General features: G+C 36.8%; 198 protein-coding genes (2 of these 198 running past the window's edge). 81 read left to right on the top strand and 117 right to left on the bottom strand.

Features of this window, described 5'->3' with window-relative positions; genetic code table 11:
* The 4 genes from DEU39_RS14260 to DEU39_RS14275 form a co-directional block, all read left to right on the top strand.
* Nucleotides 1-1,393, top strand: the end of a protein-coding gene (locus DEU39_RS14260; RefSeq protein ID WP_120232415.1) for a M60 family metallopeptidase. The gene continues 1,727 nt to the left of window position 1, outside the view; the window shows 1,393 of its 3,120 coding nt (coding positions 1,728-3,120); its start codon lies beyond the left edge, outside the window; it ends in the stop codon at nt 1,391-1,393.
* Between the two features lie 346 nt (nt 1,394-1,739).
* Nucleotides 1,740-2,711, top strand: a complete 972-nt coding sequence (locus DEU39_RS14265) for an ion channel (RefSeq protein WP_062673079.1) — start codon at nt 1,740-1,742, stop codon at nt 2,709-2,711.
* A complete protein-coding gene (locus tag DEU39_RS14270) occupies nt 2,712-3,200 on the top strand; it encodes a YkgJ family cysteine cluster protein (RefSeq protein WP_062673081.1) in 489 nt (162 codons plus the stop codon).
* Nucleotides 3,201-3,437: 237 nt separating this feature from the next.
* Nucleotides 3,438-3,740 (top strand): hypothetical protein, encoded by a 303-nt coding sequence (locus tag DEU39_RS14275; RefSeq protein WP_062673083.1) that lies wholly within the window; start codon nt 3,438-3,440, stop codon nt 3,738-3,740.
* Nucleotides 3,741-3,783: 43 nt separating this feature from the next.
* Here DEU39_RS14275 and DEU39_RS14280 read toward each other — a convergent pair whose 3' ends face one another.
* From DEU39_RS14280 to DEU39_RS14295, 4 genes are all read right to left on the bottom strand, one after another.
* Entirely contained in the window at nt 3,784-4,179 is a 396-nt protein-coding gene (locus DEU39_RS14280) for an iron chaperone (RefSeq protein ID WP_228432354.1), read from the bottom strand.
* 101 nt (nt 4,180-4,280) lie between these two features.
* A complete protein-coding gene (gene gdhA, locus DEU39_RS14285; RefSeq protein ID WP_062673086.1) occupies nt 4,281-5,639 on the bottom strand; it encodes an NADP-specific glutamate dehydrogenase in 1,359 nt (452 codons plus the stop codon).
* Nucleotides 5,640-5,829: 190 nt separating this feature from the next.
* Nucleotides 5,830-6,939, bottom strand: coding sequence for a DNA-processing protein DprA (gene dprA, locus DEU39_RS14290; protein ID WP_120232417.1), 1,110 nt, complete (start codon nt 6,937-6,939; stop codon nt 5,830-5,832).
* A gap of 33 nt (nt 6,940-6,972) precedes the next feature.
* Nucleotides 6,973-7,740, bottom strand: coding sequence for a rhomboid family intramembrane serine protease (locus tag DEU39_RS14295; RefSeq protein ID WP_120232418.1), 768 nt, complete (start codon nt 7,738-7,740; stop codon nt 6,973-6,975).
* Between the two features lie 249 nt (nt 7,741-7,989).
* Here DEU39_RS14295 and DEU39_RS14300 point away from each other — a divergent pair, with 249 nt between their 5' ends.
* A complete protein-coding gene (locus tag DEU39_RS14300; protein WP_062673093.1) occupies nt 7,990-8,916 on the top strand; it encodes a DUF3078 domain-containing protein in 927 nt (308 codons plus the stop codon).
* Between the two features lie 228 nt (nt 8,917-9,144).
* Nucleotides 9,145-10,068, top strand: coding sequence for a DUF3078 domain-containing protein (locus tag DEU39_RS14305; protein ID WP_062673095.1), 924 nt, complete (start codon nt 9,145-9,147; stop codon nt 10,066-10,068).
* 73 nt (nt 10,069-10,141) lie between these two features.
* Here the strand turns inward: DEU39_RS14305 and sufD are convergent, their stop codons facing one another.
* The 5 genes from sufD to DEU39_RS14330 form a co-directional block, all read right to left on the bottom strand.
* Nucleotides 10,142-11,449, bottom strand: coding sequence for a Fe-S cluster assembly protein SufD (gene sufD, locus DEU39_RS14310; protein WP_120232644.1), 1,308 nt, complete (start codon nt 11,447-11,449; stop codon nt 10,142-10,144).
* 165 nt (nt 11,450-11,614) lie between these two features.
* Nucleotides 11,615-12,358, bottom strand: coding sequence for a Fe-S cluster assembly ATPase SufC (sufC, locus tag DEU39_RS14315; RefSeq protein ID WP_120232419.1), 744 nt, complete (start codon nt 12,356-12,358; stop codon nt 11,615-11,617).
* A gap of 18 nt (nt 12,359-12,376) precedes the next feature.
* Nucleotides 12,377-12,883, bottom strand: coding sequence for a GNAT family N-acetyltransferase (locus DEU39_RS14320; protein ID WP_120232420.1), 507 nt, complete (start codon nt 12,881-12,883; stop codon nt 12,377-12,379).
* Nucleotides 12,884-12,890: 7 nt separating this feature from the next.
* A complete protein-coding gene (gene sufB / locus DEU39_RS14325) occupies nt 12,891-14,339 on the bottom strand; it encodes a Fe-S cluster assembly protein SufB (protein WP_120232421.1) in 1,449 nt (482 codons plus the stop codon).
* An 83-nt stretch (nt 14,340-14,422) separates the two neighbouring features.
* The gene (locus DEU39_RS14330) at nt 14,423-14,752 is read right to left on the bottom strand and encodes a HesB/IscA family protein (protein WP_062673099.1); all 330 of its coding nucleotides are present in this window, start codon (nt 14,750-14,752) and stop codon (nt 14,423-14,425) included.
* A gap of 296 nt (nt 14,753-15,048) precedes the next feature.
* Here DEU39_RS14330 and DEU39_RS14335 point away from each other — a divergent pair, with 296 nt between their 5' ends.
* A complete protein-coding gene (locus tag DEU39_RS14335) occupies nt 15,049-15,909 on the top strand; it encodes a GLPGLI family protein (protein WP_120232422.1) in 861 nt (286 codons plus the stop codon).
* Nucleotides 15,910-15,969: 60 nt separating this feature from the next.
* Here the strand turns inward: DEU39_RS14335 and DEU39_RS14340 are convergent, their stop codons facing one another.
* The 13 genes from DEU39_RS14340 to DEU39_RS14400 all read right to left on the bottom strand — a co-directional run bounded on the left by DEU39_RS14340 (nt 15,970) and on the right by DEU39_RS14400 (nt 32,009).
* On the bottom strand, nt 15,970-16,833 hold the full coding sequence (locus tag DEU39_RS14340) for a neutral zinc metallopeptidase (protein WP_062673104.1): 864 nt from the start codon (nt 16,831-16,833) through the stop codon (nt 15,970-15,972).
* Nucleotides 16,834-16,898: 65 nt separating this feature from the next.
* On the bottom strand, nt 16,899-18,977 hold the full coding sequence (locus DEU39_RS14345) for an alkaline phosphatase family protein (protein WP_120232423.1): 2,079 nt from the start codon (nt 18,975-18,977) through the stop codon (nt 16,899-16,901).
* A gap of 168 nt (nt 18,978-19,145) precedes the next feature.
* Nucleotides 19,146-19,664 carry a 6,7-dimethyl-8-ribityllumazine synthase gene (gene ribH, locus DEU39_RS14350; protein WP_034691815.1) on the bottom strand — a complete coding sequence of 173 codons (519 nt, stop codon included), beginning with the start codon at nt 19,662-19,664 and terminating at the stop codon, nt 19,146-19,148.
* A gap of 3 nt (nt 19,665-19,667) precedes the next feature.
* The gene (locus tag DEU39_RS14355) at nt 19,668-20,375 is read right to left on the bottom strand and encodes a hypothetical protein (RefSeq protein WP_062673110.1); all 708 of its coding nucleotides are present in this window, start codon (nt 20,373-20,375) and stop codon (nt 19,668-19,670) included.
* 239 nt (nt 20,376-20,614) lie between these two features.
* Nucleotides 20,615-21,151 (bottom strand): adenine phosphoribosyltransferase, encoded by a 537-nt coding sequence (locus tag DEU39_RS14360; RefSeq protein WP_120232424.1) that lies wholly within the window; start codon nt 21,149-21,151, stop codon nt 20,615-20,617.
* 3 nt (nt 21,152-21,154) lie between these two features.
* Nucleotides 21,155-22,354 (bottom strand): hypothetical protein, encoded by a 1,200-nt coding sequence (locus DEU39_RS14365; RefSeq protein ID WP_120232425.1) that lies wholly within the window; start codon nt 22,352-22,354, stop codon nt 21,155-21,157.
* Between the two features lie 116 nt (nt 22,355-22,470).
* Entirely contained in the window at nt 22,471-23,487 is a 1,017-nt protein-coding gene (locus DEU39_RS14370; RefSeq protein ID WP_120232426.1) for a hypothetical protein, read from the bottom strand.
* Nucleotides 23,488-23,602: 115 nt separating this feature from the next.
* Nucleotides 23,603-24,934, bottom strand: a complete 1,332-nt coding sequence (locus DEU39_RS14375) for a hypothetical protein (RefSeq protein WP_034691800.1) — start codon at nt 24,932-24,934, stop codon at nt 23,603-23,605.
* Nucleotides 24,935-24,942: 8 nt separating this feature from the next.
* Nucleotides 24,943-25,632, bottom strand: a complete 690-nt coding sequence (locus DEU39_RS14380; RefSeq protein WP_034691797.1) for a c-type cytochrome — start codon at nt 25,630-25,632, stop codon at nt 24,943-24,945.
* Between the two features lies 1 nt (nt 25,633).
* Nucleotides 25,634-26,155, bottom strand: a complete 522-nt coding sequence (locus tag DEU39_RS14385) for a DUF3341 domain-containing protein (protein ID WP_027371993.1) — start codon at nt 26,153-26,155, stop codon at nt 25,634-25,636.
* Complete coding sequence (gene nrfD / locus DEU39_RS14390) at nt 26,142-27,539, bottom strand: NrfD/PsrC family molybdoenzyme membrane anchor subunit (protein WP_034691792.1); 1,398 nt, start codon at nt 27,537-27,539, stop codon at nt 26,142-26,144. Before nrfD ends, DEU39_RS14385 begins: the two co-directional genes overlap by 14 nt.
* A gap of 25 nt (nt 27,540-27,564) precedes the next feature.
* Nucleotides 27,565-30,627, bottom strand: a complete 3,063-nt coding sequence (locus tag DEU39_RS14395; protein WP_120232427.1) for a TAT-variant-translocated molybdopterin oxidoreductase — start codon at nt 30,625-30,627, stop codon at nt 27,565-27,567.
* Nucleotides 30,628-30,650: 23 nt separating this feature from the next.
* The gene (locus tag DEU39_RS14400) at nt 30,651-32,009 is read right to left on the bottom strand and encodes a c-type cytochrome (RefSeq protein WP_047426932.1); all 1,359 of its coding nucleotides are present in this window, start codon (nt 32,007-32,009) and stop codon (nt 30,651-30,653) included.
* A 184-nt stretch (nt 32,010-32,193) separates the two neighbouring features.
* Between DEU39_RS14400 and DEU39_RS14405 the strand changes: the two genes are divergently transcribed.
* Complete coding sequence (locus DEU39_RS14405) at nt 32,194-32,751, top strand: hypothetical protein (protein WP_062673122.1); 558 nt, start codon at nt 32,194-32,196, stop codon at nt 32,749-32,751.
* A 54-nt stretch (nt 32,752-32,805) separates the two neighbouring features.
* Here DEU39_RS14405 and DEU39_RS14410 read toward each other — a convergent pair whose 3' ends face one another.
* The 6 genes from DEU39_RS14410 to DEU39_RS14435 all read right to left on the bottom strand — a co-directional run bounded on the left by DEU39_RS14410 (nt 32,806) and on the right by DEU39_RS14435 (nt 40,928).
* On the bottom strand, nt 32,806-34,083 hold the full coding sequence (locus DEU39_RS14410) for a DUF6080 domain-containing protein (RefSeq protein WP_228436789.1): 1,278 nt from the start codon (nt 34,081-34,083) through the stop codon (nt 32,806-32,808).
* 74 nt (nt 34,084-34,157) lie between these two features.
* Nucleotides 34,158-34,973: a T9SS type A sorting domain-containing protein gene (locus DEU39_RS14415; RefSeq protein ID WP_120232428.1), complete on the bottom strand. Its 816-nt coding sequence runs from the start codon at nt 34,971-34,973 to the stop codon at nt 34,158-34,160.
* A gap of 86 nt (nt 34,974-35,059) precedes the next feature.
* Nucleotides 35,060-36,601, bottom strand: a complete 1,542-nt coding sequence (locus DEU39_RS14420) for a protein adenylyltransferase SelO (RefSeq protein ID WP_120232429.1) — start codon at nt 36,599-36,601, stop codon at nt 35,060-35,062.
* 75 nt (nt 36,602-36,676) lie between these two features.
* Entirely contained in the window at nt 36,677-39,055 is a 2,379-nt protein-coding gene (locus DEU39_RS14425; RefSeq protein ID WP_062673128.1) for a transglycosylase domain-containing protein, read from the bottom strand.
* 6 nt (nt 39,056-39,061) lie between these two features.
* Nucleotides 39,062-39,526, bottom strand: coding sequence for a gliding motility lipoprotein GldH (locus DEU39_RS14430; protein ID WP_062673130.1), 465 nt, complete (start codon nt 39,524-39,526; stop codon nt 39,062-39,064).
* Nucleotides 39,519-40,928, bottom strand: a complete 1,410-nt coding sequence (locus DEU39_RS14435) for a stage 0 sporulation family protein (protein WP_120232430.1) — start codon at nt 40,926-40,928, stop codon at nt 39,519-39,521. The genes DEU39_RS14430 and DEU39_RS14435 overlap by 8 nt, the downstream gene beginning before the upstream one ends.
* Nucleotides 40,929-41,384: 456 nt before the next feature.
* On the opposite strand from DEU39_RS14435, the gene DEU39_RS14440 reads away from it, so the two are divergent.
* The 5 genes from DEU39_RS14440 (at nt 41,385) to DEU39_RS14465 (ending at nt 47,311) form a co-directional block, all read left to right on the top strand.
* Nucleotides 41,385-42,623, top strand: coding sequence for an OmpP1/FadL family transporter (locus tag DEU39_RS14440; RefSeq protein ID WP_062673132.1), 1,239 nt, complete (start codon nt 41,385-41,387; stop codon nt 42,621-42,623).
* Nucleotides 42,624-42,635: 12 nt separating this feature from the next.
* Entirely contained in the window at nt 42,636-44,096 is a 1,461-nt protein-coding gene (locus DEU39_RS14445) for a G-D-S-L family lipolytic protein (protein WP_120232431.1), read from the top strand.
* Between the two features lie 85 nt (nt 44,097-44,181).
* Complete coding sequence (locus DEU39_RS14450; RefSeq protein ID WP_062673136.1) at nt 44,182-45,120, top strand: ribose-phosphate pyrophosphokinase; 939 nt, start codon at nt 44,182-44,184, stop codon at nt 45,118-45,120.
* Between the two features lie 56 nt (nt 45,121-45,176).
* Nucleotides 45,177-45,824, top strand: a complete 648-nt coding sequence (locus tag DEU39_RS14455) for a 50S ribosomal protein L25/general stress protein Ctc (protein ID WP_120232432.1) — start codon at nt 45,177-45,179, stop codon at nt 45,822-45,824.
* A gap of 266 nt (nt 45,825-46,090) precedes the next feature.
* Nucleotides 46,091-47,311, top strand: a complete 1,221-nt coding sequence (locus DEU39_RS14465) for an aminotransferase class V-fold PLP-dependent enzyme (protein ID WP_062673142.1) — start codon at nt 46,091-46,093, stop codon at nt 47,309-47,311.
* A 295-nt stretch (nt 47,312-47,606) separates the two neighbouring features.
* Here the strand turns inward: DEU39_RS14465 and hemE are convergent, their stop codons facing one another.
* The 4 genes from hemE to hemA all read right to left on the bottom strand — a co-directional run bounded on the left by hemE (nt 47,607) and on the right by hemA (nt 51,601).
* Nucleotides 47,607-48,638, bottom strand: a complete 1,032-nt coding sequence (gene hemE / locus DEU39_RS14475; RefSeq protein WP_120232435.1) for a uroporphyrinogen decarboxylase — start codon at nt 48,636-48,638, stop codon at nt 47,607-47,609.
* A gap of 45 nt (nt 48,639-48,683) precedes the next feature.
* Nucleotides 48,684-49,367, bottom strand: coding sequence for a uroporphyrinogen-III synthase (locus tag DEU39_RS14480; RefSeq protein ID WP_120232436.1), 684 nt, complete (start codon nt 49,365-49,367; stop codon nt 48,684-48,686).
* A 64-nt stretch (nt 49,368-49,431) separates the two neighbouring features.
* A complete protein-coding gene (gene hemC / locus DEU39_RS14485) occupies nt 49,432-50,340 on the bottom strand; it encodes a hydroxymethylbilane synthase (protein ID WP_120232437.1) in 909 nt (302 codons plus the stop codon).
* Nucleotides 50,327-51,601 (bottom strand): glutamyl-tRNA reductase, encoded by a 1,275-nt coding sequence (gene hemA / locus DEU39_RS14490; RefSeq protein WP_062673147.1) that lies wholly within the window; start codon nt 51,599-51,601, stop codon nt 50,327-50,329. The genes hemC and hemA overlap by 14 nt, the downstream gene beginning before the upstream one ends.
* A gap of 402 nt (nt 51,602-52,003) precedes the next feature.
* On the opposite strand from hemA, the gene DEU39_RS14500 reads away from it, so the two are divergent.
* The 6 genes from DEU39_RS14500 (at nt 52,004) to DEU39_RS14525 (ending at nt 58,350) form a co-directional block, all read left to right on the top strand.
* Nucleotides 52,004-53,029, top strand: a complete 1,026-nt coding sequence (locus tag DEU39_RS14500) for a rod shape-determining protein (RefSeq protein ID WP_002982450.1) — start codon at nt 52,004-52,006, stop codon at nt 53,027-53,029.
* A gap of 28 nt (nt 53,030-53,057) precedes the next feature.
* Nucleotides 53,058-53,912, top strand: a complete 855-nt coding sequence (gene mreC / locus DEU39_RS14505) for a rod shape-determining protein MreC (protein WP_062673151.1) — start codon at nt 53,058-53,060, stop codon at nt 53,910-53,912.
* Nucleotides 53,905-54,411: a hypothetical protein gene (locus tag DEU39_RS14510; RefSeq protein WP_002982456.1), complete on the top strand. Its 507-nt coding sequence runs from the start codon at nt 53,905-53,907 to the stop codon at nt 54,409-54,411. Before mreC ends, DEU39_RS14510 begins: the two co-directional genes overlap by 8 nt.
* Entirely contained in the window at nt 54,408-56,453 is a 2,046-nt protein-coding gene (locus DEU39_RS14515; RefSeq protein WP_120232439.1) for a penicillin-binding transpeptidase domain-containing protein, read from the top strand. The genes DEU39_RS14510 and DEU39_RS14515 overlap by 4 nt, the downstream gene beginning before the upstream one ends.
* On the top strand, nt 56,450-57,679 hold the full coding sequence (gene rodA / locus DEU39_RS14520) for a rod shape-determining protein RodA (protein ID WP_062673155.1): 1,230 nt from the start codon (nt 56,450-56,452) through the stop codon (nt 57,677-57,679). The genes DEU39_RS14515 and rodA overlap by 4 nt, the downstream gene beginning before the upstream one ends.
* 89 nt (nt 57,680-57,768) lie before the next feature.
* Nucleotides 57,769-58,350 (top strand): pentapeptide repeat-containing protein, encoded by a 582-nt coding sequence (locus DEU39_RS14525; protein WP_120232440.1) that lies wholly within the window; start codon nt 57,769-57,771, stop codon nt 58,348-58,350.
* Nucleotides 58,351-58,535: 185 nt separating this feature from the next.
* Here the strand turns inward: DEU39_RS14525 and DEU39_RS14530 are convergent, their stop codons facing one another.
* Entirely contained in the window at nt 58,536-59,246 is a 711-nt protein-coding gene (locus DEU39_RS14530; protein WP_062673158.1) for a C40 family peptidase, read from the bottom strand.
* 339 nt (nt 59,247-59,585) lie between these two features.
* Nucleotides 59,586-61,781: a glutamine synthetase III gene (locus DEU39_RS14535; RefSeq protein ID WP_062673160.1), complete on the bottom strand. Its 2,196-nt coding sequence runs from the start codon at nt 61,779-61,781 to the stop codon at nt 59,586-59,588.
* Between the two features lie 303 nt (nt 61,782-62,084).
* Between DEU39_RS14535 and DEU39_RS14540 the strand changes: the two genes are divergently transcribed.
* From DEU39_RS14540 to DEU39_RS14550, 3 genes are all read left to right on the top strand, one after another.
* A complete protein-coding gene (locus tag DEU39_RS14540) occupies nt 62,085-63,776 on the top strand; it encodes a DUF6909 family protein (protein WP_120232441.1) in 1,692 nt (563 codons plus the stop codon).
* 194 nt (nt 63,777-63,970) lie between these two features.
* Nucleotides 63,971-64,441 carry a DinB family protein gene (locus DEU39_RS14545; protein WP_120232442.1) on the top strand — a complete coding sequence of 157 codons (471 nt, stop codon included), beginning with the start codon at nt 63,971-63,973 and terminating at the stop codon, nt 64,439-64,441.
* Between the two features lie 177 nt (nt 64,442-64,618).
* The gene (locus tag DEU39_RS14550) at nt 64,619-66,457 is read left to right on the top strand and encodes a M1 family metallopeptidase (protein WP_120232443.1); all 1,839 of its coding nucleotides are present in this window, start codon (nt 64,619-64,621) and stop codon (nt 66,455-66,457) included.
* Nucleotides 66,458-66,505: 48 nt separating this feature from the next.
* On the opposite strand, the gene DEU39_RS14555 is transcribed toward DEU39_RS14550, so the two are convergent.
* On the bottom strand, nt 66,506-67,108 hold the full coding sequence (locus DEU39_RS14555) for a hypothetical protein (protein ID WP_147367594.1): 603 nt from the start codon (nt 67,106-67,108) through the stop codon (nt 66,506-66,508).
* Between the two features lie 189 nt (nt 67,109-67,297).
* Between DEU39_RS14555 and DEU39_RS14560 the strand changes: the two genes are divergently transcribed.
* A complete protein-coding gene (locus DEU39_RS14560; protein ID WP_120232445.1) occupies nt 67,298-68,056 on the top strand; it encodes a type III pantothenate kinase in 759 nt (252 codons plus the stop codon).
* Between the two features lie 68 nt (nt 68,057-68,124).
* A complete protein-coding gene (locus tag DEU39_RS14565) occupies nt 68,125-68,652 on the top strand; it encodes a GNAT family N-acetyltransferase (RefSeq protein ID WP_120232446.1) in 528 nt (175 codons plus the stop codon).
* Nucleotides 68,653-68,721: 69 nt separating this feature from the next.
* Here DEU39_RS14565 and DEU39_RS14570 read toward each other — a convergent pair whose 3' ends face one another.
* The 12 genes from DEU39_RS14570 to DEU39_RS14625 all read right to left on the bottom strand — a co-directional run bounded on the left by DEU39_RS14570 (nt 68,722) and on the right by DEU39_RS14625 (nt 82,750).
* Nucleotides 68,722-69,153 (bottom strand): nucleoside deaminase, encoded by a 432-nt coding sequence (locus DEU39_RS14570; protein WP_120232447.1) that lies wholly within the window; start codon nt 69,151-69,153, stop codon nt 68,722-68,724.
* A complete protein-coding gene (locus DEU39_RS14575) occupies nt 69,153-69,770 on the bottom strand; it encodes a hypothetical protein (protein WP_227941181.1) in 618 nt (205 codons plus the stop codon). The genes DEU39_RS14570 and DEU39_RS14575 overlap by 1 nt, the downstream gene beginning before the upstream one ends.
* Nucleotides 69,771-69,823: 53 nt before the next feature.
* Entirely contained in the window at nt 69,824-70,744 is a 921-nt protein-coding gene (locus DEU39_RS14580; protein ID WP_120232647.1) for a helix-turn-helix transcriptional regulator, read from the bottom strand.
* A 114-nt stretch (nt 70,745-70,858) separates the two neighbouring features.
* On the bottom strand, nt 70,859-71,773 hold the full coding sequence (locus DEU39_RS14585) for a hypothetical protein (protein ID WP_147367595.1): 915 nt from the start codon (nt 71,771-71,773) through the stop codon (nt 70,859-70,861).
* A gap of 105 nt (nt 71,774-71,878) precedes the next feature.
* Nucleotides 71,879-72,523: a hypothetical protein gene (locus tag DEU39_RS14590; RefSeq protein WP_120232449.1), complete on the bottom strand. Its 645-nt coding sequence runs from the start codon at nt 72,521-72,523 to the stop codon at nt 71,879-71,881.
* Nucleotides 72,524-72,529: 6 nt separating this feature from the next.
* The gene (locus DEU39_RS14595; protein WP_062673182.1) at nt 72,530-73,543 is read right to left on the bottom strand and encodes a hypothetical protein; all 1,014 of its coding nucleotides are present in this window, start codon (nt 73,541-73,543) and stop codon (nt 72,530-72,532) included.
* A gap of 53 nt (nt 73,544-73,596) precedes the next feature.
* Entirely contained in the window at nt 73,597-77,427 is a 3,831-nt protein-coding gene (locus tag DEU39_RS14600; RefSeq protein WP_120232450.1) for a hypothetical protein, read from the bottom strand.
* A gap of 7 nt (nt 77,428-77,434) precedes the next feature.
* Nucleotides 77,435-79,618 carry a hypothetical protein gene (locus DEU39_RS24435; RefSeq protein ID WP_183037423.1) on the bottom strand — a complete coding sequence of 728 codons (2,184 nt, stop codon included), beginning with the start codon at nt 79,616-79,618 and terminating at the stop codon, nt 77,435-77,437.
* A gap of 13 nt (nt 79,619-79,631) precedes the next feature.
* Nucleotides 79,632-80,390 carry a leucine-rich repeat domain-containing protein gene (locus tag DEU39_RS14610; protein WP_120232451.1) on the bottom strand — a complete coding sequence of 253 codons (759 nt, stop codon included), beginning with the start codon at nt 80,388-80,390 and terminating at the stop codon, nt 79,632-79,634.
* Nucleotides 80,391-80,616: 226 nt separating this feature from the next.
* Nucleotides 80,617-80,862, bottom strand: coding sequence for a hypothetical protein (locus tag DEU39_RS24440; protein WP_120232452.1), 246 nt, complete (start codon nt 80,860-80,862; stop codon nt 80,617-80,619).
* A gap of 159 nt (nt 80,863-81,021) precedes the next feature.
* Nucleotides 81,022-82,059, bottom strand: a complete 1,038-nt coding sequence (locus DEU39_RS14620) for a patatin-like phospholipase family protein (protein WP_062673188.1) — start codon at nt 82,057-82,059, stop codon at nt 81,022-81,024.
* A gap of 190 nt (nt 82,060-82,249) precedes the next feature.
* A complete protein-coding gene (locus DEU39_RS14625; RefSeq protein WP_062673190.1) occupies nt 82,250-82,750 on the bottom strand; it encodes a M15 family metallopeptidase in 501 nt (166 codons plus the stop codon).
* Nucleotides 82,751-82,975: 225 nt separating this feature from the next.
* Between DEU39_RS14625 and DEU39_RS14630 the strand changes: the two genes are divergently transcribed.
* Nucleotides 82,976-84,559: a Na+/H+ antiporter gene (locus DEU39_RS14630; protein WP_120232453.1), complete on the top strand. Its 1,584-nt coding sequence runs from the start codon at nt 82,976-82,978 to the stop codon at nt 84,557-84,559.
* A 91-nt stretch (nt 84,560-84,650) separates the two neighbouring features.
* On the opposite strand, the gene DEU39_RS14635 is transcribed toward DEU39_RS14630, so the two are convergent.
* Nucleotides 84,651-85,439: a LexA family transcriptional regulator gene (locus DEU39_RS14635; RefSeq protein ID WP_120232454.1), complete on the bottom strand. Its 789-nt coding sequence runs from the start codon at nt 85,437-85,439 to the stop codon at nt 84,651-84,653.
* A 61-nt stretch (nt 85,440-85,500) separates the two neighbouring features.
* Here DEU39_RS14635 and dinB point away from each other — a divergent pair, with 61 nt between their 5' ends.
* Nucleotides 85,501-86,649, top strand: a complete 1,149-nt coding sequence (dinB, locus tag DEU39_RS14640; protein ID WP_062673196.1) for a DNA polymerase IV — start codon at nt 85,501-85,503, stop codon at nt 86,647-86,649.
* Nucleotides 86,650-86,667: 18 nt separating this feature from the next.
* The gene (locus DEU39_RS14645; protein ID WP_120232455.1) at nt 86,668-89,733 is read left to right on the top strand and encodes a DNA polymerase III subunit alpha; all 3,066 of its coding nucleotides are present in this window, start codon (nt 86,668-86,670) and stop codon (nt 89,731-89,733) included.
* On the opposite strand, the gene DEU39_RS14650 is transcribed toward DEU39_RS14645, so the two are convergent.
* A complete protein-coding gene (locus DEU39_RS14650) occupies nt 89,734-90,345 on the bottom strand; it encodes a YdeI/OmpD-associated family protein (RefSeq protein ID WP_120232456.1) in 612 nt (203 codons plus the stop codon).
* A gap of 5 nt (nt 90,346-90,350) precedes the next feature.
* Nucleotides 90,351-91,484, bottom strand: a complete 1,134-nt coding sequence (locus DEU39_RS14655; RefSeq protein WP_120232457.1) for a serine hydrolase domain-containing protein — start codon at nt 91,482-91,484, stop codon at nt 90,351-90,353.
* Nucleotides 91,485-91,583: 99 nt separating this feature from the next.
* Between DEU39_RS14655 and DEU39_RS14660 the strand changes: the two genes are divergently transcribed.
* Both DEU39_RS14660 and DEU39_RS14665 read left to right on the top strand, forming a co-directional pair.
* The gene (locus tag DEU39_RS14660; protein WP_120232458.1) at nt 91,584-92,912 is read left to right on the top strand and encodes a M48 family metalloprotease; all 1,329 of its coding nucleotides are present in this window, start codon (nt 91,584-91,586) and stop codon (nt 92,910-92,912) included.
* 201 nt (nt 92,913-93,113) lie between these two features.
* Nucleotides 93,114-93,749 carry a hypothetical protein gene (locus tag DEU39_RS14665; protein WP_120232459.1) on the top strand — a complete coding sequence of 212 codons (636 nt, stop codon included), beginning with the start codon at nt 93,114-93,116 and terminating at the stop codon, nt 93,747-93,749.
* Nucleotides 93,750-93,839: 90 nt separating this feature from the next.
* On the opposite strand, the gene DEU39_RS14670 is transcribed toward DEU39_RS14665, so the two are convergent.
* The 3 genes from DEU39_RS14670 to DEU39_RS14680 form a co-directional block, all read right to left on the bottom strand.
* A complete protein-coding gene (locus DEU39_RS14670; protein WP_120232460.1) occupies nt 93,840-95,369 on the bottom strand; it encodes a hypothetical protein in 1,530 nt (509 codons plus the stop codon).
* Nucleotides 95,370-95,477: 108 nt separating this feature from the next.
* Nucleotides 95,478-96,311 carry a hypothetical protein gene (locus tag DEU39_RS14675; RefSeq protein ID WP_062673210.1) on the bottom strand — a complete coding sequence of 278 codons (834 nt, stop codon included), beginning with the start codon at nt 96,309-96,311 and terminating at the stop codon, nt 95,478-95,480.
* A gap of 108 nt (nt 96,312-96,419) precedes the next feature.
* Nucleotides 96,420-97,961 (bottom strand): glycine--tRNA ligase, encoded by a 1,542-nt coding sequence (locus DEU39_RS14680; protein ID WP_062673212.1) that lies wholly within the window; start codon nt 97,959-97,961, stop codon nt 96,420-96,422.
* Between the two features lie 285 nt (nt 97,962-98,246).
* On the opposite strand from DEU39_RS14680, the gene DEU39_RS14685 reads away from it, so the two are divergent.
* Nucleotides 98,247-98,954 carry a pseudouridine synthase gene (locus DEU39_RS14685; RefSeq protein WP_120232461.1) on the top strand — a complete coding sequence of 236 codons (708 nt, stop codon included), beginning with the start codon at nt 98,247-98,249 and terminating at the stop codon, nt 98,952-98,954.
* A gap of 332 nt (nt 98,955-99,286) precedes the next feature.
* Nucleotides 99,287-100,324, top strand: a complete 1,038-nt coding sequence (locus tag DEU39_RS14695; protein ID WP_120232462.1) for a quinone-dependent dihydroorotate dehydrogenase — start codon at nt 99,287-99,289, stop codon at nt 100,322-100,324.
* A gap of 30 nt (nt 100,325-100,354) precedes the next feature.
* Here DEU39_RS14695 and DEU39_RS14700 read toward each other — a convergent pair whose 3' ends face one another.
* Nucleotides 100,355-101,245 carry a hypothetical protein gene (locus tag DEU39_RS14700; protein WP_062673219.1) on the bottom strand — a complete coding sequence of 297 codons (891 nt, stop codon included), beginning with the start codon at nt 101,243-101,245 and terminating at the stop codon, nt 100,355-100,357.
* A gap of 28 nt (nt 101,246-101,273) precedes the next feature.
* Nucleotides 101,274-102,518 (bottom strand): DUF445 domain-containing protein, encoded by a 1,245-nt coding sequence (locus tag DEU39_RS14705; protein ID WP_120232463.1) that lies wholly within the window; start codon nt 102,516-102,518, stop codon nt 101,274-101,276.
* 142 nt (nt 102,519-102,660) lie between these two features.
* Between DEU39_RS14705 and msrB the strand changes: the two genes are divergently transcribed.
* Together msrB and DEU39_RS14715 are read left to right on the top strand one after the other, a co-directional pair.
* Nucleotides 102,661-103,107, top strand: a complete 447-nt coding sequence (msrB, locus tag DEU39_RS14710; protein ID WP_228436791.1) for a peptide-methionine (R)-S-oxide reductase MsrB — start codon at nt 102,661-102,663, stop codon at nt 103,105-103,107.
* A gap of 127 nt (nt 103,108-103,234) precedes the next feature.
* Nucleotides 103,235-103,990, top strand: coding sequence for a murein L,D-transpeptidase catalytic domain family protein (locus tag DEU39_RS14715; RefSeq protein WP_120232464.1), 756 nt, complete (start codon nt 103,235-103,237; stop codon nt 103,988-103,990).
* A gap of 31 nt (nt 103,991-104,021) precedes the next feature.
* On the opposite strand, the gene DEU39_RS14720 is transcribed toward DEU39_RS14715, so the two are convergent.
* Entirely contained in the window at nt 104,022-105,395 is a 1,374-nt protein-coding gene (locus tag DEU39_RS14720) for a sensor histidine kinase (RefSeq protein WP_120232465.1), read from the bottom strand.
* The gene (locus DEU39_RS14725; RefSeq protein ID WP_062673226.1) at nt 105,392-106,078 is read right to left on the bottom strand and encodes a response regulator transcription factor; all 687 of its coding nucleotides are present in this window, start codon (nt 106,076-106,078) and stop codon (nt 105,392-105,394) included. The genes DEU39_RS14720 and DEU39_RS14725 overlap by 4 nt, the downstream gene beginning before the upstream one ends.
* Nucleotides 106,079-106,315: 237 nt before the next feature.
* Between DEU39_RS14725 and DEU39_RS14730 the strand changes: the two genes are divergently transcribed.
* Genes DEU39_RS14730 through DEU39_RS14740 form a run of 3 tightly spaced genes read left to right on the top strand, consistent with a single transcriptional unit; the run spans nt 106,316 to nt 108,576 of the window.
* The gene (locus tag DEU39_RS14730; RefSeq protein WP_120232466.1) at nt 106,316-107,644 is read left to right on the top strand and encodes a porin; all 1,329 of its coding nucleotides are present in this window, start codon (nt 106,316-106,318) and stop codon (nt 107,642-107,644) included.
* An 11-nt stretch (nt 107,645-107,655) separates the two neighbouring features.
* The gene (locus DEU39_RS14735) at nt 107,656-108,075 is read left to right on the top strand and encodes a Dabb family protein (RefSeq protein ID WP_183037424.1); all 420 of its coding nucleotides are present in this window, start codon (nt 107,656-107,658) and stop codon (nt 108,073-108,075) included.
* 21 nt (nt 108,076-108,096) lie between these two features.
* Entirely contained in the window at nt 108,097-108,576 is a 480-nt protein-coding gene (locus DEU39_RS14740; RefSeq protein ID WP_228432347.1) for a hypothetical protein, read from the top strand.
* Between the two features lie 83 nt (nt 108,577-108,659).
* On the opposite strand, the gene DEU39_RS14745 is transcribed toward DEU39_RS14740, so the two are convergent.
* From DEU39_RS14745 to DEU39_RS14775, 7 genes are all read right to left on the bottom strand, one after another.
* Nucleotides 108,660-109,784, bottom strand: a complete 1,125-nt coding sequence (locus DEU39_RS14745; protein WP_120232468.1) for a TlpA family protein disulfide reductase — start codon at nt 109,782-109,784, stop codon at nt 108,660-108,662.
* 179 nt (nt 109,785-109,963) lie between these two features.
* Nucleotides 109,964-111,205 carry a beta-ketoacyl-ACP synthase II gene (fabF, locus tag DEU39_RS14750; RefSeq protein ID WP_062673235.1) on the bottom strand — a complete coding sequence of 414 codons (1,242 nt, stop codon included), beginning with the start codon at nt 111,203-111,205 and terminating at the stop codon, nt 109,964-109,966.
* Between the two features lie 2 nt (nt 111,206-111,207).
* Nucleotides 111,208-111,633, bottom strand: coding sequence for a PaaI family thioesterase (locus DEU39_RS14755; protein WP_062673236.1), 426 nt, complete (start codon nt 111,631-111,633; stop codon nt 111,208-111,210).
* A 10-nt stretch (nt 111,634-111,643) separates the two neighbouring features.
* Nucleotides 111,644-112,912, bottom strand: a complete 1,269-nt coding sequence (locus tag DEU39_RS14760; RefSeq protein ID WP_120232469.1) for an acetyl-CoA C-acetyltransferase — start codon at nt 112,910-112,912, stop codon at nt 111,644-111,646.
* 10 nt (nt 112,913-112,922) lie between these two features.
* On the bottom strand, nt 112,923-113,528 hold the full coding sequence (locus DEU39_RS14765; RefSeq protein ID WP_120232470.1) for a TetR/AcrR family transcriptional regulator: 606 nt from the start codon (nt 113,526-113,528) through the stop codon (nt 112,923-112,925).
* A gap of 178 nt (nt 113,529-113,706) precedes the next feature.
* On the bottom strand, nt 113,707-114,126 hold the full coding sequence (locus DEU39_RS14770; protein WP_002982623.1) for an OsmC family protein: 420 nt from the start codon (nt 114,124-114,126) through the stop codon (nt 113,707-113,709).
* An 89-nt stretch (nt 114,127-114,215) separates the two neighbouring features.
* Nucleotides 114,216-115,082 carry a helix-turn-helix domain-containing protein gene (locus DEU39_RS14775; RefSeq protein ID WP_120232471.1) on the bottom strand — a complete coding sequence of 289 codons (867 nt, stop codon included), beginning with the start codon at nt 115,080-115,082 and terminating at the stop codon, nt 114,216-114,218.
* Between the two features lie 201 nt (nt 115,083-115,283).
* Here DEU39_RS14775 and DEU39_RS14780 point away from each other — a divergent pair, with 201 nt between their 5' ends.
* From DEU39_RS14780 to DEU39_RS14835, 12 genes are all read left to right on the top strand, one after another.
* Nucleotides 115,284-116,162, top strand: a complete 879-nt coding sequence (locus tag DEU39_RS14780; protein WP_062673244.1) for an AraC family transcriptional regulator — start codon at nt 115,284-115,286, stop codon at nt 116,160-116,162.
* Between the two features lie 387 nt (nt 116,163-116,549).
* A complete protein-coding gene (locus DEU39_RS14785) occupies nt 116,550-119,516 on the top strand; it encodes a SusC/RagA family TonB-linked outer membrane protein (RefSeq protein WP_120232472.1) in 2,967 nt (988 codons plus the stop codon).
* A 17-nt stretch (nt 119,517-119,533) separates the two neighbouring features.
* On the top strand, nt 119,534-121,159 hold the full coding sequence (locus DEU39_RS14790; RefSeq protein ID WP_120232473.1) for a SusD/RagB family nutrient-binding outer membrane lipoprotein: 1,626 nt from the start codon (nt 119,534-119,536) through the stop codon (nt 121,157-121,159).
* A 172-nt stretch (nt 121,160-121,331) separates the two neighbouring features.
* Nucleotides 121,332-122,633 (top strand): MFS transporter, encoded by a 1,302-nt coding sequence (locus tag DEU39_RS14795; protein ID WP_120232474.1) that lies wholly within the window; start codon nt 121,332-121,334, stop codon nt 122,631-122,633.
* A 30-nt stretch (nt 122,634-122,663) separates the two neighbouring features.
* Nucleotides 122,664-123,635: a glycoside hydrolase family 130 protein gene (locus DEU39_RS14800; protein WP_047376309.1), complete on the top strand. Its 972-nt coding sequence runs from the start codon at nt 122,664-122,666 to the stop codon at nt 123,633-123,635.
* Between the two features lie 128 nt (nt 123,636-123,763).
* Nucleotides 123,764-125,995 (top strand): GH92 family glycosyl hydrolase, encoded by a 2,232-nt coding sequence (locus DEU39_RS14805; protein WP_120232650.1) that lies wholly within the window; start codon nt 123,764-123,766, stop codon nt 125,993-125,995.
* Nucleotides 125,996-126,028: 33 nt separating this feature from the next.
* Nucleotides 126,029-127,456 carry a glycoside hydrolase family 125 protein gene (locus tag DEU39_RS14810; RefSeq protein ID WP_120232475.1) on the top strand — a complete coding sequence of 476 codons (1,428 nt, stop codon included), beginning with the start codon at nt 126,029-126,031 and terminating at the stop codon, nt 127,454-127,456.
* Between the two features lie 109 nt (nt 127,457-127,565).
* Nucleotides 127,566-129,716, top strand: a complete 2,151-nt coding sequence (locus DEU39_RS14815; RefSeq protein WP_120232476.1) for an endo-beta-N-acetylglucosaminidase H — start codon at nt 127,566-127,568, stop codon at nt 129,714-129,716.
* A gap of 58 nt (nt 129,717-129,774) precedes the next feature.
* On the top strand, nt 129,775-132,183 hold the full coding sequence (locus DEU39_RS14820; protein WP_120232477.1) for an endo-beta-N-acetylglucosaminidase H: 2,409 nt from the start codon (nt 129,775-129,777) through the stop codon (nt 132,181-132,183).
* Nucleotides 132,184-132,315: 132 nt separating this feature from the next.
* A complete protein-coding gene (locus tag DEU39_RS14825) occupies nt 132,316-133,176 on the top strand; it encodes an ROK family protein (protein ID WP_120232478.1) in 861 nt (286 codons plus the stop codon).
* 21 nt (nt 133,177-133,197) lie between these two features.
* Complete coding sequence (locus tag DEU39_RS14830; protein ID WP_120232479.1) at nt 133,198-135,480, top strand: GH92 family glycosyl hydrolase; 2,283 nt, start codon at nt 133,198-133,200, stop codon at nt 135,478-135,480.
* A gap of 24 nt (nt 135,481-135,504) precedes the next feature.
* The gene (locus DEU39_RS14835) at nt 135,505-136,002 is read left to right on the top strand and encodes a phosphoheptose isomerase (protein WP_120232480.1); all 498 of its coding nucleotides are present in this window, start codon (nt 135,505-135,507) and stop codon (nt 136,000-136,002) included.
* 162 nt (nt 136,003-136,164) lie between these two features.
* Here DEU39_RS14835 and DEU39_RS14840 read toward each other — a convergent pair whose 3' ends face one another.
* From DEU39_RS14840 to DEU39_RS14860, 5 genes are all read right to left on the bottom strand, one after another.
* Nucleotides 136,165-138,870 (bottom strand): TonB-dependent receptor domain-containing protein, encoded by a 2,706-nt coding sequence (locus tag DEU39_RS14840; protein WP_120232481.1) that lies wholly within the window; start codon nt 138,868-138,870, stop codon nt 136,165-136,167.
* Between the two features lie 69 nt (nt 138,871-138,939).
* Entirely contained in the window at nt 138,940-139,302 is a 363-nt protein-coding gene (locus DEU39_RS14845; RefSeq protein WP_183037425.1) for a hypothetical protein, read from the bottom strand.
* 19 nt (nt 139,303-139,321) lie between these two features.
* Complete coding sequence (locus DEU39_RS14850; RefSeq protein WP_228436792.1) at nt 139,322-139,966, bottom strand: hypothetical protein; 645 nt, start codon at nt 139,964-139,966, stop codon at nt 139,322-139,324.
* 78 nt (nt 139,967-140,044) lie between these two features.
* A complete protein-coding gene (locus DEU39_RS14855; protein WP_002982671.1) occupies nt 140,045-140,731 on the bottom strand; it encodes a response regulator transcription factor in 687 nt (228 codons plus the stop codon).
* Between the two features lie 162 nt (nt 140,732-140,893).
* A complete protein-coding gene (locus DEU39_RS14860) occupies nt 140,894-142,432 on the bottom strand; it encodes a sensor histidine kinase (RefSeq protein ID WP_120232483.1) in 1,539 nt (512 codons plus the stop codon).
* 201 nt (nt 142,433-142,633) lie between these two features.
* Here DEU39_RS14860 and DEU39_RS14865 point away from each other — a divergent pair, with 201 nt between their 5' ends.
* Nucleotides 142,634-143,125 (top strand): SRPBCC domain-containing protein, encoded by a 492-nt coding sequence (locus DEU39_RS14865; protein WP_120232484.1) that lies wholly within the window; start codon nt 142,634-142,636, stop codon nt 143,123-143,125.
* Nucleotides 143,126-143,228: 103 nt separating this feature from the next.
* On the opposite strand, the gene DEU39_RS14870 is transcribed toward DEU39_RS14865, so the two are convergent.
* From DEU39_RS14870 to DEU39_RS14890, 5 genes are all read right to left on the bottom strand, one after another.
* On the bottom strand, nt 143,229-143,567 hold the full coding sequence (locus DEU39_RS14870) for a hypothetical protein (RefSeq protein ID WP_120232485.1): 339 nt from the start codon (nt 143,565-143,567) through the stop codon (nt 143,229-143,231).
* A 41-nt stretch (nt 143,568-143,608) separates the two neighbouring features.
* A complete protein-coding gene (locus DEU39_RS14875; protein WP_228436794.1) occupies nt 143,609-143,971 on the bottom strand; it encodes a four helix bundle protein in 363 nt (120 codons plus the stop codon).
* Between the two features lie 7 nt (nt 143,972-143,978).
* Nucleotides 143,979-146,024, bottom strand: coding sequence for a S9 family peptidase (locus DEU39_RS14880; protein WP_120232486.1), 2,046 nt, complete (start codon nt 146,022-146,024; stop codon nt 143,979-143,981).
* A 171-nt stretch (nt 146,025-146,195) separates the two neighbouring features.
* A complete protein-coding gene (locus DEU39_RS14885; RefSeq protein WP_034691594.1) occupies nt 146,196-146,936 on the bottom strand; it encodes a uroporphyrinogen-III synthase in 741 nt (246 codons plus the stop codon).
* A gap of 12 nt (nt 146,937-146,948) precedes the next feature.
* Nucleotides 146,949-147,617, bottom strand: coding sequence for a DUF4271 domain-containing protein (locus tag DEU39_RS14890; RefSeq protein ID WP_051934165.1), 669 nt, complete (start codon nt 147,615-147,617; stop codon nt 146,949-146,951).
* 243 nt (nt 147,618-147,860) lie between these two features.
* On the opposite strand from DEU39_RS14890, the gene DEU39_RS14895 reads away from it, so the two are divergent.
* The 4 genes from DEU39_RS14895 (at nt 147,861) to DEU39_RS14910 (ending at nt 151,267) form a co-directional block, all read left to right on the top strand.
* Nucleotides 147,861-148,577, top strand: a complete 717-nt coding sequence (locus tag DEU39_RS14895; RefSeq protein ID WP_034691591.1) for a polyprenol monophosphomannose synthase — start codon at nt 147,861-147,863, stop codon at nt 148,575-148,577.
* 5 nt (nt 148,578-148,582) lie between these two features.
* Nucleotides 148,583-148,951, top strand: a complete 369-nt coding sequence (locus tag DEU39_RS14900; protein ID WP_228432339.1) for a DUF4296 domain-containing protein — start codon at nt 148,583-148,585, stop codon at nt 148,949-148,951.
* 66 nt (nt 148,952-149,017) lie between these two features.
* Nucleotides 149,018-150,148 (top strand): tRNA guanosine(34) transglycosylase Tgt, encoded by a 1,131-nt coding sequence (gene tgt / locus DEU39_RS14905; RefSeq protein ID WP_047427159.1) that lies wholly within the window; start codon nt 149,018-149,020, stop codon nt 150,146-150,148.
* A 6-nt stretch (nt 150,149-150,154) separates the two neighbouring features.
* Nucleotides 150,155-151,267, top strand: a complete 1,113-nt coding sequence (locus tag DEU39_RS14910; RefSeq protein ID WP_034691587.1) for an LptF/LptG family permease — start codon at nt 150,155-150,157, stop codon at nt 151,265-151,267.
* On the opposite strand, the gene DEU39_RS14915 is transcribed toward DEU39_RS14910, so the two are convergent.
* Nucleotides 151,261-151,974: a biotin--[acetyl-CoA-carboxylase] ligase gene (locus DEU39_RS14915; protein WP_120232488.1), complete on the bottom strand. Its 714-nt coding sequence runs from the start codon at nt 151,972-151,974 to the stop codon at nt 151,261-151,263. The genes DEU39_RS14910 and DEU39_RS14915 overlap by 7 nt on opposite strands.
* A gap of 87 nt (nt 151,975-152,061) precedes the next feature.
* On the opposite strand from DEU39_RS14915, the gene rsfS reads away from it, so the two are divergent.
* The 9 genes from rsfS (at nt 152,062) to DEU39_RS14960 (ending at nt 161,055) form a co-directional block, all read left to right on the top strand.
* On the top strand, nt 152,062-152,427 hold the full coding sequence (gene rsfS, locus DEU39_RS14920) for a ribosome silencing factor (protein WP_047097448.1): 366 nt from the start codon (nt 152,062-152,064) through the stop codon (nt 152,425-152,427).
* 21 nt (nt 152,428-152,448) lie between these two features.
* Nucleotides 152,449-154,470, top strand: coding sequence for an ATP-dependent zinc metalloprotease FtsH (ftsH, locus tag DEU39_RS14925; protein ID WP_120232489.1), 2,022 nt, complete (start codon nt 152,449-152,451; stop codon nt 154,468-154,470).
* Nucleotides 154,471-154,606: 136 nt separating this feature from the next.
* Nucleotides 154,607-155,188: an LUD domain-containing protein gene (locus DEU39_RS14930; RefSeq protein WP_110008379.1), complete on the top strand. Its 582-nt coding sequence runs from the start codon at nt 154,607-154,609 to the stop codon at nt 155,186-155,188.
* A 24-nt stretch (nt 155,189-155,212) separates the two neighbouring features.
* Complete coding sequence (locus tag DEU39_RS14935; RefSeq protein WP_110008380.1) at nt 155,213-156,085, top strand: phosphatidate cytidylyltransferase; 873 nt, start codon at nt 155,213-155,215, stop codon at nt 156,083-156,085.
* Nucleotides 156,086-156,089: 4 nt separating this feature from the next.
* A complete protein-coding gene (locus tag DEU39_RS14940; RefSeq protein WP_062673286.1) occupies nt 156,090-156,746 on the top strand; it encodes a phosphatidylserine decarboxylase family protein in 657 nt (218 codons plus the stop codon).
* A gap of 388 nt (nt 156,747-157,134) precedes the next feature.
* Complete coding sequence (locus DEU39_RS14945; protein ID WP_120232490.1) at nt 157,135-158,127, top strand: helix-turn-helix transcriptional regulator; 993 nt, start codon at nt 157,135-157,137, stop codon at nt 158,125-158,127.
* A gap of 97 nt (nt 158,128-158,224) precedes the next feature.
* Nucleotides 158,225-158,638, top strand: a complete 414-nt coding sequence (locus tag DEU39_RS14950; RefSeq protein ID WP_120232491.1) for a transposase — start codon at nt 158,225-158,227, stop codon at nt 158,636-158,638.
* 1 nt (nt 158,639) lies between these two features.
* Entirely contained in the window at nt 158,640-158,960 is a 321-nt protein-coding gene (locus DEU39_RS14955; RefSeq protein WP_120232492.1) for a helix-turn-helix domain-containing protein, read from the top strand.
* 292 nt (nt 158,961-159,252) lie between these two features.
* Nucleotides 159,253-161,055 carry a hypothetical protein gene (locus tag DEU39_RS14960; protein WP_120232493.1) on the top strand — a complete coding sequence of 601 codons (1,803 nt, stop codon included), beginning with the start codon at nt 159,253-159,255 and terminating at the stop codon, nt 161,053-161,055.
* A gap of 49 nt (nt 161,056-161,104) precedes the next feature.
* Here the strand turns inward: DEU39_RS14960 and DEU39_RS14965 are convergent, their stop codons facing one another.
* The 4 genes from DEU39_RS14965 to DEU39_RS14980 form a co-directional block, all read right to left on the bottom strand.
* Nucleotides 161,105-161,452: a DUF1801 domain-containing protein gene (locus DEU39_RS14965; RefSeq protein ID WP_120232494.1), complete on the bottom strand. Its 348-nt coding sequence runs from the start codon at nt 161,450-161,452 to the stop codon at nt 161,105-161,107.
* A gap of 18 nt (nt 161,453-161,470) precedes the next feature.
* Nucleotides 161,471-163,309, bottom strand: a complete 1,839-nt coding sequence (locus DEU39_RS14970) for an ABC transporter ATP-binding protein (protein ID WP_120232495.1) — start codon at nt 163,307-163,309, stop codon at nt 161,471-161,473.
* Between the two features lie 235 nt (nt 163,310-163,544).
* A complete protein-coding gene (locus DEU39_RS14975) occupies nt 163,545-164,465 on the bottom strand; it encodes a M28 family peptidase (protein ID WP_120232496.1) in 921 nt (306 codons plus the stop codon).
* Nucleotides 164,466-164,607: 142 nt separating this feature from the next.
* A complete protein-coding gene (locus DEU39_RS14980) occupies nt 164,608-164,997 on the bottom strand; it encodes a DUF4293 family protein (RefSeq protein WP_062673303.1) in 390 nt (129 codons plus the stop codon).
* A gap of 144 nt (nt 164,998-165,141) precedes the next feature.
* Here DEU39_RS14980 and rho point away from each other — a divergent pair, with 144 nt between their 5' ends.
* Complete coding sequence (gene rho, locus DEU39_RS14985; RefSeq protein ID WP_062673305.1) at nt 165,142-166,977, top strand: transcription termination factor Rho; 1,836 nt, start codon at nt 165,142-165,144, stop codon at nt 166,975-166,977.
* A gap of 195 nt (nt 166,978-167,172) precedes the next feature.
* The gene (locus DEU39_RS14990; protein WP_120232497.1) at nt 167,173-167,769 is read left to right on the top strand and encodes a superoxide dismutase; all 597 of its coding nucleotides are present in this window, start codon (nt 167,173-167,175) and stop codon (nt 167,767-167,769) included.
* A 132-nt stretch (nt 167,770-167,901) separates the two neighbouring features.
* Here the strand turns inward: DEU39_RS14990 and DEU39_RS14995 are convergent, their stop codons facing one another.
* From DEU39_RS14995 to DEU39_RS15005, 3 genes are all read right to left on the bottom strand, one after another.
* Nucleotides 167,902-168,669 carry a GLPGLI family protein gene (locus tag DEU39_RS14995; protein ID WP_120232498.1) on the bottom strand — a complete coding sequence of 256 codons (768 nt, stop codon included), beginning with the start codon at nt 168,667-168,669 and terminating at the stop codon, nt 167,902-167,904.
* Between the two features lie 569 nt (nt 168,670-169,238).
* Nucleotides 169,239-169,658, bottom strand: a complete 420-nt coding sequence (locus DEU39_RS15000; protein WP_062673311.1) for a DUF6146 family protein — start codon at nt 169,656-169,658, stop codon at nt 169,239-169,241.
* Nucleotides 169,659-169,709: 51 nt separating this feature from the next.
* Nucleotides 169,710-170,900 carry an endonuclease gene (locus DEU39_RS15005; protein ID WP_062673313.1) on the bottom strand — a complete coding sequence of 397 codons (1,191 nt, stop codon included), beginning with the start codon at nt 170,898-170,900 and terminating at the stop codon, nt 169,710-169,712.
* 246 nt (nt 170,901-171,146) lie between these two features.
* Between DEU39_RS15005 and DEU39_RS15010 the strand changes: the two genes are divergently transcribed.
* The 3 genes from DEU39_RS15010 to DEU39_RS15020 all read left to right on the top strand — a co-directional run bounded on the left by DEU39_RS15010 (nt 171,147) and on the right by DEU39_RS15020 (nt 176,111).
* The gene (locus tag DEU39_RS15010; protein ID WP_120232499.1) at nt 171,147-174,023 is read left to right on the top strand and encodes a carboxypeptidase-like regulatory domain-containing protein; all 2,877 of its coding nucleotides are present in this window, start codon (nt 171,147-171,149) and stop codon (nt 174,021-174,023) included.
* A 26-nt stretch (nt 174,024-174,049) separates the two neighbouring features.
* A complete protein-coding gene (locus tag DEU39_RS15015; RefSeq protein WP_120232500.1) occupies nt 174,050-175,474 on the top strand; it encodes a DUF5689 domain-containing protein in 1,425 nt (474 codons plus the stop codon).
* A 139-nt stretch (nt 175,475-175,613) separates the two neighbouring features.
* On the top strand, nt 175,614-176,111 hold the full coding sequence (locus tag DEU39_RS15020; RefSeq protein WP_062673318.1) for a hypothetical protein: 498 nt from the start codon (nt 175,614-175,616) through the stop codon (nt 176,109-176,111).
* A 58-nt stretch (nt 176,112-176,169) separates the two neighbouring features.
* Here DEU39_RS15020 and DEU39_RS15025 read toward each other — a convergent pair whose 3' ends face one another.
* From DEU39_RS15025 to DEU39_RS15050, 6 genes are all read right to left on the bottom strand, one after another.
* Nucleotides 176,170-176,721: an inclusion body family protein gene (locus tag DEU39_RS15025; RefSeq protein WP_120232501.1), complete on the bottom strand. Its 552-nt coding sequence runs from the start codon at nt 176,719-176,721 to the stop codon at nt 176,170-176,172.
* A 277-nt stretch (nt 176,722-176,998) separates the two neighbouring features.
* Entirely contained in the window at nt 176,999-177,469 is a 471-nt protein-coding gene (locus DEU39_RS15030) for a DUF6702 family protein (protein ID WP_227941116.1), read from the bottom strand.
* A 58-nt stretch (nt 177,470-177,527) separates the two neighbouring features.
* Nucleotides 177,528-178,280, bottom strand: coding sequence for a TIGR00730 family Rossman fold protein (locus tag DEU39_RS15035; protein WP_120232502.1), 753 nt, complete (start codon nt 178,278-178,280; stop codon nt 177,528-177,530).
* A gap of 9 nt (nt 178,281-178,289) precedes the next feature.
* Nucleotides 178,290-179,003: an NDP-sugar synthase gene (locus DEU39_RS15040; protein ID WP_062673322.1), complete on the bottom strand. Its 714-nt coding sequence runs from the start codon at nt 179,001-179,003 to the stop codon at nt 178,290-178,292.
* Nucleotides 179,004-179,095: 92 nt separating this feature from the next.
* On the bottom strand, nt 179,096-179,503 hold the full coding sequence (locus tag DEU39_RS15045; RefSeq protein ID WP_062673324.1) for an RNase adapter RapZ: 408 nt from the start codon (nt 179,501-179,503) through the stop codon (nt 179,096-179,098).
* 101 nt (nt 179,504-179,604) lie between these two features.
* On the bottom strand, nt 179,605-180,624 hold the full coding sequence (locus tag DEU39_RS15050) for an aminoglycoside phosphotransferase family protein (protein WP_120232503.1): 1,020 nt from the start codon (nt 180,622-180,624) through the stop codon (nt 179,605-179,607).
* 229 nt (nt 180,625-180,853) lie between these two features.
* Between DEU39_RS15050 and xrtF the strand changes: the two genes are divergently transcribed.
* Together xrtF and DEU39_RS15060 are read left to right on the top strand one after the other, a co-directional pair.
* Entirely contained in the window at nt 180,854-181,384 is a 531-nt protein-coding gene (gene xrtF, locus DEU39_RS15055; RefSeq protein ID WP_062673329.1) for an exosortase family protein XrtF, read from the top strand.
* Nucleotides 181,371-181,808 carry an exosortase F system-associated membrane protein gene (locus tag DEU39_RS15060; RefSeq protein ID WP_062673331.1) on the top strand — a complete coding sequence of 146 codons (438 nt, stop codon included), beginning with the start codon at nt 181,371-181,373 and terminating at the stop codon, nt 181,806-181,808. Before xrtF ends, DEU39_RS15060 begins: the two co-directional genes overlap by 14 nt.
* Nucleotides 181,809-181,826: 18 nt before the next feature.
* On the opposite strand, the gene DEU39_RS15065 is transcribed toward DEU39_RS15060, so the two are convergent.
* The 19 genes from DEU39_RS15065 to DEU39_RS15155 all read right to left on the bottom strand — a co-directional run bounded on the left by DEU39_RS15065 (nt 181,827) and on the right by DEU39_RS15155 (nt 207,287).
* The gene (locus tag DEU39_RS15065) at nt 181,827-182,834 is read right to left on the bottom strand and encodes a cation diffusion facilitator family transporter (protein ID WP_120232504.1); all 1,008 of its coding nucleotides are present in this window, start codon (nt 182,832-182,834) and stop codon (nt 181,827-181,829) included.
* A gap of 58 nt (nt 182,835-182,892) precedes the next feature.
* Nucleotides 182,893-183,885: an aspartate-semialdehyde dehydrogenase gene (locus tag DEU39_RS15070; RefSeq protein ID WP_062673335.1), complete on the bottom strand. Its 993-nt coding sequence runs from the start codon at nt 183,883-183,885 to the stop codon at nt 182,893-182,895.
* Between the two features lie 67 nt (nt 183,886-183,952).
* Nucleotides 183,953-184,384 (bottom strand): hypothetical protein, encoded by a 432-nt coding sequence (locus tag DEU39_RS15075; protein ID WP_034691532.1) that lies wholly within the window; start codon nt 184,382-184,384, stop codon nt 183,953-183,955.
* An 86-nt stretch (nt 184,385-184,470) separates the two neighbouring features.
* On the bottom strand, nt 184,471-187,062 hold the full coding sequence (locus tag DEU39_RS15080) for a TonB-dependent receptor (protein ID WP_120232505.1): 2,592 nt from the start codon (nt 187,060-187,062) through the stop codon (nt 184,471-184,473).
* A 208-nt stretch (nt 187,063-187,270) separates the two neighbouring features.
* Nucleotides 187,271-188,131, bottom strand: coding sequence for a carboxylating nicotinate-nucleotide diphosphorylase (nadC, locus tag DEU39_RS15085; protein ID WP_120232506.1), 861 nt, complete (start codon nt 188,129-188,131; stop codon nt 187,271-187,273).
* 12 nt (nt 188,132-188,143) lie between these two features.
* The gene (nadB, locus tag DEU39_RS15090; protein WP_062673341.1) at nt 188,144-189,715 is read right to left on the bottom strand and encodes an L-aspartate oxidase; all 1,572 of its coding nucleotides are present in this window, start codon (nt 189,713-189,715) and stop codon (nt 188,144-188,146) included.
* Between the two features lie 29 nt (nt 189,716-189,744).
* The gene (locus DEU39_RS15095) at nt 189,745-190,371 is read right to left on the bottom strand and encodes an NAD(P)H-dependent oxidoreductase (RefSeq protein WP_034691525.1); all 627 of its coding nucleotides are present in this window, start codon (nt 190,369-190,371) and stop codon (nt 189,745-189,747) included.
* A 122-nt stretch (nt 190,372-190,493) separates the two neighbouring features.
* Nucleotides 190,494-192,752: a T9SS type B sorting domain-containing protein gene (locus DEU39_RS15100; protein WP_062673343.1), complete on the bottom strand. Its 2,259-nt coding sequence runs from the start codon at nt 192,750-192,752 to the stop codon at nt 190,494-190,496.
* 156 nt (nt 192,753-192,908) lie between these two features.
* On the bottom strand, nt 192,909-195,167 hold the full coding sequence (locus tag DEU39_RS15105; RefSeq protein ID WP_120232507.1) for a lectin-like domain-containing protein: 2,259 nt from the start codon (nt 195,165-195,167) through the stop codon (nt 192,909-192,911).
* 165 nt (nt 195,168-195,332) lie between these two features.
* A complete protein-coding gene (gene rnhA / locus DEU39_RS15110) occupies nt 195,333-195,809 on the bottom strand; it encodes a ribonuclease HI (protein ID WP_062673348.1) in 477 nt (158 codons plus the stop codon).
* 69 nt (nt 195,810-195,878) lie between these two features.
* Nucleotides 195,879-197,468, bottom strand: a complete 1,590-nt coding sequence (gene dnaB, locus DEU39_RS15115) for a replicative DNA helicase (protein WP_120232508.1) — start codon at nt 197,466-197,468, stop codon at nt 195,879-195,881.
* 154 nt (nt 197,469-197,622) lie between these two features.
* Complete coding sequence (locus DEU39_RS15120; protein ID WP_228432337.1) at nt 197,623-199,770, bottom strand: T9SS type B sorting domain-containing protein; 2,148 nt, start codon at nt 199,768-199,770, stop codon at nt 197,623-197,625.
* Between the two features lie 99 nt (nt 199,771-199,869).
* Nucleotides 199,870-201,942 (bottom strand): T9SS type B sorting domain-containing protein, encoded by a 2,073-nt coding sequence (locus DEU39_RS15125; RefSeq protein ID WP_062673354.1) that lies wholly within the window; start codon nt 201,940-201,942, stop codon nt 199,870-199,872.
* A gap of 167 nt (nt 201,943-202,109) precedes the next feature.
* Nucleotides 202,110-202,715 carry a tetratricopeptide repeat protein gene (locus DEU39_RS15130; RefSeq protein WP_147367596.1) on the bottom strand — a complete coding sequence of 202 codons (606 nt, stop codon included), beginning with the start codon at nt 202,713-202,715 and terminating at the stop codon, nt 202,110-202,112.
* A gap of 304 nt (nt 202,716-203,019) precedes the next feature.
* Complete coding sequence (locus DEU39_RS15135; protein ID WP_062673358.1) at nt 203,020-204,255, bottom strand: MFS transporter; 1,236 nt, start codon at nt 204,253-204,255, stop codon at nt 203,020-203,022.
* Between the two features lie 92 nt (nt 204,256-204,347).
* The gene (locus DEU39_RS15140; protein WP_062673360.1) at nt 204,348-204,710 is read right to left on the bottom strand and encodes a hypothetical protein; all 363 of its coding nucleotides are present in this window, start codon (nt 204,708-204,710) and stop codon (nt 204,348-204,350) included.
* Nucleotides 204,711-204,779: 69 nt separating this feature from the next.
* Nucleotides 204,780-206,279, bottom strand: a complete 1,500-nt coding sequence (locus tag DEU39_RS15145) for a GH3 auxin-responsive promoter family protein (RefSeq protein WP_120232511.1) — start codon at nt 206,277-206,279, stop codon at nt 204,780-204,782.
* 134 nt (nt 206,280-206,413) lie between these two features.
* A complete protein-coding gene (locus tag DEU39_RS15150) occupies nt 206,414-206,710 on the bottom strand; it encodes a hypothetical protein (RefSeq protein WP_034691510.1) in 297 nt (98 codons plus the stop codon).
* A 181-nt stretch (nt 206,711-206,891) separates the two neighbouring features.
* Entirely contained in the window at nt 206,892-207,287 is a 396-nt protein-coding gene (locus DEU39_RS15155) for a hypothetical protein (RefSeq protein ID WP_062673364.1), read from the bottom strand.
* Between the two features lie 250 nt (nt 207,288-207,537).
* Between DEU39_RS15155 and mfd the strand changes: the two genes are divergently transcribed.
* The 7 genes from mfd to pth all read left to right on the top strand — a co-directional run bounded on the left by mfd (nt 207,538) and on the right by pth (nt 216,384).
* Nucleotides 207,538-210,906: a transcription-repair coupling factor gene (mfd, locus tag DEU39_RS15160; protein WP_120232512.1), complete on the top strand. Its 3,369-nt coding sequence runs from the start codon at nt 207,538-207,540 to the stop codon at nt 210,904-210,906.
* Nucleotides 210,907-211,277: 371 nt separating this feature from the next.
* Complete coding sequence (locus DEU39_RS15165; RefSeq protein WP_062673368.1) at nt 211,278-212,099, top strand: hypothetical protein; 822 nt, start codon at nt 211,278-211,280, stop codon at nt 212,097-212,099.
* Entirely contained in the window at nt 212,099-212,926 is an 828-nt protein-coding gene (locus DEU39_RS15170; RefSeq protein ID WP_120232513.1) for a hypothetical protein, read from the top strand. The genes DEU39_RS15165 and DEU39_RS15170 overlap by 1 nt, the downstream gene beginning before the upstream one ends.
* 8 nt (nt 212,927-212,934) lie before the next feature.
* Nucleotides 212,935-213,672: a hypothetical protein gene (locus tag DEU39_RS15175; protein WP_062673372.1), complete on the top strand. Its 738-nt coding sequence runs from the start codon at nt 212,935-212,937 to the stop codon at nt 213,670-213,672.
* A gap of 152 nt (nt 213,673-213,824) precedes the next feature.
* Nucleotides 213,825-214,700 (top strand): hypothetical protein, encoded by an 876-nt coding sequence (locus tag DEU39_RS15180; protein ID WP_120232514.1) that lies wholly within the window; start codon nt 213,825-213,827, stop codon nt 214,698-214,700.
* A gap of 99 nt (nt 214,701-214,799) precedes the next feature.
* Entirely contained in the window at nt 214,800-215,732 is a 933-nt protein-coding gene (locus DEU39_RS15185) for a hypothetical protein (RefSeq protein ID WP_062673376.1), read from the top strand.
* Between the two features lie 88 nt (nt 215,733-215,820).
* The gene (pth, locus tag DEU39_RS15190) at nt 215,821-216,384 is read left to right on the top strand and encodes an aminoacyl-tRNA hydrolase (RefSeq protein ID WP_062673378.1); all 564 of its coding nucleotides are present in this window, start codon (nt 215,821-215,823) and stop codon (nt 216,382-216,384) included.
* A gap of 96 nt (nt 216,385-216,480) precedes the next feature.
* On the opposite strand, the gene DEU39_RS15195 is transcribed toward pth, so the two are convergent.
* The 5 genes from DEU39_RS15195 to DEU39_RS15215 form a co-directional block, all read right to left on the bottom strand.
* A complete protein-coding gene (locus tag DEU39_RS15195) occupies nt 216,481-217,404 on the bottom strand; it encodes a hypothetical protein (RefSeq protein ID WP_120232515.1) in 924 nt (307 codons plus the stop codon).
* 246 nt (nt 217,405-217,650) lie between these two features.
* The gene (locus DEU39_RS15200; RefSeq protein WP_034691487.1) at nt 217,651-218,286 is read right to left on the bottom strand and encodes a carbonic anhydrase; all 636 of its coding nucleotides are present in this window, start codon (nt 218,284-218,286) and stop codon (nt 217,651-217,653) included.
* Between the two features lie 51 nt (nt 218,287-218,337).
* A complete protein-coding gene (locus DEU39_RS15205; protein ID WP_062673382.1) occupies nt 218,338-219,930 on the bottom strand; it encodes a SulP family inorganic anion transporter in 1,593 nt (530 codons plus the stop codon).
* Nucleotides 219,931-220,078: 148 nt separating this feature from the next.
* Nucleotides 220,079-220,378, bottom strand: a complete 300-nt coding sequence (locus DEU39_RS15210) for a hypothetical protein (RefSeq protein ID WP_089692794.1) — start codon at nt 220,376-220,378, stop codon at nt 220,079-220,081.
* Nucleotides 220,379-220,399: 21 nt separating this feature from the next.
* Nucleotides 220,400-221,068: a carbonic anhydrase gene (locus tag DEU39_RS15215; RefSeq protein ID WP_062673386.1), complete on the bottom strand. Its 669-nt coding sequence runs from the start codon at nt 221,066-221,068 to the stop codon at nt 220,400-220,402.
* Between the two features lie 377 nt (nt 221,069-221,445).
* On the opposite strand from DEU39_RS15215, the gene DEU39_RS15220 reads away from it, so the two are divergent.
* Nucleotides 221,446-222,579 (top strand): helix-turn-helix domain-containing protein, encoded by a 1,134-nt coding sequence (locus tag DEU39_RS15220; RefSeq protein WP_120232516.1) that lies wholly within the window; start codon nt 221,446-221,448, stop codon nt 222,577-222,579.
* 120 nt (nt 222,580-222,699) lie between these two features.
* On the top strand, nt 222,700-223,305 hold the full coding sequence (locus DEU39_RS15225) for a DUF2306 domain-containing protein (protein ID WP_183037426.1): 606 nt from the start codon (nt 222,700-222,702) through the stop codon (nt 223,303-223,305).
* Nucleotides 223,306-223,316: 11 nt separating this feature from the next.
* Here DEU39_RS15225 and DEU39_RS15230 read toward each other — a convergent pair whose 3' ends face one another.
* The 4 genes from DEU39_RS15230 to DEU39_RS15245 form a co-directional block, all read right to left on the bottom strand.
* On the bottom strand, nt 223,317-224,810 hold the full coding sequence (locus tag DEU39_RS15230; RefSeq protein ID WP_120232518.1) for a phosphoethanolamine transferase: 1,494 nt from the start codon (nt 224,808-224,810) through the stop codon (nt 223,317-223,319).
* 504 nt (nt 224,811-225,314) lie between these two features.
* Entirely contained in the window at nt 225,315-225,869 is a 555-nt protein-coding gene (locus DEU39_RS15235) for a serine O-acetyltransferase (RefSeq protein ID WP_120232519.1), read from the bottom strand.
* Between the two features lie 11 nt (nt 225,870-225,880).
* Nucleotides 225,881-227,029 carry a glycosyltransferase gene (locus DEU39_RS15240; RefSeq protein WP_120232520.1) on the bottom strand — a complete coding sequence of 383 codons (1,149 nt, stop codon included), beginning with the start codon at nt 227,027-227,029 and terminating at the stop codon, nt 225,881-225,883.
* Nucleotides 227,030-227,066: 37 nt separating this feature from the next.
* Nucleotides 227,067-227,636, bottom strand: coding sequence for an acyltransferase (locus DEU39_RS15245; protein WP_062673399.1), 570 nt, complete (start codon nt 227,634-227,636; stop codon nt 227,067-227,069).
* Nucleotides 227,637-227,689: 53 nt separating this feature from the next.
* On the opposite strand from DEU39_RS15245, the gene DEU39_RS15250 reads away from it, so the two are divergent.
* The 3 genes from DEU39_RS15250 to DEU39_RS15260 are packed head-to-tail and all read left to right on the top strand — an operon-like array spanning nt 227,690 to nt 229,681.
* Nucleotides 227,690-228,661 (top strand): 3-oxoacyl-ACP synthase III family protein, encoded by a 972-nt coding sequence (locus DEU39_RS15250; RefSeq protein WP_120232521.1) that lies wholly within the window; start codon nt 227,690-227,692, stop codon nt 228,659-228,661.
* A 28-nt stretch (nt 228,662-228,689) separates the two neighbouring features.
* Entirely contained in the window at nt 228,690-228,923 is a 234-nt protein-coding gene (locus tag DEU39_RS15255) for a phosphopantetheine-binding protein (protein ID WP_047380387.1), read from the top strand.
* Nucleotides 228,923-229,681 carry an SDR family NAD(P)-dependent oxidoreductase gene (locus DEU39_RS15260; protein ID WP_120232522.1) on the top strand — a complete coding sequence of 253 codons (759 nt, stop codon included), beginning with the start codon at nt 228,923-228,925 and terminating at the stop codon, nt 229,679-229,681. Before DEU39_RS15255 ends, DEU39_RS15260 begins: the two co-directional genes overlap by 1 nt.
* A 1-nt stretch (nt 229,682) precedes the next feature.
* On the opposite strand, the gene DEU39_RS15265 is transcribed toward DEU39_RS15260, so the two are convergent.
* Nucleotides 229,683-230,686 carry the 3' portion of a glycosyltransferase gene (locus DEU39_RS15265; protein ID WP_062673403.1) on the bottom strand. 151 nt of this gene lie beyond the right edge of the window, so the window shows 1,004 of its 1,155 coding nt (coding positions 152-1,155); the start codon falls outside the window, past its right edge — the gene reads right to left on this strand; it ends in the stop codon at nt 229,683-229,685.

Below are 230,686 nucleotides of genomic sequence, written 5' to 3' on the forward strand. Positions count from 1 at the left end.
TTCTGGAGGCTGGTATGCAGGAGGCCTGGGTGCTCATTTAGATCTCACTTGGGGGCTTTCAAATTCTGCTTCAGCAACTGGTCTGGACTTTTGGGGAGTCGCTCATGAATTAGGGCATGTCAATCAGATTAGACCTGGGCTAAGATGGATCGGAACGACAGAAATTACAAATAATATGTACTCGCTTTGGGCATATTACAATTTGTATTCACCAACAGGAGCTAACAGATTTACAAGACTGGAAGGTGAAATTGCTGATAAAACGGCTTTCCCTAAAGTGGCAGGAAACAGATTTGGAGAAATTATTATTCAAACCCAAATTAACGGGAAGAGTATTATGGATCAGTTCAGAACAGATTATGTGAATCCTGCAGATGCAAATTTCAGAAGCCTTATTCCGTTTTGGCAATTAGAATTGTATTATCAATTGGCGGGTGCTTCAAAAAGTGCATCTACGCTTGTATTTGATTCGGATATGTCAGATGAAGATACGCCTCCGGTTATACCTGCTGTTCCGGGAATAGATTATGCACATTGGTTTGCTACAGTAGCTGAAAAAGTAAGAAACACAAACGAAACCCAGCTTACCAATGGACAAATGGTCATGAATTTTGTGAAAAATACCTGTGACGCTGTGCAGGAAGACCTTACAGATTTCTTTACCAATACAGGTTTTTTAAAACCTATTAATGCTACAATTTCAGATTACTCAAACGGTCAGCTTACGATTACACAAAGTATGATTGATGATGTGAAAGCCTATGTTTTAATGAAGGGGTATGCAAAACCAGTATCTCCTGTGATTAATTATCTTTCGGCAAATAGCGTGAATGCCTATAAAAATCTTCTTCCTGTCTCAGGAATTACAGGAATTGGGGCCCAGATTGTGAACAATGCGCAAGGTCAGTTTTTATTGGTAAATAATTCTAAGTGGAATAATGCTGTTGCATTTGAAACTTATGATGCAGGTGACCAGCTCATCAGTGTTTCTATCGTAGGAACTGGAGATACTACATTGGCCAATACATATGTTGATTTCCCTTCCAATGCTTTGAAAGTATATGCAGTAGGATATAACGGGCAAAAAATTCTCGTTTATCCGGCAAATACTTTAGATGTTAAGGATAGTAAGACAAATAATAATGACTTTATTATTTATCCGAATCCCTTAAAGAATGGACAAAAACTGGTTATCCATATTAAAAATTCAAGAGAAAATCTGAACGCTGAATTATCTGATATGACAGGGACGTTATTGATTTCAGTAAAAGGCTCTCTAAGTGACATCAATAAGGAAATTAACGATAAAATAAAAGATCTGAAAACGGGAATTTATATTATTTCAATAAATAACGGGACCAATAAATATCAGTCTAAAATTATTAAAGAATAATATTAGTAATTAATTCGCCGGAATTTGAGATTACCCAATTGCCCCGCATGAAACGCTATTGTGTAATTGGGATTTAATAAATGATATAAACAGCAGAAAAATTTGAATTTCTGCTGTTTTTTTATTCATTTTAAGTAAACAGCTTTATAGAAAATCCATGGTAAAATCATCTATCATCTGAAGGGAGTAATTTAAAAAAATGATTACTTAAAAAATTAAGCATCATAATGTGTTCTATGCTTAACTTTGCCTTTTAAAATATCTGTATGCTGAAAGAAAGAGCTAATCATCAACTGGCTTATTGTAGAGGAAAATCATAATATAACAAAGTCAAAATGATTAAAAAATGACAGGAGGATTCAGAAAAAAGATCCGTCAGAAAAATGCGGAGAACAGTGGTTTCGGAACCAATGCCTCAGGAAGGTTCATCAATAAAGATGGTCTCCCGAATGTTCAGCGAAGAGGCGTTAATGTTTTTAACAGGTTAAGCTGGTATCACACTATGCTGAATTTGTCCTCATTTCGTTTTATTTCTTATCTGGTTATCGCTTATATTCTCATTAATCTACTGTTTGCAATGATCTATTATCTGATTGGGGTAGAGCATCTCACAGGAATAGATAAAAGTGATCCACTCAATGAATTTATTGATGTCTTTTTCTTTAGTTCCCAGACATTCACCACAGTTGGATATGGGAGGATAGCTCCGGTAGGATTTTTGGCAAGTCTTGTAGCAACTTTTGAAGCTTTTCTGGGATTGCTTACCTTTGCCATTGCAACAGGGCTTTTTTACGGAAGATTTTCAAGACCACGGGCATATCTTAGATTTTCTGATATAGCAGTTATTGCTCCTTTTCAGGAATCTTCAGCATTGATGTTCAGGCTTGCTCCCTATAAAAATAATGCATTGACGGATGCCGACGTAATTGTATCGGTAGCTATTGAAGTTGTGGAAAATGGGGTTGCCAAAAGTAATTTTTACCGACTTACCACGCAGATGAGTAAGATCAATACGTTGGCTCTCAACTGGACTGTAGTGCATAAAATTGATGAAAACTCTCCGTTTTACGGTTTTTCTGAAGAGGATTTTAAAAATACAGATCTTGAGCTCATCGTACAGGTACGCGCATTTGATGAAGTATTTTCAAATACGGTGGTTCAAAGATCTTCGTACACTACTGGAGAAATTGTATATGGAGCCAAATTTGTTCCGATGTATTATCCAAATAAAGAAAATCTCTCAACGGTACTGGATCTGGATAAAATTAACGAGTATAAAAAAGAAGAACTTCCGGAGTCCGTGAGAAACAAAGAATAAATGGATTTAGATTTTTATAAAAAACAGGCGATACAAAAGCAGAAAGAACACAAGAAATTTCTGGACGGATTAAAGAAAAAACCGCCCAAGAATCTCGATTATATAGTGCAGGAGACACATGATGAAGTTTTTGAAGAAATAGATTGTCTGCAGTGTGCCAATTGTTGCAAAACAACGGGACCTCTCTATACCGAAAAAGATATTGAGAGAATTTCCAAACATCTCCGAATGAAGTCTGCAGACTTTGAAGCAAAATTTTTGAGAGTAGATGAAGATAATGATAAGGTATTGCAGAATCTTCCCTGTTTTTTTCTGAACGACGATAATACATGCTCTATCTACGACGTAAGACCAAAAGCCTGCCGTGAATATCCTCATACAGACCGTAAAAAGATTTATCAGATCAATAATTTGATGCTGAAAAATACAGTTATCTGCCCCGCAGCATTTGAATTTGTAGAAAAAATGATGAAGAATATAGGAAAATAGCTTTGTAAGCAGGAAGAGGGGAGATGGGGATTGGGAGCTCTCATCTTTGATCAGAAAAACTGCGACTTCTAATCTAATAAACTTCCTGCTTCCAACATCCCTCTTCCAGCCAAATCACTCTAACTCATTTTTGCAAATTCCTCTTAAATAATTATAAAGTACGTTAAATAAGTCTTTTACACATAATTTTATAAATGATGTCTCGTTTAAGTTAAACAATCATTTAAATATTACATTATGAAAAAGTTATTTTTAACGGCAGCGTTTACATTAGTCGGAGTAATCGCAGTATCAGCACAATCAACACCACAAAAGCCGGCCGATACTTCTACTAATAACACTACGACAACTCAGACTCAACAACCGAATACACAGACTACAAGTCCTTCGGATCCAAAGAATCAACAGGAAAAATCACCTGCAACTACAATGGAAACTGCACCTGCAACGGACCCATCAGTAAGTACAACGCCTACTGATGCTACTAAGCCTGCAGATGCTCCTAAAGAAGAGAAGAAAGACAAAAAGAAGAAAAAGTAAAGCACTTTAGCAAACACTAGTCGGAATCCTGAAATCTTGTATTTCAGGATTTTTTTTGTTCAATTTCTTCCACTTTGAACAATAAAATCTTGGTGACCAGATCCAACGGCAGATTTTCAGTGATGGGAAATTGAACAGCTCCTTTTGAAAATTTATACTTTCTTTCCTCAAAATCTTTTTTAAAATTATGAATACCCTCAGCTCCGGGATAGAATCCGATATGCTTTTTATATCCCGCAAAATAAATCAACGGTTTTCCTTTGTACCGGAAGGCCGGCATCTGATACCCGATATATTCTTCCAAATCCGGAACCTGTAAATGAATTACTTTTCTAAGTTCGAGTAATTTTTTCTGTACATCTATCGGAAACAGAAGTATATATTCATCAATATTTTTAAAGGTGTTTTGCATCATATAAAAATAAAAAAAGCGCTGCATATAGCAGCGCTTTCTCCTTTCACTTTTTACTTTTTTCCCATTATCCCGGGAACAGGCTATATCAAAAAAGGTCGGGAGTTTTTCCCAACCTTTGTTTTTTGTTACACAACTCCTTGAGCCAACATTGCTTCTGCTACTTTTACGAAGCCGGCAATATTTGCACCTTTTACGTAGTTTACATAACCATCTTCGTCTTTTCCGTAATCTCTACAAGCTTTATGGATACCGATCATGATTTCCTTTAATCTTGCATCAACTTCTTCAGAAGTCCAGTTAAGACGGATAGAGTTCTGAGTCATTTCTAATCCTGATGTAGCAACACCTCCAGCGTTGGAAGCCTTACCAGGAGAGAATAATACTTTATTATCTAAGAAATAGTTGATAGCATCTAGTGTAGAAGGCATGTTAGCCGCTTCAGTTACACAGATACATCCGTTTTCAACTAATTTTCTTGCATCGTCTAAATCTAATTCGTTTTGAGTTGCGGAAGGGAAAGCTACGTCACACTTCACATCCCAAGGACGTTTTCCAGCGTGGAACTCAGCTGATGGATATTTTTTAGCATAGTCTTCCGCTCTGTTATTACCAGAAGATCTAAGTTCTAATAAATAATCGATCTTTTCTCCGCTGATACCATCTTTATCGTAGATATATCCGTCAGGACCAGAGATTGTTACAACTTTAGCACCTAGTTCAGTTGCTTTTTTAATAACTCCCCACGCTACGTTTCCGAAACCTGATACTGTTACAATTTTATCTTTGAAATCCTGTCCGATCGTTTTAAGCATCTGCTCTGCGAAGTATACTACACCATATCCTGTAGCTTCAGGACGGATTAATGAGCCTCCGTAAGCAAGACCTTTTCCTGTAAGAACTCCGGTAAACTCGTTTCTGATTTTCTTGTACTGTCCGAATAAATATCCGATTTCTCTTGCTCCAACACCGATATCTCCTGCAGGTACGTCTGTTTCAGGACCGATGTGTTTGCATAATTCTGTCATGAAAGCCTGACAGAAACGCATTACTTCCATATCAGATTTTCCTTGTGGATCGAAATCTGAACCTCCTTTACCACCTCCCATTGGAAGAGTTGTCAAAGAGTTTTTGAATACTTGTTCGAACGCCAGGAATTTAAGAACTGATAAGTTTACAGTAGGGTGGAAACGGATTCCTCCTTTGTATGGTCCAATAGCAGAGTTCATTTGAATTCTGAAACCTCTGTTAACCTGAATTTCTCCTTTGTCATCAACCCATGGAACTCTGAAAATAATAATTCTTTCAGCTTCAGCCATTCTTTCAAGCAGCTTCATTCCGGTATATTCTTTTTTAGTAGCAATGAATGGAATTACGGTTACGGCAACTTCTTTTACAGCCTGTAAAAATTCCGGTTCGTTAGGATTTTTTGCTTCAATTTTTGCAATAAACTCTTGGATTTTCTGGTCAATATTATATTGTTCCATATATTAAGGTTGAATATTATTGTCAACAAATTTAATTTTTTTTTCAAGATTCACAACACTATATTTTAACATTGTTAAAAATTAAATAATAATGTTCCGTAATATTATTAAATTGATAATTTGTGTTTAAATTTTATTAAAAATGAAATGTTATATATGAAATAATGCAATATTAAGAAATCATTAAATCTTAAATTGCGATGAATTGCCTCCCGGAAAATGATTTTACTTTCCCTAAAAGTTCCAATTCTAAAATTATTGGTAAGATTTTATGAGTAGGAAGATCAATTCTCATGGAGAGATCGTCTAAACAGATTTGAGGATAAGATTGAATAGATTGATATATTAAATTCTGATTGTCAGATAATTGTGGTTTGGTCTCGCTATAAGGAAATAACTCTTCCATTTTTTCTTTAGGATCATTTAATCCAAGGAGTTCTATAAGATCTTTTATGGTAGAAATTGCCGTTGCTTTATTATGGAAAATCAGCTGATTACATCCCTGGCTAGAACTGTCTGTAATTTTTCCAGGCAGTGCAAAAACATCACGGTTATAATCATTGGCAAAGGCTGCTGTGCTCACAGAGCCTCCTCCGAAACCGGTTTCCACTACAATCGTTGCAGGGGATATTCCTGCCACAATTCTGTTTCTCTGGATAAAATTTTCCCGGTCAGGTTTTCTGGAAGAGCTGAACTCCGTTATTAATGCTCCTCCTTCCTGTAAAATTTTTTCAGAAAGTTTTCTGTTTTTTGCCGGATATAGATATTGAAAACCATGTGCAAGAACAGCTACAGTGGGCTTTTGATGACAAATAGACTGTTCATGAACTTCTTTATCGACGCCTAAAGCGAGACCGCTTATGGATGTATATTTTGAGGATCGTGTTGCTTCAAAAAAGTTTTCAATAAACTGTTTTCCATAAGCGGTCATATTTCGGGTTCCTACAATACTTATTTTTGGCTGTGCATCCTCAATATTCCCTTTTTGATAAAGAATAGCGGGAGTATCATTACATTCATTAAGTAGAGACGGGATTTCTTTGAGGTGTTTTAACCTGATTTGAATATTATTTTTTTCGCAAAAATTTAATTCTTCTTCTGCGAATTCCAAATGAGACTTATTTCCAATATCTGAAACTGTTCTTTGCCCTATTCCTTCCAGCTTTTTATATTCTTTTCTGGCTCTATTCCAGGCTTCCTGAGCGCTTCCGAAAGTACAGACAAGTTTATGAAAATGGATATCGCCAATCTGGCTGCATTCGCGGAGGGCAATGGCATAAAAGTATTCTTCTGAGGTCATGTGTGTTTTTTTTCAAATGTAATGAAATAAGTTTTATCTTTTTCTCAATTCATCCAAATGGTCCCAGATATCATCTTTTTTCTTGTATGGAAGTTCCATAAAGTCTTCAGGATGATTTTCCTTGTATTCCTGCCACAATTTATCATCTTTTTCGCTGTAATAATTTGGAAACTCCCAGATAAATTTTTTCTTCTTTTCGCCAACATTTTTAAAAGCAAATGCAATAATACTGCCTACTACAGCTCCTGAAAGATGGGCCTGCCAAGAAATTTTGCTCGGCTCCTGCATGTTGTAAAACAGTTCTTCAGGAAGCATCCCCCATATCAAACTGCCATAATAAAGCACAACAAGCATTGAAATTGTGAGAAGCTTCGTATTCCATTTAAATACCCCGCTGAAGAATAGGAAAAAAGCGAGTACATAAACCACGCCACTTGCTCCGATGGTACAGGTGTACATATATTCACCGGTAAGAATATCAATAGGAGGAAGAAGCCATACCAAAAGTCCCGTTGCCAGCCAGCCGATGATAAAAACTTTGTTGGCAACCAATGGATAAAACTGATACAGCAAAAACATAAGTGCTGCTATGGGAATGGAATTTCCTATAATATGATCGATATTTCCATGTAAAAGGGGAGAGGTAACTACACCAAGCAATCCCTCAGGCAAGAGAGGAATAATGGCTCCAAAACAGCTTTGAAAAAAGCCCTGCATTTGTAAAAAATACCCGAACCACATCGTTGAAAGCATCAGCAATGGGTATATAACCGCTCTTTTGGAAATTATATTTTTGAACATGTGGGTTTTACGTCAAATCAAAAGCCAATGATAAATTTCGGAAAATTTGTCGATGAATAAGTTTCTACCGTCCTGATTTTAAGACAAAAGGTGTTAAATTTAACTTTTGAACTCATTATTTGGCATTGATTTTATAGAAATATCTTGTTATGAGGTAATTCAACTTTATAGAAATTGGTTCTTTTAAAGCTGATTTTAGCTTTTAAAAAAATTATATTAATATTTTTGCATTGAAAATTATTTAGAGTAATGAAGAAGTTTTTATTGATTCTTTCCTGTTTTATAGGAATATATGCAAGTGCACAAGAAGAATTGAAAAAAGATTCCGCAGTGGTAGATACCATAAAATACTGGTCGGTTTTAGGAAAAAACACATTAATGATTAATCAGGCTGCCTTTTCAAACTGGGTAGGCGGTGGTGCCAATAACGTTGGATGGCTTGCCGGATTGAATTATAATCTGACGTATGAAAAAGATAAAGACCTTTGGGAAAATATCATTATTCTTGGATATGGGCAGAATGATACAAAAGGCCAGGGTATCAGAAAAACACAGGACGTTATCAATGTTTCTACCAATTATGGACGAAAATTCTCAAAAAGCTGGTATTTCTCTATGGGAGCAGGATTTCAATCACAGTTTGCTGCAGGATATGAAGACGGAAATAACCCTGATGCGAAAAAGATATCCAATTTTATGGCGCCGGGCTACCTGAACGTCGGGATGGGTATCACATACAGACCCAATGATGATCTCACTGTAACGTTACGTCCTACCAACGCCAGATGGACATTTGTACTGGATAAAGACCTTCAGACAGCAGGCAGCTATGGTTTAAAAAATGATGGAGATACTTCGTTATTACAATTCGGTTTTCTGGGAACAGCAATATATAAATTGAAAATAATGGAAGATATTTATTTAACCAATACGGCTTCTGTCTTCTCGAATTACCTTGATCACCCGGACAGATTAGTTCTTGCCTATGGAGCTTTGCTGAACCTGAAAGTGAATAAATACATATCCTCCAATGTGACCGTAGACTTGCTATACGATCATAATCAGATAGAGAAAACACAGCTGAAACAAACTCTTGGAATCGGATTTGCCTATACGCTCGCAAATGGTGTAAAACGTTCTGATCGCAAAGACAGCCAGTGGTGGATCAAAAAATAGTTTGGAAAATTTATATTATAGTTAAAAAACACTTCAGAAATGAGGTGTTTTTTCTTTATAAAATTCTGTAATTTTAAGTTGACTTAAGTTTGATTAGGAATTGTTTTGTTTACAAGTCGTTTAATTTCAGTTGTTTATGCGTGTATTTTTAGTTATGTTAAATTCATTTTAAAGTGAATTTTATGATGGCATAAATTATTATTTATACATTTGTAATAAATCAACATTATGAAAAAACTTTTATTGATCAGTTCTATCTCTTTGGGAGCTGTAGCATTCGCTCAGGAGGCTAAGACAGAAGCTCCGGCATCAGACACCATTAAAGCATGGTCTATTCAGGGGCAAAATACATTAATGCTTAACCAGGCTGCCTTTTCAAACTGGGTAGGAGGTGGAGCTAACAACGTTGGCTGGCTTGCTGGTGTTAATTACAACCTGACGTATGAAAAAGGGAAAGATCTTTGGGAAAATATTATTATCCTGGGTTATGGGCAAAATAACACGCAGGGAACGGGAGTAAGAAAGACTCAGGATGTCATTAATCTTTCTACAAACTATGGGAGAGAATTTGCCAAACATTGGTATTTGTCTGCAGGAGCAGGGCTTCAGACTCAGTTTGCTCCGGGTTATGAAGATGGAAATAATCCTGATGCAAAAAAGATTTCCAATTTTATGGCTCCCGGATATCTGAGTGTAGGAGCAGGGGTTACATACCGTCCCAATGATAATCTTACAGTTACTTTACGGCCTGCAAATGCCAGATGGACTTTCGTTTTAGACGAAGATCTTCAGAAGGCAGGAACTTACGGTCTTAAAAACGATGGAGATTCTTCTCTTTTCCAATTCGGTTTTCTGGGGACAGCAATGTACAAGCTGAAAATTATGGAGAACATAACCTTACTGAATACGGCTTCTGTATTCTCAAACTACCTTGATCATCCGGACAGGCTTGTCCTTGGATATAGTGGAGTTTTAAGCATGAAAATCAATAAATATATTTCTACCAACGTTACTTTGGATCTTTTGTATGATCATAATCAGATATGGAAGACTCAGTTGAAGCAGACTTTAGGCGTAGGATTGGCTTATAATTTTGATAATGGTAAGAAACGTTCAGAAAATAAAGATAACCAAAGCTGGTTGAAAAAATAAGTAGAAACATACTATATGATACAATAAAAAAGCACTTCATTTTGAAGTGCTTTTGTTTATCAATATATAAGTCTTAGAATTCTATATCAACTCCTAATTTCTCAGCTAAAAGCTTTGAAATTTTCTCTTTTAGAGGCTCTATATCAATGTTCTGCATGGCATCATTCGCAAAAGCATATAAAAGTAATGCCTGTGCTTCTTTTTTAGAGATTCCTCTCGCTCTCAGATAGAATAAAGCATCTTCATTCAATTGGCCTACTGTACATCCGTGAGAACATTTTACATCATCAGCAAAGATTTCTAACTGAGGTTTTGTATCAATACTTGCTCCTTCACTTAGCAATACGTTGTTGTTTTGCTGGTAAGCGTTTGTTTTCTGTGCAATTTTGTCAACAAAAACCTTTCCGTTGAAAACTCCGTGGGCATTCCCATCAAAGATTCCTTTGTAGTTCTGGTAACTTTCACAGTTCGGGAAGTTGTGGTGAACTGCAGTATGGTGATCTACCAACTGATCTTTCCCAATAATGGTGATTCCGTTCATGAATGAATTTATATTAGATCCATTATGAATAAAATCAAGGTTGTTTCTTACCAGTTTACCTCCGAAAGAGAATGTGTTTACCGTTGTTAAACTGTCTTTTTCCTGTCTTGCGAAAGTATTGTCGATAAGGTAGGTTGTGTTGTTATCGTTCTGAAGTTTATGCCAGTCAGCCTTTGCATTCGGATACGTAAAGATTTCCGTTACAGAGTTTGTCAATACATAAGTGCTGTCAAAATTGTGATGGCTTTCAATGACCTCTACTTTAGCTCCTTCTTCTACGATCAAAAGGTTTCTTGTATTGTAGAACGTATTTTCCTCCTGATTCTGAGAGATATAAAAAATGTGGATTGGTTTTTCAATCACTACATTTTTAGGGACTTTAAGGAAGAAACCATATTTGCAGTAAGCAAGGTTCAGGTTCGTAAAAGCCTGTTCTTTAGAAGCAATCGTATTGAAATACTTTTCAAAAACCTCTTTATGCTTCTCATCGTTCAATGCATAATTGAATGAAAGGAACTCTACATTCTCAATAGAAACTTTGGATAGCTCTTTGTGAAGTTTACCGTTTACAAAAACAATCCAATCAAAATTTTCTTCTCCAAGGTGCAGTTCATCAAACTGCTCTTTAGTGATATTGTGGTTCTCTTTCGGGAAGAAGTTGTAGCTTTTTTCCGTGATTTCCTTTAGATTGGTATATTTATATTCTTCGTCTTTTTTTGTTGGAAAACCAAGGTTTGTAAATCTTTGAAGAGCTGCTTTTCTGCTGTCATCCAGAAACCTGTGACGAAGACTCTCCAAAAATTCATTATGGTTCTCTATAATTTGTTCTTTTAATGCCATTACTGGTATATCTGTGGTTTGCACCATTTTTTCTTTTTTTATTAACTAAAATATTGTTATTCCGAGGAATAGGAAAACCAATTTTTAATAGTAGAGATTCTTTTTTGCCACATTTTATGGATGATTACGAAAAAAGCTTAATCTCTGAAATAATATATATTCTTCTTAGTTAAGAAGCCAGTCGTAACCTTTTTCTTCAAGTTCTAATGCTAAAGATTTGTCACCTGTTTTGATGATTTTTCCATCTGCTAAAACGTGAACAAAATCAGGCTGAATATAGTTAAGCAATCTCTGATAGTGCGTAATCAGAAGAACTGCATTTCCTTCATTTTTAAAATGATTTACTCCATCTGCTACGATTCTTAAAGCGTCAATATCCAATCCTGAATCAGTTTCATCAAGAATAGCCAATTTCGGATTAAGCATCATCATCTGGAAGATCTCATTTCTTTTCTTTTCACCTCCGGAGAATCCCTCGTTCAATGATCTTGAAAGGAAATCTTTTTTAATTCCCAGTTTTTCAGACTTCTCACGAATTAATGCAAGCATTTCTTTTGCCGGCATTTCTTCCAGTCCGTTTGCTTTTCTCGTCTCGTTCAAAGCAGCTTTGATAAAGTTCGTTACAGAAACTCCCGGAATTTCCACTGGATACTGGAAAGAAAGGAAAATCCCTTTGTGAGCTCTATCTTCAGGAGCTTCTTCACTGATGTCCTGTCCTTCGAAAAGAATCTCTCCACCAGTTACTTCGTAATCTTCTTTTCCTGCGATTACAGAAGATAGGGTAGATTTACCAGCTCCGTTTGGTCCCATGATCGCGTGAACTTCGCCCGGCTTTATTTCAAGATTAATACCTTTTAATATTTCTGCGCCATCTTCAATTTTGGCGTGAAGGTTTTTAATTTCTAACATTTTATTTGCTTAAACAAATTATTTTTGAATTCTATATACTAAACTTTCAGGCTGACCAGGGACATCATTCAGCGTCCCGATTTGGATCATACCTGCCTTTTCCAAAACTTTAACAGAAGCTATATTGCTGGGACGGACAATTGCGAATATTTCTTCTTTATTGTCTTGATTTAATCCAACATCTATAACCTTCTTTGTGAATTCTGTGGCGTATCCCTTCCCCCATGCCTGGGAAGCAAAACGATAACCTAAATTCAATTTTTCTTCTTCTCCGTAGAGTTTATAGCTCAGCCCTCCAAAACCTACTATATTTTCTGGATCATCTTTTTCAACAATCACCCAGCCTCCAAAACTATATTTTTCCCAATGATCAAGCATTCTGGCAAATGTGCTTTCTGCTTTTTCAAAATTCATTGGTCCGCCTGGATTGTGAATATTGGTTTGAGGATCATGATTAATTTCAAAGAATCTTCCAAAGTCTTCTTTTGTAGGTTTTCTTAAAATTAATCTTTCTGTAGCTATCATATTTTTTCTATCCTACTGAACCTTCTAATGAAATTTCCAGTAATTTTTGTGCTTCAATGGCAAATTCCATCGGAAGCTTGTTCAAAACTTCTTTACTGAAACCATTCACAATCAGAGCGATTGCTCTTTCTGTATCAATACCTCTCTGGTTACAGTAGAAAATCTGATCTTCCCCGATTTTTGAAGTGGTTGCCTCGTGCTCTAACTGTGCCGTAGGATCTTTAATTTCAATATAAGGGAAAGTATGTGCTCCACATTCATTACCCATCAACAGAGAGTCACACTGCGAGAAGTTTCTTGCTCCTTTTGCAGAAGGCATTACTTTTACCAGTCCTCTGTATGAGTTTTGAGATTTTCCGGCAGAAATACCTTTTGAAATAATCGTTGATTTGGTATTCTTTCCGATGTGGATCATCTTTGTACCTGTATCTGCATACTGGTGGTTGTTGGTAACCGCAATAGAGTAGAACTCTCCGATAGAATTGTCTCCTTTAAGGATACAAGACGGATATTTCCACGTTACTGCTGAACCTGTTTCAACCTGTGTCCAGGAGATTTTTGCATTTCTTTCGCAAAGTCCTCTCTTCGTTACAAAGTTGAATACACCTCCTTTACCTTCTTCATTACCAGGATACCAGTTCTGTACCGTTGAATATTTAATTTCAGCATTGTCTAAAGCGATAAGCTCTACAACCGCTGCGTGAAGCTGGTTTTCATCTCTTGACGGTGCTGTACATCCTTCAAGATAAGAGACATAACTTCCTTCATCAGCTACAAGAAGCGTTCTTTCAAACTGTCCTGTTCCTGCCTGGTTGATACGGAAATAAGTAGAAAGTTCCATCGGGCATTTTACTCCTTTAGGAATATAACAGAAACTTCCGTCAGAAAATACTGCGGAATTCAATGCTGCATAAAAGTTATCTCCTCTCGGAACTACTTTTCCAAGATATTTTCTTACCAAATCAGGGTGGTTTTTAATAGCCTCAGAGATCGAGCAGAAAATAATTCCTTTTTCTGCCAGTGTATCCTGGAAAGTGGTTTTCACAGAAACTGAGTCCATTACGATATCTACAGCAACTCCTGAAAGTCTTTTTTGCTCTTCGATATTAATCCCTAGCTTTTCGAATGTTTTCAATAGTTCAGGATCTACTTCGTCAAGGCTTGCCAGTTCAGGCTTTACTTTTGGAGCAGCATAGTAACGGATTGCCTGAAAATCTGGTTTTTCATATTTGATATTAGCCCACTCAGGCTCTACCATTTTCTGCCAGATTTTGAAAGATTCCAATCGCCATTCAGTCATCCATTCCGGCTCTTCTTTTTTAGCAGAGATCGCACGGATGATGTCCTCGTTTAAACCAGTCGGGAAGTCTTCATAATCAATCTTCGTCTCCCAACCGAATTCATATTTTTTATTTTCTAGATCGACTCTTAGATCGTCTTCTGTATATTTACTCATTACTTTTTTTTAGATTTCAGATTTTAGATTTCAAAATCCAGAGTAGCTCTGAGGTCTGAAATCTAGGATCTAATGTCTTTTCTCTAAAGACTAAATGATTCCCCGCATCCACATGTTCTGGATGCATTCGGGTTGTTAAAAACAAACCCTTTTCCGTTCAATCCTCCTGAATACTCAAGAGTTGTTCCTGCTAAATAAAGGATGGATTTTTTATCTATAATAATTTTAATGTTATTATCTTCAAAAATCTGATCTGTGTCTGTTTTTTCGTTGTCAAACTTTAAAACATACTCTAAACCAGAGCATCCGCCGCTTTTTACCCCTACTCTTATATAATCTTCAGCAGGGTTAAAACCATCTTCCGTCATTAACTGGATGGCTTTCTCCTTTGCATGGTCTGATACTTTTATCATTGTATTTATTTAGAATGATTTAATGATGCAAAAATACGAACTAATTTCCGCAATCTCAAATCGAAGATATCTATTTTAATGATTCTGATATTAATAGCTATTTCTGCGAGGATAAATTATGTTAAAAAAAGATAAACTAAGCCGTTTACTGTTAAGGTTTTATTTATAATTTTAACCTTGAATCATATTTTGAATCTATAAAGAAGATATATAATGAAGCAATAAAGGAGAAAACTTGTCAAAAAATAGATACAATAAGTCTTTCTTTTGATAATGCTCAATAAATAAAAATATAAATGAAAAAAATAGGTATTATCGCATTGGCGTTCTTTATACAGAATGTTTCTGCACAAACCAACAGATTCGTATATCAGGTGACGATGAAGCCTGATGCGGAAAATAAAACAGATATCAAGACTGAAAATGCTTATCTGGATATTTCTCCGGAAAAATCAGTGTTTTATTCTGAAAACAGAATCAAAAGAGATTCTATTATGCAAAAAGCATTTCAGAGCGGAGGCGGAAGAGCAAGCATCAACAGAGATCAGATGGAAGGATTGAGAACAAATATCAGCTATTCCATTGAAAAAGATAAAACAAATCAAAAGACTTATTTCAAAGACAGAATTGGGCGTGATATTTATTCATATGAAGAAGACAGACCACTGAACTGGAAAATAGAGTCAGAAACGAGAAAAATAGGCGAGTATAAAGTTCAGAAAGCTGAAACTGATTTTGGTGGAAGAAAATGGACGGCGTGGTTTACAACTGACCTGCCTTATCAGGACGGACCTTATAAGTTCGGTGGACTTCCGGGACTGATTGTAAAAGTGGAAGATGATAAAGGAGATTATTCTTTTGATCTCATGAAAAACTATAAAATTGCTGAGTTTCCGGCTTTGAACCAGTTTGGAAATACTTTGAAAGTAAAAAGAACAGATTATATCAAGCAGCAGCAAAAATTTAAAGCTGATCCAATGTCGTTTATGAGCCAAAGTGGAGGTGGACAAGGTGGATTTTCTAATACAATAAGAATAGGCGGAGGCGGAAGAGGTCCCGGCGGCGGAAATCAAAATCCTGCCGATATGAGAAAAAGAATGGAAGAAAGGGTGAAAGAAGAGGCTAAGAAAAATTCAAATCCGATCGAATTGCAATAAATAAAAAAGCGGTCTTAAGTCAAGACCGCTTTTTTATATCATTATAATTTTTGATAAAAACTATTTTAATAGCTGGTTGAAAGTATCACCCTGTCTGATATCTCCGGTGTTGTAACCTTTCATAAACCATTCTTTACGCTGTGCAGAAGAGCCGTGAGTAAAACTTTCCTGATTCACATATCCCTGTGCTCTTTTCTGAATATTATCATCGCCAACCGCTTCGGCAGCATCTATGGCAGACTCAATATCTCCTGGTTCCAGAATATGTTTGCTGTCATTGGTTCTTTTTGCCCATACTCCGGCATAGAAATCAGCCTGTAATTCTGTAGCTACGGATACTCTGTTCATCTGCTCTTCGGAATATCTTCCGCTTCTTCTTAACGCATCTACTTTCTGTGTAGTTCCCAAAAGGGTCTGAACATGGTGTCCTACTTCATGTGCAAGAACATAAGCTACTGTAAATTCTGTTACTTTAGCGCCGAATTTTTGCTGAAGTTCACCAAAAAAACTCATATCCATATAGACTTTCTGATCTGCCGGACAATAGAATGGTCCCATAGCAGATTGAGCAGTACCACATGCTGAAGATGTTGTATTTTCGAAAAGAACTACCTGAGGAGCACTGTAAGTCATTCCATTTTCCTTAAAAATCTGATCCCAGGTAAGAATATTCCATTTGGCCATCATATCAACCATTTCTCCAACTTGTTTTTCATCGGCTGTAAGCTCTCTCTGTTCCCCGGAATTTCCTGAAGACTGCATGCCGCCAGAATTCAAAATGCCGGATGGGTCACCTCCCAAAAAGAATACGATGGCTGCTATAATTAAAGTTCCGAGTCCGCCTCCTACAATCATACCGCCACTTCCGCCTCCTGAACCACGGCGGTCATCAACGTTTCCGCCTCTGTCGTCTGTCCATTTCATACTAATAAATTTATGGGTTAATTTAAATATTTTACGCCAGATTATGAGCGAAAATATTTAGATATTTATCTGTTGAGTTGTTTTGTTTTGAGCCAGTAAGAAGTAGACTGATAAGCTGATACAGCATCATCCACCAGTTTCTGATCTGGATTTTTTAATAATTTCTCGTTGTAATACAGTTTAAATTCCGGTTTCAAATCGCTTTTTTCCAGTTCCAAAGAATATTGTTTTACCTTTTTTACCGGCGAAATAATGGTCAAACGTTCACCTTTGATAAATCCAAGATCCTGATAGGTTGCCACATAAGCTTTAGGCTGGAATTCCGGTTTGAACACATCCTGACCCAGGAATTTAGACTGATAGCTGAAGTTTAATAATCCCAAAACGGTTGGCATTATATCGATCTGCGACATCAGCGCATCAAATTTCTGAGGCTGAATAAATCCTTCAGAAAATACCATCGCAGGAATTCTGTATTTATCCATCGGAAGTTCCGTTTTTCCCGCACTGGATGCACAGTGGTCTGCGATGATCACAAAAACTGTATTTTTATACCAATCCTGTTTCTTAGCCATATCAAAGAACAGCTTAAGAGAGTAATCCGTATATTTTACACCGCCTTCACGGGATTTTGCCGTTCCCGGAATATCAATTCTTCCGTCAGGATAAGTAAAAGGTCTGTGGTTGGAAACCGTCATCCAGTGATTGAAAAATGGTTTTCCTGATTTGGCTTCGGCATTCATCACCTGAATAGCTTTTCTTGCCATATCTTCATCAGCAACACCCCAAACATTGGCAAAAGTGATTTCTTCAGGTTTAAAGTTGTTTCTGTCTACAATTCCATAGCCGTTCCCTCCGAAGAAGTCCTGCATATTATCGAAATAGCTGTATCCGCCATATAAAAATTTAACATCATATCCTTTGGATTTAAAAACACTTCCGGTTGTGAATTTATTCTTATTGTCATCTCTCTTGATGATACTTTCTCCTGCTGTAGGAGGAATACATAATGTCAAAGCTTCCAGTCCGCGTACCGTTCTGTTTCCGGTTGCATACAGATTGGTAAACATGAGTGATTTATCAGCAAGACTGTCCAGGAAAGGAGTGATTTTTTGGGTATTGCCATAATGTTCCATGAAATCTGCAGAAAGACTTTCAATGGAGATCAATACTACATTTTTCTTCACTTCAGGCTGCTCCGCAACGACAGCTCTTGATAAAGTATGCTGTGGGTACTGGCTTAAAAAATTCTTCTCGGCCTGCTGCTGGTTAATCTGCGAGTAGAACTGGAAGTAATCAAGCTCATTATGAGTAAATGCCCAGTAGAACTTAGGAAGTCCGTTGGCTTCAATTTCGTCTGCGAAAACATTGTCAGATTTGATTTGCATCAAAGACGGTATGGCCAGTGCACTCAACGCGCAAAGTACCATAAAACTGCCCAGAAGAACCATTTTTTGTTTAAAGTCCGGAAGTTCCAGCAATTCATCTTTTGTTTTCTTATAAATGAACCACGTGATGGTAAGGGTAACAAGCATGATGGCAGAAAACAATGGAATTACAGGGTAACTTTCCATGATATTCCCAATCACCTCATTGGTATAAATAAGATAGTCTACAGCAATAAAATTATAACGAACTCCAAATTCATTATAGAAGAAGTATTCACTGACTCCGTTGAAAATGATCAGAAGAACGTATAATAATAATGTGATGAAATATAATGTGTTACGTATTTTTATCCTTTGAGTAGGAAGGAAAAGCATCAATCCAAAGAAAAGAGTTTTTATCCCTACGAAAACAAGGGCTATTTCCATGATGGAACCTCCATACTGCTTGAAAATATTGTTCGGCACAAGCCATATATAAAGGAAGAATAGAACCAGAGCACTCAGAATAATGTGTCCGTAAGGTTTTTTATATTTTGAATTGGAAAGAAAGAGGAAGTAAAGAGCGAGAATGGAACTGGCCAGTATGAAAACAAAAATGTCATTCACCAGACCTATCAGCAAAACTTTTACGACTTCGAAAAATCCAAAACTAGCAGTAGTAATAGGATGAAAAAAGAATACTGTTCTTATTATCAACGAAATAATAAGATAGAAAATTCCTAAATACAAGAAGGGTTTTATTTTTTTTAAAAACATGTATTGTCTGTCTTTATTAATTTTCACAAAGATAGTTTTTGTAGGGAACTTTTGACGGAAAAAAAGAAAAACATCCTTTTTATTAATAAGATTTATGAATTATTTATATACTAATAAAAAAGGGACTATTAAAAATAGTCCCTTTATATTGTTAAAGTGAATAAAAAGTTAAGAATGTCCAAAACCGATATTCCCCTTTTTATCAGATAATTTCTTTTTGAAGTCAATCATTCTTAGCGCTGTAACTGCTGCTTCCACCCCTTTGTTTCCAAGATCTCCACCGCTTCTTGCAATAGATTGTTCTTTGTTATCATCTGTTAATACACAGAAAATAGTAGGGGTGTCCGTCATGATGTTACAGTCTTTGATTCCCTGCGCTACTGCAGAGCATACATAGTCAAAATGTGGAGTTTCCCCACGGATCACACATCCGATAGAAATTACTGCATCATATTTTCTCTCTTTGCAAAGCTGCATACTAGCATAGCTTAATTCGAAAGCTCCTGGTACAGGGAAAAGTTTGATGTTTTCAGGTTTTACCCCTTCTTTTTCAAGGATTTCCAAAGCTGCATCACGAAGATTGTAAGTTACAAAATCATTCCACTCAGAAAAAACAATGCCGATAGAAAAATCTTCGGCATTAGTTATATGAAGTGGCTTGTAATCGGATAGATTAACTGTTGCCATTTTTTAATAATATTTAGTCATTTCGATATAAGAATCAGACATTCCGTTGTCGTAGTCCTGATATTTCTCGTCAATTGCAGAGAAGTATTTTTTAGCTTCTGCATTTTTCTTTAATCCTAAAGCAACAATACCTGCTTTTCTTGTAAAATAATACGTTGTATAAGGATCATCAGATGCTGTAGCAGCCTGATCTAATAAAGACAGAGCTTCATCATTTTTGTTAAGACCTGATTTTGCATCAGCCATTGCTCCATACTTCATTGCCATCAAGGTTTTGTTTTTGGAAGAGAATTTATCCAAAAGATCATATGCTTCCTGGAATTTTCCTTCTTTGAATTTTAATAAACCAGCATTGTAAGCAGAAAGTTTACCAATTTCAGTAGAAGAATATTCATTAGCTGTACCTATAAAACCTGGATTAGCTGCAGATTTTCCACCTAAGGCATCTTTATCTTTACCTTCCGTAAGATTTTTTTGAGCAGCAAGGAAACTTTTTACAGCCTCAGTGTTCTTTGGAGCAATTACAAATTGCTTATAAGCAAAGAATCCTAAAACTCCTAAAATCAAAGCTCCAAATACAAAACCAAGCGGCTTTGAATATTTTTCAACAAATCTTTCAGTGTTTAAAGCCTCTCTGTCAAGGTCTTTAAAGAACTCAACTGTTTCTTTACCTTCTTGCTCGTTCTGAGCACTCTTTCCCAATTTTGCCATAAGTTTTTAAAAATTGAAATGCAAATTTAATTGTTTCTGAGAGATTTACAAAATACTTTGTGAGTATTATTGACGAAATCTTGTGAATTGTTAATGGTGAATGATGAATTTATTAAAAAAAGATGCTTCGAGATGCTCAGCATGATACTTCTGATACTGCTTGTTCTAATCTCACAGTAAATGATTAGCGTTGTCATGCTGAACCTGTCGAAGCATATATGAAGCATATATATTAAATCTTAGTATCCTAAAATATGGTAGACCTCTGCACCGAATTTTTTCAGTTTTTCATCACCCTTCAAGCCTTGCAAACCGATAAGGAAACTAAACTGTGAAACAATTGCTCCTTGCTTTTCTACCAATTTTGCTGCTGCTTCAGTAGTTCCTCCCGTGGCTAACAGATCATCATGGATTAAAACTCTTTGTCCAGGTTTTATCTGGCCTTCACGGGTTTCAATAACGGCACTTCCATATTCCAGATCATACTTTTCTGAAATAATTGGCGGTGGAAGTTTTCCTGCTTTTCTGATTAGAATAAATGGTACTTCCAATGCTACAGCGATAGCGATTCCAAAAAGGTAACCGCGGCTTTCAATTCCGCAGACTGCATCTATTTTTCCTTTACTGAATGCAACAAGGTCTGCAATGACATCTTCGTAAAGTTTTGGGTCTAAAAAGATAGGTGAAATATCCTTAAACTGGATTCCCGGAATCGGAAAATCAGGGATATTTTCAATTGTTTCTTCTAATCTTTTGATCAGTTCTGCTGAAGCCATTTATTAATTGATTTTATAGCTGGAAATTTTCCAGTCTCCATTTACATTTTTAAGCCCGAAAGTTACTTTTAAAGAAGTTGTCTTCCCACTTTTATCCGTTACATCATAAGTAGCGTTTACGCTCGCACTATTAGCATTAGCTCCACTTGTCGTAATGTTTTTTACATTTACATTTTTTACAGATCCAAAGCCTGAAGTAGGATTTGAGAAAGATTCATAACTTCCCCAGCTTGGATTACTGGCTGTTTCGTATGCTGCTTTTAAGTTTTGAGAACTCACACTGTTCAGGAACTTACTTACTGTATTTTTAGGGTCTGCAGTAGGCTGCTTTGGTGCAGCTGGTGTTGCAGGAGTAGCTGTTGCAGGGTCCGTAGTTGCTGCAGGAGTTGCTGTTGGATTGTTTGGATCTATCACTGCGCTTGGTTGTTCTGTCACCGCTGTCGAATCAGTTTTTGGGATGGCAGGAACTTTTAGAGCTGCTGCATTGACATCAAGCCCGATTTTAGACATTTTGAAAGTCTTGGCAGTTGTTTTTACAGAAACCGTGATATCAATTTTATTATCTACTACTTTTGAAGCAGGGATAGAAGAGAACTTTAAATTGAATCCTTTAAAGTTATTATCCTGCATAAGGTTTTTAGCAGTAGCCAATCTTACACCGTTACTGAAGACTTCAAGAGTGGCTTCAAGGCCAGCTCCTGTGAAAGATACAGGGTTTCCGGCTGCATCTACAAGTCTTGGAACAATCTGGATTGCTGTAGGTGCTCCGGTTCCGTCATCTCCCATAGGTCTTGTCACAAGGCTTAGTGATCCGGCTTTCACATCGTTAGGATCGCTTTCTTTAGCTTTATCATCCCCGAAGATATTCATCTCTCCAAGTGATGGTGGGGCAGTACTTGCCCATTCTATTCCGTTTTTCTGAGCCACTTCGTCAGCCAAAGACATGATTTCAGGAACTTTCTTTCCGTTAATCAGTTTTCCAAGGGCTTTTAGCTCATTGATATCACCGTCTGCCTCTACTCCAAATGTTTTAAGGATATAAAGAGCTTCATTAAACTTAATCTGCTTAATGGTAGGTAAACTGGAAGTCATATCATTGATACTTGACTGCAGTGTTTTAGTATTCGTAGCATCTACATGATCTTTCTTACATGCTGTAAAAAGCAACAGACTGAAAACAAGTAGAAAAGAAAACTTTTTCATTTTTATTTGGTTTGTTGCAAATTTAATAAAACCTTTATTAATACTGGATTTTATTTTCACTTTATGTTTTATGGCTTGTTTTATTTCTTTTTCATAATAGCCATAATCCTATATTTTTACTTTTTTTGGGGTTGTTCTTTTAAGTCTCCTTTGAAAAAATTGCTGAAGATGGTCTGCATATTCGGGAATGAAGAATCCTGCCAGTAAGAAGTTTTGTAATTACTGTTTTCTTTATCAAATTTTACTTTTTCAATATCATTGTCGTTGTTAAAGCTAAGTTCTGTAGGATAGAAATTTGTGTAAACGGCAATCTGATTGTATTCGGGTTCGCTTTTGTGTTTAAGCTTAACAAAAACAAGTTCATTGTATTCAAGAAAATCTTTCAATGTCTTTTCTGATCCTTTTTCAAAGGACATATTCAAAATGGTTCTGATATCATAAAATCGATATCCGAAAAATGAAAATTCTTTTTCCTGAAGTGCTCCACCTGTCACCTCAATCTGATCTTTACGATCGCCTTTCAATTCTCTGATGATATTTCTTTTTGTTTTATATTCTTCCGGATTTCCTACATTTTTAAGTTTTGGAATCTGTAGAGAATTTCCATAATCCCATGATGAAGTTTCTTTCTTCTCGTTTTTAGGTTCTGTCAATCTGAAAACCCTGTATTGTTCCACGTTTGTACTTTTTAGCTTTTTTGTTTTGTTGTCAAAAATATAGGTTACAATTCCATCGGTATAACTATTCAGTTTATTATTTACGGTCACGTAAGCATTAAAATTTCCTTTGATAAAAATGTATTTGGCAGGTTTGTTATTTTTGATAACTACGGTTTCAATCTCTTTTACCTGATCATTGATTTTAATAATGGGCTGGTCAAAATCGGAATATGATAAGGTGGCAACAGGAAAATTATTATAGACAAGCTGAAACTTTTCCTGCGAGGGAGATAATGATTGTTTGTCAATCTTGCCTTCAATATCTGAGTATGCCAGAATAGTTCCATCTTTCCCAAACACTGAAACCCTGGGAAGGGGATCACTATTTTTTTCAGAAACGAAAGTGATGGTCTGTGCAGAAATAAAACTATATAAAAAAAGAAAGAATGTGTAAAGGAAAAGTTTGGTTTTCATAGTAAGTTTTTTTAATTGTTGATCCCATCAATGGCGACGAGTTACCTGATATACATAAAAAAAGACTGATCGTTTTAACAATCAGTCTTTTATAATTTTATTTTGTTACAAGTCCTTAGAAAGGATACTCATAAATTTCAGATTCGTGTAAGAATGGGTTTCCTGTAGGAATCAACTTCAGTTTAGATAAAGCTGAAAGTACAGTAAACATAAATAATCCAGCTACGAATAGGATTGCTCCTAGGATTAACAGGAATACTTCAGGAGTGTTCCAGTATGGTCCTACTGTTCCTGGCATTACCATGTTGAAGTAATCTAAGATGTGTCCTAAGATTACTACTACTGCCATTGTAGTAACTACTTTGTAGTTTCTCTTGATGCTGCTGCTTACTAATACCAATAGTGGTAATAAGAAGTTGATGATCAACATCGGTAAGAAAGTAGGAGAGTAGTGCTGGAATCTACCGAAGAAGTAGTTAACCTCTTCCGGAACGTTGGCATACCAGTACAACATGAACTGAGCGAACCATGTATATGTCCAAAGCATACTTGTAGCGAAAAGGAATACTCCTAAATCGTGTAAGTGGTTATCATTGAACTGTGGTAAGAAACCATTTTTCTTAAGGTAAACACTTAATAGGATGATTACAGCAATACCACTTGAAAGGCAGCTAACCATTGAATACCAGATATACATTGTAGAATACCAGTGAGGGTCAATAGACATTAACCAGTCCCAAGCCCAAGCTGCAGAAGCAAATCCGAAGAATGCAATATATCCTACTGCCCATCTGTAAAGCATTTGATACTCTACTTTAGATTTCGTTTCATCTACTTTCTTAGATTGAGCTTTCAATTTCCAAGCGAAGAAAGAAGCACCAATCACATAGATTAAAGTTCTTACTGCATAGAAAGGAATATTTAAGAATTTTTTCTTTTCAAATAAGATCACATCAAAATGCGGAGAATCCGGGTTTGTCAATTCAGGGTCCATCCAGTGGAATAAGTGACCATTATGAGTGATGTTTAAGATCATCAGGATTACCAGGATTGCACCACCGTAAGGAATATAAGAAGCAATAGCTTCCATTACTCTTGTAATGATGATTGGCCATCCTGCATGGGCAGCGTGCTGAATAGAATAGAAGAATAATACGCAGCAGCTTACTCCAAAGAAAAATACAGCTACAAAATGTATTGCTGCTAAAGGCTGGTTATGTACCTGCAATGTAGCGTGCTCAAGGTGAGCCGCGTGATCCTGAGGTCCAACCATTTCACTTGAGTGTGTAGGAGCAGTATGACCTGAAGCATGAACAGCTTCCATCATTTGTTCTATTTTCTCAGTAGATATTCCTTTGTTCAAAAAGAAACCAATACCGAAAAGAACTAAACCTACAACAAGAAGTATTATAGAAGTTGATTTTAATTTTGGTGAAAAACTATACATTTCTTTTCTTATTTTTTAGTTTCGGTAGTCGTTTCAGTTGTTGCTGGTGCCGCCGCTGTAGCTGCTGCCGGTGCTGCTGCTCCTTTTTTGAAAGCACTCATCACATACATTGCTACTCTCCATCTGTCTCCTGCGTTCAATTGTCCCGCATAAGATCCCATGGCATTTCTACCGTTTGTTAATACATAATGAACAGATCCTACAGTAATTTCTCTATCAGCATAGTTGGGTACTCCAGAGAATGCTCCACTTTGAACGATAGGTCCTTGTCCATCACCTCCTGTACCGTGACATGCAGCACAAGTGTGATCAAACAGTATTTTACCTCTTTCAAGATCCTTAGCTGCATTAGCTGGGTTCAAAGGAGATGCTGTAAGTTTTTTAGATGCTTCATACCCTGCGTTGTACTCGTCAACATTCTTAGGTAATAAGCTTTCTTCAAAAACTCCGTCTTTATTCTGAGGAACTGATCCTTCAACCGGAGAAAGACCTGTTGCACCATTATTTTTAACAAAAGCAGGAATTTCATTTTCATGATCTGAATAAGCATCCTGAGCTTTCATCAATGGATCATAAGCTACCGGAAAATACATGTCCGGGAAATATACCAACGGAGTATTCTCCTTTGGTCCGCAAGAGTTAAGTAAAACTGTTGTTAAACCTAAAACCGCTGTAATTTTTAATACATTCTTTTTCATTTTAAGCGTCTTTAACAGTTATTTCTTCAACTCCAGTTTCAATAAGCAACTGTTTTACAGATTCTACATCTTCAGTTACGAATTCCATCATGAATTTATCATCAGTCGTTCTTGGGTCCGGGTTCTGAGCTGGAGCTCCTGGATACATTTTGTTTCTAACTAAGAAAGTTAAAGACATCATGTGAGCAGCACAGAATACCATTAATTCGAACATTGGAACTACGAATGCCGGCATGTTGTGTCCCCAGTCAAAAGCTGGTTTACCACCGATATTCTGAGGCCAGTCGTGATTCATCACGTACCAGGTAAGAGTAGCACCAATAGTTACACCATAACAAGCATAGATGAAAGCGGCATCAGAAATTCTAGTTTTCTTTAAACCTAAAGCTTTGTCTAGTCCGTGAACCGGAAACGGAGTATAAACTTCGTTAATTGCGATTCCTTTATCGTTGAATGCTTTAACGCCGTTCATTAAATCGTCGTCGTCAGCATAAAGTCCGTATACAATTTTAGTGGTGCTCATCTCCTTCTTTTGCTTTATAAGTTTCACCTGAGATTTTCAAAATCGATTTTAATTCAGCCTGTGCAATTACAGGGAATGTTCTTGCATATAATAAGAATAATACAGAGAAGAATCCGATCGTTCCTAAGTATACACCCACATCAATGATCGTTGGCTTAAACATTGTCCATGATCCTGGTAAGTAGTCTCTTGAAAGGTTGATAACGATGATATCAAAACGCTCGAACCACATACCGATGTTGATGATCAATGCAACGATGAATGTCCAGATAATGTTCGTTCTTAGTCTCTTGAACCAGAAAGAAGCAGGAATAACAAGGTTACAGATGATCAATGACCAGAATGCCCACCAGTAAGGTCCTACAGCAGCACCCGGAGAAAGATATGTGAAATCTTCGAATCTAGATCCTGAGTACCATCCGATGAAATATTCAGTTGCGTAAGCTACAGTTACCATACCACCGGTTAAGATGATTACGATGTTCATAATTTCGATATGATACATTGTAATATACTCTTCTAAGTGACACACTTTTCTTGCAACCAACAATAGGGTCTGTACCATTGCAAATCCTGAGAAGATTGCACCAGCAACGAAGTAAGGAGGATAGATTGTTGAGTGCCATCCTTTAATTACTGAAGTTGCGAAGTCAAATGATACGGTAGTGTGTACTGAGAATACAAGTGGAGTTGCCAAACCTGCAAGAACCAAAGAAAGTTCTTCAAATCTTTGCCAGTGTTTTGCTTTACCACCCCAACCGAATGCAAGGAATGTATAAATTTTCTTAGTCCAAGGAGTTTTAGCTCTATCTCTGATCATTGCAAAGTCAGGGATAAGTCCCATAAACCAGAATACAGTTGATACTGAGAAATACGTAGAGATCGCAAATACGTCCCAAAGTAGAGGAGAGTTGAAGTTCCCCCAAAGAGAACCGAATTGGTTTGGTAAAGGGAATACCCAGTATCCAACCCAAACTCTACCCATGTGGATTACAGGGAAGATTGCTGCCTGTACAACCGCAAAGATCGTCATCGCCTCTGCTGATCTGTTTACAGACATTCTCCATCTCTGTCTAAATAATAATAATACTGCGGAGATTAGGGTCCCGGCGTGACCGATACCTACCCACCATACGAAGTTGGTAATATCCCAACCCCAGTTAATAGTTCTGTTAAGCCCCCATGCTCCAATACCTGTCCCGATAGTGTAAGCGATACAGCCGAATCCATAGAGGAATAGAACTAGTGCAGCATATAATGAGATCCACCATAATTTACCTGCTCTTTCTTCGATAGGTCGTGCGATATCTTCTGTAATATCGTGATAAGTTTTGTGACCAATAATTAGAGGTTCCCTTATCGGAGCTTCGTAATGTCCTGACATTTTTTACCTATTTATTATTTAAACTTTATTTTTCTACTCTGTTTCTTACTTTAGTGTGATAGAACACGTTTGGTTTTGTTCCGATCTCCTCTAGTAAATAATATCTTCTGTTAGATGCATACTGCTTTCTAATTGAAGAATCTTTATCATTCATGTCTCCAAATGTCATTGCTCCAGTAGAACAAGCTTTAGAACAAGCAGTCTGGAATTCTCCATCCTTCACTCTTCTTCCTTCTTTCTTAGCCTCAAGAATAGTATTCTGAGTCATTTGGATACACATTGAACATTTCTCCATTACCCCTCTAGTTCTTACAACTACATCCGGGTTAAGTACCATTCTTCCTAAATCGTTGTTCATGTTGAAATCGAACTTGTCATTTAGGTTATAAGTAAACCAGTTGAAACGTCTTACTTTGTACGGACAGTTGTTTGCACAATATCTGGTACCGATACATCTGTTGTAAGCCATATGGTTTTGACCTTGCTTACCGTGTGAAGTAGCCGCTACCGGACATACAGTTTCACATGGAGCGTGGTTACAGTGCTGACACATTACTGGCTGGAAGATTACATCCGGGTTGTCTGCAGGGTGGTTTAATGCACCTCCTTCTTTGTTGAATGCAGTACCGTATAATTCTGGTACAGCCATTCCTTCTTTCAATCCTTCGTATACTTCTACCGTTTGTCTTGAAGAATAGTAACGGTCAATTCTTAACCAGTACATATCTCTGGACATTCTTACTTCTTCTTTCCCTACTACAGGAACGTTGTTTTCTGCCTGACAAGCAATAATACATGCTCCACAACCAGTACAAGAGTTCAGGTCGATAGATAAGTTGAAGTGAGGACCATCTGTATCATCAAAAGCATCCCAAAGGTCGATTTTTCTCGCTGGAAGTGCTCCGCTGATCGTGTGGTATTCCAAAGGTTTGTTCCATCCTTTGTGTTCATCATCGAAAGCTACGTTGATGAAATCTGCCAAAGGAACTTCCTTCGCGATTTCATAACGACCCATCAATGTATTTTGAAGCTGGATACCTGCGAACTCGTGATCTTCTCCTGTTTTCTCAATTTTAACACCTGAAAGCACAAGGTTAGAGCCGTCAAATAAAGGATAAGCATTTACTCCAGTATCAGCAGTTGCTCCTGAGTTTTTCTTACCATAACCAAGTGCAAGACCTACAGATCCTTCGGCTTGTCCTGGTTGTACGAATACAGGAACGTTTTCTATTTTAACTCCGTTTACAGTAAGGTTTACAATAGAACCATCTAACTGCATTCTCGCGTTAAGATCGTTGTCAATTGCAAATTTCTCTGCATCTTTAGGAGAAATTGTAAGGTAGTTATCCCAAGACATTCTTGTGATTGGGTCAGGTAACTCTTGTAACCAAGGGTTGTTTGCCTGAGTACCGTCTCCCATTGAAGTCTTAGTGTATAATACTAATTCTAATTCAGAAGCTTTAAAGTTTCCTAGTTCAGCAACAGCCTGAGCAGCGTTTCCTCCTGCATAAGCTAAAGTAGTTGCGTTGGTAGAAGCGTTGATACCGTTGTACAATGCTTTGTTGAAAGAAGTACCACCTAAAAGAGAAGCAGAGCTTGCTTTTAAATAATCGTAGTAGTTGTTTGCTGCATTGTTTTTACCATTCTTCCAAACCAATAAAGATTCTTCAATCTGTCTTGATTTGTAGATTTTCTGAATTGTTGGCTGCATTAATGAATATACACCAGTCTGTGGTTCGATATCTCCCCAAGACTCTAACCAGTTCGCTACCGGAATAACAGCTTTCGCTGCTTTGTACATTTCATTTTTCTTATCTGCTACAGCAACTACGTAAGGAACTTTTGATAACGATTTTTTGAAATCTTCTCCTTTTGGATGAGAGTAGATAGGGTCTACGTTGTTTGTAATCAATACACCAACTTGTCCACCGTTTACCCATCCTAAGAATTCCTGGTATTTAGCAGCGTTGAATTCTTTAAGGAAGTTTGCCTTACCTGTGAAAGCTACTGAACCTAATTTTTGGTTGATTAAGTGTGCTAAAACCTGTGCTCCTTTAGAACCGTCAGCGAAAACAACAGCTTTGCTTCCTTTTGCTTTCAATTCATTAGCAATTTCAGTTGCAGCCTTATCAGTAGTACCACCACCTACGATTGCATTGTAAACTTCCACTAAAGTTTTGTTTACAGCACTTGGTTTTAATCTGTATCTCGAGTCAGCGTTAGCTCCAGTTAATGACATGTTAGACTCCACCTGAATGTGTCTCAACATGCTTGCTCCTGGTTTTCTAGCTGCTGCATAAGAAGTCTCTAAGCTTGAAGCGTTATAATCTCCTAAGAAATCAGCCTGGAAAGAAACTACCAATTCAGAACCGTTAAGGTCATAAACAGGTAATGCTCTTTGTCCGAATACTTCCTGTGCTGCATCTAATCCTGCAGAGTAAGGGAATGCATCATAAGTTACTAATTCTGCTGTAGGATATTTAGCTTTGAATTCAGCGAATAACTTTTTGAAAGTTGGTGAAGGAAAAGAGTGTGATAAAACCACAATCTTTTTGCCTGACGCTTTAGCTTCTTCCAACCCTTTGATAACGAAACTGTCTACTTTATCGAAAGTTTCATCTTTACCGTCTAGTTTAGGCTGCTTTACTTTATCGTTATCATAAAGAGAAAGTACACTTGCCTGAGCTCTTGCGTTAGTTTTACCTAAATCGCCACCAGCCGGGTTGGGTTCAATTTTGATAGGTCTACCTTCACGGGTTTTTACTAAAACACTAGCAAAGTCGAAACCGTCAAAATAAGTTGAAGCGTAATAATTAGGGATTCCCGGAATAATATCATGCGGCTTTACCACATAAGGAATCGTTTTGATTACCGGAGCTTCGCAGGCAGCTAATGTAACTGCTGCTGTAGAGAACCCTAGTAATTTAAGGAAATCTCTTCTTGAAGTACTAGATCCGTTTTTCTCAGCATCTCCAAGGAAATCTTCTACCGGAATTTCTTCCTGAAACTCTTTCTGAGCCAGCTTATTATTCAAAGCTGGATCTTTAAGTTCATGAATACTTCTGAATTGTATTTTGTTTGAAGCCATTTATACTTCTAATTTTTTAGTTATTAATAATGACATTTACCACACTCAAGACCTCCAATTGCATCTACAGTGATCTTACCTCCATCTTGAGGATATTGTTTTTTCAACTTGTCATGTAGATTTTTGAAGTACTCTTTATTATAACCGTTGTTCATATCAACTTCAGTCGTTCTGTGGCACTCGATACACCATCCCATAGTAAAGTCGTTAGCCATCTGAACAACATTCATTGTATCAATTTTACCGTGACAAGCTTTACATACAACATCAATTTTGTTGTTAGGATTCTTTTTGTTGAAAGAATTGATGATCGCTTGTTCTCCAGCAATTACGTGCTGTGAGTGGTTGAAGTAAACGAAGTCTGGCATGTTGTGGATTCTTGTCCATTCAACCGGTTGTGTTTTTCCTGTATACTGTTGTTTTGCAGGATCCCAACCTGTTGCAGCGTAGATCTTCTGAATTTCTCCGTCATAGAATGCCTTGTCTTTTCCTGGCTCCATGTAGTGATCTGCGTTGTATTCAGAAATCGTTCTGTGACAGTTCATACAAACGTTCATAGAAGGAATTTCAGATACTTTTCCGTATTTAGCACTAGAGTGACATAACTGACAGTCAATTTTCTGTTCTCCGGCGTGAATTTTGTGAGAGAAGTAGATAGGTTGCTCAGGTTTGTACCCTTTGTAAACCCCGATCCACATTAACCAGTTCCATACTCCGTAAGCGGCTAAAATAGCAAGGATTGCCAATAAACCTTTACCAATGAAGTGGAACTTCTCATACATTTCACTGAAAGAACGAACTCTTGTTTCATTAAGTCCAGCTAAATCTTCAGACTGACCTAGTTTTACCAATTGTCTTAGCTTAACCAAGATCCAAACCAGTAAACCTGCGATCGCTAAAAGTGAAATGATGACAACGTTTGTTGTAGTTTTGTCTGCAGGAGCTGCCGCAGTAGCGTCAGTTGCAGGAGTTGCTTCCGGTTTTTTCTCCTCCGGAGCAGGAGGGTTAGTTGTGAAAGCTAAAATGTCGTCAATATCCTTATCTGTAAGATTTGGAAAGACCTGCATTTCAGTCTTGTTAAACTTTTCAAAAATCTCATTGGCGTATTTATCCCCAGAAGCTCTTAGAGCTTTGTTGTCTTTGATCCACTTGTGAAGCCAATCTTTGTCTACACCACCTTCTGTCTTTACACGTTCTACAACCCCTTTTAGAGGTGGTCCTACAACTTGTTTGTCCAGCGCGTGACATGCAGTACAATTCGCTTTGAAAAGTTTCTCTCCGTTTTTAGGATCGCCGTCTTGCCCGTAAAATGAAGCACTGGTTGATAGCAATAAGCCTATTGCGATCAACGTTTTTTTATAATGCTTTCTCCAACTAATCATTTAAATTATCTTATGTTAGTAAATTATTGAACATTCAATCAATTCCGCAAAAATAATATTTTTAACAGGAATTTAACGGTATATCGAAAAGGGAAAATATCATTTACGTTTAATTTGTATTGATTCTAAATAACCAGTTTGGTATAGTTTTTTAATTTGTATAAATTTGCGGAAACAAGTTTAAATGAGAAATCTAATCAAAATATTTTCGATATTATCATTATTTGGATTTTATAATATTGAAGCACAACAAGTTGTTAAAAAGGATACCCTGTCGGGAACAGAGCTTATTATGACAATGGATTCCAAAATAAATGCTGCTTTGGAAGGAATTGAAGGAAAGTGTGCGAAAGTTACTCCAACAAATTCTCCTAAAGATTTCGGTAATAATGATAGTGGAATTTCTACAGGAATCAATACAAAACCACCTAAGATCTTTGTACCGAGCAGAGAGCTTACCAATGCTGAAATCTGTAAGAAAAATCCTAGAATTTTAGGGTTCAAAATCCAGATTACAACGGTAAAAAGTAATGAGGAGGCTAATGAGGTGAAGTCTTATTTCAGAAAAAGATTCCCGAATCTGAAAGTGGAGACCGATGCTTCTTTAAGACCAAATTATAAGATTTTAGCTGGAAGTTATTTCACAAAACAAAGTGCCGCCAGTGATCTTTCGAAAATCAGAGAATACTTTAAATCTGCAGTTGCAGTACAGTATAGAATTTTCTGTGCCGAGGCGAAATAAGAAGAATTTATTTCAATATAAAGAACAAAAAGCTGAGAAATTTCTCAGCTTTTTTTATTGATAATAATTTTCCATAAACCAGAAGAATTCTGCCATTCTAAAGATATTGTTGATCAGCAGATAAGTAAATAATATTGCCACAATGAATGTTAAAAATGACATCATTTTCGGTGATGATCTGTACGCAAAAAAGAGCCATCCTACAAGCAAAGGATAGACAAAAACAAAATGTCCTCCGTAGATGTAGGAAGTATGAAGACCAAATCTCATCACGCAATGGATGATGATATCAACTGCAAATGAAATAGTAATGATCTGGACCCATTTATTCTTGAAATTTTTAAAATAACTCCAACTTATCAGGATTAATAATATTGCTACGAAAAAGTAAGGAATGGCAGATGAATAAAGATCCATATAAAGTCCTTTGAAATTGAACCCTTTCATATTGTGCTTGTCCGACATGATGAAGCTGGGGAAAAGAATATTCCCGCCAAAGAAAAATGAAAGAATCATATCCCATGTCGGCATAGATTCTACATTGGAAAACTTTTCATATTGCTGATTGGTTTTTGAAAAGATATTCTGATATTTAAAATCGATTCTGTTCAGATAAAGCAGGATAAAACAAATAACCGCAATTATTGCCCTTAATGTTGCATTTCCGAACTTCTTCCAGCTTGTAAAAATGCCTTTCTCAAAAATAAGAGGAATGAAAACTTTTACAAAGTTGGTAATAGTAAGCCCTCCGATAGTAATCCCAGCCAATGATAAGGCTGTTGCTGGTATTTTCTCTTCTTTCCTTAGTTTGATTGCCGCATAGTAGTTGTATAGCGATAGTAAAAATAAGGTATAGGTAAAGTTCTCCGGCGTAAAAGACAAGATGATATTAGTGGAAAAAGCCCCAAAGAATAGGATGATTAAAAGGCTTAACCATAAAGGAAGCTGAATGATATTCTTTAGATATTTAAATACCTGAACAATGTTCAATGTGATGATGATATTACTGAGCCATGCCAGAGTAAGCCTGAAATTAGCATCCATTTTTCCTCCTGAAATAAATAACGAAAATTCTCTTATCCAGTTAAAAAAATAGTAAGATAAAGGGTGTCTCTCAAAGCTGCCTCCTGTCATAAGGATAGATTTGTTGTCAAAGCTGAAATAGGCATCCCATGGAATTCTGCTGTCAAAAATAATCCTGTAATGAAGGGCAATATAAGATCCCAGAATTCCATAGCAGACAATGAAAAACAGAAATACTGCCAGTTCGGTATAAGTGGATGGGAAAACCAGTTTAAGAAAATTGATAAATTTTGTTTTGATAAAAGACACGGGTCAAATTTTTTGCAAAAGTAAAATAAAAAAACCACCAAAATTGGTGGTTATAAAAGTTTGTATCAACGTTGTTATTGTTTGATTACTTTCTCGGTTTTGGAAGTTCCGTCTGAGAAGTCTACTTTTAATAGATAAACTCCTTTTGGAAGCGAAGAAATATCCAATCTTTCTGAAGTATTGTTGAGTAGAGATTTTCCACTTGCATCAATTACTGTAGCAGATTTGATTTTTTTGTCTGTTTTTATATTGATTTCTCCTTTTGTAGGGTTTGGATAGATGTTTGTGAACTCTTTAACTTTAGCATTGGCTTCCTGAGTAGCTAATGTAGCACTTGCTAAGACCTGTACATCATCTATGGAAAGACTATCTGCATCATTGGCAACATAACGGAATCTGAATTTAACGTTCGCCTGCCCTGCATAGGAAGCTAAGCTCACGGTAATTGCTAATGTTTCATAATCCGTATATACTCCGTAGTTTTCTTCAACCCATACCTGATTCCAGGTAGTCCCTCCATCTGTGGAGACCTCTACTTTTAAATCTCCGTTAGGATTTGGATCAACCATGTATTCGTATCCAATTTTAGCATTGAACTTTAGTACCGGACTTGTTGTTCCTACCAAACTGAAAGAAGGACTTGTTAAATGAGCGTCCTGTGCCTGGGCAATCCATCCTATAGCGGCAGATTTTCCACCAGTGATATTAAATGTTGCTTGTCCGGTTGCATTAAATATGGTAGTGGTAAATCCCCAAGGTCTTGAAGCCACATTTGTTCCGGTTGTCCATCCTGTTGGAGGAAATGTCGTACCCTGAAAAGTTTCTGTGAGAATCTGTGCATTCCCAAATACAAAAGAGATTAGGGAAATGAATAGTAATTTTGTTTTCATTTGGTTTACGTTTAAAGTTGTTAGTAAATGTAGTAAAAAAATGAAAATAATTACATGTTTTTTAATTTTTTATGAATATTTGTTAATTACGAACTGCATGAAAGTGTGGAACATCCGGCAGTATCATCATATCCAGACGGTCTTTTGGCGGAGAACTCGGGGTATATTTCCTGATATGGATTTCCGAGGGCTTTCATGAGCTTTTCCAGCATCTCTTTTTTGCCATTGCTGATCTCTTCAATGCATTCGTAGAGAAGATAATTTCGGAGTATAAATGTTGGATTTGCCTTTTCCATCATAGCTAAAGAGTCTTCTTCTGAAATAGAGTTTAAAGCTTTTCTTGCTTCATATCTTTTGATGAAACTATTTAGCTTTTCCAGCTTTTCTTCATTCAGGATAATATAAGAGACATCTTTAAAATGTTCTGATATATTTGTGGCTTGGGTTATTTTTTTCAGTTGATTGAAAAACAAGGTGTAATCTAACTGAAGTTCTTGCATAAGACCCTGCCAGCTGGTGAAAAACTCTTCATCATCCTTTTGAAGCTGATCAAAACCGAACTTTTTACAAAGCATCTGGTCATGAGCTTCCCAAAAATAAGTTCCGAAATTATTTAAAGTATCTTCTAAAAACTTTTCATCTTTGATTAACGGATGAAGAGCATTGGCAAGCTGCCAAAGATTCCATTGAGCAATTTGTCCCTGTTTTCCGAATGCATATCTTCTTCCCGGAAGGTCTGTTGTGTTGGGTGTGAAATTCAAATCATATTCATCCATCATGGAATAGGGACCGTAATCAATGGTTAATCCGAGAATTGACATGTTATCTGTATTCATTACTCCGTGTACAAAACCGACTCTGAACCATTCAGCCATTAAGTTAGCCGTTCGGGTGCAGATATTTTCAAAGAAATCTCTGTATTTCGTACTGTCAGTAGCTGTAATTTCCGGATAATAATTTTCAATGGTAAAATCGGCAAGTTCCTGAAGATTGTTGTATTCTCTTTGGGCAGACATAAGTTCAAAATGTCCGAAACGTAAAAAGCTTTCAGCAGTTCTGATGACCACTGCACCTTTTTCAAGCTGCGGATTTCCACTGTACATGATATCGCGCATCACATCTTCACCCGTAAAAGCAAGGCTAAGCGCTCTTGTTGTAGGTACACCTAAATGATGCATGGCCTCACTCATAAGATATTCGCGTACAGAAGACCTTAATACGGCTCTTCCATCAGCATGTCTGGAATATGGAGTAGCACCGGCTCCTTTCCATTGTATTTCGGTCTTTTTTCCTGCCTCATTGGTAATTTCACCAGCAAGGATGGCTCTTCCATCTCCAAGCTGTCCTGCCCAGTTTCCGAACTGATGTCCTGCATAAGCTGTGGCGTATGTTCGAACGTTTTCCGGAAGGTTATTTCCAACCAAAAAATTCAGGTCTTCATCTTCATATTTTCCCAGGCCAATTTCTTCTGATAAAGCTTCGTTAAAAGCAATCAATTCGGGTTTATCAAAACCTGCAGGCTTAATAGTAGCAAATAAGACTTTTGGAGTGTTTCTCTGCATAGGGTTATTGGAAAAATCACCAGGAAAAGTTTCAATAAATGGCTGTCTGATACGTTCGATATTCATCCTTCAAAGGTATTAATTAAAAAAGAAAAGACCTTTCAAATTATTGAAAGGTCTTGTGTATTTCTAAAAGAGAATTTATTTATTGAAATCTACTTCATCATTAGAATGAAGGTTTTCATTGATGTTGTCCTCTTTCTTTTCCGTTGGTTTTTTTGGAGTTGGATCTGCCGGCCTTGGATTTTTGATCTCATCGATCGTCTGAAGACTTCCTTCATCTCCATATCCTCCGCTTAGTCCTTTAAGGTTTGAGCATCCGTCTTTCCAGTCCGAAGGTTTAACAAACTTGTCATCAGGAGTTACTCCTAAGCTCTTATCAGCCCATACTTTTTTCATGAAAATTGCCCAGATTGGTAGTGCCATTCTCGCACCCTGACCTTCACCTGTTCCAAAGAAGTGGGTTGCTCTGTCTTCCCATCCAACCCATGCTCCGGTTGCCAGTTTTGGTGTGATTCCCATAAACCATCCATCGGAGTTATTCTGAGTTGTTCCTGTTTTAGCCGCAATTTCCACAGCTTTTGAAATTCCTCTTCTTCCTAATTCTCCGGAAGCAGTTCCGTATTGTGCAACACCTTTCATAAGTTCAATCATGGTGTAGGCATACATTGGGTTCATTACTTCTTTAGGCTCTACGTTTACTTCTTTAATTACTCTACTGTTGGCATCTTCAATTCTCCAGATCATCTCTGGTTTGTTGTAATTACCATAATTGGCAAAAGTACTGTAAGCACCTAGCATTTCGTAAATCGTGATGTCTGATGAACCTAAAGCAATGGTATTGTTTCTAGGAATATCTTCTGTTACTCCCAGATCTCTTGCCGTCTGGATTACAGCGTCTACTCCTGTCATTTCAATAAGTCTTGCAGCAACAGGGTTTTGAGAGTGTGCCAATGCATCTTTTAAAGTAAGCATTCCACCTCTTCCCGGTACATGCCATCCGTTATGATCATAAGTTCCGTTAGAAACAGCAGAACAAGGTGTCATTCCAAGTTTCATAATAGCAGTAGCATATACGAAAGGCTTGAATGTAGATCCTACCTGTCTCTTACCTTGCTTGATATGGTCATATTGGAAGTGCTGCCAGTCTATACCACCTACCCAAGCTTTGATTTCTCCGGTTCCCGGAACCATAGACATCAAACCTGCCTGTGCAATTTGTTTGTGGTATCTGATAGAATCCCATGGAGACATTTCCACCTCTTCTTCTCCTGCCCACGTGAATCGCGAAGTTTTAATAGGTTTTTTGAACTCCATCATGATAGAATCCTCAGGCATTCCGTCAGCTTTCAGTAATTTGTAACGGCCGGTTCTTTTCATCGCCTGAACCATTACGTCCTTGATTTGTTTATCATTAAGATAGTAGAAAGGTCTGTTCTTTCTTCCTCTCTGTTCTGCATCAAATCTCTTCTGAAGATCTGTTAAGTGTTCTTTGATTGACTCTTCAGCATATTTCTGCATTTTAGAATCAAGAGTAACATATATTTTTAGACCGTCCTTGTAAAGGTTAAGCTTTTTACCGGTTTCTTTTTCATGAGCTTCAAGATATTTGTCAATCTCTTTTCTCAGATAGAACTTGTAATAAGCAGAATATCCATCAGTGATACTCTTGATAGGATGGAAGTCTACTTCAATCGGGGTACTGGCTGCTTTTTCATAAGTTGCAGCATCAATGTATCCGGTTTTCTGCATTTGATCCAATACAACATTCCTTCTTTCTTTAGCCTTTTCAGGGTATCTGTAAGGATTGTTTTTTCTTGGATTTTCAAGCATTGCTACAAATGTTGCAGCTTCCGGTAATGTAAGTTCAGACGTTTTCTTGTTAAAGTAAACTCTGGAAGCCATTTCAATACCATTAGCATTGAAAAGGAAGTCGAACTTGTTGAAATAAAGAGTGATAATTTCTTCTTTGGTGTATCTTTTCTCAAGACTTACTGCTACTACCCATTCTTTCAGTTTCTGGAATGCTCTCTGAACTTTATTCTGAGAAGCATTTCCTGTGAAAAGAAGTTTGGCAAGCTGTTGAGTAATGGTAGAGCCTCCACCACGTCCACCACCATATGCTACGGCTCTGGCAACGGAGTACAAATCGATTCCTGAGTGTTCTTTAAAACGCTCATCTTCTTTAGCCTGTAGAGCATAAATAAGATAAGGAGGGAGATCTTTATAAACAATTGGTTGAGTCTTTTCTTTTTCGAATTTACCCAAAGTTACTCCGTCTGAAGAAATGATCTCAGAAGCAACAAAGATATCCGGATTTTCAAGTTCTTTTACATCAGGCATTTCCCCAAGGAATCCTTGAGAAACCGAAAAGAAAAGCCCTGAAATTCCCAGAACTACCGCAATGAGTCCGATCCAGATAAATGAAACCCATTTTCTCCAGGAGGTATCTTTCTTTTTCTTGGGAGGCAGAGGAAATGTTTTCCCCTTATTTCCTGTATTTTTTTTGTTTTCTTCCATTTATGGTTACGGTTTAGCCGTTTCTATTTTTACCCCAATATCCTCAATTCCCGGAAGGTTATCATTTCTCATCGCCTGAGTAAGACCGATTTCATATTTTCCTTTTCCCGGAAACTGGTAATTTACTTTATACTGAAACAAAGTTTCTTTCGTATCACCAAACCCTGTACCAAGCCATTCTCCGTTTGGTTTAGCCAGAACATAATTCAACGTGTCTGTTTCCTTTTTTTTGTTCTGTAGATTGGTGAAATTCACTATAAACCTTATATTGCTGTAAGGATAAGTGTTGTTATTTCTTACGACAAATATAATATTTTTAGGATTCTGCGGATCTGAAACTTCAAGATTAAATTTTTGTTCACTTTTCTTATTCCATTTGTTATCAACGGAATTCATGATGACATCTCCTCCTGAGGAAGAGTTGCAGCTAAAGAAAAGGATAAATGAAAGTAATCCTAAAATTTTATGCATTGTTATCTTTTTTTGGAGGATATTTCTTTTTGAATTTTTTCTTGTTCGGATTGTTGCTCTGTGGTTTTTTATCAGCGTCAGAATTATTCACTGCTTTTTCCACAGGTGTTTTTTGCTGTGGGTGCTGCTTTTGAGGTCTAGGCTGATTGGCAGATTGAGCGTTTGGGTTTTCGGTTTTTTCAGATCTTTCCGGTCTCTCTTGTCTTTCCGGTCTGTTTCTTTTTTGTCCTTGGCCCTGACCCTGACTTTGCTGGTTGTTGTTTTGCTTATTCTGGTTGCTCTGGTTGTTTCTGTTCCTGTTGTTTCCTCTGTTTTTCTTTTCGAAACGGTCCACATTGTTTTCCTGTATCAAATCGATCGTGTGAGTAGAGGTTTCAGGCTGTTTCAGGTCTTCAAGAGGAAGTGTTTTTTCTCCTCTTTTATTCTTTGAAATCAATTTTTTAACAAGGTCAATATCAAAATCATACCATGCAATTGAGCTGTCTACATAAGCAAACCACATTTTCTTTTTGAAAACGTCGATTTTAATACAGAATGCTTTTCCTTTCTCTGTTTCCAAAGTAGTTGAAGAAGAAGGGAAGTTGCTTAATGCGTCCAGGTAGCTGTCAAGCTCATAGTTAAGGCAGCATTTCAGCTTACCACATTGTCCTGCCAGTTTCTGAGGATTGATACTCAGCTGTTGATATCTTGCAACATTGGTGTTTACAGACCTGAAATCTGTAAGCCATGTTGAGCAGCAAAGTTCACGTCCGCAAGACCCGATTCCGCCCACTTTGGCGGCTTCCTGTCTAAAACCGATTTGTTTCATATCGATCTTGGTACGGAATGCACTAGCGTAATCTTTGATCAGCTGTCTGAAATCTATTCTGTTATCAGCAGTATAATAAAAGGTTATTTTTGAAGAGTCACCCTGATATTCCACATCGGTAACTTTCATTTCAAGGCCTAATCTTTGTGCAATTTTTCTTGCTTCAAGCTTTACGCCGTCTTCTTTTTTTCTTGCTTCCTGCCATACCTCAAGATCTTTTTGGTTGGCCTGTCTGTATATTTTGAGTGCTGATTCTTCCGAAAATTTTTTCTTTTTCATCTGAATCTTTACTAATTCTCCCGTAAGGCTTACTACGCCTACATCGTGTCCCGGACTTGATTCTACTGTAATTACGCTACCTATATGTAAAGGAATATTATTTACATTCTTATAAAAAGATTTTCTGTCATTTTTAAACCTAACTTCTACAAAATCACACCTGTTTGGTGCCGGATTGTTGATGTTAGAAAGCCAGTCAAAAACACTTAATTTATAACTATTCCCGCAGGTATTTACATTTTCACAGCCATTTGCGGTTTTTTTAGGACCGCAAGAATGTGCAGAATCGCCGGATGTTTTACATCCACAACTCATATTTTCTATTATTTATAATCTGCAAATTTATGTATTTTTATCTTTATGCGATTCTAAAATACTTAAATAAGGTGAATTCGGTATAAAAGATTTCCCTATTTTAACTAAGAATGATGTCTGTAGATGTAGTCAGAGGCTTTATAAGGGAATAAAAATGCTGATTTTTAATTTATTCTATTTTTTTTCCTTTAACATTTATTATCTTTTTCCTTTCCTGGATTGCTTTTTTAGTGCATTATTGTTTAATTTTAAACGATCGTTTAAAATTAAACAATGAATATGACTTGGTTTTTAAACTATTTTAAGTGTTTAATAATGATTGTTTTGTATTTTATTTTCTTTGAGGTGTTATTTTAAACATAGTTTTCTTTTGCAATATTGTTTAAAATATTAGGAAATATTAACAGACGTATTCAAAATAATTTTATATTTGGCTTATATATATAATAATAGTCTATGAAAAAAATATTAGTATCAACTGCTTTATTGGCGGGAGTTCTATCTTACGCAGGAGGCTTCAGAGTTTCCCTGCAGGGGGTAAAACAATTGGCAATGGCGCATACTAGTGCTCATGCCGAAGACGCGAGTGTGACATTCTTTAACCCGGCGGGTATGTCATTTATCCCTTCCAAGCTGAGTGTAGTGGCAGGAGGGTTTGCAGCAAGTAACAAGGTTACTTTTCAAAACTTCAATACTTTACAAAGTACAGAGACAGATAACCCTGTAGGAACTCCTTTCTATGCCGCAATTACTTATAGACCGATAGAAAAGCTTACCGTAGGTCTAAGTGTAACAACACCTTTTGGAAGTACAATTAAGTGGCCGAATGACTGGGAAGGTAAAGAAATGGTTCAGAAATTAGAACTGAAAAGTTTCTACTTCCAGCCAATGGTTTCTGTAAAACTAGCTCCATGGGTATCTTTTGGTGCCAGCTATATCTATGCAAAAGGAGTTGTAGACTGGGATAAAGCAGTAACACAATTTGGAGGACAGGTAAATATCAACGATAAAAAAGCAAGCGGACACGGATATGGTTTTGGTTTCTACTTCAGACCTGATCCGAAATTAGATGTAAGTATTGCTTACCGTTCAGCAATAGATATGAAAGCTAAAAAAGGTACGGCTACTTTCCAGTTCCCTTCTCAATCTATTTATAATCAGCTGAAACTAAATGCTGCCGGACAGGATGGGTTCTCTGCAACACTTCCTTTAGTGGAAGAATACACCATTGGTTTAACTTATAAAGTGACACCGAAATGGCAGGTTTCTGCTGACTTTAACTATCACGGATGGGAAAGATACAGTAAGCTTACTTTAGATTTCGAGAATGCTCCTATTGGAAACAACCCATCAGATCCAACTGTTCTTACAAGTCCTAAAAACTTTAAGAATTCTAAAACATTCAGACTGGGAACTCAGTATGCATTTACCAATATGATTTACGGACGTTTGGGAGCTTATTATGATGAAGCACCTTACACTACAGAAAACTTTATCCCGGAAACACCTTCATATGATACGTATGTTATAACAGGAGGGATTGGCTTTAAGCTGAAACAATTCGGAATTGATATTGCAGGAGGATATGCAATGCCTCAATACAGAAATGTAAATAATGCTAATCTAGGTTTCTACGGACAGTCGAAAGCAACAGCATTTTACTTAGGTCTAGGTTTATCCTATAATCCATTTTAATTTTAGAAGACTATGAAAAAAATTATAATATCGACAATTGCAGTTTCTGCACTTCTTTTTACAGTAAGCTGTAATACGGATTTCGATACGGATGTGAAAGATATCCCGGTAACAAAAGGAGACGCAGACTTTTCAAAATATATTTCGTTAGGAAACTCATTAACTGCTGGTTATAGAGATGGAGCTCTTTACAGCAGTGGACAGAGTGAATCTTATCCAAGCATGATTGCAGCGCAAATGCAATTAGCAGGTGGAGGCGCTTTTAAACAGCCAATGATGCCTAATGACACAGGAGGGTTTACCAATTTATTTAACCCAGCAACAGGAGATTTTGCAGGTAAATATGTGTTAAGTGTGGTGAACGGAGCATTAACTCCCGGTCCAACAGCTCCAGGAGCAGCATTAGATAATGTTTCTGCTGGTGGTCCTTACCAGAATATGGGAGTTCCGGGAGCAAGAGTAGCGCATTTACTGGCTCCGGGATATGGGAATCCAGCCGGATTAATCTCTACGCCTGCTACTGCAAATCCATATTTCGTAAGGTTTGCGTCATCAACAACAACTTCAGTAGTAGAAGATGCCCTAAAACAAGACCCAACCTTCATTTCTTTATGGATAGGAAATAATGATGTTTTATTATATGCAACTTCAGGAGGAGCTGATCCGAATGTTCCGATTACGCCAGTAGATGGTGCTGTAGGGGTAGGGTTCAGTAATACCTATGCTTATTTAGTAGATAAACTATTCCCTGCCGGTACAAAAAGAAAAGGTGTTATTGCTAATATTCCTACAGTTACCAATGTCCCTTACTTTACGAGAATTCCTGCTATGCCTCTTACAGGTTTGACAGATGCTCAGGTAACTCAGCTGAATACAGGATATGCTCAGTATAACGCAGGATTGCTGCAGGCTAAAACCTTAGGAGCGATCAGCGATGCTGAATATCAGAGAAGGTTAATTAAATTTACTGCTGGAGCGGCAGTCAACGGAGCTGTAATTGTAGATAAAGATCTGTCAACTGTTCCGGGGCTTCCAAAATACAGACAAACAACAGCGAAGGATTTAATTCTTTTACCAGCTAGTAAAGTTCTTACTCCACAGGCTGGAGGAGGTACTTCCGTACCATTAGAAGATAAGCTTGTCCTTACTGAAGCTGAGACTGCAAAAGTCCTTGCTGCTACTGCAGGATATAACACAGCGATAAAAAAAGCAGCAACAGACAAAGGTCTTGCCTTTGTGGATATGGACGCTAAAATGATGGAATTGAATTCTAAATCAGGAATTATTTGGGATGGAGTAAAATATACGGCGACATTTGTAACCGGCGGAGCTTTCTCTTTAGACGGAGTTCATCTGACAGGACGCGGATACGGTATTGTTGCTAATGAATTTATCAAGTCTATCAATGCTAAATATAAGTCTACACTTCCGCAGGTAGATCCGAACAAATATTCAGGAGTTAAATTCCCTTAATAATTGATAAAATAAAAACTTAGAAACCACAAGAGTAAATCTTGTGGTTTTTTTTTAAATTTGCAAAATCTTTTAAAAAGTAAAAATGGCCGATCAGTTAAGTTATCTATTTTGTACAAGAACCAGCAGGGACTTGGCAGAGAAAATTGCCCAGAGTTATGGGAAAGAATTAGGAAAAATCAACTTTCAGGAGTTCAGCGACGGGGAATTTGAGCCTGTTTTGGACGAATCTGTAAGAGGAGGAAGAGTTTTCCTGATTGGATCTACATTCCCTCCTGCAGACAATCTTTTGGAACTTCTTCTAATGATTGATGCAGCAAAAAGAGCTTCTGCAAAGAGCATCACCGTAGTAATTCCTTACTTCGGACTTGCCAGACAGGACAGAAAAGACAAACCAAGAGCGCCGATCGGTGCAAAATTAGTTGCTAACCTTCTTACTGCAGCAGGAGCAACAAGAATCATGACAATGGATCTTCACGCAGATCAGATTCAGGGATTCTTCGAGATTCCGGTAGATCATCTGTATGCTTCTACTATTTTCGTAGACCACATCAGATCTTTGAATCTTGATAACCTTACCATTGCTTCTCCTGATATGGGAGGTGCAAAAAGAGCGAAAAACTATGCCGGTCACCTGGGTGCTGAAGTAGTAATTGCTTATAAGGAAAGAAAAAAAGCAAACGTTGTAGAAGAAATGTTCCTTATCGGGGATGTTACAGGTAAAAATGTAATCCTTATTGATGATATGATTGATACTGCAGGTACACTTTGCAAAGCTGCAGATATCTTAATTGAAAAAGGAGCAAAAACAGTAAGAGCTATGGCTACTCACGGAGTGCTTTCAGGAAAGGCTTACGAGAATATTGAGAACTCGCAACTGCTGGAAGTTATTGTAACTGACTCAATTCCTGTTAAAAATAATTTGTCATCTAAAATAAAAGTGCTATCTTGCGCCCCGTTATTTGCAGACGTTATGACAATGGTTCATGAGCACAAATCAATTAGCAGCAAGTTTGTTATTTAATTGATTTTAAATAAGTTGCAAATTAAAATAAGAACAATTTTTTAAATTTTTTATAAATGAAATCTATTACAATTCAAGGTACAAAAAGAGAAAGCGTGGGCAAAAAGTCTACAAAAGCTTTACGTGATGCTGAATTAGTTCCTTGTGTTGTTTATGGAGGTGAAGCACCTTTGAACTTCTCTGCTGAAGAGAGAGCTTTCAAAGGATTAGTATACACTCCTGAAGCACACACGGTATCTATTGAGGTTGACGGAAAAACAATTCCAGCTGTTCTTCAGGATATTCAGTTCCACCCGATTACTGACAAAATTCTTCACGTTGACTTCTATCAGTTATCTGATGATAAGCCAGTGATCATAGAAGTTCCGGTAAGAATTACAGGACGTTCAAAAGGTGTTGTAGCTGGTGGTGTTTTACGTCAGTCTTTCAGAAAACTAAAAGTAAAAGCTATCCCTGCTAACCTACCTGACGAAGTAGTAGTTGATGTTACTCCATTAAGAATTGGTAACAAACTTTACATCGGTGGTATCAAAACAGAAGGATATTCTTTCATGCACCCTGACAATGCAGTAGTAGTTGCTGTTAAGATGTCTAGAAATGCAATGAAAGGTGGTGCAGCTGCAATGGATGATGATGATGAGGAAGAAGTTGCAACTGAAGAAGGTGCAGCCCCTGAAGCAGCAGCAGAAACTGCAGCAGAATAAGAATTGCTTATTTAAACAATATAAGAACCCGTCAGTTATGGCGGGTTTTTTATTTGATAGCCAGTCTCAGCTGAAAGAACTGAGCAAACTTAAAAGGTTTGGTTTCAATTTCATCTTTTTGCTTTATTGTCTTTCTTCACCTTACACTATCGAATATTTCTATCAACTGACAATGATCAGGAGCCAACCCCATGCTTCCTTTCGGAAAAAAAGCCGTAAATTTGAAGAGTTCTAAATAAGGACGTTTTAATTTAAAAAATAAATAAATGTTTGACATTCAGGAAATAAGAAGCCAGTTTTCTATATTGGACAGAGAAGTGAACGGTAAACCTTTGGTTTATCTGGATAATGCAGCTACATCCCAAAAACCAAATTCAGTTTTGGAAGTCTGTCACGCATATTATACAGAACTTAATGCCAACGTTCACAGAGGAATTCATACACTGAGCCAGCTGGCAACAGAAGAAATGGAGCTTTCAAGAAGAAAGATTCAGAAATTCATCAATGCTGAACATGACTTTGAAGTAATTTTTACAAAGGGAACAACAGAAGGGTTGAACCTTATCGCTTATATTTTAACACAGAAACTGCAGAAAGATGATGAAATCATTATTTCTTATCTGGAGCACCATTCCAATATTGTTCCATGGCAAATGCTGTGTGAAAGAACCGGAGCGAAACTTCGCGTAATTCCGATTGATGAGAACGGAATCCTTCAGATGGATTATTTTGATCAGTTTTTGAGTGAAAAAACGAAGGTTGTTTCTGTAAATCAGGTTTCTAATGCTTTGGGGATTGTAAATCCAATTGAGGAAATTATTGCTAAAACAAGAAAAAATACAGATGCTTATGTTGTGATAGACGGAGCTCAGTCTGCTCCGCATTTCAATATTGATGTACAGAAGATGGATTGTGATTTCTTTGTGTTCTCAGGTCATAAAATGTATGCTCCGATGGGAACAGGTATTTTATATGGAAAACAAGAAATATTGGAAGCTTTACCGCCGTTTCATGGAGGAGGGGAGATGATTGCGACGTGTTCCTTCGAAGGAACTACCTATGCGGGTCTTCCATTCAAATATGAAGCAGGAACACCGAATGTAGGAGGAAATATCGCTTTAGGTGCTGCCGTTGATTTCATGAACAGAGTAGGTCGTGAGAATATTCAAAACCATGAAAATGCTTTGTTGGAATATGCTCAAAGACATCTTTTAGAAATTGAGGGTCTGAAAGTATATGGTGAGAAAGCAAAAAGAACAGGTGTTGTATCATTTAATCTGGAAGGAGTGGGTATTGCCTCTGATGTAGGGATGATCCTTGATAAAATGGGAATCGCTGTAAGAACAGGACACCACTGTACACAGCCTATCATGAACTTCTTTAATATTGCCGGAACAGTAAGGGCAAGTTTCGCTGTTTATAATACTTTCGAAGAAATTGATGCCCTGGTGGAAGGTGTTAGAAAAGCACAGAGAATGTTGAGTTAATTAATAAAGAATCTCTACGATATAGAATTAAAGCAGCCTTTGAGCTGCTTTTTTTATTAGTCTATTGGTATACAATAACACCGGCCCTCAATAATGACCGGATAATTGCCGGTAGCACATTCCAGGCAGATTTGTCCTTCTACTATAATACTTTTCATCTTTACTTTGTTTAGCTTTTTCATATGATGTGATTTAAAGGGTTAATAATCAAATGTAAAAACCTCCGGAAAATTAATTACAATAAAAAAGCCCTGTTAACGGATAACAAGGCTATTGTATTTTTAAGAGAATAATCTTACAAATTCGGTTTCCAGTCTACTACTGCTCTGATGAAAGCTTCAGCATTTTCGACAGGAACATTCGGTAGAATTCCGTGGCCTAAGTTGGCAATGTATCTGTCTTTTCCGAAACGGTTGATCATTTCATTCACCATCTTCTTAATGGTTTCAGGTGTTGAGTGAAGTCTTGCAGGATCAAAGTTCCCCTGTAGCGTCATTGTATGGTTCGTTAAAGTTCTTGCGAATTCCGGCTTAATAGTCCAGTCTACGCCAAGAGCAGAAGCCTTAGACATTGTCATATCTTCCAGAGCAAACCAGCATCCTTTTCCAAATACTACAACATGAGTAAGGGGGCTTAATGCTTCAACAATCTGGTTGATGTACTGCCATGAGAACTCCTGATAATCTGTAGGAGAAAGCATTCCTCCCCAGGAATCGAAAACCTGTACTGCAGAAACTCCTTTTTCTACTTTTCTCTTCAGATAGGCGATTGTAGTATCTGTAATTTTTTGTAATAATAAATGTGCTGCTTCAGGCTGTTGGAAGCAGAAGGATTTTGCAATATCAAAAGCTTTACTTCCTTTTCCTTCTACACAGTAACAAAGAATGGTCCATGGAGAACCGGCAAAACCGATCAATGGAATGTCATTGTCCAGCTTCTGAAGTGTAAGTTCAATAGCATCGAAAACGTACCCTAAAGTATCATTCACATCCGGAGTTTCAATATTCTGAACTTGTTCCATTGTTCTGATTGGAGTATTTAACCATGGTCCAACAGATTCTTTCATTTTGAAATCAATTCCCATTGCCTGCGGAACTACCAGGATATCAGAAAACAGAATCGCGGCATCCAAAGGAAATCTGCGGATAGGCTGTAAAGTGATCTCAGCAGCAAGCTCTGGAGTCTGACATCTTGTAAAGAAATCATACTGATCTCTTAAAGCAATGAATTCCGGCAGATATCTTCCAGCCTGCCTCATCATCCAGACAGGAGGTCTTTCAACGGTTTCTCCGCGAAGTGCTTTTAAATATAGGTCGTTTTTTATCATAATCTATTGTAACTAATATTACCGCAATATCCGGTAACAGATATTCTAAATCCTACTTCCGATTTCTTTTCTGATCAATGCAAATATGGATGTCAGTGTATTTTCTTCAGAAGTAAAAATTTCTTCCCGCGTATAATTTCTCAGCTCACCGGAAGTGGTTTCACCAATGGAAAACAGCTTCATGCCTTCCAGAGAATTTCGCCTTGCAAAACTACGAACTCCGCTCGGACTAAAAAATACCACAGCATGATATTTTTCAGTTATTATAGGATTGATTTCCTCAGTATTATAAATTGTAACTTTTTTGTACTTAATGTTTTGTAAAGGAAGGTCTTTGTCCAGAACATTGATGGCAAGATTACCACAGAAGTGCAGGAACTGCTCGTGCTGGCATTTTCCGATAATGAAGCGCGAAAGAGTTTCAGCATTTTTCAGTACCTTAAATGTTCCAAAACCATGCTTTCTAAGCTCTCTTTTGGTCTTTTCACCTACACAATAGATTTTGTTATAGTTTTTGGCTGTAAAATTCTCATTGGGTTTGAATCTGTTTTTAAAAAAAGAAGCAACTCCATTGACACTGGTGAAAATCAGAGAATAGTTTTTCAGCTCAAAAGGACTGATCATAATGGGTTTAGTCTTAATTACCTCAACACAGTCGACCAAAATACCCTCTCCTAATTCTTTGGATATAATCGTCTGGTCTATATTTTTGGTAAATAAGATTTTCATGTCTGTAAAATTAAGAAGATGAAAAAGAGTGGCTAAAGGAAGGTAAAAATGTAAATCTGAGCTATCAGATCTGGCCTTTGATTTCTGCCATTAATTCTTTTCCTCCGTTTTCAAGAACAACTTTTGCAAACTTTTCTCCAAAATTCTCGGTTGGAGTATACACAAAGTTTTCATCCACAGAAATGCAGTTTTTCCCATCCAGAGAGCAAAGTGCCGCTTTGAAACGGATCTGATCACCGATGATTTCCGCAAATGCTCCGATAGGTGCAGTACAGCCTCCTTCTAAAGTGCTCAGGAAGTTTCTTTCAATCTCTACACAGATCTGAGTCTGTTGATGATTGATCTGGCTTACAATTTCGTTAATTTCCGGTTTGTCAGTATGTCCGGCTACAGAGATTACCCCTTGTGAAGGCGCAGAGATCATTAATGGAAGCATTTCGTAATCAATTTCCATTTTCATTCTTTTGATACCTGCCAAAGATAAGATCGTAGCATCGAAATCTCCGTCTTCAAGTTTTTGAAGTCTGGTTTGAATATTTCCTCGGATATCTGAAAAATCAGTAGCCGGATAATTTCTCAACCAGAAAGCTCTTCTTCTCAAACTGCTTGTAGCGAGTTTAAGTTCATGGAATTCTTTATTCCTTGAAGATTCTTTTCTGATCAGAATATCCTGTGGATAATCTCTTTCCAGATAAGCGATCATCTCAATATTTTGAGGCAATTGAGTGGGAACATCTTTTAAAGAATGTACGGCAATATCAATCTCGTCATTCAATAGAGCAATATCAAGATCTCTTGTGAAAACCCCGGTAATTCCTAAAGAATAAAGCGGCTGATTAAGGTTCTTATCGCCAGAAGAAACGATAGGAACAATTTCCGTTAAATAATTGTTGTTCTGAAGGTGCCTCGCAACCTCTCTAGCCTGCCAAAGTGCAAGTGCGGAATTTCTCGTTCCGATTCTAATGCTTTTCATTGAATTCGTTGTTTGGTTGTTCAACTAATATTTCGTGCATTAATTTACTAATTTCTTCGGCTTTTAAAGGATTATCGATGATATATTTTGCAAAACGGTTGGTGATTTTCTGGATCATTTTGTCAGAAAGTTCCATGTCCGTGATGTTTATGTATTTATTCTTTTTATAAAAATTATGCATTTCATTACGTTCCATGTTCTTTAGAACTGCTTTGAAATGATGAATATTGGGTGCCAGCTTTCTCTTTTTCTCCCATTCAATAAAGTCTTTCATCAGTTCCTTAATGATTTTTTCAGCTTTCGGGATTTCTCTTTCTCGCTGTTGAATCGTTTCCTGAATCTGTTTTGAAAGCTCATCTACGTCAATCAGGGTTACATTTTTATTTTCTGTAACATTCTTTTCAACGTTATGAGGAATAGAAAGATCAATGATCAGTGTTTCTTTTCCGTTCGGGAAGTGAGACTGGTTGACAATAGGATGCTTGGCTCCTGTTGCCACAATAAGAATATCTGTATTTTTTAATTCCTGGTCAAAATCAGAATAATCAACGTGAGGAATATTATATTTCTGGGAAATCTTTTCCGCTTTCTCCTGAGTTCTGTTGGCAATTTTAATTTTCGGCTGATAGACATGTTTTACCAGATTTTCAACGGTATTCTGTCCAATTTCACCTACTCCCAAAAGAAGAATATTTTTTTCAGTGATTCTCTTCTGGTTGTTTAGAATATAATGAACCGCCGCATAAGAAACAGAAGCCGCACCATTGGAAATGCCGGTTTCATTTTTTATTCTTTTCGAAATTTGAATAGCCGCATTGATGGCTCTCTCCAGATAAGGATTAGAATTTTGTCTTTCTTTTTTGAAACGGCTGTATGCTTTTTTTATCTGCCCGATAATTTCAAAATCTCCAATAATCTGACTTTCAAGACCAGCTGCTACTCTGAAAAGATGAATCAATGCTTCCTCTTTGGTAAGAATATTCGCGAACTGAAGAAAATCTGTAAGTTGTACTCCAATGGTTTTGCAGTACTCTTCAGCTACTAAAAGATAATTGGGAGAAGTGGTGTAGATTTCGGTCCTGTTACAGGTGGAAACCACAAATGCATCACCAAGGTCTTCCTGATGGACTCTGGAAACAAAGTTTTTGATGTTCTCATCAAAGAATGCAAACTTTCCTCTCGTTTCTACGTCGGCTTTCTCGTAGCTTATTGAAAGCACGGCAAAATTTGACGTTCGATGAATGTTGGAATACTGTAACATAAGCAGTCGCAAATTTACGATTTTTTTAATTAACCTCTCTCAGATAGTGTATATGATAATTATCGTAAAAAACTATAAAAGGGAAGAAAAGGTGTTTCTGGCAGAAAGACAAAATCTTAAAATGATAAAATTCCGTGTTGGAAAAGAATTGTTGACGTTTCTGAGTTTTTGTTTTGGTCTTCAATACTGTGTTTTCTTGGTTTTTTACCCTTTTGTAATTACCTTTTTTGCCCTTTTAACATCCTATTAATTTTAGTTGAAATCAAACTCTGTAAATGTCTAAATTGAAAGTTAATAAAGAATTATAAATTTTAATAAAATTTTAACCAAATTAAGTTGGTGGGAAATTTCTTTAGTAGTCTTAAATTTATATCTTTGTAAACTTAAAATCAGAAGAAAAATATGAGTTTATTTGATATGTTTACGCAAGAAATTGCGATAGACCTTGGAACTGCTAATACCCTAATCATCCATAATAATAAAATTGTTATAGATCAACCTTCAATTGTTGCAATTGAACGTTCATCGGGTAAGCCGATTGCCGTCGGAGAGCAGGCCAAGCATATGCAGGGTAAAACTCACGAGGATATCAAAACAATCCGTCCTTTGAAAGACGGGGTTATTGCTGATTTCCATGCTTCTGAACATATGATCAAGGAATTTATCAAGAAAATTCCTGGAATCAAAGGTAAATTCATTCAACCGGCATTACGAATTGTAATCTGTATCCCTTCTGGTATCACTGAAGTTGAAAAAAGAGCGGTAAGAGACTCTGCTCAGAAAGTAAACGCAAAAGAAGTAAGATTGATCTACGAACCAATGGCAGCTGCAATTGGGGTTGGGATTGACGTTCAAAAGCCTGAAGGAAATATGATCATCGATATAGGTGGTGGTACTACGGAAATTGCTGTTGTAGCGTTAGGAGGTATCGTTTGTGATAAATCTGTTAAGATTGCAGGAGACGTATTTACCAATGATATTGCTTATTACTTAAGAACTCACCATAACCTTTATATCGGAGAAAGAACTGCTGAAAGAATCAAAATTGAAGTAGGTTCTGCGGTAGAAGATCTTGATGTAGATATCGAAGACATCCCGGTACAGGGTAGAGACCTTATTACAGGTAAGCCAAAAGAAATTATGGTTGGATACAAAGAGATTGCACGTGCATTAGATAAATCAATCATCAGAATTGAAGATGCCGTAATGGAAACATTATCTCTTACACCACCGGAATTGGCTGCTGATATTTACAAAACAGGTATTTATCTTGCTGGAGGAGGAGCGTTATTAAGAGGTCTTGCGGACAGAATTCACAAGAAAACAGGTCTTCCTGTATTTGTAGCTGAAGATCCGTTGAGAGCTGTAGTTCGCGGAACAGGTATTGCCCTTAAGAATATGGATAAGTTCAATTTCTTAATTAAATAATTTTAACTTTTTACGACTTTATATCTGAATGGGATTTTTGCTGAGATTATTTTCGAAGAATACTCTTTTCGTCTTCTTTATATTCCTGCAAATTATTGCTCTGGTTTTGATATTCTCAAGAAATGCCATGCAGAGATCCTGGATTGCAGGCCAAACGGCTGCGTTCAATTCCTGGGTTTCCGGATATATTGATGAAGGAGTTTCTTATCTGAAGCTAAAACAGATCAACGAAGATCTTGTGGTTCAGAATAAAGCCCTTATGACTGAACTCTATGGAAAAGACGGAGAGAAAAATCCTGTTTTCAAAAGAGTACACGATACCATTGGTGGCGGGCAGATCTATACTTTTGTTGATGGAGAAATTGTTTTCAACAGTATCAACAGAAGAAACAACTATTTTACAATCAACCGTGGCCGTAGAGACGGAGTCTTTCCTCAAATGGGAGTAATGGCGCCGAGAGGCATAGCGGGAATTGTAATCAATTCTACAGATAGTTATGCATTGGTTCAATCCGTGTTAAGTGTTAACAAGATCAGAATTAATGCAGCACTTAAAAACTCAGGGTATTTTGGTACTTTAACATGGAATGGAGATAACTCAAGGGTGATGCACCTGGCAGATATTCCAAAATATGTTGCATTGAAAGTAGGTGATACTGTTGTTACAGATGGTAAATCTGCTATTTTCCCTAAGGGAGTAACCATTGGTACTATTGCAGGATACTCTGTGGACAATAAAACCGGCTTCTGGGATATTTCCGTAGAGCTGAGTGAAAAAATGGGAGCGTTGAATAAAGTGTATGTAGTGAAGAATCTTAAGAAAGCAGAAGTGCAGAAGATTCAGGATACTATGCAGGCTGTAATAAAAAAAGAAAATGATTAGCAGGACTTTATTTACCGATATATTGATCATGATCTTTCTGGTTGCATTACAAATATTTGTATTGAACAGGATTACACTTTTCGGGAAATATACTCCGGTATTATATCCTGTGTTTGTCATGTTCTATCCATTTTTCAGAAACAAATTTCAGTTCCTGGCATTGAGCTTTTTAATAGGGCTGTCTATTGACGGTTTCCTCTATTCATGGGGGATCAATGCATTTGCAACAACGTTAATCGCTTATTTCAGAACGTTGATCTTCAGGACTTCCACAGATACGTCTACGGACTTTTTCTCATTCCAGTCCCTTCAATGGGCGCAGTTTTTGCTGTTTTTATTTTCAAGTATTTTCCTGCATCAGCTTTTAGTCCAGTATATTGAGTTCTTTAAGTTTAGCAGGTTTTTTGAAATATTATTTAATGTGTTGGTGACAAGTGTAATTTCATTTATCTTTATAGTCATCTACGCATTAATATTTAAAATCAAACAAAAAGTTTGAACACACGTTATTTAAAAATTTTTTCCATCCTCGTTATTATCGCCCTTATTTTTGTGGCGAGGCTTGCTTATTTGCAGTTGTTTACAGACCGCTATGCCTTAAATGCGGCTAATACCTCCATCAAAACAGAATATGTTATTCCACAGCGTGGAGTCATTTTTGATAGAAATGGGAAAATCATGGTGGGTAACCAGCCTGCTTATGAAATTTCGTTTACCCAAGCTTTAATGAAACCTGACTTTGATACACTGGCGTTTTGTAGTTTAATGAAAATTACAAAACAGGATTTTATCAATAAAATCAATGTGATCAAAAAGGAAAAATATTATTCTAAGCTGACCCCGATGACTTTTATTAAAGACCTCAGCAGAGAAGATATTGCAAGAGTTCAGGAAATTATTTTTAAGTATCCCGCATTTAATATTGTATCAAGACCTCAGCGTCAGTATGAAGTTTCCACCTCCGGAAACCTTCTCGGTTATACCAGTGAGGTGAATGAAAGAGATATTAAAAAAGATTCACTATACTATTTACCGGGAGATTTTATTGGAAAAACAGGGGTTGAAAAATCCTACGAAAAAGAGCTGCGCGGAGTTAAAGGAGTGAAATATATCCAGAAAGATATCAGATTAAGAAATATTGGCTCCTATAAAAACGGATCTTTGGATAAAGACGTGATTACGGGTAAAGATATTACTTTAACCATTGATTACGACCTTCAGAGGACGGCAGAAGAAATGCTGGTTAATAAACACGGCGCAATTGTAGCTTTAGATCCTAATAACGGAGAAGTTTTAGTAGCTGCAACCGGACCGGATATTGACCCAAACCTTTTTACCGGACCTAATAAATCAAAAAACTTATATGCCCTTTCAAAAGATACACTTTATGAAAATAAGCCAACTTTTGATCGTGCACTACAGGCCGGATATCCTCCGGGATCAACATTCAAATTACTGACTGCTTTAGCAGCAATGCAGATGGGTGTGATGGACGAGAAAACTATTTTTCCTTGTGGAGGAGGATTTTTCTATAAAGGGAAAAGAATTAAAGGCCATGGTGGAGCAGATCCGCTTATTCCTTCCATTCAGGTTTCCAGTAACTGTTTTTTCACCTATGCATTTATTGCGATTATCAAAAAATATCCTGGAAATCCTTCAAAAGGTGTTGATGAGTGGAAAAAAATCATGAGCAGTTTCGGAGTCGGAGAATTTTTAAATAATGACTTTGCTGTTGGGGCAAAAGGAAGAATACCTTCAGGAGATTTTTACGAGAAAAGATTTAAAGCCATCATGAAGGCAAGCGGTTCTCAGAGAACTGATTTTAAAAACTGGGATGAAATGTCCACCGGTGCTATTTATAACGGAATGGGGCAGGGCGATGTTTTGGTAACTCCTATTCAGCTGGCCAATTATGTGGCGGCTATTGCTAATAGAGGATGGTATTATACTCCTCATATCGTAAAAGGGATTGATGGGAAACCCAATCCAGATCCAAGATTTAAGGTTAAACATAAGACATTAGTTGATCCGAAGCATTTTGAACCGGTATTGAAAGGAATGGAAGCCGTAGTGTTGAGAGGAACGGCAAGAGGATTGAAATCCAATGACTTTACACAATTAGCAAAAACAGGAACAGCACAGGTGCCGCAAGGGAAGGATAATTCCATTTTTGTACTTATTGCTCCTGCTGATAAGCCTAAAATTGTTGTAGTAGCTGTAATGGAGCATGCGGGATTTGGTGCTACATGGGCAGGGCCAGCCTGTACAGTGATTGCTGAAAAATATATTACCGGTGATTTGAAAAGAGAAAATCTTTACAAAAAAATGATTACCTCGAGTTTCATGCCTGAATATAAAAGACAATGGATTGCAGATTTGAAGCGTAAAGGACTATATGTTGATCCTAAACCTGATTCCATCAAACAAAAAAGAATAAAGGATAGTCTGGAATTGGTAAAACAACAAAAGGCTAAGCTGCAAAAGAAAATAGAAGAGGACGCTAAAAAGAATAACACTGCTAAAAAACCTGTAAAGCAATGAAATGGACAGAAGGAATAGATAAACTTGGCCTTGGGCTGTATTTCCTGCTTTGCATTTTTGCCATTGCAAATATTTACAGTGTTGACCAGAAACTAGGAGAGAAGCAATTGGTTTTTTTCTGTATTTCTGTATTTGTAGGGCTGGTTATATTCGTAGGAAGAAGCAAATTCTTTGAGAATATGGCTGGTATTATTTACATTGGAGGAGTTTTACTGTTGATAGGTCTTTTCCCTTTTGGTAAAGAAATTCTGGGCCAGAAAAACTGGTATAAGTTTGGAAGTTTTACCATGCAGCCCGTTGAGTTTGCAAAGATAGGCACTGCTTTGATGCTGGCTAATTTTGTTTCAAGCCCGGATTTTAATATTAAAAATAAAAAATCTATCTGGACTGCCCTTGCTATTATAGGAATTCCGGCAGCAGTTGTTCTGGCTATTCCGGATGTAGGTTCTATGCTTGTGTTCATCGCCTTTTTCATCGCCTTATATAGAGAAGGATTGAGTGGTCTTTTATTCGGTATAGGATTTATTTTCGCCGGAGTTTTTCTGATCTCGCTGGCGATTCCTCCCATTTATGTTGCAGTAGCAGTTTTAGTGATTGCCGGTGTTTTGATCGCCATGAATTATCATAGAATGTCATGGGACGTCATTTCTATTTCAGGAATTGCAGGTTCTATTCTTATATTGTGCGGACTGGCTTTCGGATCACCTTATATTTTAGAAAAACTGCCGAAACACCAGAGAGAAAGAATTGAGGTTCTTTATAAGGGTGAAAAGGCATTCAGAGATACTTCCGGGTACAACTTATTATATTCAAAAACAGCCATCGGATCAGGTGGGATCTGGGGAAAAGGATACCGTGAAGGATCCGTTACCCAAGGGAAATTCGTTCCCGAACAGGAAACAGATTATATCTTTTGTACCGTAGGAGAAGAATGGGGCTTTGTTGGAAGTGCAGTTCTTATCCTGTGTTATATGGTTTATATCGGAAGAATCTACTATCTGGCAGAACAGCAGAAGTCTACTTTTAACCGGGTATTTGGATATTGCTTTGCCTCGATTCTGCTGATGCACTTTTCAATCAATTTAGGGATGGTTATGGGGCTTTTCCCAACCGTTGGGATTCCGCTTCCGTATTTCAGTTACGGAGGAAGTTCTTTATTGGCTTTCTCGATGATGACTTTTATCTTCTTTAAGCTTAATTATTCGGATAAGAATAGTTTGGTGTAAAAAAGGGAGGTTGGAAGCTGAATGATGGAAGTTTATCATTGTTCTGCTGACCAATTCGTTTTCAAAATCAACTTCATCAACACATTTTTATGAAACAATCCTATTTCTCAGACGAAGATTTCGAGAGCAAAGATTTCACGCAACTTCCTTTAGAAAAAAGTGAGTATGAAAACTGCACATTCAGAAACTGTAATTTTGAGTATGGAAACCTATCTGGCTTCAGCTTTACGGACTGTGAGTTTATCGAGTGTAACCTCAGCATGGCAAAATTAATAAAAACAGCATTCCATAACGTGATCTTCAAAGAATGTAAAATGTTCGGGCTTCAGTTCAATGAATGTAATGCATTCGGACTCTCTTTCAGATTTGATGGAAGTGCTTTACATAATTCCGTTTTTTATCAGACATCCATTAAGAAAACAGTTTTCAAAAATACCAAGTTAATTGAGGTCGATTTTAGTGAATGTGATTTATCAAATGCCGTCTTTAGTAATTGTGATCTGTCAGGCGCTATTTTTGATGCTACAAACCTCGAAAAGGCTGATTTCCGGACATCGGTAAACTATTCGATAGATCCGGCTTTAAATAAGCTGAAAAAGGCCAGATTTTCACTTTCTGAAATCTATGGACTACTGTATAAATTAGATATTGAAATTGACAAGAACAGTTGATATCTTCAGTCGTGTATAACTGCTATATTAAAATTTCAAAATTAAATCAATAGGAGCGGATTTTAACCGCTTTTCTCTTTAACTGTTATTCCCATTGGTTTTAGCGAAAACTTGCCAAAAATGAGCACATAAAAAAGCCGTCAGATTTCTGACGGCTTCATTATTTAAATCAATTATTTATAAAATTAAAAATTTGCGGGTGTAGCAAGAGTAGTAGCGGCTAAGTTATTGTAAGCTTCTCCTTCTTCGTTGATCACTCTTTTTGCGAATCTGAACTTAGGTCCCCAATAAGAATCATTCAGTGAAGAAATCATTACCCCTTTTGATGTTGCTGCGTGGATAAATTTAATCTCACCCTCTTCAGAAACACTTTCTACAATACCTACGTGAGAAATTCTTCTTCCGTGAGAAAAGAAAATTAAGTCTCCTTTCTGTAGCTCTCCTTTTTCAACTCTCTCTCCTTCCTGAGCCTGAGAAGCCGCTACTCTAGGTAAGCTAAGCCCTGCTGCTGCTCCGAATACAGAAAGAACAAAAGCTGAACAATCGATACCGTTTCTGGTTGTTCCTCCATATCTGTAAGGAGTTCCAAGGTATGTTTCAGCTTCTTCAAGGATACCGTCAATGGTTTTATTATGTTTGATTGCTTTTGCAATTTCAGAATTCTTAACTGCTTTTTTAGCACTAGCGATAGATGCCGCCTTTTCTGCAAGGAAAGAGTCGATAAGTTTTTGCTTATCCTGCTCCATTTTTTTGTTATCTATAGAAGCTAGTTTGGCATCTGTTTTGTATTCTTTTGTGTAAGTTGCTGGTTTTGAAACCACATAATTTGTAGCACAAGATTGCAATGAAACTGTAGTAACTAAAGCAACTAAATAAAACAAAACTCTTTTCTTCATATATATTTGATTATCCGTGTTAAAAAGGAATATTTATTTTCAAAAGCATTACAAAAGTAGAGATTCCGAGCAAAAGACCCCTGATATGATAATTGTCAGGATCTTATTTTAACACATTTTAACATATAATTTACATATGTTAAAGAAAAATAAACCGCAACAGCCTGTTTTTGGTAAGTGTGCGGTTTTTTTTATTAAGATTCTTTAACAAACCTAATCGACTTTCTTCTAGAAATCAGGTTTTGTGACATAAAACTCTAATTTTAAGGGTTGTTAATAAAACAAAAAAAATCCCCGGAAAACCGAGGAATTTAAACTAATATGGAACTTTACAGGACGTTATTTTGTAAACAACATTTCTCTGTATTTTGTCATCGGCCAAAGCTCATCGTCCACCATCATTTCCAGTGCGTCAGAAGCTTCTCTGATCGGATCGAATAATGGTTTTACTTTATTACAATAGCTTTCTGCCTGTTTTTGGCTGTCTGAAATACCTTTGGCAGTTTCTCTGGCTTTTAGAAGTTCTTCAACCCCAAGTTTAATTTTAGAAACATTTTCAGAAATGCTTGTAATTAAACTCATTTGTTCTTTTGCCAAAGATTTGAACTCTTTATCACCAAAGATTTCTTTAAGACCTTTTACATTTTCAATTAATCTGTTCTGATAATTTAATGCGGAAGGAATGATGTGGTTTCTTGCGATATCTCCTAATACTCTTGATTCGATATCAATTACTGTAGAATATTTCTCTAGCTTGATTTCGTTTCTTGCTTCCACTTCTCTGTGGTTGAAAATTCCCATTTCTTCATACAGATCTAAGAACTTCTTATCCATTTCCTGTTTCAAAGCTTCAGGAGTGGTTTTGAGGTTGTTTAATCCTCTTTTCTTAGCTTCTTTCGCCCAGTCATCAGAATATCCGTCTCCTTCAAACATAATGTTTTTACACTGCTTGATGTATTCTCTCAATACGTTGAAGATGGCTTCGTCTTTCTTAAGACCTGTTTCAATTAAAGCATCCACTTCTTTCTTGAAATCATTAAGCTGTTTTGCAGCAATAGTATTCATTACGGTCATGGACTCTGCGCAGTTTGCAGAAGAACCTACCGCTCTGATTTCAAATTTATTTCCTGTAAATGCAAATGGAGAAGTTCTGTTTCTGTCTGTGTTATCTAACAGGATTTCTGGAATCTTTCCGACTACATTTAATTTTAATTCTGTTTTTTCTTCCGGAGATAGTTTTCCGTTGGTTACTTTTTCAAGTTCTTCCAATACACTGAACAACTGGGTTCCGATAAATACGGAAATAATTGCAGGAGGAGCTTCGTTGGCACCAAGTCTGTGGTCATTGCTTGCAGAAGCAATACTTGCTCTTAAAAGGTCTGCATATTCGTGAACAGCTTTAATCGTGTTAACAAAGAATGTTAAGAACTGTAAGTTTTTCTTTGGATTCTTTCCAGGGCTTAAAAGGTTTTCACCAGTATCTGTTGCTAATGACCAGTTGTTGTGTTTTCCGCTTCCGTTTACTCCCGCGAATGGTTTTTCGTGGAAAAGAATGTGGAAGTGGTGTTTGTGAGCTACTCTTGCCATGATGTCCATCAACAGAGAGTTGTGGTCTACCGCAACGTTTACTTCTTCAAACATTGGAGCAAGCTCAAACTGGTTAGGGGCAACCTCGTTGTGTCTTGTTGTTGCAGGAATTCCTAACTTCATACATTCGATTTCCAGCTCTTTCATGAAGTTCATTACTCTTGTAGGAATAGAACCGAAATAGTGATCGTCCAATTGCTGTCCTTTTGCAGGAGAATGTCCTAATAAGGTTTTACCTGTTAATACAAGGTCAGGACGAGATTGGTATAATGCTGAATCAACAAGGAAATATTCCTGCTCCCAACCCAAAGTAGGAGTTACCTTCGTTACGTTTTTGTCAAAATACTGCATTACGTTAGTCGCAGCTTCATCTACAGCATTCAAAGCTCTCAAAAGAGGTGCTTTGTAATCTAGTGTTTCTCCTGTATAAGAGATAAAGATGGAAGGAATACATAATGTAGTTCCCATGATGAATGCCGGAGACGTAGGATCCCAGGCTGTATAACCTCTTGCTTCAAAAGTATTTCTGATACCTCCGTTAGGGAAAGACGATGCGTCTGGTTCCTGTTGGATAAGCATGTTTCCGCTGAATCTTTCAATTGCTCTTCCTCCTTCAATGGGTGTAAAGAAAGAATCGTGCTTTTCTGCAGTAGTACCTGTTAAAGGCTGGAACCAATGCGTGTAGTGGGTTACCCCTTTGCTCATTGCCCAGTCTTTCATCGCTACAGCTACCTGATCTGCAATATGTCTCTGGATCTTAGTTCCTTTTTTAATCGCATCCATGATAGAACCGAATGCTTCTTTTGTTAAATATTCTCTCATGGTTTCTTCTGAGAAAACATTTTTACAGAATAGCTCTGATAATTTCGCAGGGATCTCAACAGAGTTGTCTTTTCTGAAATCCTTAAATGGAAGGGTTTCTAATGCTTTGAATCTTAAGGTTGACATAATTGGGTTGATTTTTTACAGCGCAAATTTACAAAAAAAATGAATCAAAAATATTTTAACCCTAAAAATTTTAGGGGTGATCTGAAAATTTATATAATTTAAACAATTGTTTGGTGTTTTTTAACAGGGGTGTTTGTGATTTAATGTTTAAGATGTGAGAATTCGCGCCTGTTTTATAGATGTCAATGTAAATATACTGTATATTGTGCAAATTAAAATAATACGATGGGATTAAACGACTTGTTAAAAGACAGTTAAAATAAAGTGGGCAAAGATTTTGTATATTTGTGTGAAATTTATTTTATGACAAATTCTAGAGCAAGAGAAACCACAGAGGCTATTGAAAGACTATATATCTCTATGAGACACCTATTTTATAGAGGATTTTTCAAGCCGGGCGGAGTTTCAGGAGAAAGTATCAGAAGTTTGTTGAAGACCATCAATCCCGAAATTTATGGAACCATGAATATTCCAAGTAAATTGGAACTTGACGGTTTGATGTATGTACTGGACAGACTTCCGGAAGGAATTGAAGAATGTGCTTTTATTCATCTTACATCTGATGAAGGGTTTGATAAAGGAAGTTTCGAACCCATTGTTCCGAAGAAAAGAAGAAGAAACTGTTATAGAATAGACGAACACCAGATGAATATTGAGGTTCTTTTGGGCCGTTCCGAAATTTATGATATTCTTACCCACCTTACCTTCCTTTTTATAGAAGCTGACAAAGTCCGTAATCTGGCATTTATCCAGGACGAAAACTGGAAGCCGACACGTGCCTTCAAAATTATTGAAGAAGTGGTAAAGGGTGAAAAGAAATACAGTAGAAAAGAAAAAGAAGTAGCACTTATTCATCTTTCTTCTTTAATAGGAAGATCTTTTGATGAGACTTTAAGAGCTTATAATACTTTTGGTGACGATCATAATCCTGACCGTCTGTTTAAAATCATTTACAACTTAGCAAAAGTAAGTCTTGATGATGCAAAAGGAAGCAGAGAAAGAGAGATTCATTTCAGTTCTATATTAAAAGAAAGAGTAGGTCATCATTATTTTGGAGAAAAATGGGCGAATAAAGTGAAAGAGGTTTTATTTGAAAACAATCTTCATATGCGTCCGTTACATATTATTTCAGCCAATATGCACTCGGTGAAAAATATGCTGTATGCCAATAATGCCCTTAAAAAGAAGCAGCACCACGAGGTGGATTATAAACTGTACGAAGAGATTTCAAATAAGAAAGAACTTCGTGATAAAGTTTTAAAATATGCTTTGGATGAAGGGATGATTCATATTGCAGATAAGAGTGGAAGTAATATTGATGTACAGATCATAGACCTCAGCAAAACAGACCTGAAAAATACGCCATTTGCAGACTGCAAGTTCGGAGGAGATGATGTGGTAATGGTTTTTGACTACGCATTCGGAGAGCAGGCTTTTGAAGTAATGGATGAATTACTTAGACCTTTTGAGCATAAAGGAGAAGTGTATATGATGCATGTAAAATCTGTTTCCATTATGGGTAAAGCAGGTATTCTTACCGGAGAGAAAGGTGATATCATGATTCCTACTTCCCATATCTTTGAAGGAACAGCAGATAACTATCCTTTTGAAAATGCTTTAAAACTGGAAGATTTTAAAGATGATGAATTAAAAGCTTTTGAAGGACCAATGATTACAGTATTGGGAACCTCTCTACAGAATAAAGATATCCTTTCCTATTTTATGAATACTTCATGGAAAGCTATTGGTCTTGAAATGGAAGGAGCACACTACCAGAAAGCTATTCAGGTGGCATCTAAGATCAGGCACCATATTTCACCGGATTTGTTTGTCATGTATGCCTATTATGCATCGGATAATCCGCTGGAAACGGGAAGTACACTATCTTCAGGAGGTTTGGGTCTTACAGGAGTAAAACCAACGTATCTGATCACTTTAAGAATCCTTGAAAAGATTTTAAGAAGCGGTAAAAAAGAAGCTTCTGCTAAAAAATAATTATAATTCAATCATTATAATATTAACCTCAGATACTTTTGTATTTGAGGTTTTTTTGTAATTAGTTAAACACGAATGTCACAAATGTATTTGCACAAATTGCACTATTTTATTGTGTTTAAAATAGTGGTTTTCATTGGTAACATTTGTGTTTAAATAAAAACTTATCTTTAGGAAACATAAATAAAATATCCATGAGCTCAGTTTCACAACTCGCCAAAAGATTCAGAGAAGTACTGCTGGATGGTTTCTGGATCGCCAATACCAATTTTAAAGATCAGCTTTCAGAGGTGAGCTGGGAACAGGCTGTGACAAAGATTGATTCTTTAAACACTATTGCGATGCTCACTTTTCACATTGATTATTATATTGCAGGAATTGTCAATGTCTTTGAAGGAGGAGATCTTGAGATTAAAGATAAATTCAGTTTTGATCTTCCTTCTATAGAATCTCAGCAACAATGGGAAGACTTGCTGAGTAAACTCTGGACGGATTCTGAAAGGTTTGCCGCATTATTGGAACAAATGCCGGATTCCCAACTTGATGAGGTTTTCGTTGATGAAAAATATGGAACTTACCGAAGAAATATCGACGGAATGATTGAGCATTGCTACTATCACCTGGGCCAGATTACTTTAATTAAAAAACTGTTGAAAAGCCGATAAAGTATCCTTGTCAAGGTCTAAAACCTTGACAAGGATCACAAATAAGGTTAAAAAAAGAATTTAACAACCCGAAATAAAATCCATCTAAAATCATAACAAACAGAATAAAACCTCAGAATAACTCCTATTTGAGGTTCTTAGTTAAATTACCTACCTTTAGAAAAAATAAAATTTTAAATGAGAAAATCGGCTGCAATCATTTTTGCGTTTATCATTTCACAATTTCAGGCTCAGCAAGGAGCTTATTATCAGCAGACTGCGAAGTACAAGATGGATATTGATGTTAATGCTGAAAAATTTACCTATCAGGGAAAACAAACTTTAGAATACACCAACAATTCGCCGGATGAGCTGAATGTGGTTTATTTCCATTTATACTGGAATGCTTTCAAACCTAATTCCATGATGGATCAGAGAGTGGCTTCACAGGGAAAAAATGGTGATGGGAGACTTCAGAAAGACGGTATTTCAAGACTGGCTTCCATTCCAAAAGACCAGGAAGGTGCTCAGAATATTCACTGGATTAAACAAAATGGGAAAGAGCTGAAATTTGAAGTTCAGGAAACCATTATGAAAGTGTATCTGGCAGAACCTATCAAACCTAATTCTAAGACTACCTTTACAATGGATTGGGATGCTGTGATTCCTATGCAGATCAGAAGAAGCGGAAGGAATAACAGGGAAGGAGTAGACATGACAATGACTCAGTGGTATCCGAAAATTGCTGAATATGATTATGATGGCTGGGCAACTTTCGATTATCTGGGAAGAGAATTTCATGCTCCGTTCTCCGATTTTGATGTTACTATTAAAATCAATAAAGATTATGTAGTAGGAGCAGGAGGAATTCTGGAGAACCCTTCAGAAGTGAAAGGCTATGATGCCAATGCAAAAATAAAAACGGAAAAAGATAAAAAGGCAATCTGGAAATGGACGGCAAAAAACATCCTTGATTTCGCATGGAGTGCAGACAGAGATTATTCTGTAGAAAGCTTCAATGTTCCGGAAGGTCCGAAAGTATATCTGGTGTATCAGAAAAATGATAAAACGAAAGCGTGGGGTGAATCTCAGCCGTATATCACGAAGTATTTCCAGATCATGAATGCTCATTTCGGAAAATATGTATATCCTACCTATGCCTTTATTCAAGGGGGAGACGGCGGAATGGAGTACGGGATGTGTACCATGATTTTAGGAGAAGCTAAAAGTGTTAAAGATTTGATGGGATTAATGGCTCACGAAGGATCTCACTCATGGTATCAGCAGATGCTTGCCACTAACGAATCTGTACGTCCGTGGATGGATGAAGGTTTTACAAGCTATGCGGAAGGCTATACCATGTATCAGTTATTCCCTGAAGATCTTCCGAATCCTTTTGTTGAAAGATTGGATGCCTACAGAAAATTTGTTAAGAAAGGAATTGAAGAGCCAGCTGTTTGGTTAGGTGATCACCATGATAACGGGACGTCTTACACATTTGCATCTTATGTAAAAGGTGAGTTATACCTGGTGCAGCTTGGATATATTATGGGAGAGCAGAATCTTGCCGAAACCTTAAAGCAATATTATGATCAGTGGAGTATGAAGCATCCTTCAGACAGGGACTTCCTTCACATTGCACAGAAAGTTTCAGGGATGGATCTGAAATGGTTCCATAACTACTGGATCAATACGACAAAAACTATCGATTACGGAATTAAGGATGTAAAATACGATGCAAAATCTACTACCATTACCTTAGTCAATAATGGCCAGGTTCCAATGCCAATTGATTTTGGCGTAATGACAACCGATAAGAAGATCGTTACGTATCAGATTCCAATGAATATGACTCATACATGGAAAGAAAAGGATGCGTATGGTGAGTTTAAAACAATGCCTTACTGGCCTTGGACTCAGAAAGAATATACGCTTACCATTCCTTACACAAAATCTCAATTATCTGTCCTGGGAATTGATTTCAGCCAGAGAATTGCAGATGTGAATATGGAAAATAACTTTGTTGAAGTGAAATAACAATAGACATATACAACGAAAAAACCACAGATGAATCTGTGGTTTTTTTTATTTTATTCCAAATTGCTGTACCATCCAGTGATTGGGATGATTTTGAGTAAGATCCTTCCGCAAATTTTCATCTTTGGTATTTAAATAACTGTATACCTTTAAGGGAATAGAATCCGGATATTCTTTTAAGCCGCTGGCCACCGTCATTTGTGCTTCTTCTTTTTTTGAGCCGCTATCTAAAGCCTCTGCTTTAAAAATGTAAATGATTGCCGGAAGCTTTCCATATACTTCCTTTGTTTCACTTTCCAGAAGATTCATGGTTTCAATCTGAAACACGGGATTAGGTTTTTTTCCTTCTGCCACGGCCTGGCTGATATGCTGCTGATACATCAAAAAAAGATAAAGCAGGTGTATATTCTTGGTATTTGAATCAGAAACTGCTCTTTGAAGTTTGTGGGTAAACTCGGGAGTCATTTCATCATTGTCAGCCTGAAGATTTTTTTGATAAAACTCATCCATCAGATCATAAACTGTTTTATCCTGAGTATCAATTTTCGACTGACTCTTTATTTTTTGTAAAATGCTTGCCATTGAATTGCCGGATTGCGCAAAAATGGTGACGCTGAGGCATAGTAAAGTACCGAGGATCAGTTTTTTCATGAGTTAGTCAGAATAATTATAATGTGTTATTAAATATAGTGATTTGTTCTCAGGAAAGAAAAAATAAGTGAGCCATTGTAATTTAGTTGGATAATGACAGGTTCTTTTTTTTAAAATTATTAAATTTAGTGCCTCAAAAATAAGCAGGATTTCAATTTATATAATGAATTTCTTCTGAAAAATATATCAATGAATTCAATTGTAATAAACGTAGGAAACAGCAATATCAGATTCGGTCTTTTCAATGGCGATAATTGTGATATTTCTTGGGTCATCAATACAAAACCTTACAGAACAGCAGATGAACTTTATGTACAGATGCTGATGCTCTATCAAACCTATAAAATTGATCCGAAAGAGATTGATAAGGTAATTATCGGATCCGTAGTACCTCAGCTTACCAAAGTAATGAGCTCCGGGATCAAAAAAATTCATGGAACAAATCCTGTGATTGTTGACAGAAATACACCTTCCGGAGTGCAGGCTAAATCCAAGCAGATGGGAACCGATATCTATGCCAACCTGGTGGCTGCACACAATTTGTACCCAAACAGAAAGAAGATTGTCATAGATTTCGGAACAGCACTTACGGCAAGCTGTGTAGCAGAAACAGGGGAGACTTTAGGAGTAATTATCGCTCCGGGAATTGTAACTTCTCTGAATTCACTGATTAACCAGACCGCACAGCTTCCGGATATCGAACTGAAGAAACCAAAATCTGTTTTGGGACTGGATACGGTAACCTGTATGCAAAGTGGTATGGTATATGGTTTTCTCGGTATGGTAGAAGGTTTTGTAACCCGTATCAATGAGGAAGTGAACGATGATTGTTTTGTAGTGGCAACAGGAGGAGTTTCCCATGTTTACAAACCCCTTACGGATAAGATTCATGTGATGGACAGGCTCCATACCTTGAAAGGTCTTTATTTCCTCGGAAAAGATTTATAAATTTAAATGATTAAGGTTGAGGTTGAATCCAGCTGATACTTTAGTTCCTCAATCTTACAATTAATATAATGGAAAAATTTCCCGTACTACAAACCGAAAGACTGATCCTTTCACAGCTGGAAGAAAAGGATATCCCTTTTATCGTTGAACTTCTTCAGCATAGGATTTTTTCTGACCTTACCTCCAATATTCCTTATCCATACGTGGAAAATGATGCCAGATCCTGGGTGAAAATGTCAAAAGAAGCTTTTGAAAATAATACAGGTTATACGTTTGCTATCCGGAATAAAGAAGGTCAAATCATAGGAGCTATCGGACTGCATGACAGAGATGATGATAAAGCTGAACTTGGCTACTGGATAGGAATTCCTTACTGGAACAAAGGGTATGTAACCGAGGCTGCAAAAGCAATAATAGATTTTGGCTTTAATGAATTGAAGCTGAATAAAATTTTTGCTACTCATTTTCCCCACAATCCTGCTTCCGGAAGAATTATGGAGAAAGCAGGAATGGAGCAGGAGGCTGTTCTGATAAAAGAAGTGAAAAAGGACGGAGAATATTTTGATCTGGTGAGATATTGTATCTTAAAAGACTAAACAGATCGTCTTACTATTTATAAAATTAAAAGCCGGAGAATATCAATATCCTCCGGCTTTTGTCTTTAATTATCTTTTACTTTTAAAAAATTCTTTAACAATAGAAGAGCATTCCGCTTCCATGATTCCCGTAATAACTTCTGTTTTAGGGTGGAGAGAAAGATGTTTATTGATAAAACCTCTTTGTTCATCCCGCGCTCCAATCACTACTTTCGAGATCTGAGACCAGGAAAGTGCGCCTGAGCACATCACACAAGGTTCCATCGTTACGTAAAGCGTACAGTCTTTCAGGTATTTTCCTCCCAGGAAGTTAGCAGCAGAGGTGATGGCCTGCATTTCGGCATGGGCGGTCACGTCATTTAATGTTTCAGTGAGATTGTGAGCTCTTGCAATAATTCTGTTGTTGGAAACTACTACACACCCTATAGGAACCTCATCTTTTTCTAAAGCGGCCTCTGCTTCCTGCAGTGCCATTTTCATGTAATATTCGTCGGTAAACATTAATCTGTTATCGTTAAAGTTAAAGGAAGTTTAAAGCGGTAAATAGTAGGGTCGCCCTTCAGCATTGCCGGGGAAAATTTTTCCGCCAGAGAATATAAAGCAATTTCTGCCTGTCTGTTAAAGGTGAAATTGTCACCCTGTGCATGAACATTACTTACTGTTCCATCTTTTTCAACAATAAAATCAACATCCGTTTTTATCATCTTCTCTTTAGAATATACTCCGTCAACATACAGCAGATTGGCGACTTCCTGTCTCAAAGAATTAATTCCACCTGGATAATCTGCAATCTTTTCAGCATCTGCAAACTTTTCAGATGAGGTGAGCCTGGGATTTTTGATGGTCTGAAGGTCTTCCAGATTCCTGACTTTTAATAAAGCTCCAATCAGAGCATTGTTTTCAATGCTGTCCATTTTTTTCATGAAAAAAAGAAAGTCTCCCTTTATCGCAGCTTTTTTTACCGTATTGGATTCTGCATCAAATTTCTTTTTGAACTCTTTATTCAGCATATTTCTGTGCTGATTATAATAACTCTTTACGAGTCTGAACTCTTCTTTCTGCTGTGCGAGAAAAAAGGAAGAAATAAAGCAGCTGATGCCAATGAATAAAGTTTTCAATAAAGGTTTATTTATGTAAATATAACAAAAAATATGAAATATATTCCTGATGATCAGCTTTCAAGATAACGGTTTAAAGATTCCTGTAAATGATTGCGGATGTCATCAACTAAACCTTTCGGTTCCAGAACGGTTACTTCTTTTCCGTAAGAAAGAATCTCCTGCATGAAATCATAAGTAGGGTGGAGGAAGAACTCAAAATAAATCTCTTCCGGAGTTTCTTTCGTTTCTTTCTGCGATTGGTGAAGAGGAAAACTTCTGATGTATTCTCCCTGATGGCGGCTGCATTTTAATACAATGTTCTGTGGTTTCTGTTCTGCCAGGTTCATCACCCCAAATGCATTTTTGAAATGCTCTCTGAAGTTGTATTTATACTTTTCCCTGAACTGATTTTTGGATACGTCCAGATAATTAATTCTGTCCAGCCCGAATGATTTTAAAACTTTATCTTTTGTATCAATGGCAATAAGATACCATCGGTCTTTAGATTCTTTTAAAGCCAAAGGGTGTACTTTTCTGGAGGTCATAAGTTTGTTCTTGTAATTGTAGTGTTCAAAACTTACAACTCTTTTATTTCTGATCGCAAAGAACAAGTCATAAAAATGTTCTACGCCGGTGGGTTTTCGGCTTTCAAAAAAGATGAAATCTGAAAAGTCCGGATGAAGATTCAGGGCATTACTCACCTGAAAGGATTCAAGAAGTTTTTGATTGTACTCATCCACTTCCATAATCGGGCGGCTCTCGATATAATATCGGTTGTCGCCCTTTTTTTTGTTGTGAATAGAAAGGTTAAAAAGATCGGAAATCTCCCGGATATCCCTCTGCAGGGTACGGATAGAGTAGCTCTTGATTCCTGCATCCTGGAATTCAAAAGAGTTTAAAAGATAGTCCTCCAGCTGTGAATAGGTAGCCGGAGAACTTTCTAATCTTTTAATTATTAAGGCATATCTTGTCAGATAAAAATCTTTCTTCATTTCTCTATTTTTAGGGTGCAGCAACGCTGCGTTCATGGTAAAGTTTTATAAGACAAATATATGCGGTTCATGCGACAAAACGTGTCGTGTTTTATTTTTGTTTTAAATAGACATTTATTTTTGGTCTTCAATAGTGGCTGCCGTAATATACAAAGGGAACCCTTCTTTGAAACTACTTTTTAGATGATTGTAAAAAAGTTGAAAATAATATAAGTTTTTATCTCTGACATTTTCCCGAATATTATAATGATATAATTCACCAAGAAATTCTTTAACATCTTCATAAAAAATAGAACGATTTGTAATAGGATCAAAATGTTCATTTTTGTAAGTTTTCAAATATTCCATAGGATTTTTGGTATGCTCTTCCGGTACTTTTTTCATTGTTTTCAGTACATCTCTAATTTTATTTTCCAGTGCATCAACAACAAACTCCCATGTGTTGGGTTCATAGTAAAAGTCTTTCTTCCCAAAGTCATCTCCTAAAAGTTCTTCAAAAACTTCTTTTTTGAAATCAAATTCATTCCATTCAGGATTTTCTTTATAGTCCTCTGTGCGTACATCAAAGCCTACATAGGTACCATCTGGGTTATACAACCCATTTTTTTTTACATCTGTTAATGAGATTATGATTTTATCTATTTTTTCTTCTTTCATAATAAAGTGATTTTTATAAGTCCCGTTGTATTCTACGTTGTTATGGGCTTTGTATTCTGTGTATTTTTTACCGTTTTTATGATAAGATCTGAACCATCCTTCCTGATATCCGTCTTTATATTCCTCTTCGCAAAAAAGCTCGCCAGTGTCATAGTATCGTAAAACAATACCTGTAAAAGGGCTGCCATTGTGATAATATATAGGAACTCCTCCGCCATCTAAACGGTTACATGTTAACTCACTTTCTTTTATTGTTAATACTTTCATAGGTTTAATTGGCTCCCATTTTTTATATATGATGAATATAGCAAGAATGTGACAGTTTAAAAAATATAAGCCACAGCATTGCTGTGGCTTATAATTATTGATCAAAATTCGATCTACCCATCCTTTTTTTGCTTTCCGGAGTTTCGAACCTCGTAAAAGCTTCAATATAGAATTTTGGTTTTGAAATGTTTATTATTATGCTGACATATCTTATTTACAGTTTTGATCAGGAAGAATATCTTTACTGAATAATTCTAAAATCATCTGTTCTTTTTCCATGGACCAGTCGAAATATTGATATTCTTGATCGGTGAAATTATATCTGTCTTTTCCATTATCAGGGAATGCAATAAACTTTTTAAATTTCCCATCTCTTTTAAATAATAATAAAATCTTTGGATATTCTTCTTGGATACAATCACAGCCGACACTATTAGATAATCCTGTTCTGACAAAAATATTTTTTTTAGAGTAATTAAACAGAATATTCGATAATCTTTCTTTTTCTAATGAAGAAATCATTCTGATTTGATTATGAAATTTAGTATCCAAGTAATTTCGAGGCTCATCTACATTTTTAATAAAGTTAGGATTTGCTATGTAAATTGAATCATACTCATTAAAAGGAAATATTTTCGTTCTTTGTATTGATGGAATCGAAAACCTTTCATAGTATTTATTATCAAAATCACCAGGATTTATTTCTCCTTTATTTTTTAATAATAAATCTCTTTTATATTCTTTGCAGTTCTTTTGACAAAATTTCACTCTAAGTGAATCTAAATCATTTACTTTCTGAGAATAAAAAAAATTACATAGTAATAAGACTGCCAGAAAAAGGATATTATTTTTCATGTTATATTATTTTATTATATCAGGATATTTTTTCTTGATCTTCTCTCTCATTTGGTTATATGAAGTCTCTGTTCCATGCATTTTTTCTATATAAAACTTCTTATAATTTTTTGCGTAATATTTTTGTGCACTATAAATTTCATCTAATTGATCCTGAGTTAAATTTTGGCTTCTTTCTTTTAATAAATATACTTCACTACTTGTATTACTTAATAACCATAGGTCTTTCTTTGTCGTTGTTAACGTATTGTTTTTAGTATTAAAAATATACCAGCCATCTGAGTTGAAAAATTTGCCACTAGGAGTCAAATAATTGTTTAATAATGAGCCAAAATATATTTTTTCTTTTGTTGAAGTAATTTCTTCATATGCCCTTTGTTTAATATCTGAACGATTTGAATTAGCAAAGATTTTTATTTCTTTGTTTGTCATACTTCCTAGTTCATTTAAAAAACCTTTATCATCAGCTTCATCACATGCAACAGAAAAGAAATTGGCTCCGTTTAACATATTGCTTAACAATAATTTTAGACTAATATATGATTTAATATCTTTTAGTTCCAACCCTCCTTGATGATATTTTTCAGATTCCTTTCTGAAATCTTCAAAATAGTCATCATTGAGAGATATTAAATCTTTTTTAGGCAGCTTTTCAAATACATTTTTTAAAGTTTTAAAAGCTAGAGCATCTAAAACTACTTTCATTGACTTTGCGTAGGTATGATCTGAAAAGGTGTTTCCATGGTGAACTATAGCCACATTTTTGAAATTAGATCTTTTACAGAGGTCTACAAAGCTTTCATAGTTTGCGAAACTTGGAATATGTCGTACTTCCCACATTTTAAAAGTTTCATCAAATTGGTATTTTCCATCTGACTCTAAAGTTATTATTAGATTAATGTTTTTCTTTTTTTGTTGTTGGTCATCTATAGTAGAATCTTCAAAGAAATTTTTCTTTTTTCTTTCTTCATCAGCCATTGTTTTTGCACTATAAATGCCTATAGGTCTATAATCATACATGGTTTTTGGATTTAATAAAATCAGGCGGCGTAAATTTCCGCCTGATCTTGTTATTATTTAAATATTGTTGTTAATTCTCTCGGTAATGTTGTAGCTCCATCACTATGTGATAATTGAGCGTCAGTATCCAGAGAAAAGCTTGTTTCAAATTCCAATTCTGATGGGTTTTCACAATTTTTAGGATCATTTTCCGGGAAAATCGGTAATGGCTGATTTACCGGAAGTCCTGTGGATTTATCCTGAAGGATCGTTAAGGTAGTAGGGATTCTGGTAATCCAGTATTTACCCTGAGGTTCTCCGGTAGGCTGTCTCATTTCGTCTACGATACTCATGTACATTGGGTCGCCGATTACCGGAACAGAACCGCCATTCCAGATCAATCCTGTTTCAAGGAAGAACTGAACAGCTGCTTCGAAACCTGGTTTTACGGTAACGATAATCCTTGCCATACCTGCCTGTAAGAAACTTCTGAACAATGGGTCCATACTTTCGCTGATATAGAATTCCTGCCAGCTCTTACGGTTGGCCCAATAGTAAGGATAGAAGGTGTAATCCATGATTTCCCATTCGAATGCCTGTTCCATAAACTTGGCAAGGGCTGTATATCTGTCAAGATTTTCATTCAGGTATACCTGGAAATTATCCATGGTTGTTTTCTCATCGGCACCGTTAGTTGTTTCCTGGCCTAATGTATAAAGGTAATCCTGTAATAAATAAGCAATACAGTTGTGCTTTAACACGTCATGTTCCATATAACGGTAGAAAGTATCCTGTCTTTCTTTAAGCTGAGCTTCTTTTTCTTTTTGCTCTGCATCTAATCTTGCCTGATCTTCCTGGAATTTGGCATAAGCAGCTTCATAGGCTTTAATAATATCATTAAAACTGTCTGTTTTCCACTTGCTGATAAAGGCATCGCTCAGCTCACAGTTCACAACGACTTTGATGGTATAACTTCTTACGTTGTGGCCCTTCACCTGGAAAGATACATTACCTGTGATATTGAAACCAGATGATCCATCGTCAAAATTAAGGTCTCCACCACGTTCAGAACGGCCAATCATATCTCCTTTTAAGTTTGAGAACATCACTTCAGAATAACGTGATCCTGACCATCCACCACCTCTGTTTCTTGTTGACCTGCAGGCGAAACTTGCATTTTTACCAGCATAATTGTCTGGGATGGTAAATTGTGTATGATCAATTCCAAAATCATCATTTGTCTGAGGAACGCTGGAAGCAGTATGAATTACTTGTTTGGTTGCTTCCGGGAATGCCTCTAAAGTTACTCCGTATTCCTGAGCCCAATGCTGGATCTGTACAATCGTTGCAGATTTTGGATCTGCCATTAACCATGGTTCCGGTGCTTTTCTTGGATCTACAGGAGCTTTAAGCACCTGAGCCTTGGCAACAGTAAGAGCCAGACGGTGTAATCTTGAAGGTTCAGGAACCATAAACTCAAACATCGTACGCTTACCATAGTTGTAGATCTGGTTTTTCATTTTCTTGTCGATCCATCTGTAAACTCCGGTAATGTGTTTAGGCTGTGCCGCTTCAGCATCATCAGTGTTGGTTACCTTTCCTCTGTTATCATATTCATGAACATTGGTTTCCGTATATTCTTTGATGATTTTCTGTACTCTTTCTTCTGAAATTTTAGTAAGAACTCTTTCCATTGCTCTTTCTGTAATTTCCTGAGATTTCATTACAGCTTGTCTTGTACTGTCGTGCTGTGCCGTATTATTGGCATAGTCAGCTCCGATTTCAAACTTCATGGCACTGTCATTTCCATAGCTGAATCTTGTGTAGGCAGAAATACTCTGCTGCTTTTCAATTTCTTTAGCAACTTCGGTCTGCATATCCGTTCTGGAAGTTTTGGAAGTGTCTGACATCTTCTCTGTCTCCTGAGATTTGGAAGTTGTATCTGTAATTTCAGAGTATTCTCTGGAAACGGAAGACTTATGTCTCAGTTCGCTTGCCATAACGTTCTCAATATTGGACACTTCTCCCGGAACATAAGCATGAACACTTTGCACGACTTTCATATAATCTGCTACACCCAATCTTTTGATCCCGAAATTTTTTCGTTTTTGGGTTGTACCTGGTTCAGGTGTACCCGGGTTTTCAACTGCTGCACGCTTCAGAGTCAGCATTCCGGTAAGGTTTAAGTCTTCTTTCAGATATTGTGTGGCAATCTCTCCATAAGCCTGGCTTCCGTTATCAAAAATAATTTCTATTTTGAAACTAAAGCTGGTTCTGAATCTGTTTACCAAAGCCGCAGGTAAGGTAATTTTATTATCAACTACAGAAATATTGCTGTAATTTTCTTCGAAAGTTCCGGCAGCATCTGTTGTAGCCGTAATTTTAGCATTGGCAACACTCCACGAAACATCTTCAACTTCAAAAGAAAAATTAACAAATCCTCTGCTGCCTGCTACTACGTAAGCACTGTGAGCATACAAGCTGTATGCCATCGGTGTTCTGGTGGTATTCTGAATAAGAGGTATTGAAGCTCCGCCGATATTGGCATACTGCTGTTCCGGAAGAGGACTGTTTTGAAGTGCCGTCTCCATGGAAGCAGAGATATTGTTTCTTACAACAAGTAAAGCATCAGCATAGCTTTCAATCTCATCATCAAGAACAATGGTCTGGGCACCCATTCTTAAAGTGTCATGCGAAAGGATCTGAAGGCTATCTTTATCTTCTGCCACAGAAGTTAAGCTGGTTGTGGATTCACCGAAAAGTTCTACAAAAAGGTCGAAAGATTCCGGTGAAAGCTTTGCTTGCAAATCCTCCAAATTGATTTCATTTTTGTACGTAAATACGAAAGGCGCAACTTCATATTCTTTCAAAGTGCTGTAAAGGCGTTCTTTTTCTTCTTCGGACATGTCCGGAGTGATTTTACTGTCTACTTCGGCCAGCTTTCTGTCATACAGTTCCAAACGTTCTTTGTTTTCTGTCATATATCTGGAATACTCATCCTGATAGGCCTGATGTCTGGATTTATGGAATTTTTTCTGAAGCTTTTCCAGTTCGGAATTCAGTGTGTTCAGGGATTCTTTTCTGTGGATGGCTTTACTGGATACAAAAGAAGCTCTTGCTTCAGATTCTAATCTCTGAACTGTTCTTGCTGCCAAAGCCGGTTCGGAACCTTCAGCATTTGCAGATGAAACTAAAGAAGCCGTTTCCGTATCTTCTGAAAATAGGATGGTAGGAAGTATGATTTTTCCATCCATTGCTTTTTCCAATGGTTTTTCTCCATTAATTTTGATGATTTCCTGATCTGTAAGGTCCTGATTGCTGGCAAAACCAAGCTGAATAGCCATTAAAATGTGGCTGATTGCTTCTTTAATATAGAAATCTCCCTGGGTAACAATCTGATAAATATAATTATTCCAAAGTTGGGAAAATATAGAAATTCCTTCTGCGTTCAGCTGTCTGTTGGTATTAATAAGGCTTTTGTAATAATCCGTAACGAACGTCCAGTCAGCGCTTTCTAATGTTTCTTTTTTAGAAAGCTTTCTTCCGATCATCAGAAGGTCTCTAAATGCTCCTTCTTCGATTTTCTTTTCGCTTTCGAATCCGGAATTGTTAAACTCTCCGGCAGCCCTTTTCATGGCTGTAAATTTTAAAGTTTTGGCAGGTCTTCCAACGACTGCTGTATCAAAAACACCGGTTACTCCTTTAGGTCTGTGGATAAATCCTAAGTTTTTGTCTTTAATTTCTGTTAATTGAGGGTTTCTCAGACTTACAAATCTGAAAAGTGATTGTGATGCGTTATTGGTATTCATAGGGTTTGTTTCTTTATAGTTAATAATTCCTTCTCCTATTAAGGATTTTCCGACAGTAAATGCGGATTTTACTGTTGATGTATTATTTGTTGGCATTTCGTTCTTATTTTTTGGTGTATTCAAGTGTTAGAGTAAACGAGTTGATAAGAGAATAATCATAATCAGGTGTATTCAACAGTTCAATAATTGCTCTTTCTCTTTCAATAGTGATGTAGACTTTTGTTCGCCACTGATTACCTGCAAATGCCGCTTTAAGGTCATCCCATTCTGTAAACATTTCGTTGGAGATAATGGTTTCGAGATCCGGGAATTCAGGTCTTAAGTCAATTTCACCTGTTCTCGGAATTTGATCCAGATACAAGGTTTTTTTGTAGACAGGCTTACCGTTGATCCATTTTCCACCCGTCAGCTCTTCTTTGGTACTGTAGGAATGCTGTTTGTCTGCATATTGTTTCTGGATGTAATCATTTTCCTGTGCGTTGTCTCCAAAATAAGTTTTAGAACTTAATCCTCTGGCATTTGATACCTGATGTTCTACCATAACAGGCTCATCAGGATAATTGCTTACCATAATTCCTTTACCGTCAGAATGATCGGTAAAACTCGTTAAAGAGGCTCCGGCATTACTTAAACTAAGTTTTGCACCATAAGCTCTAGCCAATACACCGTAATCTTTACTGACATCTAAATTTGATTGTATAGAATTATCTACACTGCCTGATGTGATCAAAACTCCGCTTGGAAAGAAACCTACCTGGTTTTTAATTCCGTCCTGAGTATTGATTTTATAGAGAAGAGATTCAATTTCCGGAGCTTCGGCATTTTCAAACTGGATATGACCGGAAACGGGATTGTTTACTTCTGTTCCTGTGATAGGAATGTAGTTTTGAAAGTCGGAAAGGTTTTTATATCCCAATACATTACCGGCATTAAGAACCGCAACTTTTGTATAAGTGTTATCTGCTAAAGGTGTTCTTTTTGCAGAAATCACGGCGTCAAAATCCAATGTTCTTGCAGCAAAGTCTCCACCAATTAAAGGCGTTACAAAATCATGGCGTCTTGCTACCGGATTGGATTCAATCACCAGTTTGTTGAAGGTTGAACCTCCTAATGGGGCATTACAGCCGATAACGACATTGTTATCACCCCAAACACCCATAGCATGCGTAGTGGAGGCGGCATTATATCCGACAAAAGTATTGGATCCCCATGCTCCTGAAGTTGTCGCTTTTCCATGAATATTTCCGGCAAAAGCACCTAAAAAAGTATTCTGAGTACCATTAGTTAAGGAATAAGCGGCTCCCAGACCAAGCGCGGTGTTATTGGTTCCTGCAATATTTTTGTTTCCTGCTTCATCTCCGATATACGTATTTCCGTTTCCTGTTGTTGTTTCAGTTCCCGCTTGTGTTCCGAAAAAAGCATTGAAATTACCCGTGGTAAGTTTAGCTCCGCTTGAAACACCTGTTGCGGTATTCCATCTTCCTGTGGTGGTTTCATTTAAAGCGTAAGAACCTAGAGCTACGTTATTTGCTCCGGTGGTTAACTTTGATAATGTGTTATAACCAATTCCCAGTCCGTAAGCTCCGGTGTGATCCGTATTCAAATTTCCAAACCAGAAGGAATACGTTGTAGGGCTGAAATTGATTTCACCTGCTCTGCCCTGGCTTGGCTGAAAAATAATAGGTTTGGTTGTTCCGTTACCTCTGTCTATGACATTCTGTAAATTATCATTCCCGCTAAAAGTGGGTTTGTCAGAAAGGTCATTATAACTTCCTGTTAAAGCTACTTTTTTTACAGTGATTTTTTCCTGTCCTTCCTGTGATAATGTTACACTTCCATCAGCATTGGTAGTAGGAATAATGCTGAATTCAGAAAGATTGATATGAAAGGCAGAACCGTCATTCTGGGTAATGGTAATCATATTTTGAGAGGCATCATATGCTGCATTTTCAATACTGATATCACGGGTTACCAGACTGCTTAAATCTACAGATTTACTTTGCTGAACCCCATTCTCACCCGTATAAAATACCGTTAAGATATTTCCATTTAATTGCGGAACCTGAATAGCTGTCTGCGTTTCAATTTTTTCTTTCCAAAGCTGAGCATTCTGCGGATTTATATTGGATGCATTTGCATCTGCTTTTTGTGACAGATCATAATCTAATTGAGCTGCAGGAATCTTTTCATCTTTGTGCCAGTATGAATCATGCCACTCCCAAAATTCTTCCTGTACCGGGATATCTCCGTTTTCGAAATATTTTTTTAATTCTTGTTTTGTTTTCATTTGCTTAAAAATTTTAATTGATGAGTTTTCCTCCCACGATTTCCACTGTGCTGTCAAAAGAATAAGGTAAATAGGTCGTTTCAGGGCCTAATGTTACTTTTGTAAGCTGGTTAACTCTGAAAGCATTGTTTTCAATTTTGAGTACACTGGCCGGAATGGTTACTGAGGTGAGTTGATTACTGACAAAAGCATCCGAGTGAATTTCTGTTACTCCATCGGGAATCTCAACAGATGTCAGCTTATTGGCAGAGAAGGCTCCTTGTGAGATAATCGTTATTCCTTTGGGAAGACGAAGTTCTTTCAGTTGATTGGCTGTAAATGCCTGTATTCCAATATTGATAACGCTGTCCGGAATAAATAAAGACGTTAATCTGTTATTGTAAAAAGCCCAATTGGGGATTTCGGTTACCTTTGGAGGAATTGTAAAGGTCGTTAAGCCGCCGTTACTAAATGCGCTTTCCTGGATAGTTGTTACAGAGTCAGGGATTTCTACGTCAGTTACCTGCAGACCTGCGGTGAAATTTTTGGGAATAGTGAGTGTTCCTTCTTTTATCACAATTTTTCTTTTTGAAAAGAAAGCCAGTGAAGCATTTTTATCAGCATCCATTTCAGCATAGAGTATGTTGAATGTACCATTCTCCAGACCTGCGATCTTGCGCATGTCAATTTTCTCATCCTTATGCCAGTAAGCGTCCTGCCATTCCCAAAAATCTTCCTGTTTTGGGATATCTCCATTTTCAAAATAGAGCTTTAATTCTTCTTTTGTTTTCATAAAACGTTGTGTGATTGATTAATAAGTTGATTGCTGTGATCTGTTCTTTTATAAAGCATGCTCACTTTTGTGCTATATTTTCAGACATAGTTCTGGCTGTTCAGCATTTTGTGAATGGTGAATTCAAAGGAATTGAGAATGTTTAATGAGTTTGCTGTACGGTTATTATAGAGATTTCAAAAGTAATGTTGAACAGCGCCAGAACTTGTCTTGTATTAATTTTTATTTAAAAAATATCTTCTTCTAGTAATCCTTTTTCAAAATCTTCCCTGAAGAAGTTTTCAATGTCAATGAGATAGTTTTCATAGTCCATCTCAGCATTTTCGATATCGCTCCATTCTATTGTATAGAGATCTTCATTGAAGAGTACATCGGTATTGTGATCTGGTGTTTCCATGTTTTGTGTTGTAAGGTGTTGGTTATATTTTGAACATATTTTAGACTGTTCAGCATGAGAAAATGTTGAATTCAAAGGCTTTTAAAAGTTTTTAAGAATTGTTGTTTTTGCGTCTTTTTAATACTCCAAAGGTAGTGGGGCAAAGCGACAAAACTTGACGTGTTTTTAAAAAGATTTTTTAATTTTTAAATATAATCTTAATAGCTTATATGATGCTGTTATAAGGTAAAAAGCTTATATTTTATTTTTGATGAGTTTCTGAACAATCTGGTTCAAAGTTTCTCTGTGATCATCAATATAGCTCAATCCGGCTTGTATCAGATTTTCGATATTGGATCTTCTTACATTATCCATTGCGGGAGAAGCATTTTTCAGTGAAGGATTCAATCGGTAATAGTTTTTTTGATTTCTAAGTCCCAGCGTCTGAAACATTTGTTCCAGCTGATAATCCACTGTTTCTGCGTTGGCAGACATCAAAATGTCGACGATTGGGCTTACCCAGCCAATTTTTCCAGCCTTTTCCAATCTTTTAAAAGAATAAGGTCTTGCTTCAATTCCTGTTCCGATAGAGACAATGATCATGTCGTTTACGCTTGGGTGATTAGCTTTCTGATGGTTTTTTAAAACTTCTGCGAAAGGAATCTTCCTTGCTTCGGCATAAGCACAAAGCGCGGGATTATTAGCAAACATTCCTCCATCAATCAAACTGAAAATCTGGCCATACATGGATTTAATCTGAACAGGGCTAAAATACGTAGGAGCGGCTGAAGTCGCTCTGCAGATATCTCTTACATAGAAATTATCTGTGCTGAGGTTGGCTTTCCACGAGTTGAAAAGTTTCGCCCTTCTGTTCTCTATATCATAACTTGTTATTAAACATGGTTTTATTAATTCTTTTAATTCTAAATTTCCAAAGAAATCATGTAAATTTTTTTCCAGAGCTTCCTGGGAAATTTTTTCATTCAATAATCCGAATGGATTAACCAGTTTTTCCCAAAAGGAAACCTGGAAGATGTCGCCGCCCTTTTCAGCATATAATTCCAATCCTTTCTGAATAGAATATTTTGCTTTTCGGGTTTCATCAGGAGAGAGAATAATAGAAGCAATCAGACCTCCGGTGCTGCTGCCAGCTACCAGATCAAAATAATCTCCCAGCTTGGCGGAAGGCTTATCATAATACTGGAGCTGTTCTTCTATGTAACGCAGAATAATGCAGGTTACAATTCCCCTTATTCCACCTCCGTCCAAAGAAAGAATGGTTGTCTTTTTCATGTGATATTTTTAATGGTTTGTTAAAAGGACACATGCAATCTTAAATCTACAGAACCTTATTGACTGGTCAGAAAATGTTGAGATTCCATATTGAGATTTCATTGCTTTTTTTTTGTTTTCTTATAAAGCAAAGGTAGCTTGAGGAGGCGACAGAACGTGTCGTATTATATTTAATTTCAAATAAATGAGACTAAAAAATAACGTAATTCTGTTGGTCTTTTGGCATCTTCAAGAGCGTTCTCCAACTGGTTTTTACAGGACCTTTTTTAGAGGGAATATTCTTTTTTTCGAAGTGGGGAAGGTCTTTAAATGTTTTCCAGTTTCCACCCCAGTCCCAGCCGTGACGGGCAAAAATTTTCACACATTCGTACCAATCTGCAACTTTGTCATTATCCCAGTCCTTTGCGGTATCCCAACTTGCTGTTTTCCCGTCGATCATCAGGCAGATATCTACGGCAAGTCCATAATTGTGGATGCTTTGCCCTGCCTTCGCATTGGTTACCTTTTTTCCTGAAGTAATTCTTCCGATGGCATAAAGCTTTTCCTGCTCTTCAAAAGATCTTAATCCCTGAGTGATTCGTATCTTAGCCCTTCCGGTAAGAGCTTCATCACATTCCTGTATAATCTGCTTCACTTCATCTCTTACCAACGGGTGAAGTTTCTGAATCCTTTCTAAGGTTACTTTGTCCATATTTTTTATTTTGTTATAAGACAAAAGTATAGCGCAGAGACGACGAAACTTGACGTGTTTTATTTAAATTTTTATAATATTCAACCTTAGGTAAAAAACATAATATAAAAAGAGATTTAGCAACAAGTAGCTCATCTGTACATCCAAAAAATGAGAAAAAATTGCTTTTAAATTTTTAAAAATCAAATAGAAGTAGTAAATATGATGGATAAAACACAATAGTAAATGCATACGATCCTACCTTTTTTATTAGCCATGGTGGCTGCCATTGTGCTGCTCAATATGTGGGCTACAAAATTAAAAATTGCTTATCCTGTTTTGCTCGTTGTATTCGGGCTGCTTGTTAGTTTTGTACCAGGTCTTCCGGTTGTAAAGATCAATCCGGATCTTATCTTTTTTATATTTTTACCTCCTCTTTTATTTGAAGCTGCGTGGTCTATTTCCTTTAAAGAAATGAAACGATGGTGGCGTATTATCGGAAGCTTTGCTTTTTTAGTGGTCTTTTTTACGGCACTGGCAGTGGCCGTGACTGCCAATTATTTTATTCCCGGATTTACACTTGCTCTCGGGTTTTTGCTGGGAGGTATCGTATCTCCACCTGATGCAGTAAGTACAGGAGCGATCATGAAATTTGTAAAAATCCCGTCCACTACTTCTGCTATTCTGGAAGGAGAAAGTTTATTGAATGATGCTTCTTCATTAATTATATTCCGTTTTGCTTTGATTGCTGTAGGAACCGGACAATTTATATGGCAGGAAGCCTCATTAGACTTTGTATGGATGATCATCGGAGGTGCCGGAATTGGCTTACTTTTAGCATGGATCTTTGTACAGGTTCACAAAAGACTTCCTACAGAAGCTTCTTCGGATATTGCTTTAACGATTATTGAACCTTATCTGATGTATTGGATAGCAGAACAGTTTCATGCTTCCGGAGTTTTAGCTGTGGTTTGCGGAGGTTTGTATATGTCAGGCAAACGATTGATATTTCTCAACAGTACCAGCCGAATTATGGGATATAGTGTATGGCAGAGTTTTGTATTTATTCTGAATGGTATCGTCTTCTTAATCATCGGGCTCGAGCTTCCTGAAATTGTTGGAGGGTTGCGGTCAGAAGGAATTCCTTTGAGAATTGCTATCCAATATGGAGTGTTGGTGACCAGTGTTCTGATTGCCGCCAGAATCATAAGTTCTTATGCCGCCATGCTGGCTACATTGATTTTCCGGCCAAGTGTCGCTCCCCGTGCTTCTTCGGCAAGAAGACGCTTGTTAATGCCTTTGATGCTTGGATGGACCGGAATGAGAGGAGTTGTTTCACTGGCTGCTGCACTTGCCATTCCGATTACCCTTGAAAACGGACTTCCTTTTCCCAACAGAAACCTTATCCTTTTCATTACTTTCGTGGTGATTCTTCTTACATTACTCGTACAAGGACTTACCTTGCCATACTTCATCAAATATGGACATGTATTTGATGATTTTACAGATGAAGAGAAAGATAAAAAGGCCAGGGAAGAAATAAAACATCAACTGAAACAGCATGTTTATCATTTTCTTAAAAATAAGCATGAAAATGAACTGAACAGCCATGCAGGATTAGAAAGAATGCTCAAACAATGGGAGGAAAAAATCCAGGCCAATAATACTGAATGGATGAATGAAAAGACCAAAGATATTTTTTTTGAAATGCTGGAAAGCCAGAGACAGTTTCTTTCGGAATTGAATAAAGATATTTCCGTTAATGAAGAAATTATCCGCCATCAGCTCTATCAGCTCGACCTTGAGGAAGAACGGTTAAGAATGATTTAATCTATATCATAATTTGTTTTTTGAAAACAAAATTACAGCGCTAATGCGACAAAATATGTCGTATTATGAAATTTTATTCATTAAGAATCAACTACATTGTTTGATTTTTTATAATAAACACTTTATTTTCTAATTCCGTAATAGTATTTCTCAATTCTGAAAACATATCTTTAAGATTATAATTTTCAAAATTGGTTGAATCAAAATCTTCAGGAAAAATTCCTGATGCATATTGCCATATTTCTACAACTTCTCCCAATGGAATATCATAAGGTTGGTAAAATGAATTATCGGCAGCAACAGTTATTGATTTTTTGTTTCCAGATATGAATCGTTTATAAGAAATGCCATCATTCAAAGTCACAAAAACATAACTTTTATTCGGTTTAAGATCATCAATATTTTCAACATATTTCCCGATAATATAGGAACCATCTTTAAAAGGCGGCATTGAATCTCCCTGGGCCGGAAAGGCACGGTACTTTCCATTGGTTAAAAAAGGAAGTGAGATTCTTTGCAGACTTTCAATATATTCCGGATCACTGTAGCCGGATAAATAACCCATTGATGCTTTTTGCGGAACGATTTCTATACTGTTGTTTCCTAGTTGATCCACAATAACAGGTAAGACAATTCGATTGTCGGGAAGCTTCAGAATATCCTCCAGCGGATACTTCCGGATGTCAACAGATACAAGAAGGTCAATACTAAGATTGAAAAACTTAGAGATTTTGATTAATATTTCGATAGGCGGCTCTGATCTGCCATCTTCATAAGAAACGTATCTGGAACGGGTGAGTTTCAAAGTATTCGCTAACTCCTGTTGAGTTTTTTCTCTCTTGCCTCTTAAAAAGCGTATGTTGTCTGAAAAAATTGACATTGTTATAAATTGTAACAACAAAAATACAAATTTTGTTTAAAAACGTAACTAAATTTGTAGCGTGAATCGTGCAATTGTACATATGGATTTGGATACATTTTTTGTGTCCTGCGAGAGACGTAATAACTCGCAGCTTCAGGGTATTCCTCTCATCATAGGAGGTGGAGACCGTGGAGTGGTAGCCTCATGTTCTTATGAAGCCAGAAAATTTGGGGTTCGCTCTGCAATGCCTATTCGTATGGCACTGAGACTTTGTCCTGATGCAAAAGTAATCCGGGGTGATCATGAAATGTATTCAAATTTATCTCATACTGTAACCGAAATTATACAGGGAAAAGTTCCGGTGATGGAGAAAGCAAGTATTGATGAATTTTATTTGGACTTATCAGGGATGGATAAGTTTTTTGGCTGCTATCAATGGACCAAAGAAATTGCTGAAACTGTTACTAAAGAGACAGGCCTTCCTATAAGCTTTGCACTGTCAACGAATAAGACCGTTTCAAAAATTGGTACGGGAGAAGCTAAACCTTTAGGGAGAATGGAAATCAAGGAACTGGAAGTACAGCCATTTTTAAATCCTTTATCCATCAAAAAAATTCCAATGGTAGGTGAAAAGACTTTCCAGTTGTTATCAAGAATCGGAATCCGGACCATTCATACCTTATCTGAAATGCCGGTACTTGTTCTGCAGCAAATGATCGGACTCAACGGAAAAGAACTTTGGAAAAAAGCCAATGGAATTGATGAAAATCCTGTGGTTCCTTATTCTGAAAGAAAGTCTATCTCAACCGAGAGAACCTTTACCAACGATACTATGGATATTATAGAATTAAAACGGCTGATATCGGGAATGGCAGAGCAATTGGCTTATCAACTGAGACAAGAAAAATGGCTTACTTCAACTGTGGTAGTAAAAATCCGATATGCCAATTTCGATACGGAAACTAAACAGTATAAAGTAGCTTATACTTCAGCTGACCATACACTTTCAAGAGTGGCATTGGAACTATTCAACCAGGTATATACAAGAAGAATGAGACTGAGATTGGTAGGATTACGGTTTACCGGACTCGTGCATGGTAACCATCAGATGAATCTGTTTGAAGATACAGAAGAACAGATGAGCCTATACCAGACAATGGATTATCTGAAGAACCGGTTTGGTGTTGATGCAGTTGGCAGGGCATCCGGTTTTGATTTTGGAAAATAATATATAAAACTTTTGATCATGTTTCTGAATTGTCATTCTTTCCACAGTCTTCGTTACGGTACCTTATCGGTAGAAGAATTGGTACGGCAGGCACATTCTTTGGGTATTAAAGAGTTGGTATTAACAGATATCAATACGATTACTGCTATTTATGATTTTAAGAAAGAATGTGAAAAGGCAGGCATTAAACCTATTGCCGGAATTGAGGTCAGAAAAGAAGACAGGCTGCTTTATATTGCTGTGGCAAAAGAGTTCTCCGGGATTGGTGAAGTCAATAAAATGTTGACAGATCATAATTGTTATGGAGGTGAACTTTCTGAAGCAGCTCCTGTATTTAAAAATGTTTTTATTGTTTATCCGATAAATAACATTCCTTTAAAGCTAAAAGAAAATGAGTTTATTGGAATCCGGGAAGAAGAACTGAACTTATTGATCCGTCCTGAATTTAAAAGGTTGGTTCCGAAAATGGTGGTTCTTCATCCGGTTACATTCAGCACTAAAAAAGAATATAATCTTCATAAAATATTAAGGGCTATTGACAAAAATACCCTGTTGTCGAAACTGAATGAACAGGATATTTGTGGGAAATCGGAATATTTTAAATCCGAAGATTTAATCATCAGTACTTTTCAAAGGTATCCTGAGATGATAAAGAATACCAGAAATTTGCTGGAAGCCTGCAGTTTTGAATTTGATTTTGAAAAAGTTAAGAACAAACAATACTATACTAAGTCCAAAGAATCTGACGTTAAACTTTTAAAAAGGTTAGCCTATTTAGGACTTGAAAAGCGTTATGGTAAAGATCATGAAATAGCAAAAATAAGAGTGGAAAAAGAACTGAAAGTAATTGATGAACTCAACTTTTGTTCTTATTTCCTCATTACCTGGGATATTGTACGATACAGTAACAGAATGGGGTTTATGCATGTAGGACGTGGAAGCGGAGCTAACTCCATTGTCAGTTATTGTATCGGTATTACAGATATATGTCCTTTGGAGCTTGACCTTTATTTTGAAAGATTTCTCAACCTTAACAGGAAAAGTCCTCCAGATTTTGATATCGACTGGAGCTGGCAGAACAGGGATGTAATCTTGGAATATATTTTTAACAGATATGGGAAAGATCACGTTGCTTTTTGTGGAACAAACGTTGAATTCAAATACAAATCGAGATTCAGAGAGGTCGGGAAAGCTTTTGGATTGCCTAAAGATGAGTTGGATGAACTGACGAAAAAGCCAATGGAAGTTCACGAAACGAATTCTGTCGTACAAACGATCCATAAATATGTCAGGCTGATGGAAAGGTTTCCCAATCAAAGGAGTATGCACGCCTGCGGAATTTTAATCTCGGAAGAACCTATTACAAACTATTCTGCCCTTGAAATGCCACCGAAGGGATTTCCAATTGTTCAATTTGATATGAATGTGGCAGAAGATGTTAAATTAGAGAAATTTGATATTCTGTCTCAAAGAGGTCTGGGAACAATAAAGGATACCGTAGATCTTATTAAAAAAACAAGAGGAATTGATGTTGATATCCGTGATACAAGCATTTCCAAAGATGAAGAAAAAGCCAATGAATATCTGGCCATAGGAAAAACGATCGGCTGCTTTTACATAGAATCTCCCGCCATGCGTGGGCTTTTAAGAAGATTACAATGTGACAATTACAGAATCCTCGTTGCTGCTTCTTCTATTATCAGACCTGGAGTAGCACAAAGTGGTATGATGCGGGAATACATTTTCAGGCATAATCATCCGGAACAGTTTGAATATTTTCATTCTGTATTTGAAGAGCATTTAAAAGAAACCTATGGGATTATGGTGTATCAGGAAGATGTGATCAAAATTGCCCAGTATTTTGGAGGGCTGTCTCTTGCAGACGGTGATATTTTACGTAGGGCAATGAGTGGAAAAGGAAGATCAATCAAAAAGCTTCAGGAGGTAAAAGCTAATTTTTTTGCATCATGTAAAAAGAAAGGTCATTCGGAGCTAATGACAGCCGAAGCCTACAGACAGATTGAGTCTTTTGCAGGGTATTCTTTCTGTAAAGCACATTCAGCTTCATATGCGGTGGAAAGCTACCAAAGTCTTTATCTGAAAGTATATTATCCATTGGAGTTTATGGTTTCTGTGATTAATAATCAGGGAGGATTTTACCGCACCGAAGTCTATATTCATGAAGCAAAAATGTCAGGTGGAAACGTTCAGGTTCCTTGTGTGAATTCAAGTGAATTCCAGACTACGTTAAAAGGGAAAGATATCTTTTTGGGATTAATGCTTTTGGAAGGATTAGAAACAAGAATTGCCCACGGAATTGTGGAAGAACGCGAAAGAAATGGAGATTACAAATCTCTGGAAGATTTTATCAGACGAATTCCCATTGGTATTGAAACAATACAGATATTAATTTTTATTGGAGCATTCAGGTTTACGGGGAAACCTAAAAATGAATTGCTGGTGGAAGCCAGGCTGTTATTGGTCAATTTTAAACCGGAACAAAGAGGGCTTATGCTGATTGAAGAACCCGTTCATGAGTTTAAACTTCCGCAGTTAAAAAGAGAACAGTTTGAAGATGCTTTTGACGAAATTGAACTCATTGGCTTTCCTGTTTCATGTAGCCCCTTCGACTTGTTACAGACCCAATATAGAGGCTCTGTGTTTGTAAAAGATTTATTGAAATTTCATAAAAAGCAAGTGAAAATGTTGGCTTATCTGATTGCCAGAAAACATGTCCCAACGAAGAAAGGAGAAATGTATTTCGGGACGTGGATTGATGCAAATGGAGATTATTTTGATACCTCACATTTTCCGGACAGTCTGAAACAATATGGTTTTCAGGGAGGAGGATGCTATTTACTTTTGGGAACAGTAGAAGTAGATTATCATTTTCCCACAATTACTATCCATAAAATGGCCAAAATGCCGATGATTCCTGATCCGCGGTACTCTTATGATAAAGAAAGACAATATGATATCCATCAACAGATTAAGGAAGATGTAAGCATGACTCATAGGAAGCCTTATCCACAGGCCCATGAGATTGGACTGCCAAGGCATCGAATTAATAATAGTGAATTATAATTATTTCCTTTCATACTTCCAGTTTCTTCCTTTACCTTCAGCAATCCATTCCAGAGCCTGATCCATTCTTTTATTTCGGGTAGTTTCTGTTTTAGCTTCTGCAATCCATGTAATATATTCTTTTCTAAAGGACGGAGAAGCCTTTAAAAATAGGTCAAGAGCTTTCTGATTGGCATTTAATGCATTCTGAAAATAATCAGGAATTTCCATTTCTGTTTTGGAAGGAGCCGCTTTTTTCATGGTAACGCCCATATCAGTAAGCTCCATCGCTTCTTTAATTGCTTTTTTCAGCTGTGGTTTGGAAGGAAGATCTCCGACCTGCGTAATTTTTCCTAAACTGAACATCGAGTTTTTCTCAATATCCTGAGTGATCTCCTGCATGGTTTTCATTTCTTTTTCCAGCCAGAACCCAAAAGTACAGTGCTGTTTGAAAGAAGCCATAGCACAAAGATTTTTCCCTTTATAGATAAAATGGGGAAAGCTCCACTTCATGGTTTCTTCAGCATCAGGGCAGAATTCATGAACGGTTTCACGGATATAATGCAGGATAGGTTTCGCAAAATCCTGTGATTTTTCAATATAGGCATCAATTTTGGGATTGTATTTCTCCATCGTTTTTATTGGAATAATTGTACAATTTCATTAACAAGAAATTTTACCTGATCAGGTCTTCCTCTGTCATTTTTAGGGTTATTGGAATAGCTTCCGGTTTTTACAATAACCATATTGTGCTCCGGAACCATAATGATATATTGACCCTGTAATCCCAGGAAATAATAATGTTTGATGGGGTTGTCATGATTAATCCAAAGTCCCATTCCATAAATGTTTTCAGACTTTTCAGTAGGAGTTCTCATCTGTTCAATGAAATCTTGATTGAGGATTTGCAGGTCTCCCGCTTTTCCATCATCCAGAAAAAGCTGTCCAAGTTTGGCAAAATCTCTTGCATTGGAATGAATACAGCAATAGGCTTTTTCCATACCATGATTATCTGTAGTCCATTTAGCATTTTGCTCCATTCCCAAAGGAGCCCAGAACTTTTCTGATAAATAATTTGCCAATGGTTTATCCAGTGCTTTTCGAAGAGCAAAACCAAGAAGTTGTGTAGAACCGCTTTGATATTCAAATCTGACTCCTGGTTCTTCTTTGAATTTTCTTGTGAATACAGCTTTTACAAGGCTTTTTCCATAATAGGCTTTAGCATTGGGCAGAAAAGGATTGTTGTAGTCTTCATTCCAGTCCAGTCCGGCTTCCATTTGAGCTAAATTTTTAAGGGTAACCTTATTTCCAAAGGGTTTGTTTTTAAATTCAGAATAAAAATCTGAAAACTTTTCATCAATAGATGGAATAATTCCTTCTTCCAGTGCTTTACCCAAAAGCATCACAGTCACTGCTTTTGCCATAGAAAAAGAATTGGTTTGGGATAGCTGGTTATAGCCTTCCCAGTATTGTTCATGAAGAATTCTTCCATTTCTTATCACTACCAAAGCTGCTGTTCTGGAGTGTTTTAAGTTTTCAACTAAGTATTTAGGTAAATCTTTTTTGTTGTAGTCAGGATCTTCTTCCCATAGCCTGGGCTCTTCCGTCGCAATAGGGTTGCTGGGGAAAAGATCTCCGTCGTCGATGTATGCACTTGATTTTCCTTTTAGGTAGGTTTTGGAAATACCACTAAATAAATAATCATATCCAAAAAAATAAGCCGCTGCTGCACCTGCTACAGCTCCACCTATCATATACTTTAGTATTCTCATTTTTTCACGAATGGGTCTTTAACAAATTTAGAATAATTTGGTTATAAAATTTAAAATGAATCAGCAAATAAGTTATTTTTGTTCTTATTGAAGAAAACTATGACCAGAAAACTTTTTGTATTGGGGTACTTCCTATTTTCAATTATGGGAATAGCCCAGATTTATAAACCAATAGATACCGCAGATTATATACAGAGAAAAGCGTTTTTAAAGAGTTTTGAAGGAAATAATGAAGCCACTGTAAAGAGATTAAAGTCCCAATATTCCGGAAAAACAGGTTCTGAATTATCCAAAATTTATAAAGAATTCGGAACTGATTTTGAAAAGCAGGTGAAGAATAAGGATTTTATCTTTAAATCTGAATTTGAAACCAGTATACAGTCTATGATTCTACGTCTTAAAAAGAATAATCCTACAATTCCTCAGGACCTGAAAATTCTGATTGCAAAAGACAACACACCCAATGCTTATTGTCTTGCTGATGGAACCTTTGTCATCAACATGGGGCTTTACAGCTGGCTGAATAATGAGGAACAGATTGCTGCGGTGATTGCCCATGAGCTGGGACATAAAATCGAGGAGCATTCCCTGAAGACTTTTTTGAAAATTATCGAACAGGATAAACAGGATAAAGTGGTGGTGCAGAACATAAAATCTACTACAACAAGCAGAAGTCAGGACCAGAACCAAAAGGCTTTCGATATTTTTAAAAATACAGCCTACAAGAAAGGAGTAGAAAGAAGGCAAAGCGAAATGCAGGCAGATTCTTTGGGATATGTTATCTTTAAAAACAGTGATTTCAAGAAAGCAGAATTCATCAATGCTCTTCAGAGATTGCAGGATTTTGATACCATTTCACCAAGAGAGCTGAAGGTAGAAACATATAAAAAACTATTTAATCTTCCCAAGCAGGCATTCAATGAAAAATGGATGAAGAAGGAAGATTTCTCTCTGTACAATTATAATTTCTATAAAGAAAAGCTGAACAAAGACTCTCTTGCTTCTCATCCTGAAGTTTCCAGAAGATTAGAAGTGCTTAAAAAGACATTTACAGAGCTTAAAACTCCTGTTAGTCCGGAAAAACCCTCAGATCTGTTTTTAACATTAAGAAAAACGGCGAGAATGGAGATTTTACCCAATTATTTCCATTCAGAAGATTATGGACTGGGAATCTATGCTGCCATGCAGTTTTTACAGGATGAAGAGGAGGAAAAATACTATAAAAGCTGGTTGGGAAGATGCTTTACCAAAATATATGAAGCAAGAAAAAATTATAATCTGAACCGGTATCTGGATAGAATAGAACCTAAAAATCAAAGTGAAAGTTATCAGCAGTTTCTGAACTTTATGTGGAACTTAAGCCTTGATGAAATAAAGAATATAGCAGATTTTTATCAGACGAATGAGACAATCGCTAAAATAGATTGATTAAGCAGATTAAAAAACTAATTACAGTTTTAGCTGTTAAACCTTAAATACATCAAGTTATTACGTGTTTTCTGGTGATTATGGCGTCGATATAAATGGAATATTCCAAAAGATCGGAGTTCAAACCCTATTGTAAATACTGAAGTAAATTGATTCCCATGAAGTAAAAAAAATAAATTTTTAATAATAAAGTAAAATACCATGAAAAAATTCATTTTAACTATCATAGTCTTATCTTCAGTTGTAACAAGTTGTTCTAAAGAAGAAGGTACAACAGAAAATGATAAAGTATTATCCAAATCATCCATTTTAAATAACAACAATTCATCTGGAAAGACAGCCGGAAAAGAGTATACGCAGCAATTGCCTTATCTTGATGCTCATACAGATTTTATGGTTTTCAATGTTGAAAATGATCTTGCCCATAAGATGAATGACCCCAAAGTTGACTGGAAAACCATCAATGCACTTTATAGTGCAGATTTAAGTACGGCTTCAAAACAATATCTGATTTATATATTATTGGCGAAAAAAGATTTACTGGGTATTCAAAATACTGCACCCACCACAGATCAAGCTAAATTAATAGCACAATATGCTCAGGAATTGGTCAATACAAAGTATCCTGGATATTGCCTTCTATATAATACATTATTAACCTTGAATTCTACGGAATATGCACCGTTATCGGAAACGCTTGCATCCCAAATTGTTTTCAACTCAAAAACGGAGGTTTTCCACTCAAATTTTCTGAACAGGCCAGAAGGAAGAGATCCTTATGTAGCAAAGGTTAAAGAAGATTATATCTACCTAGATAAAATTAAAACCGAATTTTAAATAAAAGAATTTAGAGTAAAGGAAATATTATTAGTGCTGTATTCAAAAGTCAAAGAAAAACCCTGATGTTTAGTCAGGGTTCTTTTTGTATTAATAATTTAATTTCTCCAGACGGATCTTGTTAAACTTTTCTTTTTCATTATACTCCCGAAGCAGGATGTAGCCTTCTTTTCCAACGTATGGCGTTACTGCATAATTGTCTTTTTCAGAAATTGGAATAATCTCCTGTTTGAATTTTCCATCAATAATGGTATTGATAAACAAATTCCATCTTTTCTGCCTGGTTACTTCGTCTTTTTGATAGTCACGATAGAAAAACACTACGTCTTTTCCGCCGTTGAGGTATTGTGAGAAGAGATAATCACTGTTGACCCATTTTGATTTTTCCTTTTCAAAAACCTGAACATTTTTCACTTTGAAATCTTTATCTGTGTAGATATACACAAGATCTGTAGTCTTTGGAGCGTTGTATTGCCCTGCCGGTTTATATTTTTCGGATAAAATACCCACACTTCCATCGTTCATAAAGTACATATCTTTGGTCTGAAGCATATAACCGCTTTCTACCATTCCATATTTGTTGACCTTGGGAAGAAAAGCAGAAATATTGGGTTCATAATTGATCGCTTTCATATCTACCGAAAAATCAGATTTGTTGAGGATCATTCTTGCAAATCCTACTGATTCTGAATCATCATAGTTTCTTCCCAGCAGAACTATTTTATCATCAAAAGTTTTATCATTATCAAGCTTTCTGTAGTTGGAGTAGAAGGATTCAATATTGTCTATTGTATCATCAGATAATCCGGTAATCGGTTTGTTGGATGTTTCTTTTCCGGTTTTCATGTCAAGAACCATCAGATTAAATGTCTTCTGTTTGTCATTCACTTTCTTCAGGATACAGTACATATAATTTTCGTCTCTTTCCAGAACGGATAAAGTAGTGTACAGTTTTTTACTTCCGTCAGTGTTGTATTTGTATCTCCAGATTTCCTTTTTGTTGTCATCAAACCTCATGAGGCTGTTGCTGTTTTCATACTTCCCATAATCTTTGTATTCAACAGCAAAATAGCCACCTTCTTTCAGTTCTCCTACCGCAGAAACGTAGTTATAGCCTTTCTCTTTTTTCTCATCACGGTTTTCCTTACGTTGTTCCTTCCAGCTCTTCGGTTCGTTGATCTCTTTGAAAGTGCCGTTTTCCAGATAATCATAATATATTTTTCGGGTAATAGAGTTGGTTTTCGGATCGATTACCATAGAAACCGGAGTAAAGACTTCTTTGCTCTTCACAAGAGAATAATCCATCATGGAAGGCTTTAAAATAATCTGACCTTTAAAATCAACATATCCCAAATAAGAAGCAGCCGTGATATCTCCCTCAAACTCTTTATTGGCAACAGGGTTGAGGTTTTTATCGAGGATAACATACTCAAACTTCTTGGTCTTATCACCGGATTTACCGTAAGAGTATAGAGAAACGTAGCCGTAAAGATTGTCTTTATCATCGAATAGAGCATTCATTCCCACGTGATCACCTGCAGCGAGAGTTGTCAGGTCCTGAGTTTGAGAAAATGCAAATGTCTGGATCAGTCCAAACATCATCAGCGTTATTTTTTTCATGGTTAAAATTTGAGCGATAAAAGTAATAAATTAACCCATATGTTGCGAAAAATAAAAAAGCCCTGGAAATATTTCCAAAGCTTATGATCTAAAAAGGCAGAACAATTACTAATAGTATTCGTAAAGCCAGTTATGAGTGCTTGTTCCATAACCCGAACTTTCATAAGTGGTAACGGCTTTGGTAGGGTAGTTATCTCCGTTAAGCGTGTAAACGGCTGTAATTTTGTTGGTTCCGTTAGATGAACCGGAATAACTCTCGGTTTGATTCAATAAATTATTATAACCTATTTGACCATCACTCACGTCAAATAAATTGATCTTAACAAAACCTTTAATCCCTTTCATAGGGCTATTGAAAGTGTCATAAGTATTGGTGATATTGTAGGTAACTCCGTTATAAGTATATTTAGCTGAAGCTACATTTCCAGCATTGGTTAAATTAACATCCACCTGTGCAAATACAAGATTGGAATATGTTCCTGTTGCAGGATTATAAGTTCCGCTTTTATACTCATCAAACTGAACATGGGTATCACTGAGATACTGATAAATTTTGGTATAGGTAAGCGTTCCCTGTTCTTTATCAGTAATTTTCTCCGTTGAAAGCCTTCCATTAGAATAGGTGAATTCTCTCATCAGAACCAGAGCGCCACCAATGAACTCTTCTGTTTTAGCAATATAATCTCCACTGTAAGTATAAACAACTCGATCATCATCCAGTGCATTATATGTTTCTACAAGTTTATCTCCATTATATTTGAATTCCACCACATAGGGTTGACCACCCGGATTGACGTCTGTTGCTTTTTTTAAGAGATGAAAAGGCCCGTTATTATTGTTCTGAGAATTATTGCTGTTGTCTCTGTGGTCGGCCGGATTATCATTAGAAACACAACTTGAGAGCAATGCCACAGCAAGTGATGAAAACATCAGTTTTTTCATGGTTATTATTAGTTTAGTTTTTAGTCCGCTAAAAATAATCATTTTTGTGGTAGGTTGTTCCGGAATGTATGAAAAATAAAAAAGCCCTGAAAAAACAGGGCTTTTAAACTATAATTGAGAAAGTAAATTTCTGAAGTTCGTTTTTTCATCAATGATTCTTCTCAGCTCTGAAACGGGAACTCTTTCCTGCTGCATCGTATCTCTGTCTCTGATGGTTACCGTGTGATCTGTAAGAGAATCGTGATCCACAGTGATACAGTATGGAGTACCAATGGCGTCCTGTCTTCTGTAACGTTTTCCGATCGCATCTTTCTCTTCGTAGAACAGGTTGAAATCATATTTCAGATCATTGAAAATCTTTTCTGCATATTCTGCCAAACCATCTTTCTTCATCAATGGAAGAATAGCTGCTTTAATGGGTGCCAATGCCGGAGGTAACGATAAAACTGTTCTTTCTGAACCGTCTTCTAACGTTTCATCTCTTAAACAATGAGAGAATATGGAAAGGAATAATCTGTCTAAACCTACAGAAGTTTCCACTACATAAGGAACATAGTTTTCGTTTCTCTCAGGATCAAAGAACTGAAGTTTTCTTCCTGAGAATTCTTCATGCGCTTTTAAGTCGAAATCTGTTCTTGAGTGAATACCTTCCAGCTCTTTAAATCCGAATGGGAAGTTAAACTCAATATCAGCCGCAGCATTCGCATAGTGAGCAAGCTTTTCATGATCGTGGAATCTGTAGTTCTCATTCCCCAGACCTAAAGCTCTGTGCCAGTTCAGACGTTTCTGCTTCCACTGTTCGTAGAATTCAAGTTCTGTTCCCGGAGCTACGAAAAACTGCATCTCCATTTGTTCGAACTCACGCATTCTGAAAATGAACTGTCTCGCAACAATCTCATTTCTGAATGCTTTACCGATCTGCGCAATACCGAAAGGAAGCTTGTGACGTGAAGTTTTCTGTACGTTTAAGAAGTTAACGAAAATACCCTGAGCCGTTTCAGGTCTCAGATAAAGATCCATAGCACTGTCAGCAGAAGCTCCCAGCTTTGTCCCGAACATCAGGTTGAACTGTCTTACTTCAGTCCAGTTTTTAGAACCTGTATCAGGATCTGCAATTTCAAGCTCTTCAATCAAAGCTTTTACATCAGCAAGGTCTTCATTTTCCAGAGATTTTGCCAGTCTTGAAAGAATAGCCTCTCTTTTTGCTCTGTATTCAATAATTTTTGGATTGGTAGCTACAAACTGATCCTTATCGAAAGCATCCCCGAATCTTTTCGCTGCTTTTTCGATTTCTTTATTCTCTTTATCTTCAATTTTAGCACAATAATCTTCCACCAAAACGTCTGCTCTGAAACGTTTCTTAGAATCTTTATTATCAATCAATGGATCGTTGAAAGCGTCTACGTGGCCCGATGCCTTCCATGTTGTTGGATGCATAAGGATCGCCGAATCAATGCCGACAATATTTTCGTTAAGCTGTACCATAGCTTTCCACCAATATTGTTTGATATTATTTTTTAGTTCGGCACCGTTCTGTCCATAATCATAAACAGCGGATAAACCATCATAGATCTCACTCGATGGGAAAATAAAACCATATTCTTTAGCGTGAGAAATCACTTTCTTGAAAACATCTTCTTGCTTTGCCATAATTTTTTTACGTCTGAAATGCAAAAATAGCAATTTGGATCCAAAATCATGAGATTCAATAAAAAAAGCAGTTAATAAACAGACAAATATTGACAATTTAATTTTTCAGGAGCCGGGAACCCGCTCTCCGTTGCAATTCCTCGCTCGGCGGCTCTGCTTCGCGCCGCCGCCTCGCTGCGGGATTTTCTCTCAGATCGGGGCTATTGATAAAGGAATGTCTAAATCTGTTAGGTTTACAAAGATGGCAGCATATAATATCAATCGAAAAATCTTTACTTTTGCCGGATGTTAGAAATTCTTTATCGTGACGAGCATCTTATTGCCATCAACAAACCCAGCGGATTACTGGTTCATAAATCTTTTTATGCCGGAGAAGCTGATACCTATGCTATTCAGGAGTTGAAGAAACAGATCGGGCAAAAAGTGTATCCCGTACATCGGTTAGACCGGAAAACTTCGGGGGTTCTGCTTTTTACTCTGGATAAAGATACTCTTAGAATCATGAGCGAGCAGTTTGCATCACGCGATGTAGAGAAGAAATATCTGGCCATTCTTCGGGGTTGGACAAAAGAAGAAGAAACGATTGATTATGACTTGGTTAATGAAAATGAAGTTAAGCAAAATGCCGTTACAAACTATCGCCGTTTGCAGACTTCAGAAATAGATTTACCTTTTCTAAAGCATCAGACTTCGAGATATTCTTTGGTAGAAGCCATTCCTGAAACGGGAAGATTTCATCAGTTGAGAAAACATTTTAAGCATATTTTGCATCCTATTTTAGGTTGTAGAAAACATGGCTGCAACAAACAAAATAAGTTGTGGCTTCAGACATTTGACATCAACAAAATGACGCTTCATGCACACCAATTGATTTTTAATCATCCCATTTCTAACGAAAGAATCACCGTACATGCTACTATAGATGAAGAGTTCAAAAGAGTAGGGGATATTCTGAAATTCGATCTGAGTGAGTACTCTTCATTAAAACCTTGACTTATCACAAGCATGGTGTTTCTAAGTATCTCAAAAGGTATTAAATAGTACTTTTCCCCGTGCCCATTGTTTTAAAGCAATGTTCGCAAAGTTTAATTATGTCTGCTTTTTATTTCCGATCGCAAGAGCACTTCGTTCCCCCTTGCGAACCAAAATGTTTTCAGGATAATCATCTTTCTTTGCGGTCGCCGCATTAAAAAAATCCCACTGAGTTGTTGAGTATACAGTTGTTTTCCAGTTTATAGATACTATAGATGAGCCATTTCGATAAAATATCATACATCAATCTAGCATTAATTTTAAAATGAGTAATTTTGTAAAACTTTTTTTCAATGTACAAATCGCTCATTCGTCCGATCCTTTTCAAATTTGATCCTGAAGAAGTTCATCATTTTACATTTTCAATGCTTAAAAATTTTGGATTTCTTACCAAACTGTTTTTACCAAAACCTATTGAAGACAAGCGTCTGGAAAGAGAAGTTTTCGGATTAAAATTTAAAAATCCTGTAGGACTGGCTGCGGGTTTTGATAAGAATGCAGTGTTATTTAACGAATTGGGAGATCTTGGTTTCGGATTTGTAGAAATCGGAACGGTAACTCCAAGAGCTCAGGCCGGAAATCCTAAAAAAAGATTGTTCCGTTTGATTGAAGATGGTGGAATCATCAACAGAATGGGATTCAACAACGATGGTCTTGAAGCTGCTATTGAAAAGCTGAAATCTAACAAAGGAAAAATAATCATCGGTGGAAACATCGGGAAAAATACAGATACAAGCCCGGAAAATTATACCCAGGATTATCTGGACTGTTTTGAAGGTCTTCATCCTCATGTAGGTTACTTTGTCCTAAATGTAAGCTGCCCGAATGTTGGAAGCCACGCCAAGCTGGAAGACGTAGACTATCTGAAAGAGCTGATTACGGAAGTGAAAAAGATAAACCAGTCAAAATCTGTACAGAAACCTATATTACTGAAAATTGCACCGGATTTGAATAATAATCAATTGGATGAAATTATTGAACTGATTGCAGAAACAAAAATCGATGGAATTGTAGTGTCCAATACTTCTGTGAACAGAGAAGGGCTGAAAACCTCCCCAGAAGTTTTAGAACAGATAGGAAATGGTGGATTAAGTGGCAAGCCCATCCGTGAAAGAAGTACAAAAATGATCAAATACCTTTCTGATAAAAGCAACAGGGCATTTCCAATCATTGGAGTAGGAGGAATTCATTCTGCTAAAGATGCGATGGAGAAGCTGGATGCAGGAGCTGTATTGGTTCAGTTGTACACCGGATTTATTTATGAAGGTCCTCAACTGATCAACGACATCAATCAGGAATTACTAAAAAGAGCCAGCAGATTACCGAGATAAAATAAAAGAGAGTTGATATGACTCTCTTTTTTATTTTGACTTTACAACAGATGCGTTTTTAATATTTACTGTAAGCGTATGGGGCGGAGTGCTTTCGGATTTGCCTATTTTATAGGTAATTGTTTGTTTGTCTTTGGATTTCGTTTTGGTAACGTCATATATATTTTCCCGGCAGCTCTCAGTAAGGAATTCTTCATAGTTTTTATAATTCCAGTCTTTTGTGAAGTATAGTACTCTATAGCCTTTTTCTCCTTCACTTGCCCCGCACTGTCCACAGGCATTAAAATTCGATGTCTGCTCAAAGTACAATAAAACCCGGTTCCCGTTTTCTCCTGAAGAATAGGAAATTAGCTCGTTTCCGCCTGCTTTATTGATAAAATCATAGGTGTTGATTTTTTTATTATTCGGTAAGTACAGATAATTGTTGAGGCGGTAGATCATAGCATTGCCCGTAAATAATTTTGCAGGCAGAACTTTTTTCCCAAAATAAAAAGACCCCGTCACCGGATTTTTATCCGTATTGATCTTTTCAAATATAAGATATTCCTGCGGCGAAAGCTTTTGTGCCATCTCATCCGTTTTTTCAACTTTCTGCAGCGAGGTGATTTGCTCTTTCAGAAGCTTTGATTTCTGTTTTTGTTTCGTCCCAAAATTATACAGCGACAAATTTCCATAATAGTCATATATTCCGGTAAGCGGGATTTTCTTTTTGTATTTGTCATAATAATACCATCCATCCACATAATGCTGGTATTGATCACAATCGACAATGCCTGTGTAGCTAAGTTCAACAGTAATTGGTATTCCTCCGATTTCCCCGGTAAAAGTCTGGGAAGAATCTGTTACTTTCTTTAATTCAACTTTTTGACCGATAAAAAAAGTGAGGAAAAAGAAAAAGAAGACACTGAAAATTTTTTTCATGGTTGAGTTGTCGTGGATTTTAGTTTTTTTAAATGAAGAAGTGTGCGATGGTATAGATGATCAATCCTACCAGCCCACCGACCAGCGTCCCGTTCACTCTGATAAACTGCAGATCTTTTCCCACTTCCAGTTCCAGCTTTTCACTGAGTTCTTTTCCCTGCCAGTTTCCAACGGTAGTACTGATGAGATTCCCGAATTGATGAGTGTTTTTCAGAATATATTTATAAGCTGTCACCCGAACCCAATGATCAATTTTGTTCTGAAGATTTTCATCTGTTTTTAAATTCTGGGCAAACTCATTCAAATTTTTAGTAAGATAGTTTTTCAAAGCCGAGTTTTCATCCTGAAGTTCTTTCATCAATGTTTTTTTTATGGAAACCCAGATATCATTGGAATATTCATCCAATTTATCATTTTTTAGAAGACCGTTTTTAATGGTTTTAAACTCTTCATCCCACTTTGGATCTTCTTTCAGGTCAACTGAGAATTCATGAATTTTTTGGGTTATCAATGCTCTTACTTCATGTTGGGGATCTTCTTCTATTTCTTTGAAAAACTCAGAAAGCCCATCGGCAATTTTATCAGCGATTTTATTATCTACAAAAGATGGAATGAACGAATAACTGCCTTTTTTTACCCGCTCCTGAATCATTTCATCGTTTTCAATGATGTATTCTTTGATCTGTTTTGAAAGATTGGTGATGATTCTCTGATGGTCATTTTTTTCCAATATATAGCCAATTCCGTTTCCCACCACTTTGTTAAGCTTGATATCATCGGTCATTTCAGAAACCTTTTTGCTGATAAACTGGCTTACCGTAGAATCATCCAGTTTATTAAGAATGTCAAGAACGATATCTGACAGGTTTTTAATCAAAATCTCCTGGCTCTTTTCCTTACCCAGCCATTCACCGACAAAGTTGGAAACTTTAAGTTTTTGGATATAAGGACGTATATTTTGAGGAGAAAGAAAGTTACCCACCACAAAACTTCCAAGGTTGTCTCCCAATCTCTGTTTACTGTTTTCAATCAGATTGGTATGAGGAATGGGAAGCCCCAGAGGATGACGAAATAATGCCGTTACAGCAAACCAGTCTGCTAGAGCACCTACCATAGCTGCTTCAGCAAAAGCCCGTACATAGCCAATCCAATGAGAGTTATCAGACTTCTGTAAAATAGTGGTAACAATGAAAATAACAGCCATCAGGACAAATAATCCGGTGGCAAATGCTTTATATTTTCTAAGTTGTTTTCTTTTTGCTTCGTCATTCATATTCTCAAATTTACTAAATTTGGTTATGAAACCATTCGTGGTTAAAGAATTAAAATTTACTATGAAATTTTTAATTTCAATAACCCTATTAATTATTCTGCAGGCATGTACGCAGAAATATGAACCTATTAAAAAAACTCCTATGGAAAATACACAAGCAAAAAGCAATCCATATTACTCCAGAACAGATACTTCAAAACTCAATGTTTCCAATGAAGAATGGAAAAAAATCCTTGCTCCGGATCTATACGCAATAGCCAGAGAAGCGGCAACAGAAAGAGCTTTTACAGGAAAATATAACGAATTTGATGAGGCAGGAGAATATTATTGTGCGGTATGTGGAAATCATCTGTTCCGTTCGACATCAAAATTTTCCAGCAGCTGTGGCTGGCCGAGTTTCTTTGAAGCTGATAAAGAAGGAGTCTATTATGTAAGAGATCAGTCGTACGGTATGGATAGAGTAGAGGTACTTTGTAAAAGATGTGATTCCCATCTGGGACATGTTTTTGATGATGGTCCGAAGCCTACAGGATTAAGATATTGTATGAATTCTGTAAGTCTGGAATTTGTTCCGGATTCTCAAAAATAACCACTTTAATTCACAAAATCAGGACGTTAAAGTTTCTTAAATAGCGTTAAACTTTGTAGAGTTATAACCCCTTGGTAATTATGTTTTTATAATTTTGCCCCACTAATTTGGATTTATATAGTATTGAATGAAAGGATTTTATAGCGTATTAGGCCTTGTTTACATGGTGACGACTTCATTCTACATTTCCCCAAAAGTGGTGGTGAAAAGTGAGAATGTGAAAACAACGAAAACTGAAAAAGTAGCTGAAACGAAATCTGAGAAGAACACTGCAGCAGTGTCTTCATCAGAAGCACTGTACCAATCTATTGCATTTGAGCCGGGGCATGAACTGAATTATGAAGTGTTCTCAAAAGCATTGACGGGCTATGAAAATTTAAAAAAAGCAGGATTGCTTACCCAGGATTCGCATTTATTAACTATCTGTGATTTTTCTATGTCTTCTAACACAAAAAGACTTTGGATTATTGACCTCGAAGACAAAAAAGTTCTGTTCAACTCATTGGTAGCACACGGAAAAAATACCGGCGAAGAATTTGCGACGAATTTTTCTAATAAGGAAAGTTCGCTGCAGAGTAGTCTTGGATTTTATATCACGGATGCAACCTATCAGGGCGATAACGGATACTCTCTGAAATTATTGGGAATGGATAAGGGCTTTAATGATGCTGCATACAGAAGAGCAATTGTAATGCATGGTGCGGATTATGTGAGTGATGCATTTGCTGCGATGCACAAAAGAATCGGAAGAAGCTGGGGATGCCCTGCCGTCCCAAGAGAACTGACACAGTCTATAATCAACACGATTAAAGGAAAAAACTGTTTGTTCATTTATTATCCCGATCAGAATTATCTTTCTTCCTCAGAATGGTTGAAAGCGTAAGATTAAAAAAGCAGTCATTTTTGACTGCTTTTTAATTTTTGGAAGGAAATTCCACAGTAAATACACTTCCTTTGGATACTTCAGAATTGATAGTCAATTTTCCTTCGTGTATTTCTACAATTCTTTTTACAATGGAAAGACCTATTCCGTTTCCTTTTTCGAAACTTTTATTGGAACCGCGGTAAAAAAGATCAAAAATTTTTGAAATATCCTTTTCTGAAATACCGATCCCATGATCAATAAAATGGATTTTGATATGTTCCTGTTGGGTTTCTATCTCAATATGACAGCTTTTGTCTGCCGAATATTTACAGGCATTCTCTATTAAGTTCGAAAAAGCAACCTGCAGTAGGTAAGGATTACCATAAAAATCATAATTGTTTTCATCATCATCTGAGGCATTGCTCATATAATTGATCCCGATTTTGAAGCCGGCATTTTTCTGCAGCAATGCAAGCTTAGCTTCTGCTAAAATCTCATCCAGACGTAGATTGGTAAAACTGATCTGTGATACATCATAGCTGGCTCTGGCAAAATCCAAAAGAGCAGAAGATAGTTCCGAAGCATCATTGGCATCCTGCAGGGCATTGTCAATAGAAAGCTTATAGTCATCCAGGGTCACGTTAAGTTCCTTGGCAAGCTCAAGCTCAGCAATTAAGGTAGAAAGAGGTGTCCGGAACTCATGGGAAATAGTGGTCACGAATTGCTTATGATTGTTGAAGGATTTTTCAAGCCTGTTGAAGGTAGAATTAAAAGTTTCCGTGAGTTCATAAATCTCATCTTTTGCCTTGGGAATATCCAGCCGTTTATTAAGGTTGTGCTCTGAAATATCACGGATCTGGAGAATGATATCCTTTAAAGGCTTAAGCGTATAATAGGAAAAAAGAAATCCTATAATAAAAATGATAACAATCGAACTGATGTAGATGATGATGATATCTTTTTTAAACTCAGAAATATGGGCCTTTCCCGTGACGTCTACCGCACTTCCAATAATATAATATTTTTCTCCGTTGGAGGAGAGCTGAATGGCAATATACTGACGATCACCCCGCTGCCAGAATATTCTGTTTTTATCGGATCTGATCATTTTATCCAGATATTTTTCATTGCTTTTGAGAGGAGGAAGATCTGTGAAGGTAAGTTCTTTTTTGCTGTTATAAACGCTGATGTCTGCTTCATTCAGAAGTTTTTGGTTACGCTGGTGGAGTTCACGGATTTTTTCATCACTGATTCTGGCATCAAATATAAATTCTGAACGCCAGATCACTTTGTATCCCAGCCGGTCATTGAATTCATCTTCTCTGTTTTTTTCAGAAACAAAATAAAGAACGTAAGCAAACAAAAATAAGATGCCTGCCGTAAGGATGGAATAAATGAGTGCTGTTCGGGTGGCTATTTTCATAATTGTGAAGCAAAAATAAATCCTACTCCGGGTTTGGTGTGAATCAGTTTATGATCAAAATTTTTATCAATCTTTTTCCGTAAATAAGCAATATAGACATCAATATAATTGGTTCCGGTGTCGAAATGATTCCCCCATACATTTTCGGCAATTTCTTCACGGGTAAGAATTCTTTCGGCATTGCTTACCAGAAATACCAGGAGTTTAAATTCTTTGGGAGTAAGTTCTATTTCCGCTCCGTTTCTGAAAACTCTGTTGAATTTCTTATCGATCTTCAGGTCATGATATTCGAGTTCGGTCAGATAAGCTTCTTTATTTTTATTTGATCTCCTCTGCAGAATAGCTTTGATTCTCACATAGAGCTCCCTAATCTCAAAAGGTTTCACCATATAGTCATCTGCTCCGGCGTCAAATCCTTCAATTTTTTCATCAATCGTTCCAAGAGCGGTAAGCATGATGATGGGAAGGTCAGGATATTGCTGTTTGATCAGTTTGGACAGATCAATACCACTCATTTTCGGGAGCATAATATCCGTAATGGCCAGATCAAATGTTATTTTATTCAGCAGGACAATCGCATCTTCTGCATCTTCCGAAATATAAACCTGATATTGCTGGCTTTCCAGCCCTCTTTTCAAAAGGCTTGAAACGCGTGAATTATCTTCTACAATTAAAATTTTCATAAAGAAATACGATGAATAGGGGTGTTGGTTTTCAAACGTTTTTTTGATTTTAAAAGCCTGACTTTCATTTATTCCCAAAGCACTGTGCAAAGGTATTTTATATTTTTCTTTTATCAGAAAACATTCCCCCTTTTAATAGTTTTCTATAAGGTTTCTAATAGATTTCTAATACCTGTCGGGCTTTTAGCAATCTAATTTTGTCCCGTTGAAATCAACAAAAGATAAGAATAGAAAAATATGAAGACTACCTCTTTCAAAACAGCAATTGCGTTGTTTTCCTTATTAGGACTTATGGGGAAATTAGAAGCCCAGAAAAAAAATGATTTTAATAATCCCGGATTGACTCATTATTTCAATGAAGATCACTCAAGATATATTTCCTTTAGCGGATATGCAGAATTGTGGGCCAGATATACCCAGCTTAACCCTGGAAGCCTTGTCAATAACGAAGCAAAATCAGACCTGTCTGACCTTTCGCTTAGAAGGGTTCGTGTAAAAATGACTTATAAGCCAACAGAAAAGCTGATGTTTGTATTGCAGGGTGGAACTACCAACGTGAATGTCAATGCAAAAGGAGGTAATTATTTTGACCTTCTGGATGCCTACGCTGAATATGCTTTTAATGATAAAATTGCTTTTGGTGCAGGACGTTCTACATGGCGCGGCCTCTCAAGATTTACTACAGGACCTTTGAATACGCTGTTATACGACCTTCCAGCTTACGCAACCTCCAATGCGGGAACAACAGATTATACGGTAAGGGAATTGAGTGCCTATATTAAAGGACAGCTCGGAAGATTTGATTATCGTCTGGTAGTGGCTGATCCTTATACCATGGCAACTTCTGATCCGAAACTGAATGTAGCTTCCTTTAGTAAAAACTCCCCCGGAAAAGACTTCTCAGGATATTTCAGATATGCTTTTTTGGACAAGGAAAATATTTCCACTCCCTTTAATGCAGGAACTTATGTAGGGAAGAAGAATGTACTGAGTCTGGGAGCCGGGTTTGATTATATTCACAATGCATTATGGCATCTGGATGCCGGTAAAAATATAGTGAATGATGATATGAAGAGTTTTGCGGTAGATTTATTTTACGATGCACCATTAAACAAAGAAAAAGGAACGTCAATAAGTGCATATGGAATGGCAATGCATAACGACTACGGACCCAATTATATCCGGTATGTTGGTACCAATAATCCTGCAACTTCTGTAGATGTTACACAAGCGAGTCTGAATGGAGCAGGAAATGCAATGCCTGTTATCGGAACCGGAAATACATATTATGTACAACTGGGAGGAACCCTGCCTTATCTGGACAAAGAAAAGAAAAGTCTTCAGCTTCAGCCTGCCGTAGGAATGCAGCTGTCAGATCTGAAAGGACTTCATGATAATGCTGTGATCTATGATGCAGGAATATCTCTGCTGATGAACGGAATGTCTTCCCGTTTAACCTTTGACGCTCAGAACAGACCTGTTTATACCAATGACCCTTCAAACAATGCCGTAGTTTCAGACCGGAAATGGCAGTTTGTCCTTAAATACAGAATAGATTTTAATTAAAATAAATGACTATGGAAAGAAGAAAATTTTTATTCCGCTCAGTCCAGGCTTCTGCTTTGCTGCTGATCTCAGGAAATATGTTTGCGTCTGCTTTACCCATGTTTAATCCTAAAAAAAAGAAAAAAGTGTACTTCCATTATTTGTTGTTCTGGCTTAGAAAAGACCTTTCCGGGCCTGAGGTAAAAGAATTTGAAAATTTTTTTGAAGGCCTTAAAAAGCTTCCTTACCAGAAGAATCTCCGTTACGGAAAACCGGCAGCTTCCAGCCCGAGAAGTGTTTTAGACAGCACATTTACTTATAATGCTTCTATGGAGTTCGATAGCCTGGAAGAACTTGAAGCATATGGAAAACTTCCTGAGCATCTTGCTTTGGTTCACAAATATAAACCATTCTTTGAAAGAATGCTGGTTTATGATACTGTTTATAATTAAAAATAAAAAATTAAATTTATAATGAAAAATATCATTAAGGGCTTAAGCCTTGTTTTAGTAGTAAGTACTGTAGGATTTATGAATGCACAACACAAAAACCATAAAAATGTAAGTGTCACTTCGGAGACCTCCACTGAGTTTATTCCTGCTATAAGATTAATCAACAATCCTGACGGATCATGTACTTTTGAGAAAGGGAAAATCCCCACTCTTAAACACATGAATACCACAACATTCTGGATGAGCAATAAAACGGAGGAGTGGGAAAAAAATGCTCATCCGGCTCCCAGAAGACAATATGTGATTACCATCAAAGGAAATATAAAATTTAAAGTAACGGATGGCTCCACTTTTATGATTAAACCGGGAGTAGTTCTTCTTGCTGAAGATCTTAAAGGAACCGGTCACAGCTGGGACATGGTGAAGAGCAAGGAGTGGGAAAGACTCTATATTCCGATTGCTGAAAATGCCGATGATTTTTTTATCCCGGATGCTCAATAGTTACAAGTCAATCTCTTTATAAGGGGTATATAATTCGTTATGTTTGAAGCAGTCAGTTTTGACTGCTTTTTTCTTTTGAAGAATTATTGTAGAAATTCTTTAATAACAGCTCTGGCTTCCTCAATGCTATTGCTGATTCGGGCAATTATTTTTCCGTTTTCATCGATGATGAAATGAAGAGGATAGCTTGTAGCATTCACTTTTTTTTGGAAGTCTTTGTTTACATCAAAGAAATTAATCCAATCCGCATTATTTTTCTTTAAAATATTCCTGGCAATCTCCATTCTATTGGGTTTTTGCTCGTCTGTAATTGTAATGAAGTTTACATTTTGACCTTTATATTCATGATACAGATTCACAATTTCAGGCATACTTTTTATGCAAGGGGCGCAAGTCGTTGACCAATAATCAATAAAGGTTAATTTATATTTCTTAAAATCTTCCGAAGTCAGTTTATTCCCCTTTTCAAAATAAATGTCAGGTATTTTTTGTCCAATGGATGTAGATTGTTCTGCGTTTAAACGGGCTTCAACACCTTTGTATAATGCGTTTTGTTTAAATTTTGCGGAAAATAAATTTAAGTTTTTCAAATAAGCAGGATGGTAATCGTTAAGAGTATAATCATTCACAATTTCCCATAATGCAACATACGAATTGGGATTTTTCCTGATGTATTCTCCTAAAAATTCCTGTTTTTTGTCTATATTGATCAAGCTATCACCTTGATAGGGATTTTTTGATTTTATATAAAACGGTTCCAATGATTTTTGTAAAATCTTATATTCTCTGTTGGTAGGGGAGTCTATATTAAGTTCTACATTATTAAAGTCTTTAGGTAAATCAATTTTATATTTTCCTCCTTCTAAGAAAAATACTTTTGTACTATAACCCGCTTTACCGTTCTTTCCCATATAACCAAACGCTACTGGTTGAGGGTATTCTGTAAAACCACTTGCAATATTTTTCTTTTGAATCTTAAAATAATAAATAGAATGTTTCATCCTGATCTTTTTTCCAAAATCAGAAATGTTGTTGTTGGTTTGTATTTTGAATGTATAAAGCTCTCCGAACCCGTTTCTGGTGGCTGGAGCTCCTAACATAAGGCTATCATTAATGTATGAATCTGAACTGAGATCAATTTCAAAATTATTCTGAGAATAAAGAAAATTCGAAATAAGAATTAATAATGCATAGAAAAGTTTCTTCATAAAATATTTTGTGACGGAACGAACTTACAAAAACTTTTATATATAAAAAATCCCTGCGCTTTAAAAACACAAGGATTGTAATTATTTCTGTTAAATATTTTCAGAATTTTATTCTTCTGACTAAGGAAGAATGTATAATTCAATTTCAGATATGAAAATCTGTCGTAAGTTTATGATAATTAAGAGAATTTCTTAAAAACAACAGTTGCATTATGTCCTCCGAATCCAAAGGCATTACTCAACGCAAAATTGATGTTTTTTTCTTTTGCTTCTCCGAAAACAATATTGATATCCTGAGGAATATTCTCATCAATACTGTGAAGATTGATTGTTGGAGGAATAATTCCATTCTGAATAGCCTTGATTGAAAGAATGGCTTCTACCGCTCCGGCAGCACCCAGCAAGTGTCCGGTCATGGATTTTGTGGCACTGATATCAAGGTTTTTACTTCCCTTAAATGCTTTATTGATGGCTGTTAATTCAACCATATCTCCTAATGGAGTGGAAGTAGCATGAGGGTTAATATAATCAATGTCTTCCATGTTAGCTCCTGCTTCTTTCACGGCCAGTTGCATTGCTTTGATGGCTCCTGCTCCTTCCGGATGGGGTGCTGTCATATGATAAGCATCTGCCGTCATGGCGGCTCCGGCTAATTCTGCATAAATTTTTGCTCCTCTGGCGACAGCATGTTCGTATTCTTCAAGCACCAGTGCTCCTGCACCTTCACCCATTACAAAACCATCTCTGTCTGCATCATAAGGACGGCTCGCGCTAGCAAAGTCATCATTCCTTGTAGACATGGCTTTCATAATAGAGAATCCTCCGATGGATGCCGGAGTGATAGCAGCTTCGGAACCTCCACTGACAATTACTTTTGCTTTCCCGAGACGGATATAATTGAAAGCATCCATCAATGCTGTATTTCCCGTAGCACAGGCAGAAACTGTAGTATAATTGATTCCCTGAAGCCCATATTTCATAGAAATCATTCCTGAAGCCATATTGGCAATAAACTTCGGTACAAAGAACGGATTGAAACGTGGTGTTCCATCTCCAGCAGCGAAATCCATCACTTCTTTTTCAAAAGTCCACATTCCGCCCTGTCCTGTTCCCCAGATCACTCCTGTATCAAAAGGATCCATCTTTTCAAGTTCCAGGCCGGAATCCTGAATGGCTTCTGATGAGGCATACATGGCATATTGTGTAAACAAATCACTTCTCTTGATTTCGTTATGATTCAGATATACTTTAGGATCAAAGTCTTTTACCTCACAGGCAAAATGAACTTTAAACTTTTCCGTATCGAAATGGGTAATGAGTCCTGCTCCGCTGACTCCTTTAATACTGTTTTGCCAAAATTCTTCGACATTATTTCCCAAAGGCGTCACTGCGCCCAGACCTGTAATGACAACTCTCTTCATACTTAGTTATTGATTTTGAATAAATTAGAGGTTCCTCTTGCGATCAATCGTGTTTTGTCTGCGTTCCATATCTCGCATTGTGCATTTACGAATTGTTTACCTCTTTTAATGATTTTAGTTTCGGCTACAATATTATCATTTTCTTTTGCAGTTGAAAAATAATCGATGACATTATTTATCGTGGTAATGAAAGAATTTTCATTTAAAGAAAACATAGTAGCGCCAATGATATCGTCTATAATGGCAGCGGTAACTCCACCGTGGAGGTTTCCGATAGGATTCAGCCATTCCGGTCTTATGGTATATTGAAATTCCAGCTGACCTTCTTCTGCAGAAAGAACAACAGGATTGAGCCATTTCATAAAAGGAGAAGGTGACTGGTCAAATTCTTTTCCGATGAATTGTTTTAATTGTGCTAATCTATCCATACGTGCGTTTTTATTTTTCTAAGATCATCGTTACTCCCTGTCCACGTGCTGCGCAAATGGATATAAATCCTTTTCCACTGCCTTTTTCATGGAGAAGTTTTGCCAGTGTTGCGATAATTCTTCCTCCCGTTGCTGCAAAAGGGTGGGCGGCGGCGAGACTTCCTCCTTTTATATTCAGTTTACTTCTGTCTATTTTCCCAAGAGCTTTTTCCAATCCGAATTTTTTGGCCAGCTCATCATTTTCCCAGATTTTTATTGTGGCTAAAACCTGTGCTGCAAATGCTTCGTGAATTTCATAATAATCAAAATCAGATAAATTCATGCCTGCTTTTTTAAGCATTCTCTCTGCTGCAAAAACAGGGGCAAGAAGTAAATCTTGCTTATTTTCTACATATTCTATTCCTGCGAGTTCAGAAAAGCTGATATAGGCTAAGACAGGAAGGTTATTGGCTATCGCCCATTCTTCACTGGCCAGCAAAACTGCAGAAGCACCATCTGTAAATGGAGTTGAATTTCCTGCCGTTAAGGTTCCTTTTTGCTTATCAAAAGCAGGTTTCAGTTGTGAGAGCTTTTCAATACTGCTATCGCGTCTTAAGTTATTATCTTTCTCTAAACCAAAAGCAGGAGTAATCATATCATCAAAAAATCCTTCATCATAAGCTTTTGCCATATTCTGGTGGCTTTTTAAGGCCAGTTCATCCTGTTCTTCTCTGGAAATCTTGTAATATTTGGCGGTAATTTCTGTGTGTTCACCCATGACAAGACCTGTTTTGGGTTCCTGCCCTTTATAGGGAATTGGCATCCAGTCTTTCAGCTTCGGGTTTAGCAGTTGTTTTATTTTTCCAAATGCTGATTTTTCTTTATTCGCTTGTAAAAGAGCTTTTCTTAATCTTGGTGAAGATTCGAATGGAATGTTACTCATCGCTTCCACTCCGCAGGCAATGCCACAATCTATCTGCCCCAGGGCAATTTTATTTCCGATATAAATAGCAGCTTCAATTCCTGTATCACATGCCTGTTGTAGATCACATGCAGGTGTTGCAGGGTCAAGAGTGGTATTCATCACTGTTTCTCTGATGAGGTTGCTCTCAGAAATATGTTTAATGACTGCGCCACCCGCAACTTCTCCTAGTCGTTTTCCTTTTAAATGATAACGGTCTATTAATCCGTTGAGAGAAGCAAGCAGAAGATCCTGATTGCCCTGCTCTGAATAAGCGGTATTCATTCTGGCAAAGGGAATTCTGTTGTATCCTACAATAGCCACTTTTTTTGTTTCCATATGGTATTATTTATGATGGAAGAATATTGAGTTCATGATCAATCATATGACTGACTTTATCTAAAGCGTGGTTGAGAAAACTTTGGTCACCCATTGTTTTTGAAAGTAGAATTCCACCTTCAATAAGCATGATGAATAAGGACGCATATTGCTCAGCATTCACTTTTTTATTAATTTCCCCTTTACTTTGTCCTTCAGCAATGGCATTTGATATTTTTGTCATCCATTGTTCAAAAGACCTTTTCACCTGTGCTTTTAAGGCAGGAAAAGAATCGTCAGCTTCGGTTGCAGCATTCATTAACGGACAGCCGCCGTTGGCAAAGACAAACTTCCAGTTTTTCCGGTAAAAATCTACAAAAGCATGCAGTTTATCCAATGAAGTTGGATACTCATTACCAAAAGAGCGGCTAAGTGTTTTGCCCAGTAATCCCGCATTGTATTTATAAACCTCAATGGCTACTTCATCCTTGTTTTCAAAATTTCCATAGATGCTGCCTTTCGTCAGTCCGGTTGCCTGAGTAATGTCAGACAGCGATGTGGAAATATAACCCTTGGTATTAAAAAGGTTTGCTGTTTTCTCGATAATATGCTGTTTCGTTTTTTCTGCCTTCGACATTATAAATGTTTAAATATGATGCAAATATACAAAAATATACCACTCGGTATATTTTATTTAAAAAAGTTTAATCAGGTAATATTCTAACTTTTAAGTTTTGGCTGAGGCTAATGGATTCTTTTTAAATTAAAAAACGGACTAAAAGCCCGTTTCTATTGATATTGAATGATTACTTAAATTAGTTTTCCAACGTAGCATTCAATGTGATTTCAAAGTTGAATGCTGCACTTACAGGGCATCCTTCTTCAGCAATCTTAGCAAATTTCTGGAATTCTTCTTCTGAGATTCCCGGAACTTTAGCAGTAAGAGTCAGTTCAGATTTTGTAATCTTACCAATATTGGGATCAAGGGTAATTACAGAAGTCGTCTTTAATTCTTCAGGATTATAGCCTGCCTGAGATAATTCTGCATCCAGTTTCATGGTGAAACATCCTGCGTGGGCTGCTGCCAGCAATTCTTCAGGGTTGGTACCTACACCATCCGCAAAACGGCTGTTGAAAGAATATTGAGTCTGGTTTAAAGTTGTACTCTGAGTTGTTAAATGTCCTTTTCCTTCTTTAATGGTACCGTTCCAAACGGCTGTTGCGTTACGTCTCATAATGTTTGTTTTTGTATTTAGTAATGTTGTTTGATTTTGATGTTACAAAGGTATATCTATGGCGGGGAGTATTCAATAGATAAAATGACTTAACTATTGTACTTTTTTCCCGTGATGTAGTTTTTTTTAAAATTTACCGGTGTGCTTCCCGTTTTATTCGTGAAAAGGCGGTTGAAATAGGCGGGATCTTCATAACCCAGATCATAAGCAATTTCTTTGACAGGTTTATCCGTATAAAAAAGTAACCTTTTTGCTTCTAATAAAATTCTGTTAATAATAAACTGGTTGGGAGACTCCAGCTTTAAGTTTTTAAATTTATGAGTTAAAGTTTTCGGAGCGATGTGAAGAAGCTCTGCATAATCAGCAACATTATGTTTTTCTCTGAAATGAATTTCCAGATGTCTGCTGAAATCTCTGAAAATATCAAGCTCACTGCCTGGTATTTTGAGCGTATCATTATCCAGATTTTGTTTCTTCCACTTGCGGGTAGCCCTAATGATGATCTGTTTTACATAGGTTCTAATCATTTCCTCTGCCGAAGAATCCTTCCATTCAAGTTCATCCTGAATATTTTGAAACAAACTTTTTATAAGAGAAGTTTCTGAATCATCAAGTTCTACAAAAGGAATTTCAAATACATTATGAAAGAGAAGGCCGTCACAAGCCACTTCCTTATCATGGATCTGAATACAGTAAAAATCCCGGTTGTAGAAAAGAAGAATAGATTCATCTCTGCCTTTTTGGATACTCAAATGTTGGTTGGTGAGGAAGAAAAGTGAAGGTTTCTTTGTTTTATAATGATTAAAATCTACTGTAAGTTCATATCCTGAAGGAATAAAAAATACTTTAATATCTGAAGAGAACCGACTTCCGTTGAAATTCTCCAGATTTTCTTCTGAAAATACTTCCAGTCCGAGTCTTTTATAGTGATCTTCAAAAATAAGCTGTTGCGGCATCCTTTAACTTTAGTTTAAAGATAAAAAAAAAGCATGATTTGAACTGTATTAAATTACTTAACCTATGATTTCTTATGTTGGATATAAAAAATTGAAATAAAATAAATTCAAAATATGTTTTTACATTGATATTATTTTATCATTTTTACAAAGATTTGTATTGTAACCTAAAAGTATTAACCTTTTTTCATAACTGCCTGTATGAGCGAATTAGAAAATATTCTGAGAGAAATAACTCCACTATCTCCTGAGGATAGTTTTCTCGTGTTTGACAGGATTAAAGCCTCATTTGACTTTCCATATCACTATCATCCGGAAATTGAAATCAACTTTATTTATAAAGGGAAAGGCTACCGAAGAATGATCGGAGACCATACCGGAGAGATCGGAAATATAGAGTTGGTGCTGGTAGGACCCAATTTACCACACTGTTGGGCAAATTACAGATGTAAGAACAGAAAAACCCACGAAATCACCATACAATTTAATCAGGATTTCTTTCAACAGTCACTGATGGAGAAAAATATCCTGAAACCTATCAATAATCTGATGAAAGACTCCATCAGAGGAATTCTTTTTTCTACAGAAACGGCTGAGAAACTAAAAGATTCGTTTCTCAATCTTTCCAAGATGAACAGCTTTGAATCTTTTATAGAAATTATGAAAATTCTGAATGAACTTGCCGTTGCAGATAATAAAACACTTTTATCCTCATATAGTATTGAGCTTGAGTCTTTTGCAGATAATGATAAAATGAAGATTGTTCATGATTTTGTTCATAAAAATTTTGAGAACAAAATAACGCTGGATAATGTAGCATCATTGGTGAATATGAGCAATGTGACGTTTAACAGATTTATCAAAAAAAGAACAGGGAAAACTTTTGTTAATTATCTTAATGAAATTAGAATAAGTTATGCTGCGCGCTGGTTGATGGAAAAAAATCTTACTGTTTTTGAAATTGCCTTTGAGGCAGGTTTTAATAATATTGCGAACTTCAATAAGGTATTTAAATCCATCAAAAAGACAACTCCAACCGAATTTAAAGAACAATTTAAAGGAGTTAAAAAGATTGAATAATATGTATTAAAAATGTACAGCTTTCTGTTTTATATCTTATCTGACATCCTGTAATTCCGTCCAGAAATCTACTTTTATTTTGTCCAAATATCAGAATAAATCCCCTTTTTTTAATTGTTCGGGAAGTGTTGTATTTTGTTGATATTTAAAGTGTTAATGGCTTTTAATTTTGATTGCTGAAAAAATAATATCGTTTTATGATAAAATAGTATTATATCAGACTGGCAACAAAATTTAGATTTGTGAATGTGAATTAAATCTTAACAAAACTTTAAATTATTTAATACTTAAACGGCAAAATTTTGTTGAAAAAACAATAATTTTTTTTGTATTAAAAAATAAAGTAATGTCACTGATTCTCAATTAAATCTAACGAATCTATACCTTATGAGAAAAGCAGTTATACCCGTTCTGTTCGTTTTTTCACTTACTGCGAATGCACAGGAGAAAAAAACAGCCGACACTACGAAGACAACCAGTATTGAGGAGGTCGTGGTCACCTCTTTGGGGATAAAAAGGCAGGCCCGCTCTTTGACGTATTCCAGTCAACAGATTGGCGGGGATGAGCTTACAGAAGTGAAAACTCCCAATCTATTAAATTCGATCAACGGAAAAGTTTCCAATGTGCAGATCAACAGAACCAATGGTGTAGGTAGCTCCGTAAGGGTGGTCATGAGAGGAGATAAGTCTGTCAACAGTGCACAGCCACTGTATGTGATTGATGGTATTCCTATTATCAACGGAACAGGAAAATCAGCAGATATCGGACAGTATTCCAATATGCCGGATCCGGGGGATGTATTGAGCTCCATCAATCCTGATGATATTGAAAGCATCAACTTCCTGAAAGGAGCTTCTGCTTCTGCATTGTACGGTTCTGCCGGAGGTAACGGAGCTATCCTGATTACGACTAAAAAAGGACGTGCAGGGAAAAGTTCAATTACTTACAGCTCCAGCCTTACAGTGGACAGGGCTTATAGTCTTCCAAAACTACAGCACAGTTATCTGTCTTATGACCCTTCTGTATCGGGATCACAGCCGGGACAGTCGGTAGAAAGCTGGGGCGCAAAAGGATCTTCTAAAGATTATCTTAAAGACTTCCTTCAGACAGGAACAACTTGGGTAAATAGCCTTTCTTTTCAGTCAGGAAATGAGAGATCAACAAGTTATTTCTCAATCGGAAATACCACCAACAAAGGAGTGGTTCCCATGTCTTATTTTGATCAGTATAACGTTTCTTTCAGAAATTCAAGTAAGTTTCTGGATGATAAGTTAACATTAGATGCCAACTTCATCGGTTCATTACAGGAAAGTAAGAACAGACAGACTCCCGGAGCATCTTTTTCTCCTTTGACGAGTTTGTACTGGTTGCCAAGAGGTGTAGATTTTGATCAGTATGGTCCAGATAATTACACTTACTTAAATAAAGAAAGATTTTTACCTGCTCAAAACTGGTGGGAGGTTAATCCCGATGGAAGTTTTAAAGGAAACCCTCCAACACAGAACCCTTATTGGATTTTAAACCGTAATCCAGTTACTGTAAGCAATAAAAATACCTATGGAGCGCTTTCATTATCTTACCAGATCAATCCCTGGTTAACGGCAAGAGTAAGAGGAAATTATAGCTGGAATATTTCAGACAGTCAGCGTGATATTGCTGCTTTTTCAGCACCTACTTTACTGGCTGTTAAGGAAGGAATTAATGGAAGAATTCTTAAGAATACCTATGAAAACTCTTCAACATATGGGGACGTGTTGCTTATCGGTAGTCCTAAAATTAGTGAGTCTTTCTCTTTAGATTTTACGTTAGGAGGAAGTATCAATACAACAAGAAATAAAATAGGACAAATTGATAACGCATATCTGACAAACCCTAACCTTTTCACTGTGAGTAATCTTGAATGGGGTAAAAAAAGATCCCCTGGTGATGGATATCATAATATCTATACCAATATGAAGAAGCAGGTACAATCTGTATTTGCAAGTGCTACAGTAGGGTATAAAAATATGTTTTATGTGGATATGACTTTTAGAAATGACTGGGATTCCAGTCTGGCCTTAACAGGGAGAACGGGATTTGACTATGAATCTGTAGGAGCTAATGCTGTATTATCTTCTGTTTTCAAACTTCCGGAAGTCATTAGTTTCTGGAAAGTAAGAGGATCTTATGCAACGGTAGGATTAGGGTTGCCTACCAATATTTCCAATGCTATGATTGAATATAATAAAGGATATACTGTTGGCGTAGATGCGGGAACACTTGTGTTTCCAAAGAGTTCATTCATTACTGATCCTAAGTATAAAGACCTGTTTCCGAAACCTGAATTTAATAAAACTTTTGAAGTTGGAACAGAGCTAAGGATGTTTAGTAATAAATTAAGTTTTGATATTACTTACTACAACTCCAATACGAGTAATCAATTGTTAGAAACAAAAATAGATTCTTATTTCGGAGGAATAGCTCCTGGATCATATTATATCAACGCAGGAAAAATCCGAAATACAGGTTTTGAATCTTCATTGTCATATAAGGTCTTCAGTTCAGAAAAATTTGGGTGGACAACTACATTAAATGCATCGGCTAACAAAAATACTATTGTTGAATTATTTCCACCAAGCTTACCTATATCAGAAAACCAACTTTTCTCATTAACAGGTGGAGGGGAATACACCAAACTGAAATTAGGAGGATCTTTTGGTGATCTTTACGGAATTAAGTTCAAAAGAGATGATCAGGGACGTATTTTAGTGAATGAAAAAGGAATCCCATTAGCAGAAGGTACTCCTTCTTATCTGGGTAATCCGAACCCTAAGTTTATTATGGGATTCAATAACTCCTTTAACATTGGTAAGCTGGGAATCTCTTTCCTTATTGATGGTAAATTTGGAGGGAAGGTACTTTCCCTTACAGAAAAAGCAAACGATATCTATGGAGTTAGTCAGTCTACAGCTGATGCAAGAGATGCAGGCGGGGTATCTATTCCAAATGCAGTATATGCACCGGGAACACCAAATGCGGGACAGGCTTACACGGGTTTAACTAATGCGAAAGATTACTATAAAGCAGTAGGAACAACAGAAGGGTTTGGAAAAGGTATTGATGAAGCCTATCTGTACAGTGCTACAACAATACGTTTACGCCAGGCTTCCATTTCATATACTTTCGATATTCAATCTAAATATATGAGAAACGCAACCGTAAGCTTAGTAGGAACCAACTTATTTTTCTTCTACAAAAAAGCACCATTTGATCCTGAGCAGGTATCAGGAAATACACCTGGTGGAGTAGGGGTAGATTCATTCGGATTACCGGTTACCCGATCTATTGGATTATCATTAAAAGCTAACTTTTAACTTTTACAATTAAGAAAATGAAAATCAATCATATTAAAATATTGGCATTCGGAGCTGTACTGTTATTTTCTGCTTCAGGATGTACTAATGACTTTGAACAGTATAATCAGGAAAAAGCAGGAGGTCCTGAAAATTTTTACGCTGATTTCATCGCTGTTGTTGATCCCATGAAATCCATGCAGAGAGGATTACAGTCAGATTATCAGCTGTACCCTAACCTTAGTGCAGATATGTACAGTGGAATGTTCAGTACAGCAACACCATTTAACGGAGGGGTAAATAATCTAACCTATTCAATGATGGATGGATGGAATAACAGAATTATTGCCAGACAACAGGATATTTTCAATTACTCTCTTATTATTGATAATACGGCTAAGGAAATCTATAAAGGAGTAGATTTTACAGGAACATTTGCTGTAAAAAAGATTTTGAAAGTCATTACAGCCGCAAGAGTTTCAGACAGTCATGGCCCTGTAGTTTACAGCAAATATGAAAAACCCAATCCGAATGGAGTAACTGATTTTGATTCTCAACAGGAAGCCTACAACTATTTTATTGCTGATCTTACTGCAGCTATTAACGATTTGCAGAAAGTAATTGCCATGTCAGCAACACAGAATGTAGAAGATAAATCGGCATTGAAAAAAGCAGATTTAGTATATGGCGGAAATATGGCTCAATGGGCAAAATTTGCCAATTCATTAAAGCTGAGGTTAGCCATGAGAATGAGCTACGCTGATCCTGCAAAATCTAAGCAATATGCAGAAGAAGCATTGGCTTCACCTGCAGGATTGATTACTGACAATGTAGATAATGCGTTGATCAGTGTAGGACAGTCAGAATTGAGTTTTATCATCTATTCATGGGGAGATTGTTTAATTGGTGCACCATTGATGGCTTATATGAACGGATACAATGACCCAAGACTTCCTGCCTATGCTATTCCTGCATCTGATCCAAGCTTACAGGGAAAATATATAGGAATACGTCAGGGCATTGATTTATTAAATGGTAAATCAACGTACGGAGGGTTCTCGCAGCCACAGGCAAAATCTGCCAGCGGAGATTATTTTTCCGGTACCGATGGTAAAATGAAATTATTCACCGCTGCAGAAACATGGTTCCTTAGAGCTGAAGCTGCTTTGAGAGGATATGCAGGAGCAGGAGATATTCAAACCAACTATACAACCGGAGTTCAGCAGTCTTTCGGGGAATGGGGGAAAAGTGCTAATGTTGCTGCTTATCTTGCCGATAATACTTCTACTGAAGCACCTTATATTGATCCGAAAAATGCAGACAATAACGTACTTGTTGGAAACCCCCAGTTAAGTACCATTACGATTGCGTGGAATAACGGTGATACCAACGAAAGAAAATTAGAAAGAATTATTACCCAAAAATGGCTATCCCTTTATCCAAACGGACCGGAAGCATGGGCTGAACAGAGAAGAACAGGATATCCGGTTCTTTTCAAGGTAAGAAAGAATGACAGCGGCGGAGCTATCAGTACAGAAGCAATGATCAGGAGAATTCCTTTCACTATTGATACCAAAACATCATTATATAATTACCAGCAAGCTGCTCAAATGCTGAACGGTCCTGATACCGGAGGAACAAAACTTTGGTGGGATAAGAAATAAAAAATATTCAGAATCACTCATTAATAAAGAGACATCTCAAGATCAGATTTTTATTTGATGCATTCATTAAGGCGGGAGAATAGAGTAGAATCTCCAAAAAATTTATAGTTTCGTTTTTTAGCCTGAATGTATTTTTGAGATGTTCTCTTTTATTTAGAATCTTATTTTAAATATGGGAAAAAACAACTCCGGAACCCGTCGGATTCAGCCGATTCTTTGGATTTCAACATTATATTTTGCAATGGGAGTGCCCTTTGTAACCATTAATGCGGTTTCAGGAATCATGTATAAAGATATGGGGGTTTCGGACTCGCAGATTACTTTCTGGACTGCCCTTATCATGTTCTCCTGGACATTAAAACCTCTTTGGAGCCCGTTTCTGGAGATCTATAAAACCAAAAAATTCTTCGTTGTTTTTACTCAGTTTGCGATAGGAATTCTGTTTGCATTAGTGGCCTTAAGCCTGCCAATGCATGATTTTTTCAAATACAGCATTGCCCTTTTTGCGATAGTTGCATTTTGCGGAGCTACCCATGATGTGGTAGCAGACGGAACGTATATTGGGTTTTTGACCAATAAAGAGCAGGCAAAGTATATTGGATGGCAAGGTGCTTTTTACAACCTGGCGAAGATTATCAGCAGTGGAGCACTCGTTTATTTTGCCGGGGTTTTAGAAAAGACAAAAGGCGTAACCCATGCCTGGATGATTATTATGGTGATCTATGCATTACTCTTTTTTGTACTGGCTATTTACCACTATTTCATTCTGCCGAAGGAAAACAAAGAAGAACGGAAAGATGGAAAGACTGCCGGAAATGTTCGTCAGGAACTATTGGAAGTCATAATCTCTTTCTTCACCAAAAAGAAAATTCTATGGTGTATCCTCTTTATAATTCTGTACCGTTTTGCAGAAGGATTTGCGATCAAAATTGCGCCTTTATTTTTTAAAGCTCCAAGAACATTAGGAGGATTAGGATTATCTACTTCCGATATCGGGCTTATTTATGGGACATATGGTTCTGCAGCATTCATCCTGGGGTCCGTATTGGCAGGGTATTTTATCTCAGCCCGCGGATTGAAAAGATCTTTGATATGGCTATGCTGTGCATTCAATATTCCATTTGTGGTCTATGCATTACTGGCTTATTATCAGCCGGCAGATCTTTTACCGGTAGGAATTGCGGTGGTAGTGGAATATTTCGGTTACGGATTTGGTTTTGTGGGACTAATGCTCTACATGATGCAGCAGATTGCACCCGGAAAACACAAAACGGCACATTACGCATTTGCAACAGGGATTATGAATCTTGGCGTAATGATTCCCGGAATGTTCAGTGGAATGATCAGTGACTGGATCGGATACAAAATGTTCTTTATCTGGGTACTGATTGCTACCATTCCTGCATTTTTGGCCACTGTATTCGTTCCTTTCCCTTACCCTGAAAATCAGAAAGAACAACAAATCAATTCATAATAATAAAAAAATAAAAAGTAAAAATACTTTATGACAGCTCAATCAGTAATGATCCCTTGGCAGGATCGCCCGGAAGGTTGTAATGATATCATGTGGAGGTTTTCCGAAAACCCGATCATTAACAGATACGCTATACCAACATCCAACAGTATATTCAATAGTGCCGTAATTCCCTTTGAGGACGGATTTGCCGGAGTGTTCCGTTGCGACAACAAGGCAGTACAGATGAATATTTTTGCTGGTTTCAGTAAAGACGGAATCAATTGGGATATCAATCATGACCCTATTGAAATGCAGGCAGGAAATACGGATATGATTGAATCCGATTACAAATACGATCCACGTGTAACTTTTATTGAAGACCGCTACTGGATCACCTGGTGCAACGGATACAATGGACCTACCATCGGAATTGGGTATACTTTTGATTTTAAAGAATTTTTTCAGTGTGAAAATGCCTTTCTTCCATTCAACAGAAATGGTGTTTTATTCCCTGAGAAAATCAATGGTAAATATGCCATGCTAAGCCGTCCGAGTGATAATGGACATACACCTTTCGGAGATATTTATATCAGCTATAGCCCTGATATGAAATACTGGGGTGAACACCGTTGCGTGATGAAAGTAACGCCTTTCGAAGACAGTGCATGGCAGTGTACTAAAATCGGAGGAGGGCCGGTTCCTATCAAAACAGAAGAAGGATGGCTGCTTTTCTATCATGGCGTGATCAATACCTGCAGAGGATTCAGATATTCAATGGGAGCTGCTTTGCTTGATCTTGAAGATCCTACAAAAGTGTTGTACAGAACGAAGCCTTATTTATTGGCTCCGGCTGAATTGTATGAACTGACAGGAGATGTACCCAATGTGGTTTTCCCTTGTGCAGCATTGACTGAAGGAGACAAAGTAACAGTATATTACGGTGCTGCTGATACCGTAGTTGCGATTGCCTTTGGATATATCTCAGAAATCATTGATTTTATGAAAAAGAATTCAATTTAATACAGTAATATAAAGTTTAGGAAAATAGGTTAATCATCTTAATTTCCCCTTTTACTGGGAATTTTATAATGGTTTTCCTATTTTTAAACCAACTTTTAAACAAAAAAATCTCCGATACCTCTCTTATCATGAAAAAAGAACTGTTAATCTGCTTTTTTACCACCCTGATTTCTGTAGCCAGTGCCCAGCAAAATAAAAACGATGTTTTATCCTGGGTAGATCCTTTCATAGGCACAGGAGGACATGGGCATACTTTTCCTGGGGCAACCACGCCATTTGGAATGATACAGCTGAGTCCGGATCAGAATACGAAAAGCGGCGACTGGGACTGGTGCTCAGGATACCACTACAGCAGCAAAACGATCATGGGATTCAGCCATAACCATTTGAGTGGAACGGGTTGGGCAGACCTTGGAGATATTCTGGTAATGCCTACCGTAGGACAGATTAAAATGGTTCCGGGATCAGAAGATAAACCGGAAACAGGATACCGTTCAAAATTTACGCATGATAAAGAAATAGCGTCTCCGGGATATTATTCCGTAATGCTGGACAGCTATGGGATTAAAGCAGAGCTTACTGCTTCCCCAAGAGTCGGATTTCATAAATATACTTTCCCGAAAAGTAGTGAAGCTAATATCATTATTGATCCTACCAACAAAATCTTCGGAAATATCTACCATACTTTAGTAAGTGTGGAAGGCAATAATAAAATCAAAGGATACTGCTACAGCAATGGCTGGGGAGGTAAACGATTTGCTTACTTCGTGATGGAGTTTTCCAAACCGTTTAAGTCTTACGGTGTTTATGCTGACGGAAAAATCAAAAATGATGAAAAAATTGCCCTTGCCAAAGATGCCAAAGCTTTTGTAAGATTTTCAACCGAAGATCAGGAAAGTATTGAAGTAAAAGTATCATTATCTCCGGTGAGTACAGAAAATGCACAGGAAAATTTTGATACCGAAGCAACAAATGTTGATTTTGCCAAAGCAAAAGAAACCGCTCAAAAGACCTGGAGAGACCTGATAGGAAGATTCCAGGTGACAGGAGGTACAGAGAGCCAGAGAAAAATTTTCTACACGGGAGTTTACCATACCTTCATTGCACCGAATTTATATATGGACGTGAATGGAGACTATGTTGCCGCTCAGGAAAACATGAATACCAAATGGTTTACCAACTACAGTACGTATTCTTACTGGGACGGATTCAGGGCAACACATCCATTATTGACTATTATGGATCAAAAACATACAAAAGAATTTGCCAATTCCCTGATCAGCAGATATACAGATCGTAAAGATCATATGCCGATCTGGGAGCTTTGTGGATATGATAACTTCTGTATGCTGGGCTATCACAGTGCTTCGGTAATCTGGGATGCCATTTCAAAAGGAGTTCCGGGTATTGATGCAGAAAAAGCATTTGCTGCGATGAAAGATGCTTCTTTAACAGATAAAATGAGCAGCAGCGATGGTGGTGGCGGTCTTAATGATTATATCAAATTAGGATATACGCCTTCAGAAAACGGAGCTTCTGTTTCTGCAACATTGGAATATTCATATGACGACTGGTGTATTCAGCAGCTTGCAGAAAAATTAGGTAAAAAAGAAGAATCGGAAGTATATAAAAAACGTTCTATGAACTTCCTGAATACCTTCAATAAAGAAAATAATCACTTCTGGCCAAGACAAAAAGACGGTAAATTCTTAGCGGATTTTACTCTTAACGATTGGAAAAAACTTCAGCCACACTGGGTTTCCGGAAACATCTGGGCGTACGACTTCTTTGTTCCTCATCAGATTGATGAAATGATGAATCTGTACGGAGGGAAAAAAGGATTTGAAGAAAAACTGGATAAAACCTTCACAGAAGCACTTCATATGGAAGGAGAACAACATGTTGATATCTCAGGATTCATCGGATCTTTAGGATTCGGGGATGAACCGGGTCATCATGTTCCATACCTGTATAATTATGCTGGAAGTCCTTACAAGACTCAGAAAATGGTAAAATATATCCGTGACAATATGTATGCCGCTAAACCTGATGGAATCGTTAACAATGAAGACTGCGGCCAGATGTCAGCATGGTATATTTTCTCATCATTAGGATTCTATCCTGTGACACCTGGGAAACCTGTATATGCCATCGGAGCACCACAATTCCCGAAAGCGTCATTAAAATTAGAAAATGGAAAAACTTTTACCGTGATTGCTGACAAGATATCCGATAAGAATATCTATGTACAGAAAATGTTCCTGAACGGAAAAGAATACAAAAGCTGGGAGCTGAACCATAGCGATATTATGAACGGTGGTGAACTGAGATTCGTTATGGGAAGTAAGCCTGTAAAATAAAGACTAATAAAAATAAACGAAATAAAAGTATCAATGGAAAGGAGAAATTTTATTAAAACAAGTGCACTGGCGGGAGCCGGATTGCTGTTTACTCAAAATGTTTTTGCTAAAAATTTAGTGCTGGACGATTTTCCTGTTGTCCGTGTGCCTAAAGATAAAAGACATTTTACCAGCGAATCCGTAGAAAGTGCTATTGCCGCGTTTAAAAAGAAAGTAAAAAACAAAGAGCTGAGCTGGCTTTTTGAAAACTGCTTCCCGAATACATTGGATACTACTGTTTACTATACGGAAACCGGAGGAACACCTGATACCTATGTGATCACCGGGGATATTGATGCCATGTGGCTTCGTGACAGTTCCGCACAGGTTTTCCCTTATCTGCAGTTTTCGAAAAAAGACGAAAAACTGCATAAGCTGATTTCAGGAGTAATCCATAAACAGACTACTTTCATCCTGAAAGATCCTTATGCGAATGCTTTCTATAACGATGATCAGAAGATCAGTAAATGGAAAGAATATGACCATACCGATATGAAGCCGGGCACCCATGAAAGAAAATGGGAAATCGACTCGCTTTGCTATCCTATCCGTTTGGCCTACCACTTCTGGAAAACTACAGGAGATACAAAACCTTTTGATGCGAACTGGCTGAAAGGAATCAAACTTACCCTGCAGACCTTTACAGAACAGCAGAGAAAACACGATTTAGGACCTTACAAATTCGAGCGTACAACGGCTTGGGCAACAGACGGAGTTCCTATGGGGGGATATGGTTATCCAACGAAACCTGTAGGATTGATCAGCTCTATGTTCCGTCCAAGTGATGATGCTACCATCTACGGATTCCTGATCCCTTCCAACTTATTTGCGGTGGTAAGCTTACGCCAGGCTGCGGAAATGGTTGCTCAGATTAAAAATGAAAAAACGTTGGCTCAACAATTGAACAGCCTTGCTGATGAGGTAGAAACAGCCATCAAAAAATACGGAATTTACAATCATCCTGAATTTGGAAAAATATATGCTTTTGAAGTAAATGGCTTTGGAAGCTACAACCTGATGGATGATGCAAACTGTCCAAGCCTGCTGGGACTGCCTTATCTGGATGCGGTGAAAGCTGATGACCCTGTGTATTTGAATACAAGAAAATTTGTGTGGTCAGAAAACAACCCGTTCTTCTTCAAAGGTAAGCTGGCAGAAGGAATAGGAGGTCCGCATATCGGACTTGACATGATCTGGCCAATGAGTATCATAATGAAGGCACTCACTACCAAAGACAAAAGTGAGATCAGATGGTGCATAGATACCTTACAGAAAACGCACGGAGGAACAGGCTTTATGCATGAATCCTTCCATAAAGACGACTCTAAAAAGTTCACCAGAGAATGGTTTGCATGGGCCAATACCTTATTTGGAGAATTGCTATGGAAAACATTTAACGAAAACCCTGAGCTACTGACATAGCACACCCTTTTATATGGCTTTTTTATCATTGATTCCTTCCCGAAAAAGAAGGAATAAGGGGATTGCTATATAAAATTCAGACACCAAAACACCTTAAAAAAATTATACAATGAAAAAAAAATCCATCTTTACCGCACTGATTGCCATGATGCTTCAGTCTGGTTCTCTGATTAACGCACAACAGCTTAATCCTACCGGAATATGCTATGTGGAAGTGAATAATAACAACCTCCTGAATGCGGGAGCGTACAAACTGCAGACATCGAACAGCTACCTGTTTAATGTGGTGAATATTTTTGCGGCCAATATTAATTATGATACCAGCCGTGGTAGAGCATATCTGTATTCCAATAATAACGTGACCAAGGTTCTTACTAATGCAGATACTTACATAAAGCCACTTCAGCAAAAGGGAATGAAAGTAGTACTGACTATTTTAGGGAATCACCAAGGGGCCGGGATCTGTAATTTTCCTACCCGTGAAGCCGCAAAAGACTTTGCTCTGCAGCTTGCCAATACAGTGAATACCTACGGTCTTGATGGAATTGATTTTGATGATGAATATTCTGAATACGGAAATAACGGAACAGGACAGCCTAATGACAGCTCTTTTGTAATGCTTGTTCAGGAGCTTAGAGCTTTATTGCCGAATAAGATTATTTCATTCTATTACTACGGCCCTGCTGCTTCAAGACTTTCCTGGAACGGAGCCAGAGTAGGAGATAATGTCAATTACAGCTGGAATGCCATGTACGGAACATTTTCTGCTCCTAATGTGCCTCCTCTTACCAAAGCACAAATCTCTCCTGCTGCCGTATGGATGGGAAATACCTCCAATTCTACCACCACCAGCCTGGCAACTCAAACAAAAAATGGTGGCTATGGCGTATTCATGTGGTATGATTTACATGGAACTAATGAAACATCACAGCTTTCAGCAGGAACTCAGACATTATATGGAGAACCAACTGTTTTAAGCGGAACTTTACAATCCTGGACACAAGGGACCAATTGTGATGCCCCTATCGGATTGTACACAAGCAATCTTACCGGAACAAGCGCAAAACTAAACTGGTCAGCCGTAGGAACCAATACTTATGATATTGATTATAAACCTGCTTCTTCAACAACCTGGACAAATGCAGTAACAGCAACGAGCTCCACTTCCGTAACCATTTCCGGATTAACAGCCAATACTGATTACGACTGGAGAATCAGAACCAACTGCAGTGTGAAAAGCGCCTATATGTTTGCTCCAAGATTTACAAGCACTTCAGGAACAACTCCTACAGGATCCTATGCTCTGTCTTTGGATGGAAGTACTGAATCAGGAGCGGCCGGAAGTATGAATCTAAGCGGCTCAGCACTATCTTTTGAAGGGTGGATCAAACCATCATCATTCAAATCTGCGTCACCATATATTTCTTCGATCATGGGAACGGAAGTAAGCGACAGCAATTCTGCATTCTTACGATTAGGAGATGCCAGTCTGGCGAATAATAAACTTCAGTTTGTGGTAAGTATTAATAATGTACAGCAAAAACTGGCGTCTGCAACGGCCTTGAATGCCAATACCTGGTATCATGTAGCAGCTACTTACGATGGATCCAATATGAAAATTTATATCAACGGTGTTCTGGATGCCACTAAAGCACAAACAGGAAGTGTGAATTCAACTGGTGCATTCAACGTAGGATATTTATATAATACTTCCAGAAATTTCAATGGTAAAATAGATGAAGTAAGAGTTTGGAAGCGCGCATTGAGCCAAACCGAAATCAGTCAGAATATGTGTAATGTATCCGTTCCAGCAACTTCACTGGCTGCGTATTGGAAGTTTAACGAAGGAAGTGGTTCTACAGTTCAGGATACTTCAGGAAATGGTGTGACTTTAACGTTAACGGGAGTTGATTCTTCTAACTGGGGAACAGATCTGCCATGTACAACAGGAAGTTCAGCATTAGCAAGAACTGCAGGGCAAAAGGCGGTCAATGTCGGAGAGACAAGCATTAAAAATCAAATCAAATTATATCCTAATCCGGCAAGCAAATCTTCATTACTGACAGTTTCTGTTCCTGATGAATACAGCAAAGGAAAATTGACAATTTATGATTTTAACGGAAGAATCGTAGACACAAAATCACTGAACTCAGGAGATAATCAATATGAATTGAGCAGAATTCCGGCAGGAAACTACATTGTTCAGTTTGAATCTCATGATGGAAGCCTGAAACAATCCGAAAAACTAATTGTAAAATAATAACTCCCGTCATTGGGCTTCGGCCCAATGATTTTTTCTACTACAAAATTGATATACTATGAGAAAAAAATCCTTTTTTATTCCCTTAATGGCCTTGATGCTTCAATTAGCTCCGGCACTCAAGGCACAGCAGCTTAATCCTTTGGGAGTCTGTTATGTGGAAGTGAACAACAACAATATGCTGAATGCAGGCTCGTATACTCTGCAGAATACCAACAGACAGCTTTTTGATGTTGCTATTATTTTTGCAGCGAATATCAACTATGATGTTTCTAAAAACCGTGCTTATATCTCAAATAATAACAACGTTACCAAAGTTCTGAATGATGTCAATACCTACGTAAAACCTTTACAGCAAAAAGGAATAAAAGTATTGCTGGATCTTTTAGGAAACCACCAGGGAGCTGGAATTTCCAATTTCCCTAACCGTGAAGCGGCTAAAGATTTCGCCTTGCAGGTTGCTCATACCGTTTACACCTACGGTCTGGATGGAGTAGACCTTGATGATGAATACGCAGGATACGGAAATAACGGAACAGGACAGCCTAATAACAGTTCTTTTGTTATGTTATTACAGGAGCTTAAAGCTGCAATGCCGGATAAACTGATTACATTCTACTACTACGGTCCGGCTACAACCAGACAAACGTATAATGGAGATTTAGCAGGAAATTATATCAATTACACCTGGAACGCCATGTACAGTACGTACAATGCGCCTGTTGTTCCACCTCTTGATAAATCTAAAATCTCTGCAGCGGCCACCTGGATACAAAACTCGAATCCAAGTTCAACTTCTGCCACTACACTGGCAAGCTTAGCGACCAGTACAAAGAATGATCAATACGGTGTGTTTATGTGGTACGACCTGCCGGGAACCAATGTAGCCAGCTACCTGAGTACAGGATCCAATATTCTTTATAATGAAAATACACTCTTAAGTGGTCAGTTGTATTCATGGTCACAGGGACAGGCTTGTGATCCGCCATTGGGACTTGATGTCTCCAATGTGACAGGAACTTCAGCCCAACTGAACTGGACTTCCAATGCTTCTCAGTCTTACAATATTGATTATAAACCAGCTAATTCAACGGTATGGACAAACGTTGCCAACAATTATTCAGGAAATAATATTGTCATCAGCAACCTTACCCTGAATACCAATTACGATTGGAGAATCCAGTCTAACTGCTCACCGACATTAACAAGTACTTATATTTTTGCACCAAGGTTTAACTCCGGAAGTGGCTGCACTACGCCATCAGGATTGACTTCCGGAAGTTTCCTTGGTAATACGGCTCAGCTATCATGGGATGCCGGAAATGCAACGTCCTATACCCTGCAATATAAAACGACAGCTGCTACAACCTGGACTGAAATTCCAAATATTACAACTAATTCCTATTCATTACAAAACCTGACACCTAATACAAGTTATGTATGGAAAGTACAGGCTTCATGTACAGGAGGAACTACAAGTACTTATTCAGGAGAAGGATCATTCAACAGTGGTTTCGCTCCGGTTACAAGTCCGGGTGCAAGATCTCTTGCTTTCAACGGAAGCACGCATTATCTTAACGCAGGACAATTTAACCTGAGTGGAAACGCGGTGACCTTTGAAGGTTGGGTAAAAGTAAACTCATTTAAATCTGCTTTCCCTTACATCTCATCGGTAATGGGCGTTGAAGTAGGAGATAATAACTCGGCGATGCTTCGTTTCGGAGACGGAAACCTTGCGAATAATAAGCTGCAGTTTATATTAAGTTTTGGTTCGTCACAGGTGAAATTGAATACGAATACTTCATTCAACACCAATACATGGTATCATATAGCAGCTACTTATGATGGAACAGCCATGAAAATTTATGTCAATGGTAATCTTGATGCTACTTTTGCAGTAACGGGTAACTTTACGGCAAACGGAATTCTTTATCTGGGAAGAAACTATGACAATTCCCGTACACTCAACGGCTTTCTTGATGAATTCAGAGTTTGGAAAAAGGCATTAACACCACAGGAAATTTTAAGTAACAGCTGTAATGTTCCTGCCAATTCTACAGGTCTTGAAGCGAACTGGAAAATGGATGAAGGAAGTGGAATGGGAGCTTTGGATGCTACGGCCAACACTCATTTTGCAACCCTGATCAATATGACAGATGCCAACTGGAGAACAGATGTTGCCTGTGCTTCTAATCTTGCAGTGAAAGATGTTGAATCTGTGAAAGACAACAGCGCAGTCTATCCGAACCCTGTGAAACGAGGAAATGATCTTCACTTTGCTATCAGTGACAACTCTGCAAGTGAAGTGGCATTGTATGATGCTTCAGGAAAATTGATCAAAAAACAGAATATTAATCAAAATAATAACGCAGTCAATACGCAGGATTTAATCAGTGGTACTTATATTTACAAGATTACATCTGCGAACAGTAAAGTAATATCAACCGGTAAAATTATTGTGAAGTAAAATTCAAATAATGAAATAGTTATCGGAACTAATAAAATAGCGTCTGAAATACAAAGCAGACAGACAGAAGTGTACTTCTGTTTGTCTGTTTTTTCAGTCACGGGAAGGACCTTGAATTTAAAATAAAAAATAATGCAGAATATAGTAGGAATTGATATCGGAGGGTCGCACATTACGCTGGCTCAGGTAGATGCTGGAAAACGTGAAATCATTTCATCAACCTATGTAAGAGAACATGTAGATGCTTTCGAAAACAAAGAAGTTATTTTCAAAGCTTGGATTTCAGCCATTAATAAGGTGGCTCATGATCTGGTAAAAGAAGATCTTTTAATCGGTATCGCAATGCCGGGACCTTTCGATTATGAAAATGGAATATCTCTTATGCGGCAGGGAAAATTTATTGATATCTATCAGGTCAATATTAAAGAAGAACTGGCAAAAAGGCTGGCCATTTCTCAAAAGCAGATTCATTTTGTAAATGATGCGGCTGCGTTTATGGAAGGAGAAGTATTCGGAGGATGTGCCCAAGGTTTCAACAGTGCTTTTGGAGTGACTCTTGGAACAGGATTGGGAACTACTTTCTTCAATGGAAAATTTGCTGCCGATGAAGACTTATGGGATTCTCCCTTCAGAGATTCCATCAGTGAAGACTATCTGGCGACACGCTGGTTTGTGAATCATTATAAAGAACTGACCGGAGAGGAAATTTCAGGAACAAAAGACCTTCTGGATAAACCTACAGAGATACAGACTCAAATGTTTAACGATTATGCAGACTCCTTTTCTGAGTTTATTGTCAGATATGTAGATCATTACAAACCGGAAGTTTTAGTTATAGGAGGAAATATTGCCAAGGCTTATCCTCATTTTGAGCAAAGATTTATTCAGAACTTAACCGAGAATAATATTAACTTGCAGGTTAAAATTTCTGCTATATTTGAAGATGCGGCCATTCTTGGAGCTGCCAGCTATGCATTAAAAAAGCGTATATAAATTAACAAACGAAAAGATACAATGAAGTTTATATTTTCTACTTGCTTACTGTTATTACAGGCCTGGGCTTTAGGTCAGAATGTATCTCCCGTAGACTATGTGAATCCTTTGATGGGAACCCAATCCAAACCTTCATTATCCAATGGAAATACCTATCCGGCAGTCGGACTTCCTTGGGGAATGAATATCTGGACACCCCAGACCGGTAAAATGGGCGATGGATGGGCATATACCTACGATGCAGATAAAATAAAAGGATTTAAACAAACCCACCAGCCGTCTCCCTGGATGAACGATTATGGCGCATTTGCCATCATGCCTGGAGTTGGAAAAGTGAAGTTTAAAGAAGACGAAAGAGCAAGCTGGTTCAGCCATAAAGCTGAGGTTACCACACCTTATTTCTATAGCGTTTATCTTGCTGATATCAATGTCACAACAGAATTTACACCTACTGAAAGAGCCTCTTATTTTAAATTTGATTTTCCAAAGACAGACAGCGCTTACGTAGTGGTTGATGCTTTGAACAAAGGATCTAATATCAAAATTTTACCAAAAGAAAGAAAAATCCTCGGATATACTACAAGATATTCTACCGGGAAATACGAAAACTTTAAAAACTACTTTGTCATTCAGTTTGATAAAGATTTTGAACTCACAAAAACCTGGAAAGATGATAAACTGGTGAATGATCAGTTAGAAATTACCAGTGATCACACCGGAGCTGTGGTAGGATTTAAGCTTAAAAATAAAGAAACGGTGTATGCAAAGGTAGCCTCTTCATTCATCAGCTTTGAACAGGCAGAACTGAATCTTAAAAGAGAAATCGGAAACAGAAATTTTGAACAGGTCAAGACCGACGCTAAAAATATCTGGAATAAGACATTAGGAAAAATAGAAGTAAAAGGAGGAACAGATCAGCAGATGAGAACCTTTTATTCCTCTTTATACAGGACTTTATTCTTCCCGCAAAAGTTATATGAAATTGATGCTCAAAATAAAATAAAACACTGGAGTCCATACAATGGCAAAATTGTAGACGGAAGAATGTTTGCAGGAACCGGTTTTTGGGATACTTTCCGTGCTCTATATCCTTTCCTGAATCTTGTGTATCCAAGCATTAATGTGGAAATGCAGGAGGGACTGGCCAACGCTTATAAAGAAGGTGGTTTCTTACCAGAGTGGAGCAGTCCGGGATATTCTGATATTATGATTGGAAACAATTCCGCATCCGTAGTAGCAGATGCTTACATCAAAGGACTTCGCGGATATGACACAGAAGCGCTGTGGCAGGCTGTAAAACACGGAGCAAACAATGAAGGTCCTATAGAAGCTGTAGGCCGCGCAGGAGTAAAGTATTATAATGAACTGGGGTATGTTCCTTACGATGTAAAGATCAATGAAAATGCAGCAAGAACATTGGAGTATGCTTATGATGATTTTTCAATCTATCAATTAGGAAAAGCACTAGGTAAACCTGCTTCAGAAATTGATATTTATAAGAAAAGAGCTTATAATTACAAAAATGTATTCGACAAGGAGACGGGCCTTATGCGTGGTAAAAATAAAGATGGTAACTTCCAGAAACCTTTCAATCCTTTCAAATGGGGAGATGCTTTCACAGAAGGAAACAGCTGGCATTACACATGGTCCGTTTTCCAGGATATCGACGGTCTGGCAGAACTGATGGGTGGAAAGAAGAAGTTTGAAGCCAAATTGGATGAAGTCTTTTCTCTGCCTCCTGTTTTTGATGACAGTTATTATGGAGGCGTGATCCACGAGATCAGAGAAATGCAGATCATGAACATGGGACAGTACGCCCATGGAAACCAACCTATCCAACACATGATCTATCTATATAATTATGCAGGAGCACCTTACAAAACTCAATATTGGGCAAGACAGGTGATGAATAAACTGTATCATGCAACTCCTGATGGATATTGCGGTGACGAAGATAACGGACAGACTTCCGCATGGTATATTTTCTCAGCCCTTGGGTTTTATCCGGTAACACCAGCAACGGATCAGTATGTGTTGGGAGCACCATTATTTAAAGAAGCCACCATTCACCTTGAAAATGGTAAGAAAATTGAAATAAAAGCTCCTGAAAACAATGCGGAAAATTTATATGTAAAATCTTTGAATGTAAACCAACAGCTTTATTCCAAAAACTGGCTAAGCCACAAGGAATTGATGAAAGGTGCCGTGTTAGACTTTAAAATGGATAGCAAACCTAATAAAGAAAGAGGTACACAGGAAAAAGATTTCCCATATTCAATGTCAAAAGAAGAATCAAATAAATAATTTTTAAATTAAAAATATAGCTGCATGAGTACAGAAAAAAAAGAAATATTCGAGAGAGTAGAGAATATGCTGCAGACACAAGGTTTTACTATTGCTGCAAAAGATGATACAAGACCATGGGGAGGATTTTTTGTGATTGATGAAACACAGGCACAGGATTTTGCCAACCAGTATTTTGACGGGATTGATGTAGACAGCCTGAGAATAGGAGGGAAGCTAAGCCCTAAAATTCTTATCGTGGCTCCGGAAGCAAGATTAAGCTGGCAGTATCACCACAGAAGAGCCGAAATCTGGCAGGTAGTAGAAGGAACTGTAGGCATCAAAAGAAGCAATACCGATGAAGAGGGAGAATTGAAAGAATATGGTCCGAAAGATCAGGTGAAACTTCAGCAGGGGGAAAGACACAGATTAATTGGTCTTGAAGGCTGGGGAATCGTTGCTGAAATCTGGCAGCATACCGATGCTTCCAATCCTTCAGATGAAGATGATATCGTAAGAGTACAGGATGACTTTGGAAGATAAATAAAAAGAATCCGCTTCATTGAAGCGGATTTTTTATTGATAAGGAAGCCTGAGGCTGTAAGAGGGGAGTTACTGGAGGTTTTAAAGCTGTTGGATTTACTTCGTTATTACCGGTGAATTTTACTAGCAGTACTCCAGCTTCATTCCTCCAACTTCCTGCTTTTAAAACGTCACATCCAGTCCCAAATAGAAGTTGGCCTTCATAATCGGAGCATATACCATTCCTCCGTCAAAATAGCTTCCGAAAGGATTTTTAAAATCTACAATCGCATTTTTCTGATAATAAGAAGTCAGGTTTTCTCCTCCTACATAAGCTCTGATTTTTTTATTGAAATTTCTTGAGATCTGAGCATTAAGAACTGCATATGATTCCGAATAAGTTTGGAGCTGAAATTCTGCCGGATTCGTTGAAGTATCAGGAAGTCTTTGCTTTCCGACCCAGTTTAAAGTCGTATCAAAACTCCAGAATCCTCCTTTATCACTTTTATTGGTCGAATAGGCCAGATTCACGAATCCTCTGTGCTTCGCCATAAAAGGAACTTCTCTTCTTCCACCGATATAATCAGCCTGCACATCATAATATTTATATGCCAATCTTACTTCAAGATTTTTTACAGGCATGAAATCCCATTGAGTCTGGAATGAATTGGCAAAAGATTTTCCATCCAGATTATAGAATGTCAGCTGTTGAGGAGATCTGTCCAGATCTACCAATACCTGATCCTGGAAATCTGTTCTGAAGAAGTCAGCAATAATGCTTGATTTTCTTCCGAATAACTTAAATTCCTGTTGTAAACTGGCTCCATAATTCCATGCGATTTCAGGTCTTAATCCATAAATATTTCCTCCATTAGGTAGAATATTAATCGCTCTGTTGGAAGCAAAATACTGCTGGCTTTCCGCAAATACATTTGCTGTTCTGAAACCTCTTCCCGCAGAAAGTCTTAAAATTGTCTGAGGTGTGAAGTCATATTTAAAGTTCAATCTTGGCGTAAACTGTGTTCCTGCCAGGTTGTGGAAATCAACTCTTGAACCTGCTACTAAAGTATATTTTAAACCAGTTAAAGTATATTCAGCAAAAATGCCCGGTACAATTTCATTTCTTCTCATATCATCCAGCAAATACGTTTCTTTATAACCATCATATAAGAAACTTGCACCAGCCTTGTACTTGTGGTTGGTATTTCCGATGATGCTTTCAAAAATTAAATTGGAATAGTATGTATGCTGCTGTCCCGCATAATTTCTTAATCCAAAGAAGCTGTCCTGCTGATGGTAAACATACTGGTTCATCCATCCGATACTCTGGTAAGGTTTTCCTTTAAAAACATACCCAGTTTTATTCCAGACCTGGAATCTTGAAATATCGATTCCAACCCCATAAAAAGGCTGTTTGTCCTGACCCAGTTTTTTATCAAAACCAATCTGTCCTGCCGTTCTTTCATCTCTGATAAAATTAATTCCAAAATGAGACCCGAACCCCGACTTTTCAAGATCGTTATAGTTCAGCAAATATGCTGCATTAATCTGTGTTCCTTTCGGTCTATCCAGAAAGCCATCATGGTTCATATCTGTATTTCCAAACGTTCCGTTTCCGTGAAGAAGGAAAGTTTGCGACCATTTATCGTTGATCGGAGAAACATTGGTGATATTGATTTCTGCTCTTCCATTGAAGTCAGAAAAAAGGTTCAGTGACGTTTCAGGCGTCTTGGCATTTTTTAAAAGCTCAGTATTGATCTGGCCTGTGATACTTTCATAACCGTTGGTTACCGTACTTCCTCCTTTGGTAAGCTGAATACTTTCGATCCATCTTCCCGGGATAAAATTTAATCCATAAGCAGAAGCCAATCCTCTGATTTCAGGGAGTTGTTCCTTCGTTAAGCTGGTATATTTCTGATCCAGTCCAAGCATTTTCAGCTGTTTTGTTCCCGTAACTGCATTGCTGAAAGAAACATCTACCGTTGCATTGGTTTCGAAACTTTCAGATAAATTACAACAAGCAGCCTTTAAAAGTTCTTTTTTATCAATATTAAAAACAAGTCCGGCTTCTTTTTTACTTAAAGCGGTTGCTGCCTTAGAACCCGTTACCACAACACCATCAATATTTTTTTCATGTTGAGAATGATCCTCTTTAGCTGATGAAGTCTCATTGTCTTTATGATCTTCATGCTTTGTTGCTTCTTCGTAATGAACCTTTGGATTAGGCTGCCCAAAAGTAAACTCTCTGTCATACAGGCAGCATCCCGGAAGTCCGTTGTAAACAGCATCAGAAGCTTTGTATTTTTCATTATCATGACCTGCATCAGCAATAGCCTTTAAAATCTTTTCTGATGAGGTTTTTGAAGGATCAAAATTCAAAGTAACCATTTGTTTCTCCGCATTCCATTCCGCACTATTGGCTCCGGCATCTTTTGATGCTTTTTCAATTCTGGCTTTACAAGAAGCACAGTTTCCTCTTACATAGAATTCATTCTCTTTTTTAGTGGAAATAGTAGCCTCTGCATGATGCTCATGATTGGTTTCTGCCTGTGAAGGCTTTGCATCTCTGTCGTAATGACAACATCCCGGAAGTCCTTCATAGGTTGTGTCAGGAGCTTTGAATTTTTCGTTATCATGACCTGCTTCTGCTACTTTTTTCAGAATATCATCGGCGGATGCTTTGTCTGTTTCAAAGGTTAAGGTTTGAAGATCAATAGAGTATACTGCTGTTTTTGCGCCAGCTTTTTTAGCGGCACTTTCAATTCTTGTTTTGCACATTTCACAGTTCCCTTTTACCTTGAACTGATTTTTTGAAAGTGTTTGAGCAGCTATAAATTGTGTAAATAGGAATAATGCACCAAGTATCAACCTGGAAATATATAATTTCATTTTGTTTAAAAGTTTAAATTAATTAAAAAACAGTTCACTATAAGACATAATGAACCCTTGATGTTTTAATTAACCTATCTTGGGCGGTTGCCAGATTTCCTTTAAACGGTCTGAAAGATAAGGATCAGCATACTGAAACTGAGGATTCTTATTCGATTTATAATAAGACAGTTCCAGACGTAGATTTTTTGAAAAAGGGGTTTCAATAAAAGTATAGCAGGCAATGCATGATGAGCAGCAGTCATCTTTACATGATTTTGTTTTATCATGGTTGCTGTCTTTTTTTGAAGAATGATTTTTACAGCAATCCATTTTTTTTGAAGACTCTGCTTTACAGCATGTTTCCTGTGCCTCTTGCGCATAGAAATTATCCTTAGGAATCAGAAAGACTCCCAGGCAAAACACTATGGTAAGTATGTGAAACAGCTTCATCTCTGCAAAAATACAAAATTTATGGCAAAGGATCACCAACTTTTAGAGAACAGCTGTGCCAAGGTTCTCCGTGTGCCGGATTCAGTTTGGGTTTTTCTCCCATCGCCAGATTCTGTGCAGCAGGTGCAGGAGCTGGACTTTGGGAAGGCTGAACTACATTTTGTGCTGGCTGTGGTGCAGGAGCGGGTTTACTGTTTAAGGGTTGACCTACCTGAATATCACATCGGTGTCCAGGCTGCCCGTGGGGAGGATTCATTCCTGGAGCGGTTTTTACCTGTTTTCCATTGTTATCAAGGGAAATTTTCCCTGGTGATACGGCATTCGGATCAATCTGGATGGTATTGCCTCCGTTCACGTTTACATTTTGCGTAGCTGGAGTAGCTGCAGCAGGTTGACCATTTAAAGGTTGTCCTACCGGAATATCGCATCGGTGTCCAGGTTGTCCGTGTGGAGGATTCATTCCCGGAACGGTAGCCATAGGAGCAGGAGCAACGTTAGACTGGATGCCTGCCTGTTCCATCAGAGCGGTTTTTGAGGTTGTATTTAGGGCTACGTTGGGCTGGCCAGCGTTGGCTTCTTCTTTTAAGTAAGTAGCTCTCTCATCCTTTTTACAGGATGCAGCTAAAATTGATACGGCGATCAAACCTATAAATGTATTCTTCATATCCATGGGTATGAAACAAAATTAGCAAAACATTTTCAATTGTTTTGCTAATTTTATACTTATAATTTGATTTTTGGATTAATTTTTTACCAAAAGTCTAAATCCTTCTCCGTGAACGTTGATGATTTCCAATCCTTCGTCGTCTTTTAATAACTTACGAAGCTTGGCAATATAAACGTCCATACTTCTTGCTGTAAAGTAATTTTCCTTTTTCCAGATCTTTCTTAAAGCAAGGTCTCTCGGCATGAAATCATTTCTGTGGATGCAAAGAAGTTTTAATAATTCATTTTCTTTAGGCGAAAGTTTGTATTCTTTATCACCTACTTTCAGTTGTCTCAGCATAGAGTCGAAGAAAATATTGCTGATCTTGAACTGCTCCTGTTCTTCATTTTCCAGGGTAGAACTTCTCTGAAGAATTGCTTTTATTTTGTATAATAGAAGCTCAGTATCAAAAGGTTTTGTAATATAATCATCAGCACCTAACTGATATCCCTTCAGGATATCTTCTCTCATGTTTCTTGCAGTAAGGAAAATGATCGGTGTATTTTTATCAATCTTTTTTACGTCTTCCGCTAATGAAAATCCGTCTTTTTTAGGCATCATTACGTCAAATATGCAGATATCGAATTCATTTTCCGTAAATTCTTTAAGTCCCTGCTCCCCATCAGTGGCAAGAGTTACTTCAAAATTATTGATGGTCAAATAATCTTTAAGCACCGCCCCGAAACTCTGATCGTCCTCTACTAATAATATTCTGTTGCTCATAATTTTAATAATTAAAAATTAACAATTAAGAATGAACTTCCTCACTCTATCTTCTATATTTTGATATTTGGTTACACTTTTTATAATTGATGAATGATCATTGATAATTGATGTGATGGAGAAGTTTTATCATTTATCGATTATCATCTATCATTTATTTTTCTAGCTCATCGGTAGTTTTATCGTGAAGGTACTTCCTTTTCCTTTATGAGATTCTACGATAATCTGTCCTTTGTGCAGTTCTACAATTTTCTTCACGTAAGAAAGACCTAATCCCTGGCCTTTTACGTTGTGAATATTTCCGGTTTCTTCTCTAAAGAATTTTTCGAAAATTTTGGTTTTATTCTGCGTATCCATCCCCATTCCTTTATCGGAAATTTCAATTACATACCAGTGTCCTTCATTTCTTGTTTCTACATGTATTTCCGGTGCTTCAGGAGAATATTTATTGGCATTATCCAGTAAGTTGACCAGCATATTGGAGATGTGGAATTCATCTATTTTAAAATTATACTGAGTGGCCGTAAACTTCTGCGTAAGGGTTCCATTCCTTTGTTGTACAATCAGGTTGAAAGATTCTGTAGTTTTTTTGATCAGCTCTCTTACGTTGGTCTCTTTTAAAAATAATTCCACTTCATTTCGCTCAAGCTTGGACATGTTAAGTACATTTTCCACCTGCTTTTTCATCCTTAAGTTCTCCTGCTTGATCAGTTCGGAATAGTATTTTACCTTATCCGGATTGGTGGCAATTTTGTCATTAGCCAAAGAATCCGTGGCTACAGAAATGGTTGCCAATGGTGTCTTAAACTCGTGAGACATGTTGTTGATGAAGTCTGTTTTCACTTCAGCAAGTTTTTTCTGCCTCATCATATAATTGATGGAAATAATATAAATCCCAAGAATGGTAAGGAGAGAAAGGAATGTTCCCAAAAGCATCGGCCAGTTATTCATAGCCAGAGAATATTCTTTTTTAGGGAATACCAAGGCAAGGTTATATAAAGTATGATACTTTTTATCCGTAAAAAGTGGATAACTATAAACGTTGTTATCCTTTTTTTCTTTGTATGCTTTATTGGCAATACTTGTTAGCTTATTATTTCGGTCCAGAACTCCATAGCCAAATTTGGCAGATATACCTCTTATTTTAAGTTCTTTATTGATAACAGAATCAAGTGTTTTCGGGTCTACCCTTTTAGCAATAGGAAGATTATTTCCATATACTTTTACAAACTCTTTCATGGCATAATCTCCGGTTTCAATCTCCTGATTAATGTCTGTAGTAAGAAGTTCACGATTGGTAGTATCTCTCTTTATTTTGTAGGCTGCTTCATCTGTGTATAAAGTTGTCAGCTTAATAGAATCTCCTTTTTGAGAAATCGGAAGTTGTGTTTTTTCAACAATATTTTTGGAATAAATTATTTGCCTTTGTGTACCTGAATCTTCTACTTGTTGAATGGTAGTAAGAGATGGTTTATCACTATTGGCAATAATTAAATTTCTATTTTCTTTGTTTAAATATTTGTCCGCTTCTATCTCTTCAATACTTTTTGAAGTACTTTCCAAAACCGCATACACTTTATTTGAAAAATCCTGTTCCAGTACGCCGTAATAGCCCTTCAACCAATAAAATTGGAGCGTTACGAAGACAATCAGTGAGATTGTCATAAACACTGAAATTATTGGGATGAATTTGTTATTCATTATTTAATTATATAGGTTTTGGAAAAATGAATGTTAAAATTAATTGTTTTAAGAGTACCTAAACAAAAAACGAGCCAAAAAATTGTTTTTTTTTTCTTAAAAGAGTGTTTTTTAACAATTATTTATGAATTATCTTTTAGTTGTCATATGAAAAGTCCCTTTCAATAAATAAAGTGTTAACTTTATTAAAAATAAATATTTATGGAATCTAATATCATTTTCAACAAAGATTTTGATGAGCCCAGCACTTATGTCATGAAGATTTATAAGGCTGATGTTTCAACAGTGTGGAAGTATTTTACAGAAGCCGAATTATTGGATCAATGGTGGGGACCTAAACCGTGGAAATGTGAAACGGTAAGTCAGGATTTCAAAGAAGGAGGGATCTGGATGTATACGATGGTAGGACCAAACGGAGAAAAAGGGCCTATGTATTCTCAGACTCAATATGGAGAAATTACAGAACACAGAAGTCTTGACTGGATGAGTGCTTTCTGTGATGAAAAAGGCAATGTCAATGAAGACTTCCCAAGGTCAAAATGGCTGATTGGCTTTACCGGAGTGGAGGAAGGAACTAAAGTAACCATCAATATCCATTACCATTCTCCTGAAGTGATGAAAAAGCTTATGGATATGGGATTTGAAGAAGGATTTAAAATGGGACTGAATCAACTGGAAGAATTGATTGGATAAATGTGAATATAAAAATTATAAAAGAGGATTTTCCATTGGAAAACCCTCTTTTTATTTATCAACAGGAATTAACTTCCTGCTTTATTTTTCAAGACTCCAGCCTTTACAAAAGCTCTTCTTCCTGAAAGTACTGGATAATCGCCTTTTTCATAAGCAAAGTCTGCTCATTAGGTTTGAGTTCCGGAAGTTCTTCCACAGTTTCAAAGTGGGGCCATCCGTCTTCATAGTGGGTAAATTTATAATATCCAAAAGGCTCAAGCAATCTGCAGACTGCAATATGAATCAGGTTTACTTTGTCTTCTTTCGTATATTTTTGCTGGCCGCTTCCCAGTTCCTGCAACCCTATCAGAAATAAGAGGGTTTCAATGGGTGGGTTCTTCTCCGTCTGGAAATTGTCTTCAAAGAATTGTTCTATTTTTTTCCAGTATTCAGCTTCGTTCATAATATATTTAAATGATAAATGATAGTTGATCAATGATAAAGTTAGTTCTTTAGCATTTTTCTATAGGAAGAAGTTACTTTCAGTATTTCTTCAGTCTTTATTTTTATATCTGCTATAATTTCTTTTTGAACATATTCCAGTTCCTCTAACATTTCAAGCCAAAACAAAGTTTCATCAGTTTCTTCAATCACGATAGATATTTTAGAAAACCGCTCAGCTTTTGATCTTGCTCTGCACATAGCTCTATAATTAGCAGCCATAGAAGTAGAAGACCGGAATATTTGTTTTCTGATCACAGAAAAGGCTTCATTAGGTGGAAGTTTAGAAAATTCTTTAATAATCATGATGGCTAGCTGCTTTGTTTTAAAAGCAAAAATTGTGTTATAATCTGGACTATCCATCATTTATCATTTATGAATTATCATTTATTTTCAACAGGAATGCATATTCTAATGCATCTTCTTTCAGAGATTCAAATCTTCCGCTTGCCCCTCCGTGTCCGGAGCTCATGTCGGTTTTGAAGACTAAAATATTATTATCTGTTTTTAATTCTCTCAGTTTTGCCGTCCATTTTGCAGGTTCCCAATACTGTACCTGAGAATCATGAAATCCTGTAGTGATCAGCATGTGAGGATAATCTTTAGCCTCTACATTATCATAAGGAGAATAGTCTTTCATATAATGATAGTATTCCTTATCATTAGGATTTCCCCATTCATCATATTCTCCGGTTGTCAAAGGGATTGTATCATCCAGCATCGTTGTAACAACATCTACAAAAGGTACCTGTGCCACAATTCCGTTGAATAACTGAGGTTCATAATTTACCACAGCACCTACCAGCAGCCCGCCGGCACTTCCTCCCATCGCATACATGTGTTTTGATGAAGTATAATTTTCTCTGATCAGGTATTTTCCGGCATCAATAAAATCAAAGAATGTATTTTTCTTAAACAACATCTTTCCGTCTTCATACCATTCTCTTCCCAGATATTCTCCACCACGGATGTGAGCAATAGCATAAATAAATCCTCTATCCAGCAAAGACAATCTTACATTAGAAAAGCTGGCATCAACAGTATGTCCGTAGCTTCCATATCCATATAAAAGAAGTGGAGTGTCAGGTGATTTCTTAGTGTCTTTATGATATACCAGTGAAATAGGAACTTTTGTCTTTCCATCTCTTGAATCTGCCCAGATTCTCTCCGAAATATAATTTTCAGCAGCAAAATTTCCACCCAAAACTTCCTGTTGTTTCAGAAGTTTTGTCGTCTTTTCCTTCATGTTGTACTCATACGTGGAACTAGGCTGTGTAAGGGAAGTATATCCATAGCGTAAAATTTCCGTATCAAATTCCAGATTGATCCCGATATAAGCTGTATAAGTAGGATCTGAGAAAGGTAAGTAGTAAGATTCCTGTGTTTTCTCGTCAATGATTTTGATCTGTAGCAATCCTCTTTCTCTTTCCTCGAGAACCAGATAATCTTTAAAGATCTCAAAACCTTCCAGTAAAACTTCTGCACGGTGCGGAATCACATCGACCCAATTTTCCATGCTGCAGTTATCAATCTTTGTCTTTACAATCTTGAAATTGATCGCATCATCCGCATTGGTAATGATATAAAATTCGTCTTCATAATGCTCTACTGAATATTCAAGATCCTCTATCCTTGGCTGGATCACCGTCCATTCTGCAAATACGTTGTCAGAAGGAATAAAACGATGTTCATCAGAAATAGTGCTGGAGCTTGCAATGAAAATATACTCTAATGATTTTGTCTTAAATACATTGACATCAAAAGTCTCATCCTCTTCATGAAAAATCAGAACATCTTCCGCTGAATCTGTTCCCAGCTGATGTCTGTACACCTGAAATGCACGAAGACTTTTATCTTTCCTGATGTAAAATATATGTTGGTTATCATTTGCCCAAACAGCTTTCCCTGTCGTATTAGGAATAGTGTCCGGCAGGATTTCTCCGGTTTTTAAGTTTTTAAAATTTAGTGTATAAATTCTTCTTCCTACATCATCGGAAGAAAAAGAAGTCAGTTCGTTGCTGGGGCTTACGGCAACACTTCCTACTTCAAAAAACTCTTTACCTTCTGCCAGAATATTAACGTCGAGTACAATTTCCTCATCATTCTCAAGGCTTTTATACTTTCTGCAGAAGATAGGATATTCTTTGCCTTCTTCATAACGTACAATATACCAATACTCATTAAAGAAATAAGGAAGAGACTCATCGTCCTTTTTGTAGCGGGCTTTCATCTCTTCGAAAAGCTCTTCCTGAAGAGCTTCCGTATCTTTCATGATGAATTCTTCGTAGGCATTTTCTTCCTCAATGTATTTGATCACTTCAGGGTTTTCCCTTTCGTTCAGCCAAAAGTAATTATCGGTTCTTATATCGCCGTGGGTTTCTAGTATTTTTTCAATTTTTTTTGCCTGTGGAGCTTTCATCCGGGGTATTTTATTTTTTTATTGAATAGAATGTTCTTATACTTTTTTCTTCTGAAAGTAAGTAATTTAAGCAGAAATCCTTTCAATATTAATTTTTGTTCAAATTTAGGTAAAAAAAAACCATCTTTCCTTTATTGAAAAGATGGTCCATTGTATTTTTATAATTAAAGACTATTTGTGAAGTGCTTTAATATACTTTTCAAGGGCCATTGTCATAGAAGGAGTTTCCTTCGTAGGTGCCATTAAATCTACTTTTAATCCTGCTTCTTCTGCAGCTGCCAAAGTCGTGTTTCCAAAAACTCCGATCTTTGTTTCATCCTGCTTGAAGTCAGGGAAATTTTGTTGTAGCGATTTTATTCCCTGCGGACTGAAGAAAATCAGCATGTCATAATCTTTGACATTGATATCTGTAAGGTCGCTGCATACGGTACGGTACATAATTGCTCTTGTCCAGTCTACATTAGATGCATCCATGGTTTTTACAATATCCGGACTCAAAACATCTGAAGATGGCAACAGATATTTTTCAGTTGGGAATTTTTTGAAAAGAGGAAGCAGGTCTGAGAAGTTTTTCTCCCCAAAGCTGATTTTTCTTTTTCTGTACACAATATGCTTTTGAAGGTAGTTGGCAATTGCTTCCGACTGGCAGATGTATCTCATCGTATCCGGAACAGCAAAACGCAATTCCTCCGCGAGTCTGAAGTAATGGTCAATCGCATTTTTACTGGTAAAAATAATACCGGTATACTGCGTCAGATCTATTTTCTGTGTTCTGAGCTCTTTATTGTCAACCCCTTCGACGTGGATAAATGGACGGAAATCAATCTTTATTTTTTCCTTCTTCGCTATATCCAGATATGGAGAAGACTCACTAGGCGCTGGTTGAGAAACCAATATAGACTTTATTCTCATCATTGACTTTTATTAAAAAAATAACAACTTCCAAAGCAATAATAATGGTGCGATTTGGAGGGTGCAAATATACAAAAATTTATAATACCATTTCTCGGGAAGAATCTTGTTCTTGTGAAATAAATAGAAAAATACTTTGAAAATGAATACAAAAGCGAAGAAGCAGAAATAATATAAAAACATTTTATTTCTGTCTATCGGGAAGTAATAATGGGCTACACAAAGAATTATTAGCAAAAATGAAAGAATGAAATAAAATTTTGTGGAGGTAAAATAAAAAATAGTCCATTTTTTTCCGTCCCCTATACTTTGGTAAAATAGAAATCCTAATGTTGATTTTGTTAAATAAAAAAGCAGCACCGCCAGCAATGTATATCCAAATTTATTAAGCTGATATCCCAGAAGCTGAAGATCTGCAATATATTTCGGTACTATAGGAACGTACTGTGAAATTAATACAGACAGGGTAAGTGTCGTTACACAGGACGTGATAATCCAGCTGGGAAGGTTGTTGCTTGCATCAAAATATTTCTGAAGTAGAAAATCTTTGAGACTGGCATCCCTTTCTATGACGTTCATCATAAAGACATATAAAAATATACAGCCCACAAGGATAAAGATTACCCAATCATTATTTTCAGGTATTCTTACATGATTGATGAAGTGTTGTGATGATGGCAAAATTTAAGTTTTTTTTATTTATTATTTAACTTCAGGATGACACAGTCCGGCACAGGTTTTCCTGTCACCAGGTCCATGAACCTGCAGTTAAAATATTTGCTCTCATCGATTTTACGTATTGTTCAGATCTGTTGAATAAAAGTTTCTGTATCATCCGCTTAATCCCCGAGAAATATTTTTGCAAAATTATAGATTATTTTGTATAAAATAAAAAGGTTAAATAAACTATCTTTGCAAACTGAAATGAAAAAACTCGTCATCATCCCGACCTATAACGAAAAGGAAAATATTGAAAATATTATTTCCGCAGTTTTTGCATTGGAGGATGACTTTCATATCTTAGTAGTAGATGATTCTTCTCCTGACGGAACTGCAGAAATTGTAAAAGAACTGCAGAAGAAACATCCGCATTATCTGCACCTGTCCATAAGGCATGTAAAAGACGGATTGGGAAAGGCATATATCCACGGGTTTAAATGGGCCATCGAAAATAAATACGATTATATTTTTGAGATGGATGCCGATTTTTCCCACAATCCTAATGATCTGCCGAAGCTTTTTGAAGCATGTAAAAATGCAGATATGGCGATCGGTTCCCGTTACTCAAAAGGAGTGAATGTAGTGAACTGGCCTATGGGAAGAGTGCTGCTTTCTTATTTTGCATCCAAATATGTAAGGTTTGTATTAGGCCTTCCAATTCATGATACGACAGCGGGATTTGTCTGCTTTTCAAGAAAAGTATTGGAAGAAATAGGATTGGATAATGTGAAACTGAAGGGATATGGATTTCAGATTGAAATGAAATTCAGAGCATTTAAAAAAGGTTTCAGAATTGTAGAAGTTCCTATTATATTTACCAACAGAATTTTAGGAGAAAGCAAAATGAATGGTGGAATTATCCATGAAGCAGTTTTCGGGGTATTGAATTTAAAATGGAAATCAATCATCAACAGATTATGAAACTGATGAAAAAGTTAATCTTTATTTTCGTTTTGTTGGGCTTGTTTTCGTGCAGCGATTATATTGATAAGCCCAAAAATCTGGTCGATAAAGGTTTGATGGCTGAAATCATTGCCGATCTTGCCATCAACGATCAGGCTATTTTTGTATATCCTGACAAAAATATGGAAGCAGGAACCAGAGCTGTTTTGAAATCACATAAGGTAAAGCCTGATGATTTTGTAGATAGTTTCAAATACTATGTGATTAAAGAAGAAATGGATGGGATTACCAGTGATGCGCAGGAAATATTGCTGAAAAAAGATCCCAAAGCAGATAAATATGTAAAGGAAAGACTGAAACAGAATGGCCCTGTAATGCCTGTAGTAAGGTAAATAAGTCTGGAAGTTTCTGTCACACAAAATCACTGGTCAAAACAGTGCATTTAAAAAAGTATAGAGATGAAATTTTTTAATATAGAAAAAACCTCTGAAGGAAAAGCAAGAGCAGGGGAAATTACCACAGATCACGGGAAGATTCAAACTCCTATTTTTATGCCTGTGGGAACTGTAGCAAGTGTAAAGACAGTTCATCAGAGAGAATTAAAAGAAGACATTAAAGCTCAGATTATTCTGGGAAATACTTATCACCTATACCTTCGTCCGGGCATGGAAACGATGCAGGATGCAGGTGGTTTACACAAATTCATGAACTGGGATCTTCCTATTCTTACCGATTCAGGAGGTTTTCAGGTATTTTCACTGGCAAGTAACAGAAAAATGACGGAAGAAGGTGCGAGATTCAAATCTCACATCGACGGAAGTTATCATATGTTCTCTCCGGAAAGATCAATGGAGATTCAAAGACAGATCGGAGCTGACATTTTCATGGCTTTTGATGAATGTACACCTTACCCTTGTGATTACAACCAGGCGAAATCATCTATGGAGCTTACCCACCGTTGGCTGAAAAGATGTATTGACTGGACTAACGATAATCCTGAATTATACGGACATAAACAAAGACTTTTCCCGATTGTTCAGGGATCTACTTATTCTGACCTTCGAAAAATTTCTGCAGAAGTAATTTCTGAAGCAGGAGCAGAAGGAAATGCTATCGGAGGACTTTCGGTAGGAGAGCCTGAGGAAGAAATGTACAGGATCACTGATGAAGTGACAGACATCCTTCCAAAAGAAAAACCTAGATACCTGATGGGAGTAGGAACTCCTTGGAATATCCTTGAATCAATCGGGCTGGGAATTGACATGATGGATTGTGTAATGCCAACAAGAAATGCAAGGAATGCAATGCTTTTTACATGGCAAGGGGTTATGAACCTTAAAAATGAAAAATGGAAGCGCGATTTTTCGCCTTTGGATGAATTTGGGACCAGTTTTGTAGATCGTGAATATTCAAAAGCGTATCTTCGTCACTTGTTTGTATCTAAAGAATATCTGGCAAAACAGATTGCTTCGATTCATAATCTGGCATTCTACCTTGATTTAGTAAAAGTAGCCAGAGAACATATTATGGCAGGTGATTTCTATGAATGGAAAAACTCTGTAGTACCGGTTCTTAGACAAAGACTGTAAGAGAATATGCTTAAAATTGTAGACAGATATATCATTAAAAAATACCTTGGAACTTTCAGTTTCATGTTGGTATTATTGTCTATAGTCGTATTGGTAATCGATGTTCAGCAAAAGATTCCAAGGATAGAAAATGCCAAGGCCATTGATCCGAAACTGGATCTGACCTATTTTCTTATCCATTTTTATCCTTTCTGGATCATCAATCTTGTGGTGACTTTCCTTTCCATTCTGGTATTTATTTCGGTGATCTATTTTACCTCCAGAATGGCAAATAATACTGAAATTGTTGCTATTATCAGTAGTGGAGCCAGTTTTCACAGGTTTTCCAAGCCCTATCTGGTTACTTCCATTTTTATTGGATTGATCGCCCTTGTAGTGTACCATATGGTGCTGCCATGGGCCAATATCAAGAAAAATGAGCTGGAAGCCTATACTTATAATGCAGCTAATAAAGAAAAGATTTTAGGAACCGCTCCTGCTTCTTCACAGCTGAGTAAGACGGAATATATTTTCGTTGATTCCTGGAATAAAAGAGAAAAAAGAGGGTCGAGTTTTGTCTATCAGAAATATGATAAAGACAGAAAAATGACCTATGAGCTGAAGGCAAGCGAAGTATACTGGGATAAAGCTAAAAAACAGTTTGTTCTAAATAACTATCTGGAAAAAACAATCAATAAAGACAATACCGAAAAACTCGGTAACGGAATAGAATTAAGGAAAAATTACGGGCATTCTCCTGAAGAACTTTTCCCGAATGAGCTTTTGGGACAAAATAAAACCACACCGGAACTTTTGAAATTTATTGAAAGGGAAAAAGAAAGAGGAAACAGTAACCTGAACTCTTATCTAAATGAACTTCACCAGAGAACTTCCATGCCTGTTTCAATCATTATTCTGACATTTCTGGCGCTTTCCCTGTCATCACAGAAGAAAAGAGGAGGATTAGGAGTCAATCTAGCCATCGGGATTTCATTGGCCTTCATTTTCGTGTTTTCATTCGAAGCCTTAAAAGTGGTTTCGGAAAATAAAAGTTTGTCTCCGGCTGTAGCCATGTGGCTGCCTAATATGGTGTTTTTGCCGCTTACCCTTTATTTATATATCAAGAGAGCTAATCAGTAAAGTAATTTTACTTCTTTGTGATAAAAGGAATGCATTCCGTCTTCCAGTTCGATCCAGAGTTCACCTTTTTCGTCTGCATGTCGGATGATGCCATTTTGTCGCTCTTTTTCAATTTCAAAAACTGAGATCTGATCCTTTCTGAAAAGATTTTTATTAAATCCATCCAGAATTTCCTGATCTGAAGGTATGTTTTTAAGCTTTTCACACAAATATTCATGAAGGTTTAAGGCAAGTTCTTCCAGGTCAAATTGCATCCCCGTCTGCGTCAGAAGTGACCCTGCATTGGATATTTCATCAAAATTTTCCTGCAGAATGTTGATTCCGGCTCCTATGATGAAATAATTATTTTGATTAATTTTTTTCTTTTCTATTAAAATTCCAACGATTTTTTTACCTTTAAGGATAATATCATTCGGCCATTTGATTTTTACCTCAGAGTCAGACAATTTGGCAAGGAAATCCCGGATCACCATTGCGGTATAATAATTGAACATAAAGTCGGAGCACAGGATGTTCTGAGTATTCACTGCCAGCGTATAAGCCAGATTTTTTCCGGCGGTCTGAGTCCAGATATTTCCATACTGACCACGGCCTTTAGTTTGATTAAAAGTATGAAGCCCTATAAAATTTGAATCTCCGTAAAGTAAAAACTTTGATATTTCGTCATTAGTAGAAGAACATTCTTTCAGGTAAAAGAGTTGGCTCATTTAAGAAAACTTTAAGAGATTAAGAGGGTAAAAGTAAGGTTAAAGTAAAGAAAAAACAATAAATTTGCAGATTATAGTATTTTTTTAATGAATAAAACAGCAGAAAAACAAGCGTTAATAGATAAAATCGTTGAAGCTATCCAGGATGTAAAAGGAGAAGACATTATGATCTTCGATCTTTCAAACATCGAAAACTCCGTAGCAGAAACGTTCGTGATATGTAGTGGAAACTCAAATACACAGGTAGCTGCATTAGCGGGAAGTGTAGAGAAGAAAGTAAGAAACGAACTTCAGGACAGACCTTGGCACGTAGAAGGTACTGAAAATGCGATGTGGGTATTGGTGGATTACGTTTCAGTGGTGGTTCATATATTCCAGAAACAGGTACGTGAGTACTACGACATAGAAGAACTTTGGGGTGACGCAGTCATTACCAGAATTGAAAATGAATAATAAAAATTTTAAAAAGTCTAAATGAATAATAAAGGATTCAACTGGTTCTTTCCTATTGCAATCGTAGCTCTTTTGCTATTCTTTGGCTCCAATTTCCTTGGAGGTGATGCAGCAAAATCTATTGATGAAGATGGTTTCTTTAGAGAAATGCAGGCGGGCAAAGTCCAGAATATAATTATATACAAAGACATAGAGAAAGCTGATGTTTTCCTAACAAAAGAAGCAAAATCGGCAATGGTTTCCAAAGCCGGAAAAGAAAACAACCCTCTTTCTGCCTTCGAAATGGCTCCAAAAGCAGATTTTTCTGTAAAATACGGAGATCTTCAACTTTTCCTTCAGAAATTTGAACAGGTCAAAGCCAGCAATCCGGTTATTAAAACAACCAAAGATTACGGTACAGGGAAGAGCGCATTAATGGATATCTTAATCCCTGCGCTGGTTTGGATTTCAATTTTAGGATTATTCTACTTCCTTCTTTTCAGAAAGATGGGTGGAGGCGGAGGTCCTGGCGGACAAATTTTCTCTATCGGAAAATCCAAAGCGAAACTTTTCGACGAAAAAGAAAGAATTCAGGTGACATTTAAAGATGTTGCAGGATTGGAAGGAGCAAAAGAAGAAGTTCAGGAAGTTGTGGATTTCTTGAAAAACTCTGAAAAATATACAAAACTGGGCGGTAAAATTCCTAAAGGTGTCCTTTTGGTAGGACCTCCGGGAACCGGTAAAACCTTATTGGCAAAAGCGGTTGCAGGGGAAGCTAAAGTTCCGTTTTTCTCACTTTCAGGTTCCGATTTCGTTGAAATGTTTGTGGGAGTAGGAGCTTCCAGAGTAAGAGACCTTTTTGCTCAGGCTAAAGCAAAATCTCCGGCCATTATCTTCATTGATGAGATTGATGCTATCGGACGTGCCAGAGGGAAAAATAATTTCTCCGGCGGAAACGACGAAAGAGAAAATACCTTGAACCAGCTTCTTACTGAAATGGATGGTTTCGGAACAGATACCAACGTTATCGTAATGGCAGCAACCAACAGAGCGGATATCCTTGATAAAGCTTTGATGAGAGCAGGACGTTTTGACCGTTCTATCTATGTAGACCTTCCGGAACTTCACGAAAGAAGACAGATCTTTGATGTTCACCTGAAAAAGATCAAACTTGATGATAATGTAGACAGAGAGTTTCTTGCCAAACAAACCCCTGGTTTCAGTGGGGCAGATATTGCCAACGTTTGTAACGAAGCAGCACTTATCGCAGCAAGAAATAATCATACTTCAGTAACAAAACAGGATTTCCTTGATGCTGTAGACAGAATCATCGGCGGTCTTGAAAAGAAAAATAAGGCAATCAAACCTTCTGAAAAAAGAAGAGTTGCTTACCATGAAGCAGGACACGCTACGATCTCATGGTTGGTAGAACACGCATCTCCACTTTTAAAAGTGACGATCGTTCCTAGAGGACGTTCACTGGGAGCAGCATGGTACCTTCCTGAAGAAAGACAGCTTACCACTACTGAACAGATGCTGGACGAAATGTGTGCAACATTGGGAGGTAGAGCAGCAGAGCAGGTGATCTTCAATAATATTTCTACAGGAGCACTTTCTGATCTGGAAACCGTAACAAAGAGAGCTCAGGCAATGGTTACAATCTACGGATTAAGCCCGAATATCGGTAATATTTCTTACTATGACAGCTCAGGCCAGTCTGAATACAATTTCGGAAAGCCTTATTCTGAAGAAACCGCTACAAAAATTGATGCAGAGATCAAATCAATCATCGAAAATCAATATGAGAGAGCGGTAAGAATTCTTGACGAGAATAAAGATAAGCTTGACGCTTTAGCAAGTAAATTGCTTGAAAAAGAAGTGATCTTCCGTGAAGACCTTGAAGAGATTTTCGGAAAAAGAGCATGGGATCCTGAATTGACAGAGAAACCTGTAACCAATACTATTCCTGAAAAAGATCAGCCCATTGTAGAGGAAACACCTCAGATCAAAGAGAAAGAAGAAGAAAGCGAAATACAGGCTCCCGAAAGCCCGACACAGCTTTAAGATTCTTAAAAAATAGAATTAATAAAAACCTGATAATCGCAAAATTGTCAGGTTTTTTCATATTTAAGGAGATATTTTGGACACTATTGTAATTTATTTTCTATTTTTGTATAAAGTTGACTAAAAATAGATTAAGTTGAATTTATTCAAGAGGATTGTAAGCAAACTTACCAACCAGCCTGAAGAAGAGGACAAACAGAGCCTGGAGAAACTTGGGGATTCGCTGAAAAATGCGGATCTTGACTATAAGTTTGCGCAATTATTTACGCATTCGGGAGGATTTTTTAATTATTGTGCAGATGAAGCGGAAGCTCTACAAACTTTAAATCAAATTATTAAAATAGAAGGTGTTCACAACCTTTTCTGCTGGGATAAAGAACTTCAGAACTTTTTGAACGTTGTGAAGTCTTCATATACGTCAGAATTACAGCCATCTAATGACGCCGCATTCATCACCTGTGAATATCTCATTGCCTATGACGGCAGAATCATGCTTTCGCATAATAATATCCTGCATTATCATTCTTCAAGGCTTCCTGATAAAATTATCATCATTGCCAATGTTTCTCAGATTGTAAACAACCTGAATGATGCCATGGGTAAAATAAAAAGAAACGGAAATATCAAGAACCTTACTTCCATCAGCGGAAGCCAATCGAAAATGGATAGTTCTTCCAATTCCAATACAAAACTGTTTTTATTGCTGCTTGAAGATTAAGCAACCACTTCTAAATTTTAAATTTTGGACAAAAATCTCATTCAAAGAACCGTATCAGGTATCGTTTATGTAGCCATCATTATTCTTTGTTCTACTCCGTTGGGAGCGCAGCTGCTGAACAGTATTGCACCTGGTCTTGCCAAACAGCAGTATCTGTATCACGGTTTAATGAGTCTTCTGCTGATTGTAGGAACCTGGGAATGTGTTAAAATTATGAAGTTTGGAAACGGCTATGAAAAATGGGTCGTATATCCATTGGTCATTTTTATTTTCTACATGTTTTCCAAAAGGTATTTTAATCACGATTTCTTTTTTGATTTCAGACTTAGTGAAATATTAGCACTCGCCTTGATTGGAATAGCTGTAGTAACCTTATTCAAATATCCTAACGAATTATACTTTGACAGCGGAAAACTTATTTTTACCGTTATTTATGTGGCTCTCCCGTTCAGTTTTGCATTAGGACTGCCCAAATTCTCCAGTTATAATGAAAACTTCTCTCTGGAAGTTCTTTTCCTGTTTATCCTTATCTGGAGTAGTGATACTTTTGCCTATCTGGTAGGAAAATTCTTTGGAAAACATAAAATGGCTCCTAAGATTTCGCCTAAAAAAACATGGGAAGGTTATGCCGGAGGTGTTGTTTTAACATTGGTGTTGTCTTATTTTATTGAACACTATCAGCCCGAGCTGAGAGGAAACTGGATGATCGTAGGATTTCTGGTGGCAGCCTTTGCGCCATTAGGAGACCTGGTAGAAAGTCAATTGAAGAGAAACTTCGGTGTAAAGGATAGTGGAAACATCATTCCGGGACATGGAGGAGTTTTAGACAGGCTGGATAGTTTTATTATCTGCGTTCCTGTCGTATATTTGTACTTTATTTTAGAAAAATTTATTTAGTCTCATGAAATTACATAGAGAATCAAAAGGAACGATTACCGTTGCAACCCTGCTTTTTATTATTCTGGGTGCTTTAGCAATTTATTTCCTTGAAATATGGTCACTGGTGATCATTATGCCTTTGTTGGTTATTTACGGTTTAGTTTTCTGGTTCTTCAGAGTTCCGGATCGTAATATTCTTGATCACAAAGAAAATGTTATTGCTCCGGTTGACGGAAAAGTGGTAATGATCAAAGAAGTGGAAGAGGATGAATTTATAAAAGGAAAAGCCATCCAGGTTTCTATTTTTATGTCTCCACTCAATGTTCATATCTGCAGATACCCGGTGTCAGGAGAAGTGATTTACAAAAAATATCACCCGGGAAAATATCTGGTAGCATGGCATGAAAAGTCTTCTACAGAAAACGAAAGAACTACGGTAGCTATTCAGACGATGACTAATCATAAAGTAGTCTTCAGACAGATTGCCGGATATGTTGCGAGAAGAATCGTTTTCTATTGTAATGAAGGGGATAAAGCAAAGGCCGGGCATGAATTCGGATTTATTAAATTCGGTTCCAGAATGGATGTATTCCTGCCTTTAGACACAGAGATTATCTGTAAGATCGGAGATATTACAAAAGGAGGTGAGGATGTTATCGCCAAACTGAAAGAAAATTAAAATTATTACAATATAAATATATAAGAGGGCCATTGGGTCCTCTTTTTCATTTGATGGGTACTACTGATAGGTGAGTTTAGCTACTCAAGAGTAGTATTGCGTATTGATATATAGGTTTTCTTTTATAGAGAACAATAATTTTGCCGGCTTAAAAATAAGACACATTAATTAGGTAAGTTGATAACTGTTAATGTTTTTGTCATATGATTTTTCTTAGTTTCAATATTTCAATATTTGAATTTTAGTAAATTGTATAAAGAAAATCACTTAATTTTTTTAACATGAAATTATTAAAAGACACTTTGTATTTTATTTGATTAAGAATATAGAGGATTTTTTTTCTAGCTTTGTTCGAATCCCTATTTGTTCTTTATAAAACAACAATAAGATGATTTATAATTTTTTATTTAAAATGCTTAATGGCGAGTCAGACAAAATGGAAGCTAATGCTGACCGTAATTATCTGAATATTATTAACAGGTATCTGTTTTCATTGTTTTTCATATTCTTGTTTTATTCTGTTTTTATCATTGCTTTTTTTGGAGACATGCTGATTTCAATATTCCTTACTTCTATTACTTTTTTCTGGCTGCTTCTGATGGCTATAAAAGGTAAAACAAGAAGATTTAAAAAGATTTTGAAGCCTTTTATTATCCTTGTTTTTGTTTTACTGACTTTTATAGTAAGTTTTTTTTATATTTATACCTATAAGAGTGGCGGTGTAGAATATTTCTATTTTTGCCTCTTATTTGCAGTTCCATTTTTTCTCAATTATAAGAAGGATCCGTTTTGTATCATTTTTATTACTCTCATTATCAGCATTAACTTTATTGCATGCCTTTACTATGATTTTAATTTTCTTCCCAGAAGTAGATTTTTAGAAAAAGATGATTTTAAAACCTTAAAATTGTTAAATATCTTGTTTTCTATCGCCTATTTTTTCATGGATATTGTTTTTATCACTCAGAAAGACGCATTGATTCATGGACTGATTTCCGATAAAAAAGAAAAAGACTCTACCATTAAGGATCTTGTAAAAACGAATACAGAACTGATGAAGCATCAGATGCTCATCAATCATCTTTCAGAAGAAAATATCCAGGAGATTTTAAGCCTGGCAGAAAATAATTCACCAATGTTCTTTGAAAAATTTCAGGTGTTTTTCCCTCATTTTATTCCTGAAATTTTAAGAATAAATCCTAATCTCATCCATTCTGAACTCTATTTCTGTGCATTGATGAAGCTGGATTTTGATACAAAGAAAATTGCACAGTGTACCAAAAACAGTATTCGGGCTGTGGAAAGTAAAAAGTACAGAATCCGGAAAAAATTAAATATTTCCTCGGAGATTAATATCAATAGCTTTCTTATAAAAATTTAAACAAAATTCTGATTTTTATTACTCGTACGTAGTGTTGAGTAGCTTCCGATGGTGTTTTTTGATTTTCTTATCAATATTTTTACTTAAAAGCATTGTGATGAATATTAAGAACATTCATATTGGAAACCTTATCCAGACAAAAGTGGAAGAGTGTCAGATTCCAATAGAAAGAATTTCCAGGTTTTTAAACAGGCCGGAAGACGAAGTAGAGAGGATGTATCATGCCAAAAGTATGGATACCGATGTTCTTCTGAAATGGTGTAAGCTTTTAAAATTCGATTTTTTTAGGTTCTATACAGGACATCTGATTTTATACTCGCCAGGTTCAAGAGTTGATAATACATTCCGGCATAAAGGAGAAACCATGGTTTTCAGAAAGAGTATCTATACACAGGAAGTGAAGGATTTTGTGCTGGAAAGAATAAATACAGGAAAAATGACGGCCAATGATGTGGTTGAAAGGTATAAAATACCCAGAACCACTTTATTTAAATGGATGAAAAAGATATAATATGATACCAGATTATAAGCAGATTTATACCGACATTCTTGAAGAAAAATTTCCAGAGAAATTACTGGATGCGGCTATAAAACTTAAGCTGGAAACATTGCAATCAGCTTTTGATATTCTGAAATTTAACCAGCTGATTTTTGGCGAGGCTGAATATACAGTTAGCCTTAATAATCAGAAGCTTCGGTCTTATGATCAGGAATCTATTCTTAGGATTCTCACTTACCAAAAAAGAAATGGACTGACTAATCTTCAGGTGAGTCATCATTTTAAGATAAGCCGAAATACAATTGCCAGATGGAAAACCATTTTTAAATTATAAAAAGTATTGTATTCTGTTTAATCTAATTGTTTTATTTTTTTCTATTACATTAGAAAGAATTGATTTTATGCTGTTTTGAATTTGTTTTTAAATTTATGGTTGAGTTTTTTATAACTCAACTTTTTTATTTGTATTGAATGTGATGATAAGTTATTGGCATTTGTGAGTTTTACTACGCGTGAGTAGTATTGCGTAGCGGGAATTAATTTGTAATCGTCTGTGCTTGATAATTTTGTGGAAGTTAAATGTTCAGGTTAAAATTTTAATTATCAAACAACTATAACTTATTACAATGATGGAAACAAAATTTACAATGCCTTCAATCAAAGCCTTGTTCATCGCAATGCTCTTTGTTTTTGGAAAATCTTTTTCTCAAACCAATAATGGTGCAGTAGGGATTAATACTACAACCCCGAACGCTAATTCCGTTTTGGATGTTGTTTCAGGAAATAATAACAAAGGAGTCCTTATTCCTCGTTTAACTGAAGCACAGCGAAATGCAATTGTAATCAATCAATCCAATGATGATGGTCTGACGATTTACAACACCACAGAAGACTGTTTCAATTACTGGAGCCGTGCGGATAACGAATGGAAAAGTGTCTGCGGACAGATGGGAAAAGCTGTTTTTACCATAGATTGCTCCACGTCCAAAGCCATGGGTAGCTATGTAAAAGGAAAAGAGCTTACCAACTCAAATTATCTAAGCATTGCCGTGAATGTAACTAAACCGGGTAATTATACCATTTCAGGAACTACCACAAACGGATACAATTTTTATGGAACAGGTGTATTTTTAAATGCCGGAACACAAACCATACAGATTCCGGGACAGGGAACTCCCCAGAATATTCAGACGGATAATGTAGTTCTTGAAGCCAACGGAACTGAAGTAACTTGTACTCCAGCTATTTCTATTACGGTGCTAAGTCCTGCAGGTACATATACCATGAGCTGTGGTACTGCAACAGTAAATGGAGTATACAAAGTGGGGACAGCCCTAACAGCTTCGAATACAATTACCTTACCTGTGAATGTTTCAGCGTTGGGAAGTTACACGATTACTACCAATACCGTTGACGGAATTTCCTTCAGTGGTTCAGGTACATTTACGTCTACAGGAAATCAGAATATTACGTTAGGAGGAACAGGAACGCCAACCTCCACATCGGTGAAAACAATTACAATTACTTCTGACAGTCAGGGGGGAGTATCTACAACATGTTCTGTAAATGTAGTGGTTGTAATTCCTAAAAAAACGGTTCTCCATATCGGATTAGAAACAGCGTACGGTTATAGCGCCTATACCGGTCCCTCAAGAAGTCTGATGGATTCTCCTACAAATTTTGGTACTGCTGCTTCCAGTATTGTTAAATATGAAGGTTTTACCCATACTTCTTTGGGAAATTCCCCTTCATCAACTGCCCTTCAGACAGCGCTTAACAATAAGCCGGATATTGTTGTCATTGGCTACAACTACACACCTAATGCTACAGATGCAGGTTATATTGCTTCTTATCTTAATAAAAGAGGAGTTGTCATTGCGATGACGGATGATACGGGCACAGCACAGAATCTATTCAGAGGAATATTCTCTGATCCTACCATTTCAGCATCTTATGGAGGCGGTGCTGGATCTGTGTATGCTCTTACCAATAATGATGATCCTATCCTTAACGGGCCTTTTGGAGATGTAAGAGGGAAAAACTGGGGTGAAGATGCTTCTACCACAGTAAATATTTCAGGCCTGACAAGTGGATTTGTTCCATACAGTTATGCGCAGCCTATCAACAGCACAACTGCCAGAACAGGAATTTCAGGATTAAGAAATACAAGTTTAAACTTTGTATGGTTTGGGGATGGCGGCTTTCTAAGTAATGAAAATGCCAATGGAAATCAATATCCGAGTAATACAATAGAACCTTTTGTAGCACCAAGTACAGGAGGATATTTCCCAGTTCAGAAGTCTTCTTATGGCTATGCTGGAAACGGATATACAACTGGAGGAATGCAGGTTCAGAATTCAATCCTTTTTGCCAATATGATTGCCTGGGCAATAAAGCAGGCGGAATTTAACGGAATAAACACACAATGATAAAAGGTTTTTAAAGATGACTCCGGCACGATTATTCGTGCCGGAGTTTTTATTTTATATGTCTTTTAACTTCCTGTACAAGTTTTAATATGAATTCTACGGGAATATCGTCTTCCGTATCAATAAGAAGGATTTTAAACTTCTTTCTGCCGTCCTGGATCAGTTCTGGATAATCAAGTCTATCACCATGATAAAAGCTCAGGTAGTGCTTTTTGTATTTTTTGCTGTAGTAGAAATAGCACAGCATTTTCTTTTTGTATTTGATAAACGGAAGACCGAAACTAAATGTTTCTGTAATGTTTTCCGGATCTGAAGCTAAGATCGTGTCACGTAAAAATAAAAGAGTACTTCTTTCAGGCTCTTCGATTCTGTAGAAATACTCTTGTATAGGGTTCATTTTAATTCAATTAAAAGATTAGTCGAAGTTTTGAAGTTCAACAAGTTTGTGATACATTCCTCTTTTTGCAATCAGGTCGTGGTGGGTTCCTTGTTCCACGATATCACCTTTTTCCATCACTACAATCCAATCTGCTTTCTGAATGGTGGAAAGACGGTGGGCAATGACTAAAGAAGTTCTGTTTTCCATCATTTTCTCCAGAGCATCCTGTACGAATCTTTCAGATTCCGTATCCAGTGCAGAGGTAGCTTCATCCAGAATCATGATAGGTGGGTTTTTCAATACTGCTCTGGCAATAGAAACCCTTTGTTTCTGACCACCGGAAAGTTTACCTCCGTCATCCCCGATATTGGAATCATATCCTTCAGGAAGTGTGTTGATAAATGCATCAGCATTGGCAATTTTAGCGGCTGCAATCACTTCTTCTCTGGTGGCATCAGGTTTACCCATCAGAATATTATTGTAAACCGAATCATTGAATAATACAGATTCCTGGGTTACCATTCCCAATAGCTTACGGTATTCTTGTAGCTTTAAATGTTTGATATCTGTTCCGTCAATCAGAATTTCTCCTTCCGAAACATCATAAAATCTTGCTAAAAGATTAGCAATAGTTGTTTTACCACTTCCACTTTGCCCAACAAGAGCAACAGTTTTTCCTTTTGGAATAGAAAGGGAGAAGTTTTTAAGAATCGTATGATCTTTATCGTAATAAAAACCAATATTATTAAATTCGATAGAATGCTTTAATGTTGAGATAGAAACAGGATTGGGTACTTCGTCAATTTTCACATCAGCATCAAGAATAGCTAAAACTCTTTCAAGAGAAGCTTCACCCTTCTGAACATTCGAAATAGATTGAGATAAACTTTTCACAGGAGGTAAAATCTGGAAGAAAATACCCAGGAAAACCAAAAAATCTGCAGGTGAAATACTTTGTTCTACAATGATTTGCTTTCCACCGTACCAGGCGATAATCAAGAACGTCACCGATCCTAAAAATTCGCTCATAGGAGAGGCCAGTTCTTTTTTTCTTCCTAAATTTATGGAGCTGTTGATCCATTTCTGCATAGACTGCATAAAACGGTTGTCCATTATTTTTTCTGCGCTGAAAATCTTAATTACCTTTGTAGATTTTAGTGTTTCATCTACGATTGAGAAAATATTCCCCATCTCATTTTGAGCCTGATGAGAATCTTTTTTCAGACTTTTTCCTATTAAAGCAATCATGGTTCCCATGACAGGCAATACTAAAAGAGAAAAAAGCGTCATCTCTGTACTTAAAAAGAAAAGCGTTACCAGTGTACTGATCAGCATGAAAGGTGCATTGATTAATTCAACTAAACTTCCTAAAATATTCCCTTCAACTTCACCCACATCATTGGACATACGAGACATCAGATCTCCCTTTCTGCTTTCTGTAAAAAAGGAAACAGGTAAAGCAAGAATCTTTCTGTACATTGCTCCACGAAGGTCTTTAGTAACCCCTACACGGTAATTGATCAATAAAAATGAACCTAAATATCTGAAAAGGTTTCTCAGTAAAAACATAAACGCTGTTACCACACAAAGCCACGCCAAAACGTTAAGTGCTCCATACTGGGTTACTAAACTCTGAACATAGTAATTGGCATATTCTTTTGCGTAGGAGAAAAAATCTAAAATTTCTCCCGAATACACAGGTGGATGGCTGTATTTTTTAGCCTCAATGGTTCCGAAAAGCATTCCCAAAACAGGTAGAATAGTCCCTAAGGAAGCAATCTGAAATACAGAATACATAAGATTGAAAAACAAACTTCCGTAGATGTATTTTTGGTGGGGTCTTGCGAACTTTAGTATTTTAATATATTGGTTCATTCAATGAAAAAATTGGATAGCAAAATTACGTAAAATTAAAAGATAAGACGTTCTTAATCCTGTTTTACTTTACTGGATAAGTTTCAAAAAGTGTCTTTTTGTTACAACTCAGCACTATTAAGCATTATTTTTTTGCGTAAATAAGCCTGAACTTGGCTTAAGAACAGGAGATCGTAAGGTCTTGCTGTATAATAAAAAAAACTGCTGAAAGAGCAGTTTTTTATAATGATTTTACTTAAAATTTCACCTGATCATTGTACTTCGGAGCAAAATTTTTAGGACTCAGTTTGTCAAGTGTTTTTCCCAAATTATTGATGATCTGAGTCATATTATCAAAATCTACAACGTTGATGTCATCATTTTCATGGTGATAATGAGACGCTTTGGTCATATCAACAGTAGAAAATGAATGGGCAATGATTTTCTTTTTGACAAAGCTTACGTTGTCTGAACGGTAGAATAGCTGCTGTTTTGCATAGGGATCAGCATTGATTTTTAATCCGTTTACTGCATTCTGATTGAAAAGCTCATCAAGATCTGAGAATCCGTCACCTGTCATATATAATGCATTTTTTCCCCATTGAGATTCTGTAGCAACCATTTCAAAATTGAAAAGAGCAGTCATTTTATTATAAATGTGATCCAGATTTTTATCTGTTGAAATCGCTCTTGAACCCAGCATTCCTTTTTCTTCTCCATTGAATGCCATGAACACCATAGAGAATTCCGGTTTTTTATTTTTAAAATAATCAGCAATACCTACCAGAGTAGTGATTCCACTGGCGTCATCATCTGCTCCGTTATAAATATTGTCTCCGCTTTTATCACTGGTTCCGATATGATCAAAATGCCCTGAAAAACCCAGATACTGATCTGACTTTCCTTTTTTGATTCCGCAAACATTGTATACAGTCTTTCCATTGTAGTCAAAAGGCACCAGATACGATTTTCCGGTACAGTATTCCAGATTATTTTCTTTGAAAAGTTTCGCGATATAATTAGCTGCATTTTCATTTTCCTGAGTTCCGATTTCACGGCCTTTCATTTCATCTGAAGCGAGAGTGGAAAGAACTGTTTTTACTCTTTCTTTGGAAACTTCCTGTGCAAAGGAAAATATTGAGAATAGGGATAAAGTAAGATACGTTAGCTTTTTCATTGTCTTTTGTTAAAATTATATGATATGTCGTGTTTTTAATCAAAAAGTTGCAATGAATTTACATAAATTAATTTAAGAATGGATAACAAAAAAAAACAGCTCCTAAAAAGAAGCTGTTCTCACTCAAAAAATCGTTGTAAGGCTATCGAAGTCTGTCTACAGATTTTACGAGCCTCTCATCTTTACGGATGTAAATGTTTGCCATAAGCAGACAGATTACCGCAATCAATGGGAAAATCGGCTCAATACCCTTCTCAGGAATCTGAATTCCTCCGGATAAGTTTAGTAACCAGTACGCCAATACACCAATCAACAAAGCGTTTATAATGATGCTGATGGTATTCAGCAAAATTTGTCTTTTTCTGTTTTTGAAACTGAAAATACTTAATGCTCCAATAATAACAAGTACTATACAGCTTATATTAAGTAAAGGAATACTGTCTGAAATGACAACATCCTGTCCTGTTATAAAAAGGAAAACAGCAGCTAAAACTGCTAATAAAGTCCATATTGTTTGTATTCTCTGTAGCATTGAATATTAAATTCTTGGCAAAAATAATATAAATTTTGCACAATTCAAAAATAAGTGTAGATTTGCATTATACAATGTACTTGAAAACAAAAGTCACCGGACTTACTTTTCTTACTCACAATTAATTACATTTTTACATTAAATATGTTTAACATAGAAACGTTAAGGTCAAAATCCGTAACGGAACTGACTAAAATCTTAAAAGATTTGGGCGTTAAAGTTGCAAGAACCAGCAATGAAAATGACAAGATCTTTGCTATTCTTGACTTTCAGGCTTCTAACCCTAAAGTTGCAAAAGATTATTTCAACGCCACAGAAACCGCCAGTGTAAATACTGAAGAGGCTCCAGCAGAAAAACCTGCCAAAGCCCCGGCAAAAAAAGCTGCCCCGAAAAAAACAGCAGCCAAGCCAAAAGCACCAGCAAAAGCTCCGGTAGAAACTAAAACAGAGGAAATAGTAGAAGAAAAGGTAGCTGCTTCTGAAGATATAAAACCGGAAGAACCAAAAGCTGAAACCACTGTAGCAACAGTAACAGAAGAATCAGCAGCAACTGCTCAGGCAAAAAAGAAAAGAAAAAGAGTTTCTACCAATTCAGGAAATGCAGAAGTATCTCAGGAAAGAACTGAAACTCCAAAAAACACAGAACCTCAAGAGCCTGTTCAGGCCGAAGAAAAGCCTACTAATCCTCAACAACCACAGGCTAACAGACCCCAAAAAGGACACAACCATCCACAGAACAGTGGAAACCAACATAAAAATCAAAACCAACAACATCAGCATCAGCAGCATCAAAACCAAAATCAGAATCAAAACAGACATTCTGAAAAGGCAGAGGAGCAGAACGAGCATAAAAAAGAATTCAATTTCGATGGATTGGTAAGTATTGAAGGTGTTTTGGAAATCTTACCGGATAACTACGGATTTTTACGTTCCTCAGATTTCAGCTATATCTCTTCTCCGGATGATGTGTATGTATCTACAGCACAGATCAGGAATTATGGGTTAAAAACCGGAGATACAGTGAAAGGAATTGTAAGACTTCCAAAAGAAGGAGAGAAATACTTTTCATTGTTAAAACCTACAGAAGTAAACGGACGTGATCTTGCATTCATCAAAGACCGTGTAGCTTTTGAATATCTTACTCCGCTTTTCCCGGAAGAAAAATTCAATTTGGCAGGAAGCAATTCTACCATTTCTACCAGAATTGTAGATTTATTTGCACCTATTGGAAAAGGTCAGAGAGCAATGATCGTTGCACAGCCTAAAACAGGTAAGACGATGTTGCTGAAAGATATTGCTAATTCTATTGCAGCCAATCACCCGGAAGTATATATGATGGTTCTTTTGATTGATGAACGTCCGGAAGAGGTTACTGATATGGAAAGAAGCGTAAATGCAGAAGTAATTGCCTCTACATTTGATGAAGCAGCAGAAAAACATGTGAAAGTAGCCAACCTTGTTCTTGCAAAAGCACAAAGAATGGTAGAATGCGGACATGATGTAGTGATCTTACTGGATTCTATTACAAGATTAGCAAGAGCTTACAACACCGTAACGCCTGCATCTGGTAAAGTGCTTTCCGGTGGGGTAGATGCCAATGCTCTTCACAAGCCAAAAAGATTCTTCGGAGCGGCAAGAAAAATTGAAGGAGGAGGATCTCTGACAATCATTGCAACGGCATTAATTGATACAGGATCTAAAATGGATGAAGTTATCTTTGAAGAATTCAAAGGTACGGGTAACATGGAACTTCAGCTGGACAGAAAAATTGCGAACAGAAGAATTTATCCTGCTATTGACCTTATTTCTTCCAGTACCCGTAGAGATGACCTGCTTCTGGATGAAGTAACTTCTCAGAGAATGTGGATCTTCAGAAAATATCTTTCTGAAATGAATCCTGTAGAAGCTATGGAATTTGTTAATAAAAACATCAAAGGAACTCTGAATAATGAGGAATTCCTGATGTCTATGAATAAATAAATTTAATTTAATATTGTTAAATAGAAAGCACGGATCATTGGGGTTCGTGCTTTTTATTAATATGATAAAAAAATTAAAACTTAATTCATTCTAAATCAATATATCAATGTTAAAGATTTATTAAAGTAATCCACAATCCTTGATAATACCTTAAATATTGGCTAATTTTGAAGTATAACATTAAAAATAAAGATTATGTCATTTGAATTACCAAAACTAGGATATGCATATGATGCATTAGAGCCAACGATCGATGCAAGAACTATGGAAATCCACCATACAAAACACCACCAGGCATATATTGACAATTTAAATAAAGCAATTGAAGGAACTGAACTAGCAGGAAAAACTATTGAAGAAATCTGCCAGACAGGAACTGACAAGCCAGCAGTAAGAAATAATGGAGGAGGTCACTTCAACCACACTCTATTCTGGGAAATTTTAACTCCTGGAGGAAGCAAAGAGCCTGTAGGAAATGTAAAGACTGCTATCGAAAATTACGGAGGTCTCGATAAATTCAAAACTGATTTTTCTGAGGCTGCTAAAACAAGATTCGGTTCAGGATGGGCTTGGTTAATTAAAAATGCTGACGGTTCTGTATCTGTTTCTTCTACACCCAACCAGGACAACCCATTAATGCCTGTAGCAGACGTTAAAGGAACTCCGGTTTTAGGATTAGACGTTTGGGAGCACGCTTATTATTTAAACTACCAAAACAGAAGACCTGACTATGTTTCTGCATTCTTTGATGTAGTAAACTGGGATAAAGTAGAGGAATTATTCAATAAATAATTTTCAGCTATTATAAAATTAAAAGGAGACTGTCTCAAAAGGTAGACCAACACTCTGAGAATTTCTTAAATGACAAAATTTGTCACACAAGAGTCTGAGAGAAAGGTGCTTTTAGACAGTCTCCTTTTTCCTTTAATCTATGAATAGATTATCTTTTTTAAATTTTTCGTTAATAACTTTTGGGTCTGCTAATTGAACACTATTCCCCATATACATTTTAGCTTTTCCAGCAGGATCAGCGTAAAAATCGTTTCTTTCTTTAATGAAATTTGCTTTTGTTGTTTCAATAAAATTTTTTGGTAAGGTTATATTCAAACTTTGTTTCTTAACACCAACCAAACTAAATGTAAAATAATGGTTTAAATCATACACTTCAACAATCAGTCCTGGGAGTCCTTTAAATCGAAATGGTCCATCATGAGATGGTATGTCAGAAGTAAACCAAGCAGTAAACTTTCTGTTTTCGAGCATACAAACTGCTTTCTGACAATTAAATTCACCTATTTTCTTTTTCTCATTTTCTATTGCCCAGTGTATTGTTTCGGCGGGATATCCGTAAAACTTATTGACAATTTTATCAAGTACTTTGATTTTTTTGTCTATACTGTAAAATACCTCATGATTTACCCTTGCTTGAGGCATGGAAGCAAAGTTTATAGTGTAATTTCCTTTGTCAAAGTTGCTTTGTACGATTGAATCTCTACGCATTTTTGAGAAGCTTTTATAGATAGATTCTTTACCATCTGAAAGTAGTACCATCGTCTCTTCAAATTTCCGGTCTTTATCTAAGGAATCACGCATGAACGTGTACTTATAATAAAATACTGTACTTGATTTCACTTCTTGTGCTTGAATGAAAGTTGTTATGCTAATAATAAATAGTAGTAATAATTTTTTCATTTTTTACATAATTATAAAACTCAGATAGTTTATTTACTATCTGAGTTATTTTTTTGATTACTGATGACAGTTAATTTGTTCAACGGCTTCTGCATCGCTCATTAAACACTCGGTTCCCCATTCGCTACACCATGTTGTGTATGAATTAAGTCCGCAAGATGTTTGAATAAAAACTTGCATACATCCAAATGCTTTTACTTTGTTTTCCTTTTCCTCTTCTTTGATTTCTGTAACCTTGGAATAACGATTTTATGCCACTGTGCTTTTAGCATTTACTAATCCAGCAACTCCGAAAGCTGCTAATAAAATAATTTTTTTCATAATGAGTTTTTTTAAATTCATTACTAAAATATAAAATAAAATCAATTTGTTGTGAACTATTTTTTTATGTTAAGTGTCTGTTTTTTAGTTGTTTTCGCGTCGTTAAATTAAAAGGTTGTATTTTACTACGGAAATTCGAAATACTATTAAGAAAGACTTTTTATTGAGTATTTCAATGGAATTTAAACAGTATTTATATAAAAAAGGTTCAAATTACTTTGAACCTTTTTATTGAGGATGTTTTAAATTTATCTTATTGCATCGCTTCCGGATAATCCATTCAATCTTAGCTTATACTTCCAGTTTACATAGGCGAAAACCTGGTATAATTTATATTCAAACTTGATTCCGTAATTTTCCTTAGGATCATAATCGATTCCGGATTCAATAATATTTCTGTATCTGCCGGAATGATAATAGCTGTTCCACTCATTGACCAAAAATGTGTTTTTTGTCTTCAGATAAGATTCTGTGTACTGGCTGATAGGTCTGGCAACAGCGCTCAGAAAATAATCGAATTGGGTATCGATAACCGTAAGGTCCCATTCTCCGTCTTCATTTTTAGAAGGCTTCATTTCATGTTGCTCTTTATCTTTCTTTGGTGTTTCCTGAGAAAAACAGCTGAAAGGTACCAATGCAATCATTACTAATAAAATAATACTTTTCATGATATAGGTATTTATATAAAAAAAGCACTCCAATAAGAGTGCCTAACTTTTTTATGGTTCTTTCTGAAGAACTACAAATGCAGGAAAGTGGTCACTGTAGCCTCCTGTAAACTGATCTCCATTCCATGATCTGAAAGGATATCCTTTGTAATTTCCTTCTTTATTGACAAGATAAGCTGGAGCGAAAATTTCTGCTTTGTACACAGAATATTCTTTAGTTACCTGATCTGAAATTACGTTTTTAGAAACAATAATCTGGTCAAACAGGTTGGGAGCATCCTGATAAGCCAAAGAAGCAACTCCTTTCTTATATAAAGGATACATCAGGTTAAGATAAGGAGTTTCCTCGCTTAAATCTTTTGGATTGGCCTGGGCTTTCAAATGGTTTTTTAAACTTGGGCTTACAGGATCGTCGTTAAAGTCACCCATAGCAAAAAGTTTGGTAGTAGGGTCTGCAGTCCTTACGCTGTCCATCTGCTGTTTTAATAAGGCAGCCGCAGCATTTCTTTTAGGTAAAGAAATTGCTTCACCACCTCTTCTTGAAGGCCAGTGGTTCATAAAAAATGCTACTTTTTCATTGTCCAGAAATCCTGTTACGACAAGGATATCTCTTGTGTATTCTCTTTTTCCGTTGTCACCGTAAATTACCAGTTCTTTTTTTAATGAATTGGTAGGGGTGAACCTTCTTTTCTGATAGATCAATGCCACATCAATTCCTCTATAGTCATAAGAGTTGTAATGAATAATTCCGTAGTCATATTTCTTTAAAGCAGGTTCGTTCACAAGGTCCTGAATGACCTGTCTGTTTTCAACCTCGATTAAGCCTACTACTGCCGGAGCTGTTTTGGTATATTGTGCTCCCATTTCAGAAATCACCTTTGCTTCGTTAGCCAGTTTTGCCTTATAAATTTTCGATCCATAGTTCTTAGCACTTTTAGGAGTAAATTCTTCAGAACCACTTTGAATTCTTACTGCTTTTTTCCCTTTTAATGCACCGTCACTCCAGGGTCCGTCGTATTTTTCTGCTTCCAGAAACTGAATAGAATCCATAGGGATACTTCTGTGGAAAGCAGGGTTTTTAATGTCTTTGGTTCCATCAATATAATCAGCTGAGCGGATAGTATCCCAAAGGTTTTCTACATTTAAGAAACCTATGGTTGCTACTTTTCTCAGTTTTCCTTGTTGTTGGGAGAATGCCACGATCGAAATAAACAGGGCAAACAGACTCGAAAATCTCTTCATCTCTTTGGAGTTTTATTATACTATTAATTACAAATTTACTTTTTTTTAACTTGCTGCGTTTTAAATATTTGTAAATTTAAAAGCAGTAATTTGAAGCTCTCTTTTATAATGATTCTTAAAAGATTGCAATGTTAAGGAAAAATAACGTTAAAAAAGTTCTGAATTGCAAAATTTGATTAATTTTGTGCCCCCAACTTTTAAACTGTTGAAAATTAACAATAAAAGTATTAAAAAATAAATATACTCATGATTAAAAAATTATCATTGATCTCTTTATTTACTTTGCTGCCTGCGTCCTATTATTATGCGCAGACAACTGTGTTTGCGTATCTTAAGGATGCGGATGGCAAGCCTGTTGAGCAAGCAAATGTAGATTTAAAAGGAGCAGGAAATGATGCAAAGGCAGACAAAATCGGATATTTCCAATTTAAAGATTTGATGCCTGGACATTATCAGATTATGGTTACAAAACCCAATTTTGAAACTAAAATTTTTGAATTTGACGTAACCAGTGATGAGAAAAGAAAAGATCTTGGAGTAATTACTCTTTATTCTGCACTGAATGGTGCTGATCAAGGGTTAGCTATCATAGAAGATTCTGGAGAAAGTGATGGCGGTGGTGCACAGCAAACGGCCACGGTAGGTTTATTACAATCTTCTCAGGATGTTTTCAGCAGAATTGCAAGTTTTGATTTAGGACCGTACTGGTTCCGTCCAAGAGGAATTGATAGCAGAACAGGTGAGAACATGATCAATGGGGTTTCTATGGCTGCAGCTGATAATGGAGATGTAGACTTCAGTACCTGGGGAGGGTTGAACGAAATTACCCGTTACCCGGAAATTGCAGCTAACCATGCCCCTTCAGAATATGCCTTCGGAGGAACTACGGGAGTATTTTATAAAAATACAAAAGCCAGCGAGTACAGAAAAGGGAGCCAGTTGACATACTCTCTGACCAACAGAAATTATACCAACAGATTATCCTACAGATTTTCATCCGGAATGAATAAGAACGGATGGGCATTTACAGGAATGATCGCAAGGAGATGGGCACAGGAAGGGATTCAGGATGGTACCGCTTATGATGCATACAGTGGATATGTCGGTATTGAGAAGAAATTCAGCGACAGCCATACCATGACCTTAAATGCCATTGGTTCTAAATATGCCAGAAGCTCTTCAAGTCCAAGTACTCAGGAAGTATATGACTTCAGAGGTGTTCATTACAACTCTTACTGGGGATGGCAAAACGGAGATAAAAGAAATGAAAGAGTGAAAAGAGGTTTCCAGCCGATGATCCAATTACAGGATTTCTGGAAAATCAATAAAAACTCTCAGTTATGGACGTCTGTTTCTTACCAGTTTGGGAAAGAATACAGTTCAAGATTGGATTGGTACAGAGCTAATAACCCGTCTCCAACTTATTACCGTAATCTGCCAAGCTATTGGTTAAACTATAAAGATCCGTCTCCGGAGCAGGCTGCCAACATCGGAATCACAAGAGACTGGTGGACCAATGATGACCAGTCACACACACAGATCAACTGGGATAATCTTTATAATGCCAACCGAAATGTAGAATACAATGCATTATTGGGAGGAAGAAGAGCCGCTTATTATCTTGTGGATGACGTAAAAGATGATAAAGTATGGAATGTATCTACCCACTATACTTATAACTTCACCGATACTTCCCGTTTTATTTTAAACTTATCTTACCAGAACTACAGATCTGAGCAGTACAGAGAAGTAAATGATCTTTTGGGTGCTGATTTTGCCCTGAATATGGATCCGTTTGCATCCAACACCACGGCAGGAAGTGTTTGGGGAAAATTCAATACAAGAGAAAGCGATACTGATGTTGCCAAAAGAGAGGGTGATAAAATCGGGTACAGCTATATTTTCAGAAGACAGGAATTCAAAATAAATCCTGCTTTCAAATTCTCCACAGGAAAATTTGATGTTTTCATCTCGGGATTATTCGGTTACACGACAAACAGCAGAGAAGGATTGTTCCAACACTATCTGTATGAGTCTTCTTATGGTAAAGGTGCAGATCAGAATTTCTGGAATGCAGGCGTTAAAGGTCAGGTTACTTATAAAATCAATGGAAGAAACTTCCTGGTTTATAACGGAGCTTACTTCTCGCAGTCTCCTTTCCTGAATGATATTTACTTTAATACAAGAGTAAGTGGTGTTACCACTCCTGGTATCAAAAATGTTGTTGTTGATGCCAATGACCTGAGCTATGTAATCTCTACTCCGATTGTTAAACTTAGACTGACCGGTTATCTTGTTAACACCCAAAACGAAACAAGTGTACAACGATATTTCGCACAGGGAGTTAAACTGACAAACCTTACTGAGAGTGGTGATCAGGCTCCGGTTCAGGATGGTGCTTTCATTACGCAGGTACTGGCAGGAGCCAATAAGAGAAATATGGGGATTGAACTTGGTGCACAGGTAAAAGTGACGCCTACTTTAACGGCAAGTGGTTTATTAAGCTTAGGACAATACACTTATACTAATAATCCTACCGTTTATTTTGCATCTGATGCTGTTGGAACGTTCAGAGAGCTTGACGGGAACGGAAATATCGTATCAAGATCTTATACCAATATGGGCGAAGCAACGCTTAAAAATTACAGACAAGGCGGAACTCCTCAGGAGGCATATACTTTAGGTCTTCGTTACAGCAGTCCTAAATATTGGTGGGTAGGAGCAACATGGAACTATTTCGGGCATTCATTCTTAGATCCATCTCCGGTAACAAGAACCGCAAGATTCTATACCAATCCTAATACACCTGGAGTTCCTTATGATCAGGTAACTGATGAAGAACTTGCAAGAGTTCTTACGCCTACAAAGCTTCCTTCGGCATTCTTCTTCAATGTTAATGCAGGGAAGTCCTGGATGATAGGTAAGTATTATGTATTGCTGTCTGCATCGGTTAATAACATCCTTAATAACAGAAATTATATTACAGGAGGATTTGAGCAGACCAGAAACGTTAACTATATTGATTATGCGAATGATTACGACAGCGGAAATATGGTATTCGCTCCAAAGTATTGGTATAATCAGGGTAGATCTTATTTTGTTAATCTTCAATTCAGATTCTAAAAAACTAAAATTAAAAATCGAAAACAATGAAAAATATATATTTTAAAGCGGCGATCTTTAGTGCTATTTCAATGCTGGCATTCTCGTCTTGTGTAAAAACTGATGATTATGAGGTACCGGAAATCAAATGTACCAACAAATTTGCTGCAGCTAATCACCAGTTATCAGAAATTGTAACTATTGCAAAGGCAAAACCAGGAGAAGCCGACATCATTAAGGAAGATTTCATCGTAGAAGCTTATGTCTCTTCAAGTGATGAGTCTTCAAATCTTTACAAAATGATGTTTCTTCAGGATAAACCTGAAAACCCGACACAAGGGATTGAAATTGATATCGATGGGGGAAATCAGTATCTTGATTATCCTATTGGAGCTTTAGTAAGAATCAACCTGAAAGGATTGATCGTTCAGGGAGTTAATGGAAACATTAAAGTAGGTTCTTATGACCCTAACTATCCTATTGGAAGAATCAACCCTAATAAACTATCCAATTACATGGCAAGAGTTTGCGACGGACAAAAGCCTGTAGTAGCTGCAATGAAGCCATTAGAGTTCAACTCTATCTCTGATGCTTTGAAAAACGGTGCTCATATCAATCAGCTTGTGAAAATTAAAAATGTTCAGTTTGAAGAGCCTGAACTGACCAAAAATTTTGCTGACGAATCTGCAACAGGTGATCGTTATATTACGGATAAAAAAGCAGGTAGATTAGATCTTCGTTTCAGCAACTATTCAACGTTTGCGAAATCTCCTATCTCTCCTAAATATGAAAAAAGTGGTGATATCGTTCTTCTTCTGAGCCGTTTTACAAGCTCAAATAACACAACGGTTTTTACAGATCAGGCTTATATAAGAGATCTTAATGATATTAATTTCCCGAATGCCAGATTCACTCCAGGTCAGCCGGAACTTCCATCTGCTAATGCTGTCAATCTTTTCCCGAGCTCTGATTTTGAGAACTGGCCATCTTTCCTGTCAAGTTTAAATAGCTTTGGACTTATGTCTTATGCCTCTCAGGGTATTGGTTTGGGATATAATGATACAAACTCCCTTCAGATTAAAGGTACACCTGCCAATAATGATTATGTATTTACAGCAAATGCTGCGTCAGGAATACCAGCAGCTCCAAAGAGAATTACAATGTATATTAAAGGTACTGCATCAGGAAAATCCCTTTCTTTCAACGTATACAGAGCAACACCATTAGCTCCTAATACCTCTGCTTTCTATACATTCAATTTAGCAACATTCTCTACAGGTGCTACTTTAAGCCCGGAAAGTACGAATTCATATAACGGATCTATCAATACGAACGGACAATGGAGACTGATTGAGCTTACGCTTACAGGCCTTACCGATCTTAATACTACCGCTGGAAAACCAATGTTTGCCCTTAAAACAGGAAAAGACGGTGTGTATGATCTTCAGATTGATAACATCAAAATTGAGTAATTCATTAGGATAAAATATATTCTAATACACTTTATAAAAATCGGGCAGCTTGAAAGCTGCCCGATTTTATTTTAATAGTGGATATTAAATCAATTAAGGATTTAATACTTTTATCTCTAAAAACAGAAACTATATTAAGATGGAATATTTCATTTATGCATTAAATCATACTTACACCGATGAATCCCATACAGATACTAAATTTCTTGGATTTTCTAATAGTGTTGAAAACTTAGAAAAGTTGAAAGCCAAAGCAGTTGTTCTTCCTGGATTTAGAGATTATCCCGAATCATTTGTTGCCGATTGTTATATTCTGGATAAGATACATTGGAATGAAGGATTTCTGGAGGTCATTGGTGAAATTGGACGTGACTACATTGAAAAAGGTGACGACATAGATGCCAACTGTATTTCAATAAAAGAATTAGGCTTAAATACGGTTTTCAGTGTCAGCCATTATTATACAATACATACTTTTCTGGATGACGAAAGATATATCGGAGTATTTTCATCTTTAAAAAAAGCAGAAAAAGCTATTGAAGAACTGAAAGACAAGCCTGGTTTTAAAGATCATCAGAATGATTTTAATATAAGTGAGTTGGACCTTGATATTCTTTTATGGTCTACGGGATTTTGAGATATTAAAAAGCAAAAACCACTGCAGTCTATCTAAATGCAGTGGTTTTTATTTTCTTTTATTTAACCGTAATTGTTGGATCCCAGTAAAAGTAACCGTACAGAATCTGTTTGTTACTGTCATTCGGATCTAAAATATAAAGTCCAAACTGTACATAGAAATTCTCTGTTCCTGTAGCTTTTACTTTAGAATCGATACTCGCAAAAGTAATATCAGCGCTGGCGGCAGGAAGACCGTTTTGAGAATTCAGATTGGGCACGGCAGCCTTCTTTCTTTCCACAGAATTGTACATAAAGCTGTTAAAAACCTGATCACCGGACCAGTATTTAATATTGTAGATGATCACAGCATCATCAGAATTTTGATAGATTGATGTTCCTCTGAAAGAAACTATATCTCCGGCTCTCGCACTGAAGTTCAGATCAGCTGTGCCCTGTCCGGAAATAGCGTTGGCATTTGAAACGATCATATGCTGACTGTTATGATCAATTCCTGTAGGATTATTAGGATCCTTACTTGGATTTGGATAAGTAGATCTTACATAATCTGTGTCAATAACGATCAGGACATCAATTTCCTGACTGGATGATTTTAGTTCTATATCTTCCATGATATTTAGTTTTTGTCTGGTGTTTCCTACTCGTCTGGCTTTTCAGATTCCGCCCCGTTATTTAAGTGAATCCGGCTTCACTTTCCTGGTTGTAATTACAATACAAATGTACATTGCTGAAAATGAAAATAGTAGAGTGAAAATGCTGAAATTTTCGGTTAGGTATTTGTACTTAATTAATCTCTTTGTAGTGATTTTTTATCAGCCCAAAAAAAATACCCTGAAAAATTTGACTTTCCAGGGCACCCATTTTATAATGGTTAAATCTAATTTTCGTTTAAAAAGAAACCTCGTTCACTTCTTTTCCTCTCTGAAAATTCATTGTTTTCTGGCTGCCTTTATAGGCAATGTTGACAATGTTGATCTGCTTAGGAAAAGCACTTAAAAGGATCGTATTTTTAATCTTTAAGGTATTGATGTCCGAAACACCTCCGGTTTCAAAATATACCCATACAGTTTCTCCGCTGACCTGACTTCCTGTGAAGGTAATCGTTTTAGGAGAGCCATTGACAAATACATCAAAATTATTGTTCACATATTTTTTTACCTCTGCTTCAAATCCTGCCGTATTAGGGTTGATTTTAATAGCGTCAGAGATATGGCTTGTATTCATTTTTGTGGTAAACTTCAATGTCTTGCTTCCATCAATATAGTCAACTTTGGTCATTGAAGAGAAAAAGTCTACATACATAAAACTCATTAACACAAAAAATGTTAAAATTCCTGATATATATAAAAGTTTTTTCATCTTAATTAATAGATTTACAATCATACTTGCTAGTTATAAGTCACAAATAATATGCCAATTAGAAATTTACATTTACAGAATATTTATCATAAAAGGCTTTAATATGCGCTACAGCCTCATCAGCCGTATCTACCACACGATAAAGATCAAGATCGTCTTCCGCAATCATTCCCTCTTTTAACAGAGTTGCTTTAAACCAATCCAGTAATCCACCCCAGAATTCACTTCCTACTAAAACAATTGGGAATTTTCCAATTTTGTTGGTTTGAATCAAGGTCATCGCTTCAGTCAGCTCATCCAGTGTTCCGAATCCTCCAGGCATTACTACGAAACCTTGAGAGTATTTTACAAACATCACTTTTCTCACGAAAAAGTAATCAAAGTTCATAGAATAAGATTTGTTGATGTAAGGATTGAAATGCTGTTCAAAAGGAAGATCAATATTAAGTCCTATAGATTTCCCTTTGGCATTAAAAGCTCCTTTATTTCCTGCTTCCATGATCCCCGGGCCGCCTCCGGTAATAATTCCGAAACCTAGTTTGGTGATCTTTTCAGCGATATCTACCGCCATTTCATAATATTTGTTCTCCGACTTCAGTCGGGCAGAGCCAAATATAGAAACGCATGGGCCAATTTTAGCCAATTTTTCATAGCCGTCTACAAATTCAGCCATGACCTTGAAGACCATCCAGCTGTCTTTGGTGATTGTTTCGTCCCAGGTTTTCTGTCTGAAACTGTTATGCAGTTTTGTTTCGTTACTATCAAGTTCTGGATTTACTAAACTTTCATCCCTGGTTCCATCAATTTCCATTGCAAAAATTTATTTAAAATGTTTTTCGGCTTCTATTATGGAGGATGGTCTTCCGACATCAATAAGAATACTGTCGTGTACAAAACCATGTATATGCTCGGTCTGCATCAGATCCAGATATTCTTCCATAACAGAGAATTTGCCTGTTCTTTTTATTTTTTCGAAGATGACAGGATTGATACAATGAATTCCGCTGAATGCAAGGGCTCTAAAACCTTTATTGAATTCTGCCAACCTTTGTTCACCGGTCTGTACATTCAGCCAGCCTCTCAAAACCATATCATCATTGAAAAGGAGTTTTCTCGAACTTTCTCTGTCCGAAACCGCTAAAGTAGCAAAATCTTTTATCTTTTTGTGGTATTCTACCAATGCATTGATGTTCAGGTCTGTTAGAATATCAGCGTTCAGGATTAAAAAATCTTCTCCATGATCTAGGAATTTTCTTGCAAATATCAAGCCGCCACCAGTTTCCAGAAGTTCATTGGTTTCATCAGAGATTTCAATCTTGCACCCGAAATTATTGTTTTTATTCAGGAAATCAACAATCTGTTCTCCAAAATGATGAATGTTGATAACAAAATCCTTTATTCCGAAACTTTTCAGGTAATTAATATTTCTTTCCAGAAGCGGAATTTCATTTACCTTGGCGAGTGCTTTTGGGTGATGATCTGTAAATGGCTTAAGCCTGGTGCCTTTTCCAGCTGCGAAAATTAAAGCTTTCATTTTTTATAATTGATAAATGGTAATTGATGAATGATGATACTTTGTATCATCGATAAATGAAATTAAATCATTTATCAATGATCACTTATCATTTATTTATTCAGTTGCGGTTGTTCATCGTGGTGAAGAGTTACCTGAGTTCCTTCAGGATATTTTTCTCTGATAAATTCTGCAATTTTTATAGCGGAATATACTGATCTGTGCTGTCCGCCTGTACATCCGAAGTTGATTTGAAGATGTTCAAAGCCTCTTGCAAGATAATCGTCAATATTGATGGAAACCAGAGATTTTATAAGTTCTAAAAACTTTGGCATTTCTGTTTTGGTTTCCAGATATTCCTGAACTCCGATGTCATTTCCGGTCTGGATTTTATATTCTTCAATTCTTCCGGGATTTAAGATTCCACGGCAGTCAAAAGCGAAACCTCCGCCATTTCCGGAATTATCTTTGGGAATTCCTCCTTTTTTGTATGAAAAACTGTGTATCTCGATGTGTAGCATATTTTTTATTTTTAAACCATTAAGGCTTATTTAGTTATGTTGAAGTTGCTTTATGCTTGCTCAAATATTTTCAATCTATCAGTCTGAGCGGAGCCGAAGACTTATTTATTTATTATTTCTTCAATTTTTTGCTTTGCCTTATCAGACGTTAACTGCTGAATTACTTTTTTCAGTTCCGGATAATTATTCATCTGTTCCCATGAGTCTGCAAATTGGGTAATATTTTGTATCCCTTTCTCAAGGCTGGCCATGAAATGCTGCTTTCTCTGAATCAATCCTCGGAATCCATAGGCTCCCAAAACCTGTAAAAATCTCATCATCTGAATAGGCATTACTGCATTTTTCAGTTGGATTCTTGTTTCAGGATCTTCAAACTGTTGAATATAATATTCGAGCATTTCCTGTTTGAAATCTTCCGGGAAATTAGCTTTAGCCTGAAAAAGAAAAGAGATGACATCATACATCAACGGGCCTTTCATAGCCGATTGGTAATCGATGAAAGAGATTTCATTCTTTTCATTCACCATAATATTTCTTGCCTGAAAATCGCGGATCATAATTCCTTTAGGTTCAAGGTTCTCAATGAGCACTGCAATTTTTTTAAATTCTTTAAGAAGAGTAGACTTGTTGTACTCAAGTTCCAGAAAATCGGCGACAAAGTTTTTAAAATAATAAAGATCATGAATCACAGGAAGCTCATCATAACTTTCATATTCAAAGGTTTTTGAAAAATCAATTTTCCCCTGAGTCTGTAGCTGCAATTGGTAAAGCTTTTGTAAAGTCTGCTGAACCAAAGATTTTATATTGGGCGATAATTGTTCTTTTGTAATCACCTCGGAAAGTGTTTGTTGCCCTAAAAATTCCTGGATATACATCTTCCTGTCATCTGAAACAGCGAGGATGGAAGGAGTATTAAGACTCAGGTCAGCGAATACTTCGGAATAGTAAAGAAAACTTTCATTTTCCGGAATATTTTCATTGTACGTGATAATGTATTTCTCAGTACCGGCAGTGGCCAGAAAATTTACCCTCGCAGAGCCGCTTTGAGCTAATGTGACGAATTCGGAAGATTTTTTACCTATATGGTTTTCAAAAAATCGTTTTGCGTTTTCAGAAGTCATAATATGGAAACAAATATACTAAATTAACATGAGTTGGAAATGATAGATTTAAGAAGTGATGGATGAAGATCAAAGAGTTATTATCATGGAGATGTAGAATTTTGGTTTTATTAATTGTTTTTGTGAAAAATTTTCAATGTAAGTCTGGTAATTATATGGTTTGAACTCTTGTTTTTAACTTTCTTTATTCAAATTCAGGATATTACACACTAATTTTTATCTTTGTAGTATGCTGAAAGACTTTAAACCTGTTTTGGGTATCTTATTGCGTTTTATTATTATATATCTGGTGCTGCTCTTTGCCTATCAGTTCTATCTGAATAGTGGAAAAGACTCCGGATTGGATTCTTTTTCAAAGATGATAGCCAATCAGGTGACAGCTGTTCAGAATTCGATAGGTTACCCTACAGAACTTTATGACGATCTAAAGAACGAACAGGTTTGGTTTTATGTTAAACAGAATTATGTGACGAGAATGGTGGAGGGTTGTAATGCGATTTCTGTTATCATTTTATTTGTGTCTTTTGTTTTTGCTTTTTATAAAGGAACGAAAACTTTTGTTTTTGTGGGAGCGGGACTGGTATTATTGTATGTTATCAATCTTTTAAGAATTATAGGATTGAATATTGTCATGTCAGATCATAAAGAATACGGAAAGATGTTTCACGATTTTATTTTTCCTTCCATTATTTATGGAAGTGTGGTTGCCCTTTGGCTGATCTGGATTAAATTTTTTGCCTTAAAACATGAAAATTCTTAGCTGGTTTCTGGTTATCGCAGGTATATGCGGATTGATAGGGGTAAGAGCTTTGGAAGGTACTCTTTTTTATGACCCATTTTTAAACTACTTTCACGAAGCCAATAAACATATTGAGTTCCCTGCCTTTGAATGGGGAAAACTGATTGCAGGACATGTATTCAGGTTTATTTTAAATCTTCTTTTTTCCTGCCTGATTATTTACGGGTTATTCAAAAATAAGAACTGGACCATACAGGGAGCTGTAATGATGATTGTCGTTTTTGCTATTACATTCCCGATTTACCTGTACTGTATTCATAACAAATTTGAAATAGGATATCTTTTTTCTTTTTATATGAGAAGATTTGTCATCCAGCCTTTGATCATACTATTGATAGTACCGATGTTCTATTATAGGAAGAAGATGGGCGGTGAACAAGGCTAGAAAGGAGAATCTGAATTTTTATTCTCCCTCAACAATTGTGTGTTTATCCACACTCGTTACATTTTCCGGAGTCCATTCTACACGTTTAACAAATTTTTTTTCGCGGACAGGACATTCCTTGATCTGACAAACCGGACATGAAATTGGTTTACAGTCGTCCATATGGAAATTGAATTCAATATTGCGTTTTATATTTTTAGCAAGAAGGAGAATTACTTTTTCCATTTCATTGTGTGCATCGCGAAGGTCATAATACCAGGGAAGGGTAATATGCGCATCAATGTGAAGGGAAGCACCAAACTGCTGTATTTTCATATTGTGTACATCAATCCATTCTACATGTCTGCTGCCTTCAAGGATTTTAATCACCTGATTTAATATTTCAGGATCCTGTTCATCCATAATTCCGCTTAAAGATTTTCGGACGATTTTATAGCCTACAAATATGATATAAAGTCCAAAACTTAATGCTACTACAGAATCCAGCCAATAGATTTTGGTGAAATAAACAATGATTAAACTGGCCACTACGCCAAGGGTGGTAATGGTATCGGACTGAAGGTGTTTACCGGACGAAATAAGAACCAGAGAATTCTCTCTTTCCCCTTTTTTTATAGAGATATATCCCAGCAGGTAATTAACAACTGCAGTGGCTGCAATAATCCATATCCCAAGATCAATTTTACTGAGTGTTTTTCCTACAATAAGGCTGTGAATTCCTTCGTAGATAATCATAACACCGGCTATGGCAATCAAAGCTCCTTCAATTCCGGAAGTCACGAATTCTACTTTCCCATGGCCATATGGGTGATCATCATCTTTAGGTTTCGCTGCAAGATGAAGAGAATACAATCCCATAAATGCACTGATGACATTAACGATGCTTTCCATGGCATCAGAAAAAACAGCATCAGAATTAGTCAGTTTCCAGGCAATGATCTTTCCGATAAAAAGGATAATTCCAAATGTGGCAATAAGCTTTTGAAATCCTATTTTCTCTTTGTGGGTATTTTTCTGGGTATTCATATAAGTGTTTGATAAAAAAAAGAATCTCAATTCTGAGACTCTTTTTATTTTTGTTAGTTTATACTAAGTTGTTTGCTACCAGGTATTCTGCAATTTGCACAGCGTTTGTTGCTGCTCCTTTCCTCAGATTGTCTGCAACGATCCAGAGGTTGAGCGTTTTGGGCTGTGACAGATCCCTTCTGATCCTTCCAACGAAAACTTCATCTTTTCCTTCTGAATAAAGAGGCATCGGGTAGTGGTTGTTTTTTACATCATCCATTACGATTACTCCAGGAGTTTCAGATAAGATTTTTCTTACTTCGTCCAGTTCAAATTCATTTTCGAATTCGATGTTTACACTTTCAGAATGTCCTCCCTGAACCGGAACTCTTACAGCAGTTGCTGTTAAGTTAAAGGTATCGTCTCCTAAAATTTTCTTAGGTTCCTTCATCAGTTTGATCTCTTCTTTTGTGTAATCATCATCAGCAAATACATCACAGTGTGGCAATGCATTTTTGAAGATCTGATATGGATATACTTTTTCAGTAGTTTCATCTCCGCTGATTTCACCGTTTAACTGGTCTACAGCAGCTTTACCTGTTCCTGTTACAGACTGGTAAGTAGAAACGATTACTCTTTTTAAATCATATTTTTTGTTCAATGGCCCAAGAACCATTACCAATTGAATGGTAGAACAATTCGGATTTGCGATGATTTTATCTTCTTTTGTTAAAACATCAGCATTGATCTCAGGAACGACTAATTTTTTGTCAGGATCCATTCTCCATGCAGAAGAATTATCAATTACTGTTGTTCCTGCTTCTGCAAATAAAGGAGCGAATTCAAGAGAAGTAGATCCACCTGCAGAGAAAATAGCAATATCCGGTTTGGCAGCTATAGCGTCCTTCATGCTTACGATGGTAAATTCCTTCTGTTTATACTTCACCTTCTTGCCTACAGATCTTTCGGATGCTACCGGGATTAATTCTGTTACAGGGAAGTTTCTCTCCTCCAAAACTTTAAGCATAACTTGTCCAACCATTCCTGTTGAACCTACTACAGCTACTTTCATTGATTTAAATAAAAATTTAAGATTAAACTATTTATAAATTATAACGCATATAATTTTTTTGTCTGTTTTAAGCCCCGAAGACTCTTGTCCAAGGGAATGCAAATGCAAATAAACCTACTGCAATCAATCCCATAATTACTACTCCTAAAGAAATAGTATCATTGGATTTTACTTTTTTGTTGACAATAGTCATCAAAACTGCCGCAATAAGCATAGAGAATGGATGTTCAACATATTGGAATCTTAATGCTGCATTTTTCATTACTTCTCCCATGTTTAAACCTTTGCTGAAAGTGGTGATCAGCATAATGATCCCTAATAAAAACTGAACGTGGAAGAAAATCATTGTGAAAAGAGTTGTTTTCTTCAAAAATTTGTTCACTTTTCCACTGAAACCGAACATGGTAGCCAAAAGTGCAATGACAAATAATGTTACCAAAAGAATTTCAAGATACCCGAAACCTTTGTGGGCATTAAGTAAAATGTTGTAAAAATCCATAATCCTATTTTTTTGTACACAAAGATAACAAAAATCCCGGCTCAAAGCCGGGATTGATATTGAGAAAATCTAATATTATGATTTTATTAGAAGTTGAATGATAAGGTTGCTGCCCAAGTAGTTCCGAAACCGAAATAAGCACGGTTACCCGTTGCAATACCATTGTACATTCTACCAGCTTCTTCATAAGTTTTTCCTTTATCAGGATCATTGTTTGCTGTAATTTTATCCGTTCCAAATATACTTGTTGCAGAATCAGAAATATAAATTTTATCAAACAAGTTATAAACGTTAGCTCCGATTGTGAAGTACTGAGCTTCGTTTTGTAATCTGATTTTGTAAGAGAAACCTACATCAAATAAGTTGAAGTCAGGTAATTTCAATACTCCTCTGTCCTGAGCAGCAACATTGGTGAATGTTCCGGCGTCAATAGTAGAATAAAGTTTACCTACATATCTCCATGTTCCGAAAATATTAAGATCTTTTACTGGTTTTACAGTAAGTCCTAATGATGCAGTCATCTGAGGAATACTGTTGTTACTTGAACCTCCTACTTTTACTTTATCTAAGTATAGTTCGTTTCCTGCTGAACCTGCTAAAGTAACAGGATTATTATTATCGTCGAATGAAGCTACATTAGCATTTCCTTTATAATAGTAATCTCCCCAAGAGAACATCCCCTGAATTTCTAAGAAACGGTTTGGTTTGTAAACTCCATCGAATTCTACTCCCTGGTGAACTTCTGTAATACCATTGATTTCAGAATAACCTGTAGTCGTTGTACCATCAGCTAAAGTGAAAGTCTGGCTAGTTTTTCTCAACCATCTGTCTTTCCACTGTGTTCTGTACACGTTTACATTAGCAGTGAATTTTGCAGACCTGAACCCATAACCAACTTCTGCTGAAGAAATTTTCTCGTTCGTTAAATAAGGGTTAACAAGCTGTTGGTTACTTGGATAAACTGTGTTAAGGAATGGTTGCTTGCTATAATAACCTAAGTTAGCAAATACGTTATGCTGCTCATTAATGTTATAGTTAGCACCCCCTTTAATATTATATCCGAAAATATTTTTAAATCCTGTTTTCGTGTTGATGGTTTGACCTCTTAATGTGCTTCCGTCTACTACATAGTTATCAATTCTCTGGTAACCTTGATTAGATACGGAACCTTGTAAGAATGCAGATAGATTATTTTTAGTATATTCTACTTGTGCAAATCCACTGTACCAAATAACTTCTCCGTCATTGCTATACCCTACCTGATCTTCAGCTGGAGCTAATTTTCCTCCGAAAGGATTCCACGAAAGTTTTTTGTAATCATAAAGTGCATTTACTATTCTAGGTGTAGCGATGTTTTTGTTAGCCGCATCTTTATATCCTTTAGCTCCGTAAAGGTCTGTAAGCACCTGATAATGGTACCCGTAGTAGTATCTGTCGTCAGTACCGATTGAGAAATTCCAGTTATCATTAACTTTATGTTGGAAGTTTGCTAAAATACCATACCAGTTGTGTGAATTGATACTTGATCGACGAACAATTGTGCTTCCTGCACCTGCAGTATTTAAATTAACCGCTGCGTTAGCTGCAAAAAGAGCATCATAGTTAATGTGTCCTGAAGCATCTGTAAAGCTGGCATCATTGATACTTTTATTTCCTAGTCGTCCTAAATCACCTGTTCCACCACCTCTACCGTTAGACATGTATAAAACTGTACTTAATTTAGACTTTTCATTCATTGTCCAGTCCCAGTTTAACATCATCACCGGCTTAGAATAGTAGTTGGCTCTGTTTGCTAAAGCTACTTTATTTCCGTTGGCATCTGTGTAATAACCAAAATCTGAATTATATCTTCTATATGGAGTCCCGTCATGATCTGGGTTATAGTTAATATAGTTTTGGATAGTCGGTGCAAAAGTTCTTTGATCATGCCACTGAGGTGCAGAAGTAATTGAGAACTGTAAGTTATGTTTTTTGTTGATTTCATAACCTAATGCAAAGAAATATGCATAAGATTCATAATCAGTATTTTCAATATAAGTACCTCCGGCTTGTCTGCTCATTAAGAATGATGCGGAAACACCATCCTTAGATTTTCCGGTATTATAAGCAAAAGATGTTTTTAAATAGTCATTGTTACCAACTCCTAATCTAATAACCCCACCTCTTTTCATGTCTGCGGACTTGGTAATGAAGTTCATTGTACCTCCTACAGAAGCAATCGCTAATTTAGATGATCCTAAACCTCTTTGAACCTGCAATGTACTTGTTACGTCAGATAATCCAGTCCAGTTTGAGAAATAAACAGTACCGCCCTCCATATCGTTTACAGGCATACCATTTACCATTACTGCAATGTTTCTGGACTCAAACCCACGCATAACAATTTGAGAGTCTCCGAAACCACCACCTCCTTTTGTAGCATATACAGAAGGTGTTGTGTTTAGTATTTCGACAAGTTCTTGGTTTCCTTGTCTTTCTAAAATCTGTGCAGCTTTAATAGTAGATACTGCAACAGGCGTTTTTCTATCTTTAGCGATATCTGTAACACCTCTTAAGATTACCTCCTCAATGTCCTTAGATTTAGTTTTCGTAGAATCCTGAACTTCTTGAGCGTAATAAACACTAGCTGTAGATAATGTAATAACCGCAGTTAGTATCGATTTGTTGATTAATTTCATAATCGTTAGTAATAATTAGATTTAATTTTCTGCAAAATTCGCAAAATAAAATTTAACTATTATTAACTCAATGTTAATTTTTAATAAGTCTTAATAATGTTAAAGTGTTAAAAATCAATATTATGGCTAAAAATTGAATTTTTGTATGAAAAAAGTCATGTTATTGAATTTTTAACAAAGTGGGGGTGTTTTTGTTAAAAATTCAACGCTATTTCACTGCTTTGAGACTCAGATCTATATTCTCAGCAGAGTGTGTAAGGGCTCCTACAGAGATATAGGTAACGCCTGTGGATGCAATTTCTTTCAGCATATCGCGGGTAATTCCTCCCGAGGCTTCAGATTCACAAGAGCCATTGATCATTTTTACAGCCTCTTTCATTGTTTTTACATCCATATTATCGAGCATGATTCTGTCGACCTTTGCGTTAATGGCTTCCCGAACTTCTTCAAGGTTTCTGGTCTCAACCTCTATTTTTAACTTTTTCTTATTCTTTTTAACGTAATCTTTTGCCATTGCCACGGCATTGGTAATGCTTCCGTTGTAATCAATATGATTATCTTTCAGCATAATCATATCATAAAGACCATATCTGTGATTGGTTCCGCCGCCAATAGCTACCGCCCATTTTTCGCACATTCTGAAGTTGGGAGTTGTTTTTCTTGTATCTAAAAGTTTAGTTTTTGTACCTACTAATCTGGAATCCCATTCATGGGTAAGGGTGGCAATACCACTCATTCTCTGCATACAGTTAAGAACAAATCTTTCAGTAGAAAGGATGGATCTTGCACTTCCTGTAACAGTAAGGGCAACGTCTCCGAATTTACAGGGAGTTCCATCTTTAATGAAAACTTCCACTTTCAGATTTTTGTCAAAAGTCTTGAAAATGATTTCTGCCAATTCAACACCTGCAAGAATACAGTCCTGTTTCACTAAAAGCTTAGCACTTTGTACAAGGTCCTGTGGAATAGTAGATAGGGTAGAGTGGTCTCCATCCTGAATATCTTCTTCAAGTGCGTTTTTTATGAATGTTTTTAATGCTTTATCTGTAACGTATGCTGGTCTTTTCATTATATTATGCTTTTAAGCTAAATCTTTATTATAAAACGCTCCTTTATTCTCTGTCATTTCCATAGACTGGGTAATGATGAGGTGCGCAACAGTTGTTAAGTTTCTTAATTCCGAAAGTTGTGGTGAAAGAATGGAATAGTGGTAGATTTCATCCACAGCGGCTGCAATTTCCTGGTGTTTTTGAAGTGCCATATTCAGACGTCTGTTACTTCTTACAATACCAACAAGATCACTCATCATTTCCTGAAGTTGTTTTCTCAGATAGCTGACGATAACCATTTCGTCCATGATCTTCATACCTTCTTCATTCCATTCCGGAACGGCTTTCAGATCATCAAAGTTGAAATTGTTTTCATTAAGAAGATCTACCGTTTTCATAGCTGCATTATGACCGAAAACCAAGCCTTCAAGAAGTGAGTTTGAAGCAAGCCTGTTGGCGCCATGAAGTCCTGAGTTGGTACATTCTCCTACTGCAAAAAGATTTCTGATGGAAGACTGTCCGTCCCTGTCTACTTCAATTCCACCCATCAGATAATGGCAGGCTGGAACGACAGGAATCAATTGAGTGAAAGGATCAATTCCTTCGTCTTTGCATTTTTTATAAATATTCGGGAAATGTTCTAAGAATTTTTCATGGTTCATTTCCTTGCAATCCAAGCCAACAAATTCGTCTCCGGTAATTTTCATTTCGGCATCGATGGCTCTTGCAACAATATCTCTTGAGGCCAATTCTTCACGTTCATCATATTTATGCATGAATTTTTCACCTCTTTTGGTTCTTAATTTTGCTCCATCTCCACGAACGGCTTCTGAAATTAAAAACAACATTCCATCCATTTTGCTGTAAAGAGCGGTTGGGTGGAACTGGTAATATTGCATATTGGAAACCTTTCCTTTGGCACGGGCAACGAAAGCAATTCCGTCTCCGGTTGCAATTGTAGGATTGGTAGTATTTTTATAAACATGTCCGGCACCTCCTGTAGCAACCAGTGTTATTTTAGAAGTAATTTTTTTGATGGTTTTGGATTTCTCATCCAGAATATAAGCCCCGTAGCAGTGGATGTCTCCTTCATTAAGTTCTTTTCCCGGAACGTGGTGCTGAGTAATGATGTCAATGACATAATGATGATCAAGAATTTCAATATTAGGGCTGTTATTGGCTGTTTCCAGCAAAGCTCTTTCGATTTCAAAACCTGTGATATCTTTATGATGGACGATTCTGTTTTCAGTATGACCGCCTTCTCTTCCTAAAGCGAATTTGCCGTTCTTCATATCGAACTGTGCTCCCCATTCTACAATTTCATTGAATCGTGCAGGAGCTTCTCTTACCACCATCTCTACGACATCACGTTTATTTTCTCCGTCACCGGCACGCATCGTGTCGTCAATATGTTTTTGAAAATTGTCATTTTGAAAATCTGTAACGACAGCGAGACCGCCTTGTGCGTATTTGGTATTGCTTTCGTCTTCGTCAGACTTGGTTACAATAATGATTTTGGCATCAGGGTGCTGTTCAGAAACTTTAATGGCATAGGAAAGTCCGGAAATGCCGGAACCAATTACTAATACATCCGCTTTTATCATATGCTGGCTTTAGGTACAATCGTTTAAGATTAAATAAATTTAAACAATTTTTCGTTTGGTTTTCTTACTTTTTTCATGTGCTGGAAGTGATCTTCTTCAGAACGGTAACCTAAAGCGAGGGTAACAGTTACTTTTTCTGTTTCAGGGTCGGTATTCAGAATTTCTTCTATAAGATCCTGACGGAAGCCTTCCATCGGACAGGAATCTATATTTTCAATAGCGGCGGCATACATAAGATTGGCCAATACTATATAAGACTGTTTTTCTGCCCAGTTGAAAATTTCATCATGTGTTTTCTGGTTGATATGCTGATTAATGCTGTTTCTGAAAGGGTCCAGTGTTTCCATAGGAGTATTTCTTACTTCAGAAATATGATTAAAATACCCTCGGATATAGTTCTCTTCTATCACTTTTTTTGAAATAATAACAATAAGATGAGAACAGGTGGAAATCTGAGATGGATTATAAAAAGCAGGAATTAATTTCTGTTTCATCTCTTCACTTTCAACAACCACAATTTTATAAGGCTGAAGTCCCAGCGAACTGGCAGACAGCTTTCCTGACTCAAGAATGTTGTGAAGAGTTTCCTGAGGAATAATCTGATGATTGAATTTTTTTACAGAATATCTTCTGCTTAAAGCTTCCAAATAATTCATACGACAAATTTAAGAATTGAATATGAATAAAGAGTCTTTAAAATGAAATATCTCCTGCCTGTTCATACAAAAAAATCACCCCGACCGGCGGGGTGATTCTTTTGATGTGGTGGAACGTGTAATTATTCTCTGTTTTTTACAACAATCCAGCCTGAGAATTTTATCGGAGTACTGTTTTTATTATTTTCATTCCATGAAACAGAATACCAATAGTTTCCTGTAGGGACTTTTTTATGTCCATTGGTAGTTCCTGCCCATTTGTAGCCATTGGTTTTATCGGCCTGGAACATTTTATAACCATATCTGTCGAAGATGGCAATTTCCAGATTTTGTTTATTGGCTAATGCGGAGTAATCAACAAAATCATTGATTCCATCATCATTAGGTGTAATTATATTAATAAGATTCGGTACTGTAATATTAACTTCAACAGGAACGCAATTATAGGCATCTCTTACATATACTTTAGCTTCTCCTCTTGCAATATTGGTAAACACATTGGAATCCTGCCAGTTGATATTATCCATAGAATACTGATAAGGAGGAGTTCCACCGTTAGCATATACTGTTACCGTACTTCCTGAAATGTCAACCGTGGTAATAACAGGATTGTCGGAAGGATATACTGTTACTTTTTGTGTGGCAATACAATCTCCGGTTTTCAGTTTAACCCAGTAAGTACCTACTCCTACATTCTTGATGGATTGTGTGGTTGCTCCTGTGCTCCATTCATAGCTTTTGAATCCGGCTCCCGCATCTAATGTTGTGGTGTTTTCAATACAAATTGTCTTGTCAAGTAAAGTTCTTGAATAAACAGGAGGTATTACAGTTAAAGTAACTTTAGCAATAGAATAGCATCCATTTCCATTAAAAACTTTAATATAAACAACTCCATTAGGAGCAATGTATGCTGCCGGAGTTGAGATGGCATTAGTTCCACTGATAGCATCTGTCAACGATGGATAATATTCTTTTGTCAGTCCGCCCTGGGAAACAACAGCTCCTGTAAGGTTAAAAGAAGCCATAGATGGATTGGTTTCAATGAAACATGATTTGAGTTCAACGTCATTAACAACTACTACAGGGTAAATATTCAGTGTAATTTTAGAAGTACTGACACAACCCTGAGGTGTGGTTACTTTTACATATATTGTTGCTGCAGCAGAAGCATAGGCAGAAGGATTTGTTATCTGGTTCGTACCGTTATTCAGGTCGTATAAAGTAGGATAGAATTCTTTGGTAACTCCGGCAACAGTTGTTACAGCAGCAGTATTGAGGTCAAAGGTTGCTGTTCCTGCATTGTTGTTATTACATCCGCTAAGAGTAGCATCTGTTGCTGCGAATGGCGTAGGGTTAAGCTGAATAACACCATCACCATTATCACAAAGAGTAGACGTAGGATCTTTTACCACCACCTTAATCGTTGTATTTCCGGAATACTGGAAACTTGTAGGATTGGCAATAGGAGTAGAACTTCCCAATACATAATAAGTGAAAATATAATTTCCGGGATTATTTACAAATTGAGAATTATAAGAAGTAAGGTCTACTGTACCATTTCCGGTAGCTGGATTTGTACAAACAAATGGAGTTATGGTATTGCTTAAAATAGGAACTTTATCTACATATACTTTAACGTCTTTAATAGAATGTCTTGCACTGGCACCTCCGGTTGCTGCAGAGAAACCAAAATATCCCTGTGACATTCCCACTGCTCCTCCGGAAGGAGCAAAAGACTGATCTACGATAAGAACTCCGTTTATTCTTACTTTGATAATCCAGTTTGTAGGGTTGGTAAGGTCTGTTTCGCCATTTACTTCAACGTGTCTGTAGGTGTCTCCTACAAACGGCTGGGTAGCAATAAGGTCCGGAGAGTGGAATGTGCTTCCCGGAGTGGTGTTGAACTCGATATTATTACCTGCTGTGTTATTGGTACCATAAAGAATGTGAACTTTACTCATCTGGCCTTCAGTGGTATTGTTGAAAATATCAAAACCAACCATGAGCCCTGAAGCATTGGCAGGAATTCCCAGACCTCCTCCTGATACAAATCCTGTTGGCGGATTGGCAAGATACCAGAAAGTAAAGCCGTCTCCTTTTCCAAACTGAGTGGTTCCGTTTCCGTCTATTCTGAAATCGAATTCTACTTTCCATTTATCACAATAGCTTAAGGTAATAGGAGTGGATAATTTTACAGCTCCATATCTGCTGGTTTGATCAGTGGTAAGTCTTACAAAGTCTCCGCTTACTATAGCGTCAGAGACCAGATCCCAGCCAGTCGTATTGACAGGATTTCCGGTAAGTTGATAGGTTTGCGAAAGAAATCTTCCCGGCAGGCATAATAAGATAGTCAGTAAAAAAATGAGTATATCTTTTTTCATAGTGGATGGATTATGATGTTATTGTTTTTTTTGATATAAAATTGTTTTTGTGTTTACATTATTGATGATAAGCAGCGTCCGGCCTCAATCTGGTTGGGCAAATCCTGTTTTTTAATACCGAAACTACCCCAAATGAGGTAGTTTCTGATAGTAATTTTATTCTCTGTTTTTAACCAATACCCAGCCTGAGTATTTAGTTTCAGTATTGTCTTTGTTGTTTTCGTTCCATGAAATGGTGTACCAGTAAGTTCCTGTAAGAACTTTTTTACCGGAAGCCGTTCCGTCCCATGTAAAGTTTCTCATTTTTCCGGCTTCATACAATTTGTTGCCATATCTGTCGTAAACAATAAATATCAGATTTTTCTTGTAAGCCAGTGCTGAGTAATCAATGAAATCATTCACGTTGTCGCCGTTTGGAGTGATAGCATTAATCAGGTTAGGAACAGTAATCTGAACTTCAACAGGTGTGCAATTGTAAAAATCTTTTACATAAACTCTTACTTCGCCCCTTGCTAAACCTGTGAATATGTTGCCAGGCTGCCAGTTCATTCCATCCAGAGAAAACTGATACGGAGGAGTTCCGCCTGCTACATTTACTGTTATGGTGTTGTTGTCAATATCAATGCTGGAAATCACCGGATTTGCAGATGCTTTTACATTGACAGTCTGCGTAGTGATACAGTTGCCGGTTTTCAATTTTACCCAATAACTACCAACGCCTACATCTTTGATAGATGAAGTTGTTGCTCCGGTGCTCCATTCATAGCCGTCAAATCCAGGTCCTGCATCCAGATCTGTTTTTTCTCCGATACAAATGATTTTGTCTTTCAGAACAGAAGAGGTTACAGGTGGTAATACAATAAGGTTGATTTTAGCAATATTAAAGCATCCGGTGGCGTCTGTCACTTTAGCGTACACTGCAGTACTTGTAGATAAATACTGGAGAGGATTCATAATTTCGTTGGTACCGTCTAAAGCATTGGCGATGGATGTGTAGTATTTTTTTGCAGTGCCTGCTCCTAAAGTAGTAACATCTGCGGTTGTCAAGTTAAAGATAGCACTCGTAATATTATTTTCAATGAAACATGATCTTAGAGTAGCTTCTTTCACAGGAGTGTCCGGATAGAATGCAAGGGTAATTTTTGCTGAACCTGTACATCCCTGAGGAGTTGTTACTTTTACATAAACAGCTCCGGGAGCAGATAGATAGTTGTCAGGATTTTGAATCTCATTCGTATCGGCGTTGAGGTCTGCTAACGTTTTATAATATTTTTTTGTAACTCCCGGAACATTGGTCACCGCTGCTGTATTCAGATTGAAAGCTGCTGTTCCTGCTTTGTTATTATTACATACCGTAATCGTTTTGTCTTCCGCTTTGAAAGGAGCAAGAACCAATAAAATTTTACCATCCGGGTTATCACAAAGTAGTCCTGCATTATCTTTAATAACAACTGTTACTGTTGAGTTAGCATTGAATTGATAATTGGTGGGATTCGCAATAGGTGTAGAGCTTCCAAATGGATAATAGGTAAATGTATAATTGGAAGGATTGCTGACAAACTGTGAATTGAAAGAAGTAAGGTTTACTGATCCGTATCCGGTTGTAGGATTAGGACAGAATGACTGTGTTGCTGAATTCTGTAAAATCGGAACTTTATCCGTATAAATTTTTACATTTTTAATGGAATGTCTGGATCTTGCACCTCCTGTAGAAGCTGAAAAACCAAAATATCCTACAGTCATTGCAGCAGCAGCACCTGAAGGCGCAAAAGACTGATTGCAAATTACATTACCGTCTATTGTTATTTTTATAATCCAGCTGGTAGGAGCTGCAGGATCTACCTGTGCCGTTACTTCAACGTGTTTAAAGGTTGTTCCCTGAAAAGGCTGTGTCGTATTCAGATCCGGAGAGTGGAAAGAACTTCCGGGAACATTAAAAAATTCGACATTATTGTTGTCAGTGGTGTTTTGAACCAGTCCATACCCAACGTGTACCTTACTCATGGTAGCAGTGGTGGTATTGTTATAAGTGTCAAGTCCTACAACAAGTCCTACAGCATTTTGAGATACTCCAAGTCCTGAGCCTAATACACTAGCTACCGGAGGGTTGGCAAGGTACCAGAAGGCAATTCCATCTCCATTGGAGGTTTGGTTGGAATCCATCCTGAAATCAAATTCCACTCTCCATTTGTCGCAATATTTTAAATTAATGGGGTCATTCAGCCTGATAGAACCGGATTGGTTGTTGGTATCCGGGGTCAGCTGAATAAAATCTGTGTTTACCTGAGTAGGGGAGACCATCGTCCATCCGGTAGTATTCACTGGATTTCCGATAAGCTGATAAGTTTGAGCGAAGGACTTTCCAGCTATACAGAGTAAGAAAACAGATAAATACAATAATAGATTTTTATTCATTTATAATGGGACTTAGATTAATATGTAAAGATATTAAATCCCAATTAAATAATATGTATTTAATGTTAATCTTGCTTAAATTTTAATAATATTTTAAAAAAATACTATAAATTATGATATAATGCTGAATATTGCAGTAGCTAATACGTATTTGTATTAATTAAATTAAAATAAGGAATTGTTATCTAAACTCTCAAAATAGGTATCAATTTCGAGATCTGAGGAACTGGCTGCTGCTACGGCTAATTTATCGCAAAGTTCGTTTTCAAAATGTCCGGCATGACCTTTTACCCAATGCATTTTCGGGTTGTGTTTGTTGTAGAGTTCAATGAATTTTTTCCAGAGATCAGGGTTTTTTACATTTTTCCAGCCTCTCTTGATCCATCCGGCAATCCAGTTTTGGTTGATGGCGTCAGATACATATTTACTGTCGGTATACACATGGATGTCATTTTCTGTAGATTTCAGTTTTTCCAATGCAGTGATGACCGCTAGAAGCTCCATTCTGTTGTTGGTGGTTTTTCTAAAACCTTTGGAAAATGTTTTCTGGTAATTTTTTTCAGGAACGCGCATAAGAATTCCATATCCGCCTTTTCCCGGGTTTCCGCTGCAAGCTCCGTCCGTATAAATTTCGATTCTCAAATCTGCTTTTTAATAATTGATGTATTGACTGTAAAATTAAACTGAATTGATCTGAATTTTAATCTTTGCTTAAAAAGGGAAGTCATCATCGTCATCAAAGTCATTCATGGAAGACCCTGAAAGTTTTGAACTATCCGGAAGATCAAATGCTGCTCCTGGCTGAATCGTTGTTTTGATCTTGTCAAATCCGCTTGGCTCTCCGAAGTTGGAAGGATATCCTCCTCCGGTACCACTGTCAAACGCTGCTTCAATATCACCGAATTTTGCAAAATGTTTCAGGAATGATAATCTTACATCTGCTGTAGCACCATTTCTGTGTTTTGCAATGATCAGTTCGGCCTGGTTTTCTGTAGAAGTTTCCTGTCCTTCCTCGTCATTATCCCAAACCGTAATTTTATAATACTCCGGTCTGAAGATGAAAGATACGATATCCGCATCCTGCTCAATTGCTCCGGATTCCCTCAGGTCTGAAAGCTGAGGTCTTTTTCCAGGTCGGGCTTCCACACTTCTTGAAAGCTGTGACAGGGCAATGACCGGTACGTTAAGTTCTTTTGCAATTGCTTTTAATGAACGTGAAATCATGGAAATCTCCTGTTCACGGTTTCCAACTCCTTTTCCGCTGCTACTCCCTGCGGTCATCAGCTGAAGGTAGTCGACCATGATAAGTCTTACGCCATGCTGCATTACCAGTCTTCGGCATTTTGCACGGAAGTCGAATATGGAAAGGGAAGGTGTTTCATCAATATATAAAGGAGCGTTCTCCAATTCAGATACATTGGAGAATAGTCTTTGCCATTCTTCATCATCCAGGGTTCCTTTTCTTAATTTTTCTGATGAGATTCTTGTTTCGGAAGCAATCATTCTGGTAATAAGCTGTACCGAGGCCATCTCGAGAGAGAACAGAGCCATAGGAATTTTGTGCCCTACTGCAATATTTCTTGCCATGGAAAGCAGGAATGCTGTTTTACCCATCGCGGGACGGGCTGCAATAATGATAAGGTCAGAATTCTGCCAACCACCGGTTTCCTTATCTACATCTCTGAATCCTGAAGGAACTCCGGAAAGTCCTTGTTTATCTTTTAAAGATTTAATGGTATCAATGGCTTGTTTTACCAATGAGTTGGCAGTATCGAATCCTTTCTTAATCGTTCCGTTGGTAATCTCGAAGAAAGACTGCTCTGCCTTGTCCAGAAGTTCAAAAACATCTGTCGATTCCTTGTAAGAAGAATCAATAACATTAGCAGAAACATTAATAAGACTTCTTAAAATATACTTTTCAAGAATAACACGTACGTGATATTCGATATGGGCAGATGAACTTACTCCCATTGTAAGATCAATGATGTAGTGATCACCACCTGCCTGACTCAGTTTGTCTTCTTTTTTTAAATCCTGAATAATCGTCATTAAGTCTACCGGGTGGTTGCCTTCATACAATTTTAAGATAGTAGAAAAGATGACCTGATGTCTGGGATCATAAAACACCTCCGGAGTAAGAAGGTCAATGGAATGGTCAAGACCTTTTTTGTCAATCAAAAAAGTTCCGATAACCAGTCTTTCAAAGTCCACTGCATTGGGAGGCATTTTTCCATCCGCAATAGACAATTCTTTTGCAAAGTTTCCGTGTGTCAGGGATGATAATGTTTCTTTCTGCGCCATGATGCAAAGATAGTTTATTTAAAAAATAATAGAAAAATAGTATTCAACAAATTATTAGCAGTCTTTCGTAAAATGCTGTAAACAGGAGGTTGGACTTGTTGATAAAAAAAATCACCTCAGTCTGAGGTGATTTTTCAAAAAGATGAAGTAAAACTTATTCTTTATTTTTTACCAATACCCATCCTGAATATTTGGTTTCGGTATTGTCTTTATTGTTTTCGTTCCACGAGATCGTGTACCAGTAAGTTCCGGTTAGGATTTTCTTACCAAATGCTGTTCCGTCCCAAGTGAAGTTATTCATTTTGTTAGCTTCATGAAGTTTGTTTCCATATCTGTCATATACAATGAAGATAAGGTTTTTCTTGTAAGCTAATGCTGAGTAATCAATAACATCATTTACATTATCTCCGTTCGGAGTAATCGCGTTGATAAGATTAGGGACAGTCACGGTTACCTGAATAGGCGTACAGTTATAAGTATCTTTTACATATATCGTATTTTCTCCTCTAGGAAGTCCTGTGAATACATTGGAGTCCTGCCAGTTAACACCATCAATAGAATATTTGTAAGGAGGAACTCCCCCTGAAGCTGTTACTGTGATGTTGTTGTTGGTAATCTCGATTCCTGAAACCACTGGCTGAAGGCTTGGATGTACACGTACTTCCTGAAGTGTGAAGCATTTTCCTGTCTGAAGTTTTACCCAATAAACCCCAACTCCTACGTTGTTGATAGATTGTGTAGTTTCACCTGTGCTCCATTCGTAGCTTACAAATCCAGGTCCTGCGTCCAAAGAGGTTTTGGCTTCAGCACAAATTGTCTTATCTTTTAATACCGCTGATTTTACCGGAGGCAATACAATCAGTTCTATTTTAGCAATTGAATAACACTGTTTGTCATTATCTACTCTTGCATATACTGTTTTGCTTTCTGAAAGATAGTTTAATGCTGCTATAATAGGGTTTGTCTGTGCTTTAGCATCAGCTACAGTTGTATAATATTTAATGGTAGTTCCGGTAGGTGTTGGAACAGCTACTCCGATGTCAGCCTTGGAAAGATCAAATGTTGAACGGGTAACGTCATTATCAATATAACAGTTTTGAAGTACAGCATCTTTCAGTACAACTGATGGGTAGAATAATAATCTGATGGTAGTAGTTGCGATACATCCGAAAGAAGAAATTACTTTTACATATACGGTTGATTCAGCAGAGACGTAGTTGGTAGGATCTGTAATTTCATTAATTTCAGCATTCATATCCGCAACCGTAGCATAATACTTAATGGTTGCTCCGGCTCCTCCAAATACATTGGCTGTTGTTAAGTTATATTTTGCAGTACCTGCTCCGTTGTTGTTACAGGAGTATAAAGTAGCCGAATTGGCAGAAATACCCACATTCACAAACTTGAACTTTCCGGTTATGAAACATCCGTTGATAGGGTTGCTCGGATTGGTAGGATCCTGATAAACAATTCTGTAATAATATGTTGTAACTCCGTCTACAGTGGCTACCGTAAGTGGATTTTGTCCTGTAAGGGCATCGTTGGTTGTTTTGTGATAAGTAACCTTGAAGTTGGGGCTGTTACCATTAATAATTGCTGCAGATAATGTTGTAAAATCAAACTGGGTAGGCAGCGCACAAACCATTACCTGATTAGGATCATTAGGAGCTGCTCCCGGAATTCCAGGCGCGATAAATGGGTTAGGCGAAAGAACAGGATCGTTAAATGCAGAACTTAAGCTTGCCGTTCCTGTCCATTCTAAAGAAAAACCATTAACGGATCTACTGAAGTTGTCAATAACCAGATAATAAGTCTGGCCAACCAATACATCCATATAGGGACTCCATTTACCATTGTTCATACTGGATGTAACACCTGGTGGATTGGTAGGGAATACGGCTGGTGGAGCAAGAGTCAGATCGAGACCTGTATCTCCTGAAGTGCCGCTATAGTTACATCTTATGGGTTGTATGAAAACGTGATCCGCATTCTGTAACGAAGCACAGCCGTTAGCTGTTGGTCCGTAAACTGCAAAATCATAATCATCATCCTGATCGTTAGGTTTTATTGTAAATGCCAGTGTTCCTGGTGTGGATACTGTAAAAGTGTACCAAACTGTATATCTTTCATTGGTACTGAGGCATCCACCGTTTTGGTTAAGAATTTCTATTATATTCCCCGGGCCCGAAGGGGTGTATGAAATGTCAGAATTACCACAGATGGGAATTGCTGTGACACAATCTGACTGTGAATAGGCCATTTGCGCTATCAATAAAATAAAAAGAAGTAATATTTTTTTCATTGTTAAAACTTTTTTGTTAAACAAACTTGAAATCAATAAATTTTTATCATTATTTGTAAAAGAAAAAGCCGCCAAAGCGGCTTTTTATATTGTGGTGTTTTATTCTCTGTTTTTTACAACAATCCAACCTGAAAACTTGAACGGAGTATTCTTTTTGTCATTCTCGTTCCATGTTACAGAATACCAGTAGGTACCTGTTGGTATGTTCTTGCCACCAATTTTACCATCCCATTTATAACCATTGGATTTGTCTCCCTGGTGGATTTTTGTTCCATATCTGTCAAAGATACTCAAAATAAGATTCTGTTTATCAGCCATAGCAGAATAATCCACTACGTCATTCACACCATCTCCGTTTGGAGTAATCATATTGATAAGGTTAGGAACCACTACTGCAACTTCAATTGGCTCGCAGTCATAAGCATCTTTTACATAGACTTTGTAAGTTCCTCTTGCTACATTGGAGAATACATTAGAAGGCTGCCATAAAATCTTATCCATAGAATACTGATAATCCGGTGTTCCTCCAATAACATTGATTGTCAATGTAGTATTGTTAATGTCGATATTTGTTACAACTGGTTGCTCAGAAGGATAAACGGTTACCTTTTGAGTGGCAACACATTCACCTGTTTTTAATTTTACCCAGTAAACACCCACTCCCACATCTTTAATAGACTGTGTTGTTGCTCCTGTGCTCCATTCATAGCTTTTGAACCCAGGTCCGGCATCTAAAGTGGTCGTGTCTTCCATGCAGATAATTTTGTCTTTCAGAACACTGGATGTTACTGGAGCAATTACAGTTAAACCAATTTTTACCACTACATAACATCCTCTGGTGTCGGATACTCTTACATATACTAAGCCGCTTGGTGCAATATAATTAGCATTTAAAATTTGGTTGGTTTCATCTATTGCGTCTGTTAGTGAAGGGAAGTATTTTTTAGTGATTCCTGCCTGTGGTGTAATTACAGCAGCATTATCCAAGTTGAATAAAGCTGTAGAAGGATTGGCTTCAATAAAGCATGATCTCAATTCAGCATCTTTTGCAATGATTTGCGGATAGAATTTAAGGGTAATTTCTGCAATATCACTACATCCAAATGCAGAAGTTACTTTTACATATATTTTACCTTCAGCAGAAACAAACTGATAGATGTTGGTGATCTCATTGATTGAGTTATTCAGATCATATAATGTGTAATAGTATTTTTTAGTTGCCGTTGGATCAGCAAAAACTGCAGCTGTGGTAAGGTCATATGTTGCCGTACCTGCATTGTTGTTATTACAGCTTGTCAGCGTTACATCGGTAGCGGTGATTGTACCATCTTTAAATTTAAATTTACCAGTCTGTCTACATTTATTAATAGGGCTGTTGGGGTTAGTCGGGTCAGTATAGTTGATACTGTAGAAATAAACTCCAACAGGAGTAACTGTTTGAGGTCCAACAAGAGGGTTGTTACCTGTTAAAGCATCATTCTGACTTGTGTGGTAGCTAATGTTGAAGTTAGGGTTACCATTAAGAATTCCTGCGGATAATGATGCGAAATCAAAAGTCGCCGGATTTGAACAGATTACTACTTCTCTTGGGTCAGCAGGATTAGCTCCTGGAATTCCCGGTGGGATAAAGGGATGAGGCTGTATATTCGGATCAGTGAATGGAGAAGACAAAGTAGCTGTTCCACCCCATGATAATTTGAATCCGTTAGCTGTTTCTCTGTGGTTATTCACAATGATATAGTAAGTCTGACCAGGCAGTACATCCATGTATTTTACCCATTTATCTCCTGTTGCATCCTCACTAAGGTCAGTAGCGGTCATATTAAGACCTGTATTTCCACTTAGTCCGGAATAAGAACAACGTATAGGAGTTCCTAGGTTTCCACAAGATTTGTTGGGTCCATATACTCCAAAGTCATAATCATCTCCCTGGTCGTTAGGGATGATTTCGAAAGTAAGGGTTCCTCCTGTAGCGATGGTAAAAGAATACCATACGGAGTACTTCTCGTTAGAAGTTAAACATCCACCCAGGTTTTCTGCAATGTCTCCATGCCCGCCTGGTGTATATGAAATGTCAGAGTTACCGCAGACTGCCATTGCAGTGCCACAATCTGATTGTGCAAATAAAATATGTGAAAATATGAGTAATAAAACAAGTAATGTTTTTTTCATGAGAATTAATTTTTAAAACAAATATTAAATGTGTTTAATTATTAAAAAATGCTGTTTTATCTGATACAAAATACTGTTTATCAAAATATTCAATGAATTTTCAGGTTTTCGTATTAAAAAAAACTGATCGTCCCAATTTACTCGGGAGATCATACATTTTTTTTCTGTTAATTTGTTCCGATCAGCTGTTTTCCCCAAGTAGGTGAACTTGATGAGGCGTCTGACATTTCAAATTCTTTGGCTGCTTTTTGATAGAACTTTATAGCTTCTGTCTTGTTCCCTTGCTTTTCAGCTATTTCCGCTTTTAAAAAAGAAAGTCTTGGATTGTTCTTTAAAGTTGTTTCCGCTTTAGCCATAAAGCCTGTAGCCGTTTTTAGTTCCTTTTGAGGATCTGCAGCTGTTTTTATTCTTATTTTCTGAAAATGAATAAGAGCAAGAAGAAGATTGACCTCTCCATTATTTTTTTCCGAAGCAAGAGCCTGCATTGCAAGTTTTCTGGCAGATTCATTAGGTTCTCCAAGAGGGCTGTTCGGACTATTCTTTAAAAGGAAATTGGTTTTAAGATACAATGCTGCTGCTGCATAGTAATTAGCCTGCCATTTTTCTGAAGTTTTAGCTTGTGAAAACTTAGAAAAAAGCATATCATAGTCATTTTCTGTTTTAGCATTATTGAATTGTAAAACAGATTGTTGTAAGGTTTGGTCTGAAAAGAATTGAGCATTCATCAGAGAACCTGTCATGAGAAAGCTCAAAATTAGTAAAAGTTTAGTCATAGGGGGATATTTTATGAAGCAAATATAAAAAATTATTAACGTTAAATTAAAGATTTTGAGATATATTTAATGAAAGTAACATATTGGTTTTAAATGTGGTATTTTATTCTGTTGATTAAATTATATGAAGATCGTAAAGATATATATAGTTTTGATGAATATTTCTGGTTTAATTCTTTTATAAATTTTAAAAAAACAGCTATAAAACAAAAATCAGAATAGAAAACGTTCTATTCTGATTTTAAGTATTTCGAATTCTTATTTTTTTTTGTATCAGATTTTAAATGATTTGATAAACAATAAGTTAATATTGCATCTTTCTCAATTTAGGATTGGTGCTTCCAACAACAAGGGCCACTAAAACGGTCATACAGCCTCCGAATACCACAGAGCGCACAACGCCCAGGAGTTTGGCCATAAGTCCACTTTCGAACTGTCCCATTTCATTGCTTGACATGATGAAAATTGAATTCACACTCAGAACACGACCTCTTATATGATCCGGTGTTTTTAACTGTACAATGGTGCCTCGGATAACCACGGAAATTCCATCCAGCATCCCGCTCATCACCAGGAACATAAAAGACAGCCAGTATAATTTTGAGAGTCCGAATCCAATAATGCATAGCCCGAATCCTGTAACCACAGCAAGAAGTATTTTCCCCTGATTTTTGCGAAGGGGAACAATAGATAAAATAGTAATAATACACATTGAACCAATGTCTGAAGCTGCATTCAGTAAACCGAAACCTTCAGCTCCTGAATTCAGGATGTCTGTTGCAAATACAGGGATCATAGCTACGGCTCCGCCAAAAAGTACTGCAAACATATCAAGACATAGAGCTCCCAGAATCTCCTTGGTCTTAAAAATATAAGAAATTCCTTCACGCATGCTTTCTACTACATTTACTGTTTCTTTTTTGTATTCTGAATGCTGTTTGTGCAGTTGCCAGAAAAATAACGAAGCAACAAATATGAGTGTTAAAATAGCAACGAGAGTCCATTTTACGCCGATAAATCCAATCAGAACACCTCCGATAGCATGTCCGCAAACAGAAGATATCAGGAAAGTAGCCTGGTTCAGCGTTACGGCATTCGGAAGATTTTCCTTCTTTACAATTTTAGGAATCATGGAAGGAACAATAGGACCGATAAAGGCTCTTGCTATCCCTGTGAAAAAGATAACACCATAAATATAATAGGTAATCTGATGACCCGTAAAGTGCATTTCCACATCAAGAAATGCGGGAATCAACAAAAGGCCAATCAGAAAAATATATGCATAATTACAAATGAGTAGCAGTCTCTTTTTTTCATTCATATCAATAACATGTCCCGCATACAGCGCGCAGCTTACCGCAGGAATCACCTCTGAAAGTCCGATAAGGCCTATTGAAAATGGATCTTTTGTTAATTGATATACCCACCATCCAAGTAAAGTGGCAAGCATTCTGAAAGCTAAAACAATAAAAAATCTCCCGGTGAGAAGATTTCTGAACTCAACATTTTGTAATGTTTGTAACGGGGTAAAGGAAATCATGAACAAAAATAGCCCTAAAAATTTATTTAGGGCTATCCATATGACAATTTTTAAAAGATATATTAAATATATCTCAAAAGATAAAATCTATTTTAGTCCGCTCTGGAAGAACTCAATACGATCGCTGCAACACCTGCTGCTCCAATAATCGTAGCTCCTGCGGCAATTCTTGCTTTTCTTCTGTCTTTCACAGCCGCTATATTGGATTTAGGAATAATCACTTCTGTACTATCTTTTTTACCGGCAGTTCCTACAATATTTTCCCCAACGACATTTCTGAATAAGATGGTCTGCTTCGGAGAGCCGTCTCTCATAGTTACTTTATATATTTTTCCGGCTTCAAGATTAGAGTAGTTGTTTTTTGAAATATCTTCGCTGTATTTTGTAGTAGCACAAGATGTAATAACAAATAAAGATGTTAGTAAAGACGATTTCAACAGTACAGATGCTTTCATTATTTTCTTTTAGTTTTTCAAATTTATAATTTTTTTCGAATATACGTTTTTGGAATTGAAAAAATATGATTAAAGTTTGTAAATTTCTAAGAGATTTGCAATCTTTCTGTCATTAGCCAATCTTGGAGTCTTGTTTTGACCTCCTAGTTTTCCCTGGGATTTCGCATATTCATGAAAGGCATTTTTTGCAAGCCTGGTGATTTGTAATTTCTGTAAAATATTTCCCGAAATCAAATCATCATAGTAAGTGTTTCTTGCCCGAAGCTGTTGATCCAATTCATCTCTGAATGCTTCTAAATGCTCAGGTTCTTTTTCAAATTCAATCAGCCATTCGTGATAAGGGAGTCCTTCAGCCGGATTTACCTGTGGAGCCAGATGGAATTCTGTAATCTGTGCAGGATGCTTTTCAAGAGTCGCTTTCATAGCTTCTTCTACCTCGAATGCTATCACATGTTCTCCAAATGCAGAGGTGAAATGTTTGGTTCTCCCGCTTACCAAAACCCTGTATGGGTCTTTGCTGATGAATCTTACAACGTCCCCAATAGAATAAGCCCATAACCCGGAATTGGTCGTAAGAATCAATGCATAATCTTTATGAAGTTCGATTTCTTTTAAAGTTAATCTTCTTGCTCCAGGCTTGCCATATTCTTCCAAAGGAACGAATTCGTAGAAAATTCCGTGATTGGTCAATAGCAGTAGTCCTTCTTTGGTGTAATCATCCTGAAAAGCAAAAAAACCTTCAGAAGCAGGGAAAGTCTGAACAATGTCTACTTTGCCTCCCAATAAATCTTCCATTTTATCACGATAAGGTTCATAGTTGACACCTCCTGTTACAATAAGCTGAAGATTGGGGAACAGCTGTTTGATCTTTTTACCATGTTTTTCTGTCAGCTTCTCAAAATACATGATCAGCCATGGTGGAATGCCTGAGATCAGCGTCATATTTTCATGTTCTGTTTCCTCAATAATTTTATCTACTTTGGTTTCCCAGTCTTCCATAATATTGGTTTCCCAGCTCGGCAGACGGTTTTTCTGAAGATAATTAGGAATATGATGAGCTACAATACCGGAAAGCCTTCCTGTTTTTATCCCAAATACTTCTTCCAGTTCCGGGCTGCCCTGAAGGAAAATCATTTTTCCATTCACAAAATCAGCGTTATTCTTTTTACTGATATAATGAAATAAAGCACTTTGAGCTCCGGCAATCTGAAAAGGCATTCCTTCTTTGGAAATCGGAATGTACTTGGAACCTGAAGTGGTTCCAGAAGTCTTGGCAAAATACTCCGGCGTTTCCGTCCATAGAATATTGGACTGTCCTTTTTTTACCCTTTCAATATAAGGTTTCAGATCTTCATAATCGGCCACAGGAACTCTGTCCTGAAATTCCTTTACAGAATGAATGTTTTCAAAATCATGTTCCCTCCCAAAAAGTGTTTTTTGAGCTGTTTTCACTAGAGAAAGCAGCAAGTCCTCCTGGTTTTTCTCAGCATTTTTTTTGAAATCCTCCGCTTTCTGAACATGTTTTTTTGCCCAGATCAGCGCTGCATTTTTCTTGAAGAAGTTTAACATGGGTCAAATTTATAAATAAGTAAAGAATCTGGAATCATTTTTACGAAGGTTCACATAAAAAAACCGATGGAACTTGTTCCACCGGCTTTTCGAAATTTGATTATGAAAATAACAACTATATGTTAATGTTATGCTTATTTGTTTGCCTTATACCTTTTGTCGGGAGTACCGTCTTTTTTCAGGTGTTTGTTTTCTTTATATCTCTTATCCGGAGTGCCGTCTTTTTTCATTTTGGCAGCCGGTTGTGCAGGCTTCGCTGCTTTTGCATCCATTGCCGGTTTTGCAGCTTTTACTTCAGCTGGTTTAACAGCTTTTGCTGTAGTTGCTTTTACAGGCGGGTGCGCCGTAGCACCTGTAGCGGGAGCAGTCTGCTGAGCAGTGGCAAGTCCTAATCCAAGGATCAAAGACATTGCAGATAAGAATTTTTTCATAAGAATTATTGTTTGTTTTTTGTTGAATAAAGATATACAAAAAGCAGGCTAGAAAATTGAGATTTTTAAACTTAACTAAAGTTTATTACAGCTTAAAAAAAAATTAAAACACTTCATTTACAATGAAAAAGCCTGTCTTCAAAGATAAAGACAGGCTTGAATAATATATAAATAGACATGGCTAGCGCGTACAATTTGCTGTCCACGTTTTGCCATCCTTGACATACAGAATTTTTAAAACATTATTATCAATTCTGATATAAGAGGTTGCTGTAGAACCAATCATCACCAGAGTATGATCTCCTTCCTGATTAAACTCTATTCCGTTGAGATCCGGAATACTGTTGGAGAACGCGAAATTGTATTTGGTGCCGCTGGCAATCTTTGTTACAAATACACTTCCGTCATCTGTGCTGATGTTGGTAGAACCACCATCATTATAAGAAACCTTTCCTTTGTAGGTTCCTGCAAAAAATTCATTGTTTACAGGGTCGTCATCTTTGCTACATGATGAAAAAGATAATGCTGTGAATACCAACAGCATCATAACTCCTAAGATTTTAATTGCTTTTTTCATAATATTATTCTTAATGTTTGGTTAGTCTGGAAATCCCAAACACTATGCCATGGGTGAGTAGTTGAATTTTTTTAACAGGTTATTAGATAAAATTGTAAAAAATTAAGATTTATGAGGCTAAGTCCTTCATTTCAAACCTTCAGTCTTTCTCTTTTTCTAAGGAAGAGAAAAAATATCCGTACCTTTGTACATCATCAACGGTTTCGGAAAACTCCCGAAATCGCTTTTTTCGTTTATACCATTAGTATTTATGCAGTTAAAATCCATCAATGAAAAGTTCCTTCCAGACCTTATGCAGAAAGAGTTTGGGAAAGAAATTTTTACCCAGTTAGAAAACAGCCAGCATATAGCTGTAAAAGGAAGTGCAGGATCTTCAGTTTCTATTTTTGTGGCTGAGCTTTTTTTGGTTCAGAAGAAGAATATTCTTTATCTGGTAGATGATAAGGAAGATGCATTGTACGCCAATACAGAGATGGAAGATCTTCTGGGTAAGGATAAAGTGCTGTATTTTCCGGCCACCCATCTTGAACCTTATCAGGTGGAAAAGACTCAAAATGCCAACCTGGTGTTAAGGACTGAGGTTCTTAATAAAATTAATTCCGGAAGATCTCCAAAAGTGATTGTGGCTTATGCCGGTGCTTTATCTGAAAAGGTTTTGAAAAAAGAAGATTTTAAAGCAATTTCCCATCATATTAAAGTGGGAGATCAGCTGGATTTTGATTTTGTGGATGAACTGCTTAATCATTATCATTTCCAGCAGGCTGATTTCGTTTCCGAACCGGGAGAGTTTTCTGTGAGAGGAGGAATTGTAGACGTGTTTTCCTATTCACACGAAAAACCATATAGAATTACCTTCTTCGGTAATGAAGTGGAAAGTATTAAAACTTTTGATATCGAAACACAGCTTTCGGTAGATAAAGTAAAAGATTTCCAGCTGGTTTCCAATATGAATTTTTCGGTAACGGGAACAAGGGTATCTCTGTTGCAATTATTGCCTAAAGAAAGTTTTGTGGTTTCCAAAAACGGAATGGTGGGAATGCAGAAGATCAGAACATTCTACGAAAAGTCTTTGGAAAAATATGATACATTAAGTAAAGATATTGCCCACAGGACTCCGCAGGAACTTTTTATTTCTGATCAGGAGTTTCTGTTTGATTATAAAAAATTTAAAACAGTTGATTTTGGAGGAATAATCATTGAAGGATTGAAAGAAGTAACCGAAGTTAAAATGGAACAGCTTCCACAGCCTTCTTTTCATAAAAACTTTGAACTACTGATTGAAGATATTGAAGAAAAGCAGAATGGAGGATTTGATACCTGGATTTCTTTTTCAACAGAAAAACAGAAAGAAAGGCTGGAGTCTATCTTTGAAGAGCTTGAACATGAGCTTCCATTTAAAAGTTTTAAGTCTGAACTTCATGAAGGATTTGTAGATAATGGACACAAACTGCTGGTCTATACAGATCATCAGATCTTTGACCGTTATCAGAGATATAAAGCGAAAAATACTTTTGCAAAATCTGAGCAGCTTACCCTGAAAGACCTGATGTCTCTGAAAATAGGGGACTATATCGCTCACATTGACCATGGAATCGGGAAATTTATGGGATTGGTGAAAGTGAATAATGATGGAAAGATTCAGGAATGTTTCAAACTGACCTATAAAAACGGAGACTTATTATATGTAAGCATTCATTCTTTGCATAAGATTTCGAAATACAACGGTCCGGATGGAAGAGAGATCGTTTTGAGTAAACTTGGATCTCCAACATGGAAATCTTTAAAACAGAAAACCAAAGCGAAGGTTAAACAGATTGCTTTTGACCTTATTCAATTATATGCCCAGAGGAAAACGGCGAAAGGTTTTGCTTATACTCCAGATTCCTACCTGCAGAACGAGTTGGAGGCCAGCTTTATTTATGAAGATACTCCGGATCAGGAAAAAGCTACCATAGATGTAAAGAGAGATATGGAAGCGGATACGGTAATGGACAGGCTTGTCTGCGGTGACGTAGGTTTCGGTAAAACGGAAGTTGCGATCAGGGCGGCGTTTAAAGCCGCTACAGATGGAAAGCAGGTTGCAGTATTAGTGCCTACAACCATTCTTGCTTTTCAGCATTACAGAAGTTTTAAAGAAAGGCTAAAAGATTTTCCGGTAAATGTTGCTTATGTCAACAGATTCAGGACAGCCAAGCAGAAATCTGAGACTTTAGAGGCTTTAAAGAACGGAAAAGTAGATATTATCATTGGAACGCATCAATTGGTAAGCAGTTCGGTGAAGTTTAAAGATCTTGGTTTATTGATTATTGATGAAGAACATAAGTTCGGGGTTTCAGTAAAAGATAAATTGAAAACCTTGAAGAATAATGTGGATACCCTGACGCTTACGGCGACTCCTATTCCGAGGACTTTACAATTCTCGTTAATGGCTGCAAGGGATTTATCCGTTATCAAAACACCACCGCCAAACAGACAGCCTGTAGATACACAGTTAATCGGATTCAATGAGGAAACGCTTCGTGATGCGGTTTCTTATGAGCTTCAGAGAGACGGTCAGGTATATTTTATCAATAACAGAATTGAAAACCTGAAGGATATTGCAGGGCTTATTCAGAGGCTGGTTCCGGATGCGAGAGTAATTACAGGACATGGGCAGATGGAAGGAAAACAGCTTGAAAAGAATGTACTGGATTTTATGGAAGGGAAATACGACGTTCTTGTGTCTACTACCATTGTAGAAAGTGGGGTAGATGTTCCGAATGCCAATACTATTTTTATCAATGATGCACATCGGTTTGGGATGGCGGATCTGCACCAGATGAGAGGAAGGGTAGGGCGAAGCAACAGAAAAGCATTCTGTTATCTGATCACTCCTCCTTATGACATGATGACTTCTGATGCCAGAAAACGTCTGGAAGCTATTGAACAGTTTTCAGATCTGGGAAGCGGTTTCCAGATTGCGATGAAAGATCTGGAGATCCGTGGTGCCGGAGATCTTTTGGGTGCTGAACAAAGTGGGTTTATCAATGAAATGGGTTTTGAAACGTATCAGAAACTAATGCAGGAAGCTTTAGAAGAACTAAAAGATGATGCTGATTTTGAAAGCCTTTTTGAAAATGAAGAAGACAGACAAAAACTTTTCAAATCTGTAAAGGATGTTAATATTGATACGGATTTAGAGCTGATGTTGCCGGATTCGTATATTTCGAACACAGAAGAAAGGTTGTTGCTCTACCAGAAAATTGCTGAAATCACTAATGAAGCAGATCTTCATCAGTTTGAGCTGGAGCTGATTGACCGTTTCGGAGCATTGCCGAAAGAAGCTGTCAATCTTTTGAAGAGTGTTTCTTTGAAGTGGCTTGCTTCTGATATAGGTTTTGAAAAGATTGTTATGAAAAACGGAGTGTTTTTAGGGTACTTCCCAGGGAATCCTCAGGATAAGTTTTACCAGACAGACAGATTCCGACATATTATTAATTATTTGACCCGAAATCCGACTGAAGCCCAGCTTAAGGAGAAGTCAGGAAAAGAAGGTAATCAGTTGATGATGAGAAAAGAAAGGGTGAAAAATGTAGATGAAGTCAATCTATTGTTGAAAGCAATTATCGAACATGACTAAATTTATTTTTCCTTTACTGGAAATAGTATCATAATATTATTAGAAACGTGTAAAAAGATTAATTTTTACACGTTTTTTTTGTGATTGTTATCATGTTTTTCTTTTGTAATATTCCTATTGAAGAGAATTAAGGCTGTTTTTGAGGGGGTGAAATCACTCTCTAATGATAAAAAAAATCCTGTAAATCCCCGTACAGTAAGGGTTTGAGATGTTGTCTAGCTGTTTTTATACATGGAAAGTAGAGTTATGTAGTAATAATTCTACTTTTTAGTATTATTAATTCTATGTTCTAATGTGTTTATTTCTATAGGTTTATAGATGTATAACTGGAATTTTTTGGACTTCGTTGCTTAACTTTGCAGTCCTTAATTATGAAAACAATTATACATTGCTGCGTGGCTGGACTTTTTTCGTTCTACGCTAACGCACAGGTGGGAATAGGTACTGCAAAACCCAAATCTGTTCTTGATGTGAACGGAAAAACCACCTTAAGAAAAGAACTTAGAGTAGGCGGTAGTTCAACTCAGGCTGGAGATGCCGGGTTGAATGGCCAGGTTTTGGTTTCTCAAGGTGAGGGTTTGCCTCCTGTGTGGAAATCTTTGAATGTTTCCTTTATGGAAGAGGGACAGTATAAGCTGATTAATTCTTATCTGTCATCGGATCAAACGGGTATTAATTCACTTACGGATGGTATCGCTGGTGATGGTGTCTACACCAACAATGTTGGAGATAACATTAATGATATCACAAAAGGCAACTGGAAAAAAATAGGCGGACTCGACAATACTTTTACCATCAAAAATGGAAAGAACAGACTTACCTATCAGTTCCAGACAGGTATTGAAATGAAAGCAGCCTCTTCTACAACAATACAGAATGTAAGATTTGCTTGTGGCGTTTTCAGAAACGGTGCATTGGTAGCGGTACGTCCGGATAGAATTGCTTCCAACAACAACAGTGGAAAAGCGGGTCTTCAGGATTATATCTTTACTCTTAATTATACGGAGCAGAACGTTCCTGTAGGAGTTCACAATATTGAAATTGCATGCAGAAAGATTGATACATCAAGCTCTACTTCACAATTTACAATTGGACGAAATGTAGAAGCCTCCAATGGTGCTTCCAGTGCTTTTACATTGGAATCTACGATGAAAATGGATGTTATCGAATACGTGAGTTATAAAAACAACTAATGATGAAAAAACTATTATCAACGCTGCTTCTTAGCATAGGTCTTTTGGCAACGGCTCAGGTAGGAATAAAAACAGAAGCCCCAAAAGCAACACTTGATGTAAACGGAGACGTTAATTTCAGAAATAAAATTGCTGTCCAGAATGCTACTGATAATTCATTATTTCAAGGAAATAATGATCAGCTGTTAGTTTCGCAGGGAGAAGGCTTTGCTCCTATCTGGAAATCACTCCGTATTCCTGAATACGAACCCAATAAATTTTACCTTATATACAATAATTCCTTTTCAGATAAAGTAGGGATTACTTTCTCTTCTTCAGAAAACTCTTCGGTAAGCATGGACTCAAGAGGAGGTACTTTTACGAAGGGAAAGCAGTATAGTACACTTACAAATTTTAAGAAAATAAACGGACTTTCACAAACCATCACCGTTTACAGTACACAAAGTAAGGCTTATTTTCAGTTTGAAACTGTGGTACAGGCAGATTTTGGGGGAGCAGGAAGTACAGACAATTCCATAGATTATGCATGCGGTATCTTTGTGGATGATAAACTGGTCAACCTGAGACAGAGAAACCTAAAGGCTATTACCACTTCATATCCTTTCCTTACTCATACCCAGATCGGAATTGTAGATAATCTTTCCCAGGGAAATCATTTGGTTTACGTTGCCTGTACAAGACTGGGTTCTTATGGTGCTTCGGGTGCAGGAAATACCCTTACTATAGGTACTAATGTGTATAGCAATATCAATAGCTTTATATCACAGTCTTCTCTTAAAGTTGACGTATATGAAGTTCCGGAAGTATTTAATACCATTATAAACTAAGACGGATTATGAAAAAAATATTATTTGTAACATCATTTTTATTAGCTGTTGCAACAAATGCCCAAGTGGGTATTAATACTCCTAATCCGACTAACATGCTGGATGTAAACGGAGATCTTAATATCAGAAAAGAATTAAGAACAGGAGGAACTGATGTATTAAAAGGGTCTGCCGGAGCGGCTGGTGATATATTTCACAATAATACTGATTTAGGTGCCAACGACTGGAAAGCCATTAAAATTGCAGATGGACAGGGTAGTATGTCTGTGTTTTCCATCAATACAGTTTCTGATAAAGTTGGAGTGAGTTTTTCTGGAAGTAGCGGGGCAACCAACCCTTATACTGACGGGGAAGCCCTGACTGGAGGCTGGACTGTAATTCCTGGAACTGTGGATACATTCTCCGTAACCAATGGTACGAATAAGGCTACCTTCTCATTTCAGACGACGATTCAGAAAACGGGAACAAATTCTGCGAGTTTTGCCTGTGGAGTTTTTGTTGATAACGCCCTTAGAGCAGTGAGAACAGATGTGTTATTGGGAGACAGCGGTGCTTATAAGATTTTTAATCTTAATGCTACTCTTACTAATCTTACTCCTAAGAATCAGTATTCTGTTAAAGTAGCCTGTATAAAAAGAGCTATTTCCGGAACAACTCTTGGGATAGGAAGAGCTGTTGATACTGCCTTTCTCAACAGCGATATGTCACAGTCTGTTTTGACAACATCTATATTGCAACCTTATTAATTTTCATCATCATACAATAATAGGAAATCTAAAAACGTTATGTTTTTAGATTTTTTTTGTTTATTAACTCTATTTCTTGTGAATTTGTTCGGATAAAGTAAAGTGTATTATCGAAAATTGAATTATATTTGGACAAGCTAAAAAAATTCTATATGGTAAAAAACTATTTTTTTAAAATATTTGCCGGTATTGCTTTTCTTGGGCTGCTGACAGCATGTAATACAACTTCAGATCCCACAGAATCCATCCCGAATCCTGATGAAGGAACTCCTCCTAAAAAGATTTTAACGAAGGTTAGCTCGAATAATGTTTCTCAGGAAGAATATGTTACAACAGCGGTAACCGGAGATCTGCAGACCGCAGTATCTAAAGATGAATCTTTTACAGGAAGTGCTTACTATACGGGAACAGTAACATATACCAACAAAAATATCACAAAAATTAAATATGTAAGTTCAGCAGCATCCAGCCTTACTTATGAATTTAATATTGTTCCTGACGCTACAGGTAAAAAGATTTATAATGCTACTTCTACAGCAACGGGGGCAACTCCATCTGCTTCTGTTGTAAGCGACTATACATTTACCTATGATCCGGTTAACAGCAGACTTACTAAAATTCTTGAGAAGAGAAAAGAAGGAGGAATCAGTGCCTATAACAAATTTATTGATTATTCTTTTGTATATAATGGAGAAAATCTGATTCAGGTTGTTCGCTCCAAAGGTCTGTTGGATATCAATGGAAACCCGAATATGAGTACAGCAGTAATAAGCAAGTTTAGTTTTCAGAACTATGACGCTCAGAAAAGCCCGTATTATACACTGCCGTCCGTGTATTTCATCACGCGAAGTCTGATCGACCCTGCTCAATTCTATAAAATATCTCCGAACAATCCTACTTCTATGTTTATAGAATTGCCATCACCAGCTACTCCTGTTAATACCTCTCAAAGTTATTCTTATGATAATCAAGGGTATGTAGTTGTTGAAAAAAATCAGAATGTAACTTTTACCTATAAAAACTTATAGAAGAAATATAGTTATTAATCTTACCAGAATATAAATAATAATATAATTTTTAGGCAAAAAAAAATTATATTTGTCAAAAAAATAATCAATTACAAGGAAATGAAGCAAATTTTCTATTTTATTTTACTCATCGCAGGTTTTTCCTCAATACATTCCTGCAAGGATATGCTGGATGAGGATGGAAATCCATTATTGGATCTTAACAATACAGGAGGCTTAAGCGGCCCCAGAGCATTATACAGAGAAATTACAGATAAAGATACGATCGCAGAATATCAGTACAGCGGACTTCTTGTGACTAAAGTTATCACAGACAGTGCTTCCATCACTGATATTATGTACAGTGGTGATAAAATCAGTCAGATTAATTTTAACGGTTTCCTTGATCTTGACGGAAACGGAAAACTAGATAAAGACAGTGTATCATACACTCAATTGTTCACTTATGCAAACAATAACAAACTGCAGCTGATTTCTGAAAACCGTTCAACCTTCAGAAGAACTCCGCCTGTAATACCTGGAGGACCTGTAGGACCACAGACATTATTGAAAAAAGAGAAAACTGCTTATCAGGTTAAATACAGTACTGCTACAGGAAAACTGGATTCAATTATTATGAGAAACGGACCGGATGTTCCGGGAGCTCCGCTTAACTTCACAGATTATTCTAAAACAGGTTATACTTATGTAGGAGACAATGTATCTAAAGTAGTAAGATACTACGGAACAATGACTGGTGGATCGTTTGGTGCTGTTACCGGAAAATACAGCTACGAATATTATGCCTATGATGAGCAGGTAAGCCCATTCACATTGCTGCCACACGTATATAAAATTTCAAGATTATTATCTACGATAATCAATGATAAAGAAAGTCTCATCTTATCTCCAAACAACCCTAAGAGATGGTCTGTAACAGATCTTACGCCACCGATTCCAACACCGATTGTGAAGAGTACCAATTACGTTTACGATCCTCAGACTTACATGACAAAAGGATATGGCGTTAATTACATCTATAAACCACAATAGAAGAATTTTTTTTAACAATATTCAAACTCAATCTTTCTTAAGATTGAGTTTTTTATTTTTTATACCTTAATTTTGCAAAAAATTTCTGATGAAATATTTAATTGTCGGGCTTGGTAACAAAGGCTCTGAATATGAAAATACACGACATAATATAGGATTTAAAGTAGCTGAGAAAATAGCGGAAACCCTTGAAGTATCATTCAATACCTCCAACTTTGGCTGGCTGGCAGAAGGAAAGCACAAAGGCAGAAAAGTTTTTGTCCTGAAACCGGATACTTATATGAATCTTTCCGGTAATGCAGTGAAGTACTGGATGCAGAAAGAAAATATTCCTTTGGAAAATGTACTGATCATTACCGATGATCTGGCTTTGCCTTTTGGGACTTTAAGAATGAAAGGAAAAGGGTCTGATGCCGGACATAATGGGCTTAAAAATATTAATGAAGTATTGCAGACTCAAAATTATGCAAGGCTGCGCTTCGGAATCTCTGCAGATTTTACGGCAGGAAGACAGGTAGATTATGTTTTAGGAACATGGAATGACGAAGAATCAGAAAAGCTTCAAGAGAGAATTGAAACCTTTTCTAAGGCTAGTCTTTCATTCGTATTTGCGGGATTGAATAATACAATGTCTGCATTTAACGGAAAATAATTCCACAAAGTGATAAAAGAGAACTGAAATTAGAATATAGCTTATAAAATTGAATGACTGGCTTGTTTGTAAGGCAGTCATTTGTTTATATGTTTTTTAAAATTTTTCTGCTGGTTTTATAATTAATTTATCTTCTTTCCTGATAAATACCCACATCCAAGGAATGAATGATAATAAAAAAGATACAATACTATTCTGCATAAATATTTCATTTGCTGAAGGGTTGTTTTGAAACTCAAATATCGCTTGATTAATGGTGAGCCCTTGTTTTACCAATAAAGCAATTACAGTAATAACATTGGCTATAAATATGCTTACAATATTTGTGAAGAAGATAATATATCTTGTCAGTTTTCCACGAAATCCTTTGAAATAATCATAGCCTAAAAAACCAAGAAGAGCAATAACAAATGCCATTCCTGAGGAAATTTCTCCTAAATATACAGCAAGTATGACCCAAAGTATAATGGCAGGAATTGAAAAAACAATGGCTCCTAAAAATCCTGTCAGATAATTTTTCTCTTTTGAAATTCTTGTCTTTTCTATTTCATAGAATTTATCATCTGTCTGTTGAAAACAATGATCACAAAGGAGTATACCAGTATGGTTAAGGTCGTAATAGCGAATACTTTCATTTGTTTCACAGCTATGACAATGGTTTTGCTCCGGCACATTGAGTTTTTTTAACAAACCAACCACAAAGTCAAACAAAGCATAAACAGTGCTGATTTTAGTAGGCATTATATTTTCTGTGAATTTGAAAAAAATAGTATTTTCTCTAATTTCAAAGAGGGTGAATCTTAATTTTTTTCTGTTTCCCGTTAACTCTGTTTTGATTTGTTGTCTTTGTTCCTCTGTTAAATTCCCAGTTGTTACTGAAACATATTTGTATTGAGGAGTATGTATTATACTTGCGTCTGAAACATTGAAAAAATAGCCTTTGTAAAGTCCGAATACCTTATGGCTTGTTTTATGCCATCCAAGGTCTCTGGCTATTTTTTTTGCTTTGGGAAAAATCATACTTTTTTGAGTTGGTAGTCATGGTTTATTGAGGTATTTTCTCGAGAGCACGAATATATAATTATTTTTAGATAATTAAAACAAACCCTTTTAAAAATGAAATATATTGCGGTTTAACCTAGTTTATTGATAAAATAGGTTTATAATTATCTTATTTTATGATGATATATAATAAAACATAAATGCCACCGGATTCCGATGGCATTTTGTGTAAATTATAATTGAATTTTAAAGAGTTTTTACTTCTTATAACCAGGTTACTGCACCTGTTTCAACATCATAGTTGGCTCCAACGATTTTAATTTTACCCTCAGCTTCAAGGTTTTTAAGTGTTGAACTTTGCTTGCGGATATCTTCAATCGCACTTTTTACGTTTTGATGATTAAGCCTTTCAAGAAGTGAGCTGTTTTTTGATGAACGTTCTTCATTCTCTTCAATGATCTCATTGATGATAGGGTTGAAGTGATTGATCAGGTGGTTCAGGTTATCCATTCCCAGTCCTTCAATTTGTGCAGCGTCAAGACCTCCTTTTAAAGCCCCGCACTTGGTGTGTCCTAAGACTACAATAAGCTTAGAACCCGCAACATTACAACCGAATTCCATAGATCCCAGAATATCCTGGTTCACAAAGTTACCGGCAATTCTGATACTGAAAACATCTCCTAATCCCTGATCAAAGATAAGTTCCGCAGAAGTACGGCTGTCTATACAGCTTAAAACTACTGCAAAAGGCCATTGTCCTTCACGTGTTGCATTCACTTGCTCAAGAAGGTCTCTGTTTGCCTTAAGGTTGTTTACAAATCTCTGATTTCCTTCTTTTAAGAATTCTAATGCTTTCTCAGGAGTAATAGTTGACTGTGTTTCGTATGTATGTGCTTTCATATTTTTATTGTTTTCGAATTTAAAGTTAAAAAAATTAATTAATTATTGGGATTACATGGCTCTTTTGTGAGTAACCAAAATGTGGGAATCCTCACTTCTCTCGTAATCTCTGTATGAAGTTTTAAAGCCTATCAGTTCTACATTGATGTCTTGTTCCTTTGCACGGATATTGGCAAAGTCCTGAATCATTTCCAGTACATCGGTTGCAATGTAGGAAGTGCTCTTCGCATCAATAATAACTGTAGAGTTGGGTTTTATATTTTTAAGTGTTTTTTTGATGGCTGCCTTATTTAAAAATGATACTTCTTCAGCAAGTTTAATATTGATCCCATCTGCATCATCCAGTCTTTCTCTGCTTAAATAATAAGCTCTTTTCATATTTCCTTGCAGAATATAGAAAACGGAGATCATAAGACCAATTCCTACACCTTTTAACAGGTCTGTTGCCACTACTGCTACAACAGTTGCCACAAATGGAATAAACTGGAATTTTCCTAAGTGCCAGAAATGTTTGAATGTTGCCGGCTTTGCCAATTTATACCCTACTAGGATTAATACCGCAGCTAATGTTGCCAATGGAATTAAATTTAAAATAACAGGAATAGAAAGTACACAAATTAATAGGAATACCCCGTGGATAATAGTAGACATTTTAGAGGTTGCTCCCGCATTAGCATTGGCAGAACTTCTTACTACCACGGAAGTCATGGGAAGACCACCTATAAAAGAACTTACAAGGTTTCCGATTCCCTGAGCCTTGAGCTCAAGATTGGTATCTGTAATTCTTCTTTGTCTGTCTAATCGGTCCGAAGCCTCAATACAAAGTAAAGTTTCAATAGATGCTACAATGGCAATTGTTGCTCCTACGATCCATACTTTTGGATTAGTGAAACCATTAAAATCCGGAGTGGTGATCAGATTTTTAAAATCATCAAAAGACTGTGGAACAGGTAAAGAAACCAAATGTTGAGTTTCGATAGCCAGAGAACTTCCGGACATCTTAAAGAGCTGATTTAAAAGAATACTTACAATTACGGCAACCAATGCACCCGGAAGCATTTTCATCCTTTTCAGTACATGGATTTTGTCCCATGCGATAAGGATCGCTACAGAAATTAAAGTAATAACAATGGCACCCGGATGGATCGCTCCAAATAGTTCAGTAAAATATCCGAAATTCAGGCCATTATCAAAAATAGATTCATGACCTTCATAATCTTTGTCAAATCCTAATGCATGTGGAATCTGTTTTAAAATAATAATGATTCCTATGGCAGCCAGCATTCCTTCAATGACATTATTCGGGAAATAGTTGGAAATACTTCCGGCTCTTACAAACCCTAAAACCAATTGAATAAGTCCTGCAATAATCCCTGCACAAAGAAAAAGTTCAAATGCACCTAGATCTGTTATTGCTGTTAAAACGATAGCTGTCAGACCTGCAGCAGGCCCTGAAACTGAAATATTTGAATTACTGATGATTCCTACTACCAGGCCGCCAACGATACCGGAAATAATACCGGATAATGGAGGAGCACCTGATGCTAAAGCAATTCCTAAACACAACGGAAGTGCTACTAAAAATACCACGAGTCCTGAAGGAAAATTTTCCTTGATTCCTCCTATTAATGATGTCTTTTTCATAATGTGAAGCTGTAAAGTATAACCGGCTTATTTGTTTTTAAATAAGTCAATTATAAAAAGTTGAGAAAAAATAATTTTTAAAGTACATGTGTATCCGATATCACAAAATGATATGGAAATGGTATCAAAAAAATCTAACTATAGGAGTTTACGCTTCCGGAGGAGGGGAAAATATAGTAAGTAAAGGAGAAAGATGAAAAGAATCATCAATCAGAACAAAAGACACACCCTGAACATCTGGTTCTGAAAACTTCAGATAATCGAATACATCTAAAGGTTTCGGAATGGTCTTTTCGTAAACAATGAATGAGGATGGATGAGAATGAGGCTCTTCTTCATTGATTATTATATTCGTTCTCGCAATATCCCAGCCCGCAACAGCAGCAATGCTTGGCAGTGCTGTAAAATTCAGAAAAAACGTTAATACAATAATACTCCAGAATTTCATTTTACATTCTTTTTAGAAAAACTAATTAGTCTTTCTGCTCATCACCCAATCCGAACCTGTAAGATTATAGATCTTTTGGATGTCTTTTAAGATTTTCTCAAAATCAATCTCCAGATCAATGATTTTACCTGTTCTAAGGTCAAATACCCAGCCGTGAACAATAGGATACTCTTCTAAAATGTATCTTTCCTGTACACAGGCCATTTTGATTACGTTGATGCACTGCTCCTGAACATTAAGTTCTACAAGTCTGTCATAACGCTTGTTTTCGTCCTGAATAGAATCCAGTTCTGCCTGATGTAATCTGTAAACATCACGGATGGTTCTCAACCATGGATTCAATAATCCCAGATCCTGAGGAGTCATCGCTGCTTTTACACCACCACAGTTGTAATGTCCACAAACAATAATGTGTTTCACTTTCAGATGTTCTACAGCGTATTGAATAACTGCTGTGGAACTCATATCTAAAGTATTAACAACATTGGCAATGTTTCTGTAAACAAATACCTCTCCAGGTTTGGCTCCCATCAACTCTTCTGCGGTAGCTCTGCTATCTGAACATCCTATATAAAGATAATCCGGATGCTGAGTTTTAGCAAGTTCATGGAAGAAATTTGGATCTTCAGCTACTTTGGACTCTACCCATTTTTTATTGTTTTCGAAAATAACCTTGTACGATTGTGACATAATTTTAAAATGTATAATTATTTATTTCGTTTAAATTATTTCCAAAATCAATAGACCAAATCAATAATTATGCAAAAATATACTTTTTGTTAAATAATAAATCACTTTTAACAAAGTTTAATATTAAAATATGCTTAAAATCATATCTAATATTCCGATATGCTTTATCTTACAGCTATTGGGATCTATAAGGAAATCCAAACGTTTAAAAAACCAGGATAAAATTACGAAGTATAAATTAAAATTTATGGTTTGTGAATTAAAATATTCTTAATTATTTAGGTAGTCTCCATTGTTTCTTTTGAAATACTTAATAAAAAGACTTTGTGTATGCTAAAAAATGAATAATTTAAAGCTCTTATTAATCCCTCTATCTGATGCCTGATTTTGGTCTGCAATCTTTACCATCGGTATTCTATCTGGCAGGAGTCTTTATCGCCTGTTTCTCTTCATTTCTGATTGTTGGAAAACGTAAAAAGATAACAGCTGATTATGTTCTGGCAGCCTGGTTTCTGGTGATAGGAATACATCTTATCTTATTTATTCTATTTTTTTCCGGAGGCTATATAAAGTTTCCTTATTTTCTGGGCTATGAAGTTATTTTTCCCTTTATTCATGGCCCAATGTTATATATTTATGTTCTCTGTGTTACAGGGAAAGCACCGGGAAAAAAGACCTGGCTGCTACATTTTGTTCCTGTTCTGATTGTCTTTTTCATGCTATTTAAACTATTGATGTTGTCACCATGGGAAAGACTTGCCATTTATCAAAGCGGAGGCAAACAATATCAATTAATAAGCAATGTTATCAAATACATGATGATATTATCAGGAGTATTATATATTGCATTAAGTTTTTTTGCTGTCAGAAAATATACGCAAGAGATTTCTGACCAATATTCAAATACAGAGAAGATAAATCTCAGCTGGCTCTATTATCTTATTGCTGGATTAGCTTTGATATGGGTTGCAGTGATCATTAGAAATGATATACTTATTTTTTTCATAGTTGTTCTGTTTATCGTAGCTGCTGCATATTTTGGCATCAGTCGTGTTGGAATTCTGAACTTGCCTGTAGCAGAAGGTATAGTAAATGAAAAAGAAACAAACGAAGAAACGGTAAAATATCAGAGGAATTCTCCCGGAGAAGATGTTATCATGGCTGTTTACGAAAAGCTTGTGAAGAAGATGGAGAAAGAAAAATTATATAAAGATCCCGAACTGAATCTGAATTATACTGCTGCCTTACTGGAGGTTCATCCTAATATCCTTTCTCAGGCAATTAATTCCATTGAAAATAAAAATTTTTATGATTATATCAATCGTCAGAGGATTGAAGAGTTTAAAAGGATTGCAGTACTTCCTGACAACGGAAAGTATACTATTCTTTCACTAGCTTTTGAGAGTGGCTTTAATTCTAAAACGTCATTTAACCGTAATTTTAAAAAATATATGAACTGCTCACCCAGAGAATTTCTAAAAAGCCAAAGCATAGAGATTAATATGGAATGATTTGCTGGTGAATTGGGCAAGAGGTTTATTTATAATGATTTATAAACATGTTCCACCTTTCATTTTGGAACAATTGGACCTTTTATAATCCTCATTTTTACAGAAAAATAATCGGGTATTATGAAAAAAATATTATTTGTGATGATGGGAGTACTGGCATTACTGATTGGAGCTTATCCTCTTATTTATGCCTTCTTCGAATCTAAATATACTTTTCTGGGTTCGAAATCTCCTGAATTACTCCACAGTATGATCTGGAAAACAGCATTTTTCACCCATATTACTTTCGGAGGGCTGGCTCTTTTTGTAGGCTGGCGTCAGTTTGGTCGTTCATTTCGGACTCAATACATGAGAATCCACCGGAATATCGGAATGTTTTATGTAGTTGCCGTGACACTAAGTTCTGTTTCAGCTATTTATATGGGATTTTATGCCAATGGAGGGCTGGTTTCAGCGATGGGGTTTATCTGTTTAGGATTGATCTGGTTACTTACAACTCTTGCTGCCTTAGCAGAAATAAGGAAAGGAAATATTATCAGACATCAGCAACTGATGACTTATAGTTACGCCTGTACCTTTGCTGCAGTAACATTGAGATTATGGCTTCCCTTACTAAAAAATATTACAGGAGATCCCATGCTGTCTTATCTTGTCGTAGCATGGCTGTGCTGGATTCCAAATTTGTTAGTTGCTTATTTTATCAATAAAAAAACAGTTGCAATATAAGAGAATAGGCTTTACTCTGGCAGTGTGTTATAATCCATACTTTTCATTTCCAGGTTCAGGTATTTATTTCCTTCATTCTTATAATGTAGGGGCGTTTCAAGACCCATATATTTCATAATCAGGGGGTAGATATAAGTGGTTTGGGTCTGCTTGGTTTCATGTCCTGTAATTCTATAGTTGGCAGGTACTTTATCTCCAAACCAAACAAAAAACGGTACCTGAGTAGATTCCTTAGAGTCTACATGCAATAATTTGTCGCCTTGTATCTTAAGCCCATGATCTGAAGCATAGATGACTACGGAATTGGTATTTTTCAGCGTACTGAATATATTTTTGAAAACGTAGTCCGTGTATTTGATAGAGCTGTCATAGCAATTCAGATCACCGGAGTTCCAGTTAGAAGGAAGTCTGTTGCATGGATTAGGGTGACTTCCCATAATATGAAGAACTACAAATTTATCTTCCTTCTTCTGAATAACTTTTTGAAGCTCAGGAACAATTACTTCATCATAGCCGTTTACCCACTTTTTATTTTTAGACATGGAAGCGATGGCTGTAATTCCTCTTGCGCTTGCCTGTGTACTCAGCCAGAAAGAATTGTATCCGCTTTGATTCGCCATATTGATGATATTATAGGATAGTTTATCATAACGATATCTGAATTCATCAGGATGGATACTGGACAACATCAGCGGGACACTCAGGTTGGTGATGCCGGCAGGAGAAATAGCATGGTCAAAAATCATCATATTTCCTGCCTGCTCATCCGTGTAAGGAGTTGTTTTCTTGTTATAGCCATATAATGACATGTTCTGCTTTCTCTCAGACTCTCCAATGATGAGAATTACATTTTCTATTCCTGGCTGTATTTTTTTGATATTAAAAACCGGAACATTCTTTTTTATTGCGTTGATATCTCTCTGTATATTCAAAGCGGTATTGAAATCAGATAAATGATAGTATACATTCTTAATCATCCTGCCTCCTCCTTTATTACTTATATAGGTATGTTTAAGGTGATATCCGAATGGTAAAACAAGCCACAGTAATGCTATAATGATAAATTTAGCATCAACCTTAACTATATTTTTTTTAAGATAATCCACCGAGTACATTACCATTCCCAGAAAAACGAAAAACAAAATGCCCGGAAGAATAAACATATAAGACATGCTCATCGCTTCATCCGGATTAGATTCCAGAATACTGATAGCCATTCCTACATTAAATCCGGAATGATAAATAAGAAAACAGGATACCGATATCAGAAAGTTAATGCTTAATAATAAACAGAGAATAAAAGCAATTACAGACGTATACTTATTCTTAAAAAGCAATGCATTAAATACCAGAAACGAACAAAACATAATTCCATACTCAAAAATATTCCGGATACTGTCCATTTTTTCAGCTCCGAAAAGATTATCAAAGATGTAAGGGAATGAGATCAAAAAACCTGTCAGGTATATTATAATGAGAAGAATGGGAACTATCTTTTTGAACATGGTTGTATATATGTTTCTGTGCAGTTAAAATAAATTTTTATATCATCTTCTTTAAAGTTTTTCTGAATACGAGCCTGCGGAATATCAGAATCATGGAGTGCATGAAAAGAATTAATATCAGATAATAATTCTTATATATTGCAGGTATTGTCAACTCAAAAAGAAACTTTTGAAGTTAAGTTGTTACAGTTTGTAGCGGTCGTTTTTCCGTATTATAGAGTTGACTGTATAGGTAGGAATGGAGAGAATTGAATTTGCATTTTTTTCATCAAAAATTATTTTTTTAATTAGTAATAAACTGGAGTTGTGTTTTTAATATTAAGCGATTTTTTTCAAAACAAGTTGTATCGAAGGATAGATGTCATCCGGATAATAAAATGGGATATTTTACATGAAATTGGATGATGGTGTATCCGTTTTATAATCAAACAATACAATTTTTTCAAATGTACACGAAATTACCGATAAATACAAGTAGAATTTTTATGATAACTGTTGGAGTTCCTATACTTTACGGTTGATATAATCCATCGTAGCATTGGCGGTAGGGATAATTTTAGCAGGGTTGCCTATGACAACAGAATTGGAAGGAACATCAAAATTGACATAAGAATTGGGAACAATCAGTACATTATTTCCAATAGTGATTCCTCCTACAATAACGGCATTGGTACCAATCCATACTTCATCACCAATAACCGGATATCCTTCATTTTTTCCACGGTTTTGTTGTCCTATCGTAACGCCATGGGCGATGTTGCAGTTTTTTCCGATCACTGTTTTAGGATTGATCACAAGGCTTCCAAAATGCCCTAAATAAAAACCTTCACCAATCTGAGTCTCAGGATAAATCTGAAAACCATATTTGATCTGATAATGTCTCAGGATAATCCTCCAGAAAGTATTCAGAAGAGGGGTTTTCTGATACTTCTGTGCTTTTCTCAGAATGTAAACAAAGTGGAGATTGGGATTGATGCACTTTTTCCATATCTGAAAAGTGGAAAGCCATTTTCCGCTTTCCCGGTAAAAGTCTTTTTGAATGATTGAATAATCAGCCATCGTCAATATTTTTATACTTCGTCAATTATTTTCTGAAGATGTTCCACAGATTTTTCCAGAACAAACGGAAGCTCGGTTTCCGAAATTCGTTTTTTGTATTCTTCAGTTATATCTTTATCAATAAGAAACTTTTTCATTCCATCATAAATCCCTTCTTCGGAATTGGCAGTGATATTGCCCAGTTTTCCATCCTGCAGAAGATCCCTGATGCCGGAAATATCTGTTGCAGAAATAGGTTTATTGAGGATAAGTGCTTCAGCAATGATGGTGGGAAATCCTTCATGTCGTGAAGACATAATATAGAAATCCGCCTTTTTCATATAAGGGTAAGGATTACTGCTGAAACCAAGCATTTTTGCAGTATTCTGAAGACCAAGTTTATTGAGCTGATCCTGAATATTATTAAAATCATACCCGTCACCAATGATCAAAAGCTGATGTTTCAACCCTTCATCAATAAGTTTTTTATGCACATTAAGCAATCTGTCGTATCCTTTCTGAGGGTATACGGTTCCTACGGTTACAAAAGTGGGAAGATCATTGTTGAAAGGATAGTCATTTACTTCACTGTCTGCCTTTCTTAATGTATCATCTTTGTCAATCGGATTGAAAATTTTAATCACAGATGCTTTTTCAGCTTCGTTTTTAGCCAAATCATGCATTCCTTCCTGAAGTTTATTGGAAATGACCAGAATTCTATCAAACCTGAAAAACTGTCTGATCACTTCCGGAGTGTATTCTTTTAAATTGAAAATATCATTCTGTACCCAGATAATCTTTTTCGAATCTTTTTGAGGGCTGGAGAGAATTTCCTGGTGCATCGCATGGATGGCAGCAATCTCTACATCATATTTTTTATTCTTTAAAATATATTTATAGAGAAGGGAAGGGAACCAAAGAAACATTTTCTGATAAAGAACCCTGTAGGCTTTCACAGGAATGTCCTGCAGCCTGTTGGTGGTAATCATTTCTCCTTTCGTCAAATAGTATAGTGTTACCCATGACGGAACTTCTTTAATGTATAATCCTGAATAGAGATTTACCAGAAGATCAACTTCATACTTATCGGCAGGCAGATTCTTCAAAAAGTTGATTAATACTTTCTCGGCACCACCATGACGCAATGAACCTATACGAATGAGGAGTTTTTTCTTTTTCAATTTGTTTTTTTCTATTTTATGATTTTACAAGATAAATTTATTTAATTTTTCTTGCTTTTTTATACTTGTGAGGAAGATTTTCTTTGATATAGGCATCCAGTTTTTTTCTGTCTTTCTCCAGTTCACGGGGATATTCCGGGTTATTTTTAAGAACAATATCACCATAATCTTCAATCGTGCATAAGAATTGGGCCGGGTTTCCAATAAAAACTGTGTTATCCGGCATCGATTGTGACAACACAGAGTTTGCCCCTAAAATACAGTTGTTTCCAATCTGGACATCCTGCATAATCACACAATTAAGCCCGATGGTGCAGTTGTTTCCTATTTTTATTCTTCCCAGTATTCTTGCATCTTCATACCCAGGAAGTTTTCTGAGCAGAGTAGTTGTTCCACCGTGGTTGACAAACCGTACATCTCCAGCAATGTTCACATTATCGCCAATTTCGATAAGGTACGGTTCAGTTCCGAAATACACTTTATCGGGCATATTAAAGTTTTTTCCTACTTTCATCCCTCTATATTTAGCCACTTCAAGACTGCCTCTGTTCAAAAAAGTATGATAGAGGGAGTCTATTTTTAATAGAATTCTGAATATAAAAATCATCACAAGTGTAAATTTGTTTTCGTTACTTTTGCAAAGAAAGAGAATTTATTAATATGATGAAAATTTCAAAAATAGAATATTATCTGCCTCAGCAGGTACTAACTAATGAGGACCTTGAAAAGCAGTTCCCTGAATGGAGCTCCGAACGTATCCAGGAGAAAGTAGGTATTTCCCAACGCCACATTTCTTCTGACAGCGAAACCGTACTGGATATGGCTGTGCAATCTTCAGAAAAAATTTTCGAGAACTATGACAGGAACAAAGTAGATTTTATTTTATTCTGTACCCAGAGTCCGGAGTATTTCCTTCCTACAACGGCCTGTATTTTGCAGGACAGATTGGGGCTTAGGAAAAATATCGGAGCTATAGATTTTAACCTTGGCTGTTCAGGATTCGTATATGGGTTAGCTTTTGCAAAAGGACTGATTGCCGGTGGAATTGCAAAGAGTATTCTTTTGGTTACTTCAGAAACGTATACCAAGCATATTCATCCTGATGATAAAGGAAACCGAAGTATATTTGGAGATGCCTCCGCCTCTGCTATTATTGAAAAATCTGAAGGTAACGATTATCAGTTCTGCCTGGGAACAGACGGAAGCGGCGCAGAAAATCTTATGGTGAAAAAAGGAGCTTTTAAAAAAGACTTCGAACTGAATCCGGAACACGAATTCGGCCCCGAAAATATTTATATGAATGGCCCTGAAATTTTTAATTTTACGATTGAAAATATTCCGGGACTGGTAAAAGAAACATTGGAAATTAACAGTATGACCATGGATGATATCGATCATTTTGTTTTTCACCAAGCCAATTCCTTTATGCTGAATTATTTAAGAAAGAAAACAAAAATACCGGCAGAAAAGTTTTATATTGACATGGAAAAAACCGGGAATACTGTTTCTGCAACAATTCCTATTGCTCTTAAAAATATGATGGATAAAGGAATGCTGAAACAAGGAGATAAGGTTTTAATGGCAGGATTTGGAGTTGGATATTCATGGGGAGCCACCATAATGGAAATTTAAAGAAAACAAACATTTAAAATTATAAAATATGAAAACATCCGTTTTTTTAGAAAAACTACAGGAGGAATTAGAAGAAGATGAAACATTGACTACTGAAACGAACCTGAAATCTTTAGAAAGCTATGATTCTATCAGTTTACTTTCTGTTATTGCGTTTGTAGACGAAAATTTCAGCAAAAAAATTGATACCAAGCATTTTAAAGATATTGAAACTGTTTCAGATCTGATGAATGTTATTGGAAAAGAAAATTTTGAAGATTAATGGATGCTTTCTCATTAAAAAATAAAATTATTCTCATTACAGGCGCTTCTTCCGGGATCGGGAGAAGCTGTTCTGTAGAATGCAGCAAAAGCGGTGCTGATCTGATTCTCTTAGGAAGAAACCAGGAAGAACTGATGAAAACCGTTTCTATGCTCAATCCGGAAATAAAAGTTGAAATTATCACTGAAGATATTACTCAATCTGAAAATCTTGAAGCAATTATTGCAGATAAAGTTTCAATTTTAGGTAAAATATCAGGATTTATACACTGTGCCGGTATCGAAAAAACGTTACCATTAAAAAAACACAATGCTCAGCTATATCAGGACATATTTGCTGTCAATGTCATTGCAGGACTTGAAATTGCAAAAATTTTATCTTTAAAAAAATACAAAGACGAAAACTCCAGTTTTGTATTTATTTCTTCTGTGGCAGGGATGATAGGAGAGGCAGGAAAGGCCGCTTATTCTGCCAGCAAAGGCGCTGTAATTTCCGGAGCCCGTTCTTTGGCTATGGAGCTTTCAAGAAGTAATATTAGGGTCAACAGTATAAGTCCGGCAATGGTCAATACTCCAATTTTAGAGAAAATGTTTGAAAATATCGGAGAAGAAGCTTCATCAGAAATTATAAAAAAGCATCCGCTTGGAATAGGAGAACCTAAAGATGTAGCGAATGCCTGTATTTTTCTGTTGTCTGATGCCTCAAGATGGGTCACAGGCAGTAACCTTGTGATAGACGGAGGATATTCAGCACAGTAACTTACTTTTTGTGTAGAGTTTCTATAATATTTTCTACGCTGTCAAATATTTTCTTATTGTCAAACTGACTTTCAATTGTTTTAAGGTTCTCTCTGATGTGGAGAACAAGATCGGGATCGGTAAGGAATGTTTTCATGGCTGAATACATTTCATCTACTTCATAACTGATGAGGTATCCTGTCTCACGGTCTTTGATCATCAATCCTACATCTCCTACTTCTGTTGCTATAATAGGTTTCTGAAGAATTAAAGCTTCAGCAATGACCAATGGCCATGCTTCAGATTCCGAAGGCAGAACAAAATAATCCGCTTTTTTGATATAAGGATAAGGATTCATTTGGTTGCCAACCAGGATAAATGTTTTTTCAACATTATTTTTAGCTACCTGTGCCTTGAGGTTATTCATTTCATCACCCTCACCAATAACAATGATGCTGTGATGAAACCCGTCATTGATGAGCTTCGTATGAGCGTCAATAAGTTTATGATATCCTTTTCTAGAATGAAGTCTTCCTATAGATGCGAAAACAGGCCCTTCAGGAAAATTTTCAAGCTTTCCTTCTGCCTTACGCTTAATTTCTTCGATAGGAATAGGATTGATGATCACACTTTCAGGAGGATAATTTAGATTAGGATAATGCTGGTGCATCATATCTTTGATCTTGTGGGAACAGTACACCATGTGGTCAAATTGCGGAAAGCTCTTTAAAATGTTTGGTACTAAAGGCTGAAATTTCGGAACATTAATTTCAGAGTGAAACCATCCTATTTTTTTTGAATTCTTATTGGTTGAGTTCAGAATGGCATCATAGTCTCTGTAATCCATCCCGATCTCAATATCAAAAGTATCATTGATAAGACGGTCTGCAATGGCCGGAGTATTTTTCAGTTTTCTCAGCTTTATTCTTCTTTTAACAAGCTGAAGTTTCTGTAAAATAGAATTGTTGGAAAAATCTTCTTTTCCGTCAGTAAGGTATATTTTTCTGATGTGCTTCGGAAGTTCAT

This window comes from Chryseobacterium sp. AG363 (assembly GCF_003610675.1).
GTDB classification, from domain to species: Bacteria; Bacteroidota; Bacteroidia; order Flavobacteriales; family Weeksellaceae; genus Chryseobacterium; species Chryseobacterium cucumeris.

Coding starts and splice junctions, on each gene's coding strand:
- DEU39_RS14265 (WP_062673079.1), top strand. CDS start 1,740: ATGACAGGAGGATTCAGAAAAAAGATCCGTCAGAAAAATGCGGAGAAC.
- DEU39_RS14270 (WP_062673081.1), top strand. CDS start 2,712: ATGGATTTAGATTTTTATAAAAAACAGGCGATACAAAAGCAGAAAGAA.
- DEU39_RS14275 (WP_062673083.1), top strand. CDS start 3,438: ATGAAAAAGTTATTTTTAACGGCAGCGTTTACATTAGTCGGAGTAATC.
- DEU39_RS14280 (WP_228432354.1), bottom strand. CDS start 4,179: ATGCAGCGCTTTTTTTATTTTTATATGATGCAAAACACCTTTAAAAAT.
- gdhA (WP_062673086.1), bottom strand. CDS start 5,639: ATGGAACAATATAATATTGACCAGAAAATCCAAGAGTTTATTGCAAAA.
- dprA (WP_120232417.1), bottom strand. CDS start 6,939: ATGACCTCAGAAGAATACTTTTATGCCATTGCCCTCCGCGAATGCAGC.
- DEU39_RS14295 (WP_120232418.1), bottom strand. CDS start 7,740: ATGTTCAAAAATATAATTTCCAAAAGAGCGGTTATATACCCATTGCTG.
- DEU39_RS14300 (WP_062673093.1), top strand. CDS start 7,990: ATGAAGAAGTTTTTATTGATTCTTTCCTGTTTTATAGGAATATATGCA.
- DEU39_RS14305 (WP_062673095.1), top strand. CDS start 9,145: ATGAAAAAACTTTTATTGATCAGTTCTATCTCTTTGGGAGCTGTAGCA.
- sufD (WP_120232644.1), bottom strand. CDS start 11,449: ATGGCATTAAAAGAACAAATTATAGAGAACCATAATGAATTTTTGGAG.
- sufC (WP_120232419.1), bottom strand. CDS start 12,358: ATGTTAGAAATTAAAAACCTTCACGCCAAAATTGAAGATGGCGCAGAA.
- DEU39_RS14320 (WP_120232420.1), bottom strand. CDS start 12,883: ATGATAGCTACAGAAAGATTAATTTTAAGAAAACCTACAAAAGAAGAC.
- sufB (WP_120232421.1), bottom strand. CDS start 14,339: ATGAGTAAATATACAGAAGACGATCTAAGAGTCGATCTAGAAAATAAA.
- DEU39_RS14330 (WP_062673099.1), bottom strand. CDS start 14,752: ATGATAAAAGTATCAGACCATGCAAAGGAGAAAGCCATCCAGTTAATG.
- DEU39_RS14335 (WP_120232422.1), top strand. CDS start 15,049: ATGAAAAAAATAGGTATTATCGCATTGGCGTTCTTTATACAGAATGTT.
- DEU39_RS14340 (WP_062673104.1), bottom strand. CDS start 16,833: ATGAAATGGACAGACGACAGAGGCGGAAACGTTGATGACCGCCGTGGT.
- DEU39_RS14345 (WP_120232423.1), bottom strand. CDS start 18,977: ATGTTTTTAAAAAAAATAAAACCCTTCTTGTATTTAGGAATTTTCTAT.
- ribH (WP_034691815.1), bottom strand. CDS start 19,664: ATGGCAACAGTTAATCTATCCGATTACAAGCCACTTCATATAACTAAT.
- DEU39_RS14355 (WP_062673110.1), bottom strand. CDS start 20,375: ATGGCAAAATTGGGAAAGAGTGCTCAGAACGAGCAAGAAGGTAAAGAA.
- DEU39_RS14360 (WP_120232424.1), bottom strand. CDS start 21,151: ATGGCTTCAGCAGAACTGATCAAAAGATTAGAAGAAACAATTGAAAAT.
- DEU39_RS14365 (WP_120232425.1), bottom strand. CDS start 22,354: ATGAAAAAGTTTTCTTTTCTACTTGTTTTCAGTCTGTTGCTTTTTACA.
- DEU39_RS14370 (WP_120232426.1), bottom strand. CDS start 23,487: ATGAAAACCAAACTTTTCCTTTACACATTCTTTCTTTTTTTATATAGT.
- DEU39_RS14375 (WP_034691800.1), bottom strand. CDS start 24,934: ATGTATAGTTTTTCACCAAAATTAAAATCAACTTCTATAATACTTCTT.
- DEU39_RS14380 (WP_034691797.1), bottom strand. CDS start 25,632: ATGAAAAAGAATGTATTAAAAATTACAGCGGTTTTAGGTTTAACAACA.
- DEU39_RS14385 (WP_027371993.1), bottom strand. CDS start 26,155: ATGAGCACCACTAAAATTGTATACGGACTTTATGCTGACGACGACGAT.
- nrfD (WP_034691792.1), bottom strand. CDS start 27,539: ATGTCAGGACATTACGAAGCTCCGATAAGGGAACCTCTAATTATTGGT.
- DEU39_RS14395 (WP_120232427.1), bottom strand. CDS start 30,627: ATGGCTTCAAACAAAATACAATTCAGAAGTATTCATGAACTTAAAGAT.
- DEU39_RS14400 (WP_047426932.1), bottom strand. CDS start 32,009: ATGATTAGTTGGAGAAAGCATTATAAAAAAACGTTGATCGCAATAGGC.
- DEU39_RS14405 (WP_062673122.1), top strand. CDS start 32,194: ATGAGAAATCTAATCAAAATATTTTCGATATTATCATTATTTGGATTT.
- DEU39_RS14415 (WP_120232428.1), bottom strand. CDS start 34,973: ATGAAAACAAAATTACTATTCATTTCCCTAATCTCTTTTGTATTTGGG.
- DEU39_RS14420 (WP_120232429.1), bottom strand. CDS start 36,601: ATGAATATCGAACGTATCAGACAGCCATTTATTGAAACTTTTCCTGGT.
- DEU39_RS14425 (WP_062673128.1), bottom strand. CDS start 39,055: ATGGAAGAAAACAAAAAAAATACAGGAAATAAGGGGAAAACATTTCCT.
- DEU39_RS14430 (WP_062673130.1), bottom strand. CDS start 39,526: ATGCATAAAATTTTAGGATTACTTTCATTTATCCTTTTCTTTAGCTGC.
- DEU39_RS14435 (WP_120232430.1), bottom strand. CDS start 40,928: ATGAGTTGTGGATGTAAAACATCCGGCGATTCTGCACATTCTTGCGGT.
- DEU39_RS14440 (WP_062673132.1), top strand. CDS start 41,385: ATGAAAAAAATATTAGTATCAACTGCTTTATTGGCGGGAGTTCTATCT.
- DEU39_RS14445 (WP_120232431.1), top strand. CDS start 42,636: ATGAAAAAAATTATAATATCGACAATTGCAGTTTCTGCACTTCTTTTT.
- DEU39_RS14450 (WP_062673136.1), top strand. CDS start 44,182: ATGGCCGATCAGTTAAGTTATCTATTTTGTACAAGAACCAGCAGGGAC.
- DEU39_RS14455 (WP_120232432.1), top strand. CDS start 45,177: ATGAAATCTATTACAATTCAAGGTACAAAAAGAGAAAGCGTGGGCAAA.
- DEU39_RS14465 (WP_062673142.1), top strand. CDS start 46,091: ATGTTTGACATTCAGGAAATAAGAAGCCAGTTTTCTATATTGGACAGA.
- hemE (WP_120232435.1), bottom strand. CDS start 48,638: ATGATAAAAAACGACCTATATTTAAAAGCACTTCGCGGAGAAACCGTT.
- DEU39_RS14480 (WP_120232436.1), bottom strand. CDS start 49,367: ATGAAAATCTTATTTACCAAAAATATAGACCAGACGATTATATCCAAA.
- hemC (WP_120232437.1), bottom strand. CDS start 50,340: ATGAAAAGCATTAGAATCGGAACGAGAAATTCCGCACTTGCACTTTGG.
- hemA (WP_062673147.1), bottom strand. CDS start 51,601: ATGTTACAGTATTCCAACATTCATCGAACGTCAAATTTTGCCGTGCTT.
- DEU39_RS14500 (WP_002982450.1), top strand. CDS start 52,004: ATGAGTTTATTTGATATGTTTACGCAAGAAATTGCGATAGACCTTGGA.
- mreC (WP_062673151.1), top strand. CDS start 53,058: ATGGGATTTTTGCTGAGATTATTTTCGAAGAATACTCTTTTCGTCTTC.
- DEU39_RS14510 (WP_002982456.1), top strand. CDS start 53,905: ATGATTAGCAGGACTTTATTTACCGATATATTGATCATGATCTTTCTG.
- rodA (WP_062673155.1), top strand. CDS start 56,450: ATGAAATGGACAGAAGGAATAGATAAACTTGGCCTTGGGCTGTATTTC.
- DEU39_RS14525 (WP_120232440.1), top strand. CDS start 57,769: ATGAAACAATCCTATTTCTCAGACGAAGATTTCGAGAGCAAAGATTTC.
- DEU39_RS14530 (WP_062673158.1), bottom strand. CDS start 59,246: ATGAAGAAAAGAGTTTTGTTTTATTTAGTTGCTTTAGTTACTACAGTT.
- DEU39_RS14535 (WP_062673160.1), bottom strand. CDS start 61,781: ATGTCAACCTTAAGATTCAAAGCATTAGAAACCCTTCCATTTAAGGAT.
- DEU39_RS14540 (WP_120232441.1), top strand. CDS start 62,085: ATGACAAATTCTAGAGCAAGAGAAACCACAGAGGCTATTGAAAGACTA.
- DEU39_RS14545 (WP_120232442.1), top strand. CDS start 63,971: ATGAGCTCAGTTTCACAACTCGCCAAAAGATTCAGAGAAGTACTGCTG.
- DEU39_RS14550 (WP_120232443.1), top strand. CDS start 64,619: ATGAGAAAATCGGCTGCAATCATTTTTGCGTTTATCATTTCACAATTT.
- DEU39_RS14555 (WP_147367594.1), bottom strand. CDS start 67,108: ATGAAAAAACTGATCCTCGGTACTTTACTATGCCTCAGCGTCACCATT.
- DEU39_RS14560 (WP_120232445.1), top strand. CDS start 67,298: ATGAATTCAATTGTAATAAACGTAGGAAACAGCAATATCAGATTCGGT.
- DEU39_RS14565 (WP_120232446.1), top strand. CDS start 68,125: ATGGAAAAATTTCCCGTACTACAAACCGAAAGACTGATCCTTTCACAG.
- DEU39_RS14570 (WP_120232447.1), bottom strand. CDS start 69,153: ATGTTTACCGACGAATATTACATGAAAATGGCACTGCAGGAAGCAGAG.
- DEU39_RS14580 (WP_120232647.1), bottom strand. CDS start 70,744: ATGAAGAAAGATTTTTATCTGACAAGATATGCCTTAATAATTAAAAGA.
- DEU39_RS14590 (WP_120232449.1), bottom strand. CDS start 72,523: ATGAAAAATAATATCCTTTTTCTGGCAGTCTTATTACTATGTAATTTT.
- DEU39_RS14595 (WP_062673182.1), bottom strand. CDS start 73,543: ATGTATGATTATAGACCTATAGGCATTTATAGTGCAAAAACAATGGCT.
- DEU39_RS14600 (WP_120232450.1), bottom strand. CDS start 77,427: ATGCCAACAAATAATACATCAACAGTAAAATCCGCATTTACTGTCGGA.
- DEU39_RS24435 (WP_183037423.1), bottom strand. CDS start 79,618: ATGAAAACAAAACAAGAATTAAAAAAATATTTCGAAAACGGAGATATC.
- DEU39_RS14610 (WP_120232451.1), bottom strand. CDS start 80,390: ATGAAAACAAAAGAAGAATTAAAGCTCTATTTTGAAAATGGAGATATC.
- DEU39_RS14620 (WP_062673188.1), bottom strand. CDS start 82,059: ATGAAAAAGACAACCATTCTTTCTTTGGACGGAGGTGGAATAAGGGGA.
- DEU39_RS14625 (WP_062673190.1), bottom strand. CDS start 82,750: ATGGACAAAGTAACCTTAGAAAGGATTCAGAAACTTCACCCGTTGGTA.
- DEU39_RS14630 (WP_120232453.1), top strand. CDS start 82,976: ATGCATACGATCCTACCTTTTTTATTAGCCATGGTGGCTGCCATTGTG.
- DEU39_RS14635 (WP_120232454.1), bottom strand. CDS start 85,439: ATGTCAATTTTTTCAGACAACATACGCTTTTTAAGAGGCAAGAGAGAA.
- DEU39_RS14645 (WP_120232455.1), top strand. CDS start 86,668: ATGTTTCTGAATTGTCATTCTTTCCACAGTCTTCGTTACGGTACCTTA.
- DEU39_RS14650 (WP_120232456.1), bottom strand. CDS start 90,345: ATGGAGAAATACAATCCCAAAATTGATGCCTATATTGAAAAATCACAG.
- DEU39_RS14655 (WP_120232457.1), bottom strand. CDS start 91,484: ATGAGAATACTAAAGTATATGATAGGTGGAGCTGTAGCAGGTGCAGCA.
- DEU39_RS14660 (WP_120232458.1), top strand. CDS start 91,584: ATGACCAGAAAACTTTTTGTATTGGGGTACTTCCTATTTTCAATTATG.
- DEU39_RS14665 (WP_120232459.1), top strand. CDS start 93,114: ATGAAAAAATTCATTTTAACTATCATAGTCTTATCTTCAGTTGTAACA.
- DEU39_RS14670 (WP_120232460.1), bottom strand. CDS start 95,369: ATGAAAAAAATAACGCTGATGATGTTTGGACTGATCCAGACATTTGCA.
- DEU39_RS14675 (WP_062673210.1), bottom strand. CDS start 96,311: ATGAAAAAACTGATGTTTTCATCACTTGCTGTGGCATTGCTCTCAAGT.
- DEU39_RS14680 (WP_062673212.1), bottom strand. CDS start 97,961: ATGGCAAAGCAAGAAGATGTTTTCAAGAAAGTGATTTCTCACGCTAAA.
- DEU39_RS14685 (WP_120232461.1), top strand. CDS start 98,247: ATGTTAGAAATTCTTTATCGTGACGAGCATCTTATTGCCATCAACAAA.
- DEU39_RS14695 (WP_120232462.1), top strand. CDS start 99,287: ATGTACAAATCGCTCATTCGTCCGATCCTTTTCAAATTTGATCCTGAA.
- DEU39_RS14700 (WP_062673219.1), bottom strand. CDS start 101,245: ATGAAAAAAATTTTCAGTGTCTTCTTTTTCTTTTTCCTCACTTTTTTT.
- DEU39_RS14705 (WP_120232463.1), bottom strand. CDS start 102,518: ATGAATGACGAAGCAAAAAGAAAACAACTTAGAAAATATAAAGCATTT.
- msrB (WP_228436791.1), top strand. CDS start 102,661: ATGGAAAATACACAAGCAAAAAGCAATCCATATTACTCCAGAACAGAT.
- DEU39_RS14715 (WP_120232464.1), top strand. CDS start 103,235: ATGAAAGGATTTTATAGCGTATTAGGCCTTGTTTACATGGTGACGACT.
- DEU39_RS14720 (WP_120232465.1), bottom strand. CDS start 105,395: ATGAAAATAGCCACCCGAACAGCACTCATTTATTCCATCCTTACGGCA.
- DEU39_RS14725 (WP_062673226.1), bottom strand. CDS start 106,078: ATGAAAATTTTAATTGTAGAAGATAATTCACGCGTTTCAAGCCTTTTG.
- DEU39_RS14730 (WP_120232466.1), top strand. CDS start 106,316: ATGAAGACTACCTCTTTCAAAACAGCAATTGCGTTGTTTTCCTTATTA.
- DEU39_RS14735 (WP_183037424.1), top strand. CDS start 107,656: ATGGAAAGAAGAAAATTTTTATTCCGCTCAGTCCAGGCTTCTGCTTTG.
- DEU39_RS14740 (WP_228432347.1), top strand. CDS start 108,097: ATGAAAAATATCATTAAGGGCTTAAGCCTTGTTTTAGTAGTAAGTACT.
- DEU39_RS14745 (WP_120232468.1), bottom strand. CDS start 109,784: ATGAAGAAACTTTTCTATGCATTATTAATTCTTATTTCGAATTTTCTT.
- fabF (WP_062673235.1), bottom strand. CDS start 111,205: ATGAAGAGAGTTGTCATTACAGGTCTGGGCGCAGTGACGCCTTTGGGA.
- DEU39_RS14755 (WP_062673236.1), bottom strand. CDS start 111,633: ATGGATAGATTAGCACAATTAAAACAATTCATCGGAAAAGAATTTGAC.
- DEU39_RS14760 (WP_120232469.1), bottom strand. CDS start 112,912: ATGGAAACAAAAAAAGTGGCTATTGTAGGATACAACAGAATTCCCTTT.
- DEU39_RS14765 (WP_120232470.1), bottom strand. CDS start 113,528: ATGTCGAAGGCAGAAAAAACGAAACAGCATATTATCGAGAAAACAGCA.
- DEU39_RS14770 (WP_002982623.1), bottom strand. CDS start 114,126: ATGAGACGTAACGCAACAGCCGTTTGGAACGGTACCATTAAAGAAGGA.
- DEU39_RS14775 (WP_120232471.1), bottom strand. CDS start 115,082: ATGCCGCAACAGCTTATTTTTGAAGATCACTATAAAAGACTCGGACTG.
- DEU39_RS14780 (WP_062673244.1), top strand. CDS start 115,284: ATGAGCGAATTAGAAAATATTCTGAGAGAAATAACTCCACTATCTCCT.
- DEU39_RS14785 (WP_120232472.1), top strand. CDS start 116,550: ATGAGAAAAGCAGTTATACCCGTTCTGTTCGTTTTTTCACTTACTGCG.
- DEU39_RS14790 (WP_120232473.1), top strand. CDS start 119,534: ATGAAAATCAATCATATTAAAATATTGGCATTCGGAGCTGTACTGTTA.
- DEU39_RS14795 (WP_120232474.1), top strand. CDS start 121,332: ATGGGAAAAAACAACTCCGGAACCCGTCGGATTCAGCCGATTCTTTGG.
- DEU39_RS14800 (WP_047376309.1), top strand. CDS start 122,664: ATGACAGCTCAATCAGTAATGATCCCTTGGCAGGATCGCCCGGAAGGT.
- DEU39_RS14805 (WP_120232650.1), top strand. CDS start 123,764: ATGAAAAAAGAACTGTTAATCTGCTTTTTTACCACCCTGATTTCTGTA.
- DEU39_RS14810 (WP_120232475.1), top strand. CDS start 126,029: ATGGAAAGGAGAAATTTTATTAAAACAAGTGCACTGGCGGGAGCCGGA.
- DEU39_RS14815 (WP_120232476.1), top strand. CDS start 127,566: ATGAAAAAAAAATCCATCTTTACCGCACTGATTGCCATGATGCTTCAG.
- DEU39_RS14820 (WP_120232477.1), top strand. CDS start 129,775: ATGAGAAAAAAATCCTTTTTTATTCCCTTAATGGCCTTGATGCTTCAA.
- DEU39_RS14825 (WP_120232478.1), top strand. CDS start 132,316: ATGCAGAATATAGTAGGAATTGATATCGGAGGGTCGCACATTACGCTG.
- DEU39_RS14830 (WP_120232479.1), top strand. CDS start 133,198: ATGAAGTTTATATTTTCTACTTGCTTACTGTTATTACAGGCCTGGGCT.
- DEU39_RS14835 (WP_120232480.1), top strand. CDS start 135,505: ATGAGTACAGAAAAAAAAGAAATATTCGAGAGAGTAGAGAATATGCTG.
- DEU39_RS14840 (WP_120232481.1), bottom strand. CDS start 138,870: ATGAAATTATATATTTCCAGGTTGATACTTGGTGCATTATTCCTATTT.
- DEU39_RS14845 (WP_183037425.1), bottom strand. CDS start 139,302: ATGAAGCTGTTTCACATACTTACCATAGTGTTTTGCCTGGGAGTCTTT.
- DEU39_RS14850 (WP_228436792.1), bottom strand. CDS start 139,966: ATGAAGAATACATTTATAGGTTTGATCGCCGTATCAATTTTAGCTGCA.
- DEU39_RS14855 (WP_002982671.1), bottom strand. CDS start 140,731: ATGAGCAACAGAATATTATTAGTAGAGGACGATCAGAGTTTCGGGGCG.
- DEU39_RS14860 (WP_120232483.1), bottom strand. CDS start 142,432: ATGAATAACAAATTCATCCCAATAATTTCAGTGTTTATGACAATCTCA.
- DEU39_RS14865 (WP_120232484.1), top strand. CDS start 142,634: ATGGAATCTAATATCATTTTCAACAAAGATTTTGATGAGCCCAGCACT.
- DEU39_RS14870 (WP_120232485.1), bottom strand. CDS start 143,567: ATGAACGAAGCTGAATACTGGAAAAAAATAGAACAATTCTTTGAAGAC.
- DEU39_RS14875 (WP_228436794.1), bottom strand. CDS start 143,971: ATGATGGATAGTCCAGATTATAACACAATTTTTGCTTTTAAAACAAAG.
- DEU39_RS14880 (WP_120232486.1), bottom strand. CDS start 146,024: ATGAAAGCTCCACAGGCAAAAAAAATTGAAAAAATACTAGAAACCCAC.
- DEU39_RS14885 (WP_034691594.1), bottom strand. CDS start 146,936: ATGAGAATAAAGTCTATATTGGTTTCTCAACCAGCGCCTAGTGAGTCT.
- DEU39_RS14895 (WP_034691591.1), top strand. CDS start 147,861: ATGAAAAAACTCGTCATCATCCCGACCTATAACGAAAAGGAAAATATT.
- DEU39_RS14900 (WP_228432339.1), top strand. CDS start 148,583: ATGAAAAAGTTAATCTTTATTTTCGTTTTGTTGGGCTTGTTTTCGTGC.
- tgt (WP_047427159.1), top strand. CDS start 149,018: ATGAAATTTTTTAATATAGAAAAAACCTCTGAAGGAAAAGCAAGAGCA.
- DEU39_RS14910 (WP_034691587.1), top strand. CDS start 150,155: ATGCTTAAAATTGTAGACAGATATATCATTAAAAAATACCTTGGAACT.
- DEU39_RS14915 (WP_120232488.1), bottom strand. CDS start 151,974: ATGAGCCAACTCTTTTACCTGAAAGAATGTTCTTCTACTAATGACGAA.
- rsfS (WP_047097448.1), top strand. CDS start 152,062: ATGAATAAAACAGCAGAAAAACAAGCGTTAATAGATAAAATCGTTGAA.
- ftsH (WP_120232489.1), top strand. CDS start 152,449: ATGAATAATAAAGGATTCAACTGGTTCTTTCCTATTGCAATCGTAGCT.
- DEU39_RS14940 (WP_062673286.1), top strand. CDS start 156,090: ATGAAATTACATAGAGAATCAAAAGGAACGATTACCGTTGCAACCCTG.
- DEU39_RS14945 (WP_120232490.1), top strand. CDS start 157,135: ATGATTTATAATTTTTTATTTAAAATGCTTAATGGCGAGTCAGACAAA.
- DEU39_RS14950 (WP_120232491.1), top strand. CDS start 158,225: ATGAATATTAAGAACATTCATATTGGAAACCTTATCCAGACAAAAGTG.
- DEU39_RS14955 (WP_120232492.1), top strand. CDS start 158,640: ATGATACCAGATTATAAGCAGATTTATACCGACATTCTTGAAGAAAAA.
- DEU39_RS14960 (WP_120232493.1), top strand. CDS start 159,253: ATGATGGAAACAAAATTTACAATGCCTTCAATCAAAGCCTTGTTCATC.
- DEU39_RS14965 (WP_120232494.1), bottom strand. CDS start 161,452: ATGAACCCTATACAAGAGTATTTCTACAGAATCGAAGAGCCTGAAAGA.
- DEU39_RS14970 (WP_120232495.1), bottom strand. CDS start 163,309: ATGAACCAATATATTAAAATACTAAAGTTCGCAAGACCCCACCAAAAA.
- DEU39_RS14975 (WP_120232496.1), bottom strand. CDS start 164,465: ATGAAAAAGCTAACGTATCTTACTTTATCCCTATTCTCAATATTTTCC.
- DEU39_RS14980 (WP_062673303.1), bottom strand. CDS start 164,997: ATGCTACAGAGAATACAAACAATATGGACTTTATTAGCAGTTTTAGCT.
- rho (WP_062673305.1), top strand. CDS start 165,142: ATGTTTAACATAGAAACGTTAAGGTCAAAATCCGTAACGGAACTGACT.
- DEU39_RS14990 (WP_120232497.1), top strand. CDS start 167,173: ATGTCATTTGAATTACCAAAACTAGGATATGCATATGATGCATTAGAG.
- DEU39_RS14995 (WP_120232498.1), bottom strand. CDS start 168,669: ATGAAAAAATTATTACTACTATTTATTATTAGCATAACAACTTTCATT.
- DEU39_RS15000 (WP_062673311.1), bottom strand. CDS start 169,658: ATGAAAAGTATTATTTTATTAGTAATGATTGCATTGGTACCTTTCAGC.
- DEU39_RS15005 (WP_062673313.1), bottom strand. CDS start 170,900: ATGAAGAGATTTTCGAGTCTGTTTGCCCTGTTTATTTCGATCGTGGCA.
- DEU39_RS15010 (WP_120232499.1), top strand. CDS start 171,147: ATGATTAAAAAATTATCATTGATCTCTTTATTTACTTTGCTGCCTGCG.
- DEU39_RS15015 (WP_120232500.1), top strand. CDS start 174,050: ATGAAAAATATATATTTTAAAGCGGCGATCTTTAGTGCTATTTCAATG.
- DEU39_RS15020 (WP_062673318.1), top strand. CDS start 175,614: ATGGAATATTTCATTTATGCATTAAATCATACTTACACCGATGAATCC.
- DEU39_RS15025 (WP_120232501.1), bottom strand. CDS start 176,721: ATGGAAGATATAGAACTAAAATCATCCAGTCAGGAAATTGATGTCCTG.
- DEU39_RS15030 (WP_227941116.1), bottom strand. CDS start 177,469: ATGAAAAAACTTTTATATATATCAGGAATTTTAACATTTTTTGTGTTA.
- DEU39_RS15035 (WP_120232502.1), bottom strand. CDS start 178,280: ATGGAAATTGATGGAACCAGGGATGAAAGTTTAGTAAATCCAGAACTT.
- DEU39_RS15040 (WP_062673322.1), bottom strand. CDS start 179,003: ATGAAAGCTTTAATTTTCGCAGCTGGAAAAGGCACCAGGCTTAAGCCA.
- DEU39_RS15045 (WP_062673324.1), bottom strand. CDS start 179,503: ATGCTACACATCGAGATACACAGTTTTTCATACAAAAAAGGAGGAATT.
- DEU39_RS15050 (WP_120232503.1), bottom strand. CDS start 180,624: ATGACTTCTGAAAACGCAAAACGATTTTTTGAAAACCATATAGGTAAA.
- xrtF (WP_062673329.1), top strand. CDS start 180,854: ATGCTGAAAGACTTTAAACCTGTTTTGGGTATCTTATTGCGTTTTATT.
- DEU39_RS15060 (WP_062673331.1), top strand. CDS start 181,371: ATGAAAATTCTTAGCTGGTTTCTGGTTATCGCAGGTATATGCGGATTG.
- DEU39_RS15065 (WP_120232504.1), bottom strand. CDS start 182,834: ATGAATACCCAGAAAAATACCCACAAAGAGAAAATAGGATTTCAAAAG.
- DEU39_RS15070 (WP_062673335.1), bottom strand. CDS start 183,885: ATGAAAGTAGCTGTAGTAGGTTCAACAGGAATGGTTGGACAAGTTATG.
- DEU39_RS15075 (WP_034691532.1), bottom strand. CDS start 184,384: ATGGATTTTTACAACATTTTACTTAATGCCCACAAAGGTTTCGGGTAT.
- DEU39_RS15080 (WP_120232505.1), bottom strand. CDS start 187,062: ATGAAATTAATCAACAAATCGATACTAACTGCGGTTATTACATTATCT.
- nadC (WP_120232506.1), bottom strand. CDS start 188,131: ATGAAAAGACCAGCATACGTTACAGATAAAGCATTAAAAACATTCATA.
- nadB (WP_062673341.1), bottom strand. CDS start 189,715: ATGATAAAAGCGGATGTATTAGTAATTGGTTCCGGCATTTCCGGACTT.
- DEU39_RS15095 (WP_034691525.1), bottom strand. CDS start 190,371: ATGAATTATTTGGAAGCTTTAAGCAGAAGATATTCTGTAAAAAAATTC.
- DEU39_RS15100 (WP_062673343.1), bottom strand. CDS start 192,752: ATGAAAAAAGATATACTCATTTTTTTACTGACTATCTTATTATGCCTG.
- DEU39_RS15105 (WP_120232507.1), bottom strand. CDS start 195,167: ATGAATAAAAATCTATTATTGTATTTATCTGTTTTCTTACTCTGTATA.
- dnaB (WP_120232508.1), bottom strand. CDS start 197,468: ATGGCGCAGAAAGAAACATTATCATCCCTGACACACGGAAACTTTGCA.
- DEU39_RS15120 (WP_228432337.1), bottom strand. CDS start 199,770: ATGAAAAAAATATTACTTCTTTTTATTTTATTGATAGCGCAAATGGCC.
- DEU39_RS15125 (WP_062673354.1), bottom strand. CDS start 201,942: ATGAAAAAAACATTACTTGTTTTATTACTCATATTTTCACATATTTTA.
- DEU39_RS15130 (WP_147367596.1), bottom strand. CDS start 202,715: ATGACTAAACTTTTACTAATTTTGAGCTTTCTCATGACAGGTTCTCTG.
- DEU39_RS15135 (WP_062673358.1), bottom strand. CDS start 204,255: ATGATTTCCTTTACCCCGTTACAAACATTACAAAATGTTGAGTTCAGA.
- DEU39_RS15140 (WP_062673360.1), bottom strand. CDS start 204,710: ATGAAAGCATCTGTACTGTTGAAATCGTCTTTACTAACATCTTTATTT.
- DEU39_RS15145 (WP_120232511.1), bottom strand. CDS start 206,279: ATGTTAAACTTCTTCAAGAAAAATGCAGCGCTGATCTGGGCAAAAAAA.
- DEU39_RS15150 (WP_034691510.1), bottom strand. CDS start 206,710: ATGAAAAAATTCTTATCTGCAATGTCTTTGATCCTTGGATTAGGACTT.
- DEU39_RS15155 (WP_062673364.1), bottom strand. CDS start 207,287: ATGAAAAAAGCAATTAAAATCTTAGGAGTTATGATGCTGTTGGTATTC.
- mfd (WP_120232512.1), top strand. CDS start 207,538: ATGCAGTTAAAATCCATCAATGAAAAGTTCCTTCCAGACCTTATGCAG.
- DEU39_RS15165 (WP_062673368.1), top strand. CDS start 211,278: ATGAAAACAATTATACATTGCTGCGTGGCTGGACTTTTTTCGTTCTAC.
- DEU39_RS15170 (WP_120232513.1), top strand. CDS start 212,099: ATGATGAAAAAACTATTATCAACGCTGCTTCTTAGCATAGGTCTTTTG.
- DEU39_RS15175 (WP_062673372.1), top strand. CDS start 212,935: ATGAAAAAAATATTATTTGTAACATCATTTTTATTAGCTGTTGCAACA.
- DEU39_RS15180 (WP_120232514.1), top strand. CDS start 213,825: ATGGTAAAAAACTATTTTTTTAAAATATTTGCCGGTATTGCTTTTCTT.
- DEU39_RS15185 (WP_062673376.1), top strand. CDS start 214,800: ATGAAGCAAATTTTCTATTTTATTTTACTCATCGCAGGTTTTTCCTCA.
- pth (WP_062673378.1), top strand. CDS start 215,821: ATGAAATATTTAATTGTCGGGCTTGGTAACAAAGGCTCTGAATATGAA.
- DEU39_RS15195 (WP_120232515.1), bottom strand. CDS start 217,404: ATGATTTTTCCCAAAGCAAAAAAAATAGCCAGAGACCTTGGATGGCAT.
- DEU39_RS15200 (WP_034691487.1), bottom strand. CDS start 218,286: ATGAAAGCACATACATACGAAACACAGTCAACTATTACTCCTGAGAAA.
- DEU39_RS15205 (WP_062673382.1), bottom strand. CDS start 219,930: ATGAAAAAGACATCATTAATAGGAGGAATCAAGGAAAATTTTCCTTCA.
- DEU39_RS15210 (WP_089692794.1), bottom strand. CDS start 220,378: ATGAAATTCTGGAGTATTATTGTATTAACGTTTTTTCTGAATTTTACA.
- DEU39_RS15215 (WP_062673386.1), bottom strand. CDS start 221,068: ATGTCACAATCGTACAAGGTTATTTTCGAAAACAATAAAAAATGGGTA.
- DEU39_RS15220 (WP_120232516.1), top strand. CDS start 221,446: ATGCCTGATTTTGGTCTGCAATCTTTACCATCGGTATTCTATCTGGCA.
- DEU39_RS15225 (WP_183037426.1), top strand. CDS start 222,700: ATGAAAAAAATATTATTTGTGATGATGGGAGTACTGGCATTACTGATT.
- DEU39_RS15230 (WP_120232518.1), bottom strand. CDS start 224,810: ATGTTCAAAAAGATAGTTCCCATTCTTCTCATTATAATATACCTGACA.
- DEU39_RS15235 (WP_120232519.1), bottom strand. CDS start 225,869: ATGGCTGATTATTCAATCATTCAAAAAGACTTTTACCGGGAAAGCGGA.
- DEU39_RS15245 (WP_062673399.1), bottom strand. CDS start 227,636: ATGATTTTTATATTCAGAATTCTATTAAAAATAGACTCCCTCTATCAT.
- DEU39_RS15250 (WP_120232521.1), top strand. CDS start 227,690: ATGATGAAAATTTCAAAAATAGAATATTATCTGCCTCAGCAGGTACTA.
- DEU39_RS15255 (WP_047380387.1), top strand. CDS start 228,690: ATGAAAACATCCGTTTTTTTAGAAAAACTACAGGAGGAATTAGAAGAA.
- DEU39_RS15260 (WP_120232522.1), top strand. CDS start 228,923: ATGGATGCTTTCTCATTAAAAAATAAAATTATTCTCATTACAGGCGCT.